This is a genomic window from Streptomyces sp. NPDC088254 (assembly GCF_044740925.1).
Classification (GTDB): Bacteria; Actinomycetota; Actinomycetes; order Streptomycetales; family Streptomycetaceae; genus Streptomyces.
In genome coordinates this window covers 113,528-338,866 of sequence record NZ_JBIURQ010000010.1, presented here as the reverse complement: position 1 = coordinate 338,866, position 225,339 = coordinate 113,528, and the positions used below count along the sequence as shown (strand labels likewise).

Here is a 225,339-nt window from a genome sequence, read left to right as displayed (position 1 = left end):
CGCGGGTGTCATCGCGACCACCCCTGACGGGGTCTCCTCCGTCCTCTTCTACCTCGCCGCGTACTCCTTCGTGACGATCGGCGCGTTCGCCGTGGTCACTCTGGTGCGCGACGCCGGCGGTGAGGCCACCCACCTGTCCAAGTGGGCCGGGCTGGGCCGTCGCTCGCCCCTGGTGGCGGCGGTGTTCGCGGTGTTCCTGCTCGCCTTCGCCGGAATCCCGCTGACCAGCGGTTTCGCCGGGAAGTTCGCCGTTTTCAAGGCGGCGGCGGAAGGCGGCGCGGCACCGCTGGTCGTGGTCGGTGTGATCTCCTCGGCGATCGCCGCGTTCTTCTACATCCGTGTCATCGTGCTGATGTTCTTCAGCGAACCGCGACCGGAGGGCCCGACCGTCGCCGTGCCGTCACCCCTGACGACGACGGCGATCGCGGTGGGCCTGGCGGTGACAGTGGTCCTCGGTGTGGCACCGCAGTACTTCCTGGATCTGGCGGGACAGGCGGGCGTCTTCGTGCGCTGACACCCGCCCGAGGTTCCCTGCCGCCCTCGGCTCGGCCCGGCACCCGCTCACGGGGCGCCGGGCCGAGCCGTGTGACGGGGCGAGTATGTGACGGGCGAGCCTGTGGATAACTCCGGCGGCGTCAGTCCTGACGCCTAAGGTGGAGGCGGTGGTCGAGGGACGACGTACGGGGGACCAGACGATGGGCGGGACGGGCGGGATCAGGGAGATGACAGAAGTCAAGGAGTTGCCGGGTACGGAGAGCGAGGCGCTGGCCACGCTGCACCGGGTCTTCGGGTACGACGCCTTCCGTGGAGAACAGGAAGCCGTCGTCGAGCACGTGGTGGCCGGCGGGGACGCGGTCGTCCTCATGCCGACCGGCGGCGGCAAGTCCCTCTGCTACCAGATCCCGTCCCTGGTCAGAGCGGGCACGGGCATCGTCGTCTCACCGCTGATCGCGCTCATGCAGGACCAGGTGGACGCACTGCGGGCCCTGGGGGTGCGCGCCGGGTTCATGAACTCCACGCAGGACTTCGACGAGCGGCGCATGGTCGAGGCCGAGTTCCTCGCCGGCGAGCTGGACCTGCTCTACCTCGCACCGGAGAGGCTGCGCCTGGACTCCACGCTGGACCTGCTCTCCCGCGGCAAGATCGCCCTCTTCGCGATCGACGAGGCGCACTGCGTGTCCCAGTGGGGGCACGACTTCCGCCCCGACTACCTCGCCCTGTCCCTGCTGGGCGAGCGCTGGCCGGACGTCCCGAGGATCGCCCTCACGGCGACGGCCACGCGCGCGACCCACCAGGAGCTCACCCAGCGGCTCAACATGCCGACGGCCCGGCACTTCGTGGCCAGCTTCGACCGGCCCAACATCCAGTACCGGATCGTGCCGAAGTCCGACCCGAAGAAGCAGCTGCTGAGCTTCTTGCGAGAGGAGCACGCCGGCGACGCGGGCATCGTGTACTGCCTCTCCCGCAACTCCGTGGAGAAGACGGCCGAGTTCCTCTCCCGCAACGGCGTCGAGGCGGTGCCGTACCACGCGGGCCTGGACGCGGGCACGCGCGCGGCGCACCAGTCGCGCTTCCTGCGCGAGGAGGGCCTGGTCGTGGTGGCGACCATCGCCTTCGGCATGGGCATCGACAAGCCGGACGTGCGGTTCGTCGCCCATCTCGACCTGCCCAAGTCCATCGAGGGCTACTACCAGGAGACGGGCCGCGCGGGGCGCGACGGGCTCCCGTCGACGGCCTGGATGGCCTACGGCCTCAACGACGTCATCCAGCAGCGCAAGCTGATCCAGTCGGGTGAGGGCGACGAGGCGTTCCGGCGGCGGGCCGCCGCCCACCTGGACTCCATGCTGGCGCTGTGCGAGACGGTCGCGTGCCGCCGCGGCCAGCTCCTCGCCTACTTCGGCCAGGATGCCGCCGCCGAGACATGCGGCAACTGCGACACCTGCCTCACCGCACCCGAGACCTGGGACGGCACCGTCGCCGCGCAGAAGGTGCTGTCGACGGTGGTGCGGCTGCAACGCGAGCGCGGGCAGAAGTTCGGCGCGGTGCAGATCGTCGACATCCTGTTGGGCCGGCGCACGGCCAAGGTGATCCAGTTCGACCACGACCAGCTGTCCGTGTTCGGCATCGGCGAGGACCTGGCCGAGGGCGAATGGCGCGGAGTGGTACGCCAGTTGCTGGCGCAGGGGCTGCTCGCGGTCGAGGGGGAGTACGGCACGCTGGTGCTGACCGAGGCCAGCGGGGCGGTGCTGCGCAGGGAGCGGGAGGTCCCGCTGCGCAAGGAGCCGAAGAGGCCGACGGCGGCCAAGGCGGGAGCGTCCTTTGCCGGGCGCGGCGACCGCAAGGCCAAGACGGCCGCGGCCGAGCTGCCCGAGGAACTGCTCCCCGCGTTCGAGGCCCTGCGTGCCTGGCGCGCGGAACAGGCCCGTGAGCAGGGCGTCCCGGCGTACGTCATCTTCCACGACGCGACGCTGCGGGAGATCGCCACGGCGTGGCCGACGTCGGTGCGGCAACTCGGCGGGATCAGCGGAGTCGGCGAGAAGAAGCTGGCGACATACGGGGAGGGCGTGGTCGCGGTCCTGGCCTCGCTGGGTGGCGCGCCGGGCTCGGCGCCGCAGGCCGCCCAGGCGGAGGGCGGGCCGGACGGCGCGGACGACTGGCCGGAAATGGCGGAGGAGCCGGAACCGGAGGACTGGATATAGGACTCGCCACTGAGGCTTGAGCGCCTCGCCGTAAGGGCAGCGTGCACCTCTTCTGCCCCGCCGCGCGGCCCCTCTCCGACCTCATGCCCTGCCGTTGGCCCAGGCCTGGCGTGCCGCCTTTCCGCCCGTCGCCGTCCGGCGTGGAAAGCGGTGGATGCCTGGGGGAGGCACCCACCCTGCTTTCCGTGCGGTCGGGTGTGTTCGGACGGACTCAGAGCCCTCGCGCCGCGTACGCCCTGACGTCCGCGTCCGTGTCCGTCGTCGCCGTGGCGAGGGCTGCCCGGGCGGCGTCGGTGGCGCGGTGCCGGGTCAGAGCCAGCACGGCGGCCTTGCGGACGTCGCCGTTCGGGTCGGCCAGGACCTTGGCGAGCACCGGAACAGCTGTGTCGGGGTCCGTGGCGGACAGGGCGGTGGCGGCGCCGGCCCGGACCTGCCACGCCGGGTCGTCCAGGGCGCTCACCGCGCGGGCGGCGAGCGGTGCGGGGCATCCGGTCATGCCGAGCGCCCCGTAGGCGGCCGCTCGGACCAGGGCGTCGGGGTCGGCGATGAGGGAGGTGAGGGCAGTGCGGACGGAGGTGACATCGGACGGTGTCAGGGTGTCCGAGCTCCCGCCGGTGCAGGTGTCGGAGTCGGTGCTGGGATCGGCGCCGGAGCCGTTCGACGGGGCGTCGGCCAGGCGGCCCGCGGCCACGGTGGCCAGGGCCTTGGCGAGGGTGACGCGGACCTCGCGGGACGGGTCGGCGGGGGCGGCGTCGGCGAGTTCGGCGGCGGCGTCGACGGAGACCAGGGCGCGGACCGCCTCGATGCGGACGGTGATGTCGGCGTCCGCCAGGGAGCCCGCGAACAGACCGGCGTCGCCCAGGCGCAGCGCGCGCAGCACGTCGAGCGCGGCGGCGCGGACGACGGGGTCGGGCTCGGCCAGAGCGGCGGAGAGGCCGTCGCGCAGGGCCGGTTCGGGCGGCAGGGTCTCGACGAGTTCGCGCAGTGACGCCGCGGCGGCGGCCCGCACCTCGGGGGCGGTGTCCCGCAGCGCCCCGGCGAGTGCGGTCCCGGTGCCGGGCGGAACCGTCTCGGTCAGGACGGAGACCGCCTCGCGCCGGACAGCGGGGGCCGGGTCGGTGAGATAGGGGCGAAGGGCGTCGAGTTCGGGCTGTTCCTCGGCGAGGGCGACCAGGGTGAGGAGGCGGGACGAGGACTCTTCCGGGGCGGGCCCGGTGACCGGAAGGGCGGGGGAGACGACGTCGGGCGACGGCGAGGTCCGACCGGGGTGGTTCGCCACGGGCGCCACCTCGCGCGAGCCGGCCGTTGCCACGTCCTCGGCGTGGACCTCGCCAAGATGCCGGGAAGGGCCGCCGACGGGGGTGAACTCCTCGACCGGGACCAGATAGGGAGCCACGGGACGGGCCGTGAACTCCATGGCGCCAGAGGGGGACTTGTGCAGATCGAGGTGGTGGAACCAGGAGGCGTCGTCGCGGCCGGGGTGGTCGAGGCGGTTGTGGTAGAGGCCCCAGCGCGACTCCGTACGGGCGAGGGAGGCGCGCGCGGCCATCTCTGCGCAGTCGCGGATGAAGGTGACCTCGGCGCAGCGCATGAGTTCGTGCGGAGTGTGCGCGCCCATCGCGGCGATGTCGTCGTGCATCCGCTCGAACGCCTCCAGGGCCAGGGAGAGCCGGGCGCCCGACTTCGGCGGGGCCACGTAATCGTTCACGAAGCGGCGCAGCTTGTACTCGACCTGGGTCTGCGGCGCGCCGTCCGGGTTGCGCAGCGGGCGGTAGATCAGCTCGTGCGCCTCCCGGAGCTGCTCGGCAGGAAGGTCGCCCTCGTACGCGCGGTACTGGGCGGCGTCGGAGCCCGCGAGGTCGCCGTAGACGAACGCGCCGATCATGTAGTTGTGCGGGACGCAGGCCAGGTCACCGGCGGCGTACAGGCGGGGGACGGTCGTGCGGGCGTGGTCGTCGACGCGGACGCCGGAGGCGGAATGCCCGCCGCACAGGCCGATCTCGGAGATGTGCATCTCGACGTCGTGGGTGCGGTAGTCGTGACCGCGGCCGGAGTGGAAGGTGCCCCGGGTGGGGCGCTCGGTGGTGTGCAGGATCGACTCCAGCGCGGAGACCGACTCCTCGGGGAGATGGCTCAGCTTCAGGTACACGGGCCCCCGGTCGGAGGCGACCTCGGCCGCGAACTCGGCCATCATCTGGCCCGACCAGTAGTCGGAGTCGACGAAGCGCTCGCCGTGCCGGTTCACCTGGTAGCCGCCGAAGGGGTTGGCGACGTAGGCGCAGGCCGGGCCGTTGTAGTCCTTGATCAGCGGGTTGATCTGGAAGCACTCGATGCCGGTCAGCTCGGCGCCCGCGTGGTACGCCATGGCGTAGCCGTCGCCCGCGTTGGTCGGGTTCTCGTACGTGCCGTACAGGTAGCCGGAGGCGGGCAGGCCGAGCCGGCCGCACGGTCCGGTCGCGAGGATGACCGCGCCCGCGCGGACCGTCACGAACTGGCCGGTACGGGTGTTGAAGCCCGCGGCGCCCACGGCGCGCCCCTCGGCCGTGAGCACGCGCACCGGCATCACCCGGTTCTCGATGCGGATCCGCTCCCGCATCTCCCGCCGCCGGAGCTGCCGGTACAGCACCTTCTTGACGTCCTTGCCCTCCGGCATGGGCAGGACGTAGGAACCGGAGCGGTGGACCTGGCGGACCGCGTACTCGCCGTGCTCGTCCTTCTCGAACTTGACTCCGTACGACTCCAGCCGCTGCACCATGGCGAATCCGCGGGTGGCGGTCTGGCGGACGGTGGACTGGTCGACGATGCCGTCGTTGGCGCGGGTGATCTCGGCGACGTAGTCGTCCGGTTCGGCGCGGCCCGGGATGACCGCGTTGTTGACGCCGTCCATGCCCATGGCGAGCGCGCCGGAGTGGCGCACGTGCGCCTTCTCCAGCAGCAGGACGTTCGCGCCCTGTTCGGCCGCGGTGAGCGCCGCCATGGTGCCGGCGGTGCCGCCGCCGATGACGAGGACGTCGCAGCTCAGTTCCTCGGCGTCGGCGAGCGCGGGGATCTGCGCGAGGGCGTTGGCGGGGGGTGTGTTGACGGGGGTGGCCACCGGGGTGCCTTTCACGAGCCGAGGGGGGTGAGGACGTCGTGCCGCAGGGCCACGCGCGCGGGGTCGTCGTGGGCGGAGCGGTCGCGTGGGCGTGGGACGTCCCGGACGGCGGCGAGGCCGCCCGCGCCGAGCAGCGCGACGCGGTCGCCGAGGAACAGGGCCTCGTCCACGTCATGGGTGACGAAGACGACGGTCGCGCACGTCCCGCGCAGCACCTCCACCAGCAGGTCCTGCATCCCCGCGCGGGTCTGCGCGTCGAGCGCGCCGAACGGTTCGTCCATGAGGACGGCGCGCGGCCGGCCGGCCAGGGCGCGCGCCAACTGGGCGCGTTGGCGCTGTCCTCCGGAGACGCGGTGGGGCAACTGCCGGGTCAGGTCGGCCAGTCCGACACGGCCGAGCCAGGACTGCGCCTGTTCCCTGCGCTGCGCGCGCGGCAGCCCCTGGATGGCGAGCGGGAGTTCGACGTTGGAGCGCAGGGTGCGCCAGGGCAGGAGGGCGTCCTCCTGGAAGACCAGCGCGCGGTCCGCCTCCGGGCCGGTGATCGGCCTGCCGTCCTGTTCCACGGTTCCGGCGAGGGTGGGCAGCAGCCCGGCCAGCGTGCGCAGCAGCGTCGACTTGCCGCAGCCCGAAGGGCCGACGACGGTGAGGATCTCGCCCGGCGCGATGTCGAGGTCGACGCCGGACAGGGCCGGGGCGTCGGGGCGGCCGAGCGTGGCGGCGCGGAAAGTGAGCCGGGTGCCACGGCCCGGTGACGGCGTGGGCGTCGTCGAAGCCTGGCGGACCTCGGCGGCGACGGGTGTTCCGCCCTGCGCGCGGCGCTCGGACGTCTCAGACGAGGTGCTCATCGCGTGCCTCCTCGGCGTCGGGTGCGGAACCCCTGCGCGGGGATCCCCCGAGCACGGAGCCCCTGCGAGGGGATCCCTTGGCCGCGGGGGCGGCAGCGGACGGCGTCGGCACGCCGGCCCGGGGGGTGCGGAGCCGGGCCCCGGGGACGTACGACGTCCTGGGCAGCCAGCGGGTCAGCCGGCGGCCCAGGAGCTCCACGGCCGTGGAGGTGAGCCAGCCGAGCACGCCGATGGTGACCATGCCGACGAAGACGCCCGGGTAGTTGACGATCGTGTAGTCCTGCCAGGTGCGGTAGCCGACGCCGTACTGGCCGGAGATCATCTCGGCGGAGATCACGCAGATCCACGACACGCCGATGCCGACCGACAGGCCGCCGAAGATGCCGGGCAGCGCCCCCGGCAGGACGACGGAGCCGAGGATCCGCCACCGGCCGCCGCCCATGGTGCTCACCGCCTCCTCCCAGAGGGGGGTGAGCGCCCGGACCGCGTGGCGCGTGGACACCAGGACGGGGAAGAACGCGGCGGTGAAGGTGATGAAGACGATGCCCTGCTCGTTGGAGGGGAAGAGCAGGATCGCGACGGGGACCAGGGCGATCGCCGGGATCGGGCGGACGACTTCGAGGACCGGGCCGAGCAGGTCCTCGGCGAGCCGTGAACGCGCCACGAGCACGCCCGTGGCCACGCCCAGGACGGCGGCCAGCAGGAACCCGGTGAGGATGCGGGTGAGGCTGTCGGCGAGGTCGGTCCAGTAGTCGCCGCCGGCCAGGCGGTCGGCGAAGGCGTGGGCGACCTCGGTGACCGTCGGGAACTGAGAGAAGCGCAGCCACAGGTCGACGTTCAGGCTGGTCAGCAGCTGCCACAGACCGAGGGCGGCGGCCAGGGAGAGCAGCCGGAGGGCGTAGCGGCCCACGCGTGGGGCGGGCCGGCTCACGCGGCACGCTCCAGGGCCTCCGCGTACGTGATGACGCGTGCGCCGCTGTGTGCGCCGATGTAGGCCTGCGCGGTCGCCGGGGCGACGAACGGCACCAGGTCCGCTCCGTCCGCCACCCAGACGGCCTTGTCGGCGAACCAGAGGGTGCCGGTGGTGGCGTCGGGGACGTAGGCGGCGCGGACGGCGTCGCGGTGGGCGGCCACGTAGGCGAGGAGCTGCGCGGGCGAGGTGAAGGAACGGGTTTCGGAGGCGCCCTTGGGCCACACCTCGCTCGCGGCCGGCGGGGGCGTGGCGGCGAGCCGCTTGCCGTAGGAGGCGCCGAGGGCCTTCTTGACGTACTGGTCGTCGACGAAGGAGTCCACGTCCACGTCCCCGGTCAGCTTCGCCGCCTCGAGGATCGACACGTCGTCCTTGAGAGCGGCGACGAGCTGCGGTTTGACGGAGGGGTCGAAGGTGGAGATGCCGTGGTCGCCGTTGTAGAGGTAGACGACCTCGGCGGGCAGGCCGGTGGCCTTGGCGACCGACTCGGCGGCGGCCACGGGGTGTGCGTCGAGGTAGTCGGTCGCCTGGGCCTGCGCCTTCAGGAACGCTTCGAGCACGGCCGGACGGTCCTTCGCGAAGTTCTCGCGGGCGGTGACGCCGTGGAAGGTCGGGAGGTTCAGCTGGGCGCCGTCGTAGAGGGCCTTGGCCTTGCCCTGGAAGGCGAGCAGGCCGGGCCAGGCGACGAACTGGGAGAGGGCGTCCGCGCTGCCCGCGGAGAGCGCGGACGCACCCACGGCGGGCTGCTGGTTGAGCTTGTCGATGTCCTTGTCGGGGTCGAGGCCGGCGCGTTGCAGGGCCCGGACGAGAGTGCCGTCGGCGGCCGAGCCCACGCTCGTCGAGACCTTCTTGCCCTTGAGGTCCGTCAGCGAGGCGAGCTTGGAGTCGGGGGCGGTGACGATGGTGTTGAGGCCGCCGCGGAGGTTGTAGCCGGTGACCGATACCAGGCGGGTGGGCTGGTCGAGCTGCTTGCCGCGGGCCGCGTTGATGAGGAGGGGGAAGTCGCCCATCGAGCCGATGTCGATCTTTCCCGCGGTCATCTGGGCGGTGATCGGCGCGCCGGTGGCGAAGTCCTCCCACTTCACCTTGTAGGTGGTGCCGTCGCCGAGCGCGTTGAGCTGCTTCTCGAAGTAGCCGAGGGAGCGCAGGAGGGTGCCGGCGGTGACCGTGTTGATGGTCTTGGACTGGTAGCCGACGGTGACGGTGACCGTCTTGCCGTCGCCGGCCTCCGCGCTGCCGCCGCAGGCGGCGAGCGGCAGCAGGAGCGCGGCGGCGCCGACGGCGGCCGCTGTGTGTTTCACGTCGAGCGCGATGCGTTTCATGGGGGTGGGACCTCTCACCGGAGCAGGTAGGGCATGTTGACCGTGACGGCTCCGGTGGGACAGCGGGCCGCGCACGGGCCGCAGTACCAGCACTCGTCGACGTGCATGTACGCCTTGCCGTTGCTCTCGTCGATGGCGAGGGAGTCCAGCGGACACATGTCCACGCAGAGGGTGCAGCCGTCGATGCACTTCGACTCGTCGATGGTCACGGGCACGTCGGCCCGCTGGGGGACCAAGGGCATGGCTGTCTCCAGGGAATGGCTCGCGAGGAAAATCGCGCGGCGGTGAACCGATCGGACCCCGCGGAACGATGAAGGGGTGAGAGCGGACGGGCAGGGGCGAGAGCGGAGGAAAGGGGCGAACGGATGGCTGGTCGGGGCAGGTCGGTGAGGGCGGGCGGATCGGGCAGGGAGAGGGGAGGCGTCAGCGGGAGCGGTGCAGCAGACCGCTCATCGAGATGCGGTCGCCGCGGAAGCGGATGAACTCCAGATCGACCGGGCGGCCGTCGTCGAGGTGGGTGAGGCGTTCCAGCATCAGGACGGCCGCACCGCGCGGCGCCTCCAGTACGGCGGCGGAGTGGGCGTCGGCGGTCACCGCCTCCAGGGTGATCTCCGCGTGGCCGAGGCGCCGGCCGGTGACGGTCTCCAGCAGGCGGAAGACGTCGTTGTTCTCCAGGTCGGCGCCGAGCAGGGCGGTGCCGAGGTCGAGCGGGATGTAGGTGAGGTCGAGGGAGAGGGGGATGCCGCCCAGGCGGCGCAGGCGTTCGATGTAGAGCACGTCGGCGCCGGGCGGGACGTTGAGGCGGTCGGCCACCGGGGCCGGCGCGGGGACGGGACCGAGGTTGCGCACCTCGTTGGTGACCTGGCCGTGTTCGTGCAGGGTTTCGGCGAGGCCCATCAGGCGGTCGAGTCCGTGCGGGTACTTCTCGGCGACCACGACCGTGCCGACGCCGGGCAGACGTTCCACGAGGCCCTCCGCCCGCAGCAGGTCCAGGGCCTGGCGGACGGTGTTGCGGGAAGCGCGGTAGTCGGTGGCGAGCGCCGATTCGTGGGGCAGCGTGCCGCTCGGGAAGCCGCCGGTGAGGAGCTGGCGGCGCAGGAGGTCGGCGAGCTGGCGGGCCTGGTCCGCGCGCAGTCGGCGACGCGTCCGGTGGGCGGCGACGGTGGTCGCGCCCTGTCCGGCGTGGTCTCGGATGCGGTCGGTCGGTGGCATGCTCTGGACCATACCTATCCGGTCGGAATTGTGGTGTTGCAGAACTGTTGCGCCACCTGGCGAACCGAAAGACGTTGCGGTGACCTGGTGCTTTGTGTTCCGGGTGAGGACGATCTGCCACCGGCGCGACCGGCGTCGGCGGCTCAGCCCAGCGCGGTGAGGCCCGGCGCGAAGGTGATCAGCAGCGGCAGCAGGGGGACGAGGGCGGCCACCGTCGTCGTCAGTGCGCGCTGTCGGCGCAGCAGCCGGGGAGGCGGCTGGAGGAGGCGGTCCACGCGTTCGCCCAGGAGGCGCTGACTGGACGCGCAGGACAGGACGCCTCGGTGCTGGTTCAGCTCGATCAGGGCCAGCGCGGTCGTCAGGTGACCGCAGCGGCGGGATGCCGTGTCGTCGGCGGCGAGTTCGACCAGGCGGTGCGTCTGGTCGCAGAAGTGGGCGAACAAGGGGATGCGCGGGAAGCCGGTGGCCAGCGCGGTCGACAGGTGCAGCAGCCAGTCATGGTGGGCGCGGGCGTGATCGCGCTCGTGGGTGAGGACCGCGTCGAGTTGAAGGGAGGTGAGGCGGTGCAGGGCACCGGTGGTCACGATCAGTTGGGGAGGATGGCCGGGCATCCACCAGGCGTCCGGGTAGTCGTCCTCGAGCACGAGGAGCGGGCCTCGCGCGGAGGGCAGTCCCGCCGGGAGGTCGGGGGCGCGCTCGCGCAGATGAGCGCGGGCCCGGCCGCGACGTCGGCGCGCCTCGACCAGCTCGCGGGCGAGCATCGCGGTGGTCCAGGCGGCCCCGCAGGCCAGCAGCAGGGTGAGGACGCTCGCCCACACGGGGGCGGTGGAGAGGTCGTACGCCTCGGTCACCGCCGGCGGGGCGGGGGCGAAGACCTGCGCGCGGACGGTGTGGAAGACGGCGGCGGCGCCCAGGACCAACGCCGTCAGACAGCACAGCAGGACCGTGGCGACCAGGCACTGCCACACCCACAGGGCGACCACCGGCTCACGCTCGGGCCACTCGGCCCGGGTCAGCGCGCGCGGAGCCGGCAGGGCGGCCGTCAGGGCGACGACGCTGAGCAGGATCAGGCAGAGGGTCATTCTGCGGCTCCGGATCCTGGTCTAAGGGGGCTCGGCGTGCCCGCGCTGTGGGTGGTTCTGCCCTCGGGTGGCGTCCGCGGGGAGGGCGTCCCGCGGGTTGGCGTGGTGCGCGTTGCCATGGTGTGCGTTGCCGTGCTGTGGGCGGCCGTGCTCCGGGCGGGTGGGGCGGGTTCGGTGTCGTGGACCGTTCCCGCCGCCAGTATGACGGCGGGAACGGCCGCAGTCAGCCCGCCGGGAACTCCCGCCGGCTCCCCGCCCGGGGATCGTCTTGTCAGCCGGAGACGATGCGGCCCCTCACCTCTCCCAGCCCGACGCGCAGACCGCCCGGTCCCGGAGCCCACGCCGAGAGAGTCACCTCGTCGCCGTCCTCCAGGTACGTCCGCTTGCCGTCGGGGAGGTCCAGGGGGTCGCGGCCGTTCCAGGTCAGTTCCAGGAGGGAGCCGCGCTGGTCGGCGGCCGGGCCGCTCACCGTGCCCGAGCCGTAGAGGTCGCCGGTGCGCAGGGAGGCGCCGTTGACCGTCAGATGGGCGAGCTGCTGGGCGGCCGTCCAGTACATGGCGGAGAAGGGAGGCTCGGAGACGACGTGACCGTTGACGGAGACGGAGATGCGCAGGTCGTAGCCGGCGGGCTCGGCGGCGGCGTCGTCCAGGTAGGGGAGGAGGGGGTGGGTGCGCTCGGGAGGTGAGACGCGGGCCTCTTCCAGCGCCTCCAGCGGAGTGATCCACGCGGAGACGGAGGTGGCGAAGGACTTGCCGAGGAAGGGGCCGAGGGGGACGTACTCCCAGGCCTGGATGTCCCGCGCGGACCAGTCGTTGAGGAGGCACAGGCCGAAGACGTGCTCACGGAAGTCGGCCAGCGGGACCGGGCGGCCCTGCCGCGAGGGCACGCCCACCACGAAGCCGACCTCGGCCTCGATGTCGAGCCGCACGCTGGGACCGAAGACAGGGGCCGGGTCGGAGGGGCCCTTGCGCTGACCCGACGGGCGGACGACGTCGGTGCCGGAGACGACGACCGTGCCGGCGCGGCCGTGGTAGCCGATCGGCAGGTGCTTCCAGTTCGGCAGGAGGGTGTCGCCGGAGTCGGGGCGGAAGACGGCGCCCACGTTCCGGGCGTGGTGCTCGGAGGAGTAGAAGTCGACGTAGTCGGCGACCTCGAAGGGCAGATGCAGGGTCACCGAGGACAGGGGGTGGAGGAGCGGGGCGAGGGTCGTGTGGCGGGCGGGGTCGGTGACCCACTCCTTCAGGGCGCCGCGCACCTGTGACCAGGCGGTGCGGCCCGCCGACAGCAACGGCCCGAGAGTCGGGGCGGAGAGCAGGGAGGCGTGCGGGGAGCCGAGCGCCCGGGCTGCCGCGCCCGCGTCCAGGACGTGGTCGCCGAGGCGGACGCCCACGGTCCGCTCTACGGAGCCGGGAAGGGAGAAGACGCCGTAGGGGAGGTTGTGCGGGCCGAAGGGATCGCCCTCGGGGAGGTCGAAGGGGGCCGGGAGGGGCATCGGATGCTGCCTCGCTTTCGTGCTCGCCATGCATGCGCCGCCTGTGCGCCGCGCATGCGCCATCTGTGCACACGGGTTCGCCGTGACCGCGGCTCGCCGAGAGGGAGGGCGCCGCGGGTGCTCGCCGGGGCCCGGCGGTGCTCCGAGCCGCCGCACACGTTACGGCTGACCTCGCGGAAGGGACACCGGAGCGACACGGAGGAGGCATGCGAACGGCACACCGGCGGCACAAAGGGGTGACAGATGGGGCGATTGACGCGGTGTGCTCCGCTTCCGGGCGGACTTGGGAAGTCGGCGACGGAAAGGGCCGCAATCTTGACGGAGCGGTGCGAACAGGGAGACTCTGGGCACCTGTTGGAAGGCCTCGGGGGTGGGGCTTTCCCCAGGCACATCTGGGGGGCTGATGGCCGTAGGGGAGGCCGGCCTCGGGTCGGCACGGCATGGTTCACGGCCGAAGCGGCTGGAAGCGGTCATGCGCGGCAGACTCGGCCGGGAATGCGTGTACGTGCCGTCGTGCCGGTTCGGGCTGTTCGTGGCCTTGCGTCACTGGTGCTCGCCCGGCGGGCGGGTGTTGATGTCGCCGGTCACCGACGACGTGATCTTCTTCGTGGTGCTCGCGGCGGGACTGCGGCCGGTGCAGGCGCCGTTGAGGCCGCTGGACGCGTCGATCGACGTGGACGCGGTGCCCGACGAGGTGTGGGGTTCGCTGTCGGCGGTGCTGACCACGAACCTCTACGGCAACCCGGACGACGCGCCGAGGCTGCGGGAGAAGTGCGACGCGCTGGCGATCCCGTTGTTGGAGGACGGCGCGCACGCCGTCGGCAGCCGGGTGGGGGGCCGTCCCGTCGGCGGCTGGGGCGACGCCTCCGTCTTCAGCCTGTCCAAGCACGCGGGCGCCAAGGCGGGCGGGTTCCTGTCCTGTGCTGACCCGGGGCTGCGCGAAACCCTGGAGAAGAACTGCGCGGACCTGCAGCTGCCGGGCCGGCTCTCGGCCGAACTGGCCTTCACCGTCCGGCCTTGCGCGGAGACGGCCGTGCGGGGGCTGCGGCTGAGACGCCCGGCGTGGGCCGCGATGCGGCTGCTCGGGCTGACGGAGCGCGAGGGGATACGGATGCCGCTGCGTGCGGACGAACTGGCCCGGGCGGCCGAGGCCGCGCCGGACCTCACCGCCCACGACTCCTGGGTCCGCGTCGACATGCACGACTACCGACTCCGCTCCGGACGTCTCCGCCTGCACCGGATCGAGCGCCGGCTCGACCGCCTGGACGAGACTCTGGCCGCTTGCAGGGCGGGCACCGAGACGCTGCTGTCGACGCGGTGGGCGAGACCGGAGGGGCTCGTCACGGCGGACGCGCCTGCCACAGTGAAGGGGCCTGCCACGGTGAGCCTTGTGGCGGGCAGGGAGAAGCCGCAACCGCTGTTCCGGGTGCCGCTGTTCGTCGCCGACCGGGACGCGGCCATCGTGGCGCTCGCGCGGCGGGGCATCGTCGTCGGGTACCTGTACGACCCGCCGCTCGACGACTACGCGGGCCCCGCCTTCACCGACCCCTCGCCCGATCCCGTGGGGGCGCGATGGTTCGCACGGCACGCGTTGCCCGTGGATCCGCTGCGGGCGCGGGAGGTCGTCGAGGTGCTTCAGGAGTGCGACGCCCGGCCGGCCGAGGCGCCGGGAGGGCTGGAGCGGACGCGTGGCTGAGTCAGGGACCGGAACGCAGGCCGGGACGCGGCCGGGGGTGAGCGTGAGGCCGGCGTCCGCCGAGGCTGCGGGGGGCTCCGGCTCACTGTTCAGGAACGCCTACTTCCTCATGCTCAGCACCGGCGTCTCCGCCGTGCTGGGGCTCGGCTTCTGGCTGGTGGCCGCCCGCTACTACACGGAGGAGGCGGTCGGGCAGGGCTCCGCCGCGATCGCCGCGATGCGTCTGCTCGCCGGCATCACGGCGACGACGATGATCGGCGCGGTCGTCCGCTTCGTGCCGCGCGCCGGGCGGGCCACCGGCTCGCTGGTGTGGCGGACGTACGCCGCGAGTTCGATCGTCGTCGCGGTCGCGGGTGTCGTCTTCCTGCTCACCCTCGACCTGTGGGGAGCGTCGTACGCGCCGCTCGGCACGCCGCTCGCGGGTGCCGCGTTCGTCCTGGCGTGCGTGGCGTGGGCGCTGCTCACGTTGCAGGACGGGGTGCTGACCGGTCTGCGCAGGTCGGGATGGGTGCCGGTCGGCAACGCGGTGTTCTCCGTCGGCAAGCTGATCCTGCTGGTCGTCTTCGCCGGCGCGGTGCCGGTGCTCGGCGTCTTCGTGTCCTGGGCCGTGGCGATCGTCTTCTCCACGCTGCCGCTCGGCTGGTTGATCTTCCGCAGGCTGATCCCGGGCCAGGCCGCCGCCGATCGCGACCTGGAGCCGCCGCGGCTGCGGGAGATGGGCCGCTTCCTGGCCGGGGACTCGCTGGGCGCGCTGTTCAGTCTGGCGATGATCAACCTGCTGCCGGTGATGGTCGCGGTCCGCTTCAGCGCGGCGGAGAACGGCTACTTCTACGTCGCGTACACCGTCGGCGGGACCATGGAGTTCATGGCCATCAACATGGCCTCCTCCCTGACCGCCCACGCCTCGCACGATCCCGGGCAACTCGCCGACGGAGTGCGCGGGGCGCTGCGCCGGATGATCATGCTGCTGGTGCCGGTCGTGCTGGTGCTGGTGCTGTTCGCCCCGCGGATCCTGTTGCCGTTCAGCGAGGACTACGCCGAACACGGCACGACCGTGCTGCGCCTGCTGGCCGCCGGCGCGCTGCCACGGGTCGTGGTGGAGCTGTACATAGGGGTGCTGCGGGTGCAGGGGCGCACCGGGGTGCTCGCCGGGCTCCAGGGCGCCATGTGTGCGTCGGTGCTGGGCAGCGCGGCGGTCCTGTTCGCTCCGGCGGGCATCGCGGGGGCGGGGTGGGCGGTGCTGCTGAGCATGACGCTGATCGCCGGCGTCTCCGTCGTGGGCCTGCGCTCCGCGCTGCGGCGCGACGCGACCCTGCCCAGCGACGCGACCCTGCCCAGCGACGTGACGCTGCCCGGCGAAGCAGCCCGGCCCCTCGATCCGCCGACCTCCGCCGCCCCTGCCTACGGCACCGGCTGGGCGCGGCTGAACGCGACGGCCGGATACGACGGAACCGGCCTGGACCGCTGGGGAAGTCGCGGATGGACCGCCGTCGACGAGGACACGGTCGCCTTGTTCATGGGGCGCCCCGGGACCCTCAACGGCCCGAAGCGCGCCGAGGGGAGGCTCGAGCGGCGGGAACGGTGGCTCACCGGTGCGCTGTGGGGTCTGCTGGGCGTGGCCACCATGGCGTTCTGGGCCACGTTGCGCGGTCTGCCGTGGTTCGACGGGCCGTCCAGGGCGATGAGCGGCCGTCAGATGCTGGAGGCGACGCCGCTCCCGGCGCTCGTCGCGGTCGGCGTGCTGCTCGTGGTGTTCGTCGGATCGGTCACGCTGCGGGATGTGCGCAACGGGTGGCTGCCGGGCTCGGCGCTGGGCTCGGCGCTGCTCGCCCTGCACGTCGTACCGGTGGCGCTCGGCCGGGAACCTCGGCCGCTGGACGGGACGTTGTACGTACGGGTGGCCGAAGTCCTCGCGCGGGGGGCGGGGTTCGACGGACCCGAGCCGTTGCTGCGGTGGACGCCGCCGCTCCTGCTGCTGTCGGGTCTCGTACCGCTGTGGCTGCTGCTCGCCCGCGTGGGCGGCAGGCTGACATGGCCGGGGCGCTGGGGGGTGCTGTATCTCGTCGCGATGGGCGGTTGGGTGTGGCGGCAGAAGCTCGCGTGGCTGGCCCTGCCGGTGTGCGTCGTGCTCGCGGCACTCGCGGTGAGCGTCAGCGTGACGGCAGGGGCTGGTGGAAGTAGCCGTTCCGGCCGGCCTCGCGGTAACCCTCCAGCCCGGGGCCCTCGTTGACGGTCAGGTCGCACTCGGGCTTCTCGGAGGTCGGCCGGTTCCAGTGGACCAGCGCCCTGACCTCCGGCAGCTTCTTCACGGCGCCGGGGATCGCGGTGTACCAGTCGCGCTGGCGCGGCGGGTCGTCGACGTCGGGCGCGGTGGCGAACTCGGCGAGCATCACCGGCTTGGCGTCGGAGACGTTCTCGCGCAGCCATGTGTAGCCGGGCCGCTGGCTGTCGAGGAAGTCCTTCCAGTCGGTGGTGTCATGACAGGCGTAGTAGTTGTACTGGTCCATGGCGATCCAGTCGACGTACCCGTCCCCGGGGTAGAGCGCCTTCATGTCGTCCGCGCTGCCGAGGTGGCCGGAGACGGTCCACACCCACACGACGTTGTCGGCGCCCAGCGCGCGGAACCGTTCGTGGAGGTGACGGTAGGCGGCGACGAACTCCTCCGGGGTGCCCGCGCCCTCCTTCACACGGGCGTCGGTCTCCTGGTCGAAGGCGAGGAAGACGCGTTTGCCGTAGGCCTTGAGGCGCCGGATCTGCGGATCGAGGATCTCCTCGTCGTACTTCCCCGAGGCGATGTTCTTCCAGCCGAGCTGGGTCTCGGTCCAGTTCTCGTGGTGCGGCTCGGTCCAGACGGTGGACTCCCAGGCCAGCATGAGCAACCGGTCTCGGCCGAGCTGCTGCTCGTCGGGCGTGAGGAGCTGTCCGTCGAGCTCGCCGCCCGACATGTCGTGGTAGTTGTAGACGAGGTCGAGCCTGCGGCCGATCCGCTTCTCGAAGCCGAGCACGGCGTCCTTGAGGGAACCGTTCTCCGCATACGGAACATAGGCGCCCCACCACGCGCCGCACGGCGGGACCAGCGTGCCGGAGGGCGCGCAGTCGCCGGTGGGCAGCGCGCCGGAGGCCGCGTTCGCGGGCAGATCGCCACCGGAGCCACCGGAGCCACCGGAGCCACCGGAGCCACCGGAGCCACCGGAGCCACCCAAGCCCCCCGAAACCCCCGAGCTCCCCGAGTAGTCGGGACGGTCGACCCACAGCCCGAGCCCCGCGAGCAGAGCGACGCCCACCGCGAGCACCGCCAACAGCGTCGCGACGGCGTACCCCCGCTTGGCTCCCCCCGCCCCCGTCACGGCCGACTGCCGGTGTCGCCGCCGTCGATACCGCCCTCGTCGGCCCCGGGCCGCCGTGCTGCGGGCAGCGGCAACCCCGGCAGAAGCGTGACGACCGTGGTGAAGCCGGCGAGCCAGAAGAGGAAGGCGGTCACCGAGAACGCCTTCACCAGGAACAGCGAGGTCGCGGTGAGCACACCGAGGGACAGGCTCACGGGCGCGGTCAGCGCGAAGGCCTCCAACCGCGCGCCCAGGGTCAGCCGATCCGGCTGCGGGTAGAGCGCGGCGCAGCCCGGGCCGAACAGGACGAAGATCAGCACCGGGATCCAGCGCAGCGGCGCGGGGCCGGGGAGGGCGGTGGCGGCCAGCGCGACCCAGCCCGAGACCGCGACGAGGAGTCTGAAGCGCGTGGAGGCGGCGCTGCCGCCACCGGCGCCCGGCGAGGCAGCGGAAGGGTCGGCGTTCTCACGGCGGGTGGAGTCCATCAGTTCACCTCACTGACCGCGAGGACGGAGCGGCGGCCGGGCGGTACTCCAGGACGACGCCGTAAGAGTGGCTCTCCACCGTGCGGAAGAGCGGAGAGGCCGACAGTCTCGTGCGCAGCGCCTGGAAGCCACCGGCGGGCAGCAGTCCCTCTCCGGCCGCGTAGACGTCCTGGGTGTGGGTGAGGATGACGTACGCCTTCGCCCCCGGTGGGATGCCGGCGGCGAGGTAACGGGCCGGGTCCCTCAGCATCCTCTCGTTCTCCGGCAGTTCCTGCTCGGCGAAGAACCAGTGCTCGAGACGGTCGTAGCGGTGGAGCGCCTGAGGGAAGGAGCCGCTGGTGGCGAGGATGAGGGAGCCGTCGGGCGCGTCGTCGAGAGTCCGGGTGACCAGCGCGGTCTCCTCGGGCGGCGTGTAGAACATCTCTTCCTTGCCGTAGTACGACGGCAGGAAGCCGGCCGGCAGTGTCAGCAGCGCGGTCGGCAGCGCGAACGCCGCGGCCCGGCGCCACAGCGTGGTCGCCCTGCCGCCCCGCCGGGCCCCCGCGGCGGCCGGCACCAGCGCGGCGGCGGCGAAGAAGGCCGCGCCGGGAAGGGCGAACAGATAGACCCGGAAGAGCATCTCGCCGCCGTAGTCATTGACGGCGAACAGCGGAACCGGCGCGACGGACACCAGCAGCAGCGGCAGCGCGCTGCGGGTGAGCCGGCGCCGCAGCACGACGGAGACCCCGGCGAGGGCGGCGATCGTGAGGACCATCAGCACGTTTGCCGCACCGGCGAGTTCGGGGCCGGGGCCGGTCAGCCGGCCGGCGTACCCGGCGCGGGAGTTCTGGGTCAGCTCGCCGATCGACTGCCTGAGAGTGGAGAGCGTCTCGGCGAACAGCGGCCGGCCCATGGTCAGGTCCCAGGTGAGCATCAGCAGCGCGGCGACGACCAGGAGCCCGTAGTTGCGGTAGCGGCGGGTGAGGCTGAGCGCGGCGAGGCAGACGCAGAGCATCACCGGGGTGAGCTGGTGCGTGGCGTTGACGGCGGCGATCAGCGGGGCGAGGATCACGACGCAGACCGCGCGCTGCACGCGTCCGGTGGGCGGCGGCACGGCGGCGGCCGCCGGGTCGAGGAAGGCGCGGTCGCGCAGCCGGCCGGCGGAACCCGGCCGCACGAAGTGCCGCAGCACGACCGCGAGGACCGTCAGGTGCAGCAGGTAGGCGAGGCCCTGCGGGGAGAAGTAGTCCTGGCCCACCCAGTTGGCGAGCTGGAAGATCCACACGGCGGTCCAGATCAGCCGCCAGTCGTCGCAGAACGTGCGGTAGACGAGGACCAGCACCGGCATCATCAGCAACCCGAGGACGACGGGCGCCCAGTTGGCGTACGAGGAGGAGCTCTGCACGCCGAAGGCGCGCACCAGGCCCGCGTTCAGCGTGAAGAAGCCGGGCCACTGGTCGTAGGCCGACATGTTGCCCGACAGGGCCGCGCCGGGCCGTAGTTCGCCGTTGGCGAGCAGCGTGTCGACGACGGCGTCGTGCTTGGACGCCCAGGGGTAGCGCACCGCGTCGTACAGGATGGCGGGCGGGGCCTTCAGGGCGAACAGCAGGGTGGCGCAGTGCGCGGCCGGCCACCAGGGCGCGGTGCCGGCGCGCCGCAGGCTCAGGACGAATCCGCCGGTGAGGACCAGCAACGCCAGGTAGTAGGCGGGCGGGAGGCGGTCGAGCAGCCCGTATTCGCCCATCTCGCGGAAGCCGATGCGGGGCAGGGAGTACACCCACAGTGCGGCTGCGAGCAGCAGCGCGGTCGCGGCGGGGCCGGGCGTGCGGCGCGGGAACCGCAGGGGTCTCCGGCCGCGTCGGGTGCTCCGCTCCGGGCGGCCCGGACCGGTGACGGCGTCAGGGCCGGGAGCGGGCGGTGGCGCGCCGCTCCCCTGCGCCGGCACGGGCACATGTGACTGCACGCTGGGGCTCCCTCCCCGGGCCGAGTACGGAAACGCTGTCCACGTCGATCGCCGCGAAATGCTCCGGTCTTCCAGGACGGTTCAGCCGGCGAACACCGGCCCTCGCACGACGGCTCGGGCGCGCCGGTACCACCGCCAGCCGACCGTCAGGGGCCCGTCCCGGTAGGGGGCTACACGGGCGCCGCCGCCCGTGAGCCACGTCTCGACGTCGGTGACGGTGTGGCCGCGGCGCACGATGAGACGGGCGATGCGGTAGCGCTCGTCCCGGTCCGAACTGAGCGCGTGGCGCACGGCGGTGGCCGTCTCGTAGCCGGCGGCGGCGGCCGTACGGCGGACCCGGCCGCTGTTGTAGCCGTGCGGGTAGGCGAGATGACGGACCGGGTGGCCGAGGGCGTCCTCCAGCACGGCTCGTGAGGCGCGCAGTTCGCGGGCCAGCGCCCTCGGACCCAGGGTGTCCAGCTGGGCGTGGGTGACCGTGTGACTGCCGATCTCCATGCCGGACTGCTCCAGCCGTGCCGCGTCCGCCAGCGTCATCATCGGTGCGGGCGGCAGCAGACTGCGTCCGCCCGGGGCGATGGCGCCGGTGGTGAGGTAGGCGGTGGCGGACAGTCCGCGTCCGGCCAGCGCGTCGGCGGTCGGGCCGGGCAGGTCGGCGAAGCCGTCGTCGAAGGTGAGCAGTACCGGCCGGGCCGGCAACGGCACCCGCCCCGCGAGGTGGTCGGCGAGCGCGCTGATGGTGACGGGTGTACGGCCGCTGTCGACGACGGCGTCGAGATGCCGGCCGAACTCCTTCGGACCGACCGCGAACTCGGCGATCCAGTCCGGCGGGTCGTCCGTCACGGCGTGATACAGCAGCACCGGTACGGCGGTCATCGCGCACCTCCCGCCGGCGTGAACGGCCCGTCCGCAGATCGCCGAAGGGGGCCGCCGAGTGCTCGCCGGGCGCGGAGATAGCCCACGGGGCCGCACAGCATCCCTCTGCGCTGCAGCCGCGACAGCCGCCGAGGCCAGGCGTGCGTCCGCTCATCGTATCCCCCGGGCGCACTTCGCACACCGGCTTCCACGCCGGCGCTCGCACCCACGAGAGCGCCACCGCCCGCACCCGCGCGCGCCTCCGTCTCGGCCCCCGCCTCCCGGCCGGCCGTCAGCGTCTGGGCGTGGGCGAGCCCCCGGGGCAGCCGGGCGAGGAACGCCGGGAGGAGAGAGGGGCGGTTGACGAGTAGGGCGGTCAGGTAGGCGGTGAGGCCGGCGCCGTAGCCGTACGCCTGGTCCTCCAGGTCGCGCCAGGTCTCCCGGTGGTGGTGCCAGACCAGGGCCAGCGGCGTGTAGTGCAGCCGGTGGCCCTGGGCGAGGACGCGGACGAACCCGTACAGGTCGTCGCCCCCTCGGGCCGGGGTGCCGGCGCCGGTCGCCGGGTCGAAGCCGCCGACCGCGCGCAGCACGTCCGCCCGGAACGCCATGTTCGCGCCGGAGCCGAACCGGCCCGCGGTGAAGGGGAACAGCGGCTCGTCCGAGGGCGGGTCGTACGGGTCGTACGTCCGTGCCGTGAAGCCCTTCGCGAAGCCGCCGTGACTCTCCAGCAGCACCTGGGCCGGGGTGCGCAGCCGGGCGGGCAGGATCAGGCCGGTGACGCAGCCGAGGGCGGGGTCGGCGGCGAAGGGCGCGGTGAGTTCGGTGAGCCAGCGCGGGTCGGCGACGACGTCGTCGTCGGTGAAGGCGACGACCTCGCCGTGCGCGGCCCGGACACCCCTGTTGTGCGCGACGGCGAGACCGGGCACCGGCTCGACGACGTGGCGGACCCGCTCGCCGTACTTGCGTTCGATCAGCTCCCGGGTGGTGTCCGTGGTCGGCGCGTTGTCGACGACGACGATCTCGAAGTCGGGATGGTCCTGGGCGAGCAGCGAGTCGAGCGCGTGCGCCAGCCGGTCGGCGCGCTCGCGGGTGGCGACCACTACGGTGGTGAACGGCACGGGAGGCGTGGAGACGGTGGTGGACGGTGCCGGAGGCGCGGTCGGCGCCGGCCGTGGGCCCACCCGCTCCCGGGCCTGCGCGGCGAGGACGGTCCTGGGGTCGGCGCCCTCCGGGACCCGTCCGAGCAGGGTGCCGACCGGCCGGCCGCCCCTCCTCACCAGGAGGTAGACCTCGCCGTACGTGACGGGCGGACTGCCGGGCCCGGGCCTCAACGTCACCTGCCCACCGGCGTCCCCAGCGGCACCGGCGTCCGGAGCGGCACCGGCGTCCGGAGCGGCACCGACGCCCCGACCGACACCGACGTCCCTGTCTGCACCAGCGTCCCCACCCGCGTAGGCGACCCCGTCGGGCAGATCCAGTTCGGCGACCTGAACCGGATCGATGTCCAGGAACCTTCGGATCTCCCGCTGTACCCGTGGCGCACGCGACACGATGTGCTCCCCTCTCCCGAACCGCCGGCTCCTCCCCGCCAACCGCCCTCACCTCCCCCGGATCCGGCCCGCGCTCCTCAGCGCCCGGTTCACCGCCGCGGCCAGCCTCGGCCGGCTGCGGACGAAGTGGTGGGCGCGGCGGGACGGCTCCCGGCTGAGCCAGTGCAGTGCGGCGCCCGCCCACGGCCGCGTCCAGGCACCCTCGTACACGGGCAGCTCACCCGTTCTCAGCGAGTCCTTGTACTCGGCCGCGCCGCGCCCCAGATCCAGCAGGCCGATGCCCTCGGCGGCGGCCGCCTCCGCCATCCGCAGATGCAGCACCAGACCCGGCGAGTACTTGGCGAACGCCGGGTCGTAGGCGGGGAACCAGCAGGCCAGGACGGCCGTCGACCGCAGCCCGAAGTGGGCGGCGACGGGCCGCCCGCCGGCGTAGAGGACGGACAGCGCGCCGGAGCAGTCGGGGGCGCGCGTCTCGGTCGCGAGCCGGTGCACGAGCCGGGTGATCCACTGCCGGGCGAACCGGTCCCGGCGTCCGGTGCGCCGGTACTGGGCGGACTTCCACGCCATGAGCGTGCGCAGCGCGGCGGGATCCCGTTCGTCGAACACGAACCGCAGCGGTCCGGCGTGCCGGCCGAGCCTGCGCTCCTTGGCGAGTGTCGTCCTCAGGAACTTGGGCGACTGTGCGCGCAGGACGGACTCGTAGGTCTCGTACCCCTTCTCCACGTCGATGACGTAGGAGGCGTACTCGGCTGCCGCGTACCGCGTGAACAGGTTCTGCTCCGCCTCCAGGTTGTCGAAGGCGAAGCTCGACAGGGAGCAGGCGCACATCAGTTCGGCCGCGTCGAGCCGGAGCCCCGGGCTCAGTACGGCCCCCTGCGCGTCGCAGACGCCGTACGCGAGGGCCTGCCCCCGTCCCAGCGGGCCCCGCTCGTGGGGCAGGAAGCCGACCGGTTCGCGCCCCTCGTACACCACCGCCACGCGCGTGCGCGGGCGCACGCGCCCCACGGCGTCGGCGAACTCGGGTTCCATGAAGGGGTTCCGTGGAGCGGCCGACGCCGCGCGCAGCACGCGCCACCGCTCCCGTTCCCCCTCGCCGAGATCCTCCGGATCCAGCACACGAATACGTCCACTGTTCAACCTGACCCCCCGATCAAGTCCCCCGGACACTGTGGACGGTACCGCTCCAGACGGTACGAGCGGTAGGTAGCGGACCATGTTGTTGCCAACCGGTGCAGAACCGCCCTTTCCCTCCCTGTGGGAGCGGTTGCATCGGCGGTGAGTTGAGGGTGTCCGGGATCCGTATTCTCTGGTCATGGCCGCACCTCACGCATATGCCGCGCGCTCCGCGTACGCCCTCATCGCCACCGACCTGGACGGAACGCTGCTCCGCGACGACGACACGTTCTCCGACCGGTCGCTCGACGCGCTCGCACGGGTCGCGGCCGCCGGCGCCCGTCACCTCGTGGTGACCGGCCGTCCGGCGCCACGGGTGCGGCCGCTGCTGCGGATCCTGCGGAGCAGGGGGCTCGCGGTGTGCGGACAGGGCGCGCAGGTGTACGACATCGCGGCGGACCGCCTGCTGTGGTCGGTCACCCTGGACCGGGAGCTGGCCGAGGTGGCCCTGGGCAAGATCGAGGCCGAGGTCGGTCAGGTGTACGCGGCCGTCGACCAGAACGGCGTCGACGGGCTGACCCTCATCGAGCCGGGCTACCGGATGCCGCACCCGACCCTGCCGGCCCTGCGGGTCGGCTCGCGGGAGGACCTGTGGTGCGAGCCGATCAGCAAGGTGCTGCTGCGCCATCCCACCCTGTCGGACGACGAGTTGGCGGCGACGGCCCGCTCGGTGGTCGGTTCGCTCGCCACCGTCACCATGTCGGGGCCGGGCACGGTGGAACTCCAGCCGTCCGGCGTCACCAAGGCGACGGGACTCGCCCTGGCCGCCGAGCACCTCGGTCTGCGGCCTCAGGACACGCTCGCCTTCGGCGACATGCCCAACGACATCCCCATGTTCGACTGGGCGGCGTGTGGCGTGGCGATGGCCAACGCCCATCCCGAGCTCAAGGCGGTGGCCGACGAGGTGACGGCGTCGAACGAGGACGACGGCGTGGCCGTCGTCCTCGAACGACTCTTCCCCTAGGCGCACGGGCCCTACGGGGCTACGGGCCCTACGTGTCCACGGAGCTCCGGGTACTGCGGGTCTCCGGGCCCTAGGGGTACGTCTAGTACGCGCCGAAGACGTTGTCGATGGAGCCGTACCGGGCCGCCGCGTAGTTGCAGGCGGCGGTGATGTTGGCGACCGGGTCGTAGGGGTCGTACGCGGTGCCGGCGACGTGGTACGCGGCGAAGGTCGGGTCGATGACCTGGAGCAGCCCCTTGGACGGGGTGCCCTTGGCCGCGTTGGAGTCCCACAGGTTGATGGCGTTCGGGTTGCCCGAGGACTCGCGGATGATGTTGCGGTAGATGCCGTGATAGGTGCCCGGGATCTTCTTCTCGGCCATGATGGCGAGCGACTGGCGGATCCACCCGTCCAGGTTGTTGGGGTAGCCGGCGAGCGTGGTCTCGGGGACGGCGGTGGTGGCGGCCGAGGCGGTGCTCGCTCCGGCGATGGGGAGGGCGAGAGCGGCGACGCCGGCGCAGGCGACTGCGATGGCGCGGGTGAAGCGGCGGCGGTGCTGAGTGGCAGCGGACATGGGGGCGTTCCTCTCCGGCGCCTGCGGGGTGAGCTGTCGGGTTCGGGCGGGAGCTGCCCGGTCGGCGCCGTGGGGTACGGCGACACGACTTCACCCCGAGCCGGCCCGGTACGTGCGTGACGTACTCCGGTCCGGCGTTCTGCCTGGGTCCCCCGCTCCTGCCGTGCGCGAGTGGTTCGTCGATGGGAGTCGCCGGACGGCGGCAGGATGAGGCGTCTGTCCGGCTGGCCGGGAACGTATGCGAGAGCACATGTCCGAAACAAGTGTCGGAATCACGGAAAACCCCTATTGACCTTGGTCTGGTGTTTATGGGGCGCTTGATCCTTTGCATTCGGCAAGCGTCAACTCGCGTGACGCGCTGGGGGATCCGGGGGTCGGCGGATTCCTGCACCTCCGAGGGGAAAGTGAGCCAACTCACCCGCGATGACAAGACCGACTAAAACGGACATCAAGTTCCAAGTCGCTTTTAAAAGGGCGTGAGCGAAATCCGATGGAATTCACGGAGCGGAATGTCTGATTTGCTGCTCAGGTTCCGATTTATTTAGTGAGCGTCGTGAGATTCGGCACACCGGGGGACGTCGTCGGCCGACGGGGTGGAGGGGAGGTTTCCGGGGTACCGGCGCTTCGCGAGCCGGACGCGGCCTCTCCCGGTCGGGCGACGTGGGGCCGGGGGGCGTGGGGGCTTATCGGTGATCGAAACATGACCGGATACGCTGACTTGAGTGATGTCGGCGACCTATCGACAAACCGTGTGAGCGCCAGCGGACACCAGCAGACAGGAGACCCCTCGTGACCGTCGTCGGGCCGTTTGGGCTGAGCGTGCGGGACCAGGCTCTGGAAGCCGATGTCCAGGCCGGATTGGCGGCTGTCGAGGAAGGCCTGTTCGAGGCCACCAAGAGTGCGGTCCCCTTCATCACCGAGGCCGCGCAGCATCTGGTGAAGGCGGGCGGGAAGCGGTTCCGGCCGCTGCTGGTGATGCTGTCGGCGCAGTTCGGGGACCGGCACGCGCCGGGCATCGTGCCGTCCGCCGTGGTGGTCGAGCTGACCCACCTGGCCACGCTCTACCACGACGACGTGATGGACGAGGCCGAGGTGCGGCGCGGGGTGTCCAGCGCGAACACACGGTGGGGCAACTCGGTCGCGGTGCTCACCGGCGACTTCCTCTTCGCCCGCGCCTCCCACATCCTCGCCGACCTCGGGCCCGAGGCGGTCCGGGTGCAGGCGGAGGCGTTCGAACGGCTGGTCACCGGCCAGATCCTGGAGACGGCCGGTCCGACGGACGGCCGGGACCCGGTCGAGCACTACCTCGACGTGCTGGGCGGCAAGACCGGCTCGCTGGTCGCGGTGGCGTGCCGCTTCGGCGCGATGATGTCCGGCGCAGACGAGACGGTCGTCGACGTGCTCACCCAGTACGGGGAGCGGCTCGGGGTCGCCTTCCAGCTCGCGGACGACGTCCTGGACATCGCCTCGGACTCGCGCGAGTCGGGCAAGACGCCCGGGACGGACCTGCGGGAGGGCATCCCCACGCTGCCGGTGCTGCGGCTGCGGGAGCGCGCGGAGCGGCTGTCGCTGCCGGAGGACATCGCGCTGTGCGAACTGCTCGACTCCGACCTCAGCGACGACGCGCGGCACGCGGAGGCGCTGGCCGCCCTGCGGGCCCACCCGGCGCTGGAGCAGGCCCGCGCGGACACCGTGCGGTACGCCAAGGAGGCGCGGGCCGCGCTGGCGCCGCTGCGGGAGTGCGAGGCGAAGCGGGCGCTGCTGGAGCTGTGCGACGCGGTGGTGCACCGGGCGGGGTGACGCCCCGCCACTGAAGGGCGCGTGCCTTCACCCCTGAGCGACCCCCTGGGAATCTCCTTCACCCCGTCAGGTCACCCTGCGCCCCCTACGGGTCCCCCCACCCGCTCAACCCCCGTGTCATACCGCAGGCGTACGCGTAGTTGCGCCCTCGGGTTGACGTATCCAGGCGGGTTGTTTGGTCATATGGAAACCACGGAAATCACCACCGCTCACCGATTCGGGTGAGAATGGCGGCTTGTGGTGGGGACCGTCGCACCCGAGATGACCAGCCGCCGCCGACGACGGAGGTAAGGCACACATGGCACCGTTCGCATCCGACGACCGCACGCACGCCGGGGAGGCCGACGACCTGCCCGTCGGACGACGCAAGGCCGTGCGGTACGTCGTCCCGGTCACCGTGGTGGGCGTCGCGGCGGCGACGATCGGGCTCGTCCCGGCGCTCGCCGACTCGGGCGACCCCGACCTGCCGAGGATCACCGCCCAGCAGCTCATCCAGAAGATCGCCGCCTCGGACGTCCAGCAGCTGTCCGGCACCGTGAAGATCACCACCGACCTCGGCCTGCCCGACCTGGGCGGACTGGAGAGCGGGCTGCTCTCCGGTGCCGCGGGCAAGAAGGGTGACGGGTCGTCCGCCGACCCGTCCGCCAAGCTCACCGAACTCGCCGCCGGCACGCACACCCTGCGGGTCGCCGCCGGCGGGCCCGACCGGCAGAAGCTGTCGCTGCTGGAGAACGCCGCCGAGTACAGCGTCATCCACAACGGCAAGGACGTGTGGGGGTACGACAGCGCCTCCAATCAGGTCTACCACTCCACCTCCGAGGAGGGCCGCGACGGTCACGAGGCGGCTCCCGCCACGCCCAAGGACTTCGCCGACGAGGCCCTGAAGGCCGTCGACGACACCACCTCCGTGACCGTGGACGGCACCGTGCGGGTCGCCGGCCGGGACGCCTACAAGCTGCTCGTGAAGCCGAAGCAGTCCGGCTCGACCGTCGGCGCGGTCAGCGTGGCCGTGGACGCGAAGACGGGGCTGCCGCTGAAGTTCACGCTCACCCCCGCCGCGGGCGGCGCCGCCGTCGTGGACGTCGGCTTCACCCAGGTGACGTTCGCCAGGCCCGCCGCCTCCACCTTCGACTTCACGCCGCCGAAGGGCGCGAAGGTCACCGAGGGCGACGAGGACGGCCCGGCCGGACTCGGGGACAAGGCTCCCGGGCAGCCGGGCAGGGCCCCGGGGCACGAGGGCGGGAGGCCCGGTCTGCCGGGCAAGGCTCCCGAGGAGGGACTCGGCCGGGACCTCGACGGCCTGAACGTCCTCGGCGAGGGCTGGACCTCGATCGCCACCTTCGACACCGGCGGCGAGGGCGTGCCCTCCGGCAAGACCCCCGAGGCGGGCGCCTTCGGCGGCTTCCTGGACTCCTTCGGCGACAAGGTCACCGGAAAGTTCGGCTCCGGCACCGTCTTCTCCACCCGGCTGATCAACGCCCTCGTCACGGACGACGGCAAGGTCTACGTCGGCGCCGTCACCAAGGACGCCCTCGTCAAGGCGGCGGACGCCGGACGGTGAGAAGCCGGGCGGTGAGAAGCCGGGCGGTGAGAAGTCGTGCGGTGAGAAGCCGGCCGTGAGAACGGCCTGAGTACGCTGACGGGAACCGACGATCGGGGGAGCCGGTGGACGAGGTCGCGGACGGCACGGCAGCGTGGGCGACGCCCGTGACCGGTCGCCCACGACCGGACGCCGCCGACGCAGTCATCAGCACCCGCGGCCTCACCAAGCGCTACCGCGGCGGCCAGCTCGCCGTGGACGGTCTCGATCTGACCGTCCCGGCGGGCAGCGTCTTCGGCTTCCTCGGCCCCAACGGTTCCGGCAAGACCACCACGATCCGCATGCTGATGGGCCTGATCGAGCCCACCTCCGGCACGGCGCGGGTGCTCGGGCGGCCCATGCCGCGCGCTGCCCGCGCCGTCCTGCCGCACGTCGGGGCCCTCATCGAGGGCCCTGCCCTCTACGGCCACCTGTCCGGCCGGGACAACCTGCTGCGCTACGACGCCGCCGACCCGACCGCCGACCCCCGCACCCGGCGCGACCGGGTCGCCGAGGCCCTGGAGCGGGTGGGGCTGACCGCGGCCGCCGGCAAGAAGACCAAGGCGTACTCGCTCGGCATGAAGCAGCGGCTGGGCCTGGCCGCCGCCCTGCTCCAGCCCCGCCGGCTGCTCGTCCTGGACGAGCCGACCAACGGGCTCGACCCGCAGGGCATGCGCGAGATCCGGGTCCTCGTCCGGGAACTCGCCGCCGACGGCACCACCGTCTTCCTCTCCTCCCACCTCCTCGACGAGATCGAGCAGGTGTGCACGCACGCGGCCGTGATGGCCCGTGGACGCCTCCTCGTGCAGGGCCCGGTCGCGGACCTGGCGGCACGCGCGCGTGGGCGACTCGTCGTCACCACCCCCGATCCGGCGGACGCGGCCCGGGTGCTGAAGGAACAGGGCGTCGGGGACGTCGTCGTCGCCGAGGACCGGGTCACGGGCGAGCCCGCGGAGCTCGAACCGGCGGATCTCAACGCCGCGTTGGTGAACGCGGGCGTCCGGGTCCGCGGCTTCGGCGTGGAACGCGCCTCCCTGGAGGACGCGTTCGTGGCACTCACGGGAGAGGGATTCGATGTCGCGGGCTGATCTCGCACCGGGGCGGGTGAGCGCGGTCGCCCGACCGACCCGGGCGCTGTGGACGTTCGGCCTCTTCCGCAGCGAGTTCGTCACCACCCTGCGCCGCTGGCGCACCCTCGCCCTGCTGGGCGTGCTGGCGGCGGTGCCGGTACTCGTGGGCATCGCCGTGAAGATGGAGACCGGCGACGGCTCGGGAGGGGGCGGCGGGAGAGGCGGTGGCGGCGAAGGGCCGGCGTTCGTCGCGCAGATCACCAACAACGGCCTGTTCCTGGTGTTCACGGCGCTGGCGGCGACGCTCCCCTTCTTCCTGCCGATGGCCGTCGGCGTCATCGCGGGCGACGCGATCGCCGGCGAGGCCAACGCGGGCACCCTGCGCTACCTCCTGGTCGCCCCCGCCGGCCGCACCCGCCTCCTCCTCGCCAAGTACGCGACCACCATGGCCTTCTGCCTGCTCGCCACCCTCGTCGTGGCCGTGTCGGCCCTCGCCGTCGGCACGCTGCTGTTCCCGCTCGGCGAGCTGACCACCATCTCCGGCACCCGTATCAGCTTCGCCGACGGCCTGCTCAGAGCCCTGCTGATCGCCCTCGCCGTCGCCGCGTCACTGCTCGGGGTGGCGGCGCTCGGGCTGTTCGTGTCCACGCTCACCAACAGCGGCATCGCCGCGATGGCGACGACCGTCGGGCTGCTGATCACCGTCCAGATCCTCGACCAGATCCCGCAGTTGCACGCCGTCCACCCGTATCTGTTCTCCCACTACTGGCTGTCCTTCGCCGACCTGATGCGCGACCCGGTCTACTGGGAGGAGCTGCGCAAGAACCTCGGGCTCCAGGCCGTGTACGCGGCGGTCTTCGGCACGGCGGCCTGGGCCCGCTTCACGACGAAGGACATCACGACGTAGCCCCGTCGCCGTCAGCTCTCGTACGGGAAGCGCGCGAGCGGCGCCTCCCGCGCGAAGAACGTCTTCGCGCGCGCCAGCGCCTCCGTGTCCCCGAGGACGTCCCCGGGCTTGCTGCCGTTGCCGAACAGCACCCCGCCGAAGCGCATCCCCAGGTACGCGGCCGAGTTGTGCAGCGCGCCGACCAGCGGATCGGCGACGACCGTCTCCTCGTGGGCGAGCGCGGACACCCCCCACAGGGTGCGCCCGGCGAGGGTCGCCTTGAAGTCGACCCCAGGGGTGCGCAGCCAGCCCGACCAGTGGTCGAGATAGCGCTTGGTCTGGGCGGAGAGCGTGTACCAGTACAGCGGCGAGGCGATCACGAGGTCCGTCGCCGCGAGCGTGGCGTCGAGCAGCAGGGCGGCGCTGCCCTCGGTGGGGCGGACGTGATCGCTGTCGTGGCGCAGGTCCTCGAAGTCGGGCAGCGGATGCTCGACGAGGCTGACCCACTCCTGCTCGACCTCGGCGGGCAGTTGTTCGGCGGCCCGGCGGGCGAGCAGTTCGGTGTTGCCCTCGTCGCGGGCGCTGCCCAGCACGAACAGGAAACGGCGCGTGCTCATGAGTGTCCCCAGGTGGTCGTCGTGGAAGAGGGCGCACGGCAGGCACGCCCGACTAACTGCACGTGCATCATATGTGCATGCAACTACCTTCGCCAGGGGGCTTTTTCCTCCGCGGCTCTCGCCACGGCGAGCAAGGACGCCTCCCGCCCGTGCGCCGCCACCGCCTGGAGGCCCACCGGGCAGCCGTCCTCGCCGAGGCCCGCCGGGATGCAGATCGCGGGGTGGCCGCTGAGGTTGAACGCCCAGGTCAGCGCAGTCGAGTAGCGGTCCCCGGGTCCTTCGTGGCCGTGTGGGGGATCGGGGGTGGCGGGTGTCAGCAGGAGGTCGGCGCGGTCGAAGAGGCGGGCCAGGCGGCGGTCGTTGACGCTCCGGGCGGGGGCGACGGCGTCCGGGTCACCGGCTCCGCGCAGGGCGAGCCAGGCGGGCGCGGGATCGGCCAGCCGCAGTGGCACCCCCGGCAGCAGCCGTACGACGCCGGCGGATACGAGGCGTTCAACGGCGCCCCGTGCGACAGCCGCCACCCCCGGGTGGGTGTCGGCGAAGCCGAGATCGGGGGAGAAGACGGCGCTGAAGGGCCTGTCGGGGAAGGGGGCGCGGGCGTCGGCGGCCCGGTCGCCCGGTCGGCCGGGCGATTCGCCGCTCATCACCCTCCACCAGGCCTCCGCGTCCGCCGCGTGGCGGGCGAGCACCCCCGGTGCGGCCAGGCCGGTCCGGTCGGCGGAAGGGAGGCGTCCATTCGTGGGCTTCAGGCCGACGATCCCGCACCAGGCCGCCGGGATCCGCACCGAGCCGGCCCCGTCTCCGCCCGTCGCCAGCGGCACCAGGCCGGCCGCGACCGCCGCGGCGGAACCGGCCGAGGAGCCGCCCGGCGTCCGGTCGGCGCGCCACGGGTTGACGGTACGACCGTGCGCCCCGAGGCCCCACGTCTGCCAGCGCGTTCCGGGCCCGGGCACGGCGGTCGCCCCCACCGGCACGCACCCCGCGTCGACCAGCGCCCGCGCCGCGCGCAGCCCGTGCCGCCCCTTCACCCCGACCGGCACCCCGGCCAGCGGCAGCGGCTCACCCCCGGCGACCCGCGCGTCGACCTCCCGCGCCTGAGCGTGCGCCGCCTCCTCCCACACTTCGAGGAACGCCCCCAGCGACGGGTCGACGAGCCGGATGCGTTCCAGCGCCCCGGCGACCACGTCGGCGGCCCGCACCCGCCCGTCCCGCACGGCGGCGGCGATCCCCACGGCGGAGGGAGGGGCCGGGTCGAGGGCGGTCGCGGGCCCTGCGGTCAACGCGGCGACCGGCGGGAGTCCGGGCCGCCCGTCCGGGACCGCGCCCGCCTCCTCCCCGGAACATGTGTTCCCCTCCCCGGGCCTTCCCCTCATCTCCCCGCCCCCTTTCCGTGCCCGTCGCCCTGCCGGAGTCCCTTGCAACGATGCTGTGACGTCGCGGTGACGTGGGGACCGTGGGCGAGCGGAGAGACTCGACGGTACGTGTACGCGTGCGTGCACGGGTTATGAGCACGACGTACGTGCACGGGTGACGAGTCCGAGTGAGGAAACGATGTCTCGACTCAGCCGCGAGAAGAAGCGGGATCAGGAACACGCCGGTCGGCCGGCCGGCGCGGCGGCACCGCTCGACGTGCACGTCCCCGTGGGCGGCTCGGCGACGATCGGCGGCGTCCCCGTCGTGCCGGGAGACGGCGAGGAACCGCAGCAGGCGGTACTGCGCCACCTCCACCGCATCGCCCTCGCCGGCGGGCGTCCCGTCGCCGCCACGGTCCATGACGAGCGCATCGGCTACGTCGTCCCGCTGCGCGTCGAGCCGAACGGCTCCAGTCACTTCACCGGGCAGCCCCTGCGGGTCGCCCCGCCCGCCGGCGAGTCGCCGACGGCCACGCCTTGCGGGACGGCGCCGGTGCCCGCGCAGTCCCGCGCGCCCAGGGGCGTCCCGGAGCAGCGGGACGCGGCCCCGCCCGTTCCCGGCGCGGTCACCGCCCCGACCGGCGCCTTCGGGCCGCCCCCGGAGATGGAGGCGCAGCACCGGACCCCCGCCCCGCGCGCGGAGGCCGCCCCGGGACCCGTCGCGCGCCCCCGAGAGCTCCCCGAAGAGCACGCCCCGGCGCAGCCGTCCGGCCGGGTCCCCGCTCCGGCGCCGGCCGCCGACGCGTCGGCCTTCCGGCTCACCCCCGAGCCCGCCCGCCCCCGGCCGCTCATCCCGGAGTCCGACCCCGCGGCCGACCCGGACCCCGGCCCCAAGCCGGCGCCCGCCCGCGGCTTCGACGCCGTGGCCGAAGCCGTCCTGGGGGAGGACCCCCGCACCCTTCCGGGCGCGGGCGGTGGCCCCGCCTTCCTCGGGGAACCGATGGCGCAGATCAACGAGGCGGTGCGGGCGGGCCGGACGGACGCGGCCGCCGCGCTCGCCGAGCGGACCGCGGGCGAGGCCTCCGCGACCCTGGGGCCGGAGCACCCCGAGGTGCTGCGGCTCCGTGAACTCACGGCGTACATCGCCTACTTGGCAGGCGATCCGCTCCGCTCCTTCCACGTCTCCCTCGACCTGGCCCGGATCCACCGCCGCCACCGGGACGCGGAGGCCGCGTACGGCAACGTCCAGAGCGCGGCGACGGCCTGGCGTGCCGTGCGCGACCCCTTCCAGGGCCTCCACCTCGGAAGCGAACTCCTCACACTGTGGTCGGAGTTGACGACCGAGGAGGGGCCGGCGGCCGGCGACGTCGAGGAGCTGGAGTCGGCTCGAGCCCGGATGCTCCGCCTGGCCGAGCGGGCCCGCAAGGCGGGCGCCGCTCAGCCCGGCTGAGCCGGACCGGCCCGGCGAGAAGGGCGGTTCGGCTTACGCCGAAAGCGTCCACACCGCGTACGCCAGCGCGTCCGCGTTGCGGTTCAGCGCCGTGTCGTTGACGTTGGCGGTGGTGTCGCAGGAGGAGTGGTAGCAGCGGTCGAACGCCTGGCCCGCCGTGCCGCCCCACTTGGTCGCCTGTGCCGTCGTCTTGGTGCGGCTGGCCCCGGTGAAGAGGCCGCCGACCGGGACGCCCGCGCTCTTGAAGGGCGCGTGGTCGGAGCGGCCGTCGCCCTCGGTCTCGATCTCGGTCGGGACGCCGATGCCGGTGAAGTAGTCCTTGAAGGTCTTCTCGATGGCCGGGTCGTCGTCGTAGACGAAGTACCCGGGGTTCGGTGAGCCGATCATGTCGAAGTTGAGGTAGCCGCTGATCTTCGCGCGGTTCGCGGCGGACAGGCTGTTGACGTAGTGCCGCGAGCCGACCAGCCCCAGCTCCTCCGCGCCCCACCAGGCGAACCGCAGGTGCTTCGTGGGCTGGTAGTCGGTGCGGGCGACGGTCAGCGCGGCTTCCAGGACGGCCGCCGAGCCGGTGCCGTTGTCGTTGATGCCGGCGCCGGAGGTGACGCTGTCGAGGTGCGAGCCGGCCATCACGACCTTGCCCGTGTCTCCGCCGGGCCAGTCGGCGATCAGGTTGTAGCCGGTGCGGCCGGACGAGGTGAACTGCTGGACGGTCGTGGTGAATCCGGCGGCGTCCAGCTTGGCCTTCACATAATCGAGCGAGGCCTTGTATCCGGCGCGGCCGTGGGCGCGGTTGCCGCCGTTGGCGGTGGCGATGGACTGGAGCTGGGTGAGGTGCGCCTTCACGTCGGCCACCGGGATGTCGGGCGCGGCGGTGAGGGCGGCGGAACCGTGGGTGACGGCTTCGGGGGCGGGCGCCGCGCCGGCTGTGGATCCGGTGACGACGAGCGTGACGGCGGCGACGACGGCGACCGCCGACGCCCGCCCGGAAACGGAGAGCTTCATGTGGGGGGCTCCGAATTCCAGAGGGGTCCCCGCGACAGGCCACGGAGAACCCCCGGTGAATGGGGTGCCTGGATGGTGAAGCTCTGGCCAACTGTCCGTCAAGAGTGCCTAGGCGAAGGGGAGTTAAGGCCGACGGGGCGCGCCCCGCCTCACTGCACGCAGAACTCGTTCCCCTCCGGGTCCGCCATCACGACCCACTGGCCGGACGGCTCCTTCACCTCCCGCAGCACGCTCGCCCCCAGCGCCGTCAGCCGCTCGACCTCCGCGTCCCGCCGCTCCGGACCGGCGTGCACGTCGAGGTGGAGCCTGTTCTTGGCCGTCTTCGCCTCCGGCACTCGCTGGAACAGCAGCCGCCGGCCCAGCCCCGTCCCGCTGTCCGCGTCGAACGGGTCCTGTGGATGCCGTACGGCGACCAGGTCCCGGAAGGCGAGCCTCCCGTGGAACTCCACCGTCGCCTCGCCCGGCAGTGCGCCGGCCGCCAGCAGCCGTTCGATGAACGCGCTGTTGTCCTCGGCCGTGTAGTGCAGCGCGGCGGCCCAGAAGTCGGCCTGGGCCTGTGGGTCGGCGCAGTCGACGACGAGCTTGAAGTGCAGGGGGGCGGGGGCTGCCTCATGTGTCTCGCTCATGTGACCACTTATAGGCCCTACCGCTTCGCCCTGAGCGCGCTCTGCCGGAAGCGCACCTCACAGCGGCTCGGTCGCGCTCGCCCGCTACGAGGTGCTGCACCAGGGGTCGGCCGACGCGCGCCGGATGCGCGACGCGCTCTTCGTCCGACCGCCGCCCGCGACGCGATCGACCTCTGCACCGGCCCCCACGCCGACCGCATCCGGGCCTGCGGCGCCGACGACTGCCACCAGCCCTTCGTCGACACCCCTGAGGGGTCGGGTCACGCCTGCGCGTCGAGGGGGTCGGGCACGGTCGCGTCCTGAGACGCCAGCTCGGGAGCCGCCATGTCGGGCGTCACCCCCGCGTCCTCCGCGGCCCGGGCCGCCGTCACGCCGGCCGGCCTGGCCTCGGCGAGCGGCGCCGCGGTGACGTCCCCGGCGCCCGCCGAGGAGCGCGCGATCCGCGCCCGCGCCCGCCGCGCCGTCCTGAGCGCGTCCCACGTCAGCAGCGTCAACGCCAGCCAGACCAGCGCGAAGCCCGCCCAGCGCTCCGGCGGCATGGCCTCCTGGAAGTACAGGATGCCGAGCAGGAACTGGAAGACGGGCGCGAGGTACTGCAGCAGACCCAGCGTGGACAGCGGCACCCGGATCGCCGCCGCGCCGAAGCAGACCAGCGGCAGGGCGGTCACGATGCCGGTGGCGGCGAGCAGGGCGGAATGGCCGAGGCCCTCGTCGGCGAAGGTGGAGCCGCCGTCGGCGGCCAGCCACAGCAGGTAGCCGAGCGCCGGCAGGAACTGGATCGCGGTCTCGGCGGCCAGTGACTCCACCCCGCCGAGGTTGACCTTCTTCTTCACCAGCCCGTAGACGGCGAAGGAGAACGCGAGGCACAGCGAGATCCACGGCGGACGGCCGTAGCCCACGGTCAGCACCACCACGGCCGCCGCTCCCACGCCGACCGCGGCCCACTGCGCCGGCCGCAGCCGCTCCTTCAGCAGCAGCACGCCCATGGCGATGGTGACCAGCGGGTTGATGAAGTACCCGAGGGACGCCTCGACCACGTGCCCGCTGTTCACGGACCAGATGTAGACGCCCCAGTTCACGGTGATCACGGCCGCGGCGATCGCGATGAGCCCGAGCCGCCGGGGCTGGCGCAGCAGTTCGCCCGCCCAGGCCCAGCGCCGTACGACGGCCAGCGCGACGACGACGAAGGCGAGGGACCACACCATGCGGTGGGCGAGGATCTCCACCGCCCCGGCCGGTTTGAGCAGCGGCCAGAAGAGCGGGACCAGGCCCCACATCCCGTAGGCGGCGAAGCCGTTCAGCAGGCCTATCCGGCCCTCACCCTTCGACGTCCCGGCCACCGGGCCCTCCTCTCACCTCGGGCGCGCAGCCGTGCGGCCGTGCGTGGACGAAGGTAACGCCGAGCACCCCTGGCTGTCATGCCCGTATCGCCATACGGTCATGACAGCCAGGGGTGCCGGTCCGTCCAGGGTCCGCGCGGGGTGCTCAGCCCTTGAGTGCGGCCGTGATCGCCTCCGACAGGGGCGTGGTCGGACGGCCCGCCAGCCGGGACAGGTCACCGGAGGAGACGACCAGCTCGCCCTTCGCGATCGAGGCGTCCACGCCCGCGAGGATCTCGGCGAACGGCCCGGGCAGCCCGGCGCCGGTCAGGATGCCGACGAGAGCCTCCGCCGGGACGTCCTTGTAGACGATCTCCTTGCCGGTCTGCCGGCTCAGCTCGGCCGCGTACTCGGCGAAGCTCCACGCCTCGTCGCCGCCCAGCTCGTAGGTCTTGCCCTCGTGGCCCTCGCCGGTCAGGACGGCGACCGCGGCGGCCGCGTAGTCGGCGCGGGCGGCGGAGGAGACCCGGCCCTCGCCGGCGGCCGCGACGACCGCGCTGTGCTCCAGCACCGGGGCGAGCTGCTCGGTGTAGTTCTCGTGGTACCAGCCGTTGCGCAGCAGCGCGTACGGCACGCCGGAGGCGGCCAGCGCCTTCTCGGTGGCGCGGTGGTCGTCGGCGAGGGCGGCGGTGAGGCTGCCCGGTGCGCTGGTGTAGGCGAGCAGCGCCACACCGGCCGCCTTCGCGGCGTCGATGACGACCTGGTGCTGCTGCGGGCGGCCCTTGTCGAACTCGTTGCCCGAGATCAGCAGCACCTTGTCCCCGGCGGCGAACAGGCCGTCGAAGGTCTCGGGCGTGTTGTAGTCGGCGATCGCGAGCTTCACCCCGCGCGCCGCGAAGTCGGCGGCCTTGGCCTCGCTGCGTACGACGGCGGTGATCTGCTCCGCCGGGACCTTCTCCAGCAGCTGCTCCACGACGTGACGGCCGAGGTGTCCGGTGGCGCCGGTGACGACGATGCTCATGGTGAGTACTCCCAGAGTGAGGGGCGGAGAAGCGAACTGCCACTAACCCTAGGCCGTGCGCTAACTCTTGGAAAGTACCCACTTTGAAGTAAGGTACTGGCATGGCAGTAAGTGAAGTGAGCGGAGCGGGCGGTACGCGGTACGACCACGGCGCGGAGCTGTGCCCCTACCGCCTCGTCCTGGAGCACGTCACCAGCCGCTGGGGCGTCCTGGTGCTGATGGAGCTGCTGGAGCGCCCGTACCGCTTCAGCGAACTGCGCCGCGCGATCGGCCGGGTCAGCGAGAAGATGCTCACCCAGACCCTGCAGACCCTGGAGCGCGACGGCCTCGTCCACCGCGACGCCAAGCCGGTGATCCCGCCGCGCGTCGACTACTCGCTCACCGCGATGGGACGCGAGGCCGCCGCGCAGGTCAAGGCGCTGGCGACCTGGACCACCGAGCGCATGGCCGACGTGGAGCAGGCCCGCCGCGCCTACGACGAGGCCCGGGAGGAGCGCTCCCGGGCCTCGTGAGACAGTCGCTCTCGCAGCGAACCTCAGCCGACGACCGTCCAGGTGTCCCCGCCGGCCAGCAGCGCCGCCAGATCGCCCTTGCCGTGCTGGTCGATCGCCGCGTCCAGCTGGTCCGCCATCTGCGTGTCGTACACCGGCCGCTCCACCGCGCGGAACACGCCGATCGGCGTCTGGTGCAGGGTGTCCGGGTCGGCCAGCCGCGACAGGGCGAAGGCGTTGGTGGGGGACGCCGCGTGCGCGTCGTGGACCAGGACGTCGGACTCGTTCTCCTCCGTCACGGTCACCACCTTCAGATCACCGGTCGCCGCGTCCCGCACGACACCCTTGCCCAGGTCGCCGCCGAAGCGGATCGGCCGCCCGTGCTCCAGCCGGATCACCGTCTCCTCGGCCGACTGCTTGTCCTTGAGCGCCTCGAACGCGCCGTCGTTGAAGATGTTGCAGTTCTGGTAGATCTCGATCAGCGCCGTGCCCGGGTGGGCGGCCGCCTGGCGCAGCACCTCCGTCAGATGCCTGCGGTCGGAGTCGACGGTCCGGGCCACGAACGACGCCTCGGCCCCGAGGGCCAGCGACACCGGGTTGAACGGCGCGTCCAGCGAGCCCATCGGCGTCGACTTGGTGATCTTGCCGACCTCGGAGGTGGGCGAGTACTGGCCCTTGGTGAGCCCGTAGATCCGGTTGTTGAACAGCAGGATCTTCAGGTTGACGTTGCGCCGCAGGGCGTGGATGAGGTGGTTGCCGCCGATGGACAGCGCGTCCCCGTCGCCCGTCACCACCCACACGCTCAGGTCCTGCCGGGAGGCGGCGAGCCCCGTCGCGATCGCCGGCGCACGGCCGTGGATGGAGTGCATGCCGTAGGTGTTCATGTAGTACGGGAACCGGGAGGAGCAGCCGATGCCCGACACGAAGACGATGTTCTCCCTGGCCAGCCCCAGTTCCGGCATGAAGCCCTGGACGGCCGCCAGGATCGCGTAGTCACCGCAGCCCGGGCACCAGCGCACTTCCTGGTCCGACTTGAAGTCCTTCATGGACTGCCGGGCCTCGGCCTTGGGGACGAGCGAGAGCGCCTCGACGCCACCCCCCGTGCGTGCGGCGGCGCGCCCCGCGGAGGAACCGGTCGTCTCAGCCATCGATGGCCTCCTTCAGTGCCGCGGCGAGCTGCTCCGCCTTGAACGGCATGCCGTTGACCTGGGTGTACGAATGCGCGTCGACCAGGTATTTCGCCCGGATCAGGGTGGCGAGCTGGCCGAGGTTCATCTCGGGGATCACGACCTTGTCGTACGCCCGCAGCACCGCGCCGAGGTTGCCCGGGAAGGGGTTCAGATGCCGCAGATGGACCTGCGCGACCGCCTCCCCGGCCGCCCGCAGCCGCCGTACCGCCGCCGTGATCGGCCCGTACGTCGAGCCCCAGCCCAGCACCAGGGTGCGCGCGCCGTGCGGGTCGTCGACCTCGACGTCGGGGACGTCGATTCCGTCGATCTTCGCCTGCCGGGTGCGGACCATCAGATCGTGGTTGGCCGGGGCGTAGGAGATGTTCCCCGTCCCGTCCTCCTTCTCGATGCCGCCGATGCGGTGCTCCAGACCCGGCGTCCCCGGCACCGCCCACGGCCGGGCGAGGGTCTGCGGGTCCCGCTTGTACGGCCAGAAGACGTCCGTGCCGTCCGCCAGGGTGTGGTTCGGGCCCTGCGCGAACTGCACGCTCAGGTCGGGCAACTCCTCCAGCTCCGGGATCCGCCAGGGCTCGGAGCCGTTGGCGAGATAGCCGTCGGACAGCAGCATCACCGGCGTGCGGTAGACCAGGGCGATGCGGGCGGCCTCCAGGGCGGCGTCGAAGCAGTCGGCCGGGGTGCTCGGGGCCACGATCGGCACCGGCGCCTCGCCGTTGCGCCCGAACATCGCCTGGAGCAGATCGGCCTGCTCCGTCTTGGTCGGCAGCCCGGTGGACGGGCCGCCCCGCTGGATGTCGACGACCAGCAGCGGCAGCTCCAGCGACACGGCCAGCCCGATGGTCTCGCTCTTGAGCGCCACACCCGGACCCGAGGTGGTCGTCACCGCCAGCGAACCGCCGAAGGCCGCGCCCAGCGCCGCCCCGATGCCGGCGATCTCGTCCTCGGCCTGGAAGGTCCGCACGCCGAAGTTCTTGTGCCGGCTCAGCTCGTGCAGGATGTCCGAGGCCGGGGTGATCGGGTACGAGCCGAGGAACAGCGGCAGATCGGCCTGGCGGGAGGCGGCGATCAGCCCGTACGCCAGCGCCAGGTTCCCCGAGATGTTGCGGTACGTGCCCACCGGGAACGCCCTGGCAGCCGGAGCCACCTCGTAGCTGACGGCGAAGTCCTCGGTGGTCTCCCCGAAGTTCCAGCCGGCGCGGAACGCGGCGATGTTGGCCGCCGCGATGTCGGGCTTCTTCGCGAACTTCGACCTCAGGAACCGCTCGGTCCCCTCCGTCGGCCGGTGGTACATCCACGACAGGAGGCCGAGCGCGAACATGTTCTTGCTGCGCTCGGCCTCCTTACGGGTGAGGTCGAAGTCCTTGAGAGCCTCGACGGTCAGAGTGGTCAGCGGGACCGGGTGGAGCTGGTAACCGTCGAGGGAGCCATCCTCCAGCGGCGAAGCCGCGTACCCCACCTTCTGCATCGCCCGCTTGGTGAACTCGTCCGTGTTGACGATGATCTCCGCGCCCCTCGGCACATCGCCGATGTTGGCTCTCAGCGCGGCCGGGTTCATGGCGACCAGCACATTGGGCGCGTCACCCGGGGTGAGGATGTCGTGGTCGGCGAAGTGCAGCTGGAACGAGGACACGCCAGGAAGGGTGCCTGCGGGCGCGCGGATCTCGGCGGGGAAGTTCGGCAGCGTCGACAGGTCGTTGCCGAACGACGCCGTCTCCGAGGTGAAGCGGTCGCCGGTGAGCTGCATGCCGTCACCGGAGTCGCCCGCGAACCTGATGATCACCCGGTCGAGACGGCGGACGTCCTTCGCCCCGTCCGGTTTGCGCTGCTCTCCCACCACGGATCCGTCGGTGTGCTCCGCTGGGCTGCTGACCTGACTGGTCACTGACTGGACCTCCCTCGAGGGTGGCTGTCCCGGGACGGGCCTTCCCGAAGGCCCTCCCTGGATCAACCCTACGTCGGCAGGGGTCGCCTCCCTCGGCCTTTCACATGACGGACATCGCCGTGAGACGGCCGGGCGCCCCGACTTGCCATGATTTCCCGAGTTCTCCCGGCTGTCACGAATTGAGATAGGTGAGCACGGCGAGTACGCGCCGATGGTCCCCGTCGCTGGGCGACAGCCCCAGTTTCAGGAAGATGTTGCTGACGTGCTTCTCCACCGCGCCGTCGCTGACCACCAGCCGCCGGGCCACCGCCGAGTTCGTCCGCCCCTCGGCCATCAGCCCCAGCACCTCCCGCTCCCGCGGGGTGAGCACGGCCAGCACGTCCTGCTTCCGGCTGCGTCCGAGCAGCTGGGCGACCACCTCGGGGTCGAGTGCCGTGCCCCCCTCGGCCACCCGCACCACCGCGTCCACGAACTCCCGTACCTCGGCCACCCGGTCCTTGAGCAGATAGCCGACACCATGGCTGGATCCGGCCAACAGTTCGGTGGCGTACCTCTCCTCCACGTACTGCGACAGCACCAGCACCCCGAGCCCCGGATGAGCCTTCCGCAGCCGTACGGCGGCCCGCACGCCCTCGTCGGTGTGCGTCGGCGGCATCCGCACGTCCGCCACCACCACGTCGGGCAGTTCACCCTCCGCGTCCAGCTCGGTGATGGTCTTCACCAGCGCCTCGCCGTCCCCGACCCCCGCGACGACCTCGTGCCCGCGGTCGGTCAGCAGCCGCGTCAGCCCCTCCCGCAACAGCACGGAGTCCTCGGCGATGACCACCCGCACCCTGTCCACCACGATCCCGGCCCCCCAGCGCACGTCCGTGTCCCACCCGTATGGTTGAACGCGTCCAGCATTCCAGCAAACGGTCGCGGCGTGCGCGGACGGCGAGAGGTTGTTGAGCGGTTTCGGCCGTGCGGGTGAGTCAGCTGCCCGCGAAGCCGTGCGGGTTGCCCGCGGACTGAGCCCGCCAGGGCAACTCCGCGGTGATCCGGGTGGGCCCGCCCGCGGGTGAATCCACCAACAGGAAGCCGTCCACCGCGTCCAGCCGTCCCGCCAACCCCGCGAGCCCGGATCCGCCGGCGGCGTCCGCCCCGCCCACCCCGTCATCGGCGACCTGCAACATCAGCCGGTCCTCCACCCGCCACACGTCCACCGACGCCGCCCTTGCCCCACTGTGCTTGGCGACGTTCTGCAGCAGCTCCGACACCGTGAAGTACGCGATCCCCTCGATCGCCGCAGCGGGCCGCGCGTCCAGATCCACCTCCACCCGCACCGGCACCGTGCACCGCGAGGCCACCGCCGACAGCGCCGCGTCCAGCCCCCGGTCCGTCAGCACCGCCGGATGGATCCCCCGGGCCAGGTCCCGCAGCTCCCGCAGCGCCGTCTTCACCTCGCCGTGCGCCTCGTCCACCATCCGCGCCGCAGCCCGCGGATCCTCACGCAGCTTCTCCTTCGCCAGCCCCAGATCCATCGCCAGCGCCACCAGCCGCGCCTGCGCACCGTCGTGCAGATCCCGCTCGATGCGCCGCAGATCGGCGGCGGCGGTGTCCACCACGACCCCCCGGTCGGACTCCAGCTCCACCACCCGCGAGACCAGCCGCGACCGCCCCAGCAGCCCGCGCACCAACACCCGGTCCACCATGGTCAGCGCCCGCACGATCCACGGCGCGGCCAGCGTGAACAACAGCCCCACCAGCGCCGTCACCGCGATCTCGAACGGGTTGTCGAGATAGATCCGGTGCTGCTCGTCGCCGTACAGCTGGAGCCCGCCCTGCCCGCCGTACAGCGGGAAGACCCAGAACCACAGCGGATACGTCAGCAGCGCCCAGCCGTACGTCCAGAAGGCCACCGACACGGAGAAGGAGAACACCGCCCAGGGCAGGTGCACCACCGAGTAGAGCGCGTGCCGCCAGGAGGCGCCGCTCTTCAGCGCGGCGCCCATCCAGGCCATCGCGCCCCGCCCGCGCGGCCGCAGCGGCTCGGGCGCCGGAACCTCCAGGCCGAGCAGCGCACGCGCCCGCGCCCGCTCCAGCATCCCGAACCCCCGGCACCCGGCCAGCCCCGCCGCCAGCACCGGAACACCGAGGAACGTCACCAGCAGCCCCGCGCCCAGCGACAGCGTCACCACCGCGTACGTGAACAGGACGATGCTGATCGGCAGGCTCAGCAGGACGAAGGCGAACTCCCGCCAGAGCCGCGCCTCCACCGGCGCCCGCAGCACCGACGGCACCCGACGCCACCGCCCCCCGGATCCGAACCCCGAGTCCCCGTACGCCCCGTGCTTCCCGTACGCCCCGTAGTCCCCGAACTGTGTGGCCATCGGCGTCGTCCGTCCTTCTCTTCCCGTCCGCGGGTCTCGTCCACCGCCTCCACCCTCCCGGGCGGCGACGCAGCCGGCCATGGAGTCCGTCGGCCTCTTGAACGGGGGGTTTTCCCCACCCCGCGTCCACGGCCGGCGGCAAGGCCGCGCACCCCCTACCGGTCCCGCCAGGGCAGCTCCGCCGTCACCGTCGTCGGCCCGCCCGGCGGCGAGTCCACGACGAACAGACCGTCCACGGCCCCCAGCCGCTCCGCCAGCCCCCGCATCCCCGTGCCCCCGTCGAGCCGGGCGCCGCCGCGGCCGTCGTCCCGCACCTGGACGAGCAGCCGGTCCTCAGACCGCCACACGTCCACCCACGCCGACCGCGCCCCGCTGTGCTTGCTGACGTTCTGCAGCAGCTCGGAGACGGTGAAGTAGGCGATCCCCTCGATGGCCTGCGCCGGCCGGGACGTCAGCTCGGCCGTCACCCGCACCGGCACCGTGCACCGCGAGGCCACCGCCGACAGCGCCGCGTCCAGCCCCCGGTCCGTCAGCACCGCGGGGTGAATGCCCCGCGCCAGATCACGCAGCTCCTGAAGCGCGAGCTTCACCTCACCGTGCGCCTCCTCGACCATCGCCGTAGCCGCGTCGGGATCCTCCAGCAGCTTCTCCTTCGCCAGGCCCAGCCCCATCGCCAGATTGACGAGCCGCGCCTGCGCGCCGTCGTGCAGATCCCGCTCGATGCGCCGCAGATCGGCGGCCGCCGTGTCCACCACGACCCCCCGGTCGGACTCCAGTTCGGCGATCCGCCGCTCCAGCCCGTCCGACGGCGACAGCAGCGCCCGCACCAGCATCCGGTCCACGTTGGTCAGCCCCCGCGCCACGAACGGCAGCACCGGCCACGCCACGAACAGCGACGTGAAGACGACCGTGAACGTGGCGATGCCCCACGGCAGCCGGATCACGTCGTACAGCAGCGTCCGCCAGGCCACCGGATCCTTCAGCGCCAGCCACATCCCCTGGAGCGGGTTGCCCGACCGCCGCAGCGGCAGCGGGCTCGGCTCGTCGATCCGCAGCCCCAGCAGCATCCGCGCCCGGCCCCGCTCGAACCGGCCGATCAGCCGCGCGCCCAGCAGGCCGAGCGCGAGGACCGGCAGCCCCACCGCCGTCAGCGCCAGCACGGCGCCGACCAGCAGCGCGGTGAACCCGTAGCCGAACCCCACGATCGACATGGGCAGGTTCGCCAGGAGATGCGCGATCTCCTTCCAGGTCTGCGCGTCATAGGCGAAACGGGGCGGCGGCAGACGGTCCTCGCTCTCACCCGCCCTCCGGGAGGAGGGCCGAGCGGGCCGGCCGGTCACCGGCACGGCCACGGCAGGTCTGTACGCCGCCGCGGGGGCGGGCTTGGATACGGTCATACGGCTCAGCGTGCCGCGCGGGACGCCGCCGCGCCATGGAGTTCACCGCCCGGGCCCCCGGGGGGAAAACCCCACCCCCTTTGCCCCGGGCGAGACGGGCTGCTTACTGTGCCTTTATCAGGCCCTAGACTCCCGTGCGTACAGATCGTCGAACAGGCCGAGGTCGGGGAGCGAGGGACGGACGGTGCCGCAGACGTCGCACGAAACGCTGACGGGTTCGACGGTCGTGGTCGCGTCGGACTACTTCGACTCCTACGCGGTAGTCGGACTGCTCGCCGCTGTCGGCGTGCTGTTCGTCGCCGTCGCCTTCGGCGCCGGCCGCCTGCTGCGCCCGGTGGTCCCCACCCCCGAGAAACTCCTGACGTACGAGTGCGGCGTCGACCCCGTCGGCGAGGGCTGGGCCCACACCCAGGTCCGCTACTACGTCTACGCCTTCCTCTACGTCGTCTTCGCCGTCGACTCGATCTTCCTCTTCCCCTGGGCGACGGTCTTCGCCGCGCCCGGCTACGGCGCCACCACGCTCGTGGAGATGTTCATCTTCCTCGGCTTCCTCGCCGTCGGCCTGCTGTACGCATACAAGAAGGGCGTCCTGGCATGGACGTGACCCCCTCGGAGCCCGTACTCCTCCCCGAGCCGAAGCGGCTGGGCGCGCTCGCCCGCCTCGCACCCGAGCCGATGAAGGTCGTCCTGAACTGGGGCCGCCGCTACTCCCTCTGGGTGTTCAACTTCGGCCTCGCCTGCTGTGCGATCGAGTTCATCGCCGCGTCGATGGCCCGCCACGACTTCATCCGCCTCGGCGTGATCCCCTTCGCGCCCGGCCCGCGCCAGGCCGACCTGATGGTCGTCTCCGGCACGGTCACGGACAAGATGGCCCCCGCCGTCAAGCGCCTCTACGAGCAGATGCCGGAACCCAAGTACGTCATCTCCTTCGGCGCCTGCAGCAACTGCGGCGGCCCCTACTGGGACTCCTACTCCGTCACCAAGGGCGTCGACCAGATCATCCCCGTGGACGTCTACGTCCCCGGCTGCCCGCCCCGCCCCGAGGCGCTGCTCCAGGGGATCCTCAAACTCCAGGAGAAGATCGCCCGGGAGTCGCTGGGGGAGCGGTACGCCTCCGACACCCCCCGCCCGTCGACGGCCGCGCTGCAGAGCGGGCTCGTCATGCCGCCCGCCGCGGAGGGGGACACCCGATGACCGCCCCCGGCTGGCTGCCCGCCCCCGCCGAGGAAGTGTTCGGCGCCGACGCCACAGCCGAGGAGTCCTACGACCTCCTCACCGTCGACGTCCCCCCGGCCTCCTGGATCACCGCCCTGGAGACCGCCCGCGACCGCCTCGGCTGCACCTACTTCGACTGGCTCAGCGCCGTCGACGAACCCGGCACCGGCTTCCGTGTCTGCGCCCACCTCGTCGCCCTGTCCCCGGTCCGCCGCCTCCTCGTACGCACCACGGTCCCGCACGACGCCCCGGCGCTCCCCTCCGCCGTCGACGTCTACGCGGGTGCCGCCTGGCACGAACGCGAGACGCACGAGATGTTCGGCGTCCGCTTCACCGGCCACCCCGGCCTGGATCACCTCCTGCTCCCGGAGAACTTCGAAGGCCACCCGCTCCGCAAGGACTTCGTCCTCGCCGCCCGCGTCGCCAAGGCCTGGCCCGGCGCCAAGGAACCCGGCGAGTCCGAACACGGCGGCCCCAAGCGCCGCCAGATGCTTCCCCCCGGCGTCCCCGACCCCAATGACTGGGGCCCCCTCAAGGGCCAACTCCCCCCAGCCCCCGCCCGCCCGGCCCGCGGCGCGGCAACCTCCCGCGCCGCAGGCGAACGCCCGGCGCGCCCCACCGGACCGGCCGGCGAGCGCCCCCCACGGCGCATGCGCTCAGCATCCGCAGGCTCAGCCAGCCAGACCACCACCCCGCCGACACCGGCACCCGCTGAGGAGGCACCGCCCCAGCAGGAGGCGGCCACAGAGCGGCGCGCCCCCCGGGACCCGGCGAACCGACCGGAGACCACGACCGCGGGGGAGGCGGTGACCGCGGCACGAGCCACGCCCGACGCGGCCCCCGAGCCACAGACCGCTCCCGAGTCGGCTGCCGACCCGCGGGACGCCGTCGCCGAGCCCTCGGCCGAGTCGCGCACCACCGCCGCCGAAGCTGTCGGAGCCGAAGGAGCTGCCGGAGCTGCCGGAGCCGACCGACCTGGCGGCACCCGCGAGACCGGCGGCGCCGACCGGCCGGCCGCGCCCGAACCAGAGGCCTCCCGACCGTCGCGGGGTCCCCGTCGCGCACGCAGCGCCTCTCAGGGATCGGCCAGTCAGCGAGCCGCCACCCCGGACGTGCCCGCCTCGGAAACGCCCCCTCCCGGCGAGACCGCTACGAACGAAGCCGCCGCTGCCGAGGCCCCCTCGGAGGGACCCGCCCCCGGCGCGGTCACCCGCCGCCCCCGGCCTCCCCGCAGCTCCGACGCTCCGTGGCACCACGCCCGTCCCGCCTTCGACGACTCCGAGCCCCAAGGCGAGCGGACGGCCCCGGACCGCCCGGAGTCGTCCGGCGACGACCCACGGGACGAAGGCCCTCCCGCCCCGCCCGAAGACGGAACCCCCGAAGACGGAACTCCCGCCGCCCCTCCAGCGGACGGCACTCACGACACCCCCCGAGGAGGCCCGCAGTGAACGACGCTCCAGACGTCGCCCTGCGACTCCTGATCGTCTTCGTCGTCTTCCTCACCTTCCCCCTGATCGTGGGTCAGACCGAGCACAAGGTCATGGCCCATATGCAGGGCCGCCTCGGCCCCATGTACGCCGGCGGCTTCCACGGTTGGGCCCAGCTCATCGCGGACGGCGTGAAGTTCGCGCAGAAGGAGGACGTCGTCCCCGCGGGCGCGGACCGCCGTGTCTTCCAGCTCGCCCCCGCCGTGGCGCTCCTGCCGTACCTCCTCGTCCTGCTCGCCATCCCCATCGGCCCGGGCGAGGGCGCGGTCGGCGAGGTCGTCGACGCCGGCGTGTTCTTCGTCCTCGCGGTGATGGGCGTGGGCGTCCTCGGCTCACTCATGGCCGGCTGGGCCTCCGCCAACAAGTTCTCGCTCCTCGGCGGGCTGCGCACCGCCGCCCAGCTCCTCGCCTACGAACTCCCCATGCTCCTCACCGCCGCCTCCGTCGCGATGGCCGCCGGGACGGTCTCGATCCCCGGCATCGTCGACGCCTTCGAGTGGTGGTGGCTGCCCTGGCAGATCGTCGGCGCGATCGTCTTCTTCGTCGCCGGCCTCGCCGAACTCCAACGGCCTCCCTTCGACATGCCCGTCGCCGACTCCGAGATCATCTTCGGCGCGTACACCGAGTACACCGGCCTCCGTTTCGCTCTGTTCCTCCTCGCCGAGTACGCCGGCATCGTCGTTCTGTGCGGCCTGACCACCGTCCTCTTCCTGGGCGGCTGGCACGGCCCCTGGGGCGCCGACGGCCTCGGCTGGGTCTGGACCCTGCTGAAGACCGCCCTCCTCGCCTTCGTCGTCATCTGGCTTCGCGTCACCTATCCACGGCTGCGCGAGGACCAGCTCCAGAAGCTCTCCTGGACCCTCCTCGTCCCCCTCTCTCTCGCTCAGATCGCTCTCACCGGCGTCGTCAAGGTGGTGATCCGGTAACCATGGCCCCCATCCCCGGAAGCGGCCTCGCCAAGGGCCTTGCCGTCACCCTCCGCACGATGACGCGGAAGACCGTCACCGAGCAGTACCCGGACACCCAGCCCGACCTCCCGCCCCGCACCCGCGGAGTGATCGGCCTGTTCGAGGAGAACTGCACGGTCTGCATGCTGTGCGCCCGCGAGTGCCCCGACTGGTGCATCTACATCGACTCCCACAAGGAGACGGTCCCGGCGGCGGCCCCCGGCGGCCGCGAACGCAGCCGCAACGTCCTCGACCGTTTCGCCATCGACTTCTCCCTGTGCATGTACTGCGGTATCTGCATCGAGGTGTGTCCTTTCGACGCCCTGTTCTGGTCCCCGGCGTTCGAGTACGCCGAGACCGACATCCGCGACCTCACCCACGAGCGGGACAAGCTCCGCGAGTGGATGTGGACGGTCCCGGCCCCGCCCGCCCTCGACCCCGGCGCGGAGGAGCCGAAGGAGATCGCCGCCGCCCGCAAGACCGCCGAGAAGCTGGCAGCCGCCCAGGAAGCGCAAGCCGAACCGACCAAGCCCCCGGAGGGAGAGGCATGACCCTCGCTCAGGCCCCGCAGGGCTTCCTCTCTCCGACCGGTGTCGAGATCGCCTTCCTCCTCGTCGGTCTGGTCACCTTCGGCGCCGCCCTCGTCACCGTCACCACCCGTCAACTGGTCCACGCCGCCCTGTGGCTGGTGGTCGCCCTCGGCGGCCTCGCCGTCGAATACCTCCTCCTCACCGCCGAGTTCATCGCCTGGATGCAGGTCCTCATCTACGTCGGTTCCGTCGTCGTCCTCCTCCTGTTCGGTCTGATGCTCACCAGGGCCCCCATCGGCCGCTCACCGGACGCCGACTCCGGCAACCGCTGGGCCGCCCTCACGGTCGCCGTCGCCGCCGCGGCCGCCCTGGTCTGGGTGGTCGTCGACGCCTTCCGCGCCACCTGGATCGACCTCGACGGCCCGGCCGCCGGATCCACCGAGGTCACCGGCGCGAGCCTCTTCCAGCACTGGGTCCTTCCCTTCGAGGCCCTCTCCGTCCTCCTCCTCGCCGCACTGGTCGGCGCGATCGTCCTGTCCCGCAAGGCGAAGGCCGAGTCGAGCTCTCCCCCTGTGAACTCCCGGCCTGTCACCGAGAGTTCCCGGACCGTCACAGAAAGTTCCGGGACTTCGCCGGCCGAGCCGGAAGGCGGCGCCCGCTGATGCACCTCGCCTATCCCGCCGTCCTCGCCGCCCTCCTCTTCTGCACGGGCCTGTACGGCGTGCTCGCCCGCCGCAACGCGATCCTGGTGCTGATGTCGGTCGAGCTGATGCTCAACGCCGTCAACCTCAACCTCGTCGCCTTCGACGTCTGGCTCAGCAGGACCGCCGAGGAGACCCTGCACTCCGGCCAGGCCCTCACCCTGTTCACCATCGCCCTCGCCGCCGCCGAGATCGGCATCGGCCTGGCCATCGTCCTCGCCGTCCACCGCAACCGCGGCACCGCGGACATCGACAAGCTCCGCGACACCGCAGAGGGCCACGAAGTCCTGGACGCCGACGGCCTTGAGGGCCCCGGCGACCCCCACAGCGGCGCCCGCGCGGCCGAACAGGCCGGCCGGGCCGGGAAGTCCGAGGCCACCGCGTGACCACCACCACCCTCGCCGTCCTCGTCCCGCTCCTGCCGTTCCTCGGCGCGGTGGCCGGACTGCTCCTCGGCCGCACCGCCCCCGGATTCGTCCGCCCGCTCGCGGTTCTGCCGACCCTCGCCTCCCTCGTCCTGGCCGCCGTCGTCGCCCTACGCCAGGGCGGGGACGCGGCCGTCGACGCGGCCACCGAGCTCACCCCCACCGGTTCGGTCCCGATCGAACTGGCGCTGTACATCGACGGCTTCGCCGCGCTCGTCGCCGTCCTGGTCGGCCTGGTCGCCGGCTGCGTGCAGATCTACTCGACCGCATACCTGCGCGAGGACCCGCGCTACGCGTCCTACGCCGCGCTCGTCTCCCTGTTCACCTCCGCGATGTTCCTGGTCGTCTACTCCGGCGACCTGATCGTGCTGCTGGTCGGCTGGGAAGTCATGGGCATCTGCTCCTACTTTCTGGTCGGCCACTACTGGGAGACCCCGGAGGCCCGGGCCGCCTCCATCAAGGCCTTCCTCGTCACCAAGCTCGGCGACGTCCCCTTCCTCCTCGGCCTGTTCGCCCTGGCCACCGACGCCGGTTCCTTCCGCATCACCAAGGTCCTCAGCGCCGTCGCCCACGACGGACTCGACCACCCGACCCTCATCGCCCTGCTCCTCCTGGCGGGCGTGGCCGGCAAGTCGGCGCAGTTCCCGCTGCACACCTGGCTCCCCGACGCGATGGCGGGCCCGACACCCGTCTCCGCGCTGATCCACGCGGCGACGATGGTCGCCGCCGGCGTCTACTTCGTCGCCCGCCTCCTCCCGGTCTTCGAGGCATCCCAGGCCGCGATGCTCGTCCTGGCCGTCATGGCCGCCGTCACCATGGCCGGCTCCGGTGTCGCCGCGCTCGCCCAGGACGACATCAAGCGCGTCCTCGCCTACTCGACGATCGGCCAGCTCGGTTACATGACCGGCGCCCTCGCCGTCGGCGACCGCGGCGCCGCCGTCTTCCACCTCCTGTCGCACGGCGCCTTCAAGGCGCTGCTGTTCCTCGCCGCCGGTGTGATCATCCACGCCGCCGGCACCAACTCCCTGGCCGCCATGTCCCGCATGAGCCACCTGCGCGACCGCGTCCCCGACGCGTTCTGGACGATGACCGTGGCGCTCCTCGCGCTCGCCGCGATCCCGCCGTTCAGCGGCTTCTTCTCCAAGGAGTCCGTCCTCGGCGCCGCCGAACACGCCTCCACCGGCCACAGCGAGTACGCCCCCGCCGCCGCGGGCTGGATCGTCCTCGTCACCGGACTGCTCACCGCCCTCCTCACCGCCGCCTACGCGGCCCGCCTGTGGCTGCTGGCCTTCAACGGCCGGGGCGCCGAAGCCCCCGACCACGGCCGCGAGCCCCTGCCGATGACCGCGGTGCTGTGGGTGCTCGCCGCCCCCTCCCTCGCCGTCGGCGGGCTCGCCTACCGCACGCTGCCCGACTGGTTCGACGGCGGCGACCTGGCCCCGACCCTCACCACATCCGTCCTCGGCACGGGCCTGGCGCTGGCCGGTGTCCTCGTCGTCGGCGCGGCCTGGCGGCACACCACCGCGCAAGCCGCACGCGTTCCGATCGGCGCGGTCGCCGCCCACCCCGAGCGCGACGCCGCAGCCGTGGAGGCCGAGGCCATCGCGACGCACACGCCCGCCTACGGTGACGTGGCCGCCGCACCCGACCCGGCCGACCCCGGCCGGCTCCTGCTCGGACCGCTGCACCGCCACGCCGCCGCCGGCTTCCACCTCGACGCCGTGTACCGGGCCCTGTTCGTGCGCCCGGTGCAGGCCGGAGCGAGCCTCGTCCGGTTCCTCGACCGCGAGGTCGTCGACACGTACGTCAGCGGAGCGGGCACCTTGCCCCGCTGGCTCGGCGCCGCCGTACGGCGTGCCCAGACCGGCAACGTCCAGACCTATGTGAGCGCGCTGCTCGCCGGCGCCGTCGTCCTGGTGGTCGCCGCCGTCCTCGTCGCGACGGGAGCGTGAGCAGGAGTGATCGATATCAACGAGTCCGTGATGCAGTTGCTTCTGGCGTTGATCGTGGCCGGCCCGCTCCTCGGCGCGGCCGCCGCTCTCCTGCCCGCCCCGCCCGGACTGAAGGGGACGTCACCCGAGCAGGCCGTCCTGCGGCACGGCGTCACCGTGACCGGCGCGATCCTCGTCGCCGCCATCGCCCTCGCGGTCGGCTTCGACCATGACCACCCCTCGAAGATGCAGGCCACGACCGACATCAGCTGGATCCCCGCACTCGACGTGCGCATCCACCTCGGCATCGACGGCATCTCCCTCCCCCTCCTGGTCCTGACCGCGCTGCTGACCTTCCTCTGCGCGCTCTACTCCTACTTCAACCCGCCCGAGGGCCCGAGCCCCAAGGCCTTCGTCGCTCTCCTGCTCGTCCTGGAGGCCGGCACCCTCGCCACCTTCGCCGCCCTCGACCTGATCCTTTTCTTCCTCGCCTTCGAGACCGTGCTGATCCCGATGTACTTCCTCATCGCCCGCTGGGGCGGCGAGGGCCGGACCCGGGCGGCCTCCAAGTTCATCCTGTACACGCTGCTCGGATCCGTGGTCATGCTGCTCGGCCTGCTCGTGATCGGCGTCACAGCGGGCACGTTCGACATGATGGCACTCGCCACTGACAACGGCCGGTCGCTGAGCGCGTCCGTGCAGGTCATCGCCGTTCTCGCGGTCGGGATCGGGCTCGCGGTGAAGACCCCGATGTGGCCTCTGCACAGCTGGCTGCCCGACGCCCACACCGCCGCCCCGACCGTCGGCTCGGTCCTCCTCGCCGGCGTGCTGCTGAAGATGGGCACGTACGGTTTCGTCCGGATCCTCCTCCCGGTCACGCCCGACGGCTTCCACACCTTCGCGCCCTACCTCGCCGCCTTCGCCGTCGTCGGCATCGTCTACGGCTCCCTGGCCTGCCTCGCCCTCGCCAAGCGGGGCGCCAAGGGCGACCTCAAGCGCCTCGTCGCCTACTCCTCCGTCGGCCACATGGGTTTCGTCCTCCTCGGCATCGCCTCCACCACCCCGACCGGAGTGAACGGCGCCCTGTTCGCCAACGTCGCCCACGGCCTCATCACCGGCCTGCTCTTCTTCCTGGTCGGAGCTCTCAAGGACCGCACCGGCACCACCGACCTCGACACCCTCGCTCAGCAGACCGGCGCCGCGCTCTACGGCAAGGCCCCGCGCCTCGGCGGCCTGCTCGCCTTCGCCGCGGTCGCCTCGCTCGGCCTGCCCGGCCTCGCCGGGTTCTGGGGCGAGATGCTGGCCATGTTCGGCGCGTTCGATCCCGCCGCCGGACTCAGCCGTCCCGCCTTCCTCACCTTCACGGCGATCGCCGCGTTCGGCACTCTGCTGACCGCCGCCTACCTCCTCGTCGTCGTCCGCCGCGTCTGCATGGGCGTGATCCCGCAGGACGCGCCGCGACTCGCCGACGTCCGCGCGTACGAGTTCGCGGCCTGGACCCCGCTCGTCGTCCTCACCGTCGTCGCAGGCCTGTGGCCCAAGGCACTCCTCGGCCTCACCGACCCGGCCGTGCAGCAGCTCCTCGCAGGAGGCACCCGATGAGCTCCCCGGCCGCACCGTCCCTCGTGCAGTCCGTCGACTGGCTCGCGATCGCCCCGCCCACCCTCGCGGCGGTCGTCGCCCTCGTCGTCCTCGTCGCCGACCTGTTCCTCGACGGCCACCGCAAGGCACTCCTCGGATGGCTGTCCGTCGCCGGCCTCGCCGCCTCCACCGCCCTCCTGCTGCCCCTCCTGGACGGCGATCGCTCCACCTTCTGCCTCACGAGTGACACACGCGTGTGCAGCTACACGGCCGACCACTTCACCCTCGTCATCCAGTTCCTGGTGCTCGGGGGAGCGCTGCTGGCCGCCCTGTTGTCGGTCACCGCCCTGAAGGACGCGCGCGGACGGCTCCCCGAGGGCGAGTTCTGGTTCCTGCTGCTGTCCTCCGCCGCCGGCGCCGCCCTCCTGCCCGCCTCCCGCGACCTCGCCACACTCGTCGTCGCACTGGAGGTCGCCTCCCTGCCCGCGTTCGCCCTCGTCGGGATCCGCCACGGCGACCGCAGGTCCTCCGAAGCAGCCCTGAAGTTCTTCCTGTCGTCCGTCACCGCGACCGCCGTCAGCCTCCTCGGCATCAGCTTCGTCTACGCCACCACCGGCACCCTGCACCTCACCCGGGTGGCCGAGCGCATCCAGGACGTCGACGGACAGTTCCACACCCTCGCCCAGGCCGGAGTCGTCCTCACCCTCGTCGGCTTCGCCTTCAAGACGGCCGCCGTCCCCTTCCACTTCTGGGTCCCCGACACCTACGTCGGCGCCCCCCTGCCCGTCGCGGCCTACCTCTCCGTCGTCGGCAAGGCGGTCGGCTTCTCCGGCCTCATCCTCGTCACCGTCGTCGCCTTCCCCTCGTACGCCGACGTGTGGGGCCCCGCGCTGGCCGCGCTGGCCGCCCTCACCATGACCGCCGGCAACGTCGGCGCTCTGCGCCAGCAGGCCACGCGCGCGTACAGCGCCGTACGCCTGCTCGCCTGGTCCTCCGTCGGCCAGGCCGGTTACCTCCTCGTCCCGATCGCCGCCGCCGCGTACTCCGACGACCCACAGCGCTCCATCGGCTCCACCGTCGCCTACGCCCTGACGTACGCAGCCGTGAACCTCGGCGCCTTCGCCGTGGCCGCCCTGGTCGGCCGCACCCGCCCGCAGAACCGCCTCGCCGACTACCGCGGCCTCCACGCGGAGAACCCGCTCTCCGCGCTCCTCCTGGCCTTCTTCCTGCTCTGCCTGGCAGGCCTGCCGCCGGGGATCATCGGCCTCTTCGCGAAGGTCACCGTGTTCTCCGCAGCCGTCGACGCGGGCCTGGGCTGGCTGGCGGTCGTCATGGCCGTCAACGTGGTCATCGCCCTGTACTACTACCTCCAGTGGACGGCCCTGCTGTTCCGCGCCCCAGAGGGAGAACCCGTACGGCACCGGGTCCCCGCGCCCCTCACCGCCGCGCTCGCCCTCACCGCCGTCCTCGGCGTCGTCCTCTCCGGAGCACCCCAACTGGTCCTGCGCTTCGCCGGCACAGCCCTCTTCTGAGTGCCCGCCGGCCCTGTCACAGGCCCTCACCGGCCCTCACCCGGACGGCCCACCCCGGCCGCCGGTCGCACAAGGGAACCCGAGCCCCCCGTCTGGCGTTGACCAAAACGGGAGGTTCCACTGGACGTGGCACCACGAACCAGGGCCTCGCACATCAGACGGCAAGAGCGGGCAACACGTTCAGGGGTCCCCTGCCGCACGACTTGGAGGGCGTACCGTGCACCGCCGGCACAACGGGCTAAGGACCGCAGTACTCCTCGGGGGACTGTCGGCACTCATCATCGTCATCGGCAGCTTCTTCGGGCGGGCGGGGCTCGTCGTGGCGGTCCTCGTCGCGCTCGGCACCAACGCGTACGCGTACTGGAACAGCGACAAGCTGGCACTGCGCGCGATGCGCGCCCGGCCGGTCAGCGAGTTCGAGGCCCCGGCCCTCTACCGCATGGTGCGCGAGCTCTCCACCCAGGCCCGTCAGCCCATGCCCCGGCTGTACATCTCCCCGACCGAGGCGCCCAACGCCTTCGCCACCGGCCGCAACCCGCGCAACGCCGCCGTGTGCTGCACGGAAGGCATCCTCCGCCTTCTCGACGAACGCGAGCTGCGCGGCGTCATCGGCCATGAGCTGAGCCATGTCTACAACCGGGACATCCTCATCTCCTCGGTCGCCGGCGCCCTCGCCTCCGTGATCATGTTCCTCGTCAACTTCGCCTACTTCATCCCGATCGGCCGCTCCAGCGACGACGACGGCCCCGGCATCTTCGGCATGCTCCTGATCATGCTGCTCGGCCCGCTCGCCGCCAGCATCATCCAGCTCGCCATCAGCCGCTCCCGCGAGTACGAGGCCGACGCCTCCGGCGCACAGCTCACCGGCGACCCCCTGGCCCTCGCCGGCGCACTGCGCAAGCTCGAGCTCGGCACCAAGCAGCTTCCGCTGCCCCCCGAGCCCCGCATCGAGACCGCGAGCCACATGATGATCGCCAACCCGTTCCGCCCGGGCCAGGGACTCTCCAAGATGTTCTCGACGCACCCGCCCATGGCGGAGCGCATCGCCCGCCTCGAGAAGATGGCAGGTCACCGACAGTGAAGACCATCCTCAACGTCATATGGCTCGTGCTCAGCGGCTTCTGGCTGTTCCTCGGCTACCTGCTGGCCGGCGTGCTGCTGTGCGTCACGATCATCGGAATCCCCTTCGGCCTGGCGGCGTTCCGCATCGGTGTCTACGCCCTCTGGCCCTTCGGCTACACCACGATCGAGCGCCGCGACGCCGGCGCCCCGTCCTGCGTGGGCAACGTGCTGTGGCTGGTCCTCGCCGGGTGGTGGCTCGCCCTCGCCCACATCGCGACCGGCATCGCCCTGTGCGTCACGATCATCGGCATCCCGTTCGGCATCGCCAACTTCAAGCTGATCCCGGTGTCCCTGCTGCCGCTCGGCCGCGAGATCGTCAGCACGGACCAGCCGTTCGCCGCCCGCTGAACCGACCCGTCCCGGGAACCGGCGGGTGCTGCCCGATCGTCGTCACATCGACAGGGCGCGAAACGGGGCACGAGCCGCGAACGCCGCCGTCCGGCAGCGAGATCACAGCGCCCGGACGGTGAGCGCACAGCGCGGAAGGGCAGGTTCAGGGCATGAGCATCATCAGCTGGATCATTCTGGGGCTGCTGGCCGGCGTCATCGCCAAGGTTCTGCTGCCCGGCCGCGACCCGGGCGGTTTCATCGGCACGACCGTCATCGGCATCGCCGGCGCGTTCATCGGCGGCTGGATGTCGGCCCGCTGGCTGGACCACCCGATCAGCAAGGACTTCTACGACGGCGCCACCTGGGCCGCGGCGATCGGCGGATCACTGGTGCTCCTCATCGCCTACCGCATCCTGTTCGGCCACTCACGCGACTGAGAGGTCTCGCCCCCTGAGCGTCGTTCCCGCCGGCGCGCGGCCCCGGGAACACGCCGGGCGCGCCGACGGGCGGACACCCTGAGGCGTCCGCCCGTCAGCAAAGCCGTTCCTACCGGTAGTTCACGAACTGCAGGGCGAACTCGAAGTCCTGGCCCTTCAGAAGGGCGATGACGGCCTGGAGGTCGTCGCGGCTCTTGGAGCTGACGCGCAGCTCGTCACCCTGGACCTGCGCCTTCACGCCCTTGGGGCCCTCGTCGCGGATGAGCTTGGCGACCTTCTTCGCGTTCTCCTGAGAGATGCCCTCCTCGATCGACGCGAAGATCTTGTACTCCTTGCCGGAGAGCTGCGGCTCGCCCGCGTCCAGCGCCTTCAGCGAGATCCCCCGCTTGATCAGCTTCGACTGGAAGACGTCGAGGACGGCATTCACCCGGTCCTCGGAGTTCGCCTCCATCAGGATCTTGTCTCCGGACCACGAGATCGAGGCGCCGACGCCCTTGAAGTCATAGCGCTGGGAGATCTCCTTGGCGGCCTGGTTGAGGGCGTTGTCGACCTCCTGCCGCTCGACCTTCGAGACGATGTCGAAACTGGAGTCGGCCATGTCCTGTGGCTCCTTGTATCGGTGTGCGTATCGGGTGCGTGTCGGCGTCCGTGGGGCTGCCGCCGAGCCCGCCGAAAGCCGCGGGCCGCATCCGGACAAGCCTAGCCACCCGGCCGGGCCCGGGCAGCGCGGAATCGGGTGGCGAAGCACCCCTCCGCATCAGGTATCGTTTACGTCGTTGCCAGGGAGCACCGCCGAAAAGCGGGTCGAACGGCAGCAAACCCCGGCGGTGTGCCCGAGCGGCCAAAGGGAGCAGACTGTAAATCTGCCGGCTTCGCCTTCCCAGGTTCGAATCCTGGCGCCGCCACACGGGAACGAGGGGCCCGTGATCTGCTGTCACAGCAGATCACGGGCCCCTCGTCATGTGTTGATGGCGTCCCCAGCTCTCACCCCACAGGAGTGCGCGGCCCCTACTCCTCCGCGGCAGCCCGGTCCGGGGACTTCGCCGCCCTTCTCACCTCCGCCTCCACGTCCGTCCGCGGTCTGCCCGCCTCCTTGGCGAAGTCGGTCATCGCGGACCTCACGTCGCGGGCCAGGTCACGCCAGGCGCGCCAGGCGGTCTCGTAGGTGTCGCTCTGGATCTCCGACCAAGCGGCCGCCGTGGGCGCGCCGTAGGTGTCCCGCAGGTGCAGGACCCTCGCGTGGGCCTCGTCGGCCGCGCGCTGCTTCTCCACGAGTTCCTCGAAGGTATGTGCCATATGTACGGATGCTAGGGAGGAGCGCCGGGTTCCGCGCGACGAGCGACGCGGGCAACCGGATCGGACCGGATGCCGCCCCACCCGCCGGGGCACACTGACGGCATGTCCAGCCGTCGCAGAACCTGCCCCGAGTGCCGCCGCGAGATCGCCGTCGTCGCCGGACGGTTCGCCCGGCACGACCCGCCGGGCGCGCGGGGGAACGGGCAGCTCACCTCCTGCCCCGGTTCGCGCCGGACGGCACAACTCGGCGCGGCGCAGCCCTCCTTGGACGGATACGTCGTCCCCGAGGTCCCCGGGCAGCTGCCGCTGTTCTGACGCCCGGAGCCCGGGGAGCCCCGGTCAGTTCCCCGCGACCGACTTCACCGCCACCGACACCGGCGTCGACCCGCCGATCAGCTCCAGCGTCAGGCCGGCCGTCGCCGGGGTGTCCAGCAACTCCGCCAGCACGGCCGCCACGTCGTCGCGCGGGATCGAGCCGTGGCCCGTCCGCGCCTCCAGGCGGACCAGCCCGTTGCCCGGCTCGTCCGTCAGCGAACCGGGGCGCAGGACCGTCCAGTCGAGGGCGTCCAGCCCCCGCACGTACGCGTCCGCCTCGCCCTTGGCGCGCAGGTAGACGTCGAAGACCTCGTCGCCCTGGTGCCCGGCGTCCGCGCCGTAGGACGACACGATCACGAACCGCCGTACGCCCGCGCGCACCGCCGCGTCCGCGAACAGCACCGCCGCACCCTTGTCCACGGTCTCCTTGCGTCCCGTCCCGCTGCCCGGGCCCGCGCCCGCCGCGAACACGGCCGCGTCCGCGCCCCGCAGCCGCTCCGCGACCTCGTCGACCGAAGCCGACTCCAGGTCCAGTACGACGGGTTCGGCGCCCGCGGCCCGCAGGTCCTCGCCCTGCTCCGCCTTGCGGATGATCCCCGCGACCTCATGTCCGCGCGCGGTGAGCACCCGCTCCAGCCGCAGCGCGATCTGACCATGACCTCCAGCAATGACAATGCGCATGCTTTCGACCGTACGCCCGACCCACCCCTGCCGCCCCACGGGCGAACGCCCGTGCGACGCCCCGCTTCTCAGGCATCGCGCAAGACATGGCTCACCACATCGCACAAGACGTCGGCTCTCCTACGACAGCTCGCCCCGGCCCTGCCGAGGCAGCCCCAACTCCGAGGCCGGGCCCTCGGACAAAGCGCAGTACTCCCGCACCGCGCTGGTGCGCGCCACCACGCGCCCCGCGTGGATGACGATCCGGCTGTACGCCAGGGAGAGCGCGCTCGCCAGCCGGTCTCCGCGGACCGCCAGCAGGTCGGCCGGGAAGCCCGCCTCCACGCGGACCTCGGGCAGCCCGAGAGCGGCACGCGCGGACGTGCTCACCGCGTCGTAGGCGTCCTCGGGGCGCAGACCGTGGCGGGAGGCGAGACGGTAGGCCGCCTCCAGGGGGTCGCCGCGGCCGACGGGGTTCGACACGTCGCGCAGGGCGCCGCTCCCGGCCGCCACCCGGACGCCGGCCGCGCGCAACAGCCGTACGGGCGCGGTGCCCCGGCGTTCGACGGCCCCGCAGCCGCCCTGCGGGAGGCAGACCACCGTCACGCCGGCCGCGGCGAGCTGGTCGGCGGTGCGGGCCGCGGCCTCGGCGGGGAGGGCGGAGAGGCCGGCGCACGGGCCGAGGGACACGCCGGGGCGCAGACCGCCGGCCATGGCGGCGAGGCGGGCGAGCCGGGCCGGGTCGGCGGCGTCGGTGTGCAGGTCGACGGGGCGGCCGTACTCGGAGGCGAGCGCCAGGACGGTCTCCGCGTAGCCGGTCGGGTCGGGGTCGAGATCCGGGCAGCCGCCCACCACCGAGGCGCCCATGCGCACCGCGTCCCGCAGGATCGCGAGCCCTTCCGCCCCGGCCGGCCCGGTCAGCACCCGGGGCATCGCCACCGTCGTCAGCTCGGCGAGGCCGCGCAGCGAACGCCCGGCCTCCAGGACGGCGGCCAGCGCGCCGAGGCCCTGTACGTCGCCCACGCGTACGTGTGCGCGCAGCGCGGTCGTGCCGTGCCCGAGGTGCAGCAGCGCGGCCTCGGTGGCCCGGCGCCGGATGTCGTGCGGGGCGTGGGAGACGGGGCCGTCGGTGTCGGCGGACAGGGCGGTGTCGGCGTGCAGATGCGGTTCGGCGGGCGCGGGGAGGAGGAGATAGCCGCTGAGATCCACGCGGGCGCCGCGGGGCGATCCGGCCGCCAGGCTGCCCGCCGTGCCGACCGCCTCGATGCGGCCGCGGTCGAGCCGTACGTCCACGGTCCGGCCGTCCGTCAGACGCGCGCCGCACAGCAGGAGCGGGGCGGGCTCCGGCGGCCGGCCTGACGGGGAGGCCGAGGGTGAGGACGAGGACGGCCGAGGCGGGGGCGGCTGGCTGTCGGGCATCGCGCTCCTGGGGCATCGGCGGTGCGAAGGGCTCGGGCGCCCCGGCACATGGAGCACAGGCGCGGGGCAAGATCACGCAGAGTGAGTCGAGCCTAGGACGGAGCTCCGGCAGCGGCGGGGAGGAGCGCAATAGTCGTACCGGTGTGGTCCAGGGGCGGAAGGGGCGGTGGAGATCGCCGGGACGCCGGGGAAACGGCACCCGGCGGGGTACACGGAACGGATTTGGGCGATCGGCTGCGGACCGTGTAATGTCTTCATCGCTCGCCCCAATAGCTCAGTCGGCAGAGCGTCTCCATGGTAAGGAGAAGGTCTACGGTTCGATTCCGTATTGGGGCTCTGGTGTGAGAGGTTCCCGCCGCGAGGCGGCGCCCGATCGCATCAAAGCGGTGTAGCTCAGTCGGTAGAGCAAGCGGCTCATAATCGCTGTGTCACCGGTTCAAGTCCGGTCACCGCTACACACAGTAGCCGATTGCGGGGTCGGTCCTTCGATCGGCTACTCTTTCTTGCGTTAAATCAATCCTATCCGTTCGTCAAGGAGCACTCACGTGGCTGCCACCGACGTCCGCCCGAAGATCACGCTGGCCTGCGTGGAGTGCAAGGAGCGGAACTACATCACCAAGAAGAACCGGCGTAACAACCCGGACCGTCTTGAGATGAAGAAGCACTGCCCGCGTTGCAACGCGCACACCGCGCACCGCGAGACGCGATAAATCAGGCTCGTATGCGAGGCCGCCCCCGAGTGATCGGGGGCGGCCTCGCGTCGTTGAGAGACGCGTACCGTTCAGTAGAGCAACCAGGAGGTGCCGAGCCATGGCGCTCGACCAGTCCTTCGTGGGGCGGACCTACCCGCCCACCGAGCCCTACGAGGTGGGCCGGGAGAAGATCCGTGAGTTCGCGGAGGCGGTGGGGGATTCGAACCCCGCGTACACCGACCCGGAGGCCGCCAAGGCCCTCGGCCACCCCGATGTGATCGCTCCGCCGACCTTCGTGTTCTCCATCACCTTCAAGGCCGCCGGTCAGGTCGTCCAGGACCCGCAACTCGGCCTGGACTACGGCCGCGTCGTGCACGGCGACCAGAAGTTCGCCTACCGGCGCCCCGTGCGCGCCGGGGACCGCCTCACCGTCATCTCGACCATCGAGGGCATCAAGTCCATGGCGGGCAACGACATCCTGGACATCCGCGGCGAGGTCCACGACGAGGCCGGCGAACACGTCGTGACCGCCTGGACCAAGCTCGTGGCCCGCGCGGCCGAGGAGGGCTGACATGACGGCGACCATCTCCTACGACGACGTCGAGGTCGGCGCCGAACTCCCGGCGCGGAGCTTCGGCGTCACCCGCGCCACCCTCGTGCGCTACGCGGGCGCCTCCGGCGACTTCAACCCGATCCACTGGAACGAGAGGTTCGCCAAGGAGGTGGGCCTGCCGGACGTCATCGCGCACGGCATGTTCACCATGGCCGAGGCGATCCGGGTCGTCACCGACTGGGCCGGCGACCCGGGCGCGGTCGTCGAGTACGGCGTCCGCTTCACCCGGCCCGTCGTCGTCCCCGACGACGAGCAGGGCGCGACCATCGAAGTCAGCGGCAAGGTCGCCGCCAAGCTCGACGACAACACGGTCCGCGTCGACCTGACGGCGACCAGCGCGGGGCAGAAGGTCCTGGGCATGTCACGGGCGCTCGTACGACTGGCCTGAGCAGGCATGCGGCGGTAAGGGGCGTCCTCCATTGCGGGCGCCCCTTACCCATGCCCGTAGTCTTGGGCGCGTGCAGGAACTCCACGACGCCCCCCTCGCCCCGCTGACCACCTTCCGGCTGGGCGGCCCCGCCGCCCGGCTGGTCACCGCGACGACCGACGCCGAGGTGATCGCCGCCGTCCGCGAGGCCGACGCCGACGGCACACCGCTGCTGATCATCGGCGGCGGCTCCAACCTCGTCATCGGCGACAAAGGCTTCGAGGGCACCGCCCTGCGCATCGCCACCAGCGGCTTCGAGCTCACCGGCACCACGCTGGAGCTGGCGGCCGGCGAGGTGTGGACCGACGCCGTCGCCCGCACCGTCGAGGCCGGGCTCGCCGGCGTCGAATGCCTCGCCGGCATCCCCGGCTCCGCGGGCGCGACCCCCATCCAGAACGTCGGGGCGTACGGCCAGGAGGTCTCCTCCACGATCACCGAGGTGATCGCCTACGACCGTCGCGCCGGGGAGACCGTCGCCCTCACCGCCGCCGAGTGCGCCTTCTCCTACCGGCACAGCCGCTTCAAGGCCGACCCCGACCGGTACGTCGTCCTGCGCGTCCGCTTCGCCCTGGAGGACGCGGACGGGCTGTCGGCGCCTCTGAAGTACGCCGAGACGGCCCGCGCGCTGGGTGTGGAGCCCGGGGAGCGCGTACCGCTCGCCGACGCCAGGGAGACCGTGCTCAAGCTGCGCGCGGGCAAGGGGATGGTGCTCGACCCCGAGGACCACGACACCTGGTCCGCCGGGTCGTTCTTCACCAACCCGATCCTCACCGACGCCGACTTCGCGGTGTTCCACGCGCGCGTGAAGGAGCGGCTCGGGGACGGCGTCGAGCCGCCCGCCTACCCGGCGGGAGAGGGGCACACGAAGACCTCCGCGGCCTGGCTCATCGACAAGGCCGGGTTCACCAAGGGGTACGGCGACGGGCCTGCGCGTATCTCCACCAAGCACACGCTGGCGCTCACCAACCGGGGGGCGGCCACGACGGAGGATCTGCTCGTGCTGGCGCGGGAGGTCGTCGCCGGGGTGCGGGAGGCTTTCGGCGTGACGCTGGTCAACGAGCCGGTGACGGTTGGGGTGAGCCTGTAGGAACGGCGGTCACCGCGCGCATGTGGCACCCGGGGTGGATACCGGCGCACGGCGTGTGACGCAGCCCGGCGTTACGGGGTGCCGCTGCGCCCACCCTCCCCGACTCTCGGCTTCGCTCGAGCGGGGGACCCCCATCGCCCCAGCGGCACGACTGCCCGCAGCCGCGAGGGATGCGGCCGTCTCCCGGCTGCGAGGGGACGCGGCCGTCCGTCGCTACGGCGTAGCCAGCCAGTCGTCCACTCCTGACAGCAGCTTGGTGCGTACGTCCTCCGGGGCCGCTGAGGCGCGGATGGACTGGCGGGCCAGTTCCGCCAGCTCCTCGTCGGTGAAGCCCTGGTGATGCCGGGCCAGTTCGTACTGGGCGGCCAGGCGGGAGCCGAAGAGCAGCGGGTCGTCGGCGCCCAGCGCCAGCGGCACGCCCGCGTCGAACAGCGTGCGCAGCGGCACGTCCTCGGGCTTCTCGTAGACCCCCAGCGCCACGTTCGAGGCGGGGCACACCTCGCAGGTCACGCCCCGCTCCGCCAGCCGCTCCAGCAGCCGCGGGTCCTCCGCGGCCCGCACGCCGTGCCCGATCCGCGAGGCGTGCAGATCGTCCAGGCAGTCCCGCACCGACGACGGCCCCGTCAACTCGCCCCCGTGCGGCGCGGACAGCAGCCCGCCCTCCCGCGCGATGGCGAACGCCCGGTCGAAGTCACGGGCCATGCCCCGCCGTTCGTCGTTCGACAGCCCGAAGCCGACGACGCCCCGGTCGGCGTACCGCACCGCGAGCCGGGCCAGGGTGCGCGCGTCCAGCGGATGCTTCATCCGGTTCGCCGCCACCAGCACCCGCATCCCGAGCCCCGTGTCCCGCGAGGCCGAGTCCACGGCGTCCAGGATGATCTCCAGTGCCGGGATCAGCCCGCCCAGCCGGGGCGCGTACGAGGTCGGATCCACCTGGATCTCCAGCCAGCCCGAGCCGTCCCGCACGTCCTCCTCGGCGGCTTCGCGCACCAGGCGCTGTATGTCCTCGGGCTCCCGGACGCAGCCGCGGGCGGCGTCGTACAGACGCTGGAAGCGGAACCAGCCCCGCTCGTCCGTCGCCCGCAGCTGCGGCGGCTCCCCGCTGGTCAGGGCCTCCGTCAGCGTCTCCGGCAGGCGCACGCCGTACTTGTCGGCCAGCTCCAGCACGGTGGAGGGCCGCATCGATCCGGTGAAGTGCAGGTGCAGATGGGCTTTCGGCAGTTCAGAGACATCACGTACACGCTCCATCTGGGAATCCTGCCGTACGCGGGCGCCGTTCGGACAGTCGATTCCCCGAACGTGGTCTTGCTCGCACAAAGCAGCGGGCCGCCTCCCGGAAGAGGCGGCCCGAAAGCTACTCGCGTGAGTAGGTCGACGTCAGTCGGTGGCCTCCGCCAGGAGCTTCTGGATCCGGCTCACGCCCTCGACGAGGTCCTCGTCGCCCAGCGCGTACGACAGCCGCAGGTAGCCCGGCGTGCCGAAGGCCTCGCCCGGGACGACCGCGACCTCGGCCTCCTCCAGGATGAGCGCCGCGAGCTCGACGGTGTCCTGCGGGCGCTTGCCGCGGATCTCCTTGCCGATCAGGGCCTTCACCGACGGGTAGGCGTAGAACGCGCCCTCGGGCTCCGGGCAGAGCACCCCGTCGATCTCGTTGAGCATCCGCACGATGGTCTTGCGGCGCCGGTCGAAGGCCTCGCGCATCTTCTCGACGGCCGACAGGTCACCGGAGACGGCGGCCAGCGCGGCGGCCTGGGCCACGTTGGAGACGTTGGAGGTGGCATGCGACTGGAGGTTGGTCGCGGCCTTCACGACGTCCTTCGGGCCGATGATCCAGCCGACCCGCCAGCCGGTCATCGCGTACGTCTTGGCGACGCCGTTGACCACGATGCACTTGTCCCGCAGCTCCGGCAGGATCGCCGGCAGCGAGGTGAACTTCGCGTCGCCGTAGACCAGGTGCTCGTAGATCTCGTCCGTCAGCACCCACAGGCCGTGCTCCACGGCCCAGCGGCCGATCGCCTCGGCGTCCTCGGCGCTGTAGACCGCGCCGGTCGGGTTGGACGGGGAGACGAAGAGCACGACCTTCGTCTTCTCCGTGCGCGCCGCCTCCAGCTGCTCCACGCTCACCCGGTAGCCGGTCGTCTCGTCCGCGACGACCTCCACGGGGACGCCGCCGGCCAGCCGGATCGACTCCGGGTACGTCGTCCAGTACGGCGCCGGGACGATGACCTCGTCACCCGGGTCGAGGATCGCGGCGAACGCCTCGTAGATCGCCTGCTTGCCGCCGTTGGTGACCAGGATCTGCGACGGGTCGACCTCGTAGTCCGAGTCACGCAGGGTCTTCGCGGCGATGGCGGCCTTCAGCTCAGGCAGACCGCCCGCCGGCGTGTAGCGGTGGTACTTGGGGTTCTTGCAGGCCTCGACGGCCGCCGCGACGATGTAGTCCGGGGTCGGGAAGTCGGGCTCGCCGGCGCCGAAGCCGATCACCGGACGCCCGGCGGCCTTCAGGGCCTTGGCCTTGGCGTCCACGGCGAGGGTGGCGGACTCGGAGATCGCGCCGACTCGGGCGGAGACCCGGCGCTCGGTGGGAGGGGTTGCAGCGCTCATGAGGCCCATGGTTCCAGACCGGAAACGAGCCGGGCACGCGGGTTTCACAGACTGAACAGGTACGGGCAAACCCCTGAACATCCGTACGGATCGTCGACCGGGCCCACGCGGTGGCCTGGGTGATCTTCCGGCCGTTTCCCGACGATCTTGCGCGGATGGCGCTCCACGGGCCGCTTTCCGTTCGACGGAGGGCCCGGGACCACGTACACTCCTACGTCGTTGGCCTTCGACAGCCGTGCCGCAACGGATGCACACCGAGCATCCGGGTGGATGCGGTACGTTGGGGGACACACAAAGGGTCGTAGCTCAATTGGTAGAGCACTGGTCTCCAAAACCAGCGGTTGGGGGTTCGAGTCCCTCCGGCCCTGCTACACACACCGCCAGGATGTGTGCGCATGTACGTACAGCAATGCACCGCCGTGCGGCTCAAACCGGGCGCGGCACGGCCACGACCCGGGAACAGGTGAGGACGAATGGCGGATGCCGTGGGCTCCATCGACACGCCTGATGCCCAGGACGAAGTGCCTGAGACGCAGAAGGCGCGCAAGGGCGGCAAGCGCGCCAAGAAGGGCCCGCTGAAGCGGCTCGCTCTCTTCTACCGCCAGATCGTCGCGGAGCTCCGCAAGGTCGTCTGGCCCACGCGGAACCAGCTGACGACGTACACGACCGTCGTGATCGTCTTCGTCGTGATCATGATCGGCCTGGTGACCGTGATTGACTATGGACTCAGCCACCTCGCCAAGTACGTCTTCGGCTGAGCCAAGAGCGAAGGGCGCCGGGTGATCGGCGCCCCTTTCGCGTGTTCCACCCCTATGTATCCAGGAAGAAGCAGCCACCGTGTCTGACCAGAACCTGAACGACGCCATCGAGCCGGACCAGGCTGACGACGAGCTCGACATCGTCGAGGGCGCTGACGAGGACCTGGACGAGTTCGAGGCTGCCGACGCCGAGGCCGGGACCCCTGCGGAGGAAGCCGCGCTGCACGTCGAGGGCGACGAAGAGGAGGGCGCCGACAGCGCCGCCGCCGCCGACGACGTGGACGCCGAGGGTGCCGAGGCCGTCGCGGAGGACGCGGCCGAGGAGGAGCCGGCCGAGCCGGTCGACCCCATCGCCGCCCTGCGCGAGGAGCTGCGCACGCTGCCCGGCGAGTGGTACGTGATCCACACCTACGCCGGCTACGAGAACCGCGTGAAGACCAACCTGGAGCAGCGCGCCGTCTCGCTGAACGTCGAGGACTACATCTTCCAGGCCGAGGTGCCGCAGGAAGAGGTCGTCCAGATCAAGAACGGCGACCGCAAGACCATCCGCCAGAACAAGCTCCCCGGCTACGTGCTGGTGCGCATGGACCTGACGAACGAGTCCTGGGGTGTCGTCCGCAACACCCCCGGCGTCACCGGCTTCGTGGGCAACGCCTACGACCCGTACCCGCTGACGCTGGACGAGATCGTCAAGATGCTCGCCCCGGAGGCCGAGGAGAAGGCCGCCCGCGAGGCCGCCGAGGCCGAGGGCAAGCCGGCTCCGTCCCGCAAGGTCGAGGTCCAGGTGCTGGACTTCGAGGTCGGCGACTCGGTCACCGTCACGGACGGCCCGTTCGCCACGCTGCAGGCCACGATCAACGAGATCAACGCCGACTCGAAGAAGGTCAAGGGTCTGGTGGAGATCTTCGGCCGCGAGACCCCGGTCGAGCTCAGCTTCGACCAGATCCAGAAGAACTAGCTTTTTCTGGACCCCCTGCCTCCGAACAGGTCAGACAGGCTGATGAGGCCGGTCTGACCTGCTCGGTTTTTGGCCGCGCATCTATACCCGCTATCGTTGTGCGGTATGCCTGCGTCCGGAGCGGCTTGTCGGCTTTCCGGACGGTGTTCCGAACGCGGGCAGGACCCGAACCGAAAGGACCCGGAGAGCAATGCCTCCCAAGAAGAAGAAGGTCACGGGGCTCATCAAGCTCCAGATCAACGCCGGTGCGGCCAACCCCGCACCGCCGGTCGGCCCCGCGCTCGGCCAGCACGGCGTCAACATCATGGAGTTCTGCAAGGCCTACAACGCCGCGACCGAGTCGCAGCGTGGCTGGGTGATCCCGGTGGAGATCACGGTCTACGAGGACCGCTCCTTCACCTTCATCACCAAGACGCCGCCGGCCGCGAAGATGATCCTCAAGGCCGCTGGTGTCGAGAAGGGCTCGGGCGAGCCCCACAAGACCAAGGTCGCCAAGATCACCCAGGAGCAGGTCCGCGAGATCGCGCAGACCAAGCTTCCCGACCTCAACGCCAACGACCTGGACGCCGCCGCGAAGATCATCGCCGGCACCGCGCGTTCCATGGGCGTCACGGTCGAGGGCTGACCTTCCCAGCCCCGCAGCACCTTCTCAGAACCCCATGCGGCCTCGGCCGCGCGTGGCAGGGCCTGCTCGGCCCGCACCACGACTCCTCAGAACACACAGGAGCAGCAGTGAGCAAGCGCAGCAAGTCTCTCCGCGCTGCGGACGCCAAGGTCGACCGGGAGAAGCAGTACGCCCCGCTCGAGGCCGTCCGTCTCGCCAAGGAGACCTCCACGACCAAGTTCGACGGCACCGTCGAGGTCGCCTTCCGCCTGGGTGTCGACCCGCGCAAGGCCGACCAGATGGTCCGTGGCACCGTGAACCTGCCGCACGGCACCGGCAAGACCGCCCGGGTCCTGGTCTTCGCGACCGGTGACCGTGCTGCGGCCGCGGAGGCCGCGGGCGCCGACATCGTCGGCTCCGACGAACTGATCGACGAGGTCGCGAAGGGCCGTCTGGACTTCGACGCCGTCGTCGCCACCCCGGACCTCATGGGCAAGGTCGGCCGCCTCGGCCGCGTGCTCGGTCCGCGTGGCCTGATGCCGAACCCGAAGACCGGCACCGTCACCCCCGACGTGGCCAAGGCCGTCACCGACATCAAGGGCGGCAAGATCGAGTTCCGCGTCGACAAGCACGCGAACCTGCACTTCATCATCGGCAAGACGTCGTTCGACGACAGCAAGCTGGTGGAGAACTACGGCGCGGCGCTGGAGGAGATCCTCCGTCTGAAGCCGTCCGCCGCCAAGGGTCGCTACATCAAGAAGGCCGCCATCTCCACCACGATGGGCCCCGGCATTCCGCTCGACCCGAACCGCACCCGCAACCTCCTCGTCGAGGAGGACCCGGCAGCCGTCTGACCGGGTTGAGCATCCGCTCACAGCGATCGGCGACGAGCCCCGCAACCTTCCGAGGTGCGGGGCTCGTCCCTTTTCCCGTGCGGGTGCGCTCCCCGTGGCGTCGGTGAGTGCCGGGGTCACGACCACCGGAACCCGCGAATCGGTGTCGATGTCAGTGCTGTGCGTTAGCGTGCGAGCACGGGATTCGTTGGGGGTGGGACGTATGGGGAAGTCCACGGGCGCGCGCCGCGCGGGCATGTCGGTCGTCGCGGTGGGCCTGCTGGCCGGGGTGGCCGCATGCGGGGGGAGCGGCTCCGGAGGGGCGCGCGAGGGGGCCGACGGGGGCAGCGGGCCGCCGACCCCGGACCGTGCCGCCCTGAGCCCCGTCGCGGCGCTGCTCAGTGCGGAGAAGTCCACGAGCGCGGCCGACTCCGCGAGGGTGGAGTCCACGACGACGATGGGCTCGGCGATGTCGATGACGGCCGAAGGCTCAGTGGGCTGGAGCGACGGGCTCAGGGGCAGACTCACCCTCACGTACACCGGCGGCGCGCTGGCCGACACCATGCGCAAGATGGGCAGCACGTCGATGGAGGCCCGCTACCTGCCGGACGCCTACTACGCGCGCATGGGCGACGCGTTCGCGGCGCAGGCCGGCGGCAAGCACTGGATCAGGTATCCCTACGACGCCCTGGCGGACCTCGGGGGCGGCTCGGGCGCGTATCTGAAGGACCAGATGCAGAACTCCACCCCGAACCAGTCGGTGAAGATGCTTCTGGCCTCGGGGGACGTGCGCAAGGTCGGCGAGGAGACGGTGCGCGGCAAGGAGACCACGCACTACTCGGGCACGGTCGATCTGGCGGACCTCGCCGCCCGCAACTCCAGCCTCAGCGCGGCCCAGCTCGCCGACATGAGAAGGCAGCTGGAGCAGGCCGGCGTGGAGACCGAGACCATCGACATCTGGGTCGACGGGGACGATCTGCTGGTCAAGAAGGTCGAGAAGGGCCAGATGACCAACGGGACGTACACGCAGACCGTCCACTACAGCGACTACGGCGCCGACGCCTCCGTGCAGGCGCCGCCGGCGGGTGACACCGCCGACTTCACCGAGCTGCTGCGGAAGCAGTCCTCGACACGGTAGACGGGCCTGAAAAGCGCCCGAAACTCACACGACGGCGAAGAGATCCCCGGGATAAGGTCCCCGGTGGGTGATGGACGCGGGGGACGATCGCGTCCCGATGTCCTGGGGGGACACACATGAGCGTACGGAGAAACACCGCTGCGGCCACGGCCGTGGTCCTGCTGCTCACCGGCGCGGTGGGCTGCGCGGGGGCGGGCAAGGGCGTCAAGCAGGGGGCCGAGCGGTCCGCCGCGCAGGTGCTGACGGCCGCCTACGAGAAGACGTCCGAGGCGAAGTCGGCCAAGGTCGCCATGACGGTGTCGATGCCGGCCGGCATGAAGGACGGCGGCGACATGAAGATGTCCGGGGTCATGGGCTGGGACCCGGCCGTCATGGACCTCACGATGGAGAGCTCGGCCCTGGCGAAGGCCCCCGGCGCTCCGGAGCGCGTACGCATGATCATGCGCGACAACATCATGTACCTGGACATGGGGGACATGGGGGCCGAAGCACCCGCCGAGCTGGCCGGCAAGCGCTGGATGAAGATGGACCTGACCGCGATGGCGGAGGCCTCCGGTGATGCCGCGCTGCGCAAGCAGATGTCCTCCGGCCTGGAGAACATGAACCAGGACCCGGCGCAGCAACTGGCCATGCTCCTCGACTCGCCCAACCTGAAGCACGTGGGCAGCGAGAAGATCGGCGGCGAGCAGGCCGAGCACTACAAGGGCACCCTCACGGTGAAGGAGATGCTGGAGGCCAACGACTCGGGCGTCCTGGACCCGAAGAAGCGCGCCGAGGTGCTGCAGCAGGCCGAGAAGGCCGGCATCAAGGGTTACGACACGGACGTCTGGGTCAACGGCGACGACCTGCCGGCGCGGATGGACATCGGCATGGACGCTCCCCAGGGCAAGGTCCGCATGTCGATGACGTTCTCCGACTACGGCGCCAAGGTCGTGGTCAAGGCGCCGCCGGCGAACCAGACCTTCGACCTGGCGCAGATGTTCAAGGAGATCGCGAAGGGCGTCGGCGAGAGCAGCGGCGACCCCGAGCTCGACAAGGAACTGTCCGACCTCGAGTCGGAGATCGACGTCTCCGGGCTGGAGCCCGCGCCCGCGGTCTGACCCTCCTCGCCGCGTCGCTCGCTCACTCCCTCGCTCACCCCGGCCGTGCGGGGAACGGATTTGCTTGACGGCGATCCGTTCCCGTACTCTTCCGGGGAAGCCAAAGACCGCTGGTCGTTGCCGTGCCCTTGCGAAAGAGCCCGGTGACCGAAGGATCCGCTGATATGCGGGCGACCCGCGCAGGTGTGAGTGGAAGTGCTCCCGGCCGCAGTCCGTCCTTCGACGGATGTCGTCCGGTCGAGCTACGCCCCGTGCGCCTGCGCCGGGGCGTTTCGTCTGTCGTGGCCCCTTCTGAGCGGTCCTCATCACCCGGAAGGAGGCCGACGCTCTATGGCAAGGCCCGACAAGGCTGCCGCGGTAGCCGAGCTGACGGAGCAGTTCCGCAGCTCGAACGCCGCCGTGCTGACCGAGTACCGGGGTCTCTCCGTGGCGCAGCTCAAGAACCTGCGCCGTTCGCTCGGTGAGAACGCCCAGTACGCCGTGGTGAAGAACACGCTGACCAAGATTGCGGCCAACGAGGCCGGGATCACGACGCTCGACGACCTGTTCAACGGTCCGACGGCGGTCGCCTTCGTCACCGGTGACCCGGTGGAGTCGGCCAAGGGTCTTCGTGACTTCGCCAAGGACAACCCCAACCTCGTCATCAAGGGCGGTGTCCTTGACGGCAAGGCGCTGTCCGCCGACGAGATCAAGAAGCTTGCGGACCTCGAGTCCCGCGAGGTTCTGCTCAGCAAGCTGGCGGGTGCCTTCAAGGGCAAGCAGTCTCAGGCTGCTCAGCTCTTCCAGGCGCTTCCCTCGAAGCTCGTCCGCACCGTGGACGCTCTTCGCGCCAAGCAGGCCGAGCAGGGCGGTGCCGAGTAACTCGGCCCCCGAAATGACCGCCGCCTGAGGCAGCTCGCCTGAAGCAGCGGTCGTAGCGGGCCGAACGTCTACGTGACGCCGCAAGGCGGACGCCCGCCAGACATGTACATCCGGCACCAGCCGAATTAGTGGAAGGATCGCCCACCATGGCGAAGCTCAGCCAGGAAGACCTGCTCGCGCAGTTCGAGGAGATGACCCTCATCGAGCTCTCCGAGTTCGTGAAGGCGTTCGAGGAGAAGTTCGACGTCACCGCCGCCGCCGCGGTCGCCGTCGCCGGTCCGGCCGGCCCGGCCGCCACCGCCGAGGCCGAGGAGGAGAAGGACGAGTTCGACGTCATCCTCACCGGTGCGGGCGACAAGAAGATCCAGGTCATCAAGGTCGTGCGTGAGCTGACCTCCCTGGGTCTGAAGGAGGCCAAGGACCTCGTGGACGGCGCCCCGAAGCCCGTCCTCGAGAAGGTCGCCAAGGACGCCGCCGAGAAGGCCGCCGAGTCCCTCAAGGGCGCCGGCGCCTCCGTCGAGGTCAAGTAAGCGCCGGCCCCGAAAGGGGCTGTAACGCTCACGTACCGAGGAGCGATCATCCATCTGGGTGGTCGCTCTTCGGCGTTTCCGGGGTCCGGCCACGGTTGCCTTGCACCTGAGTGCGTGAGGGGTATGGTGATCTTCGTCGTGTCGCCGGGCACCTCTGTTCGGGCAACGGTTCGGACAGCGAGTTCGAGCCGGGGGGCCTTGACGAACCGCACGCAGCGCGCAATTCTCAGGACGCGTCGTCACAACGATCCGGGTTCCGAGGCATGGATCGACGACGAAGAGGGCAGTATCACCGTGCGTTGAGGACTAGCAGACCGAGGGCGTTGAGAACAACGAGGGTCGCGAGAAACCCGCACTGGACATCAGTGTGCCAAGTGGCTACACTGACCCTTTGCGCTGCCTGTTAGCTGTCCCCTGCCCGTCACCAGGGGCATGCCCTCGCCCTAGCACCGACGACCGGATACGTCCGACCTGGCCTTTCGGCCGATCGGGCACCATCTGTCCTCCGTGTGTGGAAGAGGGGCCGGCACGCGCGTAGTGAGTCCGAGCCCTCGGAAGGACCCCCTCTTGGCCGCCTCGCGCAACGCCTCGACCGCGAATACGAACAACGGCGCCAGCACCGCCCCGCTGCGCATTTCCTTTGCAAAGATCAAGGAGCCTCTCGAGGTTCCGAACCTGCTCGCGCTGCAGACCGAGAGCTTCGACTGGCTGCTCGGCAACACCGCTTGGCAGAGTCGGGTCGAGGAGGCTCTGGAGAACGGTCAGGACGTCCCCACGAAGTCCGGGCTCGAGGAGATCTTCGAGGAGATCTCCCCGATCGAGGACTTCTCCGGGTCGATGTCCCTGACCTTCCGTGACCACCGTTTCGAGCCGCCGAAGAACTCCATCGACGAGTGCAAGGACCGCGACTTCACCTACGCCGCGCCGCTCTTCGTCACGGCGGAGTTCACCAACAACGAGACCGGCGAGATCAAGTCCCAGACGGTCTTCATGGGCGACTTCCCGCTCATGACCCACAAGGGCACCTTCGTCATCAACGGCACCGAGCGTGTCGTGGTGTCGCAGTTGGTCCGTTCGCCGGGTGTCTACTTCGACTCCTCCATCGACAAGACGTCCGACAAGGACATCTTCTCCGCCAAGGTCATCCCCTCCCGGGGCGCCTGGCTGGAGCTGGAGATCGACAAGCGCGACATGGTCGGTGTGCGCATCGACCGCAAGCGCAAGCAGTCCGTCACCGTCCTTCTGAAGGCTCTCGGCTGGACCACCGAGCAGATCCTCGAGGAGTTCGGCGAGTACGAGTCCATGCGCGCCACCCTGGAGAAGGACCACACCCAGGGCCAGGACGACGCGCTGCTCGACATCTACCGCAAGCTGCGTCCGGGCGAGCCCCCCACGCGTGAGGCCGCGCAGACGCTGCTGGAGAACCTCTACTTCAACCCCAAGCGCTACGACCTCGCCAAGGTCGGCCGCTACAAGGTCAACAAGAAGCTGGCCGGCAACGCTCCGCTCGACGCGGGCGTGCTGACGGTCGAGGACGTCATCTCGACCATCAAGTACCTGGTCAAGCTGCACGCCGGTGAGACCGAGACGGTCGGCGACAACGGTCAGACGATCGTCGTCGAGACCGACGACATCGACCACTTCGGCAACCGCCGTCTGCGCAGCGTCGGCGAGCTCATCCAGAACCAGGTCCGCACCGGCCTGGCCCGTATGGAGCGCGTCGTCCGCGAGCGCATGACGACCCAGGACGTCGAGGCGATCACGCCGCAGACCCTGATCAACATCCGGCCTGTCGTCGCCTCCATCAAGGAGTTCTTCGGCACCAGCCAGCTGTCGCAGTTCATGGACCAGAACAACCCGCTGTCCGGGCTGACGCACAAGCGTCGTCTGTCCGCGCTCGGCCCGGGTGGTCTCTCCCGTGAGCGGGCCGGCTTCGAGGTCCGTGACGTGCACCCCTCGCACTACGGCCGCATGTGCCCGATCGAGACGCCCGAAGGCCCGAACATCGGTCTGATCGGTTCGCTCGCCTCCTACGGCCGCGTCAACGCGTTCGGCTTCGTGGAGACGCCGTACCGCAAGGTCGTCGACGGTGTCGTCACCGACGAGGTCGACTACCTGACGGCCGACGAAGAGGACCGGTTCGTCATCGCGCAGGCCAACGCCACGCTCGACGACGACCTGCGCTTCACCGAGAACCGCGTCCTGGTCCGCCGCCGTGGCGGCGAGGTCGACTACGTCCCCGGTGACGACGTGGACTACATGGACGTCTCGCCGCGCCAGATGGTGTCGGTCGCGACCGCCATGATCCCGTTCCTCGAGCACGACGACGCCAACCGTGCCCTCATGGGCGCGAACATGATGCGTCAGGCCGTGCCGCTCATCAAGAGCGAGTCCCCGCTCGTCGGCACCGGCATGGAGTACCGCTCCGCCGTCGACGCCGGCGACGTGGTCAAGGCCGAGAAGGCGGGTGTGGTCCAGGAGGTCTCCGCCGACTACATCACCACCACCAACGACGACGGCACGTACATCACGTACCGCCTGGCCAAGTTCGCCCGTTCCAACCAGGGCACCTCGGTCAACCAGAAGGTCATCGTCAACGAGGGCGACCGGATCGTCGAGGGCCAGGTCCTGGCCGACGGTCCGGCCACCGAGAACGGCGAGATGGCGCTGGGCAAGAACCTGCTCGTGGCGTTCATGCCGTGGGAGGGTCACAACTACGAGGACGCGATCATCCTGTCGCAGCGCCTCGTGCAGGACGACGTCCTCTCCTCGATCCACATCGAGGAGCACGAGGTCGACGCCCGTGACACCAAGCTCGGCCCCGAGGAGATCACCCGGGACATCCCGAACGTCTCCGAGGAGGTCCTCGCCGACCTCGACGAGCGCGGCATCATCCGCATCGGCGCCGAGGTCGTCGCCGGCGACATCCTCGTCGGCAAGGTCACGCCCAAGGGCGAGACCGAGCTGACCCCGGAGGAGCGCCTGCTGCGCGCGATCTTCGGCGAGAAGGCCCGTGAGGTCCGTGACACCTCGCTGAAGGTGCCGCACGGCGAGATCGGCAAGGTCATCGGCGTCCGCGTCTTCGACCGCGAGGAGGGCGACGAGCTTCCCCCCGGTGTGAACCAGCTGGTGCGCGTCTACGTCGCGCAGAAGCGCAAGATCACCGACGGTGACAAGCTCGCCGGCCGCCACGGCAACAAGGGCGTCATCTCCAAGATCCTGCCGATCGAGGACATGCCGTTCCTGGAGGACGGCACCCCGGTCGACATCATCCTCAACCCGCTCGGCGTCCCGTCCCGAATGAACCCGGGACAGGTCCTGGAGATCCACCTCGGCTGGCTCGCCAGCCGCGGCTGGGACGTCTCCGGTCTCGCCGACGAGTGGGCGCAGCGCCTCCAGGCGATCGGCGCCGACTCGGTCCAGCCGGGCACCAACGTCGCGACCCCGGTCTTCGACGGTGCCCGTGAGGACGAGCTGGCGGGTCTGCTGCAGCACACCATCCCCAACCGCGACGGCGAGCGCATGGTGCTCCCGTCCGGCAAGGCGCGGCTGTTCGACGGCCGCAGCGGTGAGCCGTTCCCGGACCCGATCTCGGTCGGCTACATGTACATCCTGAAGCTGCACCACCTGGTCGACGACAAGCTGCACGCCCGCTCGACCGGCCCGTACTCGATGATCACCCAGCAGCCGCTGGGTGGTAAGGCCCAGTTCGGTGGCCAGCGCTTCGGTGAGATGGAGGTGTGGGCGCTGGAGGCTTACGGCGCCGCGTACGCCCTCCAGGAGCTCCTGACCATCAAGTCCGACGACGTCACCGGCCGCGTGAAGGTCTACGAGGCCATCGTCAAGGGCGAGAACATCCCCGAACCCGGCATCCCCGAGTCCTTCAAGGTGCTCATCAAGGAGATGCAGTCCCTGTGCCTGAACGTGGAGGTGCTGTCCAGCGACGGCATGTCCATCGAGATGCGCGACACCGACGAGGACGTCTTCCGCGCTGCGGAGGAGCTTGGCATCGACCTGTCCCGGCGCGAGCCGAGCAGCGTCGAAGAGGTCTGACGGGAGTTCGGCCGGGCTCGTCATGAGCCCGGCCGGCCCCAGGACCCCCGTATCAGACCCCATGACTTACAACCCTGAGAGGGATTGACGCATAGTGCTCGACGTCAACTTCTTCGATGAGCTCCGGATCGGTCTGGCCACCGCTGACGACATCCGTCAGTGGAGCCACGGCGAGGTCAAGAAGCCCGAGACCATCAACTACCGCACCCTCAAGCCCGAGAAGGACGGACTCTTCTGCGAGAAGATCTTCGGTCCGACCCGGGACTGGGAGTGCTACTGCGGCAAGTACAAGCGCGTCCGCTTCAAGGGCATCATCTGTGAGCGCTGCGGCGTCGAGGTGACCCGCGCCAAGGTGCGCCGTGAGCGGATGGGCCACATCGAGCTGGCCGCCCCCGTCACCCACATCTGGTACTTCAAGGGCGTTCCGTCGCGGCTGGGCTACCTGCTCGACCTCGCCCCGAAGGACCTCGAGAAGGTCATCTACTTCGCGGCGTACATGATCACGTACGTCGACGAGGAGCGCCGCACCCGCGACCTGCCCTCCCTGGAGGCGCACGTCTCCGTCGAGCGGCAGCAGATCGAGAACCGCCGGGACGCCGACCTGGAGGCCCGCGCCAAGAAGCTCGAGACCGACCTGGCCGAGCTGGAGGCCGAGGGCGCCAAGGCCGACGTGCGCCGCAAGGTGCGCGAAGGCGCCGAGCGTGAGATGAAGCAGCTGCGCGACCGCGCGCAGCGCGAGATCGACCGTCTCGACGAGGTGTGGACCCGCTTCAAGAACCTCAAGGTCCAGGACCTGGAGGGCGACGAGCTCCTCTACCGCGAGCTGCGTGACCGCTTCGGCACGTACTTCGACGGCTCGATGGGCGCCGCGGCGCTGCAGAAGCGCCTGGAGTCCTTCGACCTCGACGAGGAGGCCGAGAAGCTCCGCGAGATCATCCGCACCGGCAAGGGCCAGAAGAAGACCCGTGCGCTCAAGCGCCTGAAGGTCGTCTCCGCGTTCCTGCAGACCAGCAACAGCCCCAAGGGCATGGTGCTGGACTGCGTGCCGGTCATCCCGCCGGACCTTCGCCCGATGGTGCAGCTGGACGGTGGCCGCTTCGCGACCTCCGACCTGAACGACCTGTACCGCCGTGTGATCAACCGCAACAACCGTCTGAAGAGGCTCCTCGACCTCGGCGCGCCCGAGATCATCGTCAACAACGAGAAGCGCATGCTTCAGGAGGCTGTTGACGCCCTCTTCGACAACGGTCGTCGCGGCCGCCCGGTGACGGGCCCCGGCAACCGTCCGCTGAAGTCCCTCAGCGACATGCTGAAGGGCAAGCAGGGCCGCTTCCGTCAGAACCTGCTCGGTAAGCGTGTCGACTACTCGGCGCGTTCCGTGATCGTCGTCGGTCCGCAGCTGAAGCTGCACCAGTGCGGTCTGCCGAAGGCGATGGCGCTGGAGCTGTTCAAGCCGTTCGTGATGAAGCGCCTGGTCGACCTGAACCACGCGCAGAACATCAAGAGCGCCAAGCGCATGGTCGAGCGCGGCCGCACGGTCGTGTACGACGTGCTGGAAGAGGTCATCGCGGAGCACCCGGTTCTGCTGAACCGTGCGCCCACGCTGCACCGCCTCGGCATCCAGGCCTTCGAGCCGCAGCTGGTCGAGGGCAAGGCCATCCAGATCCACCCGCTCGTCTGCACCGCGTTCAACGCGGACTTCGACGGCGACCAGATGGCCGTGCACCTGCCGCTGTCCGCGGAGGCGCAGGCCGAGGCCCGCATCCTGATGCTGTCCTCGAACAACATCCTCAAGCCCGCCGACGGCCGTCCGGTGACGATGCCGACCCAGGACATGGTCCTCGGTCTGTTCTTCCTCACCACCGACGGCGAGATGCGGGACGTGAAGGGCGAGGACCGCTCCTTCTCCTCCGTCGCCGAGGCGATCATGGCGTTCGACGCGGGCGAGCTGTCGCTCCAGTCGAAGATCGACGTCCGCTTCCCGGTGGGCACCATCCCGCCGCGCGGCTGGACGGCTCCGGCCCAGGAGGAGGGCGAGGCCGAGTGGCAGCAGGGTGACAGCTTCCGGCTGAAGACCACGCTGGGCCGTGCGCTCTTCAACGAGCTGCTGCCCGAGGACTACCCGTTCGTCGACTACGAGGTCGGCAAGAAGCAGCTCTCCGAGATCGTCAACGACCTCGCCGAGCGCTACCCCAAGGTCATCGTGGCGGCGACGCTCGACAACCTGAAGGCGGCCGGCTTCTTCTGGGCCACCCGTTCCGGCGTCACCGTCGCCATCTCCGACGTCGTCGTCCCCGAGGCGAAGAAGGAGATCGTCGCCGGGTACGAGGCCAAGGACGAGAAGGTCCAGAAGCAGTACGAGCGCGGTCTGATCACCAAGGAAGAGCGCACGCAGGAGCTCATCCAGATCTGGACCCAGGCGACCAACGAGGTCGCCGAGGCGATGAACGACAACTTCCCGAAGACCAACCCGATCTTCATGATGGTGAACTCGGGCGCACGAGGCAACATGATGCAGATGCGTCAGATCGCCGGTATGCGTGGTCTGGTGTCGAACGCCAAGAACGAGACGATCCCGCGTCCCATCAAGGCGTCGTTCCGTGAGGGTCTGTCCGTGCTGGAGTACTTCATCTCCACGCACGGTGCCCGTAAGGGTCTGGCGGACACCGCTCTGCGTACCGCCGACTCGGGTTACCTCACCCGTCGTCTGGTCGACGTGTCGCAGGACGTCATCATCCGCGAGGAGGACTGCGGCACCGAGCGCGGTCTGAAGCTGCGGATCGCCTCGAAGGACGAGAACGGCGTCCTGCGCAAGGCCGGTGACGTCGAGACCAGCGTCTACGCCCGCATGCTCGCCGAGGACGTCGTCATCGACGGCAAGGTGATCGCGCCGGCCAACGTGGACCTGGGCGACGTGCTCATCGACCAGCTGGTGCGCCACGGCGTCGAGCAGGTCAAGACCCGCTCGATCCTGACCTGTGAGTCGCAGGTCGGCACCTGCGCCATGTGCTACGGCCGCTCGCTGGCCACCGGCAAGCTGGTCGACATCGGTGAGGCGGTCGGCATCATCGCCGCCCAGTCCATCGGTGAGCCCGGCACCCAGCTGACGATGCGTACCTTCCACACCGGTGGTGTGGCCGGTGACGACATCACCCAGGGTCTGCCGCGTGTCGTCGAGCTCTTCGAGGCCCGTACCCCGAAGGGTGTCGCCCCGATCTCCGAGGCCTCCGGCCGCGTGCGGATCGAGGAGACCGAGAAGACCAAGAAGATCGTCATCACGCCGGACGACGGCAGCGACGAGACGGCCTACCCGATCTCCAAGCGCGCCCGTCTGAAGGTCAGCGAGGGCGAGCACGTCGAGGTCGGCCAGCAGCTCACCGTGGGTACGCAGAACCCGCATGACGTGCTGCGCATCCTCGGCCAGCGCGCCGTCCAGGTCCACCTGGTCGGCGAGGTCCAGAAGGTCTACAACTCGCAGGGCGTGTCGATCCACGACAAGCACATCGAGATCATCATCCGGCAGATGCTGCGCCGGGTGACGATCATCGAGTCCGGCGACGCGGAGCTGCTGCCGGGCGAGCTCGTCGAGCGCGGCAAGTTCGAGACCGAGAACCGCCGTGTGGTGCAGGAGGGCGGTCACCCGGCCTCCGGTCGTCCGCAGCTCATGGGTATCACCAAGGCCTCGCTGGCCACGGAGTCCTGGCTGTCGGCGGCGTCCTTCCAGGAGACGACCAGGGTCCTCACGGACGCGGCGATCAACGCCAAGTCCGACTCCCTGATCGGCCTCAAGGAGAACGTCATCATCGGTAAGCTCATCCCGGCCGGTACGGGCCTGTCCCGCTACCGCAACATCCGGGTCGAGCCGACCGAGGAGGCCAAGGCCGCGATGTACTCGGCCGTCGGCTACGACGACATCGACTACTCGCCGTTCGGCACGGGCTCCGGCCAGGCCGTTCCGCTGGAGGACTACGACTACGGTCCGTACAACCAGTAAGGCGTACGTCTGACGCTCTGAAGGGCGGTCACCCCCTGGGGTGGCCGCCCTTCGGCGTTGACGGGGGCGTCCGCCCTGCCGTCGCACGGGTTCCGACGGGACCGTACGAGGGGGGAACCATCGCGCCGCGCCGAGCGTAGGTGAATGATGGAGGCATTCATGCCTGTCCGGGGGAGGTGAGGTGCCCGTGTCGTTTCCGTCGCCATGGCAGCCGTGGCAGGGCCAGAGCAGCCCGTCGATGCTGGCCGCGAACGCGGACCGCGAGCGCGCCGTCGACGTGCTCAGAGCCGGTTTCGCAGAGGGACGCCTGCAGCAGGCCGAGCTGGACAAGCGGGTGGCGCGGGTCTATCAGGCCCGCACGGTGGGGGAGTTGTCCCTCGTCGTGGCCGACCTCCCGCAAGGGCCCGTGCCCGTCCAGCCGGCGTTCCAGGCCTATCCCCCGGCGGTCCCGCGCACGTTCCTGCCCGCCCCGCCGCCGCCCACGAACGGCAAGGCGATCGGCGCCATGGTCTGCGGTGTGCTCACCACGATGACGGCGGGCATCACCGGCATCCCCGCGGTGATCCTCGGGCACTCTGCGCGCGCGGAGATCCGCCGCACGGGGGAGGGCGGTGACGGGCTCGCGCTGGCCGGACTGATCCTGGGCTGGCTGGCGGTGGCGGGCTGGGTGTTCCTTTTGGCGATCATGCTGCTGGCCGTGGGCTCGTCCTCGAACGGCTGAGCACGCCCCCGGCAGGTCAGGGGAGGCCCCCGCCGTCAACGGGAGCCACCGGCCGCTACGGGATGCCCAGTTCGAACATCACGTAGTGCGCGTACCAGCCCGACGCCAGCGCCGCCGTGGTGAAGAACACCGTCAGGCTCGGCCACTTCAGCCGGCTCATCGCGGCCGCCGGGCCGAGCAGCAGCGGGAACACCGGCAGGAGATAGCGCGGGGTGTTGCCGAACATCTGCTGGGTGCCGAGCACGGTCACGATGCTCGCCAGCGTGTACGCGACCAGCACCAGCGGCGGCTTCCTGCGCAGCATCAGCGCGATCAGGAACGGCAGCGCCAGCACCAGTTGGACGGCGATGAGGTCGGAGGTGGTGAACGAGAACAGGTAGTGGTCGTGCCCGACGGCGATGTTGCCGAGGACGTCGAGCGTGTAGGCGCCGAAGTCGAAGTAGTGCGCCCACCCTTCACGCTGGAGCGTGAAGTACGCCGTGAAGGAGCCCATGTTGAGGCTGACCCAGGTGATGTACGTGATCAGGCCGAGCGGCGCGGCGAACATGGCGTACAGCGGGCCGGCCACCCCGTGCTCGCGCCGGCTCTCCCGCCGGACCAGCGTCACCAGCGCGGCCAGCCCCACCGCGCCGATGAGCGCGGCGGCCGTAGGCCGGTTCAGTCCCGCGACGAAGGCGAGCAGCCCCGCGGCCACCCAGCGGCGCTTCATCACGCAGTAGCAGCACCAGGTCGCGATCGCCACGAACAGGGACTCCGAGTACACCGCCCACTCGACGCCCGCACCGGGCGCCACGGCCCACAGCCCGGCGGCGATCGTGCCGGCCCGGACGCCGGCGAGCGTGGAGATCACGGCGTAGATCCCGGCCGCCGCCACGAAGGACGCGACCACCGAGACGAGCAGCCCGGAGCCGAACAGACCGAGTCCGGTGACCTCGGAGACGCCCCTGATCAGGCCGGGGTAGAGGGGGAAGAAGGCGACGGAGTTCTGCTTCACCGTGAACAGGCCGCCCGACGCGAGCCGTTCCAGGGGCCGCGGGTCGTACCCCTTCTCGGCGACCTGGAGGTACCACCAGCCGTCCCAGGTGCCGAGCACGTCCCACCAGTGGGCGCCGCCGCCGAACCGCGGCTCCTTCTTCTCGTAGTCCCCGGCGGCCTCCAGCAGCACGGCGAAGACGGTGAGACCGACGAGCTTGGTCACGCCGTACAGGAGCAGCGGGGCGCGGTACGGTCGTACACCGGCCGGCAGGGTGAGGCGGCTCAGTCTCGGGGGCCGCGCCTCCTGCTCGCCGGGCACGGCGGGATCCGTCGCCGCGCTGCTGGAAGCCGTGCTCATGAGTGTGGACCCTCCTCGGCCCCGACCATCGGATCCCCGAGGAACCACTGTCCGGATGGTCGTGAAGTGTCAGTCGTAAGATCACACCAGAGTCGCACATTCACGCCACAGGTCGGGGGACGGGCGGGTGACTGAAGCGAGGGATCCCATGGACGTCCTACCCACGGGTGTCACAGCCGCGACGGCCGCGCCGACCGTCCTGTCGGTCGTCGTCCCCATGTACAACGAGGAAGAGGTCCTTCCCGCGCTGGTCACCCGGCTTCGCCCGGTCCTGGCCTCCCTCGGCGTCGGCTACGAGGTGGTCGCCGTCGACGACGGCAGCGGCGACCGCACGGCCGAACTGCTCGCCGCGTTCCGGCTGGGCTGGCCGGAACTGCGGGTGATCCGGCTGCGCCGCAACTCCGGCCACCAGGCCGCCCTGACCGCGGGACTCGACCGGGCGCTCGGGGCGTACGTCGTGAGCCTGGACGCGGACCTCCAGGACCCGCCCGAGAAGATCCCCGAGATGCTCGCGCTCGCCCGCGGCGAGAACCTCGACATCGTCTACGGCATCCGCGCCGACCGGGCCAGCGACACCGGCTTCAAGCGGTGGACCGCCGGCCTCTACTACCGCCTGGTGCGCCGGCTGGCCGGCCCCTCGGTGCCCGCGCACGCCGGCGACTTCCGGCTGCTCAGCCGGGCCGCCGTGGACGCCCTCAAGGCCCTGCCGGACCAGCAGCGGGTCTACCGCCTCCTGGTGCCCTGGCTCGGCTTCCCCAGCGGCCGGGTCACCTACGAGCGCGCCCCGCGTCCGGCGGGCGTCAGCAAGTACCCGCTGGGGCGGATGATCCGGCTCGCCGTGGACAGCGTCACCGGCTTCTCCGCGGCCCCGCTGCGCATCGCGACCTGGCTGGGCGGCTTCGCCTTCCTGGTCTGCCTGGGGCTGATGGTCTACACCCTCGCCGCCCACGCGTTCGACCACACCGTGCCCGGCTGGACCTCGCTCTTCACCGGCGTGCTGTTCATCGGCGCGGTGCAGCTGGTCTGCGTGGGCCTGCTGGGCGAGTACGTGGGCCGTATCTACACGGCGGTGCAGAATCGGCCCACGTACTTCGTGGGCGGGGACACGGCGTACTCCGACGGCGACTCCGCGGGGGTCGGGAGCGGCCCCGCGCCGCGGACATCACAGAGATGACCGAGCCCGGGAAGGTGACCTCGGCCGGTCGGGTGTACCGCCTCTGTTTTGACCGGAGTGGTTGCGCTCGGTACGCTCAGACCTTGTGCCTGGGGTGTGCCCTGGCCCTCGTGCGTGCCATGAACCGCACCGCTGGGTCCGTGAGCGGCCACTGTGATCTGCGTCTCTCTGCCTCGCGGCGGAAGTCCGCCGGATTCGACACACCCGACCGCGTGGGTCGGCGAAGTTCCAGGTTAGCTGTACAACTCGGCACACAGAAACCGGAGAAGTAGTGCCTACGATCCAGCAGCTGGTCCGTAAGGGCCGGCAGGACAAGGTCGAGAAGAACAAGACGCCCGCACTCGAGGGTTCGCCCCAGCGTCGTGGCGTCTGCACGCGTGTGTTCACGACCACCCCGAAGAAGCCGAACTCGGCCCTGCGTAAGGTCGCGCGTGTGCGTCTGACCAGCGGGATCGAGGTCACCGCTTACATTCCGGGTGAGGGACACAACCTGCAGGAGCACTCCATCGTGCTCGTGCGCGGCGGCCGTGTGAAGGACCTGCCGGGTGTTCGCTACAAGATCATCCGCGGCTCCCTCGACACCCAGGGTGTCAAGAACCGCAAGCAGGCCCGCAGCCGTTACGGCGCCAAGAAGGAGAAGTAAGAATGCCTCGTAAGGGCCCCGCCCCGAAGCGCCCGGTCATCATCGACCCGGTCTACGGTTCTCCTCTGGTGACCTCCCTCATCAACAAGGTGCTGCTGAACGGCAAGCGCTCGACCGCCGAGCGCATCGTCTACGGTGCCATGGAGGGCCTGCGCGACAAGACCGGCAACGACCCGGTCATCACGCTGAAGCGCGCGCTCGAGAACATCAAGCCGACCATCGAGGTCAAGTCCCGCCGTGTCGGTGGTGCCACCTACCAGGTCCCGATCGAGGTCAAGCCCGGTCGTGCCAACACCCTGGCGCTGCGCTGGCTGGTCGGTTACTCCCGCGCCCGTCGCGAGAAGACCATGACCGAGCGCCTGCTCAACGAGCTCCTCGACGCGTCCAACGGCCTCGGCGCCGCTGTGAAGAAGCGTGAGGACACCCACAAGATGGCCGAGTCCAACAAGGCCTTCGCGCACTACCGCTGGTAGTCGCTACCCACATCGAGACCGAGAGAAGACTGAAGCCTTATGGCTACCACTTCACTTGACCTGGCCAAGGTCCGCAACATCGGGATCATGGCCCACATCGACGCGGGCAAGACGACCACCACCGAGCGGATCCTGTTCTACACCGGCGTCTCGTACAAGATCGGTGAGGTCCACGACGGCGCCGCCACGATGGACTGGATGGAGCAGGAGCAGGAGCGTGGCATCACGATCACGTCTGCTGCGACCACCTGTCACTGGCCGCTCGAGGACAACGACTACACCATCAACATCATCGACACCCCGGGTCACGTCGACTTCACCGTCGAGGTGGAGCGCTCCCTGCGTGTGCTCGACGGTGCCGTGACGGTGTTCGACGGTGTCGCCGGTGTCGAGCCGCAGTCCGAGACGGTGTGGCGTCAGGCCGACCGTTACGGCGTGCCCCGCATCTGCTTCGTCAACAAGCTGGACCGCACCGGCGCCGAGTTCCACCGCTGCGTGGACATGATCTCGGACCGCCTGGGCGCCCAGCCGCTCGTCATGCAGCTGCCGATCGGCGCCGAGGCCGACTTCAAGGGCGTCGTGGACCTGGTCCGCATGAAGGCGCTCGTGTGGTCCGCCGAGGCCGCGAAGGGCGAGATGTACGACGTCGTCGACATCCCGGCCACGCACACCGAGGCTGCCGAGGAGTGGCACAACAAGCTCGTCGAGGCCGTCGCGGAGAACGACGAAGAGATCATGGAGCTGTTCCTGGAGGGCCAGGAGCCCACCGTGGAGCAGCTGTACGCCGCGATCCGTCGCATCACCATCGCGTCCGGCAAGTCGAGCGACACCACGGTCACCCCCGTGTTCTGCGGCACCGCGTTCAAGAACAAGGGCGTCCAGCCCCTGCTCGACGCGGTCGTGCGCTACCTGCCGACCCCGCTGGACGTCGAGGCCATCGAGGGCCACGACGTCAAGGACCCCGAGGTCGTGATCAAGCGCAAGCCGTCCGAGGACGAGCCGCTGTCCGCCCTGGCGTTCAAGATCATGAGCGACCCGCACCTCGGCAAGCTCACCTTCGTCCGGGTCTACTCGGGCCGCCTGGAGTCCGGCACCGCCGTGCTGAACTCCGTCAAGGGCAAGAAGGAGCGCATCGGCAAGATCTACCGCATGCACGCCAACAAGCGTGAGGAGATCGAGTCGGTGGGCGCCGGCGACATCGTCGCCGTCATGGGCCTGAAGCAGACCACCACCGGTGAGACGCTGTCCGACGACAAGAACCCGGTGATCCTGGAGTCCATGGACTTCCCGGCGCCGGTCATCCAGGTCGCCATCGAGCCCAAGTCCAAGGGCGACCAGGAGAAGCTGGGTGTCGCCATCCAGCGCCTGGCCGAGGAGGACCCGTCCTTCCAGGTCCACTCGGACGAGGAGACCGGCCAGACCATCATCGGCGGCATGGGCGAGCTGCACCTCGAGGTGCTGGTCGACCGTATGCGCCGTGAGTTCAAGGTCGAGGCCAACGTCGGCAAGCCGCAGGTCGCCTACCGCGAGACGATCCGCAAGGCCGTCGAGCGCGTCGACTACACGCACAAGAAGCAGACTGGTGGTACCGGCCAGTTCGCCAAGGTGCAGATCGCGATCGAGCCGATCGAAGGCGGAGACGCCTCCTACGAGTTCGTGAACAAGGTCACCGGTGGCCGTATCCCGAAGGAGTACATCCCTTCGGTGGACGCCGGTGCGCAGGAGGCCATGCAGTTCGGCATCCTGGCCGGCTACGAGATGACGGGCGTCCGCGTCACGCTCATCGACGGTGGCTACCACGAGGTCGACTCCTCCGAACTCGCGTTCAAGATCGCCGGTTCGCAGGCCTTCAAGGAGGCCGCGCGCAAGGCCAGCCCCGTGCTGCTCGAGCCGATGATGGCCGTCGAGGTCACCACGCCCGAGGACTACATGGGTGAGGTCATCGGCGACATCAACTCCCGCCGTGGCCAGATCCAGGCCATGGAGGAGCGTGCGGGCGCCCGCGTCGTCAAGGGTCTCGTGCCCCTGTCGGAGATGTTCGGCTACGTCGGCGACCTCCGCAGCAAGACGTCGGGTCGCGCAAGCTACTCGATGCAGTTCGACTCCTACGCCGAGGTTCCGCGGAACGTCGCCGAGGAGATCATCGCGAAGGCCAAGGGCGAGTAACGCACCGCGTTCACACGCTTTAGGCTTGACTCCGGAGCCTCACGGGGCAAACAACCGCATTCCCGGATGTTTGCCCCTGGGCCCGGGCTTCCCAGCAAAGATCACCTGGCGCCGTTGAAGCAAGGCGTACAGAACCACTCCACAGGAGGACCCCAGTGGCGAAGGCGAAGTTCGAGCGGACTAAGCCGCACGTCAACATCGGCACCATCGGTCACATCGACCACGGTAAGACGACCCTCACGGCCGCCATTACCAAGGTGCTGCACGACAAGTACCCGGACCTGAACGAGGCCTCGGCCTTCGACCAGATCGACAAGGCTCCCGAAGAGCGCCAGCGCGGTATCACCATCTCCATCGCGCACGTCGAGTACCAGACGGAGGCGCGTCACTACGCCCACGTCGACTGCCCGGGTCACGCGGACTACATCAAGAACATGATCACCGGTGCCGCGCAGATGGACGGCGCGATCCTCGTGGTCGCCGCCACCGACGGCCCGATGCCGCAGACCAAGGAGCACGTGCTCCTGGCCCGCCAGGTCGGCGTTCCGTACATCGTCGTCGCCCTGAACAAGGCCGACATGGTGGACGACGAGGAGATCCTGGAGCTCGTCGAGCTCGAGGTCCGTGAGCTCCTCTCCGAGTACGAGTTCCCGGGCGACGACGTCCCGGTCGTCAAGGTCTCGGCGCTCAAGGCGCTCGAGGGCGACGACAAGTGGGGCCAGTCCGTCCTGGAGCTCATGGACGCCGTCGACAGCGCGATCCCGGAGCCGGAGCGCGACGTCGACAAGCCGTTCCTCATGCCCATCGAGGACGTCTTCACGATCACCGGTCGCGGTACGGTCGTCACCGGCCGTATCGAGCGTGGTGTCCTGAAGGTCAACGAGACCGTCGACATCATCGGCATCAAGACCGAGAAGACCACCACCACGGTCACCGGTATCGAGATGTTCCGCAAGCTGCTCGACGAGGGCCAGGCCGGTGAGAACGTCGGTCTGCTGCTCCGCGGCATCAAGCGCGAGGACGTCGAGCGCGGCCAGGTCATCATCAAGCCGGGCTCGGTCACCCCGCACACCGAGTTCGAGGCGCAGGCCTACATCCTGTCCAAGGACGAGGGTGGCCGCCACACGCCGTTCTTCAACAACTACCGCCCGCAGTTCTACTTCCGTACGACGGACGTGACCGGCGTCGTGACCCTCCCCGAGGGCACCGAGATGGTCATGCCGGGTGACAACACCGAGATGAAGGTGGAGCTCATCCAGCCCGTCGCCATGGAGGAGGGCCTGAAGTTCGCCATCCGCGAGGGTGGTCGCACCGTGGGCGCCGGCCAGGTCACCAAGATCAACAAGTAAGTCCCGCTTGCTTGAAGGTCACTTGACCTGAAAGGGCCCGTACGACTCCGGTCGTACGGGCCCTTTCGCGTGGGCCGGGCGTCAGCGCCGCAGGTACGCGAGGACCGCGAGGACGCGACGGTGGTCGGCGTCGCTGGTGTGCAGACCGAGTTTGTCGAAGATGTTGCGCCCCGGCTCGGCGGTAGCGGATCACGTGAGGCGGTGGACTCCCGTCGGGTCCGGTGCCGCGGGGGCTCCGGTCGCGCCGTCGACCAGCATGACGCCGCCCGCGACCTTGTGTGCGGTCACCAGCCACCCCACCGCTCCGCGCGAGCAGCCGCCGGTGCGGCGCACCCAGACCAGGGCCCGTCAGCCACGAGGCAACGGCGTGCGTTGATCCTCCGGACATCATCGGCGGCGGCCGGGTGGAATGGGGAGCTGCCGTCCTTCGGGACGATGACCAAGGCGGCGAGCATGGGCGTGTCCGGCCAGGGTGCGGAGAGTTCTTGAAGCCGTCCACCGTTGCCTGGACGACGAGTTCGGGGTGGGAGGCGGTGGAGACGAGTCGTACGTCAGGCGGAGACCATCGTGGCCAGCAGCACCAGGAGCGCCACCGGAAAGAGTGTGATCAGCAGTGCCGCGCCGGCCGCCAGGATGCGGGGCATCCGCAGCGAGAGGCGGTGCGGCAGGACCCAGGCGAGGGCGTACAGCGCCAGAGCCGTGTAGATCAGGCCTCCGTACTCCCCCATGCCGTCGTGGCTCCGGACGCTGGCGTACTCCATCGCGAGAACCGGCAGTCGAGAACGGAGGTCGCGAACGGGGCCCTCCACCACGTTGTGTGAGGTGCGGGAAGCTGGGTGACTGCGGCCTTCATCGTCATGGGTCCAGTCCACCGGCATCGGTGATCCGGCGGCATCGGGACGCCTACTCATGGTGCCCGACGCGCCGTACTTGACCCGGTCCAGGCGCCATTCCTTCCCGGCGAGATCGTCGACGACGATGATGCTCGGCGCCTCGGTGAGCGAGCCGGGGACGACATGACTCCGGGGGCTGAAGGGCGAGTCGCGGATCATGTCGGCGAGGGCCTGCGTGGGGGCGATGCCTCGTCCTTTGGCGTCGCGCAGTCGGTCGCCCCACATGCCGAACTCGTTGCGGGCCGCTGGGCTCGCGTCGCTGCGGATCCGGACGCCTCCGGCCTGGTCCTCGTCGTTGGCCCACACGTAGCCGATCACCCGGTCATCGGTGTCGGCCACGGTCAGGTACACGACCGGCTTGCCTGTGTGGCGGGCGTAGCGAGGCGGCCCGCCCGTCACCGCGAACGCCATGCCGGCCTCGAAACGGGGATTCTTCTTCGGTTGCGGTTCCAAATGCGTCCGTTTCTGGCTTCCCGGCCGTACGAGTTCGCCGCGTCGGGGTCCAGACGTCGTCCGTGACGTGCGGAGAGTGCGGCTCGGCGCCAGGTCGCCGCCGAGCCGCACCTCCCTGAACGCCCTGCTCTGCTCAGCGGTAGCGGATCACGTGGAGGCGGTGGACTCCCGTCGGGTCCGGTGCCGCGGGGGCTCCGGTCGCGCCGTCGATCAGCATGACGCCGCCCGCGAGCTTGCGCGCGGTCACCAACCACCCCACCGCTTCACGCGAGCGGCCGTCGGTGCGGCGCACCCAGACCAGGGCCCGCGCTTCGTCGGGCAGGGCGGACAGGGCTTCGAACGCGCCCGGCCAGTCCTGGTGCTCGGAGACGGAGATGACCGACCCCAGCTCCGAGAGCGTCGGTTGGAACCAGGACGCACGGCCGGGCGCGGGCGGTACGGGGAAGTCCGCCGCGCCGGGGTTCTCGCCGGCGTCCCAACGGGCCAGCCAGGCCCAGGGATCCGAGTTGGGCAGACCGAACGGCGCGGTGGCGTCCTTGGGGACGACGAGGGTTGCGTCGAGGAGGGCGTCCTGCCATTGGCCGTCGCGAAGGAAGCGGACGGTGTTGCAGGAGAAGACCCAGCCGCGCCGGGTCTCGTCCTGCGGAGTCGGCGCGTCGAGGACGACCTGCCCGTGGTAGGCGTCCTCGAGCCAGAACCGGGCCTTGGCGGCCGCGGACTCGAAGTCGTGCGCCTCCCGTTCCCATGTCTGCCATGGGGGCGTGTGCGCCTCGGGCGAGGACCGCAGGAGGACCAGCTCGCGAACGATGTCCGTGTCGAGCCGGGCGAGGGACGACGTCACGCCGTCCACGAGGACCACCTGGCCGTTGTTGTTGTGCGCGTACAGCAGATTCCCGGTCGCCTCGGCCCCGCCCAGCTCGCGGCGTACCCAGACCACTCCCCGGGTATGGGGACCCGGCTCGGCCACGGCCCTGATCACGGAATCCCAGTCGCTCACGGCAACCTGCCGGAACGCAGGGAAGTAGCGCCGCGTCAGTCTTTCCCACCAGCCGGGTGCCTCGTCGGACGGTTGCCAGGGCAACGGCACCGACGGGGCGCGCTCGATGGCGGAGTGCACGGCCACGAGGCAACCGCGTGCATTGATCCTCCGGGCCTGATGGGCGACCCTGCCGACCGCCTCCTGGGGATCAGCCGGCTCCAGGTCCGCGAGGGGGTTGCTGGTCGACGGGTGGAAGGGGGAGCTGCCGTCCTTCGGGACGACGACCGAGGCCGCGAGCATGGGCGTGGCCGGATAGCCCGGCTGGGCCAGGGTCCGGCAGGAGAACACCCAGGCGGTGTAGGACTCGTGAACAGGCCGGGGTGCGGAGAGTTCGACCAGACCCCGGTACGTGGCGTTCAGCCAGGCAGCGGCGCGATCGTGGGGGAGGGACACCTCGCTATCCCTTCCTGGGGGGCCAGTTGCCCGTGGCGCACAGCTCCATGTAGTCCGCCACGGGGAGGTGGGTCGGAGGGAAGTGCGCCGCGCCGGAGTGGGGGACGACGACGACCGAGGCGAACGGCGCTGCCGCGGGATTCCCCGTGTCGATGTGCTCCTGGAAATCGAATCGCACCGTCCAGCCGAAGGGGAATTCGAGGGCCGTATCGGGAAGCATCACGACGGACCCGGCACGCTCCGGGTATGCCAGCGTCCTCAGGAAATGCGATCCCGCCGAGACGGCCTCTTCTTTGGTCAGCACTTATTTGACTCCGTCACGATATGGAATGTGCCCTATGGACGAGACGTTCTTCTCAAGTACTCCGAGCGTGCCGCTCTGGCCATCGAGGAACACGACGCCGTGTTTCGTGTTCACGGCGTTGAATACGTGCGCCGAGCCGTCCGGGCGGCTGACGTACATGACGCTGCGGGAGCCATCTCCGCGAGCCTGGAGATCCTTGATGACGTCATCGTAGCTGTTGACCATGTCGTAGTGACCCTTGGCCCTGGAGGAGCCGATGTACGACGGCTCGACATGGTCGGGTTGGTGCCGTGGTGTCGCGACCACCTCTTGCCCGTCCAGCCGGCGGTCCACCGCGACGACATTGTGGCTGCAGTTCTGCGTGTAGCCCGGCATGCCGGTCTGGTTGACGTCCTTGAGCCACGGGAATTCGCTGTCCAGAAACTCCTGGGCTGCTTTCGGGTCCACGGAGTCGGCGTGAATCGCCTTTTCGGAGACATGATTCGTGGGTTTGGCGAGGCCGCTCCAGTCCTTCGGGGCGTCCCCGGCCTTGGCCGCCTTTTGCGCGTCGGCGAGTTCGTCGCCGTACTTCAGTCCGTGGGCGGCGCTGCCCTCCAACCCCTCCTTGAGGCCGGTGCGCAGTGCGGTGCGCCCCAGCCCCGCGCCCTTCGTCCCGATCAGTTCCGGGAGGAGGCGGCCGACGAACTCGGAGGGGTCCTTCTTGAAGCCGTCCACTGTTGCCTGGACGACGCGTTCGGGGTGGGAGGCGGTGGAGACGAGTCCGGCGAGCGTCATGTTGACGTTCTGGACGTAGGCCGCCGGGTGGGTGAGGTTGTAGGGGTCGACGGGGTTGAGGCCGCGGACGAAGTTGAGCAGGCCGGCGGTGCCCTTGAGCGCGCCGCCGATGACATGGGTCAGTTCGGTGTTGACGGCCTGGTAGCCGTCGATCAGGTTGTCGCCGAGCCGGTCGAGGGGCGGTGGTTCGGCGGGGGCGTGGGCGAGGGCGGCCTTGACCTTGGCCTGCGTCTCGGTGGCGACGGTGTTGCGCTGCTTGCGGGCCTGCGCGAGTTTCTCCCGCGCGGCCCTGATGTCGGCGATGCCGGGATCGTGGAACGGCGCGGGCTGCGGCCCGGGGTCCTGGTCCGCCTTGATCTTGGCGTTGTAGGCGTCGACCTTCTTGTTGTAGGCCTCCACGGCGTCCACGGAGGCCTTCTTGCCCTGCTTGTAGAGGGAGATGGCCTCCTGGGCCTGGGCCTGCGCCCAGGTGACCGTCTCGGCGAAGGCCTCCAGCGCCCCGGCGGCCAGTTCGCAGGCGTCGGCGGCGTGGAGCCACTTCGTGGGGTGCACGCCGAACTTCTCCCGGAAGGCGTCGCCGCCCTCGCCCTTCCAGCCGGAGGAGTCGACCTGCTTCATTCCGGCGCCGACCTTGTCGAAGGCGGCCTGGAAGTCCTTGAGGTGCTTGGCGCTGGCCCGGATGTTCGCCGGTTTGCCGTGGATGAGCTCGTCCGCCTGCTCGCTCTCGCCGAGCTGCTGCTCGCCGGGCATCGCGCCCAGGCCGGCGGCGAGTTCGTCGCCGAGGTCCTCCACGGTGTCGGCCGCGTCGTGCAGCCCGACGTAGTCGAGTCCGTCGCCGAGCTTGTCGGTGCCGTAGTCGACGGCCTCGCCGAGCTTCTTCTTGCCCTCGTCGATGAGGTTCTCGCCGTACTCGAGGCCGCTGTTGAGGCCGCCCTTGATGTCGTCGACGATCCCCACTACCGCTCACCCCCGGCCTGCTGCCGGGCGGCCTCGGCCTGCGTGCGCGCCTCGGGCGAGGGACCGAAGGTGTCGTCGAGCATCCGGCCGTACTCGGCCTCGGACACCCCGAAGGTCTCGTGCAGGTTCTCCGGGTTGAGGCCCAGGGGGCCGACGGTGCGCGAGGTCATCACGTCCCGGCCGGCGTCCTTCCAGCCCTGCTTGATGTTCTCGCCCGCCCGGTCCCAGGACTCCTGGCTGTAGTCGACGTTGCCGCCCCACACACCCGACTCGGCGATGTCGCCCCAGCCCATCCGCGTGACCTCGTCCTCGGAGGCGTACGGGTTGCCGATCGCGGCGTTGGTGACGACCTTGAACGTGCCCTCGACGTACTCCTCGGTCTCGTGGAGCGTGCCGGCCGCCAGGCCGGTCTTGACCGCGAACGCGTTGCCCTCGTTGACCAGCGAGCGCACCCCCCACTCCCAGCGCTCGCAGAACGACCCGAACGTCTCCGTCAGGCCCTCGTGCCCCAGATCCAGCCCGGTCAGGGCGATGTCACCGAAACCGCGCCCGGCCCCGGCCATGCCGACCATGCCCAGTTCCTTCAGCTCACCGAGCGCCTCCGTCAGCCCCTTGGCCACCAAGTCCAGGCCCACCGCCTTCAGATCGGGAACCCCGCCGCCCTGCCGCGGAACCCACCCGCCGGTCACCGGGAACCCACCACCGCTCACCGGCACGCCATCCTCGTTCACGCGACCTCCCCCTCTTCACGGTCGACGGCGACCTCGTCCGGTACGACACCCCGCACGGGTGGGAACACCACGCCGTCCGGGCCGTCCGCGCAGTCCAGCGCCACTCCACAGGGCACGCCCGCCGCGGGCACCGCCACGTCCAGCAGGCGGGCGCCGAGGATCGTCTGGTAGACCCACTCGCGGTGGTACTCGCCGCGTGCCTGGGCGTAGCGCGCCAGGGCCGGCCCGTCGGAGAAGGCCAGGATGAACCGGACGCCGTTCAAGTCGGCGGTGAGCAGGCCCCGTTCGTGGTCGGGGCCGGGCCCGTCCCCCAATGGCACCAGCACCGGCGTGCGTCGGAACTCCTCCAGCACCTCGAGGAACCGCTGCCGACGGGCCTCGGCCTCGGGATCGTCGAGGGCGGGGGCCGGTTCGGGTGCCTCAGGGATCGGCTCGGCGCCGGGATCAGGCCACGGGGGCCGTCCTGCGGCCGGCTCTTTCCGCGGCGGCACCGCCATCTCCGCGTAGTCGTCGAGCCTCGACCTCGGAATCTTCTTCTCCGGCGGTTCGTTCGCCCCGCCCCCGTGCTCAGACATGCGCATGATTATGGCGACCGAGGGCGGCGGGAAAGCGCCCAACCCCGGCATACACCTGGGTTGCGCACCGCTTGCACACAACCTGCAGAAAGACGATCACCGAGGCCGCTCCGGCCCCACTCCGCGCCCGCCCCACCCGCCGTCAAGGGAGCGCCTGTTTGACCTGCGTCACGTCCGGGGTATTCTCTCCGGCTCGATTGGCGTGGATCCCGCCCCGTATGGCAGACTAGCGGGGTTGCTCGGTCGAGTGTTGATGCTGCGCGCCTCCCGCCGGGAGGACCGGAAGCGAGTCCCACAGTACTCGTCGCCCCAACTGCCTCATGGCAGCGCTGGAGCGGACGTACGGGAATCTTTCGGGAAGTGTCAGTGCGCCACTGGCCAGGCACCCGGTGGGCTTCCGCCCCCGGCCTGCGGTTCCGGAAGGGCCGCGTTTCCCGACGAGGGATGCTCGAACAAGGGGCATCTGTGTCAGCGGGGGCGCGACACACCCGACCGCGTGGGTCGGAGGAGCGGGTCACGGGCCACCGGGTTCCAGAGCGTTAAACGAGACAAAGGACTACTGAGTAGCCATGGCGGGACAGAAGATCCGCATCCGGCTCAAGGCCTACGACCACGAGGTCATCGACTCCTCGGCGAAGAAGATCGTCGAGACGGTGACCCGCACTGGTGCGTCGGTCGCGGGCCCGGTGCCGCTGCCCACTGAGAAGAACGTGTACTGCGTCATCAAGTCGCCGCACAAGTACAAGGACTCGCGCGAGCACTTCGAGATGCGCACGCACAAGCGCCTGATCGACATCCTCGACCCGACCCCCAAGACCGTTGACTCTCTGATGCGACTCGACCTCCCGGCCGGTGTCGACATCGAGATCAAGCTCTGAGGCCGGTGATCTGAGAGATGGCAAAGCAGATCAAGGGCATCCTGGGCGAGAAGCTCGGCATGACGCAGGTGTGGGACGAGAACAACCGTGTTGTTCCGGTCACCGTCGTCAAGGCCGGCCCCAACGTCGTCACCCAGGTCCGTACGAACGACGTCGACGGCTACGAGTCGGTTCAGATCGCCTTCGGCGAGATCGACCCGCGCAAGGTGAACAAGCCCCTCAAGGGCCACTTCTCCAAGGCCGACGTCACCCCCCGTCGTCACCTCGTCGAGATCCGCACCGCGGACGCCTCCGAGTACACGCTCGGCCAGGAGATCACCGCTGAGGTGTTCGAGGCCGGCGTCAAGGTCGACGTGACCGGCAAGAGCAAGGGCAAGGGCTTCGCCGGCGTCATGAAGCGCCACAACTTCCGTGGCCTCGGCGCCGGACACGGCACCCAGCGCAAGCACCGCTCCCCCGGTTCCATCGGTGGCTGCGCCACCCCGGGCCGCGTGTTCAAGGGCCTCCGCATGGCGGGTCGCATGGGCAACGAGCGCGTCACCACCCAGAACCTGACCGTCCACGCCGTTGACGCGGAGAAGGGTCTGCTGCTCATCAAGGGCGCTGTCCCGGGTCCGAACGGCGGCCTCGTCCTGGTCCGCACCGCGGCCAAGGGGGCCTGAGGTAACCGATGAGCACTGTTGACATCCTTTCGCCTGCCGGCGAGAAGACCGGTAGCGTCGAGCTCCCCGCGGAGATCTTCGGCGTGGAGAAGGTCAGCATCCCGCTGATCCACCAGGTCGTCGTCGCGCAGAACGCGGCTGCCCGTCAGGGCACGCACAAGACCAAGACCCGCGGTGAAGTCCGTGGTGGCGGCAAGAAGCCGTACCGCCAGAAGGGCACCGGCCGCGCCCGTCAGGGCTCGACCCGCGCGCCGCAGTTCGCCGGCGGTGGCGTCGTGCACGGTCCCGTGCCGCGTGACTACTCGCAGCGGACCCCGAAGAAGATGAAGGCTGCCGCGCTGCGTCACGCCCTCACCGACCGGGCCCGCCACAACCGCATCCACGTCGTCACCGGCGTGATCGAGGGCGAGACCCCCTCCACCAAGGCCGCCCGGTCGCTGTTCGGCAAGATCTCGGAGCGCAAGAACCTGCTCCTGGTCGTCGACCGCGCCGACGAGGCCGCGTGGCTGTCCGCCCGCAACCTGCCCCAGGTCCACATCCTGGAGCCGGGCCAGCTGAACACGTACGACGTGATCGTCTCGGACGATGTGGTCTTCACCCAGGCCGCTTTCGAGTCCTTCGTCGCCGGCCCGAACAAGGCCAACGACACCGAAGGGAGCGAGGTCTGATGGCTATCCGTCACCCCGCTATCGCCTCGAAGGCTGCCAAGAAGGCCAAGGAAGCGCGCCTGAAGAAGGCCCGCCGCCACGCCGCCGAGGGCAAGAACACCGTCGTCACCGCGCCCAGCAAGGCGTACACGGACCACCGTGACGTGCTGCTGAAGCCGGTCGTGTCGGAGAAGAGCTACGCGCTCCTCGACGAGAACAAGTACACGTTCATCGTCGACCCGAACGCCAACAAGACCCAGATCAAGCAGGCCGTCCAGGCGGTCTTCTCGGTCAAGGTCACCGGGGTCAACACGATCAACCGCCAGGGCAAGCGCAAGCGGACCCGCACGGGCTTCGGCCAGCGTGCCGCCACCAAGCGAGCGATCGTGACCCTTGCTGAGGGCGACCGTATCGACATCTTCGGCGGTCCGACCGCCTGAGGGCGGTCCGGATCGTCCGATATCGGACGAGGACTGAAAAATGGGAATCCGCAAGTACAAGCCGACTACGCCGGGCCGTCGTGGCTCCAGCGTCGCCGACTTCGTCGAGGTCACGCGGTCCACGCCGGAGAAGTCGTTGGTCCGCCCCCTGCACAGCAAGGGTGGCCGTAACAACTCCGGTCGTGTGACCGTCCGCCACCAGGGCGGTGGCCACAAGCGCGCCTACCGCGTGATCGACTTCCGTCGTCACGACAAGGACGGCGTGCCGGCGAAGGTCGCGCACATCGAGTACGACCCCAACCGCACCGCGCGCATCGCGCTGCTGCACTACGCCGACGGCGAGAAGCGCTACATCCTCGCCCCGCGCAACCTGCAGCAGGGCGACCGCGTCGAGAACGGTCCCGGGGCCGACATCAAGCCGGGCAACAACCTGGCGCTCCGCAACATCCCGGTCGGTACCACGATCCACGCGATCGAGCTCCGTCCCGGTGGCGGCGCCAAGTTCGCCCGCTCCGCCGGCGCTTCGGTGCAGCTGCTCGCGAAGGAGGGCTCGATGGCCCACCTGCGCATGCCGTCCGGTGAGATCCGCCTGGTCGACCAGCGCTGCCGCGCCACGGTCGGCGAGGTCGGCAACGCCGAGCAGAGCAACATCAACTGGGGCAAGGCCGGCCGCAAGCGCTGGCTGGGCGTCCGCCCGACCGTTCGCGGTGTGGCGATGAACCCGGTTGACCACCCCCACGGTGGTGGTGAGGGCAAGACCTCCGGTGGTCGCCACCCGGTCAGCCCCTGGGGTCAGAAGGAGGGTCGTACTCGTTCGCCGAAGAAGGCTTCGAACAAGTACATCGTCCGCCGCCGCAAGACGAACAAGAAGCGCTAGGAGCGGGTTTAGATGCCGCGCAGTCTCAAGAAGGGACCCTTCGTCGACGGCCACCTCGTGAAGAAGGTGGACGCCCAGAACGAAGCCGGTACCAAGAACGTCATCAAGACCTGGTCCCGTCGCTCGATGATCACTCCCAGCATGCTGGGCCACACGATCGCGGTGCACAACGGCAAGACCCACATTCCGGTGTTCGTCACCGAGTCGATGGTCGGCCACAAGCTCGGCGAGTTCTCGCCGACGCGCACCTTCCGGGGTCACGTCAAGGACGACCGGAAGTCGAAGCGCCGCTAGTAGCGGGGTGGAATGACCATGACAGACACTGGAAGGACAACCATGGAAGCCAGGGCCCAGGCGCGGTACATCCGCGTCACGCCCATGAAGGCCCGCCGCGTGGTGGACCTTATCCGTGGCATGGACGCCACGGAGGCTCAGGCGGTCCTGCGTTTCGCCCCGCAGGCCGCGAGCGTGCCGGTCGGCAAGGTGCTGGACAGCGCCATCGCCAACGCCGCGCACAACTACGACCACACTGACGCCGACAGCCTCTACGTCTCCGAGGCCTACGTCGACGAGGGCCCGACCCTGAAGCGGTTCCGTCCGCGCGCCCAGGGCCGCGCCTACCGGATCCGCAAGCGGACCAGCCACATCACCGTGGTCGTCAGCAGCAAGGAAGGGACCCGGTAATGGGCCAGAAGGTAAACCCGCACGGGTTCCGGCTCGGTGTCACGACCGACTTCAAGTCGCGTTGGTACGCCGACAAGTCCTACAAGGAGTACGTCGGGGAAGACGTCGCCATCCGTCGGATGATGACGTCCGGCATGGAGCGCGCCGGCATCTCGAAGGTGGAGATCGAGCGCACCCGTGACCGTGTCCGCGTCGACATCCACACCGCCCGGCCGGGCATCGTCATCGGCCGTCGCGGCGCGGAGGCCGACCGCATCCGCGGCGACCTGGAGAAGCTGACCAAGAAGCAGGTCCAGCTGAACATCCTCGAGGTCAAGAACCCCGAGACGGACGCTCAGCTGGTCGCTCAGGCCGTCGCCGAGCAGCTCTCCTCCCGCGTCTCCTTCCGTCGGGCCATGCGCAAGAGCATGCAGTCCGCCATGAAGGCCGGCGCCAAGGGCATCAAGATCCAGTGCGGCGGCCGCCTCGGTGGCGCCGAGATGTCCCGCTCGGAGTTCTACCGCGAGGGCCGTGTGCCCCTGCACACGCTCCGCGCGAACGTGGACTACGGCTTCTTCGAGGCCAAGACGACCTTCGGCCGCATCGGCGTGAAGGTCTGGATCTACAAGGGCGACGTCAAGAACATCGCCGAGGTCCGCGCCGAGAACGCTGCTGCCCGCGCCGGCAACCGCCCGGCCCGTGGCGGCGCCGACCGCCCGGCCCGTGGTGGCCGCGGTGGCGAGCGTGGCGGTCGCGGTCGCAAGCCGCAGCAGGCTGCCGGCGCCGAGGCCCCCAAGGCCGAGGCCCCCGCGGCTGCTCCGGCTGAGAGCACCGGAACGGAGGCCTGACCGAAATGCTGATCCCCCGTAGGGTCAAGCACCGCAAGCAGCACCACCCGAAGCGCAACGGTATGTCCAAGGGTGGGACGCAGGTTGCGTTCGGCGAGTACGGCATCCAGGCGCTGACCCCGGCGTACGTGACGAACCGCCAGATCGAAGCGGCTCGTATCGCCATGACCCGTCACATCAAGCGTGGCGGCAAGGTCTGGATCAACATCTACCCGGACCGCCCGCTCACGAAGAAGCCGGCCGAGACCCGCATGGGTTCCGGTAAGGGTTCTCCGGAGTGGTGGATCGCCAACGTCAAGCCCGGACGCGTGATGTTCGAGCTGTCGTACCCCAACGAGAAGATCGCGCGCGAGGCCCTGACCCGTGCGGCTCACAAGCTGCCGATGAAGTGCAAGATCGTCAAGCGCGAGGCAGGTGAAGCGTGATGTCGGCCGGTACCAAGGCGTCAGAGCTGCGCGAGCTGGGCAACGAGGAGCTTCTCGCGAAGCTCCGCGAGTCCAAGGAAGAGCTGTTCAACCTCCGCTTCCAGGCGGCGACCGGACAGCTCGAGAACCACGGCCGTCTGAAGGCGGTCCGTAAGGACATCGCGCGGATCTACACCCTGATGCGCGAGCGTGAGCTGGGCATCGAAACGGTGGAGAGCGCCTGATGAGCGAGAACAACGTGACTGAGAACGCAGAGGCGCGCGGCTTCCGCAAGACCCGTGAGGGTCTCGTCGTCAGCGACAAGATGGACAAGACCGTCGTCGTCGCCGTCGAGGACCGTGTGAAGCACGCGCTGTACGGCAAGGTCATCCGCCGTACGAACAAGCTCAAGGCCCACGACGAGCAGAACGCCGCGGGTGTCGGCGACCGCGTCCTCCTGATGGAGACCCGGCCGCTGTCCGCGACGAAGCGCTGGCGCGTCGTCGAGATCCTCGAGAAGGCCAAGTAGGTAATTCCCGCAAGGGAATTGCAGCAAGTACGCCTGCGGCAAACCCCGCAGGACAGTTCCGCCAGGCTCGGCAGGGGTCCTCGCTCTGAGGCCCCTGCCGGGAACCGGCAGACAAACAGGAGATAGACGTGATCCAGCAGGAGTCGCGACTGCGTGTCGCCGACAACACTGGTGCGAAGGAGATCCTTTGCATCCGTGTGCTCGGTGGCTCCGGTCGCCGCTACGCGGGCATCGGTGACGTCATCGTCGCCACCGTCAAGGACGCGATCCCCGGTGGCAACGTGAAGAAGGGTGACGTCGTCAAGGCGGTCATCGTTCGCACCGTCAAGGAGCGCCGCCGTCCGGACGGCTCGTACATCCGCTTCGACGAGAACGCCGCCGTCATTCTGAAGAACGACGGCGACCCTCGCGGCACCCGCATCTTCGGCCCGGTCGGGCGTGAGCTGCGCGAGAAGAAGTTCATGAAGATCATCTCGCTGGCTCCGGAGGTGCTGTAAGCATGAAGATCAAGAAGGGCGACCTGGTCCAGGTCATCACCGGTAAGGACAAGGGCAAGCAGGGCAAGGTCATCGCGGCCTTCCCCCGCGAGGACCGCGTCCTGGTCGAGGGTGTCAACCGGGTCAAGAAGCACACCAAGGCCGGGCCGACCGCTGGCGGTTCGCAGGCCGGCGGGATCATCACCACCGAGGCGCCGATCCACGTCTCCAACGTCCAGCTGGTCGTTGAGAAGGACGGCAACAAGGTCGTGACCCGCGTCGGTTACCGCTTCGATGACGAGGGCAACAAGATCCGCGTTGCCAAGCGGACGGGTGAGGACATCTGATGGCTACCACCACGACCCCGCGTCTGAAGCAGAAGTACCGCGAGGAGATCGCGGGCAAGCTGCGTGACGAGTTCAAGTACGAGAACGTCATGCAGATCCCCGGCCTCGTCAAGATCGTGGTCAACATGGGTGTGGGCGACGCCGCCCGCGACTCCAAGCTGATCGAGGGCGCCATCCGCGACCTCACCACGATCACCGGTCAGAAGCCGGCCGTCACCAAGGCCCGCAAGTCCATCGCGCAGTTCAAGCTGCGTGAGGGCCAGCCGATCGGTGCCCACGTCACGCTCCGTGGCGACCGCATGTGGGAGTTCCTGGACCGCACCCTGTCGCTCGCGCTGCCGCGCATCCGCGACTTCCGCGGCCTGTCCCCCAAGCAGTTCGACGGCCGTGGCAACTACACCTTCGGTCTCACCGAGCAGGTCATGTTCCACGAGATCGACCAGGACAAGATCGACCGCGTCCGGGGTATGGACATCACCGTGGTGACCACGGCGACCAACGACGCTGAGGGCCGCGCGCTCCTTCGTCACCTCGGCTTCCCCTTCAAGGAGGCGTGAGCGAGATGGCGAAGAAGGCTCTGATCGCGAAGGCTGCTCGCAAGCCCAAGTTCGGCGTGCGTGGCTACACGCGCTGCCAGCGCTGCGGCCGTCCCCACTCCGTGTACCGCAAGTTCGGCCTGTGCCGCGTGTGCCTTCGTGAGATGGCTCACCGTGGCGAGCTGCCGGGCGTGACCAAGAGCTCCTGGTAAATCCCTGGTTCAGGGTTTATCCGGGCTCTCGGTAAGCATCTGGGTCGGCAGGAGCCCTTCCCCCCATGCCTTAGGCTTGTGGGGTTGGGCGCTTGCCGCGCCCGTACGACTTACTACGCCGTAGGTCCACCGCGCCGCACCCGTCCCGTCTCGGATCGGGGAGAGGGATGGCGCACCAGGAAACCCCGGCGAGAGAGGCCACAGGCCAATTCATGACCATGACTGATCCGATCGCAGACATGCTTACGCGTCTGCGGAACGCGAACTCGGCGTACCACGACTCCGTGACGATGCCGGCATCGAAGATCAAGTCTCACATCGCGGAGATCCTCCAGCAGGAGGGCTTCATCACGGGCTGGAAGGTCGAGGACGCCGAGGTCGGCAAGAACCTCGTCCTGGAGCTGAAGTTCGGCCCCAACCGTGAGCGCTCCATCGCGGGCATCAAGCGGATCTCCAAGCCCGGTCTCCGGGTTTACGCGAAGTCCACCTCCCTGCCCAAGGTGCTCGGTGGCCTCGGCGTGGCGATCATCTCCACGTCGCACGGTCTCCTCACCGACAAGCAGGCCGGCAAGAAGGGCGTAGGCGGAGAAGTCCTCGCCTACGTCTGGTAACGGAAGGGAACGGAGGAAACAGCTATGTCGCGTATTGGCAAGCTCCCCATCACGGTTCCCGCCGGCGTGGACGTCACCATCGACGGCCAGACGGTCTCGGTCAAGGGTCCCAAGGGAACGCTGACCCACACCGTCGTTTCGCCGATCGAGATCGCCAAGGGTGAGGACGGCGTTCTGAACGTCACCCGCCCCAACGACGAGCGTCAGAGCAAGGCCCTGCACGGCCTGTCCCGCACGCTGGTGGCGAACATGATCACCGGCGTGACCCAGGGTTACGTGAAGAAGCTCGAGATCAGCGGTGTCGGTTACCGCGTGACCGCCAAGGGTTCGAACCTCGAGTTCGCGCTCGGTTACAGCCACCCGATCCTCGTCGAGGCCCCCGAGGGCATCACCTTCACCGTGGAGGCCCCGACCCGTTTCTCGGTCGCGGGCATCGACAAGCAGAAGGTCGGCGAGGTTGCGGCGAACATCCGCAAGCTGCGCAAGCCCGACCCGTACAAGGCCAAGGGCGTCAAGTACGAGGGCGAAGTCATCCGCCGCAAGGTCGGAAAGGCGGGTAAGTAAGCCATGGCATACGGGCAGAAGATCCTGAAGGGCGACGCCTACAAGCGTGCCGCGATCAAGCGCCGTCACATCCGGATCCGCAAGCGGATCAACGGTACGGCGGAGCGCCCCCGTCTGGTCGTGACCCGTTCCAACCGCCACATCGTGGCGCAGGTGATCGACGACCTCAAGGGCCACACCCTGGCTTCGGCGTCCACGCTGGACACGTCGATCCGCAGTGGCGAGGGCGACAAGTCCGCGCAGGCCAAGCAGGTCGGCGCCCTGGTCGCCGAGCGCGCCAAGGCCGCCGGTGTCGAGGCTGTCGTGTTCGACCGTGGTGGCAACCAGTACGCCGGGCGCATCGCCGCCCTGGCGGACGCCGCCCGCGAAGCCGGGCTCAAGTTCTGAGCCTGCCGTAGCTAGCGGAAACAGAGAGAGGTAATTCCAATGGCTGGACCCCAGCGCCGCGGTGGCGGTGCCGGTGGCGGCGAGCGGCGGGACCGGAAGGGCCGTGACGGCGGCGCTGCTGCCGCCGAGAAGACCGCGTACGTTGAGCGCGTCGTCGCGATCAACCGCGTCGCCAAGGTTGTGAAGGGTGGTCGTCGCTTCAGCTTCACCGCGCTGGTCGTGGTGGGCGACGGTGACGGCACCGTGGGTGTCGGTTACGGCAAGGCCAAGGAGGTGCCGGCCGCCATCGCCAAGGGCGTTGAGGAGGCCAAGAAGCACTTCTTCAAGGTCCCCCGTATCCAGGGCACCATCCCGCACCCGATCACGGGTGAGAAGGCGGCGGGCGTCGTCCTGCTCAAGCCGGCTTCCCCCGGTACCGGTGTTATCGCCGGTGGCCCGGTGCGTGCCGTGCTCGAGTGCGCCGGCGTTCACGACATCCTGTCGAAGTCGCTCGGCTCGTCGAACGCGATCAACATCGTGCACGCGACCGTGGAGGCCCTGAAGGGCCTGCAGCGTCCCGAGGAGATCGCGGCCCGCCGCGGTCTGCCCCTCGAGGACGTCGCTCCCGCGGCCCTGCTGCGTGCGCGTGCCGGGGCTGGTGCTGCGTAATGGCTCAGCTCAAGATCACGCAGACGAAGTCGTACATCGGCAGCAAGCAGAACCACCGCGACACCCTGCGTTCCCTGGGCCTCAAGCGCCTGGGTGACGTGGTCGTCAAGGAGGACCGCCCCGAGTTCCGCGGAATGGTGCACACCGTCCGCCACCTCGTGACGGTCGAGGAGGTCGACTGATCATGGCGGAGAACAACCCGCTCAAGATCCACAACCTCCGTCCCGCCCCCGGCGCCAAGACCGCCAAGACCCGTGTCGGTCGTGGTGAGGCGTCGAAGGGTAAGACGGCCGGTCGTGGTACCAAGGGCACGAAGGCCCGCTACCAGGTTCCGGAGCGCTTCGAGGGCGGCCAGATGCCGCTGCACATGCGCCTCCCGAAGCTGAAGGGCTTCAAGAACCCGTTCAAGACCGAGTACCAGGTCGTGAACCTCGACAAGCTGGCGGCTCTGTACCCGGAGGGTGGCGAGGTCACCGTCGAGGGTCTCGTCGCCAAGGGCGCCGTTCGCAAGAACAGCCTCGTCAAGGTCCTCGGCCAGGGCGAGATCTCCGTGGCGCTGCAGGTGACGGTCGACGCCGTCTCCGGCTCCGCCAAGGAGAAGATCACCGCCGCCGGCGGTACCGTCACCGAGCTCGTCTGAGCCCATCAGGCGTCTCGATGACTTGAGCGATCCCGACCGGGGATACCCCACAAATGGGGTATCCCCGGTTGGTCGTTCCTAGGGCGGCGGTGTCGCCGGTAAGGTGACCTCCACTGCCCACTTTCACAAGGTGCGCGCAAACGGGCACCTTGAGCGGCAGTCGTCCGTTACACATGTCGTTGTTCTTATTGGACCTTCAAGACCGTCACCCTTGACGCAGTTGCGCGGGGGTCGCAGGAGGCACCGTGCTCACCGCGTTCGCCCGGGCGTTCAAGACGCCCGACCTGCGCAAGAAGCTGCTCTTCACGCTCGGCATCATCGTGGTCTACCGGGTGGGTACGCATGTACCGATCCCCGGCGTCGACTACACGTCCGTCCAGCGCTGCGTGGACGAGGCGTCCGGCAACCAGGGCCTCTTCGGGCTGGTGAACATGTTCAGCGGCGGGGCGCTGCTGCAGATCACGGTCTTCGCGCTGGGCATCATGCCGTACATCACGGCGAGCATCATCCTTCAGCTGCTGACCGTGGTCATCCCGCGCCTGGAAGCCCTGAAGAAGGAGGGACAGGCCGGCACCACGAAGATCACGCAGTACACCCGCTACCTGACCGTGGCGCTCGCCATCCTGCAGGGCACCGGCCTGGTGGCCACCGCCCGCAGCGGCGCCCTCTTCTCCGGCTGCACGGTCGCGAGCCAGATCGTCCCGGACCGCGCGATCTTCACCACCGTGACCATGGTCATCTGCATGACCGCCGGTACGGCCGTCGTCATGTGGCTCGGTGAGCTCATCACCGACCGCGGCATCGGCAACGGCATGTCGATCCTGATGTTCATCTCGATCGCCGCGACCTTCCCGTCGGCCCTGTGGGCCATCAAGAAGCAGGGCACCCTGGCGGGCGGATGGATCGAGTTCGGCACGGTCGTCGCCGTGGGCCTGGTCATGATCGGCCTGGTGGTCTTCGTCGAGCAGGCCCAGCGCCGCATCCCGGTCCAGTACGCCAAGCGCATGATCGGCCGCCGCTCCTACGGCGGGACCTCGACGTACATCCCGCTGAAGGTGAACCAGGCGGGCATCATCCCTGTGATCTTCGCCTCGTCGCTGCTCTACATCCCGGCGCTGGTGGCGCAGTTCGCCGGTGGCAACGCGGGCTGGAAGACCTGGATCGAACAGAACCTCGCAAAGCCGGACGCGCCCGCGCACATCACGCTCTACTTCTTCTTGATCATCTTCTTCGCGTTCTTCTACGTGGCCATCTCGTTCAACCCCGAGGAAGTGGCCGACAACATGAAGAAGTATGGTGGCTTCATCCCGGGCATCCGGGCTGGCCGACCGACCGCTGAGTATCTGAGCTACGTACTCAACCGGATCACCTGGCCGGGGTCGCTGTATCTGGGTCTGATCGCTCTCGTCCCGACAATGGCGTTGGCCGGCTTCAATGCGAACCAGAACTTCCCGTTCGGCGGGACCAGCATCCTGATCATCGTGGGTGTCGGCCTGGAGACGGTGAAGCAGATCGAGAGCCAGCTTCAGCAGCGCAATTACGAAGGGTTCCTCCGCTGATGCGAATCGTCCTCGTCGGGCCGCCGGGCGCCGGAAAGGGAACGCAGGCCACGCGCCTGGCAGAGAAGCTGCGCGTTCCGCACATCTCCACGGGCGACCTGTTCCGGACCAACATCAGCCGGCAGACGGAACTCGGGAAGCTCGCGAAGTCCTACATCGACGCCGGCGACCTCGTCCCCGACGAGGTGACCATCGGCATGGCCAAGGACCGCATGGAGCAGTCGGACGCCGAGCGCGGCTTCCTGCTGGACGGTTTCCCGCGCAACGTCGCGCAGGCCGAGGCGCTGGACGAGCTCCTCACCGCCGAGGGCATCAAGCTGGACGCGGTGCTGGACCTGGAGGCCCCCGAGGAGGAGGTCGTCAAGCGGATCGCCGGTCGGCGCATCTGCCGCAACGACTCCGCCCACGTCTTCCACGTGACGCACAAGAAGCCGGCCAAGGACGGCGTCTGCGACGTGTGCGGCGGCGAGCTGTACCAGCGCGCCGACGACACCGAGGAGACGGTGCGCACGCGGCTGGACGTCTACCACACGCAGACCGAGCCGATCATCAGCTACTACGATGCGCAGGGCCTGGTCACCACGATCTCCGCCCTGGGCGAGGTCGACGAGGTCACCGAGCGCGCCATGGCGGCGCTGCCCCAGCTGGAAGACCCCGCGCACTCCCGCTGAGCGCTCACGAAGGAGCCCCCGGCGTCCCGCGCATCCGCGCCCGGACTCCGGGGGCTTCCTCGTCGGGTGGGCGCGTATCCTGGAGTGCCGCTAGACGAGATGCCAGGAGGCGCGACCGAGCATGGTGCAGATCAAGACCCCCGAGCAGATCGCCAAGATGCGTGCGGCGGGGCTGGTCGTCGCCGCGATCCACGCGGCCACCCGTGAGGCCGCGGTGCCCGGGGCCACGACGAAGGACCTGGACGAGGTCGCCCGCAAGGTGCTCGCGGAGAACGGCGCCAAGTCGAACTTCCTCGGCTACGGCGGCTTCCCCGCCACCATCTGCACCTCGGTGAACGACGTGGTGGTCCACGGCATCCCCTCCGACGAGGTCGTCCTGAAGGACGGGGACGTCATCTCCATCGACTGCGGGGCGATCGTCGACGGCTGGCACGGCGACGCCGCCTACACGGCGTTCGTGGGCTCGGGGCACTCCCCGGAGCTGATCGAGCTCTCCCGGGTGACCGAGGAGTCGATGTGGGCCGGCATCGCGGCCATGAAGCACGGCAACCGGCTGGTCGACGTCTCCCGGGCCATCGAGACGTACATCCGCCGTCAGCCGAAGCCCGGCGGCGGCCGCTACGGCATCATCGAGGACTACGGCGGCCACGGCATCGGCACCGAGATGCACATGGACCCGCATCTGCTGAACTACGTGGACCGCCGCCGCGGCAAGGGCCCCAAGCTGGTCACCGGCTTCTGCCTCGCCATCGAGCCGATGGTCTCCCTCGGCACCCCGAAGACCGAGGTCCTCTCGGACGACTGGACCGTCATCACGACGGACGGCACCTGGTCCTCCCACTGGGAGCACTCGGTCGCCCTGACGGACGAGGGCCCGCTGGTCCTGACGGCTCCCGACGGCGGCAGGGCGAAGCTGGCGGAGCACGGCGTCACGGCCGCGCCGGACCCGCTTGCATGATGTGGGCCACGGTGGGGCAGGCTTTCCCGATTCGTGTTTCCGGGTGCGCTGACGTAGACTGACTCGTCGGCTCTTGTGCACCCGCATGTCTGCATGCGAACGCTGCTCGCCAGCGGGAAAGTGCCCGGGAGTCGATCAAGGTAGTCGATTCGAAGGGCGAAGCGTGGCCAAGAAGCAAGGTGCCATCGAGATCGAGGGCACTGTCGTCGAGTCTCTGCCGAACGCCATGTTCAAGGTCGAGCTCCAGAACGGCCACCAGGTCCTGGCACACATCAGCGGCAAGATGCGTATGCACTACATCCGTATCCTCCCTGACGACCGGGTCGTGGTGGAGCTGTCTCCGTACGACCTGACGCGTGGCCGGATCGTCTACCGCTACAAGTAGATCTTGCCAATGCCCCGTGCGCCGCTCGGTGTTCGGGGCTGTCGGCAACTGACCCGGAGAACCTCATCACATGAAGGTCAAGCCGAGCGTCAAGAAGATCTGCGACAAGTGCAGGGTGATCCGCCGTCACGGTCGGGTCATGATCATTTGCGACAACCCGCGCCACAAGCAGCGCCAGGGCTGATCCCAACTCTGATCACCCTCTGCACCGATATCGCAGAGACTTCGCGCGACGCGAGCTGAATATGTTCATACGCAGGGCCCAGGCGGATTCGACACCCGTCTGACACCCCCGGTTCGGAGGCCGGGGACCCAGCCGTACCAACTCTTTCGAAGGGAAGAGGCCGGCGGCTGGGAGCCGGTTCTGTGGAAGACCTCCGAAGATCACCAGGAGCCATTGAAATGGCACGCGTTTCCGGTGTTGACATCCCGCGCGAAAAGCGCGTGGAGGTCGCCCTCACCTACGTGTTCGGCATCGGCCGGACCCTCTCGCAGGAGACGCTGGCTGCGACCGGCGTCGACCCGAACACCCGTGTTCGCGACCTGAGCGAAGAGCAGCTGGTCGCCATCCGCGAGTACGTCGACAACAACATCAAGACCGAGGGTGACCTCCGTCGCGAGATCCAGGCCGACATCCGCCGCAAGGTGGAGATCGGCTCCTACCAGGGTCTGCGTCACCGTCGCGGTCTGCCTGTCCGCGGTCAGCGCACCAGCACCAACGCCCGCACCCGCAAGGGCCCGCGTCGCGCCATCGCCGGCAAGAAGAAGCCGGGCAAGAAGTAGTCCGCAGCGGACTCGCCGTCCAGCGGTCTTCGCTGTAGGACCGACCACCTCCCGTAGGAGTTTTCGACATGCCCCCCAAGGGACGTCAGGGCGCAGCCAAGAAGGTGCGCCGCAAGGAAAAGAAGAACGTCGCGCACGGCCAGGCGCACATCAAGAGCACGTTCAACAACACGATCGTGTCCATCACGGACCCGGCCGGCAACGTGATCTCGTGGGCCTCCGCCGGTCACGTCGGTTTCAAGGGCTCGCGCAAGTCCACGCCGTTCGCCGCGCAGATGGCCGCCGAGTCGGCTGCCCGTCGCGCTCAGGAGCACGGCATGCGCAAGGTCGACGTCTTCGTCAAGGGCCCGGGCGCCGGTCGTGAGACCGCCATCCGTTCCCTGCAGGCCACTGGCCTCGAGGTCGGCTCCATCCAGGACGTCACCCCGACCCCGCACAACGGCTGCCGTCCGCCCAAGCGCCGCCGCGTCTGACGCACGGTTGTCTTGAAGGTTCGCGGGCGGTACGGCTCCTCGGAGGCGTGCCGCCCGTACCCTTGCAGTAACGAGTCGGGCGTCAAATAGCGGGCGCCCCTGACTGAAGGATCACCAACATGCTGATCGCTCAGCGTCCCTCGTTGACCGAAGAGGTCGTCGACGAGTTCCGCTCCCGGTTCGTCATCGAGCCGCTGGAGCCGGGCTTCGGCTACACCCTCGGCAACTCCCTGCGCCGGACCCTCCTCTCCTCGATCCCGGGTGCGGCGGTCACGTCCATCCGCATCGACGGCGTGCTGCACGAGTTCACCACCGTGCCGGGCGTCAAGGAGGACGTCACCGACCTGATCCTCAACATCAAGCAGCTGGTCGTCTCCTCGGAGCACGACGAGCCGGTCGTGATGTACCTGCGCAAGCAGGGCCCGGGTCTGGTCACCGCCGCCGACATCGCGCCCCCGGCCGGTGTCGAGGTCCACAACCCCGACCTCGTCCTCGCCACGCTCAACGGCAAGGGCAAGCTGGAGATGGAGCTGACGGTCGAGCGTGGCCGCGGTTACGTCTCCGCCGTGCAGAACAAGCAGGTCGGCCAGGAGATCGGCCGTATCCCGGTCGACTCCATCTACTCGCCGGTCCTCAAGGTCACGTACAAGGTCGAGGCGACCCGTGTCGAGCAGCGCACCGACTTCGACAAGCTGATCGTCGACGTCGAGACCAAGCAGGCGATGCGGCCGCGCGACGCCATGGCGTCCGCCGGTAAGACGCTCGTCGAGCTGTTCGGTCTGGCCCGCGAGCTCAACATCGACGCCGAGGGCATCGACATGGGCCCGTCCCCCACGGACGCCGCCCTGGCCGCCGACCTGGCGCTGCCGATCGAGGAGCTGGAGCTCACCGTTCGGTCGTACAACTGCCTCAAGCGTGAGGGCATCCACTCCGTGGGTGAGCTCGTCGCCCGCTCCGAGGCCGATCTGCTCGACATCCGCAACTTCGGTGCGAAGTCGATCGACGAGGTCAAGGCGAAGCTGGCGGGCATGGGTCTCGCGCTCAAGGACTCGCCTCCCGGGTTCGACCCCACCGCTGCGGCGGACGCGTTCGGCGCGGACGACGACGCGGACGCGGGCTTCGTGGAGACCGAGCAGTACTGAGAGCTCAGGACCGACTGCCGGTTCTTGGCTGCCGGCCCGCTGTGGCTGGTCGCGCAGTTCCCCGCGCCCCTTCGGGGCGCGGGGTCTCCGACGAGCAAACCCGCTCGCTCGGATACTGACCCCGGTACCTGATACGGCCGGGGCAGACACACAGGAGAAGAACAATGCCGAAGCCCACCAAGGGTGCCCGTATGGGCGGCAGCGCCGCGCACGAGAAGCTGCTTCTCGCGAACCTCGCGAAGAGCCTCTTCGAGCACGGCCGCATCACCACCACCGAGGCGAAGGCCCGCCGCCTGCGCCCGTACGCCGAGCGTCTGGTCACCAAGGCGAAGAAGGGCGACCTTCACAACCGCCGTCAGGTGCTTCAGGTCATCACGGACAAGAGCGTCGTCCACACGCTCTTCACCGAGATCGGCCCGCGCTACGAGAACCGTCCGGGTGGCTACACCCGCATCACCAAGATCGGTAACCGCCGTGGCGACAACGCGCCCATGGCCGTCATCGAGCTGGTCGAGGCGCTGACGGTGGCGCAGGAGGCGACCGGCGAGGCCGAGGCCGCGACGAAGCGCGCGGTCAAGGAGGCCGAGGAGGCCAAGGTCGAGGAGACCAAGGCTGACGAGGCCGCCGAGGCTCCCGCCGAGGAGTCCAAGGACGCGTAAGCGTTCCCCGCGCCCCCGAGGGGTGTTGGCGGGCCCGTTCCTTTCGAGGAGCGGGCCCGCTTTGGTGTCGGTGAGAGGATCTGCACGTGAGTGATGAAGCAGCACCCGGTTACGTCCGCGTCCGGCTCGACCTTTCCTATGACGGTTCCGAGTTCTCCGGGTGGGCCAAGCAGGCCGGCGGGCGGCGGACCGTCCAGGGGGAGATCGAGGACGCGCTGCGGACCGTCACCCGGTCCCGGGAGACGTACGAGCTGACCGTGGCGGGGCGGACCGACGCCGGGGTGCACGCCCGGGGGCAGGTCGCCCACGTCGATCTGCCGGAGCAGGTCTGGCGTGAGCACCACGGGAAGCTGCTGAAGCGGCTCGCCGGGCGGCTGCCCAGGGATGTTCGGGTGTGGGCACTGCGGGAGGCGCCCGACGGCTTCAACGCGCGGTTCTCGGCCGTGTGGCGGCGCTACGCGTACCGGGTCACCGACAACCCGGGCGGAGTCGACCCGTTGCTGCGGGGCCATGTGCTGTGGCACGACTGGCCGCTCGACGTCGACGCGATGAACGAGGCCGCGCGGCGGCTGCTCGGCGAGCACGACTTCGCGGCCTACTGCAAGCGGCGCGAGGGGGCGACCACGATCCGCACCCTCCAGGAGCTGAGCCTCGTGCGGGGCGACGACGGGATCGTCACCGCGACCGTCCGCGCCGACGCCTTCTGCCACAACATGGTGCGCTCGCTCATCGGGGCGTTGCTGTTCGTCGGGGACGGGCACCGCGGGCCCGAATGGCCGGGCAAGGTGCTCGCCGCGGGCGTCCGGGACTCGGCGGTGCACGTCGTACGGCCGCACGGGCTGACGCTGGAGGAGGTCGGCTATCCGGCCGACGAGCTGCTCGCCGCCCGCAACAAGGAGGCGCGCAACAGGCGGACGCTGCCCGGTGCGGCCGGGTGCTGCTGACGGGGACGCGGGCCGGTGCCCAGCGGGCCGGCGCTCAGCGGGTCACCGGTTCGCCGCAGCCGACGCCTGGGCCTGGCCGCGGCGGCTGATCTGCTGGAACGCGAAGTCGGCGAGGCCGTCGCCGGTGGTGAAGACCTGCGCGTCCTTGTTCGTCACGTCCTTGCCGTTCGTGAAGCCGGTGATCGTGAAGTAGGCGTAGCGGCCGTAGGAGTTGGTCGTCGAGCGGCAGATCGCGCCGACGCAGAAGGGCTTGACGCCGGAGCCGTCGAGGGCCTTGACGATGCTGCGCTTGTCGGCCTGGCTCTTGGCCTTGAGGGCCTGCGCCTCGGTGTCGAAGACGGCCACGCCGACGGTGGCGGCGATGCCGTCCTTCACGTAGGTGACGCGCATCATCCGGGTGCAGCCGTTGTCGGTGAGGACCTTGGGCAGGGTGCCCTGGACGGCGCCGGCGCAGGTGGTGGTGTCGGCCTTGCCGGCCTTCTTGTAGACCGTCGAGCCCATCGTCAGCTGGGTGCCGGGGAAGAGGATGTCCGGGCCGTTGGGCGCGGTGTCCTTGGCCTTGCTGGAGACGAACTCCTTCGGGTCCAGCGGCGGCGGCGCGCTGGTCGGGGCGAAGGAGGGGGTGCCGGAGGCGCTCGGCAGGCCGCCGCTCGCGGGGAGCGAGGAGGCCGGTCTGTTCGGTTTGTCGTCGTCGTTCGCCGACACCACTGCCATGGCGACGGCGGTGCCTATCGCGAGGGTCGCGACGGCGCCCCCGCCTATGAGGAACACGCGTCGGCGCCTGCTGCGGCTCTCGGACGCCTCGGCGAGCGCGGCCCAGTCCGGAGTCGGATCCGAGGCGCCGGCGGTCCACGGCTGTTCGGAGTTCGGTTTCCAGGGATCCCACTGGGACTGAGGTCCCCCCTGCCCATAGCTCATGGGGCGCATCTTAGACGTGCACGGGCGGTGCTTGGCCTCACGTGCAGGTCCGCGGAGGGCCCGCGAGGCGGGGCGGACTCGTTTTGACCTGGCTCGGGCGGCCCGGGTATCCTGCATCTTCGTTGTGTATTGGCTTGCTCATTCTCACGGGACGGGCCCTTACACCGGTCCACCGGGCCGATGACCAGCGACCAGCACGCGGTTTGCGTCACCGCTGTGCGGTCAGGGCTGTCGTGATCGTCTTCGGTGACCTGTCAGGACCACTCACTCGAAGCGAAGGCTACGAACCGTGCGTACGTACAGCCCCAAGCCCGGCGATGTGACGCGCCAGTGGCACGTCATCGACGCTCAGGACGTTGTCCTGGGCCGTCTCGCCACCACTGCCGCCTCTCTCCTGCGCGGCAAGCACAAGCCGATCTACGCCCCTCACGTCGACACCGGTGACTTCGTCATCATCATCAACGCCGACAAGGTGCACCTGTCGGGCAACAAGCGGAACCAGAAGATGGCGTACCGCCACTCCGGTTACCCGGGCGGTCTGCGCTCGGTCCGCTACGACGAGCTGCTCGACAAGAACCCGGAGAAGGCCGTCGAGAAGGCCGTCAAGGGCATGCTCCCCAAGAACTCGCTGGGCCGTCAGATGCTCTCGAAGCTGAAGGTCTACAAGGGTGACCAGCACCCGCACGGCGCGCAGCAGCCGCAGCCGTTCGAGATCACCCAGGTCGCGCAGTAAGTCCGGCCACACCACCCCAAGCACAGAGAATCTGAGGAGAACCGTGGCCGAGACCACTGCCGAGCAGCCGCTCGAAGAGCTTGACATCGACAGCTACACCACCGAGTCCGACGTCCCCGTCGAGGGCGAGTACACCTCGGAGTCGCTGGCCTCCCGCTTCGGCGAGCCGCAGCCGGCCGCCGGCCTGGGCCGTCGCAAGAACGCCATCGCCCGCGTCCGGATCGTCCCGGGCACCGGCAAGTGGAAGATCAACGGTCGCACCCTCGAGGACTACTTCCCGAACAAGGTGCACCAGCAGGAAGTCAACGAGCCGTTCAAGGTCCTGGAGCTCGAGGGCCGCTACGACGTCGTCGCCCGCATCTCCGGTGGCGGTGTCTCCGGCCAGGCCGGTGCGCTGCGTCTCGGTGTCGCCCGCGCGCTGAACGAGGCCGACGTCGACAACAACCGCGGCCCGCTGAAGAAGGCCGGCTTCCTCACGCGCGACGACCGTGCGGTCGAGCGCAAGAAGGCCGGTCTGAAGAAGGCCCGCAAGGCCCCGCAGTACAGCAAGCGCTAAATCTCAGCTGCCTGCACGTACGTCGAACGCCCCGGCGGCACGCCATTGTGCCGCCGGGGCGTTCGTCTTATCGCAGACCTGGGCGTATAACGGCACAAGATGCTCAAAGGGTTGTGTGATCGGACGCTGAGGGCATCAAATGCCTGGGTGCGGGGCCGGCGCCGACCGTCCGGGGCACCCGTGACGATTACGCAACTGATGTTTCCTCAGGAGGACACGTGGGACGACTCTTCGGCACGGACGGCGTGCGCGGTGTGGCCAACGCGGATCTCACGGCCGAGATGGCGCTCGGCCTGTCCGTGGCCGCCGCGCACGTACTGGCCGAGGCGGGCACGTTCGCGGGCCACAGGCCGACGGCCGTGGTGGGACGCGACCCGCGCGCGTCCGGGGAGTTCCTGGAGGCCGCGGTGGTGGCCGGCCTGGCGAGCGCCGGGGTGGACGTGCTCCGGGTGGGCGTGCTGCCCACGCCCGCGGTGGCGTACCTGACCGGCGTGCTCGGCGCCGACCTCGGGGTGATGCTGTCCGCCAGCCACAACGCCATGCCGGACAACGGCGTCAAGTTCTTCGCCCGCGGCGGGCACAAGCTCGCCGACGAGCTGGAGGACAAGATCGAGAGCGTCTACGAGGAGCACCGCACCGGCGCTCCCTGGGACCGTCCGACCGGTTCCGGCGTCGGCCGCGTGCGCTCCTACGACGAGGGGTTCGACCGGTACGTCGCCCACCTCGTCGCCGTTCTCCCGAACCGGCTCGACGGGCTGAAGATCGTCCTCGACGAGGCGCACGGCGCGGCCGCCCGGGTCTCGCCGGAGGCGTTCACGCGGTCCGGCGCGGAGATCGTCACGATCGGCGCCTCGCCGGACGGGCTCAACATCAACGACGGCTACGGCTCCACGCACCTGGACAAGCTGAAGGCGGCGGTCGTCGAGCAGGGCGCCGACTTCGGCATCGCGCACGACGGCGACGCCGACCGCTGCCTGGCCGTGGACCACACCGGCGAGGAGATCGACGGCGACCAGATCCTGGCCGTGCTCGCCCTCGCCATGCGGGAGCGGGGCGTGCTCCGCTCGGACACCGTCGTCGCCACCGTGATGTCCAACCTGGGCTTCAAGCTGGCCATGGAGCGCGAGGGCATCCGGCTCGTCCAGGGCGCCGTGGGCGACCGGTACGTGCTGGAGGAGATGAAGCAGCACGGGTACGCGCTCGGCGGCGAGCAGTCCGGGCATGTGATCATCCTGGACCACGCGACGACCGGTGACGGCACGCTGACCGGGCTGATGCTGGCCGCCCGGGTCGCGCAGACCGGGCGGTCGCTGCGGGAGCTGGCCTCCGTGATGGAGCGGCTGCCGCAGGTGCTGGTGAACGTGCCCGACGTCGACAAGTCGCGGGTTTCCTCCTCGGCGGAGCTGGCCACGGCCGTGGACGAGGCGGAGCGGGAGCTCGGGACCACCGGGCGGGTGCTGCTGCGGCCCTCCGGGACCGAGCCGCTGGTCCGGGTGATGGTCGAGGCCGCCGACATCGAGCAGGCCCGCGCCGTCGCCGGCCGCCTGGCCGACGCGGTGAAGTCCGCGCTCGGCTAGTCAGCGGCGTTTCCCCCACGCCCACTTCTGGATCAGCAGGGTGAGCGTTCCGGCGAGGATGATGCCCAGCAGGTTCAGCAGGAGCTGCTGGGTGGAGCGCAAGGTCTGGTTGGTGTCGCCGTAGACGAGTGCCACGGCCGCGTTCGCCGCGGCGGGGACCGTCGTCACCGAGATGGCGACGCCGACCAGCGCGCCCGACTTCGCGGAGGTGAGGGAGAGCGTGCCGGCGGCTCCCGCCAGAACCGCCACGACGAAGGAGAACCAGTCGGGCGCGTAGATGAAGCCCGTGTTGGGCCGGTCGGCCTCCAGCTGCGCCTTGGTGAACAGGCCCACGGCGTCCATGAACAGGCTGAATCCGGCGGTCACCGCCATCGCCGCCGCGAAGCCGACCAGCAGGGCGATGAGGGAGCGCGCGGCGAGGCGCGGCGTGCGTTGCACTATCGCCGTGGAGACGCCGGCCAGCGGGCCGAACTCGGGGCCCACCGCCATCGCGCCCACGATCAGGACCGCGTTGTCCAGCACCACACCGCAGGCCGCGATCATCGTCGCCAGGACGATGAAGGCCAGGTAGGTGGCGGAGAGCGTCGACTCCTCGTGGGTCGCGTCGGTCAGATGCTCCCAGAGCACCGCGTCGGCGGGCTCGCCCGGCGCCTCGGCCTCCGCCTTGTCGGCGCGCAGGGAGAGGGAGAGGTCGATGTTCTCGACGGCGATCGAGCCGCTCTTCTGAAGGCCCAACTCCTGGAGCGAGCTGAGCAGTTCGTCGCCCGCCTCGCGGGCCACATCGCACAGGACGACGTCGCCCTCAGGGTTGCGGGCGGCCCCGGGCAGCACCACCAGGTGGGCGGTGCCGACCGTGTTCTTGATCAGGCGGACCACGTCGTCGGTCTGCCCGGCCGGTGAGATCAGGCGCAGATGCAGCATGACGTCTTTCTAGCGCATCACAGTTTGCGCAGGCTCAGCCGCTGCACCTTGTGGTCCGGGCCCTTGCGCACGACCAGTGTGGCGCGGCCGCGGGTGGGGGCGATGTTCTCCGTCAGGTTGGGCTTGTTGACGGTGCGCCACATCGTGCGGGCGTAGTCGAGGGCCTCCTCCTCGGACACCTGGGTGTACTTGCGGAAGTACGAGGACGGGTCCTGGAAGGCGGTGGCGCGCAGCTTGCGGAAGCGGTTGAGGTACCAGCGCTCGATGTCCTCGACGCGGGCGTCGACGTACACGCTGAAGTCGAAGTAGTCGGCGAGGCCGACGCGGGTGCGGCCGTCCTTGCCGGGCAGCGCGGGCTGCAGGACGTTCAGTCCCTCGACGATCAGGATGTCCGGGCGGCGGACGGTGAGCCGCCGGTCGGGGACGATGTCGTAGATGAGGTGGGAGTACACGGGGGCCGTGACCTCGTCCTTGCCGGCCTTGATGTCGGCGACGAAGCGGGTGAGGGCGCGGCGGTCGTAGGACTCGGGGAAACCTTTCCGCGACATCAGGCCGCGGGACTGCAGTTCCCTGGTGGGGAGCAGGAAGCCGTCGGTGGTGACCAGTTCGACGCGGGGGTGCTCGGGCCAGCGGGACAGCAGGGCCTGCAGGAGCCGGGCGACGGTCGACTTGCCCACGGCGACCGAGCCGGCGACGCCTATGACGAAGGGGGTGCCGGCCTGGGAGCCCTGCTCGCCCAGGAAGGTGTTGAGCGCGCCGCGCAGACCGTCGGTGGCGCCCACGTAGAGGTTGAGGAGACGGGAGAGCGGGAGGTAGATGTCACGGACCTCGTCGAGGTCGATGACGTCGCCGAGGCCGCGCAGTCTCTCGACCTCGTCGGCGGTGAGCGGCAGCGGCGTCTTGTCGCGCAGCGCGCTCCACTCACAGCGGGTGAGGTCGACGTAAGGAGTCGCCTCCGGCCTGTGCCGGTGGGCGCTCCGGGGCATCGGGGAGACCGGAGAGATCACGCTCCATTGTTAACGGAGTTTGAACCCGATGGCGGGTGGGGTCCGTCACGCAGGCCCGGCCGGGCCGGTGAGGCTCCGCCGGGTGTGGCGGAGGGCGGCGCCGGCGTCCGCGTCCCGGTGACGGGGACTCGGACGCCGGCGTACGTCACGGTGCTACCGCGTCGGCCGGCTCAGCGGTTCACTCGTTGAACCATTCGGAGAACACGCAGCCACCGCCGCCGTTCCAACAGAGCTCCATCCGGTAGCTGGCCAGCTGGCCGATGTTGTAGCCCTTCTTGTCGCAGCCGGAGTTGCCGCCGTCGTCGACGGTCGTCGCCACCGACGTCACACCGCCGACGTTGCGGACCCACAGGGTGCCGGTGACGCCGTGACCGTCGGCCTTGGTGTCACAGACCTGGAAGACGTCTCCGTCGTCGATGAACTTCATGTAGCCACGGCCCTGGGGGAGCGTGATGGTCTTGTCGGAGGCGGCCTGGGCGGAGGGCGCCAGGGTGACCATCATGGCGGCGGCTCCGGCGCCGGCCAGGGCCAGACGGCTGAAGGTGGACTTGAACATGGTTCCTCTCTCCCGGGGCACGGCGAGGCGCCCCCTGTGTGCGGAAGGACATGACGTCCTGCTGGAGGAAGTGCTCTGAGGTGAACGCCGGATCGCTCCGGCGCGGGAATGCCCGCCCGAAGAGCTCAGGCGGTGCCGGGGAACGAGCGTCTGGGCCGCGTCGGTCGTCCGGCGGCCCCGCACGGAGGCAGGCGTGAGACCGGCTCGCAGGTGCTGCGACATGGATGGTCCTCCCCGTAGCGACGTGGTTCCCCCGGTCGCTGACCGGTGTGCACGAGGCGGATGTGGTCAAGATCCGCTCAGTGCCGAGCCAGTGTATGAACGGGTGTTCGGTACGACAAGGGAGCGTCCGAGTGATGGCTGAGAACGGTCTGTGACTGCGTCAGGTGTGGGAAACGGGGCGGGGATTTCCGAAATCGGGCACGGTCAGCCTCTTTTCGGGCGGGGTTTCGCCGTACGCTGCGGCTCATGTGCGGAATCGTGGGATACGTGGGATCGCAGTCGGCCCTGGAGGTCGTGACGGCCGGGCTGAGGCGGCTGGAATACCGGGGATACGACTCGGCGGGCGTCGCCGTGCCGGCGGACGGGGGGATCGCCGCCGCCAAGAAGGCGGGCAAGCTGGTCAATCTGGAGAAGGAGCTCGACGAGCGGCCGCTGCCGACCGGGACGACGGGGATCGGCCACACCCGGTGGGCCACGCACGGCGGGCCGACGGACGCCAACGCGCATCCGCACCTGGACAACGCCGGGCGGGTCGCCGTCGTGCACAACGGGATCATCGAGAACTTCGCCGCGCTGCGGACCGAGCTGGCCGAGCGGGGGCACGACCTGGTCTCCGAGACCGACACCGAGGTCGTGGCCCATCTGCTCGCCGAGGAGTTCTCCTCCTGCGCGGACCTCGCCGAGGCGATGCGGCTGGTGTGCCGGCGGCTGGAGGGGGCGTTCACGCTGGTCGCGGTGCACGCCGACGAACCGGACCTGGTCGTGGGCGCGCGGCGCAACTCACCGCTGGTGGTGGGCGTCGGGGACGGCGAGGCCTTCCTCGCCTCGGACGTCGCCGCGTTCATCTCCCACACGCGCTCGGCGATCGAGCTGGGCCAGGACCAGGTGGTGGAGCTGCGCCGGGACGCGGTGACGGTGACCGGCTTCGACGGCCGTCCGGCGGAGGTCAGGTCGTACCACGTCGACTGGGACGCGTCCGCCGCGGAGAAGGGCGGGTACGACTACTTCATGCTCAAGGAGATCGCCGAGCAGCCCAAGGCGGTCGCCGACACGCTGCTGGGGCGCGTCGACGCGTCCGGTTCGCTGACGCTCGACGAGGTGCGTATCCCCGTGGGGGTGCTGCGCGAGGTCGACAAGGTCGTCGTGGTCGCCTGCGGTACGGCCTTCCACGCCGGGCTGATCGCCAAGTACGCCATCGAGCACTGGACGCGGATCCCGTGCGAGGTGGAGCTGGCGAGCGAGTTCCGCTACCGCGACCCGATCCTGGACCGGCAGACGCTGGTGATCGCGATCTCGCAGTCCGGCGAGACCATGGACACGCTGATGGCGCTGCGGCACGCCCGTGAGCAGGGGGCCAGGGTGCTGGCCGTCTGCAACACCAACGGCTCGACGATCCCCCGTGAGTCGGACGCCGTGCTGTACACGCACGCAGGTCCCGAGGTGGCGGTCGCCTCGACGAAGGCGTTCCTGACGCAGCTGGTGGCCTGCTATCTGGTGGCGCTGTATCTCGGCCAGGTGCGGGGCACCCAGTGGGCCGACGAGATCCGGGCCGTGGTGCGCGACCTCGCGCGGATCCCCGGTGAGGTCGAGCGGGTGCTGGAGACCATGGAGCCGGTGCGGGAGCTGGCGCGGTCGCTCGCCGGCAAGGACACCGTGCTGTTCCTGGGGCGGCACGTCGGCTATCCGGTGGCCCTGGAGGGCGCGCTGAAGCTGAAGGAACTGGCCTACATGCACGCCGAGGGGTTCGCGGCCGGTGAGCTCAAGCACGGGCCGATCGCGCTGGTCGAGGAGGACATGCCGGTCGTCGTGGTCGTGCCGTCGCCCCGGGGGCGGTCCGTGCTGCACGACAAGATCGTGTCCAACATCCAGGAGATCCGGGCGCGGGGCGCGCGGACGATCGTGATCGCGGAGGAGGGGGACGAGGCGGTCGTGCCGTACGCCGACCACCTTGTGCGGATCCCCGCCACGCCGACGCTGCTGCAGCCGCTGGTGGCGACGGTGCCGATGCAGGTGTTCGCCTGCGAGCTGGCGACGGCCCGAGGCAACCAGGTGGACCAGCCCCGAAACCTGGCGAAGTCGGTGACGGTGGAGTAGGCACGGGCGCCTGACGAAGTGGGGGGCCGGGGGTCCTGCGCGAGTACCGGGGCGCGTCGTGGCCGTTCGCGCAGTTCCCCGCGCCCGTGGATCGCCTCCGGGCGATCCCGGGGCGCGGGGAACTGCGCGGTCAGCCCGGACGGACCCGCAGCCGCCGGACCACCCGCGCCCCCACCTCACTGGGCGCCCCCGCTCACGACCTCCGCTGGTTTCGGGCCTTCCTCAGCTGCCAGGTGGTCAGAAGCAGCGGGACCGCCATGATCCAGACCATGGCGACGACGTCCCACTCCGGGGTCACGTCGGCTCCCTCGACCACGGTGATCAGGGCGCACAGCAGCGACCAGATCCCGGCGAGCGATCCCACCGTCCACAGTGCGGCCGTCCACGGCCACGTCGCGCGCCCGCCGGCACCGCCCCGCGTGCCGCCGGACCGCGCCGAGGGCTGGGGGATGCGGTCGGGGGTGCGCGACGGCATGTGCACGACCGCCTGCGGCGGCACCCCCGCGTCCACCGTCGCGATGCGCTCCGGGGTGATCCCCCGGAAGAGGGTCGGCTCGACGGAGACGGAGAACCCGTCGTGCCCGGTGAGGGCGCGGGCGCCGTCGGGGCGGGTGGTCATCGCCGCGCAGGCGTCGTAGCGGACGGTCACCGGGCCCCGCGGCGTCGTGAGGCTGACGCCCTCCGTACCGATGATCAGGGTGACCTGGTCGTCCTCCAGGGACTGGTGACGGGTGCCGGTGACGGTGGTCGTGGAGTACTGGGGCGCGGGGCTGAAGCCGGCCCAGTCGACGCCGCGCCCGGGCGTCTGGAGCAGCCCGTTGTCCCAGGCCTGGCGGGCGACGTCGTGCAGGTCGGCGAGGGTGACCGCGTGCAGCTCGGCCTTGTGCTGCTCGGGGGAGAGGATGCGGTGCCCGAGCAGCAGGCTCAGCGCGTACGACGGCAGCGAGACGGCGCCGAAGTCCGGGACGTCGTACAGCTTGAGGGTCTTGGCGCGCGCCGAGTCCAGCTCGGACTGCTCGATCCGGCCGGCGCGCAGCCGCGCGAGGGTGTCGATGAAACCGCCGATCACCGCGTCCTGCTTCTGCGGGAGGGCGTCGGCGTACGCGGTGAGGGTGGCGAAGCCGGCGTCGCGGGGGGAGTAGTCGGCCTCGGCGGAGTACGAGTAGCCGCCCTCCTGGCGCAGGTCCTGGAAGAGGGCCCGGCCGAGGACGTCGGCGAAGACGGAGGCCGCCGTGGAGCGGGGCAGCACCGCGGAGAACGCGACGTGGCCGTCGTCCCCGCGGATGAACGCCGGGGTGACGGGCAGCGCGCTGGTGGGCGCCGGCGCGGGGAGGCGGACTCCGGCGGGCAGGGTGAGGTCCAGGCCGTCGGGCACGCGGTCGCTGGTGATCCACAGCACCGCGTTGTCCCGGGTGAAGCGGGTGTGCGCCCAGTGCCGCACCTGGTCGGGGGTCAGGCTCCAGGTGCCGAGCTCGTTGTAGCTGGACAGGCCGTAGCTCTGGGCGCCGTAACGCCACAGCGGGAGCTGGGAGCCGCCGCCGCGGCCCGCGGCCTCGGTGCGCAGGATCTCCTTCTCGGTCTCCAGCCGGTCCATCGGCAGCTCGCGCAGTCCCGCGCACACGCTGTTGAGGTAGGAGACGACCTCCGCCTCGCTGCCGGTGACGTGGAAGAGGGTGTACGCGTTCGCCGTCGCCCCGTTGTAGTGCAGGTCGGACAGGCCGAGCCGGTACAGGGCGAGGTGCTCGACGAGGTGGGTGATGCCGGCGGTGGCCAGGGTCTCGTCGGCGCGGCCCACGCGGAAGAAGAGCCCGGCGGTGATCTCGTTGCCGCCGGGGGCCGGGGCGTAGAGGGTGGGGATGCCCTGGACGGCGGTGTGGGAGATCAGCCCGTCGAGGGCGGCCAGGCCGTCGGCGGCCTCGTGCAGGTCGGTGGTCACCGGTATCCGCCTCCTCGGGACTCCAGCGCGGACTTGCGGAACTTGCGGAAGGACGCCTTCGGGTCGTTCATGTAGTCCCACGGGTGCTTCGAGGCGCGGTTGCCGAGGAAGGCGAAGTGCGGGGCCGCGTCCTCGAAATGGCCGCCGAGGGAGAAGGCGAACGCGAACGTGCTGTGCGCGCCGATGGAGTTCCAGTCGGCCCGGTGGTCGGGGTGCAGCACGGAGGCGTGGGCGGCGAAGCGCAGGTCGTCGTGGACCGGGACGCCCCGCAGGTACGCCGCGCCCTCCGAGCCGCCGAGCTCCAGCCAGTGCTCGATGTGGGCGTCGGCGACGAGGGCGGCGTTGGCGTAGCCGTCGGGCGCGGCCTTGGCGCACTCCTGGGCGAAGCGGTGCGCGGCCTCCCAGGAGCCGCCCCACTTGGGGCAGAGCTGCTGGAGCAGGCTCGTCTGGGCGTGGTAGTCGTGCGGGTGGTGCGCGGACAGCCGGTCGTAGCGCCGGCGGACCTCGGACTGCCCCAGTTCCAGGCCGCGCGCGGTGGTCAGGCGGGCGTTCCAGGCGGGGGTGTACGACGGCTGCTCCGCGCACACCTCGATCAGCAGCTGCTCGGCCCGGCGCAGCCAGGAGTGGAACTGGTCGAACTGGTCCCGCGAGACGTGCTCGGCGCGGGCGGCGCTGCGGATGTCCCAGCCGATGTACACATAGCGTTGGGCGAGCAGGGTGCGGGGCAGCGGGTCCCCGGGCTGCTCCCGGACGGCTCGCTCGAGCATGTTCTCGACCCCGGGGACGTCCGCGACCAGGCTGACGGCCGAGTTGACCCTGTTGATGGAGTCCAGCCGTGCGATGTAGGCGCGGACGGACGGCCAGTCGCCGGACTGCGCGGCCGTGCGCAGCGGGATGAGCTCGGGCATGTTGTCGTACGGGTCGAAGGTCGGCCCGGACGGGTCCGTGGGGGCGCCGTGGGGGGTGCTGCTCATTCCTCCACCGTGTGGTTCGTGTGACTGATGTGATCAGTGTGAGAAGACGCGCAGGCTAGCAGCAGGGGGTGACAGCCACGCGGCCGACCGGTGGTGGAGGAACTCCGCCGTAGGGTGCTCGGCATGAGCATCATCGGGGTCGGCATCGACGTTGCCGAGATCGAGCGGTTCGCGGCGTCGCTGGAGCGGACGCCCGCGCTGGCCCAACGGCTTTTCCTCGAAAGTGAGCTGCTGTTGCCCAGCGGGGAGCGGCGGGGGATCGCCTCGCTGGCGGCGCGGTTCGCCGCGAAGGAGGCCCTCGCCAAGGCGCTGGGAGCGCCGGCGGGGCTGCTGTGGACCGACGCGGAGGTGTACGTCGAGGACAGCGGGCAGCCCCGGCTGCGGGTGCGGGGCAGCGTCGCCGCGCGGGCGGCGGAACTGGGGGTGCGGGGCTGGCATGTGTCGTTGAGTCATGACGCGGGCGTGGCTTCGGCCGTGGTGATCGCCGAGGGGTGAGGCGGTGCGTACGCCTGCCACCGGTGGGCCGGTGGGGGGCTGAGGCCGGGGCGGGGGCCGCGGTGTGAGACTGGGGTGCATGCGTACTGCCTACTGTGTGGACACCGTCAGGGCCGCCGAGCGGGAGGCGATGGCACGGCTTCCGGAGGGCGCGCTGATGCAGCGGGCCGCCGCCGGTCTCGCCGCCGCCTGCGCCGACGTACTGGGGCGGGTGTACGGGAGCCGGGTCGTGCTGCTGGTCGGCAGCGGGGACAACGGAGGTGACGCCCTGTACGCCGGGGCCCGGCTGGCCCGGCGCGGGGCGGGGGTGACCGCCGTGCTGCTCGCGCCGGAGCGCACGCACGCCGGCGGGCTCGTCGCCCTGCGGCGCGCCGGGGGCCGCACGCTCACCTCGGGGGACGGGGCGGACGAGGCGGTCCGGCGGGCCGACCTCGTGCTCGACGGCATCGTCGGCATCGGTGGACGCGGCGGGCTGCGCGGCGACGCCGTGGACCTGGCCGCGCTCGCCGCGCGGTCCCGGGCCGTCGTCGTCGCCGTCGACCTGCCGAGCGGGGTCGACGCCGACACGGGCGAGGTGCCGGGCGCGGCGGTGCGGGCCGACCTCACGGTGACCTTCGGGACGCACAAGCCCGCGCTGCTGATCGATCCGGCGCGGGAGCACGCCGGGTCCGTGCGGCTGGTCGACATCGGTCTGAAGCTGCCCGACCGGCCCGAACTGGAGGCGTTGCAGCACGCCGACGTGGCCCGGCTGCTGCCGGCTCCGGCGGCCGAGAGCGACAAGTACCGGCGGGGCGTGGTCGGGATCGCGGCCGGGTCCGCGCGCTATCCCGGGGCCGCCGTGCTGGCGGTCGCCGGCGCGCTGCGGGGCGGCGCGGGCGCCGTCCGGTACGTCGGTCCCGCGGGCGACGCCGTGCTCACGCGGTTCCCCGAGACGCTCGTCTCCGACCAGGGGCCGCGCCGGGCCGGGCGGGTGCAGGCGTGGGTCGTCGGCCCGGGCGCCGGGGACGACGCCGGCGTGGTGGCGGAGGTGCTGGCCGCCGAGGTGCCGGTGCTCGTGGACGCGGACGGGCTGCGGCTGGCCGACGCCGAGGCGGTGCGGGGCCGTTCCGCGCCCACCCTGATGACCCCGCACGCGGGGGAGGCGGCGGCGCTGCTCGGGGTGTCGCGCGAGGAGGTCGAGTCGGGGCGCCTCGCGGCGGTACGGGAGCTGGCCGCCCGGTACGGGGCGACGGTGCTGCTGAAGGGTTCGACCACGCTGGTCGCCGCGGCGGACGGGGGAGCGGTCCGGGTGAACGCCACGGGCACGGGCTGGCTGGCCACCGCCGGGAGCGGTGACGTGCTGTCCGGGCTGGCGGGGTCGCTGCTGGCGGCCGGCCTGAGCACGGTGGACGCGGCCGGCGCGGGCGCGTACCTGCACGGCCTCGCGGGCCGGTTCGCGGCGGAGGGGGCGCCGGTGTCCGCGGGAGACGTGGCCGATGCGGTACGGCAGGCCTGGCGGGACGTGATGCGCGGCTGAGGCTCCTGAACGCGGCCCGCTCCGCCCGGCCGGCGGGCGGCGCCCGGAGCGGCCTTGGCCCACCGAGGTCCCGGCCGAGGCCGTCAGGCCCGGTGGACGGGTGTCGCGCGGGCGGGGCGGGCGGCCTGGTGGGAAGAGACGTCCGGAAAGAGCTGTGGCCGCCGCCCCCGAGGCCGTTGACCGTGTCCGCTCCGGGGGTGTCCGAGGGCTCTGAGACACTGGGCGCGATGAGTGAGACTGCACTGCCGACCGCCAACCCGCAGCGCGCCCGCGCCGAGATCGATCTGGGCGCCGTGCGGGCCAACGTGCGGACCCTGCGCGCCAAGGCGCCCGGGGCGGCGTTCATGGCCGTCGTGAAGGCCGACGGGTACGGCCACGGCGCGGCCCCCTGCGCCCGCGCGGCCGTCGAGGCGGGCGCCACCTGGATAGGCACCGCCACGCCGGAGGAGGCGCTCGCGCTGCGCGCGGAGGGCGGGCTGCCGGACGACGTCCGGATCATGTGCTGGCTGTGGACGCCGGGCGGCCCCTGGCGGGCGGCCGTCGAGGCCGGCCTCGACGTCTCCGTGAGCGCGCTGTGGGCGCTGCGGGAGGCGGAGGAGGGCGCCCGCCTCGCCGGACGGCCCGCGCGGGTGCAGCTCAAGGCCGACACCGGCCTCGGACGCAACGGCTGCCAGCCCGCCGACTGGCCCGGCCTGGTCGACGAGGCGCTGCGCGCCGAGGCGGAGGGCCTGGTCCGGGTCACCGGCCTGTGGTCGCACCTCGCCTGCGCCGACGAGCCCGGGCACCCGTCCATCGCCGCCCAACTCACTGTGTTCCGCGAGATGGTGACGTACGCCGAGACGCGCGGCCTGCGGCCCGAGGTGCGGCACATCGCCAACTCCCCGGCGACGCTCACCCTCCCGGAGAGCCACTACGACCTCGTCCGCCCCGGCATCGCGATGTACGGCGTCTCGCCCAGCCCCGAGCTGGGCTCCTCCGCCGACCTCGGGCTGCGCCCGGCGATGACGCTCCTGGCGTCGCTGGCCCTGGTCAAGCACGTGCCGGGCGGGCACGGCGTGAGCTACGGCCACCACTACAAGACCCCCGGCGAGACCACCCTCGGCCTGGTCCCCCTCGGCTACGCCGACGGCGTCCCGCGGCACGCCTCCGCTTCCGGCCCGGTGCTGATCGGCGGCAAGTGGCGTACGGCGGCGGGGCGGATCGCGATGGACCAGTTCGTCGTGGACCTCGGGGGCGACGAGCCGGAGGCGGGCGCCGAGGCGGTCCTGTTCGGGCCCGGCGACCGCGGCGAGCCGACGGCGGAGGACTGGGCGCAGGCCGCCGGCACCATCGGATACGAGATCGTCACGCGCATCGGAGCGCGCGTTCCGCGCGTCTATGTGGGCGAGGGCCCCGGACCCGCGGGCGCACACGGGGACGGGTGAGCGCCGGTCGCGGCACTGCCCGCCGTGCCGCCGGGTATGAGGATCACCCGACCGGCGCTCGCGGCACGACGGCCGCCCGCCGCACCACGGGCGTCAGCGGCACGGCACTGCACGACCGGTCATGTGGCACCACCCGGGAACAGGCGAAGAGGAGCGGTACGTGAGCGAGAGCAGTGCGGAGGCAGTGGCGGACGCCGCCTCGGCGGCCGTCGCCGCCGTCTCCGCCACGGGGGTGGCCGGAGGCTGGCGCCGGGCGACCGGCGTCGCCGGCGCGGCGATAGGCGTGATCGCCGCCGGCGCGGCGGCCGGGGTCGCGCTGGAGCGGATGACCGTGGGGCGCGGGATGCGCGCCAAGGCCCGGCTGGCCCTCGACGCGGCAGGCCCCTACGGCGCGCTGCGCGGCACACCGGGCAAGGCGTTCTCCGACGACGGCACCGAGCTGTACTACGAGGTCGACGACGTGGAGCCGGAGGGCGGACCGGCGCCCCGCCGCCGCCGGCTCTTCGGCCGCAAGGCGCCGCTGCCCGTCACCGTCGTCTTCAGCCACGGCTACTGCCTGACCCAGGACTCCTGGCACTTCCAGCGGGCGGCCCTGCGGGGTGTCATACGGACCGTGCACTGGGACCAGCGCAGCCACGGCCGGTCCGCGCGCGGCGCCGGCCAGGTCCGGGGGGAGGCGCCCGTCAGCATCGACCAGTTGGGGCGCGATCTGAAGGCCGTCATCGACGCGGCCGCGCCCGAGGGGCCGATAGTCCTGGTCGGGCACTCGATGGGCGGCATGACCGTCATGGCGCTCGCCGCGCAGTACCCCGAGCTGATCCGGGAGCGGGTCGTCGCCACCGCCTTCGTCGGCACGTCGTCGGGGCGGCTCGGCGAGGTCAACTTCGGACTGCCGGTCGCCGGCGTCAACGCGGTGCGGCGGGTGCTGCCCGGTGTGCTGAAGGCGCTGGGACAGCAGGCGGCGCTGGTGGAGAAGGGGCGGCGGGCCACCGCGGATCTGTTCGCCGGGGTCATCAAGCGGTACTCGTTCGCCTCCAGGGACGTCGACCCGGCGATCGCCCGGTTCGCGGAGCGGATGATCGAGGGCACGCCGATCGACGTGGTCGCCGAGTTCTACCCGGCCTTCACCGATCACGACAAGACCGAGGCGCTGGCCTGCTTCACCGGCATGCCGGTGCTGGTGCTGGCCGGCATCGGGGACCTGGTCACGCCCAGCGAGCACAGCGAGGCGATCGCCGACCTGCTGCCCGACGCCGAGCTGGTCCTCGTGCCGGACGCCGGGCACCTGGTGATGCTGGAGCACCCGGAGGTGGTCACCGACCGCCTCGCCGACCTGCTGACCCGCGCGGGCGCCGTGCCGGCAGGGGCTACGGTGGGGGGCTATGGAAGCACCAGCAGCACCGTACGACCCGGCTGATCCGGTTTCTCTGGAGATCATCGTCAACTCCCCCGATCTGATGCGGGAGTTGGGCCGCCGCCTGGCCAAGCTGCTGCGCGCAGGCGATCTCGTGATGCTCAGCGGGGAGCTCGGCGCGGGCAAGACCACGCTGACCCGCGGGCTCGGCGAGGGGCTCGGCGTCCGGGGCGCGGTCACCTCGCCGACGTTCGTGATCGCCCGGGTCCACCCGTCCCTCGGGGACGGTCCGCCGCTCGTCCACGTCGACGCGTACCGCCTGGGCGGCGGGCTGGACGAGATGGAGGACCTGGACCTCGACGTGTCGCTGCCCGAGTCCGTCGTCGTCGTCGAGTGGGGCGAGGGCAAGGTCGAGGAACTGACCGAGGAGCGGCTCCAGGTGCGCATCCACCGGGCCGTCGGCGACACGACGGACGAGGTGCGCCACGTCACCGTCACGGGCCTCGGCGAACGATGGGCGTCGGCCGACCTCAGCGCCCTGGCGGCCTAGTACCCGCCTCGGGGCCGCCGGTCAGGCGGCCTCGCGGTGTTCGGTCCGCCGCTGCCTCGGGGCCGCCTCGGGCTCCGGGACGCGCGGCGGGCGGGACACCGCCTCGGCGGCGGCGCAGGACGCGAGCAGTTCGCGCATGGACACCCCGGCGAGCGTGAACGGTCGCGGAGGCTGGGCCTGGGACTCGGTGGCGGGCACGGACGCCTCCTGCGGGCCGGGGGCGGACCTGGTTAGGTTCACCTAACCAGGGGCTGGCCACCATGTCACCACGTCCGGGACGCCGAACGCAACATCTTGCCGACGTCTTGTCGGAACCTTCATACGATCAGCCCGGAGGCTCTCCCGGGGCCCCCGGCTAACGGACCACGACGATCCGCTGGCCGATCGTCGCGAACCGCCACATCGCCTCGCCGTCCGCCGGCGTCTCGCGGATCCCGCCCGTCCGGGTCTCCGGGTCGGGCACCGGCATCGAACCGTCCGTCGTCGCGCTGAAGCCGATGACCACATCGCCGACGTCGGTGAAGCGCACGACGTGCTCGACCGGCACGCCGTCGGTCCCCGTGGCCGTGCTGGAGCGGGAGGTGACGGCGTACGAGCCCGGCACCGGGTCGACGGTGCCGGGGGCGACCGCGAACGTCCGCTCGACCCGGCCGTCGGGGCCCACCAGCCACACCCGGTCGTCGTCCAGCGCGTACACGACCCGCTCGCCCACGCCGGAGGAGGCCGGCAGCGCGAGGGAACGCGTTCGCCCGGGGGCCGCCTTCGCCGCCGCGGCCTGCGCACGCGGCTCGGCCGGCGCGGTCGCCGACGCCCGCAGGGCGAGGAACCCGACGGTCGTCAGCGCCGCCGCGGTCAGCCCGGCCACGATCGTCGCGCTGCTCCCGGCCACCGGCATCCACCTCTTCGTCGCTTCGGTCGTATTGGTCGCATTGCTCGTATTCGCCCCGGAATGTGCCCGGCCGTGACGTTAGCAGCCGTCGCGGCCGCGGCCGGTGTGCCCGTGCGCGGCACGCACGCTCGCCGGGGAGCCGTAGGCTGTTTGTGTGCTCTTGCTCGCTCTGGATACCGCCACCCCCGCCGTCACCGTCGCGCTGCACGACGGCGCGGACGTCGTCGCCTCCTCCAGTCAGGTGGACGCGCGCCGGCACGGTGAGCTGCTGCTGCCGGCCGTCGACCGTCTGCTCGCCGAGGCGGGGCTCCGGCTCGACGCCGTCACCGGGATCGTCGTAGGCGTCGGACCCGGCCCCTACACCGGGCTGCGCGTCGGTCTGATGACCGCCGACACCTTCGGTCTCGCGCTCGGCGTCCCCGTGCACGGGCTGTGCACGCTCGACGGCCTCGCCTACGCCGCCGACCTGCCCGTCCCCTTCGTCGTGGCGACCGACGCCCGGCGCAAGGAGGTCTACTGGGCCCGCTACACCGACTCCCGCACCCGCGTCGGCGGCCCGGCCGTGGACCGGCCCGCCGACATCGCCGACCAGGTGGCCGGGCTGCCCGCCGTCGGCGCGGGCGCGCTGCTCTACCCCGACACCTTCCCCGACGTCCACGCGCCGGAGCACGTCACGGCCGCGGCGCTCGCGAGCCTGGCCGCCGAGCGGCTCGCCGCCGGCGAGGAACTCCCCGAGCCCCGCCCGCTGTACCTGCGCCGGCCCGACGCCCAGGTGCCCAAGAACTACAAGGTGGTCACCCCGAAGTGACCGAGCCCGCCGCCTCCGAGACCGCCCTGCCCGCGCTGCGCGAGATGCGCTGGTGGGACATCGAACCCGTGCTGGAACTGGAGAAGGACCTCTTCCCCGAGGACGCCTGGTCGCGGGGCATGTTCTGGTCCGACCTGGCCCACGCCCGCGGCCCCGGCGCGACCCGGCGCTACGTCGTGGCCACCGACGGCGACCGCATCGTCGGGTACGCCGGTCTGGCCGTCGCCGGCACCGCGTCCGAGGGCGGGGGCGAGGACGGCTCCGCGACGGGCGCAGACATCCAGACCATCGCCGTCGCCCGCGAGCGCTGGGGCACGGGGCTCGGCGCCCGTCTGCTCACCGAACTGCTGCGCGCGGCGACCGACTTCGACTGCAGCGAGGTCATGCTGGAGTGCCGGGTCGACAACGTCCGCGCGCAGAAGCTGTACGAGCGTTTCGGCTTCGAGGCCATCGGCTTCCGGCGCGGCTACTACCAGCCGGGCAACGTGGACGCCCTGGTGATGCGCCTGACCGACCCCTCCACCTCCCTGAACGGCGTACAAGGAACCGAGATCAATGGCTGACGAACCGCTCGTCCTGGGCATCGAGACCTCCTGCGACGAGACCGGCGTCGGCGTCGTGCGCGGCACCACGCTGCTGGCGGACGCCATCGCCTCCAGCGTCGACGAGCACGCCCGCTTCGGCGGGGTGGTCCCCGAGGTCGCCTCCCGGGCCCATCTGGAGGCGATGATCCCCACCGTCGACCGCGCGCTGAAGGAGGCGGGCGTCTCGGCGAAGGACCTGGACGGCATCGCCGTCACCGCCGGCCCCGGCCTCGCGGGCGCGCTGCTGGTCGGCGTCTCGGCGGCGAAGGCGTACGCCTACGCGCTCGGCAAGCCGCTGTACGGCGTGAACCACCTCGCCTCGCACATCTGCGTGGACCAGCTGGAGCACGGCCCGCTGCCCGAGCCGACGATGGCGCTGCTGGTGTCCGGCGGTCACTCCTCGCTGCTCCTGTCCTCCGACATCACCTCCGACGTCCGTCCGATGGGCGCGACGATCGACGACGCGGCCGGCGAGGCCTTCGACAAGATCGCCCGGGTGCTGGACCTCGGCTTCCCCGGCGGCCCGGTCATCGACCGCTACGCACGCGAGGGCGACCCGCGGGCGATCGCCTTCCCGCGCGGCCTGACCGGCCCCCGCGACCCCGCCTACGACTTCTCCTTCTCCGGTCTGAAGACCGCGGTGGCCCGCTGGATCGAGGCCAAGCGGGCGGCCGGCGAGGAGGTCCCGGTGCGTGACGTGGCGGCCTCCTTCCAGGAGGCGGTCGTCGACGTCCTCACCCGCAAGGCCGTACGGGCCTGCAAGGACGAGGGCGTCGACCACCTGATGATCGGCGGCGGCGTCGCGGCCAACTCCCGGCTGCGCGCCCTCGCCCAGGAGCGCTGCGAGGCCGCCGGCATCCGGCTGCGGGTCCCGCGTCCCAAGCTGTGCACGGACAACGGCGCGATGGTGGCCGCGCTCGGCGCGGAGATGGTCGCCCGGGGGCGGGCCGCGTCCGGCTGGGACCTGTCCGCGGACTCCTCCCTCCCGGTGACCGACCCGCACGTTCCGGGCCACCCGCACGGCGACGACCACGGGCACGATCATGTGCACGAGGTCAGCAAGGACAACCTGTACTCATGAGGGCTGGGGCATGACGGTCGCGCTGATGTGGGAGGCCCGGGCGGCGGCGGGACGCGGCGAGGAACTGCTGGCCTGGGCCCGCGCCCAGCGGCTCGACGGCGTCCCCCTGCGCCGCGAGACCTTCCGCGCCCCCCAGGACCGGGTCCTCGTCGTCACCTGGTGGGACGCCGCGTACGACGCCGAACTCCCCGAACTGCCCGAGCCGGAAGACGGGTTGACGACCCGGTCGGTGCACCGCTGGCGCTTCGAGTCGGTGACCGACCAGGCGTGAGCCCGTGCGGGGAGGATCGCCCGTGCGGCGTCCCTCAGCCCGCTGACACCTCCGTCTCGCAGCGCAGCCGACGGTCCGTCCCCACCTCGCGCACCGGGCCCGTCAGCCGCAGCGACGCCGTGTGGCGGTGGTCGGCGCTGGAGGAGGACAACCGGAGTTCCAGCGCGCCGGGCTCCACCACGCGCCGGCCCTCGCGGTCGGTGAACGCCGACAGGTCGGTGTGGAAGCGGAAGGTGACCCGGCCGGCCTCACCCGGGCCCAGTTCCAGGCGCTGGTAGCCGACCAGGCGCACGTCGGGGCGGGTCACGCTCGCCACCGGGTCGTGCAGATACAGCTGGACGACCTCCGCGCCGGCACGGTCGCCGGTGTTGCGGACGGTGACGCAGAGGTCGTAGGAGCCGTCGGTGGAGATCTCGGCGTCGGGGCCGCCCGTGACGTCCTCCCAGGCGAACGTCGTGTACGAGCGGCCGTGCCCGAAGGCGTACAGCGGGGTAGGGTCCAGGTTGCTGACCTCCCCGGCCAGGCCCAGCGGCGGCTGGAGGTAGGTCCACGGCTGGCCGCCGGGGACACGCGGCACGCTCACCGGGAGGCGGCCCGAGGGGTTCACCCGGCCCGACAGGGCTCCCGCGACCGCCGGTCCCCCCTCCTCGCCGGGGAAGAAGGCCTGGACGACCGCGCCCAGCCGGCCGTGCCAGCGGCCGAGCGCATAGGGGCGGCCGGTCAGCAGGACCAGCACCACCGGGACGCCCGTCGCCGTCAGCGCGTCGAGCAACTCGCCCTGCACGCCCGGCAGCCGAAGGTCCGCCACATCGCAGCCCTCGCCCGAGGTGCCCCGCCCGAACAGGCCCGCCCGGTCGCCGAGGACCGCCACGCAGACGTCGGCCTCGGCCGCCCGGGCCACCGCCTCGTCGAACCCGGACCGGTCCGGCTCCGACACCGGGCACCCCTCCGCGAACGTCACCTTGGCATCGGGCAGTTCGGCGCGCAGCGACTCCAGCACCGTCGGGATCCCGATGCCGGTCTCCACGCCGGGGTGGTGGGTGAGGACATGGGAGGGGAAGGAGTAGCAACCGAGCATGGCGAGCGGGTCCGCCGCTCTCGGGCCCACCACCGCGATCCGGGTGCCGGGGGCCAGGGGGAGCAGCCCGTCGGGGTTGTCGAGCAGCACCACGGACTCCTCGGCCAGCCGACGGGCGAGCGCGCGGTTGGCCCCCGAGTCGAGCCGGATACGGGACCGTTCGGCCCCGGCCGTCTCCCCAACCGCTTCCTCGGCCGTCGCCTGCTCCGCCGCCCCCTCCGGCCGCCAGTCCTCGTCGAGGAGCCCGAGTTCGCACTTCTGCACCAGCACCCGGCGGGCCGCCCGGTCGACCAGGTGCTCCGGGACCAGCCCCTCCCGCACGGCCGCCACCAGCGCGTCGCCGTAGTACTTCACCGTGGGCAGCTCGACGTCGACCCCGGCCTCCAGCGCCAGCCGGGCCGCCTCCGCCGGCGTGCCCGCCACCCGGTGCAGGGTCTGGAGGAAGCCGATGCCGAAGTAGTCGGCGACCACCGTCCCGGTGAAGCCCCACTCCTCGCGCAGCAGCCCGGTCAGCAGCTCCGGGTCGGCGGAGGCGGGGACGCCGTCCCGTTCCGTGTACGCGGCCATCACCGAACGCGCCCCGCCCTCGCGCAGCGCCATCTCGAACGGCGGCAGCGTCACGTCGGCGAACTCGCGCGCGCCCGCCCGCACGGGGGCGAGGTTGCGCGCACCCGCCGAGGAGGCGTACCCGGCGAAGTGCTTGAGCGTGGCGACGATCCCCGCCGACTCAAGGCCCCGCACGTACGCCGTGCCGACCGTGCCGACCAGGTACGGGTCCTCGCCGATCGTCTCCTCGACCCGCCCCCACCGCGGGTCGCGGACGACGTCGAGCACGGGCGCCAGCCCCTGGTGCACGCCGACCGAGCGCATGTCCCGCCCGATGCGCCGGGCCATCTCCTCCACCAGCGGCGGGTCGAAGGAGGCCCCCCAGGCCAGCGGGACCGGGTAGGCCGTGGCCCGCCAGGCGGTGAACCCGGCGAGGCACTCCTCGTGCGCCACCGCCGGGATGCCGAAGCGGCTCGCCCCGGCGATCTGCCGCTGCGCCCCGGCCAGGGCGCGGGCGCCGACCGCCGGGTCCACGGGGGCGGTGCCGAAGGAGCGGGTCAGCTGGCCGAGCCCCCGGGTGATCAGCTCGGCCCAGTCCCGCTCGGCGGCCTCGGCGGTCATGTCGTGCTGGTGCGGGGCGACTCCCTCGCCGTCCGTCGCGGCGCCGACCCACACCCCGTACAGCTGGGCGGTCTTCTCCTCCAGGGTCATCCGGGCGAGGAGGTCGTCGACTCGGGCGGCGGCGGGCAGAGCGCTGTCACGCCAGGGGGCGGTGGTCATGAAACTCCTGTCCCGGAGGTGTCCCGGAGGAAACCGGTCCCGAAGGATTCGAATGTTTCGTAACACACTTCGAATGTTCCGGGAACCTATGGTGCCGTACGAGGTTCGTCAAGAGGGGGTGCGGGGATACGATCGCCGCCATGACTTCCCCGGATCCCGCTGGAACGCGGACAGGAGCGCGGGCGACGCAGACCGCCACGCTCGCGGAGATCGCCCGCGAGGCCGGCGTCTCCGCCCCGACTGTTTCGAAGGTCCTCAACGGCCGCGCCGACGTCGCCCCCGCGACCCGCACCCGTGTCGAGGAACTGCTGCGCGCCCACGGCTACCGGCGCCGGCGTGCCGAGGCGACCCGCTCGCCCCTGATCGACCTGGTCTTCCACGAGCTGGAAAGCGCCTGGGCGATGGAGGTCATCCGGGGTGTGGAGAACGTCGCGCGGGACGCCGGGCTGAGCGTGGTGCTGAGCGAGAGCGCCGGGCGGCTCACCCCCGGGCGGACCTGGGCCGACCAGGTCGCCGCCCGCCGCCCGCACGGCGTGATCCTCGTCCTGTCCGGGCTCGACGAGTCCCAGCGCGCGCTGCTGACCAGCCGTTCCATCCCGTTCGTGGTGATGGACCCGGCGGGCGACCCGGGCGCGGACGTGCCGTCGATCGGCGCCACCAACTGGCAGGGCGGGCTGGCCGCGACCCGGCATCTGGTGGAGCTGGGGCACCGGCGGATCGGCGCGATCAGCGGGCCGCCGCAGATGATGTGCAGCCGGGCCCGCATCGACGGCTACCGGGCCGCCCTGGAGACGGCCGGGCTGCCGGTCGACCCGGCGCTGATCAGGACCGGCGACTTCCACCACGAGGCGGGCTACCGGATCGGCCGTGAGCTCCTCGACCGCCCAGACCGGCCCACCGCCGTCTTCGCCGGCAACGACCTCCAGGCGCTCGGCGTGTACGAGGCGGCGCGCGAGCTGGGGCTGAGGATCCCGGAGGACCTGAGCGTCGTCGGCTTCGACGACCTGCCGGTGGCGCCCTTGGTGGGGCCGCCGCTGACGACCGTACGGCAGCCGCTGACGGAGATGGCGGAGGCGGCGGCCCGGCTGGTGCTGGAGCTGGGGCGGTCCTCGGCACAGGAAGGGCCGGCGGCGACGCGGGTGGAGCTGGCGACGAGTCTGGTCGTGCGCACGAGCACGGCGGCGCCGGGCGGATCGACGGGACCGAAGCAAATCGGCTGACCCGTCGAAACTTTCGCCGCGCCTGCCTTCCCGCGGAACAGGTCCAGAATGGGGTTGGGTCGGTTGTCCTAACAACCCCTTAATAATTCGGACTTACGTTCATCGCGTGACGGAAATCGACGCGAGCGAGCACGGATCGGGCCGGCGCAGACGGCCGGGAACGCTGAAGACCGTCGGCCTCACCCTCGCCGCCGCGCTGGTCCTGGGTGCGGCCGCGGCGGGCTGGGCGGCCTACCGGCACCTCGACGGCAACATCACGAGCGTCGACATCGACACCGCGCTCGGCGACGACCGCCCGGCGCGGGCGGTGAACGCCCCCGTGCCGTACGGCGCCGCGTCCCCCGCCCCGTTACCGGCGGGGCCCCTCAACATCCTCGTCCTGGGCTCCGACTCGCGCGGCGGCACGGAGAACCGGGAACTCGGCGGCGGTGACAGCACCGGCGCCCGCTCCGACACCGCGATGGTCGTGCACGTCGACGCGGGCCGCCGCAGCGCCACGATCGTCAGCATCCCGCGCGACACCCTGGTGACCCGGCCGTCCTGCCCGCTGTCCTCCGGCGGCTCCACGTCGAAGGCGCGCGGCGTCATGTTCAACACCGCGTACTCCGTGGGCGGTCCGGTGTGCGCGGTGAAGACCGTCGAGTCGCTCACCGGCGTGCGCATGGACCACTACGTCGAGGTCGACTTCTCGGGGTTCGCGAAGCTGGTGAACGCGCTCGGCGGGGTCACGGTGACCACGACCGAGGACATCGACGACGAGGACAGCCACCTCACCCTCGCGGCGGGCGTCCACCACCTCGACGGCGTCCAGGCCCTCGCCCTGGCCCGCACCCGGCACGGCATGGGCGACGGCAGCGACCTCGGCCGCATCGGCCTCCAGCAGACGCTGGTGAAGGCCCTCCTCGAACAGATCGCCTCCACCGACCTGTTCACCAGCCCCACCCGCCTGTACGAGGTCGCCGACGCGGCCACCCGGAGCCTCACCACCGACACCGGCCTGGACTCCCTCTCCGAGCTGACGGAACTCGCCCGGAGCCTGAAGTCCCTGTCCGCCGCGCAGGTCACGACCGTGATGATGCCGGTGCGCCCGGCCCCCTCGGACCCCAACCGGGTGATCGCCCGCAACCCCGAGGCGAGCGACCTCTGGAAGTCCCTGCACCGCCCCTGAAGCGCCTGCCCCGCCCCATGCGCACCTGGGGCTACGGGCGGGGTCCGTCGGCCGTGGGGGCTTCGGCCGGCCGGCCGACGAGCATCGTCGGGGCTCCCGCCACGCGGGTCAGGAACACCGTCGCCGCGTTCGGCCCCTGGGGCCTGACCTTCTTGCGGAGTTCCTCCGGCTCCACGGCCGACCCGCGCTTCTTCACCGTCAGGATCCCCACCTCCCGCTCCCGCAGCAGCGCCTTCAGCTTCTTGACGTTGAAGGGCAGCCGGTCGGTGATCTCGTACGCGGTGGCGTACGGCGTCGGCCGCAGGGTGTCCGCGGTGACGTAGGCGATGGTCTCGTCGACCAGGCCGCCGTCGAGGTCCCGGGCGACGTCAGCGACCAGGTGTGCGCGGATGACGGCCCCGTCGGGCTCGTAGAGGTAGCGGCCGACGGGGCGCACGGGCGGGTTCGGCAGACCGGCGCCGCGCAGGGTGCGCGGGCCGGGCAGCAGCGTGGCGCGGACGGCGCCCGGGTCCGTCCCGAACCACAGCACCGCCTCCTTCACGTCCCCGCCGTCCGAGATCCACTCGGCCTCGGCCTCGGCGGGCACGGCCTCGTGGGGGATGCCCGGGGCCACCTTCAGGGCGGCGTGCGGCGCCTTGAGCGCCGCCGCCACGGCCCAGGACAGGGGCGGCGAGTACGCCTCCGGGTCGAAGATCCGCCCCCGGCCGCCCCGCCGGGCGGGGTCGACGAACACGGCGTCGTACCCGGCCGTGTCCACCTCCGTCACGTCCGCCTCCCGTACGTCGATCAGGCCGGCGAGGCCGAGCGCGTCCGCGTTCGCCCGGGCCGCCGCCGCCGTCACCGGGTCCCGGTCCACGGCGAGCACCGTGATTCCCGCGCGCGCCAGCGCGATCGCGTCGCCGCCGATCCCGCTGCACAGGTCGGCGACGCGGGACACGCCCAGCTCCCTCAGCCGCGCCGCCCGGTACGCCGCCACGCTCGCCCGCGTCGACTGCTCGACCCCGTTGGGCGTGAAGAACATCCGCGCCGCGTCCTCGGCCCCGAACTTCACCGCCGCCCGCTGCCGCAGCCGTTCCTGCCCCAGGGCGGCGGAGACGAGCGCGGCGGGATGCGTGCGCCGCAGCCGGGTGGCGACGGCGAGCTCGTCGGCGGGGGCGGTGCCACGCACGGCGTCGAGCAGGGCGCGGCCTTCAGGGGTGAGGAGGGGGGCGAGGTCGTTCACCGGGTCATTGTGGGCCAGTCGGTGGACCGTGCGCCTCCGGCCGCGGTGTCGGACGGGGGTTTCCGGGCCGGACTGCGAGGATCCGGCGCCATGGGATCAGTCGTACGAAATGACAAATGCCGGACGAGGTGGACGGCGTACCAGAGCGGTCTCACGGCCCTCGCCCTGGCCGCGATCGTCTCGGGCTGCGCGGAGAGCGGCGGCGGCGCGGTCGGTCCCGCCCCCGGTCAGCAGCCCGACGAGAGCCCGAAGGCCGGCCCCCTCCACTCGTACGCGGCCAGACTGCGCGCCGACCACGCGGCGCGGGTCGCGGCGGCCGAGCGCTGGGACCTGCAGAAGGTGCCGCTCACACCCCCCGCGCCGCCCGCGAGGAAGCCGAGGATCGGCACCCGCGAGGGCTTCGAGGTGGACGACCACGAGGAGCTCGGCCTCCCGCCGGTCTTCACCACCGTCCCCACCGACGACAAGGTCGTCTTCCTCACCGTCGACGACGGCGCGGAGAAGGACCCGGCGTTCCTGCGCATGATGACCGAGCTGCGGATCCCGTACACCGCGTTCCTCAGCGACTACCTCGTCAAGGACGACTACGGCTACTTCAAGAAGATGCAGGACGACGGGGTGACCCTCAACAACCACACCCTCCACCACCCCTACCTGCCGGGCCTGTCCTACCAGCGCCAGAAGCACGAGATCTGCGGGATGCAGGACGTCGTCGAGAAGCAGTACGGCCGCCGCCCGACCCTCTTCCGCCCGCCCTACGGCAACTACAACAAGGCCACCCTGCGCGCCGCGAAGTCCTGCGGCGTCACCCATGTGCCCCTGTGGAACGAGGAGGTGTTCGTCGACCACTGGGAGTACCGCGAGTGGGACCGCGAGCTTCACCCGGGCGACATCGTCCTGAGTCACTTCCGCGGGCCGGACGACTGGAAGGGCACAATGCCCGACATGATCCGCACCTTCCTGAACAAGGCGACCGGAGAGGGATACGCGGTGGCCCGCCTGGAGGACTACCTGTGACACGCCGGGGGCGGCCCTCGGCCCCGACGGCGCCGGCACGCGCGGCGGCCCTCATCGTGGCGGCCCTCGCCGCCTGCGCCCTCACGGCCTGCGCCCCCGCAGGCGGATCGGCGGCGGGCCCGGCGGCGACCCGAGCGCGCTCCGCGCCCGCCCCCGCGACGGTCGAGCCGCCGTACCGCCGCTGGGGCCTCCCGTCCCCCCTGGCCCCCGCACCGGCCCCCGCCCACCCGAAGCCCCCGCCCCGACGGACCCTCCCCCCGGTCCTCGACCGCGTCGCCACCTCCGACAGGGTCGTCTTCCTCACCTACGACGACGGCGCCGAACGCGACCCCCGTTTCGTCGACATGGTCCGAGAACTGCGCCTCCCCGTCAGCGTGTTCGTCACCGACAGTGTCGCCGGCCCTGCCTACGCCCACTTCGCCCGCCTGCGGGAGGTCGGCGCGGACCTCCAGAACCACACCCTCGACCACGCCGCCCTGCGCGGCCTGCCCTACGCCGGCCAGCGCGCCGAGATCTGCGGCCAGCAGAACAAGCTCAACGCCCGCTTCGGCCTGCGCCCCCGCCTCTTCCGCCCGCCCTACGGCGCGTACGACACCACCACCCGGCGAGCCGCCGCCGACTGCGGCATCACCGCGGTCATCCTGTGGCGCACCCCCACCGACCCCCACCGCCTGCACCCCGGCGACATCCTCGCCACGACCCCCGACCGAACCCCGGGCCTGCTGCGCGAGATCCAGCAACAACACCTGACGGTGGGAAAACTGGAGGACTACCTGTAAGGCAAGGTCGGCTGAAGCCGGCCCGTCCGGGGGTGCCCCCCTACGGGGGAGCTTGAGGACGAGGCACGTACAGGACCGAAGCGGGGGTCTGGGGGCGGCGGCCCCCCGACGACGCCCCCCGGCACCGGGTACCGAACACGCTCACCCGAGCGGAAATTTCGGCCGACGCGCCGCAGGCATTGGCACTCCGCTTGACCGAGTGCTAACCCCGGTCATAGTCTCGGCTTTGGCACTCCCCACTGGAGAGTGCCAACAACGCGACGGGCAGGTCCGGCACCCGCGACGACGGATCCACCTGGTCGCCACCTCAGACAGTTAACCCCGTGAGATCTCCGAAGGGGGAGGTCGGATCGTGACGACCACCAGCTCCAAGGTTGCCATCAAGCCGCTCGAGGACCGCATCGTGGTCCAGCCGCTCGACGCCGAGCAGACCACGGCCTCGGGCCTGGTCATCCCGGACACCGCGAAGGAGAAGCCCCAGGAGGGCGCCGTCCTCGCCGTGGGCCCGGGCCGCTTCGAGAACGGCGAGCGCCTGCCGCTCGACGTCAAGGTCGGCGACGTCGTCCTGTACAGCAAGTACGGCGGCACCGAGGTGAAGTACAACGGCGAGGAGTACCTCGTCCTCTCGGCTCGCGACGTTCTCGCGATCATCGAGAAGTAGTTCACCCCGGATAGTTCCGGAAGCACATTGATGCTTGACGCTGCGCCCCTGGCCCCCGCGACCACATAAAAAGCCGGGCGCCCGGGGCGCAGTGCGTTTTTTCAAAAGCTTCATCCACAGATCTCCGAGAGGGCTCCCGCTGTCATGGCGAAGATCCTGAAGTTCGACGAGGACGCCCGTCGCGCCCTCGAGCGCGGCGTCAACAAGCTGGCCGACACGGTCAAGGTGACGATCGGCCCCAAGGGCCGCAACGTCGTCATCGACAAGAAGTTCGGCGCCCCCACCATCACCAACGACGGTGTCACGATCGCCCGCGAGGTGGAGATCGACGACCCGTACGAGAACCTCGGCGCGCAGCTGGTGAAGGAGGTGGCGACCAAGACCAACGACATCGCTGGTGACGGCACGACCACCGCCACCGTGCTCGCCCAGGCGCTGGTGCGCGAGGGCCTGAAGAACGTGGCCGCCGGCGCGTCCCCCGCCCTCCTCAAGAAGGGCATCGACGCCGCCGTCAAGGCCGTCTCCGAGGACCTGCTCGCGTCGGCCCGCCCGATCGACGAGAAGGCGGACATCGCCGCCGTCGCCGCGCTGTCCGCCCAGGACCAGCAGGTCGGCGAGCTCATCGCCGAGGCGATGGACAAGGTCGGCAAGGACGGTGTCATCACCGTCGAGGAGTCCAACACCTTCGGTCTGGAGCTGGACTTCACCGAGGGCATGGCCTTCGACAAGGGCTACCTGTCGCCGTACTTCGTGACGGACCAGGAGCGCATGGAGGCCGTCCTGGAGGACCCGTACATCCTCATCAACCAGGGCAAGATCTCCTCCATCGCGGACCTGCTGCCGCTGCTGGAGAAGATCATCCAGGCCAACGCCTCCAAGCCGCTGCTGATCATCGCCGAGGACCTCGAGGGCGAGGCCCTGTCGACCCTCGTCGTGAACAAGATCCGCGGCACCTTCAACGCCGTCGCCGTGAAGGCCCCCGGCTTCGGTGACCGTCGCAAGGCGATGCTGCAGGACATGGCCGTCCTCACCGGTGCCACGGTCGTCTCCGAGGAGGTCGGCCTCAAGCTCGACCAGGTCGGCCTGGACGTGCTCGGCTCCGCCCGCCGCGTCACCGTCACCAAGGACGACACCACCATCGTCGACGGCGCCGGCAACAAGGCGGACGTCGAGGGCCGGATCGCCCAGATCAAGGCCGAGATCGAGAACACGGACTCCGACTGGGACCGCGAGAAGCTCCAGGAGCGCCTCGCGAAGCTGGCCGGCGGCGTGTGTGTGATCAAGGTCGGCGCCGCCACCGAGGTGGAGCTGAAGGAGAAGAAGCACCGCCTGGAGGACGCCATCTCCGCGACCCGCGCCGCGGTCGAGGAGGGCATCGTCTCCGGTGGCGGTTCCGCGCTCGTCCACGCCGTCAAGGTCCTCGAGGGCAACCTCGACAAGACCGGCGACGAGGCGACCGGCGTCGCCGTGGTCCGCAAGGCCGCCGTCGAGCCGCTGCGCTGGATCGCCGAGAACGCCGGCCTGGAGGGCTACGTCATCACCTCCAAGGTCGCCGAGCTCGACAAGGGCCAGGGCTTCAACGCCGCGACCGGCGAGTACGGCGACCTGGTCAAGGCCGGCGTCATCGACCCGGTCAAGGTCACCCGCTCCGCCCTGGAGAACGCCGCCTCCATCGCCTCCCTCCTCCTGACGACCGAGACCCTGGTCGTCGAGAAGAAGGAAGAGGAAGAGCCCGCCGCGGCCGGCCACGGCCACGGCCACGCCCACTGAGGCACCCCGCCGCTGACGGGCACTGACCGACATCGGCAGTGAGGCCCGGCGCCCCTGAACGGTGAGACTGCTGCATCGACCAGCAGCCTCCCCGGACGGAGCGCCGGGCCTTCGTGCTGCCAAGGCGCAGGTGCCGGATTCATGGGCGTCGCAGCCCTTGGAGGAGTAGTTCGATCAGCCTTCGAGGGTCGTAGCGGGGGTCGCTGTCGTGCCCGATGCAGAGGTTGCCGATGCCGCGCATCAGTTCGTAGGGCTGTGTGCCGGGCCTGATCTCGCCGGCGTCGACGGCGGCTTCGAGCAGTTGGGCGCAGACGGGCATCAGCCGGTCGAGGAAGTGGGTGTGCAGCGTGGCGAAGCGGTCGCTGTCGGACTGGAGGGCGTCGGCGAGCCCGTGCTTGGTGACCAGGAAGTCGGCGAAGAGGTCGACCCACTGGCGCAGCGCGTCGAACGGGGAGGCGGCGTCGGCCAGCAGTTTCGGGCCGGCTTCGGCGCAGGCTTCGATCTGATGGTGATAGACGGCGGTGACCAGGTCCGCCCGGGTGGGGAAGTGGCGGTAGACCGTCCCCAGCCCGACACCCGCCCGGGCCGCGATCTGACGGATCGGTGCGTCGATCCCCGAGGTCACGAACACCTCCGCCGCGGCGTCGAGCAGCGTCTGCTGGTTGCGTACCGCGTCTGCTCGCTTGCTGCGGGCGGACGCTCCTTCGGCCGGGCCTGCTGCGGGCACCACGCTCTCCTTCCGGCGGCCGTTGACGAAACGGATCAGTGTTCCGTATCTTAAATGGAACAACGATCCGCTTTCAGGTTAGCTGACTGCGGGCACTCCGCCGTACCCGCCGCCGCCGTACGCGGCCAGGCGACGGGTGTCATCGAAGGGCATGCTCCTCATGAGTGCACCTGCTTGCACGGCCCGCCCCCTCCACTCGCCCACACCCGTCCTTTCCGTCAGCCCGGTGGTGCTGCCGGCCCCCGGCCGCGCCGTGGACCTCCAGGTGCGCGTCTCCGCGCCGGTGACCGGGAGCGAGCTGCCGGTCGTTCTCCTCTCGCACGGCCTCGGCTTCTCCCACCACCTCTCCTCGCTGAACGGCTACGCCCCGCTCGCCGACTTCTGGGCCGAACGGGGCTTCGTCGTGATCCAGCCCACCCACCTGGACTCCAGGACGCTGAGCCTGGACGCCGACACCCCCGGGGCCGCCGCGCACTGGCGTACCCGGGCCGAGGACATGACGCGCGTCCTCGACCAGCTCGAGGCGATCGAGGAAGCAGTTCCGCAGCTCGCCGGACGTCTCGACCGGAGCCGGATCGCCGTCGCCGGGCACTCCATGGGCGGACACACCGCGAGCCTGCTGCTCGGCGCCCGCCTCACCGATCCCCATGACGGAACCGAAGTGGACCTGGCCGACCCGCGGATCAAGGCGGGCGTGCTGCTCGCCGCGCCCGGCCGGGGCGGCGACGCCCTCACCGAGTTCACCGTCGAGAACTACTCCTTCCTCCTGACCACCGACTTCTCCACGATGACCACCCCCGCACTCGTGGTCGCCGGCGACCAGGACGACTCCGCCTTCCTGACGGTCAGCGGCCCGGACTGGCACACCGATCCCTACACCCTCGCCCCCGGCCCCAAGTCCCTGCTCACCCTGTTCGGCGCGGAGCACGGGCTCGGCGGGGTCTCCGGATACGACGTCGCTGAGACCACCGACGAGAACCCCGAGCGGGTCGCCGCCCTCGCCCACCTCGCCTGGGCCTACCTGCGCAGCGCGTTCCACCCCGAGGACCCCGCCTGGCAGACGGCGTGCGACGCGCTGGCGGCCGACTCCGACCCCGTCGGACGCGTCGAATCCAAGTAGGCCGGCAAGCCTGAGCCCAGGCACGTGCCGCAGCAGTGGGGGTGTTTGTCCGGTCGGCGGGAAAACGAGTCTCCAACTCAGAGGAGGCCGGTGTGTTGCGTGAGCGGGTGGAATTGGCGGACGTGCTGACCGCGGCGGAGGAAGCCGCGCCGGTCGGCTCGCTGGATGTCGTGGCGCACAACCTGCGCCGGCGTTTCGGAGCGCGGTACGTGTCGTTCCTGTTCGTCGACGTCGTCGGCCGTCGTCTGCTGCGCGTCAGCGAAAACACCGCCACGCCACAGCGGCACCGCGCCGAACACATCCCCCTGGCCGGCAGCAGCCTCTACGACGAGGTCCTGCGCACCCAGAAGCCGGTGCGGACGCCGCACGACGGACACGAGCGCGGGCAGCGGGTGCTGGCCCCCGTCACCAACCGCGGCGACACCATCGGCGTCCTCGAACTCTTCCTCGACGACGCCACCGAGGACGTGCTTGCACGGGTTGCGGAGGCCGCGCACGCGCTGGCGTACATCATCGTCACCGACCGCCGCTTCACCGACCTCTACCACTGGGGCAACCGCACCACCACGGTCAGTCTGGCCGCGGAGATCCAGCGCCAGTTGCTGCCCTCGGCCGCCTCCTGCGAGGCCGCCGAGTTCGACCTCGCCGGCGCCTTGGTCCCGGCCTCCGACATCGCCGGCGACACCTACGACTACTCCCTCGACCAGGACACCCTGCACCTGTCGGTCACCGACGCCATGGGCCACGACGTCGACGCCTCGCTCATGGCCACCCTCCTGGTCAACGCCTCCCGCGGCGCCCGCCGCGCCGGAAAGGACCTCGCCGAACAGGCCCGCCAGACCCATCAGGCACTCATCGACCACGGCCGGAAGACCTTCGCCACCGGACAGCTCGTGCGCATCGCCCTGGACGGCAGCGGTGCTCAGCTCGTCAACGCCGGCCACCCCCGGCCGCTTCGACTGCGCGACGGCACGGTCCAGGAGCTGCGCCTGGCTGTGAACCTGCCCTTCGGCGTCGCCTGGCAGGGGGCCTACCGGGTGCAGGACATCGACCTGCGCCCCGGCGACCGCCTCTTCCTGTACACCGACGGCATGCAGGAACGCGAGGCGGACACCGTCGACCTGCCCGGCCTGATCCGCGACACCGCCGCCGAGCACCCCCGCGAGGTCGTGCGCACGCTGGTCGGCGCGGTGGCCGACGCCTACGGCGGTCGCCAGCCGAGAGACGACGCCACCGTCCTGTGCCTGGACTGGCACGGCCCTCAGCCTCGCACAGAGGAAGCCTCGCCCCGGTACGGCCGGACTGACCAAGAACTCAAGAGACGCCTCGGCTGATGATCACCGTGGCCCCGGCCGGGCGAGCGCTGCCCAGCGCGTCGGCCAGGTGCCCGCCGGCGACACAACGTGGACAGAGGGTTTCTCCGGTGGTCGGGTTGAAGAGCATCGGTTGGGTGTGGGGGCCCTGGCACTCGACGGCACCGGTCAGGCGGGCGGAGAGACGTGGGCCTGCGGCCGGCGTCGGCGGGAGTGGGTCCGGCGCGGGCCTCGGCGGCGTGGGCTCGGTGACGGGCGGGACGTCGCGGAGGAGGTGGCGCAGGAGGCCGCCGGGGCGGTGGACGGGGGTGGTGTCGTCGGGCAGGCCCCGCAGGATGTGGATGCGGACCGCGCTGGGCGGATGCCCCGCTTCCAGCCAGCGGGCGGTGAGTCGGGTCAGCTCGGCGTGCATCGGCCGGGGGACGTGGCGCAGCGCGGGGGAGAGGCGGGAGAAGCCGGTGACGAGGTCGGTGGCGGCGGAGAGGATCTCCGGGGGCGTGTCCGTCTCGGGTTCAGCCTCGACAGCCGGCTCGGGGCCCGGCTGGACCGGGGGTTCGGGTGGTTGGTCGGAGGGGTTTCCTGCAAGGTATTTCTTTGGATGACCGTCGGAGAGCCGGGGAGTCGGATCACCGACGGCCGGAATCAGGGGACTCGGTGTCACCTGCGGTGACACGGGGTCGGGCGCTGCACCCGCCACGGGCATCCGCGCGAGGAGCTTGGCCGCCTCGGCGGCGCTCAACGGCACGTTGGAGACCAGCTGTTGGGTGGCCCAGTGGCCGCCGGATCCCTGGACGCGCCGCTCGTGCACGAATCCTTCCTCCTTGAGCTGCCGCTTGGCCCGGGTGAAGGCGCAGGCACCGATGTTGGCGCGTTCGGCGGTGCGGGAGAGGGGCTCGCGCGCTCCTTGGGGAAGGGAGAGCTGCCAGGTGAGGAGACGCACGGCGTCGGAGGAGAGCCGGGGGTGCCGGATGATGTCGTGCGAGAACCGGGTGTAGGCGCGCGGGGGCGCGATATGGTGACGGTAAATCACGGTGGAGCCTGTTACTTCCACTAGTGGTCCAGGCCCTCGTGAGCGGTTGCAGCCGCTGCGGGGGCCGTTTGCATTGGATGCTGCGTTCGCGGTGAATGTGCCGCACGCAACGTCTGCGGGCGGACGCGTCGAGTGAAGACCGTTTCGCGCTGCGTTCACCCACACGGAGCAACTCGACTGCGTGGACGCATGACATGGTCCCGGACCGCAGGTCGGGCCTTTCACCTTCCCGGTGTTCAAATCGCCATCTACAGGGCGGAGTTCGTGTGATGTATAAATACGAACATGACGGCCTACAAGAAGGCGTTCCTTCTCGTCCTGTCGGCACTCTTCCTTGCGGCCCTCGTGGCTCTCACGGCCCTCGCCATCGGCGGAAACCTGAGCGAGGCCGATCAGATAGCCAGCATCGTGGGCGCGCTGGCCTCCCTCGCCGCCCTCGCCGTGTCGGTATGGCAACTCATGCCGTCGGCGCCCACGAACGTCAGGGCCGTCAACGGCACGGCGGTCGGAGGGAATGCGACCCGCCTCTCCGGCGTGGAGAACGAGGTCAGAGGCAGGCGCGGCCGTGCGCCCGCCGGTGGATCGATCTCCGCGCGCGACGGCATGGCGGTCGGCGGGGACATGATCGAGATCCAGGGTGACAAGAACGTGGTGACATGAGCCGCGGCGGTTCCAGGGGGGAGAACCGCGGCAGGCGGGTCGACGCGAGGAACGGGCACGCGGCAGGAGGCGACTTCGTCTACGTCAGGGGCAGCCACATCCAGGTCAACCAGAAGCCCCGCGTGCGTCGCCTTCGCCTGGCGCTCATCGTCACCGGTGGGACGCTCTCCGCCGTGGCCGGGGCTCTCACAGTGCTCTGGGTGTTCTCGCCGACGGCGAACAGCGACGCGGATCGCGGCGGCGCGGCCCCGACCGTCCCGTCGACCACCCGTCCCGAACCGAGCCGGACCCCGCGCGCCGCCGTCCCCCCGGCTCTGACGGACCCGCAGCCCGACAAGCCGTCGCAGAGCCCCACCGTCTCGTCACGCACAGCCGCCCCGACTGCCTTGTCACACAAGGACGAAGCGGCCCCGCTGCCCGAAGCGACCCCGCCCCCCGACTGCCGAACCGCCGGCACGAGCGGTGTGGAACTGACTCCGTCGAACCTGGAGGTGAGAAACCAGGGGTACCTGTCGGCACGCGTGAACTGTGAGACGGAAGCCGGGGAAAAGCTGTACTACATGGTGCGCGTGGACAACATCATGGACGCCGGGAAGCCGCCGAAGATCGGTTATTACCTGAAGGAGGAGATCTCCGCGAGGCACGCGTCCCAACAGATAGCGGTGGATCTGCAAAAGGCGAACGCAAGGCCGGGCTCCGTCCGTCACGGGTTCGTCCAGCTTCTCCGTGAGGACCAACTCGCCGCCCTCAAGAGGGAGGAGACGGCGGACGGCAACGACGGAACCATCGCGGCACTGCCGGAGGGCAGCGTGACGGTTTCCGGCGAGGCGCGCGTCGTCCGGAGCGGCTGACCCGGACCGCGCGTGCGCGGGGCCCCGTTCCGCCCGGCCCGGGCGGCACAGGGCCCCCGCGTGCGCGGCTTACCGGCCCAGTGCCCCCAGCTGTTCCAGCAGCCCCGCCCGGTCGTACTGCCACCAGGCCTCGCAGATCATGCCGCCGCGGAAGCGGTGCCAGGTCATGCCGGTCATGGTGACATCCGTGCCGGTCGCCGGGATGCCGACGAAGTCGCCTTGGTGGCGGCCCGTGAAGGTCCAGCGGGTGCACACCTTGTCCTCCTCGGAGAGCTGGTCGTCGACCCGCATCGAGAAGTCGAAGGCCCGCCGCCAGCCCGCGACCTCCTCGCGGGCGGCCCGCAAGCCCGTGTCCCGCGCGTTGGCCGGGTCGTGGTCGAGGTAGTCGTCCGAGACGCGCTCGAAGAGCCGGTCGATGTCGCCCCGTCCGAGTCCCTCGAAGAACTCGCGGGCGATCACGCGGTTGAGCTGCTCGTCGCGCACCACGTCCAGGTCGGTGAAGGTCGGCGTCTCCTCGCACAGGGCGACCATGTCCTGGAAGATCCGCCCGGTCTCCGGCAGGTTCGAGTTCCGCATCGCCTCCTCGTACGACGGGAACTCCACGATCTCGATGAAGTGCGAATCGTCGGAGCGGTCCTTGCCGACCAGCGCGTGCGTGGCGGTCCGCTTCCCCTTGGTCTGTTCGACCCATGTGTCCAGCAACCGGTTCATCTCGTCGAACCGGCTGGTCCTGCAGTCGATGAGCTGTACGAACGTCATGGCGCAGCCTCCGGCCCCCCTGGGTCCGGTTCCGTCACGCCCATTTTCCCACCGGAGCGCCGACGCCACCCACCGCTCACCGCCCTACTGCGGCCCGTACTTGCGTCCCGTCCGTGAGCTGACCCCACCCAGCAGGCCCCTCGGCGTCACCTTCACCAGGCCCATCAGCGCCTTGTAGCGGGCGTCGGGGATCGACACGGACTTCCCGCGCGCCAGGTCGTGCAGCGCCGCCGCGACCAGCTTGTCCGCGTCGAGCCACATCCAGCCCGGGATGTTGTCCGTGCCCATCCCGGCCCGCTCGTGGAACTCGGTGCGCACGAAGCCCGGGCACAGCGCCATCAGCCGCACCCCACTGCCCGCGAGGTCCTTCGCGGCCCCCTGCGTGAACTGCACGACCCACGCCTTCGACGCCCCGTACGTCCCGCGCGGCAGGAACGCCGCCACCGAGGCCACGTTGACGACACCTCCGCGCCCCCGCTCCCGCATCGCCGCCGTGGCCGCCGAGGTCAGCCGCAGCACCGCCTCGCAGTGCACCTTGAGCATCTTCAGCTCGTCGGCCATCGGCACGTCGAGGTAGCGGCCCTTGTTGCCGAAGCCCGCGTTGTTGACCAGCAGGTCGACGGGGTTCTTGCGGTCGCCGAGCCGGGCGGCCACCGCCTCGATGCCCGCGTCCTCGGCGAGGTCGGCGGTCAGCACCTCCGCCTCGATGCCGTGCCGGTCGTGCAACTCGGTGGCCTGCTCGCGCAGACGCTTGGTGTCCCGGGCGACGAGGACCAGGTCGTGCCCGTCCGCCGCCAGCCGCCGCGCGAACGCGGCACCGATGCCCGCGGTCGAACCTGTGATCAGAGCCGTAGTCATGCCGCAAGATTAGTGACCGGAAACGCGCGCGACCGTTCCCCTCACCCACTCGGAACCGACGGTCGCCGTCAAAGCCCCGACGCATGATCGACCGATGATCCCAAGGGCCGCTTATGCTCGAAGGATGATCGAGGCCCGTCATCTCCGTGTGCTGCGCGCCGTCGCCGCCACCGGCTCCTTCTCGGCGGCCGGGCGCGAGCTCGGCTGCACCCAGCCGGCCGTCAGCCAGCAGATGAAGGCGCTGGAGGCGTCCGTCGGCACGCCCCTGCTCGTGCGCAGCGGGCGCGAGATGCGGCTGACCCAGGCGGGCGAGGCCCTCGTACGGCACGCGGCCGGGATCCTCTCCGGGCTGACCGCCGCCGAGGAGGAGGTCGCCGCGATCGCCGGACTGCGCGCCGGGCGGGTGCGGCTCGTCTCCTTCCCCAGCGGCAGCTCCACCCTCGTGCCCACCGCTCTCGCCGCGCTGCGCGCCGCCCATCCCGGCACCCGCGTCTCCCTGGAGGAGGCGGAACCGCCCGCCTCGGTGGACAAGCTGCGCGCCGGCGACTGCGACATCGCGCTCGCCTTCCGCTACGAGAGCGCGACGGGCTGTGCACAGGAGTGGACCGACCTGGTCGTACGTCCCCTGCTGACGGACCGGCTCGTCGCCCTCGTCCCTGAACGGCATCCCCTCGCGCGTGCGGAGTCCGTCGCCATAGGCGAACTGGCCCGGGAAGCCTGGATCGCGGGCTGCCCGCGCTGTCGCGGCCAGCTGGTGGAGGTGTGCGCGGAGGCGGGTTTCACGCCCCGGATCGACTTCGCCACCGACGACTATCCGGCGGTCGCCGGTCTGGTGGGCGCGGGGCTCGGCGTCGCCGTCCTGCCTCAGCTCGCGATCGAGTCCGTACGACCCCGTGGGGCGCGGGCAGTGACGCTGGAGCCGGCGGTGCGGCGGGAGATCGTCGCGCTGACCCTGCCCGACCTGGCGCCGGTGCCGGCGGTGGCGGCGACCCTGGACCAGCTGGAGCGGGCGGCGGCGCGCTGAGAGGGGCGCGTGCAAGAACCGGGGCGCGCTGAGAGGGGCGCGTGCAAGAACCGGGGCGCGCCGAGAGGGGCGCGTGCAAGAACCGGGGGCGCGCTGAGAGGGCGCGCACATGACACAAGGGCACACGTGTGCGTGCCCCATCCCTTTGTAGACCTTTGTGCAGATCTTTGTTCAGAACCTCTGTGCCGACCTTGATGCAGATCTTGTGCCGACCTCTGTGCAGAAACGTTCCTTCAGTTGTCCTGATCCGCGTTCCTTCAGTCGTCCGGCGGTGTCTCCCCGCCGGTCGACGCCGATACCAGGCGATGGCGCGCCCGGCCCATGAGCTCCTCGCGTTCGTCCTCGGTCAACCCGCCCCACACGCCGTACGGCTCTCGCACCGCCAGCGCGTGCGCCGCGCACTGTGCGCGGACCGGGCACCTCATGCAGACCTCCTTGGCCGAGTTCTCGCGAGCGCTCCGCGCCGCCCCGCGCTCACCTTCCGGATGGAAGAAGAGCGAACTGTCCACCCCGCGGCAGGCGGCCAGGAGCTGCCAGTCCCACAGGTCCGCGTTCGGTCCGGGAAGGCGGGAGAAATCTGCCATTGCGTGACCCCTTGTAGCCGTTTCGAGCGGATACGGTGCCAACGACCGTACAACTACGATCTAAGGAGATGAAAATATGACTCATTGCGAATCTAGCCTCAGACACCAGTAAATGGGAAGAAATGGGGCTAATCGGGGCATCGCTCGTGATGAAAGACCGAGGGTCCGCGCGGCTGCCTCCCGCGTGTCCGTCCCCTCACGTAGAGTGCCGAAGACTGCACGCAGCCCCGTAACTCTTTCGAGTGACCATCGTTGAGAGTGCGGAGGCGGTTGAAAACACAAACGCTCGGGCAGGCGTCCGAGACGGTCGACCGCACAGGTGACGATTCGTACCAGCCTGGAGGCACAAGGTGACGCGCATCAGCTGCGGAGGGCGGCCATGACTTCCGTCCTCGTCTGCGACGACTCCCCGCTTGCCCGAGAGGCGCTCCGCCGCGCGGTCGCGACCGTGCCCGGCGTCGAGCGCGTGACGACGGCGGCCAACGGCGAGGAAGTGCTCCGCCGCTGGGGCGCCGACCGCTCGGACCTGATTCTGATGGACGTACGCATGCCCGGGCTGGGCGGCGTCGAGACCGTCCGGCGGCTTTTGTCCGCCGACCCCGGCGCGCGCATCATCATGCTGACCGTCGCGGAGGACCTCGACGGAGTCGCCCTCGCGGTGGCCGCCGGCGCCCGCGGCTACCTGCACAAGGACGCCTCGCGCGCCGAACTGCGGGCGACCGTGACCCAGGCCCTCGCCGACCCGACCTGGCGGCTCGCTCCGCGCCGGCTGCGCTCGGCCGAGATGGGCGCGGCCCCCACGCTCACCGCCCGCGAGATCCAGGTGCTGGAGGGCATGAGCCACGGCCGCTCCAACGCGGAGATCGGCCGGGAGCTGTTCCTCTCCGAGGACACCGTGAAGACCCACGCCCGCCGGCTGTTCAAGAAGCTCGGCGCCTCGGACCGCGCGCACGCCGTGGCGCTCGGATTCCGCTGGGGACTGGTCCGCTGAGGACCGGTCCGCCGAGTCGAACACACCGAACACCGGGACGAACATGCGTTCCGGTCGAGGGAGGGCTCCGGCCCTCTCGGCATCCCGTTCCGGCCACTCTCCGTGACGGGCGCGCAGCGACACGCGAGTGACGGGAGTCGCCGCGTGCGCCGTGCGTGTGGAAAACGTCACGGGTGAGGCGAGAGCCACGGCGCGGCCGACGGCGGCCCGGGGTACACCGTCGTACGACCTCGGCGCACTACTCGTCGTATGAGTGGAATCCGTCGCGTGCGCGTACTTCGTCACAGACGCGGTCTGCCGGACGGGGACGGAGTGAGCCGACGTCGGCGGAGGGGAGCGGGGTATGCGGGACGGGCCCTGCTCGCGCGGGATCGCGAGCGCGCGGAGAGTACCCGTACGCCGGCCGCCGGCCGGTGGCGGCGCCGGGTCCCGCCGGACCGCCCGCTGCTCGTTTCCCGGCGGATGCCGCATCCTTGAGGTGTGGAGTTCCTCGGGGACGAGTCGGTCGAGCGGAAGGGGAGGGCGCAGGGGATGAGTTCCGGCGCACCTGCTCATAACGCTTCGGTGCACAACGACGGGCACGGCGCGGCGGCCGGCCCGGCCGCAGGGCACCATGGACCGATGCGCGATGACGAGGCGGTCCGTGCCCACGCCCAGGGGGCGATCGGCGGCCTCGTGCACCGCGCCGTCGACGGCGACGAACAGGCCACCCATGACCTGCTCGCCCACGTCCACCCCCTCGCCCTGCGCTACTGCCGCACCCGGCTGTCCCGGCTCCCCGGGGACGCGCGGCACTTCGTGGAGGACCTCGCGCAGGAAGTCTGCGTCGCCGTCCTGCTCGCCCTGCCGCGCTACAAGGACACCGGCCGTCCTTTCGAGGCCTTCGTCTTCGCCATCGCCGCCCACAAGGTCGCCGACCTCCAGCGCGCGGCGATGCGCCATCCCGGCTCGACGGCGGTCCCGTCGGACGAGATGCCGGAACGCCCAGACGACTCCCTGGGGCCCGAGGAGCGGGCCCTGCTGAGCAGCGACGCCGAATGGGCGAAGAAACTGCTGGCCAACCTGCCCGAGAACCAGCGGGAGCTGCTCCTGCTGCGCATCGCGGTGGGCCTCACGGCGGAGGAGACCGGTCAGATGTTGGGAATGTCACCCGGCGCGGTCCGCGTCGCGCAGCACCGGGCGCTCAGCAGACTGCGCGCCCTCGCCGAGCAGTAGTCCGGACCAGCGGCCCCCTGCGGCGGCCCCCACTGAACGGGCCCGGGGCCGGTGCCGTACGAACATACGAAGCCGGGAGTCCTCCGAACCGTGGAATGAGTGAAGCGCGCTTCCCGTTAGCATGGACATCCGCACCGATCAAGGCCATTTGGGGAAGGTGTCATGACTGCCAACGTCGACGGAGTGCCCGACAAATTCGCGACCCTCGGGCTGACCTACGACGACGTGCTGCTGCTGCCGGGAGCGTCCGAGGTGCTCCCCAACGCGGTCGACACCTCGTCCCGCATCTCCCGCAACGTCCGGGTGAACATCCCGCTGCTCTCCGCGGCGATGGACAAGGTCACCGAGTCCCGCATGGCGATCGCCATGGCCCGTCAGGGCGGCGTCGGCGTGCTGCACCGCAACCTGTCCGTGGAGGACCAGGTCAACCAGGTCGACCTGGTCAAGCGGTCCGAGTCCGGCATGGTCACCGACCCGATCACGGTGCACCCCGAGGCCACGCTCGCCGAGGCCGACGCCCTGTGCGCCAAGTTCCGCATCAGCGGCGTCCCGGTCACCGACCCGGCCGGCAAGCTGCTCGGCATCGTCACCAACCGCGACATGGCCTTCGAGTCGGACCGCACGCGCCAGGTGCGCGAGGTCATGACGCCGATGCCGCTGGTCACCGGCAAGGTCGGCATCTCCGGCGGCGACGCCATGGAGCTGCTGCGCCGCCACAAGATCGAGAAGCTTCCGCTGGTCGACGACGCGGGCGTCCTCAAGGGCCTGATCACGGTCAAGGACTTCGTCAAGGCCGAGCAGTACCCCAACGCCGCCAAGGACGCCGAGGGCCGGCTGCTCGTCGGTGCGGCCGTCGGCGCGAGCCCCGAGGCGCTGGAGCGCGCCCAGGCGCTGGCCGAGGCCGGTGTGGACTTCCTGGTCGTCGACACCTCGCACGGCCACAACAGCAACGCCCTCAGCTGGATGTCCAAGATCAAGTCGAGCGTCGGCGTCGACGTGATCGGCGGCAACGTCGCCACCCGTGACGGCGCGCAGGCCCTCATCGACGCCGGTGTCGACGGCATCAAGGTCGGCGTCGGCCCCGGCTCGATCTGCACCACGCGTGTCGTCGCCGGCATCGGCGTCCCGCAGGTCACCGCCATCTACGAGGCCTCCCTCGCGGCCCGCCCGGCCGGCATCCCGCTGATCGGCGACGGCGGCCTGCAGTACTCCGGCGACATCGGCAAGGCGCTCGCCGCCGGCGCCGACACGGTGATGCTGGGCAGCCTCCTCGCCGGCTGCGAGGAGTCGCCGGGTGAGCTGCAGTTCATCAACGGCAAGCAGTTCAAGTCGTACCGCGGCATGGGCTCGCTCGGCGCGATGCAGTCCCGCGGCCAGGCCAGGTCCTACTCCAAGGACCGCTACTTCCAGGCCGAGGTCGGCTCCGACGACAAGCTCGTGCCCGAGGGCATCGAGGGCCAGGTGCCCTACCGCGGCCCGCTCGCCAACGTGCTGCACCAGCTCGTCGGCGGTCTCCGCCAGACGATGGGGTACGTGGGCGCGGCCACCATCGGGGAGATGGAGAGTAAGGGACGCTTCGTCCGGATCACCTCGGCGGGCCTGAAGGAGAGCCACCCGCACGACATCCAGATGACGGTCGAGGCGCCGAACTACAGCACCAAGTAGACGCAGGGCTTCCGCCAGGGCGGCCCCGGAATCCCCCGGGGCCGCCTTCGCTCGTTCCGGGGCCGCCCTCGGTGTGCCCGCCGGGCCCGTCGGCGATACTGGAAGACGCTGAAACGCATCAGGGAAAGGCCACAGACGTGACTGAGATCGAGATCGGGCGCGGCAAGCGCGGCCGCCGGGCGTACGCCTTCGACGACATCGCCGTCGTCCCCAGCCGCCGTACGCGGGACCCGAAGGAGGTCTCGATCGCCTGGCAGATCGACGCCTACCGCTTCGAGCTGCCGTTCCTGGCCGCCCCCATGGACTCGGTCGTCTCCCCGGCCACCGCGATCCGCATCGGTGAGCTCGGCGGGCTCGGCGTGCTCAACCTCGAAGGCCTGTGGACGCGGCACGAGGACCCGCAGCCGCTGCTGGACGAGATCGTCGAGCTGCCCGTCGAGGCGGCCACCCGGCGTCTGCAGGAGATCTACGCGGCCCCCATCAAGGAGGAGCTGATCGGGCAGCGCATCAAGGAGGTGCGCGACTCGGGCGTGGTCACCGCCGCGGCGCTCTCCCCGCAGCGCACCGCCCAGTTCTCCAAGGCCGTCGTGGACGCGGGCGTGGACATCTTCGTCATCCGCGGTACGACGGTCTCGGCGGAGCACGTCTCCGGCTCGCACGAGCCGCTGAACCTGAAGCAGTTCATCTACGAGCTCGACGTCCCGGTGATCGTCGGCGGCTGCGCCACCTACACCGCGGCCCTGCACCTGATGCGCACCGGCGCGGCCGGCGTGCTGGTCGGCTTCGGCGGCGGCGCGGCGCACACCACGCGCAACGTGCTCGGCATCCAGGTCCCGATGGCCACGGCGGTGGCCGACGTCGCCGCGGCGCGCCGCGACTACATGGACGAGTCCGGCGGCCGGTACGTGCACGTGATCGCCGACGGCGGCGTCGGCTGGTCCGGCGACCTGCCCAAGGCGATCGCCTGCGGCGCGGACTCGGTGATGATGGGCTCCCCGCTGGCCCGGGCGACCGACGCGCCGGGCCGGGGCCACCACTGGGGCATGGAGGCCGTCAACGAGGAGCTGCCGCGCGGCAAGAAGGTCGACCTCGGCACGGTCGGCACCCTCGAGGAGGTCCTCACCGGCCCGTCGCACACCCCGGACGGCTCGATGAACTTCTTCGGCGCCCTCCGCCGCGCCATGGCCACCACCGGCTACAGCGAACTGAAGGAGTTCCAGCGCGTGGAGGTCACGGTCGCGGACTCGGTCCACCGCCGCTGACCCGGAACCCTCGAAGGGGCCGGCCGGCTCACCCAGGTGAACGGCCGGCCCCTTTCGCATGCCCGCTCGCGGGGGCGGAGTACGGGTCGAACCCGGGGCGCGCTGGGCGCCCCCCCTTCACAACCGGTGCGCCGCCCCCGTCGGGGTGGCTCCTCTGGTGTCCAGGAGCAGTTGTGCCTTCACCGAGAGGCCCTGGAGGTCGTACACGCGGTGTTGCTGGAGCAGGATCGTGAGGTCGGCGTCGGCGGCTGCTTCGTAGAGGGACTCGGCGCGGGGGACCGGGCGGTCGAGGACGCTCCAGGACGGGACGTGCGGGTCGTGGTAGCTGACCGCGGCGCCCAGCTCCGTCAGGCGGATCGCGATCTCGCGCGCGGGGGTGTTCTGCCGGTCGGCGAGGTCGGGCTTGTAGGTGACGCCGAGGAGCAGGACGCGCGCGCCGCGGGCGGACTTGCCGTGCTCGTTGAGGAGGGCGGCGGCGCGCTGGACGACGTAGCGGGGCATGCGGCTGTTGACCTGCTCGGCCAGCTCCACCATCCGCAGGGGGCTGCCGAGGTGCCCGGTGCGGTTCAGCGGCACGGAGTGGCCGCCGACGCCGGGGCCGGGGCGGAAGGCGTGGAAGCCGAAGGGCTTGGTCTCGGCGCAGCGGACTACGTCCCAGAGGTCGACGCCGAGGTCGTGGCACAGGACGGCCATCTCGTTGACGAGGGCCATGTTGACATGCCGGAAGTTGGTCTCCAGCAGGTGCACGGTCTCCGCCTCGCGCAGCCCACGCGCGCGTACCACCTTGTCGGTGAGGCGGCCGTAGAACGCGGCGGCCGACTCGGTGCAGGCCGGGGTGAGGCCGCCGATGACCTTGGGGGTGTTGACGGGGGTGAAGTCCCGGCGGCCTGGGTCGACGCGGCTCGGGGAGTACGCGAGGTGGAAGTCGCGGCCCGCGCGCAGACCGGACGTCTCCTCCAGCAGCGGCCGCAGGAACTCCTCCGTCGTCCCCGGGTAGACGGGTGACTCCAGGATCACGGTGGTGTGCGGGCGCAGATGCCCGGCGAGGGTGCGGGCGGCCGCTTCGACCTGGCTCAGGTCGAGCCCGCCGTCCGCGTCGCGCGGGGTGGGGGCGCAGATGACGGCGGTGCGCACCCGGCCGAGCAGCGCGGGGTCGGTCGCGGGCCGGAAGCCCCCCGAGAGCATCCGGCGCAGTTCGGCGGGGCTGAGGGAGCCCGCCTCGGGACCGGTGCGGTAGCCGAGCGTGGGGATGCCGGCGGCCACGGCGGCCTGGGCCAGGGGCAGGCCGAGCGGTCCGAGTCCGATCACGGCGAGATCTGCGGGCATGGCGTGAGCCGTCCTTCCCAATAACCGAAGCGGGACAGGTACGCAAGCCCTGTGGACAGGACGAGCGAACTCAATGTCACACTAGGAGTAAATATGACCGATATGCGGGATTGGTCGGCTGTGTTCGGTGGTGTTTCCCGAGTTTTCGGGCACTCGGCGACGGTCACGTGAGGGTTGTCCACAGGCTGGGGGTGCGTGGTGGCCGAAGTCGGACGATCCAGCCAGAATCTGGGCATGGGGACAAGCGACGCGGCCTCGCCCTGACGGCGCGGCCCACGCGAGGCGACAGCGGGAGGCAGCGGTGAGGACAGCGACACTGGGACCGGCGCAGCGAGCGCGGTCACTGGCGGCCATGGCCGAGGGCGAGCTGGACGTGCTGGTCGTGGGAGGCGGAGTGGTCGGCGCGGGCACCGCGCTCGACGCCGTCACCCGCGGACTGTCGACCGGCCTGGTCGAGGCGCGGGACTGGGCGTCGGGCACCTCCAGCCGTTCCAGCAAGCTGATCCACGGCGGTCTGCGCTACCTGGAGATGCTCGACTTCGCCCTCGTCCGCGAGGCGCTCAAGGAGCGCGGCCTGCTGCTGGAGAGGCTCGCGCCCCACCTGGTCAAGCCCGTGCCGTTCCTCTACCCGCTCCAGCACAAGGGCTGGGAGCGGCTCTACGCCGGTTCGGGCGTGGCCCTCTACGACGCCATGTCCATGGCCCGCGGCCACGGCAGGGGCCTGCCCATGCACCGGCACCTGACCCGCCGTCACGCCCTGCGCGTCGCCCCCGCCCTGAAGAAGGACGCCCTGGTCGGCGCGCTTCAGTACTACGACGCCCAGACGGACGACGCCCGCTTCGTCGCCACCCTGGTGCGCACCGCGGCGGCGTACGGCGCGCAGACGGCCAACCGGGCGCGGGTGACCGGCTTCCTGCGCGAGGGCGAACGGGTCGTCGGCGCGCGCGTGCAGGACGTCGAGGGCGGCGGCGAGTACGAGGTGCGCGCCCGACAGGTCGTCAACGCCACCGGTGTGTGGACCGACGACACCCAGGCGATGGTGGGCGAGCGCGGACAGTTCCACGTCCGCGCCTCCAAGGGCATCCACCTCGTCGTCCCCCGGGACCGCATCCACTCCACCACCGGGCTGATCCTGCGCACCGAGAAGTCGGTCCTGTTCGTCATCCCCTGGGGCCGGCACTGGATCGTCGGCACCACCGACACCGGCTGGGACCTGGACAAGGCCCACCCGGCCGCCTCCAGCGCCGACATCGACTACCTGCTGGAACACGTCAACGCCGCCCTCGCGGTCCCCCTCACCCGCGACGACGTCGAGGGCGTCTACGCCGGTCTGCGCCCCCTCCTCGCGGGCGAGTCCGACGCCACCAGCAAGCTGTCGCGCGAGCACATCGTCGCTCACTCCGTGCCCGGCCTGGTCGTGGTGGCCGGCGGCAAGTACACGACGTACCGGGTGATGGCCAAGGACGCCGTCGACGCCGCGGTGCACGGGCTGGACCTGCGGGTCGCCGACTGCGTCACCGAGGAGGTGCCACTGCTCGGCGCGGAGGGCTACCAGGCACTGTGGAACGCGCGGGCGCGCACGGCCGCCCGGACCGGGCTGCACGTGGTGCGGATCGAACACCTCCTCAACCGGTACGGCTCGATGGCCGGGGAACTCCTCGACCTCATCGCGAACGACCCGTCGCTGGGCGAACCGCTCCAGTTCGCCGACGACTACCTGCGCGCCGAGATCGTCTACGCCGCCTCCCACGAGGGCGCGCGGCACCTCGACGACGTGCTGACCCGGCGCACCCGCATCTCCATAGAGACCTTCGACCGGGGCACGCGCAGCGCGCGGGAGGCGGCCGAACTGATGGCGCCCGTCCTCGGCTGGGACAAGGACCAGATCGAGCGCGAGGTCCAGCACTACGAGAAGCGGGTGGAGGCCGAGCGGGAGTCCCAGCGCCAGCCCGACGACCTGACGGCGGACGCGACACGGCTAGGGGCGCCGGACATCGTCCCGCTGTGACCCGCCCGGCCTCGGATCTGCGCCGGCCCGCGGGTGCGTCGTGGCTTGTCCCGCAGTTCCCCGCGCCTCTGCGGTACGTGCAGTGCACCTGCTCAAGGGGCGCGGGGAACTGCGCGATCGGCCACAACCGGCCGGCCGGCCGGCGACAATGCGCGCCTCCTGCGGAGTGCTGCCGCCGTCCGTAACTCGGCTGCGGGCGGGGCCGGTTCGAGGAGGTGCGGATCCGCACCGCGCCTTCTGGCCGGAACACGCCGGCGCTCATGTGCCGTCAGGGGCCCCCTGGGCGTCGGGCACTTGTCGGGTAGGGGACAATGGAGGCTCTGTCAGGGCGGGTTGCATGAGGGGACGCATGTCGGAGGCGGAGCGGGCGGGGACATCCCGTCAGGACAAGAGTGCACGTCTCCTCGCCGGGCGGTACCGGCTGGGAGACGTACTCGGCCGCGGCGGCATGGGGACGGTGTGGCGCGCGGAGGACGAGACCCTCGGGCGCACGGTCGCCGTCAAGGAGCTGCGGTTCCCGTCGAACATCGACGAGGAGGAGAAGCGCCGGCTCATCACGCGGACGCTGCGCGAGGCCAAGGCCATCGCCCGTATCCGCAACAACAGCGCGGTGACCGTCTTCGACGTCGTCGACGAGGACGACCGGCCGTGGATCGTGATGGAGCTCGTCGAGGGCAAGTCGCTCGCCGAGGTCATCCGTGAGGACGGCGTGCTGCGGCCCAGGCGCGCCGCGGAGGTCGGGCTCGCGATCCTCGACGTGCTGCGCTCGGCGCACCGCGAGGGCATCCTGCACCGCGACGTGAAGCCGTCGAACGTGCTGATCGCGGAGGACGGCCGGGTCGTCCTCACCGACTTCGGCATCGCGCAGGTCGAGGGCGACCCGTCCATCACCTCCACCGGCATGCTCGTCGGCGCGCCCTCCTACATCTCCCCCGAGCGTGCCCGCGGCCACAAGCCCGGACCGGCCGCGGACCTGTGGTCGCTCGGCGGTCTGCTGTACGCGTCGGTCGAGGGCAGCCCCCCCTACGACAAGGGCTCCGCGATCGCGACGCTCACCGCGGTGATGACCGAGCAGCTGGAGGAACCGAAGAACGCGGGCCCGCTGAAGGACGTCATCTACGGCCTGCTCACCAAGGACCCCGAGCGCCGGCTCGACGACGCCGGGGCGCGGGCGATGCTCAACGCGGTGATCCACGGGCCCGACCCGGACGACGCCGAACCGGCCGACGCGACCAAGCTCGTGCCGCTGCCGATGCAGCCGGACAGCCCGGACGGCAGGGGCGGTTCGGGCGGCTCCGGGGGAGCGGAGGCGGCAGAGAAGCTGCGCGGGGCGTTCCGCTCCGTGCGCAAGGCCGCCGTCGCGGCCGGGGCGGCCACCTCGGCGGCCGCGGCGCGCGCCAAGTCGGCCAACGGGTCGGGCGGTTCGGCGGGCTCGTCGGGCGCGACCGGTTCAGCCGGCTCGTCCGGTGCGGCCGGCTCGGGAGCCGTGCGGGCCGGTGACTCCGTGAAGGGCGGCGAAGGGGCCGGTTCCGGTTCCGCTTCCCGTTTCGACTCCGGTTCCGGTTCGGGTTCCGGTTCTCGTTCGGGGTCGGGCTCGGGATTCGGCTCGGGGTCCCGTGCCGGGGCCGCCAAGTCCGCGCCCTCTGCCGCGGCTGCAGCGCCGAGGTCCGAGGCCGGTGCGCGGACCGGCGCGGCCACGGCCACGGCGGCGTCCGGATCCGCGCCCGCCCCGGTGTCCGGATCCTCCGGGACGACCGCCGGCGGGACGGGTAACGGCGGCACGGGCGGCCGCAGTTCCGGGTGGCCCGTGATGACTCCGCCGGACCTTCCGCCGCGGCCCGTGCCCCGGGCGCCGATCACCGACGTGGTGCCGAAGAGGACGCTGGTCATCATCGCCGTGGTGGTCGTCCTCGCGGTGCTCGGCACCGTGCTGGCCGTCGTCCTCAACGGGGACGGCAAGACGACGAACGGCGCGAAGCCCGGCGGCTCCCCGGCCGGCGTGAGCGCCGGCTCGGCGCCGGGCAAGAGCCCGAGCCCCGACACCAAGGGCGACGAGGCCGACGGCACCCGAACCGACGGCGCGACCGGCCGGTCCACGTCCACCGGCACGGGGTCCGCGGCCGCCCCGAGCGGCGCCGTCGGCGCGACCGGCACCGCCGGGACCGGCGCCTCCGCCGGCGGCGTGGGCCGGGCGGTGACGACCCACAAGGGCTCCCAGGGTTACTCCATAGGCCTGCCCGCCGGGTGGAAGTACCAGGAGGCGAGCGACGCCGGTGACCGGTTCACCGGGCCTGACGGACAGAAGCTGCTCGTCGCCTGGACGTCCACACCCAAGGACGACCCGGTCGCGGACTGGAAGAACCAGGAGCGCTCCATGAGGCGCTCGCAGTACCAGAAGATCCGCATAGAGAAGGTGGCCTACCGGGGCTGGAACACGGCCGACTGGGAGTGGACCTACACGGCGGACGGCACCGGCTACCGCACGATCGACCGCGGGTTCGTGGTCAGCCCGAGTCAGGGATACGCGCTGATGTACACGGCGAAGTCGGCCTCATGGGACGGCGAGCTGCGCCGGAGCACCTGGACGACGCTGACGGAGACCTTCCAGCCGAAGAAGTAGGACGCGGGTCCGCCGTGTGCGGTGCGTGAGATCTGGGCATCCCTCCTTGCGAGTTGCCTCCGGCACGTATCGTGAGTGGCTGCGGACCGTACGCATCCGGCTGTTCGGCCGGATCCGGCCGGAACGGACCGCGGGACGAACGGAATTGATCGACCGGGCGGCCGGGGGAGGCATCGTGGACGACTATGCGGGACGGGTGCTCGCCGACCGCTACCGCCTGCCGCTGCCGCCCTCCGACGAGTACGAACTCGCCGAGACCCGGGCCTTCGACACCTACAGCGGGCAGGAAGTCCTGGTCAGGCAGGTGCCGTTGCCCGAGGTCGTCGAGGCGGAGGTGCTCGACGCGGAAGGGCTGCCCGACGGGTTCACGGCGCGTACGCCCGGCGCGCGGCGGTCTGCGGGACGCGCGGGGGCCAGTACGCGCCGGCCCGCCGATCCGGTCGTACGACGCGCGGTGGACGCGGCGCAGGCCGCGGCCGGCATCCCCGACCACCCCCGGCTCGACCAGGTCTTCGACGTGTTCGCCGAGGGCGGCTCGCTGTGGGTGGTGAGCGAGCTGGTGGCGGCGCGACCGCTCGCGGCGCTGCTCGCCGAGAGGCCGCTGACGCCGTACCGGGCCGCCGAGGTCGCCTCCGACGTGCTGATGGCGCTGCGGGTGCTGCACGCGCACGGCTGGGTGCACCGCAACATCACCGCACGCACCGTCCTCGTCTGCGACGACGGCCGGGTCATGCTGACCGGCCTGGCGGTCGGCGCGGCGGAGGAGGCGCTGTGCGGGTACGACCCGGTGCCGCAGGAGGAAACCGAGGACGCCGGTACGGGCTTTGACGCTCTGTCGGGTGCGGGGCCGGGCCAGGGTCCGGGTGCCGGTCCGGTCGGCGTCGGAGGTCCGCCCGGCTTCGGAGGCCTGCCCGGCTTCGGCGGTCCGGGCGGCCCGGCGGGCGGTGCTGCAGGGCACGCGCGGCCGCTTCCGGGCGGGCATCGAGCGGGGCAGTTCGCGGGCGGCGCCGACGAGGGCGACCCCGAGGCCGCGCGACGGGCGGCGATCGAGGCGCGGGCGGCCGGAGGGCTGCCGCCGGCCGGCCCGGAGCGCGCCGACGCCGACGGGGCGTCCGGCGGACCGGCACCCGGAGCACTGGAGACCGGCGGGGACATCCGTGCCGCGCGCGCCGGGGCGATCGCCGCGTACCGCGCGGGTGCGCGGGCGGCGGCCCGGGTCCAGGAGGCCCAGCAGAGCGGGCGGGCGGCGCTGCCGGGGGCACGTACGTCGTCCGAGGGCGACGCCCGGGCCGTCGGCGCGCCGTACGTCCTCGGAACCGGCCGGGAGCAACCGCCCGGGAGCCCGGGCGGCGGTGCGCGCCCGGGGGAGATCGCCGACCCCTACGGGACGCGTGGGGCGCACGCTCCGGGCGCGGCGGCGATCGGGCCGGTGCCCGTGCCGCCGCAGGGCGTCGCGGCCGGCGGCGAGACCCTCACCGGCGCGCGATGGGACGAGCCGGCGGGCGGGGCCGGGGTGCGCCGGGGGCCCGCCACTGCGCTGGCCGCCGAACGGGCACGGCAGGCGCGGATGGCCGTCGTCGGCCCCGTCACCGAACGCTGGGCGCCGGAACAGGCCGGCCCCGTGCACGAGAACTGGCAGCTGGCCGCGCCCATCGGACCCGCGACCGACCTGTGGGCGCTCGGCGCGCTCCTGTTCAGGTCCGTCCAGGGACACGCCCCGTACCCGGAGGACTCGACGGCGGAACTGGTGCAGCTGGTGTGCGCCGAACCGCCCGCCTTCGCCGAGGAGTGCGGCCCGCTCCGTCCGGTCGTGGAGTCGCTGCTGCGTCAGGACCCCACCGAGCGGCCCGAGTTCGAGGAGCTGAGCGGCTGGCTGCGCTCGCTGGTGCGCTCGGCCCCCGAGCCCGAGGCGGGCACCTACGTCGTCGCCGCGCCGCCCACCGATCCGCGCCGGCTGCCGATCGTCCGCCGCCGGGGCGAGCTGGTGCGCAGACGGCGCGCCGGTCTGCCCGCGAGCGGACGGCACAAGCGGGCCCGTGAGGAGACCGGCCGCTCACCCCGCAGCCTGGGCCGCACACTGCTGGTGCTGATACTGCTGGCGATGGCCGCGGCGATCGCGTACGCCGTGCTGTTCATGCCGAAGGCCGGCGAGGAGAACTCGGGCGGCGCGCCCGGAGCCGACCGCACCGGGGCCGCCGGCCAGGCCGAACAGGCGCCCGACGCGAGCAGCGCGCCCCGGCCCGACCAGAACTCGCCGTCGGCCGACGAGAGCGCCTCCGCCCCGGCCTCCGGTGGCTCGGGCGAATCCGGAGGGACGGCGACGCAGTCCGGCTCGGCTGGGTCCGCGGCGGGCGCCGCCCCGGGCTTCACCGTGCGCAAGGACGCGGACGGGTTCCAGGTCGCCGTCGCCAACGGCTGGGACCGCGCTGCCAGGAACGGGCGCGGTCAAGTGGTGTACTCCCATGGCAGTTTCGAGCTGATCCTCGTCCCCGGCCGGGACACCGCCGCCCGGTTCGGCGGCGACCCGATGGTCTACCAGCGGGAGAAGGAGAGCGAACTCCAGCCGTACCGCGACTCCAGCTGGGCCACCGCGTCGGGACTGCGGACCATCCAGGTGGGCGGACGGACCATGGCCGAGGGCCAGTTCACATGGACGGGCGTCGGCGGGCGGGAGCTGTTCGTGCGCAACCTCGCACTGCTCCTCGACGGGCGCTACCACGTCGTCCAGGTGCGCGGCCCGGCGGCCGAGCGTGACGAGGTGACACGGCTGTTCGAGCAGGCGTCGGCGACGTACCGGTACACCGGCTGAGCCGGACGGGGCTGTCGCGACAGGCCCGAAGCCCGATCGGTTCCCGTTCCGGCCGGGAAGCGACAACCGTCACAGTGCGGTTTCCTTGCCACCCCGCTTGTTCCCCGAAGGGGTGACGGTCTTTACGCTGACCCTGTCAAGAACATTGCGGGGCAACGTGAATCAGATGCAGGGCTCGCTCATCGCGGGCCGCTACCGGCTCGCCGACGCGATCGGCAGCGGCGGCATGGGCCGTGTGTGGCGTGCGCACGACGAGCTGCTGCACAGGGCCGTCGCCATCAAGGAACTGACCGCCGCGCTGTACGTCTCCGAGAGCGACCAGGCCGTCCTGCTGGCACGCACCCGGGCGGAGGCCCGCGCCGCCGCGCGGATCAACCACTCTGCCGTCGTCACCGTGCACGACGTGCTCGAACACGACGGCCGTCCCTGGATCGTGATGGAGCTGGTCGAGGGCCGCTCGCTGGCCGACGCGGTCAAGGAGGACGGGCGCGTCGAGCCCACCGAGGCCGCGCGGATCGGCCTGTGGGTGCTGCGCGCGCTGCGCGCCGCGCACACCGCCGGCGTCCTGCACCGTGACGTCAAGCCCGGCAACGTGCTCCTCGCCCACGACCGGCGGGTCCTGCTCACCGACTTCGGCATCGCCCAGATCGAGGGCGACACGACCATCACCCGCACGGGAGAGGTCGTCGGATCCGTCGACTACCTCGCGCCCGAGCGGGTCCGCGGCCAGGACCCCGGCCCGTCCTCCGATCTGTGGGCGCTCGCCGCGACCCTCTACACGGCGGTCGAGGGCCGTTCGCCGTTCCGCCGCACCTCGCCGCTGACCACCCTCCAGGCGGTCGTCGAGGAGGAGGCCGAGGAGCCGCGCCACGCCGGCCCGCTCGAACCCGTGATCACCGCCTTGCTGCGCAAGGACCCGGCCGACCGGCCCACCATGGCCGAGGCCGAACAACTGCTCGCCGAAGCGGCGGAGGGCCGCCGTCCGAGCGGCGCCCAGGCGTTCGTACCGACGCGGTTCACCGGCGACGGCACGGGCGGCTACCGGGCGGACGGCACGGGCGCGGGTGCGGGCACGGGCGGTCATCAGGGGCCCGGCACGGCAGGCTCGTACGGCGCTGCGGCGTCGGAAGCCGCGACTGCGGCTGCGGGCTCCGCCGAGACGCCCGGCCGGCACCGGCACGACACGCAGCCCCACGCCCAGCCCCGTCACCAGCCGTACGGGACGGTCCCGACCGCCGTCGGCCAGCCGTCTGTCGGCCGGACTCCCGTCGGTCCGGCCGGTCCGGGGCCGGTGCCGCCGGCGGCGGTCCACTCCTCGAGGGCCCCCGCCGAGCCGACGCGCTCCTCGCGGCGCCGGAAACTGCGCAACCTCACGCTCGTGGTCGTCGTCGCCGCGCTGGTCGGCGGCGGTACGGCGCTGACGTTGCAGAAGTGGGACGAGGGCCGGCGCTCGACCGCCGGCGCCGCCACGTCCGGCACCTCGCCGACGCCCACCGACAAGCGCGCCGAGCAGGGCGCGGTGCCCGACTCCTGGGAGAAGGTCACCGACCCCCTCGGCTTCGGGCTCTCCCTTCCCCCGGGCTGGAAGCGCCAGGTGTTCCAGGACGCCGGCGACCTGAAGCAGATCGACTACACGCCCGACGGCGGCGAGCACTTCGTCCGCATCGCCATCGACGCCTCCCCGGACTTCGCCGACCCCCTCGCTCACCAGCTCGACCTGGAACAGCAGTTGCAGCGGCTGGTCGACTACAAGCGGGTCACGCTGGAGCGGAACCTCTACCGCGACCGCGACGGCGCCGAGTGGGAGTACTCCTGGACCGCGCAGGCCAAGGACACGCCGTTCCCCGGCCCGCGGCGCGCGATCGAGGAGACGTACATCGCCCGCGACGGCACCGAATACGTGATCTACATGTCCTCGCCGGCCGAGGACTGGGACACCGCCGCCCAGCAGTTCAAGTCCGTGCTGCGGAGCTGGCGTGAACCCTCGGGCGCTTCCTGAGCCGGAGCGTGCGCCGCCCTCCGCTCCGCGCCCTCCGGCCGTGTGTGTGACTTGGCCGGTCGCCGCCCCGGAGGCGTGCCGTCCGGTGCGGCATGATGGGGCGCATGGGGACCGAGGGGGACGACGGCCGGGTGATCGCCGGCCGCTACCGGCTGGAGACGAGGCTCGGGCGCGGTGGCATGGGCGTCGTCTGGCGGGCCACCGACCGGCTGCTGGGGCGACGCGTCGCCGTCAAGGAACTCGTCCAGGACGACGCGCTCTCCGCGGCGGAGGCCCGTGGCCGGCGTGACCGGACGCTGCGCGAGGCCCGCGCGGTCGCCCAGCTGAGCCACCCGCACATCATCGTCGTGCACGACGTCGTCGAGGAGGACGAACGTCCCTACATCGTGATGGAGTTGGTCGACGGCGGCTCGCTCGCCGACCGGATCGCCGAAGGCGGCCCCGTGGAGCCGCGCGAGGCGGCCCGGATCGGCGCCGACCTGCTCGGCGCCCTGAGTGCCGCGCACGCCGCCGGAGTGCTGCACCGGGACATCAAGCCCGCCAACGTCCTGATCGAGGCCGGCACCGGCCGCGCCGTCCTCACCGACTTCGGGATCGCCCAGGTCGCGGGGGCCACCACGCTCACCGAGACCGGGTCGTTCGTCGGCTCACCCGAGTACACCGCGCCCGAGCGGATGTCCGGCGAGCGGACCGGCCCGGCGTCCGACCTGTGGTCCCTGGGCGCGCTGCTGTGCACCGCGCTCAGCGGTGAATCGCCGTTCCGCCGCGACTCGTTGGGCGGCATCCTGCACGCCGTCGTCTTCGCCGAGATCCGTACGCCCCCGCAGGCCGCGCCGCTGCTGCCCGTCGTGCGGGGGCTGCTGGAGCGCGACCCCGACCGGCGGATGGGCGCGGCGGAGGCGGAGCGCCTGCTGCGCGCCTTCCTGGACACCGGGCGCACGCCGGAGACGGCCCGGGACACCGGACGAACGCTGTCGGGGTGGCGCAACACCGGGCGCACGGCTTCCGCCTGGCTGCACACCGGGCGTACGCCGTCGGCGCGTGCGGCGGTCGGGTACACGCCCACGCAGGCCGACGTGCCGCTGGGGCAGCCCCCGCTCCCCGAGGAGGCGGGCTCCGGCCGGGAGCGCTCCCCGAGGGGTGTGCTGGTGGCGGCGCTGCTGGTCGCCGCCATGGCGGGGGCCGGGGTTTCCGCGGCGGCGCTGCTGGTGGACCAGGGCGGCAAGGGCGGCGGCCCGGCGGCGAGTTCCGCGCCGGGACGGCCCACGAGCGCCTCGCCCACGGGGGAGTCACCGGCGGGGTCGCCGCCCACGACGTCGTCGCCTTCGGGAACATCCTCCACGGGATCGTCGTCCACGGGATCGTCCAAGGGGGCGGACGGCACCGGCGCGGGTCCTTCGCGGACGAGCGGGGCGTCCGGCAGGGAGCGGCCCTCCGCGCCGTCCGGGTACCGCGTCGCCGACGACCCGGCGGGGTTCGCGCTCGCCGTGCCGGAGGGGTTCACCCGCGTCCCGCAGGGCGAGCGCGTCTTCTACATGTCGCAGGGTGACAGGTTCCGCCTGGGCATCAAGATCTCCGCACCCCGACGGGGCGGCCCGCTCGGCGTGATGCGGCGCTCGGCCGCCAACGGGGGGCAGGACTACCCCGGTTACCGCGACGGCCATGTCACCGAGACCACACGCGACGGACGTCCCGCCGCGCTCTGGGAGTTCACCTGGGACGGCTTCAGCGCGACGGAGGGACGCCGGCACACCTACGACCTGTGCTGGGAGGAGGACGGCCGGATGTACGACGTGTGGGTGTCGGCGCCGGTCGACGAAGTCCGGCAGGCCCGGGAGTACTTCGACGTGGCGGTCGACACGCTGGTCCCCGCCTGACACCCAGGACTCGTCACACCGCCCTGCGACGCCCGCCACACGCCGTGCCGGTCTACGTCGGGCCCTTCGTGGTAGTCATGAGACATGACTGACGACGGGGAGCCCGAGGACGACAAGGGCCGGATAGTCGGCGGGCGTTACCGGTTGCTGGAGCGCATCGGTTCCGGCGTCACAGGCACCGTCTGGCGGGCGCACGACGAGGTCGGTGAACGCGAAGTCGCCGTCAAGCGGCCCCACTCGCCCGACGATCCCGATGACGAGGAGCAGCGCAGAGCCGCCCACCGTCTGTACCGGGAGGCGCGCGCCGCCGCCCGCGTCGACCACCCCTCCGCGGTCGCCATCCACGACGTGGTGATGGAGGAGGACGAGGGCCGCCAGGACGCGTTGCCCTGGATCGTCATGGAGTCGGTCCGCGGCGAGTCCCTGGACGAGGTCCTGCGGCGCGGCCCGCTGAAGCCGTCCGAGGCCGCCCGCATCGGCCTCGCCGTCCTCGGGGCCCTGCGCGCCGCGCACGCCGTGGGCATCGTCCACCGGGACGTGAAACCCACGAACGTCCTGCTCGCCGAGCCCGACCGGGTCGTCCTGACGGACTTCGGCATCGCCGACACCCAGGGCGAGGACGCGCCCGTGCAGGGAGAGGGCCAACTCCTTCTGGATCACGGCGAGTTCGTTGCGCCCGAGCGGACGTGCGGGCTGGGAGCCGCCGGGCCCGCCGCCGATCTGTGGTCGCTCGGCGTCCTGCTGTACGCCGCCGTGGAGGGGCGCGCCCCCGGTCACGCCGGCTCCGCGGACGGGCGACCCGCACCGAAGGAGGCCGGCCCGCTGGGCCCGCTCCTCGTACGGCTGCTGGAGCGGGACCCCGAGCGCAGGCCGTCCGCGACGGAGGTCGCCGCGGTGCTGGAGGCGGTGGCGGAGGGGCGGACACCGCCCGCGCCCGGCCCGCGCCCCGGGAACGCCAGGAGCCTGAGGAGCCCCAGGGGGCAGAAGCAGACCAGGAGCCCCAGGGGGCCGAGGCGGCGCAAGGCGGAGCCGTCGTCCGACGAGCCGCACGTGGCGCCCTCCGCGGAACAGGCGGACGCCCCGCTTCCCTCCCCGCCCCCCGATCCGTCACCGCTCCGCCGTCCCCTGCACAGCCGCCCCCTGCCCCTGACCCTTCTCACGCTCCTCCTCGCCGGAGCCGCCTGGCTCGGGACGTCCTTCGTGGGCGAGCCCGACAGCGGGGCGAGCACCGGGCGGACGGGCTCGTCCTGGGTCGCCCACCCCGAGCCCGCCATGGGCGCCGTCCTCTCCCTCCCCGCCGGCTACCGGGAGACGGCCCGGCAGGGCAGCGGCGGCGGGCGTGAGCCACGGGTGGTCGTCTACTCGGCCGGCTCCCTCGTCGTACGGCTCACGCAGTGGGACCGTGCGCCCGCCTCCCCGGCGGAGCGGGCCGCGCAGGCGGGCGAGGCGTGGAGCCGTGCCGGGGGAGGCGCGCGGACGCTGACCACCGTCACGAGTTTCCGCGGTCAGGAAGCCGTCCTCGCCGACACCACCCGCGGTCCCGCCGGCCGCGCGGGCCGCGTCCTCGAACTCTTCGTCCGCACCGACGACCGGCGACTGTACGAACTGCGCGTGGACATGCCCAAGGGGACGCCGGACGAGGAACGCGGCGCCGCGGTTTTCCGGTCGGCCCGTGACCGCCTCCGCGTCGGTGAGCACTGACGCACCCCGCCTGATCAGCGGCTTCGCTGCCAGTGACCACTGGCGTGGTGTGCGCACCCGGTGAACGACTATTACCGACGGGTACCAAAAGGCCTTCGCGCGTCATACCCTGCGCCTCATGACGGACTCGCAGGCCACGGACAGCACCGGCACCAAGACCCCGGCCGGTACCAATCCCCTCGCTCCCGCCCCCACCGGCGTCCGCACCGCCGCGGACGTGGTCACCCCCCAGCTCGTCGCCCACCTCACCAAGGGCGTCGTGGGCTCCGGGCGCACGGCCAACCACACGCCCTTCACCGGCGAGAAGCTCGCCGACCTGCCCGAGTCCACCCCGCAGGACGTGGAGAAGGCGTACGAGGCGGCCCGCGCCGCCCAGCGGGTCTGGGAGCGGGTCCCGGTGCGCGAGCGTGCCGCCGTTCTGCTCCGCTTCCACGACCTGATTCTGGAGCGCCAGGGCGAGGTCCTCGACCTGATCCAGCTGGAGACCGGCAAGGCGCGGCTGCACGCCCACGAGGAGGTGCAGGCGGTCGCCGTCGCCGCCCGGCACTACGGCCGCAAGGCCCCCGCCTACCTCAGGCCCAAGGGGCACGCCGGCGCCATACCGACCCTGACGAAGGTCACCGAGCTGCGCCACGCGCGCGGGGTCGTCGGCCAGATCGCCCCCTGGAACTACCCGCTGGAGCTGTCCGTCGGCGACGCGCTCCCGGCGTTCGCCGCGGGCAACGCCGTCGTCATGAAGCCGGACACCGAGACCTGTCTGACCGCTCTGTGGGCGCGGGACCTGCTCGTCGAGGCGGGCCTGCCCGAGGACGTCTTCCAGGTCGTCCTCGGCGAGGGCCCGGTCGTGGGCCCCGAGGTCGTCAGGCACGCCGACTACGTCTCCTTCACCGGCTCCACCCGCACCGGCCGCGAAGTGGCGCAAGGCGCCGCCGCCCGCCTGATCGGCGTCTCACTGGAACTCGGCGGCAAGAACGCCATGTTGGTCCTCGAGGACGCCGACATCGAGAAGGCGGCCGCGGGCGCGGTCCGCGCCTGCTTCTCCTCCGCCGGCCAACTCTGCATATCCATCGAGCGGTTGTTCGTCCATGAGTCGATCGCCGACGCCTTCCTTGAGCGCTTCGCCGCCCGTACCCGGGCCATGCGGCTCGGCAGCTCCCTCGCCTACGGCGCCGACATGGGCTCGCTCGCCGGGGAGCGCCAGCTGAAGGCGGTCGAGCAGCACGTGGAGGACGCCCTCGCCAAGGGCGCGAAGGCGATCGCAGGCGGTGTGGCGCGCCCCGACATCGGCCCGTACTTCTTCGAGCCGACCATCCTCGACGGCGTCGAGGACTCCATGAGCGTGTGCACGGAGGAGACGTTCGGGCCGGTCGTCTCCGTCTACCGCTTCAAGAGCGACGACGAGGCGGTCGAGCGCGCCAACTCCACGCCGTACGGGCTCAACGCCTCCGTGTGGACGACGAGCGCGCGCCGCGGCCGGGACGTCGCCGCCCGGCTGCGCACCGGCACGGTCAACGTCAACGAGGGCTACGCGCCCGCCTACGGCAGCGTCCAGTCCCCCATGGGCGGCATGAAGGACTCCGGCCTCGGCCGCCGCCACGGCTCCGAGGGCATCCTCAAGTACACCGAGGCGCAGACGGTGGCCCACCAGCGCCTGCTGCCGATGGCGCCCTCGCTCGGCATGGACGACGAGAAGTACGCGCAGTTCATGAACCGCAGTCTGAAGCTGATGAAGACCCTCCGGTTCAAGTAGTCCCCGGGGGCCGCAGGGGCGCCCGGGCCCGCGAGCCGTTCGGCAGGAACACCCGTTCTCGACGAGGAGAGCACGTGCCACAGGACACCTACGACTACGACGTGGTCGTCGTCGGATCGGGCTTCGGCGGCTCGGTGACGGCCCTCCGCCTCACCGAGAAGGGCTACCGCGTGGGCGTCCTGGAGGCGGGCCGCCGCTTCACCCGCGCCACGCTGCCGAAGAACTCCTGGGACCTCAGGAACTACCTGTGGGCGCCCCGGCTCGGCCTGTACGGCATCCAGCGCATCCATCTGCTGGGCAACGTCATGGTCCTGGCCGGCGCGGGCGTGGGCGGCGGCTCCCTCAACTACGCCAACACCCTCTACGTCCCGCCGAAGCCGTTCTTCGAGGACCCGCAGTGGCGTGACATCACCGACTGGCAGGACGAGCTCCGGCCGTACTACGACCAGGCCCGCCGGATGCTCGGCGTCCGCCTCAACCCGACGACCACCCCTTCCGACGTGCACCTGAAGGCGGCCGCCGAGCGGATGGGCGTCGGGGACACCTTCCACATGGCGCCGGTGGGCGTGTTCTTCGGCGACGGGCAGGACGCCGACGGGTCGGCGCGGGCGAAGCCGGGGGAGGAGGTGCCGGACCCCTACTTCGGCGGGGCGGGTCCGGCCCGTAAGGCCTGCACGGAGTGCGGCGAGTGCATGACCGGCTGCCGGCACGGCGCGAAGAACACCCTCAACGAGAACTACCTGTACCTCGCGGAGAAGGCGGGCGCGGTCGTGCACCCGCTGACGACGGTCGTCTCGGTCACGGACGACTCGCGCGGCGGCTACGCGATCGCCACCCTGCCCACCGACGACCGCCGCAAGGGCGGGGGGCGGACGTTCACTGCCCGCAGGGTCGTCCTCGCCGCCGGCACCTACGGCACCCAGACCCTCCTGCACCGCATGAAGGAGAGCGGTCGGCTCCCCTACCTCTCCGACCGGCTCGGCGAGCTGACCCGCACCAACTCCGAGGCCCTGGTGGGAGCCCAGACCGACGACCGCCGCTACCGCAGGGCCACGGGCCACGAGAAGGTCGACTTCACCCGCGGCGTCGCCATCACCTCCTCCATCCACCCGGACGACGACACCCACATCGAGCCGGTCCGCTACGGCAAGGGCTCCAACTCGATGGGCGGCCTGTCCATCCTCCAAGTGCCCTACGCCGAGGGCTCGTCGAGGGTGGCCGGCTGGCTGGCGCACGCCGCCCGTCACCCCCTGCTCGTCCTGCGCTCCCTGTCCAACCGGCGCTGGTCGGAGCGGACCATCATCGGCCTGGTGATGCAGTCCCTGGACAACTCGCTCACGACGTACCTGAAGCAGTCCGGCCCAGGAAAAGGCCTGCTGACGGCACGTCAGGGGCACGGCAGCCCCAACCCCAAGCAGATCAGGGCGGCTTCGGAGGCGGCCTCCGCGATCGCCGCCGACATCAACGGCTTCGCCGGCTCCAACGTGGGCGAACTGATGGGCACCCCGCTCACCGCCCACTTCCTCGGCGGCTGCCCCATCGGGGACTCGCGTGAGAGCGGCGTCATCGACCCCTACCACCGTCTCTACGGCCACCCCGGGATCTCCGTCGTCGACGGCGCCGCGGTCTCGGCGAACCTGGGCGTCAACCCGTCGCTGACGATCACCGCCCAGGCGGAGCGCGCGATGTCCTACTGGCCCAACAAGGGCGAGGAGGACCCGCGTCCGGCGCAGGGCGCGGCGTACGAGCGTCTGAAGCCCGTCGAGCCGAGGACACCGGCGGTCCCGGCGGACGCCTTCGGCGCGCTGCGGCTGCCGTTCCTGGGGATGCCGGCGGTGCCGCCGAAGAAGTAGCGGGGTACGCGGGGAGCTCGGCGTGGGGCGTGCGGGGCGCCCGGCGTGGGGTGCGCGGTGAGTCTCGGGCGGGGTGCACAGTGCTCCTGGCGCGGGGGTGCGCGGTGCTCCTGGCGCGGGCGCATGTGAAAGAGGGACCTGCGCCCCCCTCCGAGTGCAGGTCCCTCTTCGTCCGTGACCGGCCCTCAGCGCCGGCTCGGGGTCACGCCGTCTTGCGGCGACGCACCGCGAACACCACGCCCACGCCCGCGAGGACGGTGACGCCGCCGGCCAGGGCGATCACCGGCAGGGCGGAGCCGGAGCCGGTCTGGGCGAGGCTGCCGCTGATCGGCTTGGCGCCGCCCTGGACCTTGGTGCCCTCGGTGCCGGTGGGCTTGTCCCCGTTGGGCTTCGCGTCGTCGACGTCGCCCGGCTTGCCGCCGGCGGCGAGGATCTCGACGTCGTAGAAGTCACCGTTGCCGTAGCACGCGGAGTCCTTGCCGGCGTAGACGGCCCCGCTCAGCGCGAACGCCGTGCCGGCCGGCGCTGACGCCTTGACCTGGATGCGCAGGTCGAGGGAGGCGGAGCTGTCCTTCTCAAGCACGTCCAGCAGGCCGGTGAAGGTACCCGTGAAGTTGACCTGCTTGCCGTTCTCGTCCTCGTAGGAGTCCTGGTACGCGTCGGTCCACTTGCCGTCTTCCTTGACCTGGATGACGGCGAGGTCCTCGACCAGGGACGCGTCCGTGTCGTCGCCGTACTCGAGCATGACCTCCATGTACAGGTCCTTGAGGTCCTTGGCGGAGTCGTTGCTCACCGTGTACTCGAAGTCGTGCCAGCCGGAACCGGCGACGATCTTGTTCGGCAGCCCGGTGACCTCGGCCGAGAGGTCCTCGTCGAGCTCCATGTCCTCGCAGTCGGTCTCCGGGTCGAAGGCGCCCTCGTCACCGGCCGGGGCGCTCGCGGACGGTGACGGCTCGGTGCTCGAGGAGCTCGACACCGACGCGGACGGCGAGCTCCCGCTGCGCCCGCTCTGCGATGCCGAGACGGAACCGGAAGGACTGGGGGACGTGGACGAGGAGGCGTCGGCGCTCGACCCCTCGGAAGGGGAGGCGGAGGCGGAGCTGCTCTCGGACGAGGTGACGCTCGGGGACGGCGTGGTGTCGTCGGCGAAGGCCACGGGCCCGGACAGCAGAGCGAGCGGTGCGATGGCAACGGTCGCCGCCATGGTGACCATGGCGCGGCGGAGCTTCATGAAGACCTCGTGGAGAGCAGGAGTGACCCGTGTGCGATAGGTGTGACCCGTTGAAGCTGTGAACAGTTGTGCTGTTCTCACACGATCTTTATGTGTCCCGCGTCACATCGAAGGCCTTCCGGGCACGGCGAAGGGCCCCGCGGGACGGATCCACGGGGCCCTTCTTCCGTCAGCACCGGCGTCAGGGCAGCGCCGGTGCCTGGGAGCGGCGCCGGGGGGTTGCGCCGCTGGTATGGGTGTCGTCCCTGGTCGGGGTGACGATCTGGGGGAGTTTCGGCTGTTCGGGGCCTTCTGTGCATCGTGCTGGATGAAGGCGGCACCCGCAACCGGTCGACCCGCCCCTTGTGCGTTTCACGGTTTCCGCCGGTCGGCCCCGGGCGTCCCCGGGGCCGACCGTTCTCTTGGGTGACCGGGCTGCTGTCCCCTGCCGTCCGGTCACATCCCTGGAGCGAGGTCCCACGACGCACGACAGCGATCCGTGCGTCTCATCGCTCCAGCGAGCCACGCGTGGTTTCTTCCGGGCCCGCACCTGGCTGGAACGGACACCGGGACCAACGAACCCGCCCCCGGCCGGTCACGCGCCGTACGGGTGAGAGCGGTCCCGAACTCAGATGCGACCGCGGCACAGTTCGAGGAGCGTCATCGCGAGCGACGTGCCCGGCTTGCCGAGGGCCTCGCTGTAGTGGCCGAGGACCTCCATCTCGCGGGACAGATTCACACGCCGGCCGCCGGAGGCGAGACGGGCGTCCTGGATCACGGCGGAGACGGCCATCCGCTCCTGGATCAGACCGATGATCCGGTCGTCGAGCGCGTCGATGCGCTCACGGGCGCCGCTGATCACGTCTGCGGCCTCGGGGGTACGGGCGCCGGTCACGTCGAGGACGGTCATGGAGGGCTCCTTGGGGTGGAAGGCGGCCCGGCCCGGCAAGCCCCGGAGAACGCCAGGCGCCCCGGGCCTTGTCGGCCCGGGGCGCCTGGGGAAGTCGCTCGTCAGTTGCTTCGAGCAGCACGACCATGGCAGCCGGCGGGCCGGGTGCCATAGGTAAAGACGAAGGTCGTGTGCGCGAGCATGCGGCCAGTATGCACGGCGCGGGGACGGCGGCCAAAGGCGCTCGAATCCTGAGACGCCCGCCCGGATGATCAGCCCGTCCGGCGGCTGAGGACGAGGCCCGTCCAGCGCCGAAACGGGGGTCCGGGGGCGGCAGCCCCCAGCGGCGGGACTGTCATCACGCCACCTCGGTAGACTCTGCTAGCACAGAGACCAGCCCAAACCGCCGGAAGGCTCCCGTGTCATCAGCGACTCCCGCTGCCGCCGCCCCCGACACCGTCCTGGTCGTCGACTTCGGCGCGCAGTACGCCCAGCTCATCGCCCGTCGAGTCCGCGAGGCGCGGGTCTACAGCGAGATCGTGCCGAGCACCATGCCGGTGACGGAGATGCTCGCCAGGAACCCGGCGGCGATCATCCTCTCCGGCGGCCCCTCGTCCGTGTACGAGGAGGGTGCCCCCCGCCTCGACGGCGCGCTCTTCGAGGCCGGCGTCCCCGTCTTCGGCATGTGCTACGGCTTCCAGCTGATGGCGCAGGCCCTGGGCGGCACCGTCGACAACACCGGCGCCCGTGAGTACGGCCGCACGGACCTGCACGTCTCCAAGTCGTCGTCCACCCTCTTCGAGGGCACCCCGGCCGAGCAGGCCGTGTGGATGTCGCACGGCGACGCCTGCTCCGCCGCCCCCGAGGGCTTCTCCGTGACGGCGTCCACCGACGTCGTCCCGGTCGCCGCCTTCGAGAACGACGAGAAGAAGCTCTACGGCGTCCAGTACCACCCCGAGGTCATGCACTCCACGCACGGCCAGCAGGTCCTGGAGCACTTCCTCTACCGGGGCGCGGGCCTCAAGCCGGACTGGACCACCGGCAACGTCATCGAGGAGCAGGTCGCCGCGATCCGTGAGCTGGTCGGCGACCGGCGCGCGATCTGCGGTCTGTCCGGCGGCGTCGACTCCGCCGTGGCCGCCGCCCTCGTCCAGAAGGCCATCGGGTCCCAGCTGACCTGCGTCTACGTCGACCACGGTCTGATGCGCAAGGGCGAGACCGAGCAGGTCGAGAAGGACTTCGTGGCCGCGACCGGCGTGCAGCTGAAGGTCGTGGACGCGGAGGCCCGCTTCCTCGACGCCCTCGCCGGGGTCTCCGACCCCGAGGAGAAGCGGAAGATCATCGGCCGCGAGTTCATCCGCGTCTTCGAGCAGGCGCAGGCCGAGATCATCGCGGACGAGGGCCCGGCCGTGGAGTTCCTGGTCCAGGGCACCCTGTACCCGGACGTCGTCGAGTCCGGCGGCGGCACCGGCACCGCGAACATCAAGTCCCACCACAACGTGGGCGGTCTGCCCGAGGACCTCGAGTTCAAGCTGATCGAGCCGCTGCGCAAGCTGTTCAAGGACGAGGTCCGCATGGTCGGCCAGGAGCTCGGCCTGCCGGAGGAGATCGTCCAGCGCCAGCCGTTCCCGGGTCCCGGCCTCGGCATCCGGATCGTCGGCGAGGTCACCAAGGACCGCCTGGACCTGCTGCGCGACGCCGACGCCATCGCCCGCGAGGAACTGACCGCCGCCGGCCTCGACCGTGAGATCTGGCAGTGCCCGGTGGTCCTCCTCGCGGACGTCCGCAGCGTCGGCGTCCAGGGCGACGGCCGCACCTACGGCCACCCGATCGTGCTGCGTCCGGTCTCCTCCGAGGACGCGATGACCGCCGACTGGTCCCGCATCCCGTACGACGTGCTGGCGAAGATCTCCACCCGGATCACCAACGAGGTGCGGGACGTCAACCGCGTCGTCGTCGACGTCACCTCGAAGCCTCCGGGCACCATCGAGTGGGAGTGACCCCTCCGGGGTTCAGGTCCGTTTGAGAGTGCGCACCGGCTCTCCGGGCTTCCAGACCTGGACGACGAGATACGTGTCGTCCTCGACGTAGGTCCGCACGACCTCCGTCACTTCGGTGCGGAAGAGGTGGAACGGCTCCGGCGGTCCCACCTCTTCCACGTATCCGGCCTTCGCCGCCTCCCCGTCGCCGACCTCGAAGGCCCGCCCGCTGACCCGGACGTCTCCACCGCCCATGCCGGTGCCTTCCCCGGGGTTGGCCTGGAGCGAGAACCGCGGATCACGGCGCAGATCGAGCGCCTTGAGCGAACCGGTCATCATGCCGAGCCACAACTGTCCGCCGACGAAACGGACTTCGAGCCCGCTGGTGCGAGGCGAACCGTCCTTGCGCAACGTCGCCAGCACATGATGGACGAAGCTCCCGAACCGCTCCTCCACCACCGCCGCGAACTCCGGTGCCTCGGCGGCGAACCCCGCCCAGCTCACCGCCTCGCCTTCAGGCGTCCCACCATTCGATGACATACGACGAGTCTGCCGCCGCCACCCGTCATCTCCCACCCGTTGTGCGCGTCGTTCAGACCGCGTACCGCTCCGGGCGTACGAACCGTTCCTGCCCTTCCGCGTCCCGCACGGTCGCGCAGCCCGCCACCGTGAGCCGCTCGGCGAGCGCCCGCCGGGCGGTGTTGAAGCGCAGCACTCCCAGCGCGCCGAGCGGGAGCAGCACGGCGATCGTGAGGCGGACGGGTTGCCGCTCAGAGCCGCCATCAACGCGAAGAAGACGGCGGAGCCCCAGGCAATCGCCTTCAGTCGCGCCTGGCTGGCGGCACGGCCCAGCCCCTCGCAGCGGATGAGGTCGGTGAGCAGATCGGCGTCCGCCTGGGCCTCCGGCAGCGGCGTGAGCGTTCCCGGGCGCATGCCGGGAACCGGTCGGCCGGGGCCCAGGTCGGGGAAGGCCGCCGAGTTGACCGCGGCCCGCTGCCGCGCCGCGGGGCTCGGATCGCGGACCAGATGGACGTGCACCATCCGCTGCCGGCCGACCAGTTCGACGCGCTCGCAGCGAAAGCCGTAGCACTCCGCCACGTAGACCTGGGCGGCGAAGGTTTTCAACTCGCGAAAGGGTGCATGAGCACGAAGGCGTTGCGCGTGGCGATCTGGCGCATGAGTTACGTGAGGTGCCGGTCGGCGAGGGACAACACATGCTCCACGGATGACGAAAATCATCATCTTTGCATAACGACTCTGCCCTTTTGGTCTGACCGGCGGTAACTTCCGCAACGTAAGGCAACCCAGTCTGGAGGACCGATGCACGGGCCCACGCCGCCTGCCCCGCTGCCCACCGACCGGTTGCGGTTCGCGATGCCGCCGATGCATGAATCGGTCGAGGACGAGCGCCGGCACCGCAAGGAACGGCTGGCCGGCGCGGTGCGGATCTTCGGACGGCTCGGCTTCGAGGACGGGGTCTCCGGGCACATCACCGCACGCGACCCCGAGTACAGCGACTGCTTCTGGGTGAACCCGTTCGGCATGCCGTTCAAGCACGTCACGGTGAGCGACCTGGTGCTCGCCAACGCCGACGGTCAGGTCGTCGAAGGCGGCTACCACGTCAACCAGGCCGCCTTCACCGTGCACGCCCAAGTGCACGCCGCACGGCCCGACGTCGTCGCCGTCGCACACTGCCACTCCGTGCACGGACGCGCCCTGGCCGCCCTCGGTGAACTGCTCGACCCGATCACCCAGGAGAGCTGCGCCTTCTACGAGGACCACGCTCTCTACGACGCCTACACCGGCGTAGCCGTCGACACCGAGGAGGGCCGGCGCATCGCGTCCGCGCTCGGCAGCCGCAAGGCGCTCGTGCTGCGCAACCACGGCCTGCTCACCGTCGGCGACTCGGTGGACGCGGCCGCCTGGTGGTTCCTGTCGATGGAACGGTCCTGCCAGGTCCAGCTCACCGCTCGCGCAGCGGGCCGCCCGGTGCTGATCGACCACCGGGCCGCCGTCGCCACCCGGGAGCAGCTCGGCGGCGACTTGGTCGCATGGATCAACTACCAGCCGCTGTGGCAGGACATCAGCCGCAGCGAACCGGACCTGCTGTCCTGACCCCCGGCCCGCACCCGGCCCCCAGTCCGCCGGGCGCACTCCCGGCCTGGTCAACACCGCGAAGCACCCTTCACCCGCGCTGACCAGACCCGCCGAAACCGGACGGTGTGCCGTGGGGCACAATTCGCTTTCATCGCAGGCGAGTTGTTCAGCAGGACCGTGGCCGAAATTCTCGAGGGCCGCCGGTCGTGAAGGTCGCGGGGAAGGCAGGCATCGGACATGGCGGTCCAGGAGGCGCGACAGGGCCCGGACACGGGTGCGCACGCCGGCGGCTGCTCCTGCGGGAACTGCCCGCACGGGGCACGGGAGGGCCACCGGCGCGCGGTGGCCGCGTTCCTGTCCCGGCGCGACGAGTTCGCCGCCGGGCAGGGCCTGCCCGCCGCGGTCGCCCACTCGGTCTCCGCCTCGCGCCAGTGGATCTCCGAGGAGCTGGCCCAGTCGGCCGAGCTCGTCGCCGAACGCGGCCACGCCGAGGGCCAGGCCTGGCTCGCCCGCCTCTGGCTGCGCACGACGTGCACGGTGTGGGCGGCGGTCCTCGCGCTGCTGCTGACGCAGTCCCTCACCGCGGTCGGTGCGGGCTGGAGCGACGCCCGCACCGCCGGACTGCTCGCCGCGCTCGCAGTCGCCGGCGCGCTGACCGCGGCCTCCTGGTTCCACCGCGCGCGCGGCGGAGCACTGGCCCCCGTCATCGGCGAGGACAACCGCCTGTCCACCTCCCGCGCGGTCGCGGCCGCCTGGGTCCTGCTCGTGGCGTACGCGGTGCTCGTCCTCGCCGGACGGCTCGCCGCCGCCTCCGGCCCGCGCGGGCGCGACGCGCTGATCTCCGGTCTCGCCCTCGAACGCGGTGCCGGCGTGGTGACCGTCCTCGCCGTGGTCTGCGGGATCGCCGTGCTGGTGCGCCGGGTGGTCGGTCTGCGCGTCCTCGGGCAGCGCCTGCAGAAGGTCCGCGCCCACCGGCCGCGCGCCGCCGACCTGCTGACCGACGACTCCGGCCGCGGCGCCTTCGCCGACATCCAGTACGTCGTGATCAACGTCGTCGCCGTCGTCTTCGCCGCCGTGCGCCTCGCCCGCCGCCCCGACCAACTGCCCGACCTGCCCTGGGGACTCGCCTTGGTGGTGCTGGTCTCCGCCGCGACCTACCTCGCCGGCAAGTACGCGGAGGGCGGCCGCCCCGTCATCCTCTCCGTCGTCCGCTCCCGCGAGGCCGGCGACCTGGACGCCCCGATCCGCACCGGCGACGACATCGAGATCCGCGGCGCGGGCTTCGTCCCGCCCGGCGCGCAGACCGCCGACCGTCTCTCCCGCATGGTCGTGCGCATCGGCACGGTCCACGTCCATGTGCCCCTCGTCCCCGTCACGGGCGGCTTCAGCAACCCCGCCGACGCGCTGCTCACCGTCCCGGTCCCGGCGGACGTCGAACCGGGCCGCGTGGAGGTCCAGGTGGTCACCGCCGCCGGCGTGGAGACGAACCGCTACACGATCGACGTGACGGACTGACCGGCGCTCACCATCACTGCGCGCGGGACGGAGCGCCCGCCGGCGTCGCAACGCGCCGAGAAACCACTGCCACATTGTGAGCGCACCTCCTATTTCGTACGTAAGGTCTTTCGAGGGGTCCACCACGTCGGGCGAGAGGCGGCTACGGGCGATGACGCACAGCATGCGGACGGACACACACCCTCCCTATCTCGACGGGGGAAGCGACTGGCGGGACACCGCCACCCGGTATGCCCTCCTCCCGCTGCGGGTCTTCCTCGGCATCACGTTCATCTACGCCGGTCTCGACAAGCTCACCGACAGCGCCTTCGTGCAGAGCAGCGGCGCCGGCTCCATCGGCGACACGATGCGCGCGGTCCGCGACTCCTCGGCCATCCCGGCCCTCGTCGACCTGGCCCTGAAGAGCCCGGCCGGCTTCGGCTACGCCATGGCCTTCGGTGAACTCGCCGTCGGCATCGGCACCCTCCTGGGTGTCCTGTCCCGACTGGCGGCCCTCGGCGGAGCCCTGATCTCCCTCAGCCTCTGGCTGACGGTGAGCTGGGCGTCGGACCCCTACTACTACGGCAACGACCTCGCCTACCTGATGGCCTGGCTGCCCCTGGTGCTCGCCGGCGCTCCCGTCCTCTCCGTGGACGCCGTCTGGCGCACGAGGAAGCGACAGCGAACGGGCGGCTACTGATCACTCGGGGCCGGCTGGGGCGGCCCCCTCCGGTCGGACTTCTCCGACAGGACCCCTCAGGTCGGGCCGTCTTGGGTCTGAACCTCCCGCTCAGCTCGCCGTTTCCGAACCGGCTCCGGGCGTCGCCCGGGCCGGTTCGCGCCGTCTGTGCAGGGACCGGCTCACCGCTCCCGTCGCCCCCGCGAGGACCAGACCGCCCACCACGACCGGGACGACCACGAACCACGGGGTCTCCCACCGGCCGCCCGCGTCCCCCGCGTAGAGGACGCCCACCACGGTGAAGACCACGCCGGCGACCAGCCGGCCCGGCCGGAACTCATGACGCAGCACGGGCCACCTCCGCCTGTCCCACCGCGACCTGGAGGTCGAGGTCGATCGTCCCGGCGTCCTGACCGCCCGACGCCGGCGACAGGGTCATCTGCTTGTGCCGCCCCGGTTGCACGTCCACGTCCTTCTCGTCCTCGCCCGGCAGTCGGATGTCGCCCAGTCCCACCTCGATGCTCAGTCTCACCGTCACCTCCGGCGGCACGATCACCTTCAGCCGCCCGGCCCCCAGCTCGGCTCCCGTACGAAGGGTCTGCCCCTTCGTCAGGTCCAGCCGGGACAGGTCCAGGACGGCGTCCCCGGTGTCGAGGTCGTAGTCCGCCCGGACCTCCGTCACCGCGGCGGGCCGCCATGTCGTGTGCGTCCACCGGGTGCCGATGTCCTTGGGCAGGACGGCCGCCCCGGCCAGCAGGCCCGTCACGAGGACCGCCAGGAACACCGAACCGGCGCCGGTGCGCCCGAGGTACGAGCTGACCGCGATGCCCACGCCCAGGATCACGAGCCCGGTGGCCAGACCCGCCTGGAGGCTGGTGCCCAGCGGGTGCTCGTCCCAGGTGAGCCGGGTGACGAGGCCGCCGGCCAGCGCGGCGAGCAGGAACAGCCATCCGCCGATCCGGCGGGGACCGCGGGGTCGCGGCGCCGGGGCGGGCGGGCGTATCGACGTGTAGGGGATCTTGTGCCCGGCGAGTTCGACGTCGAAGACCGAGGTGGCGTCCGGGGTGCGCGGGTCCCGCGGGCCCCACAGATAGCCCGTGCCGCCCTCGTGGGTGCCGTCCTTGACGATGGGGTCGCGCCACCAGGACGAGTAGGCGGCCGGAGCAGGCGGCGCCTTGGCCTCCGGCGGGGCGTCGGCGACGGCCTGGGCGGCGAGCGGGTCGGTGTCGGAGGCGTCCCGGTGCCGGGACCAGTACGCGGCGCCGGCGAGCAGCAGGGAGAGGAGGGCGGCGAAGCTCAGCACGCCGCCGTTGTTCAGCATGGACAGGAACACCCCGCAGCCGACCAGCGCGAACAGCAGGGCCGCCAGCGCCTGTCCGTCGACCCGGCCGGTGAGGAGCTTGCGCACCTCGTTCTGGTCGTCGCCGGCGTACGGGACGAACAGCCAGGCGAAGCCGTAGAAGATGAGGCCGATGCCGCCGGTCGCGGAGAGCACGGCGAGCGTGATCCGGAAGATCACCGGGTCCATGTCGCACTGCCGCCCGAGTCCCGCGCACACACCGGCGAGCAGCTTGTGCTCGCGGTCGCGGCGGAAGCGGTGCGGGAGGCGGCCGACGGGGTCCGGGTCGTCGGGCGGCCCGTGGACGTCGGAGGGCCTGCCCCGGTCGCCGGGGCCGCCTCCTGGGTCGCCGGGTCCTCCTGGGTCGCCGGAGGCGCGGGGCTCGGTGCCTTCACCGGTGCCTGCGCGGGCGTCCGGCTGCTCGGGCGCGGCCGCCTGCCCGTGTGCGCGCGGTTCCTCACCTGCGGCGCCGGGTGCGCCGGTGGACGGGGTGGCCGCGTCGGGCGCGGCGCCCCTGTCGGGCCCGGCGTCCGCGGCGTGCTGGTGATCTGTCATGGCTCCATGGTGGCGGGCGAGCCGCCTCCGTGGCAGTCGGAACGACCCTGGTCGGACCCTGATATCGGCCCTGAGAACCGGCCCGGGAGGCGTTCGAGCCGCGACGGCGCCGAAGATCAGGGGCGTCTCGGGGACGAACCCTGATGCCCCTGTCCGACCGCCGTGTGAACATCGTTGGCATGCCGGAAGCCGCAGCAGCGCCACTCGTCGAACCGCGGCCGCCGCGCAAGCTCTACCGCAGCAGCGACGGACGCTGGCTGGGTGGTGTGGCGCGGGGGCTCGCCGGGCATCTCGGGCTGCCCGTGATCTGGGTGCGGCTCGTCTTCGTGGGCCTGTTCATGGCCGACGGCCTCGGCGCCCTGCTCTACGCGGCCTTCTGGTTCTTCGTGCCGCTCGGGGTCGGCGGAGTCGGCGACCAGAGGTCCCCCTCCCTCGTCGCCACCGAGACCGCTCCCGACGGCCGCCGCCGGCTCGTCGCCCGCAAGCCGGACAGGGGCCAGATCGTCGCCCTGCTCCTCATGGTCGTCGTCGCCATGGTCTTCGTCGGCAATGTGAACCTGGGCAGCGGCGCCAAGGCGTACCTGGTGCCCGCGGTGCTCGTCGGCGCGGGCGTCGCCCTCGTCTGGCGGCAGGCGGACAACGCCCGCCGGGCCCGCTGGGTCGAGGTGGGCCGCAGACGCCGTACGCTCACGCTGCTGCGCGCGGGCGCCGGCGTCCTCCTGGTCGCGGCCGGGGTGTCCGGGGTCTTCGTGCTGCAGGGCTCCGCCGCCCACCTCGGCTCGGTCCTGCAGGCGGCCCTCGCCGTCCTCGTCGGCATCACCCTGCTCGCCGGGCCGTACCTGGTGCGGATGACGCAGGACCTGTCCGAGGAGCGGCTGATGCGCATCCGTGCCCAGGAGCGCGCGGAGGTCGCCGCCCATGTCCACGACTCGGTGCTGCACACGCTCACCCTGATCCAGCGCAACGCCGAGAACGCCGGCGAGGTGCGCCGCCTCGCCCGCGCCCAGGAGCGCGACCTGCGCACCTGGCTCTACAAACCCGAGGGCACCGGCAAGGACGAGGCGGACGAGCCCGACACGGTCGCCGAAGCGGTCCGGCGCAACGCCGCGGAGGTGGAGGACAACCACGGTGTGCCCATCGAGGTCGTGATAGTGGGCGACTGCCCGCTCGACGAGGGGGTGGCCGCGCAGATGCAGGCCGCGCGCGAGGCGATGGTGAACGCCGCCAAGTACGGTGGCGAGGGCGGTGCCGTGCAGGTGTACGCGGAAGTGGAGGGAAGGACGGTCTTCGTGTCCGTCCGGGACCGCGGTCCCGGATTCGACCTCGATTCCATACCCGCCGACCGCATGGGCGTCAGAGAATCGGTCATCGGCCGTATGGAGCGCAACGGCGGCACCGCGCGGCTGCGCGCGGTGCCGGGGGGCGGCACGGAGGTCGAACTGGAGATGGAGAGGGCGGAGAAGACGTCATGAGCGACCCCACCGAGGCCACCGAGGCGAACGGGACGGCGGGCGCGGCCGAGGCGGCCGAGCCGGCGCAGTCCATCGGCGACCGCGACGGCGCGGGAGGGCGTCGGGTGCGGGTGGTCCTCGTCGACGACCACCGCATGTTCCGCACCGGCGTCCAGGCCGAGATCGGCCGGACGGAGGAGACCGGCGTCGAGGTCGTCGGCGAGGCCGCCGACGTCGACCAGGCCGTCACGGTGATCACCGCGACCCGGCCCGAGGTCGTCCTCCTCGACGTGCACCTGCCGGGCGGCGGCGGAGTCGAAGTGCTGCGCCGCTGCGCCCCGTTGATGGCGGACGCCGAGCAGCCCGTGCGGTTCCTCGCCCTGTCCGTGTCGGACGCGGCGGAGGACGTGATCGGGGTGATCCGCGGCGGTGCCCGAGGCTATGTCACCAAGACGATCACCGGTGCCGACCTCATCGGCTCCGTGTTCCGGGTGCAGGAGGGCGACGCCGTCTTCTCGCCCCGCCTCGCCGGGTTCGTCCTCGACGCCTTCGCCTCCACCGACGCCCCGCCGGTCGACGAGGACCTCGACCGTCTCACGCAGCGCGAGCGGGAGGTGCTGCGCCTGATCGCCCGCGGCTACGCGTACAAGGAGATCGCCAAGCAGCTCTTCATCTCCGTGAAGACGGTCGAGTCCCATGTGTCGGCCGTCCTGAGAAAGCTCCAGCTGTCGAACCGGCACGAGCTGACGCGGTGGGCGACGGCACGGCGGCTGGTGTGAGCTCGGCGGCGGGCGCCGGAGCCAGCATCCGCAGCGCCCACCGGTAGTGCCGGACGGCTTTCACCACGCCGATCAGGCCCGCCAGCCATAGGATGGTGCCCGCGCCGACGCGCAGGACGACGTCGGCGTGCGCCGACCGCCCGGCGCTCGCGCCGGTGGCGGAGGTGAAGGACGCCCACAGGCCGACCGCGCCGACGGTGAGGGAGGACAGCAGCCAGAACAGACTGAGGCCCGGGGAGCGCAGACGGGCGTCGGACAGCGGGTGGCTGTCCAGGGCGAGCCAGGCGTCGAGGAGCCGGCGCAGCTGCTGGTCGCGGCGCACGGCGAGCGCGACGGCGACGACGGAGGGGGTCAGCGCGGCGAGTCCGAGAAGGGCGAAGACCGGGCCGAGCAGGAAGCCCGTGGGGTCCCGCTCCTCGAACTGCTTCAGCGGCAGGACCAGCAGCGCCCAGCCGATGATCGCCGAGAGCGCCAGCAGCCACAGCAGCAGGACGCGGTGCACGCCGAGGCTGTGCCCGTGCAGCTCCTCCAGCGCCCGCTCCCGGTCGGCCAGCAGCGCCGACCGGTCGGGCCAGGACCGGATGTGCGGCGGGGGAGGCGGCAGCGCGGCTGGAGACATCGGGCCTCTTTCGAGCGGGCCAGGGGCGTGAGCGGCAGGGGCGAGACGGCGGTCTGCCCGACGCCGACGTACAGGCGCGGTGCCGTTCGCTTCGCGCGCTGAACCTACCGCGTCGCATGCCCATGCCACGCAGACCCGACGGTCGGTCCGCATCGGGTCGCAGCCCGGCCACCCCGCCCCGGCCGCCCAGGTGCTCTCACACCACCCGTGTCGCCCCCGCGAAGGGCATCTCGTCGAGGGGGGCCACGCGTACCGGGGCCGAGGGGTTGGGGGCGTGGATCATCTTGCCGTCGCCGACGTAGATGCCGACGTGGGTGATGCCGGAATAGAAGAACACCAGGTCACCGGGGCGCAGTTCGGAACGCGAGACGCGCCGGCCGGCGTCGATCTGCGCGTACGTCGTGCGGGGCAGGGCGACGCCCGCGGAGCGGTAGGAGGCCAGGACGAGCCCCGAGCAGTCGAAGGCGTTCGGACCGGTCGCGCCCCACACATAGGGGCTGCCGAGCTTGGAGTAGGCGTAGGAGACGGCCTCCGCGGCACGCGAGTTGGGCGCCTTGGCCGTGGCGGAGCCGACCGCCGGGAGGGCGTCGCGGGCGCCCGTGGAGCCGCGTGAGGCACGCGGGCCCGTGCCGCCGCCCGTTTCCTTGTCGTCGAACTCGGCCCGGTCACGCGCCGTGAGCCGGGACAGCAGGTCGCGCGCGGCGCCCAGCTTGCCGATGATCGTCTTCTTGTGCCGCCGCAGCTCGGCCTGGCGCTTCTTGAGCGAGGTCAGCTCCACGCGCGCGGCGCCACGCAGTTGCTCGACCTCGCGCACCTGCTCGCGGACCCGGGCGACGGCCCCGGACTGCCGGTCGCCGGCCCGCTCGGCGAAGGCGGCGCCGTCGAGGTAGGCGTCGGGGTCGTCGGAGAGGAAGAGCTGCATCGCGGGATCGAGGCCGCCACCGCGGTACTGGGCGGCAGCCATGTTGCCGAGCGCCTCGCGCGTCGTGTTCAGCCGCAGTTCCCTGCGGGCGGCCTCGTCCTGTAAGCCCTTCAGCCGCCGCTCGGTCGCCGTCGCCTTCTCCTGCGCCCCGTTGTACTTCTCTGTGGCGGCCTCCGCCTCCTGGTACAGCTTGTCGACCTTGGCCTTCACCTGCGCCGGAGTGGCCTGGGGGGCGGCGATGCCGGCCCCTTCGAAAGCCGTCGCGCCCGCCGCGCCGGCGAGGGCGAGGGTGGCCGCCGTTCGAACCGTATGGCCGCCGAGCGAGCGCTGTCTCGGCTTGCGGTGCGCTGCCACGTGGGACTGCACGTCCTTTCGTACGACCGCCTCGTCGGTACGGCCGTCGGGTGGGGCCGGGCGGGGGCCCGTGCCCGCCGTGGGGAGCGGACGGCCGTACGGCCGCGGGGAGCGGCTGACGCGTCCGGCGGCGGCCCGCTCAGGGAAGCGGACGCGCCGCCGGACTTTCGGCGGTGGTGGCCGACTGCCGTCCCTGGTCCGGACGGCGGTGGGGAGCCGGTCACCTGGGGGAGGACGCTAGGCCCGGTGATGTCGGGTCGGTAACGAGATGTACGGAAGTGACACCAGTGGACTGAAAGGTGACCGGACATGGTCGTCGAGCCGGTCCGGAGCCATCGGTTTCGCGCACTTCACTGACCGATCCGGCGCTTTCGGGGCAGATTCCGACGGCGGACTGCTATGCGGCGCATATGTGCGGGACCCGCACGAGGGGGCGGACCGGGTGTGCGCGAGGGGTGGGCCGGTGTCCGGCGGCGACCGCACCGCTGACTAGCATCCGGCTCCATGGACGTACTCATCCACCTCTTCGTCGGCCTGCACATCATCGGCATCGCCGCGCTCCTCGGCGGCTTCCTCACCCAGATGAAGGCGATGGGCCGGGGCACGGCCCGCTTCGTCCCCGCGATGCTGCACGGCGCGGCGACGATGCTGGTCACCGGTGTCGTCCTGGTCGGCCTCAACCAGGCGGACGACCAGGCCGTCAACAACATCAAGATCGGTGTGAAGCTCGCCCTGCTGATCGTGATCCTCGGCCTCGTCTACGTGAAGCGGGACGAGGAGAGCGTGGAGAAGCCGCTGTTCGGGCTGGTCGGCGCGCTGACCGTGGCCAACGTCTTCATCGCGGTGCTCTGGACCTGACGCGGCAGGACAGGGGCCCGGCACACCCGACCGGTGCCCCCGTGCCCCGGCTCAGGCCGGCCGGACCACGCTGTGGATCGCGGACTCCCCGTCGTAGAACACCGACTCCTCGCGCACGTACGTCCCGGGCTTGGGCGCGTGGATCATCATGCCGTTGCCGATGTAGAGACCCACGTGGGTGACGTCGTCGTAGAAGAAGATCAGGTCGCCGGGCCGGGCGTCGGCCACGGAGACCGTCGTGCCGGCGCCGACCTGGTCGTAGGTGGTGCGCGGGAGGGAGACCCCGGCGGCCTTCCAGGCGGCCTTGGTGAGCCCGGAACAGTCGTAGGAATCGGGCCCCGTGGCCCCCCAGACGTACGGCTTGCCGATCTGCGCGCGGGCGTAGGCGAGCGCCTTCGCCGCCTTGGTGCCGTAGGAGGCGTCGGCGGCCGGGGACGAGGATGACGAAGAGGGCGACGAGGGCGCGGACGGCGCGTCCGACCCGGAGGAGCCGGCGCTCCTCTCCCGTTCCGCCGCCCGCTCCGCCGCCTGCTGCCGCGCCAGCTCCGCCGCCTTGCGCGCGGCCTCCTGCTGCTTGCGCTTCTCGATCTCGGCGAGCCGCGCCCTCTCCTGCGAGGTCAGCCGCGACAGCAGCACGCGCGCGTCGCTGAGCTTCTTCTGGACGGTGGCCTTGGCGGTCTTCAGGTCGTTCTGTGAGGCGGTGAGCGTCTGAAGGCTCTGGGACGCCTCCTGCCGCTTCTTCATCGTCGCCGACTGCTCGGTGACGTAGGCGTCGACCGACTCCTTCTGGCGGCTGGTCAGCCGGTCCATCAGCTGCGTCCGGTCGAAGTAGTCCTGCGGGGTGTCCGCGAGCAGGAAGGTCGCGGTGTCGGGCGCGGAGGCGCCGGTGCGGTACTGGGCGGCGGCGAAGGAACCCAGCTCCTCGCGCGCCTCGTTGAGCTTCTCGGTGCGCCGGGCGACGTCGTCGAGGAGGCCGTCCACGCGCGTGCGTTGCTGGGCCGTCCTCTCCTTGGCGGCGTTGTACTTCTCGGTCGCCGACTCCGCCTGCCGGTAGAGGTCGCCGACCTTCTTCTCGACCTCCTCCAGACTCGGCTTGCCGTCGGCGGAAGGCGTGGCCTGAGCCGTCTGCGAGAGCAGCGCCACGGAGGCGAGGGCGGCGGTGGCGAGGGCGGGGGTGCGTATGCCCGCTACGCGCGTGCCCGGGGAGCGTGGCTTGCGGTGCTGCGACGCCAAGGGAGGCGACTCCTTCCGTGCTCCGCCTACCGGGTCAGCTGTCGGGTTCGGGCGGGTGCTTCGGAAGGGTTGCCCTACGGCCGCGCCCTTGCGGGGGGCGGGCGGCCGATTCACCCCAAGGTCTCGGTGGGTCCCCGGCTCCGGCTGCCGCGAGGGCGCGCGCCGGACTCGGCGGAGGCCGCGCGGTCCGGCGGGGTTCGCCGGTGGGGGGGCGTACGGCCTTCCGGGCACGGTAGCCAACTGCTGTGACCCCTGTGAAGGTTGAGGGGTGATATGCCCCGATACATTTCCGTGACTCTCGGTCAGGTCTCTGGCGTTCTGTGACTGATGTGGAGGATAGATGTTCTTTCTCATGTTCTGGGCAGATTGATCCTGCATGTCCATGCCCGCCGGGTGGTGATGTTCCCGGGACGGCGGCGGGTTGTCGGTGCGGCACCCTAGACTCGGAGAGCGATGAGCAGCCTCTTTGACGACAGCTTCCTGGCGGACCTCCAGGCCCCGCGCGGCCACGAGGAGGAGCCCCCGCCTCCGCCCGAGGACGATCACACTCCGGAGTCGGTTCCGGACGATCTGTTCGGCGGGAAGTTCGACGTGCCCCCGGACCGGGACGCCCACTACCGCGACGGCGCCCCCCGCCCGGTCATCGACGCCGCCGCGCTCCTGGAGGGGCTCAACGACAACCAGCGCGCCGCCGTCGTCCACGCCGGCGCGCCGCTGCTCATCGTCGCCGGGGCGGGCTCCGGCAAGACGCGCGTGCTGACCCACCGCATCGCCCACCTTCTCGCCGAGCGGGACGTCCACCCCGGGCAGATCCTCGCGATCACCTTCACCAACAAGGCCGCGGGCGAGATGAAGGAGCGCGTCGAGCAGCTCGTCGGCCCGCGCGCGAACGCGATGTGGGTGATGACGTTCCACAGCGCGTGCGTGCGCATCCTGCGCCGTGAGAGCAAGAAGCTCGGCTTCACCTCGTCGTTCTCGATCTACGACGCCGCCGACTCCAAGCGTCTGATGGCCCTGGTCTGCCGCGACCTGGACCTCGACCCCAAGCGCTACCCGCCCAAGTCCTTCAGCGCCAAGATCAGCAACCTGAAGAACGAGCTGGTCGACGAGGAGGACTTCGCCGCCCAGGCCGCCGACGGCTTCGAGAAGACGCTCGCCCAGGCCTACGCGATGTACCAGTCGCGGCTGCGCGAGGCGAACGCCCTCGACTTCGACGACCTGATCATGACGACGGTCAACCTGCTCCGCGCGTTCCCCGACGTCGCCGAGCACTACCGCCGCCGCTTCCGGCACGTCCTGGTCGACGAGTACCAGGACACCAACCACGCCCAGTACGCCCTGGTCCGCGAGCTGGTCGGCACCCCCGAGCACCCCGTCGACGTGCCGCCGAGCACGTACGACGTGCCGCCGGCCGAGCTGTGCGTCGTGGGCGACGCCGACCAGTCGATCTACGCCTTCCGCGGGGCGACCATCCGCAACATCCTCCAGTTCGAGGAGGACTACCCGGACGCGACGACGATCCTGCTGGAGCAGAACTACCGCTCCACCCAGACGATCCTGTCCGCCGCCAACGCGGTCATCGAGCGCAACGAGTCCCGCCGCCCCAAGAACCTGTGGACCAACGCGGGTGAGGGCGCGCGCATCACCGGCTACGTCGCCGACACCGAGCACGACGAGGCGCAGTTCGTCGCCGACGAGATAGACCGCCTCACCGACGCGGGCGACGCGAAGGCCAAGGACGTCGCCGTCTTCTACCGCACCAACGCGCAGTCCCGTGTCTTCGAAGAGGTCTTCATCCGCGTCGGCCTGCCCTACAAGGTCGTCGGCGGCGTCCGCTTCTACGAGCGCAAGGAGGTCCGGGACGTCCTGGCCTACCTGCGGGTCCTCGCCAACCCGGAGGACTCGGTGCCGCTGCGCCGCATCCTCAACGTGCCCAAGCGCGGCATCGGCGAGCGCGCCGAGGCCATGATCGACGCCCTGTCCCAGCGCGAGAAGATCAGCTTCCCGCAGGCCCTGAAGCGCGTCGACGAGGCCTACGGCATGGCCGCGCGGTCGACCAACGCCGTGAAGCGGTTCAACGTGCTGATGGACGAACTGCGCACCATCGTCGAGTCGGGCGCGGGACCGGCCACGGTGCTGGAGGCGGTCCTCGAACGCACCGGGTACCTGGCCGAGTTGCAGGCCTCCACCGACCCGCAGGACGAGACTCGCATCGAGAACCTCCAGGAACTCGCGGCCGTGGCCCTGGAGTTCGAGCAGGAGTCGGGGGAGAGCGAGACGCCCGCCTCGCTCGCCGAGTTCCTGGAGCGGGTCGCGCTCGTCGCCGACTCCGACCAGATCCCCGACGAGGACGAGGACGGCTCGGGCGTGATCACACTGATGACCCTGCACACGGCCAAGGGCCTGGAGTTCCCGGTCGTCTTCCTCACCGGCATGGAGGACGGCGTCTTCCCCCACATGCGCGCCCTCGGCCAGACCAAGGAACTGGAGGAGGAGCGCCGCCTCGCCTACGTCGGCATCACGCGTGCGCGTGAGCGGCTGTACCTCACGCGGTCGGCGATGCGCAGCGCCTGGGGACAGCCCTCGTACAACCCGCCCTCCCGGTTCCTGGAGGAGATCCCGGCCACGCACGTCGACTGGAAGCGCACCGGCGCGACCTCGCCCCTGTCCTCCGGGGGCCCGGCGTCCTCGGTGGCGGCCTCGCTGTCGTCGTCGCGCTCCCGCTCCTCGGCGGCCGGCGCGTCCGGCTTCGCCACGCGGCGCACGGCGGAGAAGCCGGTCGTCTCCCTGGCCGTCGGCGACCGCGTCACCCACGACCAGTTCGGGCTCGGCACGGTCGTCGCCGTGAAGGGCACGGGCGCGAACGCCGAGGCCACGATCGACTTCGGCGACGTCAAGCCGAAGCGGCTGCTGCTGCGGTACGCGCCGGTGGAGAAGCTCTGACATGACGGAAAGCCCCCACCGCGACGGAGTCCGTCACGGCGGGGGCTCACCGAAAGGTGGTGCCGGGAGGCGCCTACGTCGGGTCCAGACCGTGGCTGCGCAGCCACGAAAGCGGGTCGATCGAGCTGCCCCCGCCCGGCCGCACCTCGAAGTGCAGGTGGGGACCGGTCGAGTTGCCGGAGTTCCCGGAGTACGCGATCGGCTCGCCGGCCTTCACCTTGGTGCCGGAGGAGACGCGGTAGCTGGAGAGGTGGCAGTACCAGGTCTCCGTGCCGTCTTTCGCCGTCAGGATCAGCATGTTGCCGTAGGCGACGTTGTACTGCGTGCGCACGGTTCCGTCGGTCGCGGCCATCACGGTCGTGCCGTAGGAGACCGGGAAGTCGATGCCGGTGTGCTGGGACATCCAGTTGATGCCGGACTGGCCGTACAGGGCGCTCAGCCCGTGCGCGGCGACCGGCAGGGCGTACTTGGGGCGCAGCCGCTCCTTGCGGGCCGCCTCCGCGATCGCCTTCTTGCGGTCGGCCTCCTGCTGCGCTTTGAGGTCGATGCGCTCCTGGGTACGGCTGACGCGGTCGCCGAAGTCGTCGGCCTCGGCGCTCAGCGTCTGGAGCTGGGCGTCCAGCTTGTTGTTGGCGGCGGACGGCTTCACCGGCTGCGCCTCGGCGGCGGACGCCGTGGTCTCCGTGTCGTCACCGCCGGTCAGCGTGCCGACGGAGGCGGCGGCGATGCCGGCGACGCCCATCACGCAAGCCGAGGGCACGGCCACGGTGAGGAGCGCGGAGCGCCTCGCGGGCGAGCGGCGCCGGGAGCGGTTGGCGGCGCGGGCGGCGACCCGGGAGGCGGGGGCCGGAGCGGTCTCCTCCTGGTCGTCGAGGAGCGCTTCGTCGGGCACGGCGGTCAGCTCACCGGTGGCGGCGGGGTCGCCGTCGTCGTAGGCGAGAGCGTCGTCGTGAGCGCCGTTCTCGTCGTAATCGCCCGTCTCTTCGTACGTACCCGGCTCGTCGTAGTCGTGTGCGCCCGGCTCGTCGTAGGCGACGGCTTCGAAGGTGGCGGTGGCCTGCTGGTCGAACGGCACCTCGTGCTGGTGCTCGTACTCCTCGGCGCCCGGAGCGGGGACAGTGCCGTCGGAGTTCCACTGCGTGGCGTCATAGGCGCCGGTGTCGAAGGCCTGCGTGCCCCATTCCCACTGCTGGGTCTGGTCGGCCGGGCCGCTCGACCGGTCGGGCTGCTGCCAGGCGCTCGCGTCCCACTGGCCGCTTATGTCGGGGGCCGGGGACTGCTGCGGGACGGCCGACAGCTGCTGGTCCGTGGACCAGGCGGTCGTGTCGTAGGCCCCCGTGTCGTAGGCGGCGTGGTGCTGGGCCGCGTACGGGTCGTGGTTCAGGGCGTGGTGGCTGCCTGTCGCCCAGTGCGTGGCGTCGTACGCGCCGGTCGCGGAGCCGTCGTCCGGCAGGACGCCGTAGAGGGGGTCGGCCGCGTAGTGCCCGGAGGACTGGGTGCCCTGGTCGACGGTGCCGGCGTCGAAGCCCTGGTACGGAGTGAAGCCGTCGTACGGAGCCTCCTGGATGCCGTAGGACGCGTAGTGCGCGGAGTCGGCGTCGGAAGCCGGAGCCGGGGTGGTCATGGTCCCCGACGGATGACGGTCGTTCACCAACTTCTCTCTCGCCTCGACAACAGGGGCTGCCAGAGCAGTGCGGCGACTGTACCCGGCGGTATGCGGGCGCGACAATCTTCCGCAGGTTTCGTGCCCGAGTGAAAGGGGCATTCGGCCCTGTTTCGGGGGAGGGCGGGCGCGGGTTTGGCCCTATGTTCGAAAATTGTTCGATGTCGTACGACCGCCGGGGCGGTCGCAGGGCGGTCTGGTCCGGTCGTCAGGCGACCGTCAGGCCGTCCGTGTGCGGGGCTGCCGCCGCGGCCGCCGCACGGTCGAGGTCGAGGGCCTGCCGTATCCCGGTCGCCACGGCCGGATGGACGGGCAGCGCGAGATGGCCGATGCCGCTCACCTGGACGTTCTGCGCGCGGAGGTCGGGGTGGTCGAGACGGGCACTCTCCAGCGGGACCATCAGATGGTCCAGGTCGCTCCAGAAGCTGACGAAGTTCGTCCGGCACCCGGGGGCGGGGCGGGACAGCTCCTCCATGACCTCGGATTCGGGGCGCATCTGGCGCACTATGGGGTGCGCGTTCGCCAGCGGCGCCACCCGCGTGCCGGCGTGCGGGGTGCCGAGCGTGACCAGCGTGCGCACCCGGCTGTCGCCGCCGAGGCACTGCACGTAGTAGCGGGCGATCAGACCGCCCAGGCTGTGCCCCACGACGTCCACGCGGCTGCTGCCCGTGCGCTCGCAGATCTCCTCGATGTGCCGTCCCAGCAGCTCGGCCGCCGTGCGGATGTCGCAGGTCAGCGGGGAGTAGTTGAGGGACTCCACGCGATGCCTGCCGTGCTGGGCGAGGCTGCGGCGCAGCAGCACGAACACCGAACGGTTGTCGATGAAGCCGTGCAGCAGGACGACAGGGGGCGCGGCCTGGGTCGGCAGCCGGGCCGGATCGCTCGCGTCGTCCGCGGTGGGCAGCGGCGGGACGACCTGTCCGCGGCGCTCCTGGACGATGCCGGAGGGGTACAGGAGGAGGTGCCCGGCGAGGATCGCGAGCTCCAAGGCCGTCGCCTTGAGAAGCGTCACGGAGAGCCCCGCCAGTCTGCTCGGCAGCAGACGCTGACACAGCGGAAACAGGGGCTCCAACGCCCGGGTGACCTGCATGGCCGACCTCCTGTCGGCACGCTGGGGACGCCTCTGTCCCCCGTGTGCCCTCGTGGAAGTCGCGGTGCGGGCCTCTCGGCCCGCCGGGCGCGCGCCGCCACGGCGCGCCTTGCGCCTCGGCGGTGCGGCGACCTCGTGTGCGGCTCCCGGTGCGCGAGTACCCCCCTGATGCGGAAGGAACCCCGCGCGGCGAACGTATACGTGTCCCATCGTGTGATTTCCCCCTCGCCGCATCCCAGAAACTGCCGGGTGCGGGATGCTGGAGATAACGTTCGTTCACTTCGAAATGGCGTCATGGAGGCAGTGATGGGTGTGGCAGCCGGTCCGATCCGCGTGGTGGTGGCGAAGCCGGGGCTCGACGGCCACGATCGTGGAGCCAAGGTGATCGCGCGCGCTCTGCGCGACGCCGGCATGGAGGTCATCTACACCGGCCTCCACCAGACACCCGAGCAGATCGTCGACACCGCGATCCAGGAGGACGCCGACGCGATCGGCCTGTCGATCCTCTCCGGGGCGCACAACACGCTCTTCGCCGCCGTGATGGAGCTGCTCCGGGAGCGGGACGCGGCGGACATCCTCGTCTTCGGCGGAGGGATCATCCCGGAGGCGGACATCGCGCCGCTGAAGGAGAAGGGCGTCGCGGAGATCTTCACGCCCGGGGCGACGACGACGTCCATCGTGGAGTGGGTGCGGGAGAACGTGCGGCAGCCGGCGGGGGCGTAGGGCTGCCTTGCTGGGGCGTGGGGGCGTCTCTTGGGGCGGTTCGTGTGCGGGGCCGGAGGCGGCGCGGCTTCCCCCGGATGGGTGCGGGCGTCGTGATCGGTGCCGTCATGCCGGGCCGGGCTCCTGTGTCGTGGTCGGCTCCGCCGTCCGCAGTTCCGCCGCCATCACCGCCCGCAGCCGCAGCGTCGTGCCCAGTCGCTGGAACGCCTCCGTCCAGTAGCCGCCGGCTCCGGGCGACGCGTCCTCCGGTTCGTCCGGGGCCGTGAGCAGGCTGTCCAGGCGGGACGCCTCAGCCGGGTCGAGGCAGCGCTCCGCCAGGCCCATCACCCCGCTGAAGCTCCACGGGTAGCTGCCCGCGTCACGCGCGATGTTCAGCGCGTCGACCACCGCCCGCCCCAGGGACGCGGCCCAGGGCACTGCGCACACGCCGAGCAACTGGAACGCCTCCGACAGGCCGTGTGCCGCGATGAAGCCGGCCACCCACCCGGCCCGCTCGTCCACCGGCAGCGTCTCCAGCAGTCTGGCCCGCTCGGCCAGCGAGACCGCGCCCGGGCCGCCCGCGCCGGGTGCCGACGGGGGCCCCAGCAGCGCCCGCGACCAGGCGGCGTCCCGCTGCCGTACCGCCGCCCGGCACCACGCGGCGTGCAGCTCGCTCGTCCAGTCGTCGGCGACGGGCAGCGCCACGATCTCCTCGGGCGTACGACCGCCCAGGCGTGCGGGCCAGGCGGCGAGCGGGGCCGCCTCCACCAGCTGGCCCAGCCACCACGACCGCTCACCCCGGCCCGACGGCGCCTTGGCGGCCACGCCGTCGCGTTCCATGGCCGCGTCGCACTCGTGCGGCGGCTCCACGACGAGCGTCGGTGCGTCACGGGTGTGGTCGAGGGCCACGCACGCGCCGGCCCGGACCGCCATCCGTGCCGCGAGCGCCGAGCCGGGCAGCGCCGACAGCAGCTCCGCCGCCGTCGCCCGGACGTTGCGGCTGCGGTCGGCGAGGGCCTGCTCCAGGAACGGCTCGTCCCGCGGTCCCAGGCCGGTGCGCAGCGAGTCGAGGAACATCAGCCGGTCCTCGGCGCGCTCCGTCGGCCAGGTGGCCGCGAGCAGGGTGCGGGCCGCGTCGGCGTCGCGGGCGCGCAGCGCCGCGAGGAGGGCTACCCGCTCGGCGAACAGCCCCTCCCGCCAGAGTGCTGTCACCCGGTCCGGTTTCTCCGGCCCCGGCAGGGACGCGCCTGCGCCGGGCGTGGTGCGCAGGGCGAACCGCCAGTTCGGGTTGAGCCGTGCCAGCCACAGGGCGCGTGACCCCGCGAACTCCAGGACCGCCGGACGCAGGTCCGTGCGGGCCCTCGCCGCGTCGAGCAGGGCGGGCAGTGTCTCGGCGGGCGGGGCGAAGCCGTGGCCGTTCGCCGCCGCGAGCCATTGGGGGAGCAACTCCATGAGGTCGGGTGCGCTGCCTCTGCGGCCGCCTCCGCCCGCGTTGGGGCGGTCGGCCAGGAGAAGGGCGAGTCGGCGGGCTGCGGGGGCGGGCAGTCGGGGGCGGGGGTCGGTGGGGGCCGGCTCGAGGCGGGGCGCCGCACGGCCCGGCTGGAGGCCGGCTCTCCGGCGTACGGTCTCGGCGGCGGCGGCGTCCAGCAGGGCTTTCGGGTGGGCTGTGGGGTGGGCTTGGCCGGGGGTGGGCTTACGCCGGTCTGTGCCCAGGAGGGCTGCGGTGAGGAGGTCTTGCCAGGTGGGTGGGGTGTGCGGGGCGTCGGTCATGGGCGGGGTCGGCTTTCCGTGTGGCCCGGAGGTGGGGCGGGTGGCCGGTGTGCTGGTGCTGCCGGGGTGGGGGGTGACCGGCGTTGCCGGGTGCCGCTGCGCCCACCCGTGCCGCCCCGGCGGCACGGCTGTACGCGGCTGAGTGGGTCAGCACAGGAGGGTCGGGGGGTTTGGGGGTGGGGGCCAGGCCGTCAGGGGGGTGAAGCCCTGGTGGCCGCAGGTGCCGAAGATCTTCAGGGGGGTGCCGGAGGAGAGGGCGATCAGGCGCCACAGGGCGGGGCGGGCGACGGCGGCCGGGGTGAGGGGGAGGGCCGTGTCGCCCTCGGCGTCCGCCAACTGCCAGGAGTCCCCGGTGGGGGTCGGTATGACGTCGTCCAGGGTGACCGGGACGGAGTCCAGCCAGGGGTCGTCGCGGAGGGCGTCGCCGTAGCGGGTGGTCGCCTCGGAGGGCGTCATGCCGGGTGGGCGGACGTCGGCCGGGACGGGTGGGGCGAACCGCTCCCCGAGGGAGGCCCGGAGCCGTCCGGCATCGGGGTGGCCGGGATGGAAGGTCAGTTCCGCGTCCAGGGTCGTCCCGACCGGCAGGGACAGCTCGGGGGCGCGGCCGGCCGCGCCGTAGGAGAGGAGGAGCGCAGTGCGGGACGAAGCGGCGCCGTGCAGCCAGATGCGGCGGGTGGTCAGCTTGGCGTCACCGGTGTCGTACTGGGCGAGGACCAGCCAGTCGTCGCGCAGCGGGGGGCCGGTCGGCGTGGAGGGCAGGCCGACGCGGGTGCGGACGCCGGCGGCCAGGGCGTCCGGCAGCTGCGCTCGCCGCAGCCAGCCCTGGTCGAGGAGGTGGAGCAGCGCGCATTCCTCCAGCAGCCGCGCCGGCCAGCCGGGCCCCGAGGAGGGGATCGCCCCCAGCTCCCGGACCCGCGAGGCCAGCCCGGGCGCCTGGGCGTCGACCATGCGGGCCGCCGTCTCCTCCCACAGTCCGTATCCCGACTGCTCGGCCGTGGCGAGGCCTGAGCGCAGGAGGTCGGTGAGCCGCTGCTCCAGCTCCGTCACCCCCGCCGTGATCCGCTCGGCGCGCCGCTCCGCCCGCCGCCGCGCCCCCTCCGGATCGGCGGGCCCGGTCCCGGAACCAGGTGAGCCCGCCGCCCGTTTCTCCGGCGGGTGGTCGCGCCGCGCCGCAGTCCACCGCTCGGCCCAGTCCGGCGCCCGCCCCGGGGAAGCCGTCACCTCCCCGCCGGACCAGAGCAGCAGCAGCCCCAGCGCGTGCTTGCACGGCAACTTACGGCTCGGACAACTGCACGAATACGCCGGACTCGACGCCTCCCTGACGTCGACCACCGTCCGGTACGGCGAGCCGCCGCTCCCCTTGCACACCCCCCACACCGCCCCCTCCTCCGCACTCCCCGTCTCCGACCACGGACCTGCCGTGCCGAGTTCGCTTCCCGCTGCGCGTGACGTGGCGTCAGGCGCCAGTGCCAGCACCTGCTCCGCAGTCCAGCGCACCCCCTGCTGAGTCATGCCGTCGAAGGTAGATCCCGCCACTGACAATCGGCCCGGCTGCGACCTCCGCGAGCACGTTTGCGCAGGTCACATCGCATTGTCAGTGCCGTGGTGCACGGTGGACACCAGATCCGGACCGGTCGAACCGAAGGGGGGCCCAGACATGTTCGTGGGACCGAGTGAGCGGCGCCCGGCCGACGTGCTGCGGCCGCACGCCGAGGCGGCCTTCGCCGAAGAGCTCGCCGCGCTCGCGGCGCAGGACGACCGCCCCCGCCCGGCCCGCTGGAAGCTGTCGCCGTGGGCGGTCGCCACCTACCTCCTCGGCGGGACGCTGCCCGACGGCACGGTGATCACACCGAAGTACGTGGGGCCGCGCCGCATCGTCGAGGTCGCCGTCTCCACGCTGGCCACCGACCGCGCCCTCCTCCTGCTGGGCGTGCCCGGTACGGCGAAGACCTGGGTGTCCGAGCACCTGGCGGCCGCGGTCAGCGGTGACTCCACGCTGCTCGTGCAGGGCACGGCGGGGACGCCGGAGGAGGCCATCCGCTACGGCTGGAACTACGCGCGGCTCCTCGCGCACGGCCCGAGCCGGGACGCCCTCGTCCCCAGCCCCGTCATGCGGGCGATGGCAGAGGGGAGGACGGCGCGCGTCGAGGAGCTGACCCGCGTCCCGGCCGACGTGCAGGACACGCTGATCACGATCCTGTCGGAGAAGACGCTGCCGATACCGGAGCTGGGACAGGAGGTGCAGGCGGTCCCCGGCTTCAACCTGATCGCCACCGCCAACGACCGCGACCGCGGGGTCAACGAGCTCTCCAGCGCCCTGCGCCGCCGCTTCAACACGGTGGTGCTGCCGCTGCCCGCCAGCGTCGAGGCCGAGGTCGACATCGTCGCGCGCCGCGTCGACCAGATCGGCCGCTCGCTCGACCTGCCGGCCGGGGCGGACGGCATCGACGAGATCCGCAGGGTCGTCACCGTCTTCCGTGAACTGCGCGACGGGATCACCGCCGACGGCCGGACGAAGGTCAAGTCGCCGAGCGGCACGCTGTCGACGGCGGAGGCCATCTCCGTCGTCACCGGCGGACTCGCCCTGGCCGCCCACTTCGGCGACGGCGTCCTGCGCCCGGCCGACGTCGCCGCGGGCGTCCTCGGGGCCGTCGTCCGCGACCCGGCCGCCGACCGGGTGGTGTGGCGGGAGTACCTGGAGGCGGTGGTGCGCGAGCGGGACGGCTGGACCGACTTCTACCGCGCCTGCCGGGAGGTGAGCGCATGAGCGCGAGCCGCCGCGCCCACGGCGTCCGAGGCCCGCACACGCCCGCGTGGGGCCGACGGCGGCGCGCGTCCGAGTGCGGCGGTCCGGCCTGGGCACGCAGGCGGGGGAGGCCGGGATGACGGACGTCGCGAAGCGGCCGCTGCTGCTCGGCGTGCGGCACCACGGGCCCGGTTCGGCCCGGGGGGTGCGGGCCGCCTTGGAGGCGGCCCGGCCCCGGACGGTGCTGATCGAGGGCCCGCCGGAGGCCGACGCGTTGATCGCGCTGGCCGCCGACGAGGACATGCGCCCGCCGGTCGCGCTCCTCGGGCACGCCGTGGACGAACCAGGACGGTCGGCGTTCTGGCCGATGGCCGAGTTCTCCCCGGAGTGGGTCGCCCTGCGCTGGGCCCTGGAGCACGGGGTGCCGGCCCGGTTCATCGACCTGCCCGCCGCCCACTCGCTGGCCTGGGACAAGGAGGAGGAGACGGAGGACGGGGGAGCCGGGGACTTGCGCGTCGACCCCCTCGCGGCGCTCGCCGCCGCCGCTGGTCACGACGACCCCGAGCGCTGGTGGGAGGACGTCGTCGAACACCGCTCGGCGGGGGAGGGGGACCCGTTCGCGCCCTTCGCCGCGCTGGAGGAGGCCATGACGGCGCTGCGGGACACGTATGACGGCACCGGCGTCGACGACGACAGGGACGGCCTGCGCGAGGCGTACATGCGGCTCCGGTTGCGGGCGGCGCTGCGGGAGCACGGGGCCGGCGGGGTGGCCGTGGTGTGCGGGGCCTGGCATGTGCCCGCGCTGCGGCGGCGGACCACCGTCGCGGCCGACCGGGCGCTGCTGAAGGGGCTGCCCAGGGTGAAGGCCGACCTGACCTGGGTGCCCTGGACGCACCGCAGACTGGCGCGGGCCGGCGGGTACGGCGCGGGCGTCGACTCGCCTGGCTGGTACGGGCACCTGTTCGCCGCGCCGTACCGGCCGGTGGAGCGCTGGCTGACGAAGGTCGCGGGCCTGCTGCGGGAGGAGGACCGGATCGTGTCCCCGGCGCACGTCATCGAGGCGGTCCGGCTCGCCGAGGCGCTGGCCGCGCTGCGCGGCCGTCCGCTGCCCGGCCTGGGCGAGACGACGGACGCCGTGCGGGCGGTGCTGTGCGAGGGCTCCGACGTGCCGCTGGCGCTGGTTCACGACCGGCTGGTCGTCGGGGACGCGCTGGGGGAGGTGCCCGCCGGGGCGCCGGCCGTGCCGTTGCAGCGCGACCTGCAGAGGACGCAGCGGCGGCTGCGGCTGAAACCGGAGGCGCGTGAGCGGGAGGCGGAGCTCGACCTGCGCAAGGAGAACGACGCCGAGCGCAGCAGGCTGCTGCACCGGCTGAGGCTGCTGCACGTCCCCTGGGGCCGGCCGGCCGCCTCCCGGGGAAGCACGGGCACGTTCCGGGAGACGTGGCGGCTGCGCTGGGAGCCGGAGCTGTCGGTGCGGGTCGCCGAGGCAGGCGTGTGGGGGACGACCGTCCTCGCCGCCGCGACCGCCAAGGCGCAGGCCGACGCCGTCGCCGCGCGGAGCCTCGCCGACGTGACCGCGCTCGCCGAGCGCTGCCTCCTGGCCGGCCTGCCGGACGCGTTGCCGACCGTGATGCGGGTCCTCGCCGACCGCGCCGCGCTCGACGCCGACGTCGGCCACCTCGCCCAGGCCCTGCCCGCCCTGGTCCGTGCCCAGCGCTACGGCGATGTGCGCGGCACCGACACCGGTGCGCTGGCCGGCGTCGCCGCCGCGCTCGCCGAGCGGGTCTTCGTCGGCCTGCCCCCCGCGTGCGCCGCGCTGGACGCCGAGGCGGCCGAGGAGATGCGGCGCCATGTCGACGCGGTGCACGGGGCGGTCGGTCTGCTGGCGGAGACGGCCGGGCCGGGAGAGAGCCGGGGTGACGCCGCCGACGTCCATCGGGGCGGGCTGCGCCCACGGTGGCTGCGGGTGCTGCGCACGTTGTCCGTGCGGGAGGCCGTCGCCGGGGTCGTCCGGGGGCGGGCCGTCCGGTTGCTGCTGGACGAGGGGGAGGTGGCCGACGGGGAGGCGGCCCGGCTGATGGGGATCGCGCTGTCGCCGGGCACGCCGCCTGCGGACGCGGCCGCCTGGATCGAGGGCTTCGTCGAAGGCGGCGCGGGCGGCGGGCTGCTCCTCGTGCACGACGAACGGCTGCTCGCGCTGGTCGACGCGTGGCTCACGGGAGTCTCCGCCGAGGCGTTCACGGACGTGCTGCCGCTGCTGCGGCGGACGTTCGCGGCGTATGGGACGGGAGTGCGCAGAACGCTCGGGGAGCTGGTGCGGCGCGGGCCCGAGCAGCGGGCGGACGTGGTGGGGGCGGCGTCCGGGACACCCGGCTTCGCCGCCGAAGCCGACAGGGAACGGGCGGACGCCGTGCTGCCGGTGGTCCGGCTGCTGCTGGGCGACGACGACCCGGTGGAGGTGGGCGTATGACGAGCGGACCGGCACGGACGCCAGAACCGACGGCGGCCGATCGAAAGAGGGCGGCGGGGGACGCCCCGGCGGAGCGGCTGCGGCGCTGGCGGCTCGTGCTGGGCGGCGACGAGGCGGACGGCACCGGTCACGCGCTGTCCGGGCGGGACGCGGCCATGGACGGCGCGCTCGACGCGCTCTACGGGGACCAGGGAAGGAAGGTGAGGAACGGGGAGGCGCAGCGGTCGGGGCGGGACCGTTCGGCGGGGCTCGGGGCGTCGGCGCCGGCCGTGGCGCGCTGGCTCGGGGACATCCGCGAATACTTCCCCGCCTCCGTCGTCCAGGTGATGCAGCGGGACGCCGTCGACCGGCTCGGACTGTCCGCGCTGCTGCTGGAGCCGGAGATGCTGGAGGCGGTGGAGGCGGACGTGCACCTCGTCGGCACGCTGCTCTCGCTGAACAAGGCGATGCCGGAGACGACGAGGGAGACGGCGCGGGCCGTCGTCCGCAAGGTGGTCGACGAACTGGAGAAGCGGCTCGCCACCCGCACCCGGGCCGCGATCACCGGCGCTCTCGACCGCAGCGCGCGGGTCGCCCGGCCCCGCCACCGCGACATCGACTGGAACCGCACGATCGCCGCCAACCTCAAGCACTACCTGCCGGAGCGGCGCACGCTCGTGCCGGAGCGGCTCGTCGGGTACGGGCGGGCGTCGCGGTCGGTGAAGAAGGAGGTGATCCTCTGCGTCGACCAGTCGGGATCCATGGCGGCCTCGGTGGTGTACGCCTCGGTGTTCGGGGCGGTGCTGGCGTCGATGCGGTCGATCAGCACCCGGCTCGTCGTCTTCGACACGGCGGTCGTCGACCTTTCCGACCAGCTCGCCGATCCCGTGGACGTCCTGTTCGGCACCCGGCTCGGCGGGGGCACGGACATCAACCGCGCGCTCGCCCACTGCCAGGCCCGGATCACCCGTCCGGCGGACACGGTGGTCGTGCTCATGAGCGACCTGTACGAGGGCGGCATACGGGACGAGATGCTGAAGCGGGTCGCGGCGATGAAGGCGTCGGGCGTGCAGTTCGTCGCGCTGCTCGCGCTGTCGGACGAGGGGGCGCCGGCCTACGACCGGGAGCACGCGGCAGCGCTCGCGGCATTGGGCGCGCCGGCGTTCGCCTGCACGCCCGACCTTTTCCCCGAGGTGATGGCGGCGGCGATCGAGAGACGCCCGCTGCCGGTGCCGGACCCGGAGGGCACGGCGGCGCCGCGCGGCTGACCTGCCCCGGAGACTTCGCGGAACCCTCACGGGGTCTCACCGGGGCCACCTCGGCCCGGTGAGGCCCCTCCCTTCCGGCACGGCGTGCCAGTGAGCCCGGCATCATGTGACAGGTATCACCGCTCAGGTGTGACCCGCGATTTAGAGGCCCCCCGGAAGCAGAGATAACCTGCGAGACGGACATGCCGCGCGCTCGGACACCGTGTGCGCTTCCCTTGTGACACAGCGGACGTCGTCACGTTGCCCTTCGCGGCACGCCCACGCATCCAACGAACCGCGATCACTGATAGGGACGGAAGCGCGTGGACCTGTTCGAGTACCAGGCGAGGGACCTCTTCGCCAAGCACGATGTACCGGTGCTGGCCGGTGAAGTCATCGACACGCCTGAGGCGGCGCGCGAGATCACGGAGCGTCTGGGCGGCAAGTCCGTCGTCAAGGCGCAGGTGAAGGTCGGTGGTCGCGGCAAGGCCGGCGGCGTCAAGCTGGCCGCATCCCCGGACGAGGCCGTCGCCCGCGCGACGGACATCCTCGGCATGGACATCAAGGGCCACACGGTCCACAAGGTGATGATCGCCGAGACGGCCCCGGAGATCGTGGAGGAGTACTACGTCTCCTTCCTCCTCGACCGTGCCAACCGCACCTTCCTCTCCATCGCCTCCGTCGAGGGCGGCGTGGAGATCGAGGAGGTGGCGGCCACCCGTCCGGAGGCCGTCGCCAAGACGCCGATCGACGCCAACGAGGGCGTGACCGAGGCGAAGGCCCGCGAGATCGTCGAGGCGGCGAACTTCCCGGCCGAGGTCGCCGACAAGGTCGCCGACGTCCTGGTCACCCTGTGGAAGACCTTCGTCGCCGAGGACGCGCTCCTCGTCGAGGTCAACCCGCTGGCCAAGGTCGCCTCCGGTGACGTCATCGCCCTCGACGGCAAGGTGACGCTGGACGAGAACGCCGAGTTCCGTCACCCCGACTTCGAGGAGCTCCACGACAAGGCGTCGGCGAACCCGCTCGAGGCCGCGGCCAAGGAGAAGAACCTCAACTACGTCAAGCTCGACGGCGAGGTCGGCATCATCGGCAACGGCGCGGGTCTCGTCATGAGCACCCTGGACGTCGTCGCGTACGCCGGTGAGAAGCACGGCGGCGTGAAGCCGGCCAACTTCCTCGACATCGGTGGCGGCGCCTCCGCCGCCGTCATGGCGAACGGCCTGGAGATCATCCTGGGCGACCCGGACGTGAAGTCGGTCTTCGTCAACGTCTTCGGCGGCATCACCGCCTGCGACGAGGTCGCCAACGGCATCGTCCAGGCGCTGCAGCTGCTCAAGGACAGGGGCGAGGACGTCACCAAGCCGCTGGTCGTCCGTCTCGACGGCAACAACGCCGAGCTGGGTCGCAAGATCCTCTCCGACGCCAACCACCCGCTGGTGCAGCGCGTGGACACCATGGACGGCGCGGCCGACAAGGCCGCCGAGCTCGCGGCTGCGAAGTAAGGGACGAGGACACACAGCCATGGCTATCTTCCTCAACAAGGACAGCAAGGTCATCGTCCAGGGCATGACCGGTGCCACGGGCATGAAGCACACCAAGCTCATGCTGGCCGACGGCACCAACATCGTCGGTGGCGTGAACCCGCGCAAGGCGGGCCAGTCGGTCGACATCGACGGCACCGAGATCCCGGTCTTCGGCACGGTCGCCGAGGCGATCGAGAAGACGGGCGCGAACGTGTCCGTCCTCTTCGTCCCGCCGGCCTTCGCCAAGGCCGCCGTCGTCGAGGCGATCGACGCGGAGATCCCCCTTGCGGTCGTCATCACCGAGGGCATCGCGGTGCACGACTCCGCCGCGTTCTACGCCTACGCGGTCGAGAAGGGCAACAAGACCCGCATCATCGGCCCGAACTGCCCCGGTCTGATCACCCCCGGTCAGTCGAACGCCGGCATCATCCCGGGCGACATCACCAAGCCGGGCCGTATCGGCCTGGTGTCGAAGTCCGGCACGCTGACGTACCAGATGATGTACGAGCTGCGGGACATCGGCTTCTCGTCGGCTGTCGGCATCGGTGGCGACCCGGTCATCGGCACGACCCACATCGACGCGCTCGCCGCGTTCGAGGCCGACCCCGACACCGACCTGATCGTGATGATCGGCGAGATCGGCGGCGACGCCGAGGAGCGTGCCGCGGCCTACATCGCGGAGAACGTGAAGAAGCCGGTCGTCGGCTACGTCGCGGGCTTCACCGCGCCCGAGGGCAAGACGATGGGCCACGCCGGCGCCATCGTCTCCGGCTCCTCCGGCACCGCCCAGGCGAAGAAGGAGGCCCTCGAGGCCGCCGGCGTCAAGGTGGGCAAGACGCCCACCGAGACGGCGAAGCTGGCGCGGGAGATCCTCGCCGGCTGAGACCGGCTGAGACCGGTTGCCGAGCTGAATCGCGAGATTTCAGCGTGAGCGGGCCCGTTCCCCTGTGGGGGGCGGGCCCGTCGGCGTTTTCGGCGCGGGCCACGGCGGCGGCTCGCTCGGAGGGCGCCCGGCGCCGGGGGAGCTACCGCAGTTCCGGGGTCAGTCTCTGGGGGCCGTGGGGCAGTGCTCTGAGTTTGGCCCTCAGGGCCAGCTCCGTGTGGGACAGCGGGCCGGGCGCCGCTCTCGGGGGGACTCCGGGGACCGTCCGACCTGGGGGAACCGGCGGCTGGTAGCGGGTCGGGGCCGTGTACAGGGCCAGGACGGTCACGCTGATCAGGGCGACCGTGAAGGTGATCGCCGCCCTCGTCCACAGCCGGGCCCGGCGTTCGCCGCCCATGCGGACGACGGCGGGTCTGGCGGCGCGCAGGCGCTCCGCGGACGCCACCTCCGCCAGCCGCCGGTGCAGCAGTCCGGGGGCCGCCAGGTCGGGCAGGCGCGCGACGACCGCCTCGCGGGCGTGCAGCAGACGGCTCGCGGTGGCGGGCGTACTGGCCTCCGTCTCCGCCGCGGTCTCCGGCAGCCCGAGGCCGATCCCGTCGTACAGCAGCAGGGTGCGGCGGTAGGACGGCGGGAGGGACAGCAGTACGTCCATCAGCGCGCGGTCGGCCGGGATGGCGGGCGGAGGCTCGGGGTTGCGGAACCGGGGACGGAACTGGTGCCAGGGAGAGAGGGCGTACTCGTGGGCCGTCGCCCGCACCCAGCCCGCGGGGTCGGGGTCGACGGCCACCTCGGGCCAGCGATGCCATGCGGTCTGGAAAGCCTGTTCGACCGACTCGCGGGCGAGTTCGCGGCGGCCGGTGAGGAGGTAGGCCTGCCGGATGAGGGCGGGGGCGCAGTGGGCGTAGAGGGCGTCGAAGGCCTGAGCGGGGGTCTGGGCGGCGGCGGGGGAGTCCATGGCGGACGAGTCGGCGGAGGAGCGGGCCGCGGTGGAGTTCGCGGGCGTCCGGTCTTCCGGGCCCGGTCTCGTTGTCCGTGCGTTCGGCCGTGGTCTGCGGGCGGGCTCCGGGGTGGGCGTCGGCGGATCGTCGAGCGTGGCGAGGAGTTTCGCGTACGCCTCTCCGCCGCGGCCTTGGGGAGTCGTACGGCCGGTTTCCCACGCGCGCACCGTCTCCCGGCTGACGCCCAGTCGGGCGGCGAGCTGAGCCTGTGTCAGCGAGGCGCGCTCGCGCAGGCGTCGGCGTTCCTTGGGCGGGGGGAGCGGGGTGCCAGGGCTCTGTGTCGTCACCGGTCGCCCCTCCGTCCAAAAAAGTACATAAACGTATATTGAGCGACACAACGGCAGTTCGCCTATTACGACGGGAAGGCGCGTGTCGTTGGGACCATGACGGGCGTGATCCGAAAGCCCCTTCGCCGACCGTTGCCGTCGCCGTCGCTTCTGCGCACTTGGCTGCTCGACCGTTCGCCCGCGGGCCTGGGCGCCGGGCTGCTGGGCGGAGCTCTGGCCGCCGGGCTGGGGCTCGGCGCGCTCGCCGTGCTCGTGACGATGCTGTGGATCAGTTCGCCGTATCCCGACAGCGGGCCGGGGAGCGCGCTGCGCGTTGCGGCCTCGCTGTGGGTGCTGGCCCACGGGGCCGAGCTGGTGCGCACCGAGACGTTGTCCGGGGTGCCGGCGCCGATGGGGGTCACGCCGCTGCTGCTGCTGGCGCTGCCGGTGTGGCTGGTGCACCGCGCGGCGCGGGACGCGGTGGACGGCGGCGGTGGGGGCGGAGGCGGGGCGGGGCTGACCGGGAGCGTGCCGCTGGTGAGTCCACGGACGGCGTGGGCGGGGGTCGTCGCCGGGTATCTCGCGGTGGGTGCGTGCGCCGTGGTGTATGCGGCGGGCGGGGGGCTGCGGCCGTCGTGGGGGTGGACGGCGGTGTGCCTGCCCGCGCTGGTGGCGGGGGCGGCGGGGGTGGGGGTGTGGACCGGGTACGGCCGGCCGTGGGCGCCGGTGGAGCGGGTGCTGCGGGGGGTCGTGGGGGCGCGGTGGCTGTTCCGCGCGGACCAGGGCGGGGCGGCCGAGGGCGGGGCGGCCGGGGCCGGTGGGGGGCGCGTCGCGCTGCGGGCGGCGGGGCTCGGGGCGGCCGTGCTGGTGGGGGGTGGGGCCCTGTTGGTGGTGGTGTCGTCGCTGTGGCATCTCGGGGCTGCGCGGGGGGCGTTCGTGCAGCTCACGGAGGGGTGGTCCGGGCGGTTCGCGGTGTTGTTGCTGTGCGTGGCGCTGGTGCCCAACGCGGCTGTGTGGGGGGCGGGGTATGCGCTGGGGCCCGGGTTCGTATTGGGGGCGGGGCACGTGGTGGGGCCGCTGGGGTCGGCGCCGGCGCCCTTGCTGCCGCCGTTTCCGCTGCTGGCGGCGGTGCCCTCGGCGGGGGCGGGGAGTTGGGTGAACTGGGTTGCCGGGGTGGTGCCGGGGGTGGCTGCGGGGTTGGTGGGGTGGGTTGTGGGGCGGGCGGCTCGGGGGGAGGCCGGCGACGGTGGTGCCGAGCGTTGGGGTTTCGGGAGGACTGTGGGGGTGGTGGTGTGGTCCGGGGTGGTGTGTGGGGTGGGGTTCGCCTTGCTGGCGGGATTGGCCGGGGGGCCGTTGGGGGTGGGGACGTTGGCTCGGTTCGGGCCGGTGTGGTGGGAGGTGGGGGGTGCGGTGGTTCTCTGGGTTGTGGGGGTGGGGGTGCCTGTGGGGGTGCTGGTGCGGGGGATGCGGCGGGGGGCGGAGGCCGCGGTGGAGGAGGTGGGGGAGGGCGTCGCGGATGACGACCTCTATGACTTCGTGGAGGAGGGTGGGGTGGGGTTGTGACCGTCGAGGGGCGCCCCCGCCGCCCCTTCCCGTCCCGACCCCGGGGGCCGCCGCCCCCGGACCCCCCCCGCTTCGGCCCTGGACGGGCCTCGTCCTCAAACGCCGGACGGGCTGACACAATCCGCCGCTCCCGGACCCCCCGCCTCGGCCCTGGACGGGCCTCGCCCTCAAACTCCCCAGAGGGTGGTCCCCCGGACGGGCTGGACAGAGCCCACGGACGGGCTGGAGGTACCGCTACGCGTTCGCCCCCAGTACCTCTCGCAGCTGTTCCGGCAGCAGCTTGCTGCAGGTCTGCTTCGCCTCGTTCGTCAAGGCGTCGTTCGTGCACGTGTAGTAGTCGCGGTAGACCAGTTGCGCGGTGAAGGTGACGGCCACCAGGGCCAGGGCCAGGCCCGCTGTGACCAGGCCGCTGATCGCGGCGGTCCGCTGGGGGCGGCCGGCGGGCTCGGGGGGCTGGGGGGCCGTCGGGTCGGGGGTGCGCGGCTTGGCGCGCAGGGCGCTGATGCCCCAGTGCAGGGCGAGCGCTCCGAGCAGCAGGGCGACGTACGGCCAGCCGAAGAGGGCGAAGAAGAAGGCCCACATCCCGCACAGCAGCGCGTACCGCGCGCGGCGCTGGGAGGGGTCCGCCGGGTCCCAGCGCGGGCCGGGCTGCTGCTGGCCGCCGGGGCCGCCCTCGCCGCCGCCGGGTCGCTCACCGAAGCCGCCGGGGGCGCGGCCGGGCTGGCGGTCGCTCCACTGGCTGCCCCAGGGGGAGCCCGACGAACCGCGGGAGCCGTCGGAGTCGTCGGAGTCGTCGCCCGGGGCGGGGTGACGGGGCTGCCAGGGGCGGTCGGGGGCGCCCTCCGGCGGCGGGGCGAAGGGGTTGTCGTCCTGGGGCGCGCCGCCGGTGTCGGACGGCGCGTCGGGCGGGGGCGTGGGGCGCTCTCGCAGCAGCACGACGCCGCGCTCCCCTCTCTGCGGTGACTGCGGGGGGAGCGTGAGGAGTCGCAGACTGCGGTCCGGCATCAAGTGAGCGTCTTCCCCTAGGTGATCACGACCGAGATCGAGTCGGTCTCGCATTCGGTCTCGGATTCGACTGTGTTTCGACGGTGTGCGGCTGCTTACGGATGTCTGTGGGATCGACCACCGCTGTCCGCGGTCACTTGGAGAACGTGCCGCACGGCGGTCGCGTTCCCGAGCCCGCTCGCCCTGACGCTACCTGTCGGCCCCGCCCCCGTCCCGAGGGGGCCGTGCGGTGTGCCGGTATCGTTGCTGGCGGTCGGCCGCTTCGTAGACTTCCCCGTATCCCGGGGCGCGAAGCATTCGTACGACCCTACAAACGCTCTCCCGAGAAAGGGCCCCGCCGTGGCCGCCAAGCCCGTGGCCGAGCCGGCCAAGCGCCTCGTCGTGCTGGTCTCCGGATCCGGAACGAACCTCCAGGCGCTGCTCGACGAGATCGCCGCCGCCGGCGCGGAGGCCTACGGGGCCGAGATCGTGGCCGTCGGCGCCGACCGCGAGGGCGTCGAAGGGCTCGCGCGGGCCGAGCGGGCCGGGATCCCCACCTTCGTGCGGAAGGTGAAGGACTACGGCACGCGCGAGGAGTGGGACGCCGCCCTCGCCGAGGCCGTCGCCGCGTACGAGCCCGACCTCGTCGTCTCGGCCGGGTTCATGAAGATCGTGGGCAAGGAGTTCCTGGCGCGGTTCGGGGGGCGGTTCGTCAACACCCACCCGGCCCTCCTGCCCAGTTTTCCCGGCGCCCACGGCGTCCGTGACGCGCTCGCGTACGGCGCCAGGGTCACCGGCTGCACCGTCCACTTCGTCGACGACGGCGTCGACACCGGCCCGATCATCGCCCAGGGCGTGGTCGAGGTCCGGGACGAGGACGACGAGAGCGCGCTGCACGAGCGCATCAAGGAAGTCGAGCGAAGGCTGCTCGTCGAGGTCGTGGGGCGGCTCGCCCGCAACGGCTATCGCATTGAGGGACGAAAGGTAGTTATCCAGTGACCGCCGACAGCACTGTCACGGCCGAGAGCGGCAAGCGGGGCATCCGTCGCGCGCTCGTCAGCCTCTACGACAAGACCGGGCTCGAGGAGCTCGCCCTCGGGCTGCACGAGGCCGGCGTCGCGCTCGTCTCCACCGGCTCCACCGCCGCCCGTATCGCCGCCGCCGGCGTCCCCGTCACCAAGGTCGAGGAGCTCACCGGCTTCCCCGAGTGCCTCGACGGCCGGGTCAAGACCCTCCACCCGAAGGTCCACGCCGGCATCCTCGCCGACCTGCGGCTCCCCGAGCACCGGGCGCAGCTGGAGGAGCTCGGCGTCGAGCCGTTCGACCTCGTCGTCGTGAACCTCTACCCGTTCCGCGAGACCGTCGCCTCCGGCGCCTCGCCCGATGAGTGCGTGGAGCAGATCGACATCGGCGGGCCGTCCATGGTGCGCGCCGCCGCGAAGAACCACCCCTCCGTGGCCGTCGTCACCAGCCCGGAGCGCTACGGCGACGTCCTCGCCGCGGTCGGCTCGGGCGGCTTCGACCTCGCCACCCGCAAGCGGCTCGCCGCAGAGGCCTTCCAGCACACCGCCGCCTACGACGTGGCGGTCGCCTCCTGGTTCGCCTCGTCGTACGCGCCCGTGGACGAGTCGCGCTTCCCCGACTTCCTCGGCGCGACCTGGGAGCGCAAGAACACCCTGCGCTACGGCGAGAACCCGCACCAGCCCGCCGCCCTCTACGTCGACGGCACCGGCGGCGGCCTCGCCGAGGCCGAGCAGTTGCACGGCAAGGAGATGTCGTACAACAACTACACGGACACGGACGCCGCCCGCCGTGCCGCGTACGACCACGACGAGCCCGCCGTCGCGATCATCAAGCACGCCAACCCGTGCGGCATCGCGGTCGGCGCGGACGTCGCCGAGGCGCACCGCAAGGCGCACGCGTGCGACCCGCTGTCGGCCTTCGGCGGGGTCATCGCCGTCAACCGGCCCGTCAGCAAGGAGATGGCGGAGCAGGTCGCCGAGATCTTCACCGAGGTCATCGTCGCGCCGGACTACGAGGACGGCGCGCTGGAGGCTCTCGCGAAGAAGAAGAACATCCGGGTGCTGAAGGCTCCCGGCGCGCCCTCCGCCCCCGTCGAGGTCAAGCCCGTCGACGGCGGCGCGCTGCTCCAGGTGACGGACCGGCTGCAGGCCGACGGCGACGACCCGGCCCGGTGGACGCTGGCGACCGGCGAGGCGCTCGGCGAGCAGGAGCTCCAGGAGCTCGCCTTCGCCTGGCGGGCCTGCCGGGCCGTGAAGTCCAACGCCATCCTGCTCGCCAAGGACGGCGCCTCCGTCGGCGTCGGCATGGGCCAGGTCAACCGGGTCGACTCCGCGAAACTCGCGGTCGAGCGGGCGGGCGCGGAGCGCGCGCGGGGGGCGTACGCCGCCTCCGACGCGTTCTTCCCCTTCCCGGACGGGCTGGAGATCCTCACCGAGGCCGGGGTGAAGGCCGTGGTGCAGCCCGGCGGTTCGGTCCGCGACGAGCAGGTCGTCGAGGCCGCGCGCAAGGCCGGCGTGACGATGTACTTCACCGGGACGCGGCACTTCTTCCACTGAGCCGCTGCTGACGCGATGAGAGGGCCCGCCGACCGGAGTGACGGTCGGCGGGCCCTCTCACAGGCGTCTCGGCAGGAGTGCCGGCATCGACTACCGGGCGCGGACCACCAGGGTCGAGCACACCTTGTCGGCGAACGTCTGCTTCTTGGCGTCCCACAGCGGCCACAGGTAGCCGAGGTAGCAGGGCAGGCCGTCGAGGATGTGCGCCAGGCGGCGGACGAAGGCCATGCCGAAGCCGACCGTGTTGCCGTCCGCCTCGCGCAGCAGGCGCGTGCCGACGGCCTTCTTGCCGATGGTCTGGCCGGTCGTGCCCTCCTGGTGGATCTGGTAGATGCCCATGCCCAAGGCGTACAGAGCACCGACCAGGGACAGGATGCCCGCCGCCGCCGAGTCGGAGCCCATGGCGCCCCCGATGCCGATCAGCAGGTACATCGGGCCCATGATGATCAGGCCGTCGAGAAGCGTCGCCCCGAGCCGCAGGCCCCAGTGGGCGAGTTGGGGCCCGGCGCCGTAGCCGTAGCCCGGCTGCTGCGGGTAGTTGTAGCCCTGCTGCGGATAACCCGGCTGCTGGGGGTAGCCGTAGCCCTGCTGCGGCGGGACGCCCTGGGGGGCCTGCGGGTAGGCCGGGTAGCCGGGCTGCTGCGGGGGCTGCTGCTCCCCGTAAGGGTTGGCGCCGGGCTGACCGAAGCTCGGCGGCTGTTCCCCGTAGGGGTTGCCCCCGGGCTGACCGAAGCTCATGACCGTTTTCCTCCGTTGCGTTTGCGGGGACGTGGCGATGCCGCGGAGGAACGTGTGAGCTTGAGCGGTTCGTCCCCCTGCCGGACCGCAGTGATGCGCCGTTCATCGTCATGTGCCGGACGAGTGATTGTCCAGTCGGATATACGGCTGTTGTGCAAGTGCAACCTCAGTGGTCAGGACGGGGCCGAGGGGGCGGCCCGGGCGACCCTGATTGGAACCGGGGTCCGGTCATCCGGGAGGATGGGCGTATGACCGCCCAGCTTCTCGATGGCAAGGCCACCGCAGCCGAGATCAAGTCGGATCTGACCGCCCGCGTGGCGGCGCTGAAGGGCAAGGGCGTCACGCCCGGCCTCGGCACGATCCTCGTCGGGGACGACCCCGGCAGCCAGAAGTACGTCGCAGGCAAGCACCGCGACTGCGCCGAGGTCGGCATCGCCTCCATCCAGCGTGAGCTGCCCGGCACGGCCACGCAGGAGGAGATCGAGGCGGTCGTCCGCGAGCTGAACGAGGACCCCGCCTGCACCGGTTACATCGTGCAGCTTCCGCTGCCCCGGGGCATCGACGAGAACCGCATCCTCGAACTCATGGACCCGGCCAAGGACGCCGACGGCCTGCACCCGATGAACCTCGGCCGTCTCGTCCTCAACGAGCCCGCGCCGCTGCCCTGCACGCCCAACGGCATCCTCACGCTGCTGCGCCGGCACGGCGTCGAGATCAAGGGCGCCGAGGTCGTGATCGTCGGCCGCGGGGTCACCATCGGCCGTCCCATGCCGCTGCTGCTGACCCGGCGCAGCGAGAACGCCACGGTCACGCAGTGCCACACGGGCACGCGGGACCTGTCGGCGCACCTCAAGCGCGCGGACATCATCGTCGCCGCCGCCGGTTCCGCCCACCTGGTCCGGCCCGAGGACGTCAAGCCGGGCGCGGCCGTCCTCGACGTCGGCGTCTCCCGCAACGCCGAGGGGCGGATCGTGGGCGACGTCCACCCGGACGTCCGCGAGGTCGCCGGCTGGATCTCCCCCAACCCGGGCGGAGTGGGCCCGATGACCCGCGCGCAACTGCTCGTCAACGTGGTCGAGGCGGCCGAGCGCAGTGCCGGCTGACAGCGCGCGGAAGCCCGAGACCCCCGACGCCGCCGAGAACGTCGAGGAGCACACGGCGAACACGACGAACGCCCGGAGCGCCCGTGACGAGGCGTTCGAGGAACCCGTCGCCCGCGACCCGGTCAGCGCGCCCGACGCCGAGGGCGTCCCGCGCCGCAGCACGCGCCGCTTCCCGCTGTTCACCCGGGACACCGCGCGCCCCGAGGGCGGCGGCCGGGCCGCGCCCCGTGACGCCCCGGCGCCGGCGCGGCAGTGGCCGATGCTCGTGGTCCTGGGCCTCGTCGCGCTCGGCCTGCTGCTCACCGCGTTCGACGTGTTCAGGATCGGCACCATCCTGATCGGCGCGGGGCTGCTCACCGGCGCGGTGCTGCGCTGGCTCAGGCTCAACGTCGGCATGCTGGCCGTCCGTTCGCGCTTCACCGACGTCGCGACGTACGGCGTGCTGGGTGTGACGATCGTCCTGCTGGCGCTGATGGCGCAGCCCCGCCCTTGGCTCCAGATCCCGTTCCTGGGTGACACCTTGCACTTCACCGTGAGCAACTAGCCCGTCCGAGCGCTACCGTGGTCGAACGGCCGACGGTCGAAACGGTCAATAAGCGGATAAGGGTTCACGGCGGAGGGAGGGGGGCCGATGGCTCGCTGGAGGGACCTCCCGGACGAACTCGACCCGCGGATCGAGGAGTTGGCCCGTCGGCTACGACGGCTCGTGGACCACGCCGGCCTCGGCGTCGCCACCCTCGCCGACCGCACCGGCTACGGCGTGGCGGCTTGGGAGCGGTACCTGGACGGGCGGCTCCTCGCGCCGAAGGGCGCGGTCATCGCCCTGGCAGAGGTCACCGGCGCGGACCCGGCCGCTCTGATACCGCTGTGGGAGTCGGCCGAGCGGGCCTGGAGCCGGGCGGAACTGCGGGACGACGCCGCCTCGGAGGCCGTCCGCCTGTCCCGGGCGCGGACCCCCACGATCACCCACCACCCCGTCCTGGAGCGCCCCCCTCCGGCTCGCGCCACTGCTCCCGTCCCGGCCCCGAGGCGGCCCGGCACGGTCATGGTCCTCGTCGGCGCGGTCGGCGTCGTGGGCGTCGCGGTGGGGGCGTTCCTCCTCACCCACGCCGACGCCGACTCCCCGGCGAAGGGCCGGACCGTCGCCGCGTCCTCTTCGCCGTCCCCCACGCCCGGCGGGCCCCTCCCGCCCGGCGGGCTCTGCTTCGGAGCCGGCTGCACGGGCAGGGACGCGGAGAAGGTGGGCTGCGGCGGGGAGTCGGCGGCCACGGCGAGGAGTGTCACCGTGGGCGCCGTGCTGCTGGAGGTCCGCTACAGCCGGACCTGCGGCGCGGCCTGGGGGAGGATCACCCCGGCGGTCGCGGGCGACGAGGTGCGGGTGACCGCCGGCGCCATCCGGTACACCGGACGCGTCACGGCCGTCGGCGAGACCGTCGCGTACACCCCGATGGTCGCCGTGAAGAACCCGGCCGAGATCCGTGCGTGCGCCGTACTCGCCTCGGGCCACGAGGGCTGCACGCCGCAGTAACCGCAACCCCCGTACTCCACCCGAGTGAAGCCGGCGAAAAACCCGCCCGCCGGAGGCATATCCGGCCCGCCGCTGGGCACGCGAACCGTACCCCCACGGGAGTCCGGCCCCCCGGCACCTCCTCCGGCGGCCGCCCCTTCCCTCTCCCGAACCGGCGGCCGCCGCTTCGCACCCCCGACCCGCACCGGCCAAGTCCTTGAGCAGCCCCGGGCGAATCACGGCCCGATCTCCGAGCGAACCTGGGCGGCTCCCGCCCCGATCTCCGAGCGGTCCTGGACGGACCCGCCCCGGTCTCCGAGCGGCTCCGGGCAGGTCCCGCCCGTCCCCGAGCGGCGCTGGTCGGACCCCATCCCCGAGCGGCTATGTGCGGACCCCGCCCGTCCCCGAGCGGCGCTGGTCGGACCCCATCCCCGAGTGGCTATAGGCGGGCCCCGCCCGTCCCCGAGCGGCGCTGGTCGGACCCCATCCCCGAGCGGCTATGTGCGGGCCCCGTCCGGCTCCGAGCGGCGCTGGTCGGACCCCATCCCCGAGCGGCTATGTGCGGACCCCGCCCGTCCCCGAGCGGCCCTGGTCGGACCCCATCTCCGAGCGGCTATGTGCGGACCCCGCCCGGCTCCGAGCGGCCCTGGGTGGCGGCCCCCACCCGGTCCCCAGCAGTGCTGGGCGGATGCCGACCCGGTCCCCGAGCGGCCCCTGGTGGATCCCTGCCGGGTCCTCACAGCCCACGACGTGGACGAGCCCCTGTTCCTCGGCGAGCCCCCCCGCCAGCCCCTTCGCGCAGACCCCCGCGTTCGCACCCTGTTCGGCCACGGTCACCGCCGCCATGGTGCCGGCGGTGCAGGCCCCGGCCTGGTCCCGCGGAGGCCCCGGCCCGGTCATCCGGAGGCCCCGGCCCGGTCCCGGCCATGCTCCAAGCAGCCCCGGGCAGATCCGCTCGCCCCCACCGGCTGTGGCCTGGGCCACACCGCCCCGGCGGCCTGGGATCCTGGAGGCGCGATAGCCTGACCGCTGGTCGATCTCTTGGTATCAAGAGATCGATCATCTGTACGTCCCACCCGGGGCAGGGACGCCCCACCGCCAGCTGTCATACGGAGAACGCCATGACCCGCACTCCCGTGAACGTCACCGTCACCGGCGCGGCCGGCCAGATCGGTTACGCCCTGCTCTTCCGCATCGCCTCCGGCCAGCTGCTCGGCGCGGACGTGCCGGTCAAGCTGCGCCTGCTGGAGATCACCCCGGCGCTCAAGGCCGCCGAGGGCACGGCCATGGAGCTGGACGACTGCGCGTTCCCGCTGCTCCAGGGCATCGAGATCACGGACGACCCGAACGTCGCCTTCGACGGCGCCAACGTCGCCCTCCTCGTCGGCGCCCGCCCCCGCACCAAGGGCATGGAGCGCGGCGACCTGCTCGAGGCCAACGGCGGCATCTTCAAGCCGCAGGGCAAGGCCATCAACGACCACGCCGCGGACGACGTCAAGGTCCTCGTCGTCGGCAACCCGGCGAACACCAACGCGCTGATCGCCCAGGCCGCCGCGCCGGACGTACCGGCCGAGCGCTTCACCGCGATGACCCGCCTCGACCACAACCGCGCGCTGACCCAGCTCGCGAAGAAGACGGGCTCCACGGTCGCCGACATCAAGCGCCTGACCATCTGGGGCAACCACTCCGCCACCCAGTACCCGGACATCTTCCACGCCACGGTCGCCGGCAAGAACGCCGCCGAGGTCGTGAACGACGAGAAGTGGCTGGCCGAGGACTTCATCCCGACCGTCGCCAAGCGCGGCGCCGCCATCATCGAGGCCCGTGGCGCCTCGTCGGCCGCCTCCGCCGCCAACGCCGCCATCGACCACGTGTACACGTGGGTCAACGGCACCGCGGACGGCGACTGGGCCTCCATGGGCATCCCGTCGGACGGCTCCTACGGCGTCCCGCAGGGCCTGATCTCCTCCTTCCCGGTCACCGTCAAGGACGGCAAGTACGAGATCGTCCAGGGCCTGGAGATCAACGAGTTCTCCCGCGCCCGCATCGACGCCTCCGTGAAGGAGCTGGAGGAGGAGCGCGAGGCGGTCCGCGCCCTCGGCCTCATCTGAGCTTCCTGAGTCTCAACTGTCCTGACGATCCCCGGGTGGAGCCCTTCCACCCGGGGATCGTCGCGTTCATGTGTACGATTTGTACCGTTTCCTGTGGATCTTCAGTGACACGGCCCACTTTCGGCCATGGATTGCGCATGCAATCGCAGGGCCGGGGCATGCGGTCACGGTCCCAGTGAGTGACACGTGTGTGACGCACGGGCAGTGAACAGGAACGGAAGGCTATCCCGATCATGGCGGACAACACAGAACTCCAGGCGCAGAAGACCATCCACGTGGACGGGGAGTGGCGTGAAGCCGTCTCCGGCGCCACGCGCGAGATCCTCGACCCCGCGGACGCCCTGCCCTTCGCCGTGATCGCGGAGGGTGACGAGAAGGACACCGATCTCGCGGTCGCCGCCGCCCGCAAGGCCTTCGACCACGGCCCCTGGCCGCACACCCCGGCCGCGGAGCGCGCGGCCCTGCTGCGCCGCGTCGCCGACCTCCTCACCCGGGACCGCGAGCGGCTCGGCCTCATGGAGAGCCGTGACGCGGGCAAGACCGTCGAGGAAGGCCGTGTCGACATCGACTGCGTCGCCGACGCCTTCCGCTACTTCGCCGACCTCGTCGCCGCCGAGGCCCCCGGCCGGGTCGTCGACGCGGGCTCGCCCGACATCCACAGCGTCGTCGTACACGAGCCGATAGGCGTCTGCGCACTGATCACTCCCTGGAACTACCCCCTGCTGCAGGCCAGTTGGAAGATCGCGCCGGCTCTGGCCGCCGGCGACACCTTCGTGGTCAAGCCGAGCGAGATCACGCCGCTGACCACCGTCGCGCTCATCGAGCTGCTCGCCGAGGCCGGACTGCCCGCCGGCGTCGCCAACATCGTCACCGGCCCCGGCCACACCGTCGGCGCCCGGCTCTCCGAACACCCCGACGTCGACCTGGTCTCCTTCACCGGCGGTCTGGTCAGCGGCACCAAGGTCGCGCAGGCCGCCGCCCCCACCGTCAAGAAGGTCGCCCTCGAACTCGGCGGCAAGAACCCCAACGTCGTCTTCGCCGACGCCTGCGCCACGGAGGAGGGCTTCGACACGGCCGTCGACCAGGCCCTCAACGCGGCCTTCATCCACAGCGGCCAGGTCTGCTCGGCCGGCGCCCGGCTCATCGTCGAGGAGTCCGTCCGCGACCGCTTCGTCGACGAACTCGCCCGCCGCGCCGGGAAGATCCGCCTCGGCCGCGGCACCGAGGGCGGCGTCGAGTGCGGCCCCCTCGTCTCCGAGCAGCAGCGCGCCAAGGTCGAGGACTACGTCGAGTCGGCCCTCAAGGAGGGCGCGGTGCTGCGCTCCGGCGGCCGGCGCCCCGACCCCTCGCCCGAGCGGCCCGAGAACGGCTACTTCTACGAGCCGACCGTCCTCGACCACTGCCACCGGGAGATGAGGGTCGTCCGCGAGGAGGTCTTCGGACCCGTCGTCACCGTGGAGACCTTCCGCACCGAGGACGAGGCCGTCGCCCTCGCCAACGACACCGAGTACGGCCTCGCGGGCGGCGTCTGGACCGCCGACGCCGGCCGCGCCCGCCGCGTCGCCGCCCGGCTGCGCCACGGCACCGTCTGGATCAACGACTTCCACCCCTACCTGCCGCAGGCGGAATGGGGCGGCTTCGGCAAGAGCGGTGTCGGCCGCGAACTCGGCCCCGCCGGACTCGCCGAGTACCGCGAGACCAAGCACGTCTACCAGAACCTCGCGCCCAAGCCCGTCCGCTGGTTCGCCGGCTGAGCCGAAGCACCCCTCCAACACGCCCGCCGGGGGCGTCCTCTGGTCTTCCCTCACCCCTCCCATCCCACCCCTCCTCCCCCTCAGGACCCCGTCAGATCTCCAGTTCCTCCCCCATCGCACCCCTGGAGTACCACTCTCATGTCCGATCACACCCACGCGTTCGATGAATACGACTATGTCGTCATAGGCGGCGGCACGGCCGGGTCGGTCATCGCCTCCCGTCTCACCGAGGACCCCGATGTGACCGTCGCCGTCATCGAGGGCGGCCCCAGCGACGTCGGCCGTGACGACGTGCTGACCCTGCGCCGCTGGATGGGTCTGCTCGGCGGCGAGCTGGACTACGACTACCCGACCACCGAGCAGCCGCGCGGCAACTCCCACATCCGGCACAGCCGGGCCCGCGTCCTCGGCGGTTGTTCCTCCCACAACACCCTCATCGCCTTCAAGCCGCTGCCCTCCGACTGGGACGAGTGGGAGCAGGCCGGCGCCGAGGGCTGGGGCGCGGTGCCGATGGAGGCCTACTACGCCCGCCTGAAGAACAACATCGTCCCGGTGGACGAGAAGGACCGCAACGCCATCGCCCGCGACTTCGTCGACGCGGCGCAGTCGGCGCTCGGCGTGCCCCGCGTCGAGGGCTTCAACAAGAAGCCGTTCGACGACGGCGTCGGCTTCTTCGACCTCGCCTACCACCCCGAGAACAACAAGCGCTCCAGCGCCTCGGTGGCCTACCTGCACCCGGTGATGGACGAGCGCCCCAACCTGACGATCCTGCTGGAGACCTGGGCCTACCGGCTGGACCTGGACGGCACCCGCGTGCGGGGCGTCCACGTGCGCGCCAAGGACGGCGAGGAGTTCGTCGTGCGGGCCCGGGGCGAGGTCCTGCTGTGCGCCGGCGCCGTCGACTCCCCGCGCCTGCTCATGCACTCCGGCATCGGCCCCAAGGCCGACCTGGACGCGCTCGGCATCCCCGTCGTCCACGACCTGCCCGGTGTCGGCGAGAACCTCCTCGACCACCCCGAGTCGGTGATCGTCTGGGAGACCAACGGCCCGATCCCCGAGAACTCCGCGATGGACTCCGACGCCGGCCTGTTCGTGCGCCGCGACGCCGGACACGCGGGCCCGGACCTGATGTTCCACTTCTACCAGATCCCCTTCACCGACAACCCGGAGCGACTGGGCTACGAGCGGCCGGAGTTCGGCGTCTCCATGACCCCGAACATCCCCAAGCCCAAGAGCCGCGGCAGGCTCTACCTGACCAGCTCCGACCCGTCGGTCAAGCCCGCCCTGGACTTCCGCTACTTCACCGACGAGGACGACTACGACGCCCGCACCCTCGTCGACGGCATCCGCATCGCCCGCGAGATCGCCGCGACCGAGCCGCTGGCCCCCTGGCTCAAGCGCGAGGTGGCCCCCGGCCCCCACGTCACGAGCGACGAGGAGCTCAGCGAGTACGCCCGCAAGGTCGCCCACACCGTGTACCACCCGGCGGGCACCTGCCGCATGGGTGCCGCCGACGACGAACTCGCGGTCGTCGACCCGAAGTTGCGCGTACGCGGCCTTGAGGGGCTGCGTATCGCCGACGCGTCGGTCTTCCCGACGATGACCGCTGTGAACCCGATGATCGGAGTACTGATGGTGGGGGAGAAGGCCGCTGAACTGATCGGCGAGGACGCCGGTGGCCACGTCGGAGCGCGTACCGCCGAGCGGATCGGCGGTGGTGCGCGATGACCGAGGTCTCCAACTCCCCGGTGTTCAGCGTCGAGGGCCTGTGGAAGGTCTTCGGCCCCAAGCCCGAACGCGTCCCGGTGGACCCCGAGCTCGCCGCCCTCCCGGCCGCCGAGCTGCGCTCCCGCACCGGCTGCACGGCCGCCGTCCGCGACGTCTCCTTCGACGTGCGCAAGGGCGAGGTCTTCGTCGTCATGGGCCTGTCCGGCTCCGGCAAGTCCACCCTGGTGCGATGCCTGACCCGGCTGATCGAGCCGACCGCCGGCAGCATCGTCGTCGACGGCGAGGACGTCCGCGCCATGGACCGCGCCCGGCTGCGCGAACTGCGCCGCCACCGGGCCGCCATGGTCTTCCAGCACTTCGGCCTCCTCCCGCACCGCACGGTCCTCGACAACGTGGCCTACGGTCTGGAGATCCAGGGC

Annotated in this window: 207 protein-coding genes, 4 tRNA genes, 1 pseudogene and 2 riboswitches (2 of these 214 only partly in view); of the genes and pseudogenes, 141 read left to right on the top strand and 71 right to left on the bottom strand. The window is 71.5% G+C overall.

Features of this window, described 5'->3' with window-relative positions; genetic code table 11:
* Together nuoN and recQ are read left to right on the top strand one after the other, a co-directional pair.
* Positions 1–514, top strand: the final stretch of a protein-coding gene (gene nuoN / locus ACIOC0_RS28625) for an NADH-quinone oxidoreductase subunit NuoN (protein WP_130440918.1). The gene continues 1,136 nt to the left of window position 1, outside the view; the window shows 514 of its 1,650 coding nt (coding positions 1,137–1,650); its start codon lies beyond the left edge, outside the window; it ends in the stop codon at positions 512–514.
* A gap of 181 nt (positions 515–695) precedes the next feature.
* Positions 696–2,699, top strand: coding sequence for a DNA helicase RecQ (gene recQ / locus ACIOC0_RS28620; protein ID WP_402158728.1), 2,004 nt, complete (start codon positions 696–698; stop codon positions 2,697–2,699).
* A 211-nt stretch (positions 2,700–2,910) separates the two neighbouring features.
* On the opposite strand, the gene ACIOC0_RS28615 is transcribed toward recQ, so the two are convergent.
* The 8 genes from ACIOC0_RS28615 to fahA form a co-directional block, all read right to left on the bottom strand.
* Positions 2,911–5,793 carry a fumarate reductase/succinate dehydrogenase flavoprotein subunit gene (locus ACIOC0_RS28615; protein ID WP_402158727.1) on the bottom strand — a complete coding sequence of 961 codons (2,883 nt, stop codon included), beginning with the start codon at positions 5,791–5,793 and terminating at the stop codon, positions 2,911–2,913.
* A gap of 11 nt (positions 5,794–5,804) precedes the next feature.
* On the bottom strand, positions 5,805–6,638 hold the full coding sequence (locus tag ACIOC0_RS28610; protein ID WP_402158639.1) for an ABC transporter ATP-binding protein: 834 nt from the start codon (positions 6,636–6,638) through the stop codon (positions 5,805–5,807).
* Complete coding sequence (locus ACIOC0_RS28605) at positions 6,622–7,569, bottom strand: ABC transporter permease (protein ID WP_402158638.1); 948 nt, start codon at positions 7,567–7,569, stop codon at positions 6,622–6,624. The genes ACIOC0_RS28610 and ACIOC0_RS28605 overlap by 17 nt, the downstream gene beginning before the upstream one ends.
* A complete protein-coding gene (locus ACIOC0_RS28600) occupies positions 7,566–8,930 on the bottom strand; it encodes an ABC transporter substrate-binding protein (RefSeq protein WP_402158637.1) in 1,365 nt (454 codons plus the stop codon). The genes ACIOC0_RS28605 and ACIOC0_RS28600 overlap by 4 nt, the downstream gene beginning before the upstream one ends.
* A gap of 14 nt (positions 8,931–8,944) precedes the next feature.
* Positions 8,945–9,172 (bottom strand): ferredoxin family protein, encoded by a 228-nt coding sequence (locus ACIOC0_RS28595; protein ID WP_030790138.1) that lies wholly within the window; start codon positions 9,170–9,172, stop codon positions 8,945–8,947.
* Positions 9,173–9,353: 181 nt separating this feature from the next.
* Positions 9,354–10,142 carry a GntR family transcriptional regulator gene (locus ACIOC0_RS28590; RefSeq protein ID WP_351094648.1) on the bottom strand — a complete coding sequence of 263 codons (789 nt, stop codon included), beginning with the start codon at positions 10,140–10,142 and terminating at the stop codon, positions 9,354–9,356.
* 143 nt (positions 10,143–10,285) lie between these two features.
* Complete coding sequence (locus tag ACIOC0_RS28585) at positions 10,286–11,224, bottom strand: M56 family metallopeptidase (RefSeq protein ID WP_402158636.1); 939 nt, start codon at positions 11,222–11,224, stop codon at positions 10,286–10,288.
* A 271-nt stretch (positions 11,225–11,495) separates the two neighbouring features.
* Complete coding sequence (gene fahA, locus ACIOC0_RS28580) at positions 11,496–12,716, bottom strand: fumarylacetoacetase (protein WP_402158635.1); 1,221 nt, start codon at positions 12,714–12,716, stop codon at positions 11,496–11,498.
* A gap of 382 nt (positions 12,717–13,098) precedes the next feature.
* Here fahA and ACIOC0_RS28575 point away from each other — a divergent pair.
* A pseudogene (locus tag ACIOC0_RS28575) lies at positions 13,099–14,412 on the top strand (DegT/DnrJ/EryC1/StrS family aminotransferase); the annotation flags it as partial.
* A 109-nt stretch (positions 14,413–14,521) separates the two neighbouring features.
* Positions 14,522–16,642: a lipopolysaccharide biosynthesis protein gene (locus ACIOC0_RS28570; RefSeq protein ID WP_402158726.1), complete on the top strand. Its 2,121-nt coding sequence runs from the start codon at positions 14,522–14,524 to the stop codon at positions 16,640–16,642.
* Here ACIOC0_RS28570 and ACIOC0_RS28565 read toward each other — a convergent pair.
* From ACIOC0_RS28565 to ACIOC0_RS28540, 6 genes are all read right to left on the bottom strand, one after another.
* Positions 16,563–17,549 (bottom strand): glycoside hydrolase family 26 protein, encoded by a 987-nt coding sequence (locus tag ACIOC0_RS28565; protein WP_402158725.1) that lies wholly within the window; start codon positions 17,547–17,549, stop codon positions 16,563–16,565. The genes ACIOC0_RS28570 and ACIOC0_RS28565 overlap by 80 nt on opposite strands.
* A gap of 206 nt (positions 17,550–17,755) precedes the next feature.
* On the bottom strand, positions 17,756–18,223 hold the full coding sequence (locus ACIOC0_RS28560; protein ID WP_402158634.1) for a hypothetical protein: 468 nt from the start codon (positions 18,221–18,223) through the stop codon (positions 17,756–17,758).
* Between the two features lie 4 nt (positions 18,224–18,227).
* Positions 18,228–20,165 carry a hypothetical protein gene (locus ACIOC0_RS28555; protein ID WP_402158633.1) on the bottom strand — a complete coding sequence of 646 codons (1,938 nt, stop codon included), beginning with the start codon at positions 20,163–20,165 and terminating at the stop codon, positions 18,228–18,230.
* Between the two features lie 81 nt (positions 20,166–20,246).
* Positions 20,247–21,038: a polysaccharide deacetylase family protein gene (locus ACIOC0_RS28550; RefSeq protein ID WP_402158632.1), complete on the bottom strand. Its 792-nt coding sequence runs from the start codon at positions 21,036–21,038 to the stop codon at positions 20,247–20,249.
* The gene (locus ACIOC0_RS28545; RefSeq protein ID WP_402158631.1) at positions 21,035–22,567 is read right to left on the bottom strand and encodes a glycosyltransferase; all 1,533 of its coding nucleotides are present in this window, start codon (positions 22,565–22,567) and stop codon (positions 21,035–21,037) included. Before ACIOC0_RS28545 ends, ACIOC0_RS28550 begins: the two co-directional genes overlap by 4 nt.
* Before the next feature lie 48 nt (positions 22,568–22,615).
* Positions 22,616–23,689 carry a GNAT family N-acetyltransferase gene (locus ACIOC0_RS28540; protein WP_402158724.1) on the bottom strand — a complete coding sequence of 358 codons (1,074 nt, stop codon included), beginning with the start codon at positions 23,687–23,689 and terminating at the stop codon, positions 22,616–22,618.
* 190 nt (positions 23,690–23,879) lie between these two features.
* Between ACIOC0_RS28540 and ACIOC0_RS28535 the strand changes: the two genes are divergently transcribed.
* Positions 23,880–24,704, top strand: coding sequence for an HAD family hydrolase (locus ACIOC0_RS28535; RefSeq protein ID WP_402158630.1), 825 nt, complete (start codon positions 23,880–23,882; stop codon positions 24,702–24,704).
* A gap of 82 nt (positions 24,705–24,786) precedes the next feature.
* Here the strand turns inward: ACIOC0_RS28535 and ACIOC0_RS28530 are convergent, their stop codons facing one another.
* The gene (locus ACIOC0_RS28530) at positions 24,787–25,257 is read right to left on the bottom strand and encodes a transglycosylase SLT domain-containing protein (RefSeq protein ID WP_402158629.1); all 471 of its coding nucleotides are present in this window, start codon (positions 25,255–25,257) and stop codon (positions 24,787–24,789) included.
* Positions 25,258–25,262: 5 nt separating this feature from the next.
* Positions 25,263–25,449: riboswitch (cyclic di-AMP (ydaO/yuaA leader) on the bottom strand.
* 597 nt (positions 25,450–26,046) lie between these two features.
* Here ACIOC0_RS28530 and ACIOC0_RS28525 point away from each other — a divergent pair.
* The 4 genes from ACIOC0_RS28525 to ACIOC0_RS28510 all read left to right on the top strand — a co-directional run bounded on the left by ACIOC0_RS28525 (position 26,047) and on the right by ACIOC0_RS28510 (position 30,613).
* Positions 26,047–27,057, top strand: a complete 1,011-nt coding sequence (locus tag ACIOC0_RS28525; RefSeq protein WP_402158628.1) for a polyprenyl synthetase family protein — start codon at positions 26,047–26,049, stop codon at positions 27,055–27,057.
* A gap of 298 nt (positions 27,058–27,355) precedes the next feature.
* The gene (locus ACIOC0_RS28520) at positions 27,356–28,618 is read left to right on the top strand and encodes an outer membrane lipoprotein carrier protein LolA (RefSeq protein ID WP_402158627.1); all 1,263 of its coding nucleotides are present in this window, start codon (positions 27,356–27,358) and stop codon (positions 28,616–28,618) included.
* A gap of 146 nt (positions 28,619–28,764) precedes the next feature.
* Positions 28,765–29,724: an ABC transporter ATP-binding protein gene (locus ACIOC0_RS28515; protein WP_402158723.1), complete on the top strand. Its 960-nt coding sequence runs from the start codon at positions 28,765–28,767 to the stop codon at positions 29,722–29,724.
* Positions 29,711–30,613, top strand: a complete 903-nt coding sequence (locus tag ACIOC0_RS28510; protein WP_402158626.1) for an ABC transporter permease — start codon at positions 29,711–29,713, stop codon at positions 30,611–30,613. Before ACIOC0_RS28515 ends, ACIOC0_RS28510 begins: the two co-directional genes overlap by 14 nt.
* 11 nt (positions 30,614–30,624) lie before the next feature.
* Here ACIOC0_RS28510 and ACIOC0_RS28505 read toward each other — a convergent pair whose 3' ends face one another.
* Both ACIOC0_RS28505 and ACIOC0_RS28500 read right to left on the bottom strand, forming a co-directional pair.
* Positions 30,625–31,209 (bottom strand): flavodoxin family protein, encoded by a 585-nt coding sequence (locus tag ACIOC0_RS28505; RefSeq protein WP_402158625.1) that lies wholly within the window; start codon positions 31,207–31,209, stop codon positions 30,625–30,627.
* An 83-nt stretch (positions 31,210–31,292) separates the two neighbouring features.
* On the bottom strand, positions 31,293–32,582 hold the full coding sequence (locus ACIOC0_RS28500; protein ID WP_402158624.1) for an amidase: 1,290 nt from the start codon (positions 32,580–32,582) through the stop codon (positions 31,293–31,295).
* Positions 32,583–32,760: 178 nt separating this feature from the next.
* Between ACIOC0_RS28500 and ACIOC0_RS28495 the strand changes: the two genes are divergently transcribed.
* Positions 32,761–34,011 (top strand): tetratricopeptide repeat protein, encoded by a 1,251-nt coding sequence (locus ACIOC0_RS28495; protein WP_402158623.1) that lies wholly within the window; start codon positions 32,761–32,763, stop codon positions 34,009–34,011.
* Between the two features lie 33 nt (positions 34,012–34,044).
* On the opposite strand, the gene ACIOC0_RS28490 is transcribed toward ACIOC0_RS28495, so the two are convergent.
* The 4 genes from ACIOC0_RS28490 to ACIOC0_RS28475 all read right to left on the bottom strand — a co-directional run bounded on the left by ACIOC0_RS28490 (position 34,045) and on the right by ACIOC0_RS28475 (position 37,979).
* A complete protein-coding gene (locus ACIOC0_RS28490) occupies positions 34,045–35,013 on the bottom strand; it encodes a M28 family metallopeptidase (protein ID WP_402158621.1) in 969 nt (322 codons plus the stop codon).
* Positions 35,014–35,162: 149 nt separating this feature from the next.
* On the bottom strand, positions 35,163–35,639 hold the full coding sequence (locus ACIOC0_RS28485) for a VOC family protein (protein WP_402158620.1): 477 nt from the start codon (positions 35,637–35,639) through the stop codon (positions 35,163–35,165).
* A 260-nt stretch (positions 35,640–35,899) separates the two neighbouring features.
* The gene (rarD, locus tag ACIOC0_RS28480; protein WP_402158618.1) at positions 35,900–36,979 is read right to left on the bottom strand and encodes an EamA family transporter RarD; all 1,080 of its coding nucleotides are present in this window, start codon (positions 36,977–36,979) and stop codon (positions 35,900–35,902) included.
* Between the two features lie 145 nt (positions 36,980–37,124).
* Positions 37,125–37,979 carry an SDR family oxidoreductase gene (locus tag ACIOC0_RS28475; RefSeq protein WP_402158616.1) on the bottom strand — a complete coding sequence of 285 codons (855 nt, stop codon included), beginning with the start codon at positions 37,977–37,979 and terminating at the stop codon, positions 37,125–37,127.
* Positions 37,980–38,080: 101 nt separating this feature from the next.
* On the opposite strand from ACIOC0_RS28475, the gene ACIOC0_RS28470 reads away from it, so the two are divergent.
* On the top strand, positions 38,081–38,491 hold the full coding sequence (locus tag ACIOC0_RS28470; RefSeq protein WP_389034735.1) for a winged helix-turn-helix transcriptional regulator: 411 nt from the start codon (positions 38,081–38,083) through the stop codon (positions 38,489–38,491).
* 23 nt (positions 38,492–38,514) lie between these two features.
* On the opposite strand, the gene ACIOC0_RS28465 is transcribed toward ACIOC0_RS28470, so the two are convergent.
* From ACIOC0_RS28465 to ACIOC0_RS28445, 5 genes are all read right to left on the bottom strand, one after another.
* Positions 38,515–39,618, bottom strand: coding sequence for a 2-oxoacid:ferredoxin oxidoreductase subunit beta (locus tag ACIOC0_RS28465; RefSeq protein WP_356678782.1), 1,104 nt, complete (start codon positions 39,616–39,618; stop codon positions 38,515–38,517).
* Positions 39,611–41,539 (bottom strand): 2-oxoacid:acceptor oxidoreductase subunit alpha, encoded by a 1,929-nt coding sequence (locus ACIOC0_RS28460; protein WP_402158614.1) that lies wholly within the window; start codon positions 41,537–41,539, stop codon positions 39,611–39,613. Before ACIOC0_RS28460 ends, ACIOC0_RS28465 begins: the two co-directional genes overlap by 8 nt.
* Before the next feature lie 172 nt (positions 41,540–41,711).
* The gene (locus ACIOC0_RS28455; RefSeq protein WP_402158722.1) at positions 41,712–42,371 is read right to left on the bottom strand and encodes a response regulator; all 660 of its coding nucleotides are present in this window, start codon (positions 42,369–42,371) and stop codon (positions 41,712–41,714) included.
* 139 nt (positions 42,372–42,510) lie between these two features.
* On the bottom strand, positions 42,511–43,908 hold the full coding sequence (locus ACIOC0_RS28450; protein WP_402158612.1) for a sensor histidine kinase: 1,398 nt from the start codon (positions 43,906–43,908) through the stop codon (positions 42,511–42,513).
* A gap of 155 nt (positions 43,909–44,063) precedes the next feature.
* On the bottom strand, positions 44,064–45,305 hold the full coding sequence (locus tag ACIOC0_RS28445; protein ID WP_402158610.1) for a sensor histidine kinase: 1,242 nt from the start codon (positions 45,303–45,305) through the stop codon (positions 44,064–44,066).
* A 184-nt stretch (positions 45,306–45,489) separates the two neighbouring features.
* Here ACIOC0_RS28445 and ACIOC0_RS28440 point away from each other — a divergent pair, with 184 nt between their 5' ends.
* The 13 genes from ACIOC0_RS28440 (at position 45,490) to ACIOC0_RS28380 (ending at position 57,543) form a co-directional block, all read left to right on the top strand.
* Entirely contained in the window at positions 45,490–45,909 is a 420-nt protein-coding gene (locus ACIOC0_RS28440) for an NADH-quinone oxidoreductase subunit A (RefSeq protein WP_402158608.1), read from the top strand.
* On the top strand, positions 45,900–46,499 hold the full coding sequence (locus ACIOC0_RS28435) for an NADH-quinone oxidoreductase subunit B (RefSeq protein ID WP_402158607.1): 600 nt from the start codon (positions 45,900–45,902) through the stop codon (positions 46,497–46,499). The genes ACIOC0_RS28440 and ACIOC0_RS28435 overlap by 10 nt, the downstream gene beginning before the upstream one ends.
* Positions 46,496–47,968, top strand: a complete 1,473-nt coding sequence (locus ACIOC0_RS28430; protein ID WP_402158605.1) for an NADH-quinone oxidoreductase subunit C — start codon at positions 46,496–46,498, stop codon at positions 47,966–47,968. The genes ACIOC0_RS28435 and ACIOC0_RS28430 overlap by 4 nt, the downstream gene beginning before the upstream one ends.
* The gene (locus ACIOC0_RS28425; RefSeq protein WP_402158604.1) at positions 47,965–48,933 is read left to right on the top strand and encodes an NADH-quinone oxidoreductase subunit H; all 969 of its coding nucleotides are present in this window, start codon (positions 47,965–47,967) and stop codon (positions 48,931–48,933) included. Before ACIOC0_RS28430 ends, ACIOC0_RS28425 begins: the two co-directional genes overlap by 4 nt.
* A gap of 2 nt (positions 48,934–48,935) precedes the next feature.
* A complete protein-coding gene (locus ACIOC0_RS28420) occupies positions 48,936–49,505 on the top strand; it encodes an NADH-quinone oxidoreductase subunit I (RefSeq protein WP_352245270.1) in 570 nt (189 codons plus the stop codon).
* Positions 49,502–50,146 (top strand): NADH-quinone oxidoreductase subunit J, encoded by a 645-nt coding sequence (locus ACIOC0_RS28415; RefSeq protein ID WP_402158603.1) that lies wholly within the window; start codon positions 49,502–49,504, stop codon positions 50,144–50,146. Before ACIOC0_RS28420 ends, ACIOC0_RS28415 begins: the two co-directional genes overlap by 4 nt.
* The gene (nuoK, locus tag ACIOC0_RS28410) at positions 50,146–50,571 is read left to right on the top strand and encodes an NADH-quinone oxidoreductase subunit NuoK (protein ID WP_402158601.1); all 426 of its coding nucleotides are present in this window, start codon (positions 50,146–50,148) and stop codon (positions 50,569–50,571) included. Before ACIOC0_RS28415 ends, nuoK begins: the two co-directional genes overlap by 1 nt.
* Positions 50,568–52,562, top strand: a complete 1,995-nt coding sequence (locus ACIOC0_RS28405) for an NADH-quinone oxidoreductase subunit L (RefSeq protein WP_402158599.1) — start codon at positions 50,568–50,570, stop codon at positions 52,560–52,562. The genes nuoK and ACIOC0_RS28405 overlap by 4 nt, the downstream gene beginning before the upstream one ends.
* A gap of 6 nt (positions 52,563–52,568) precedes the next feature.
* Positions 52,569–54,143: a NuoM family protein gene (locus ACIOC0_RS28400; RefSeq protein WP_402158597.1), complete on the top strand. Its 1,575-nt coding sequence runs from the start codon at positions 52,569–52,571 to the stop codon at positions 54,141–54,143.
* Entirely contained in the window at positions 54,140–55,654 is a 1,515-nt protein-coding gene (locus tag ACIOC0_RS28395) for an NADH-quinone oxidoreductase subunit N (RefSeq protein WP_402158596.1), read from the top strand. Before ACIOC0_RS28400 ends, ACIOC0_RS28395 begins: the two co-directional genes overlap by 4 nt.
* 217 nt (positions 55,655–55,871) lie before the next feature.
* Complete coding sequence (gene htpX, locus ACIOC0_RS28390; protein WP_402158594.1) at positions 55,872–56,735, top strand: zinc metalloprotease HtpX; 864 nt, start codon at positions 55,872–55,874, stop codon at positions 56,733–56,735.
* The gene (locus ACIOC0_RS28385) at positions 56,732–57,124 is read left to right on the top strand and encodes a YccF domain-containing protein (protein ID WP_130440995.1); all 393 of its coding nucleotides are present in this window, start codon (positions 56,732–56,734) and stop codon (positions 57,122–57,124) included. Before htpX ends, ACIOC0_RS28385 begins: the two co-directional genes overlap by 4 nt.
* A 152-nt stretch (positions 57,125–57,276) precedes the next feature.
* On the top strand, positions 57,277–57,543 hold the full coding sequence (locus ACIOC0_RS28380) for a GlsB/YeaQ/YmgE family stress response membrane protein (protein WP_402158592.1): 267 nt from the start codon (positions 57,277–57,279) through the stop codon (positions 57,541–57,543).
* A gap of 109 nt (positions 57,544–57,652) precedes the next feature.
* On the opposite strand, the gene ACIOC0_RS28375 is transcribed toward ACIOC0_RS28380, so the two are convergent.
* Complete coding sequence (locus ACIOC0_RS28375) at positions 57,653–58,141, bottom strand: YajQ family cyclic di-GMP-binding protein (protein WP_352245279.1); 489 nt, start codon at positions 58,139–58,141, stop codon at positions 57,653–57,655.
* 225 nt (positions 58,142–58,366) lie between these two features.
* On the opposite strand from ACIOC0_RS28375, the gene ACIOC0_RS28370 reads away from it, so the two are divergent.
* Positions 58,367–58,448 (top strand) — tRNA-Tyr (locus tag ACIOC0_RS28370).
* Between the two features lie 103 nt (positions 58,449–58,551).
* Here ACIOC0_RS28370 and ACIOC0_RS28365 read toward each other — a convergent pair.
* A complete protein-coding gene (locus ACIOC0_RS28365; protein WP_402158590.1) occupies positions 58,552–58,839 on the bottom strand; it encodes a hypothetical protein in 288 nt (95 codons plus the stop codon).
* A gap of 102 nt (positions 58,840–58,941) precedes the next feature.
* On the opposite strand from ACIOC0_RS28365, the gene ACIOC0_RS28360 reads away from it, so the two are divergent.
* Positions 58,942–59,154, top strand: a complete 213-nt coding sequence (locus tag ACIOC0_RS28360; protein WP_402158588.1) for a hypothetical protein — start codon at positions 58,942–58,944, stop codon at positions 59,152–59,154.
* Between the two features lie 24 nt (positions 59,155–59,178).
* Here the strand turns inward: ACIOC0_RS28360 and ACIOC0_RS28355 are convergent, their stop codons facing one another.
* Entirely contained in the window at positions 59,179–59,835 is a 657-nt protein-coding gene (locus ACIOC0_RS28355) for an SDR family oxidoreductase (protein WP_402158586.1), read from the bottom strand.
* Positions 59,836–59,955: 120 nt separating this feature from the next.
* The gene (locus ACIOC0_RS28350) at positions 59,956–61,233 is read right to left on the bottom strand and encodes an amidohydrolase family protein (protein ID WP_402158584.1); all 1,278 of its coding nucleotides are present in this window, start codon (positions 61,231–61,233) and stop codon (positions 59,956–59,958) included.
* 263 nt (positions 61,234–61,496) lie between these two features.
* On the opposite strand from ACIOC0_RS28350, the gene ACIOC0_RS28345 reads away from it, so the two are divergent.
* From ACIOC0_RS28345 to ACIOC0_RS28320, 6 genes are all read left to right on the top strand, one after another.
* A tRNA-Thr gene (locus ACIOC0_RS28345) sits at positions 61,497–61,569 on the top strand.
* Between the two features lie 46 nt (positions 61,570–61,615).
* A tRNA-Met gene (locus ACIOC0_RS28340) sits at positions 61,616–61,688 on the top strand.
* Between the two features lie 90 nt (positions 61,689–61,778).
* Positions 61,779–61,943 (top strand): 50S ribosomal protein L33, encoded by a 165-nt coding sequence (rpmG, locus tag ACIOC0_RS28335; RefSeq protein WP_003948671.1) that lies wholly within the window; start codon positions 61,779–61,781, stop codon positions 61,941–61,943.
* Between the two features lie 100 nt (positions 61,944–62,043).
* The gene (locus ACIOC0_RS28330; protein ID WP_402158582.1) at positions 62,044–62,496 is read left to right on the top strand and encodes a MaoC family dehydratase N-terminal domain-containing protein; all 453 of its coding nucleotides are present in this window, start codon (positions 62,044–62,046) and stop codon (positions 62,494–62,496) included.
* Position 62,497: 1 nt separating this feature from the next.
* Positions 62,498–62,926 (top strand): MaoC family dehydratase, encoded by a 429-nt coding sequence (locus tag ACIOC0_RS28325; protein WP_402158580.1) that lies wholly within the window; start codon positions 62,498–62,500, stop codon positions 62,924–62,926.
* A 70-nt stretch (positions 62,927–62,996) separates the two neighbouring features.
* Positions 62,997–64,052: a UDP-N-acetylmuramate dehydrogenase gene (locus ACIOC0_RS28320; RefSeq protein WP_402158578.1), complete on the top strand. Its 1,056-nt coding sequence runs from the start codon at positions 62,997–62,999 to the stop codon at positions 64,050–64,052.
* Positions 64,053–64,265: 213 nt separating this feature from the next.
* On the opposite strand, the gene ACIOC0_RS28315 is transcribed toward ACIOC0_RS28320, so the two are convergent.
* On the bottom strand, positions 64,266–65,300 hold the full coding sequence (locus tag ACIOC0_RS28315) for an adenosine deaminase (RefSeq protein WP_402158576.1): 1,035 nt from the start codon (positions 65,298–65,300) through the stop codon (positions 64,266–64,268).
* A 129-nt stretch (positions 65,301–65,429) separates the two neighbouring features.
* Entirely contained in the window at positions 65,430–66,656 is a 1,227-nt protein-coding gene (locus tag ACIOC0_RS28310) for a pyridoxal phosphate-dependent aminotransferase (RefSeq protein WP_402158574.1), read from the bottom strand.
* Positions 66,657–66,951: 295 nt separating this feature from the next.
* On the opposite strand from ACIOC0_RS28310, the gene ACIOC0_RS28305 reads away from it, so the two are divergent.
* The 12 genes from ACIOC0_RS28305 (at position 66,952) to ACIOC0_RS28250 (ending at position 82,206) form a co-directional block, all read left to right on the top strand.
* Positions 66,952–67,024 (top strand) — tRNA-Trp (locus tag ACIOC0_RS28305).
* Positions 67,025–67,129: 105 nt separating this feature from the next.
* Complete coding sequence (secE, locus tag ACIOC0_RS28300; protein WP_130441019.1) at positions 67,130–67,414, top strand: preprotein translocase subunit SecE; 285 nt, start codon at positions 67,130–67,132, stop codon at positions 67,412–67,414.
* A gap of 79 nt (positions 67,415–67,493) precedes the next feature.
* Positions 67,494–68,372 carry a transcription termination/antitermination protein NusG gene (nusG, locus tag ACIOC0_RS28295; RefSeq protein WP_402158572.1) on the top strand — a complete coding sequence of 293 codons (879 nt, stop codon included), beginning with the start codon at positions 67,494–67,496 and terminating at the stop codon, positions 68,370–68,372.
* 190 nt (positions 68,373–68,562) lie between these two features.
* The gene (rplK, locus tag ACIOC0_RS28290; protein WP_130441023.1) at positions 68,563–68,997 is read left to right on the top strand and encodes a 50S ribosomal protein L11; all 435 of its coding nucleotides are present in this window, start codon (positions 68,563–68,565) and stop codon (positions 68,995–68,997) included.
* 107 nt (positions 68,998–69,104) lie between these two features.
* Positions 69,105–69,830, top strand: a complete 726-nt coding sequence (gene rplA / locus ACIOC0_RS28285) for a 50S ribosomal protein L1 (RefSeq protein ID WP_402158570.1) — start codon at positions 69,105–69,107, stop codon at positions 69,828–69,830.
* Positions 69,831–70,032: 202 nt separating this feature from the next.
* Positions 70,033–70,947 carry a hypothetical protein gene (locus ACIOC0_RS28280; protein WP_402158568.1) on the top strand — a complete coding sequence of 305 codons (915 nt, stop codon included), beginning with the start codon at positions 70,033–70,035 and terminating at the stop codon, positions 70,945–70,947.
* Between the two features lie 116 nt (positions 70,948–71,063).
* Complete coding sequence (locus ACIOC0_RS28275; protein WP_402158566.1) at positions 71,064–72,047, top strand: hypothetical protein; 984 nt, start codon at positions 71,064–71,066, stop codon at positions 72,045–72,047.
* A gap of 330 nt (positions 72,048–72,377) precedes the next feature.
* A complete protein-coding gene (gene rplJ, locus ACIOC0_RS28270; protein ID WP_130441031.1) occupies positions 72,378–72,908 on the top strand; it encodes a 50S ribosomal protein L10 in 531 nt (176 codons plus the stop codon).
* A 146-nt stretch (positions 72,909–73,054) separates the two neighbouring features.
* The gene (gene rplL, locus ACIOC0_RS28265; protein ID WP_037680487.1) at positions 73,055–73,438 is read left to right on the top strand and encodes a 50S ribosomal protein L7/L12; all 384 of its coding nucleotides are present in this window, start codon (positions 73,055–73,057) and stop codon (positions 73,436–73,438) included.
* Positions 73,439–74,005: 567 nt separating this feature from the next.
* Positions 74,006–77,491, top strand: a complete 3,486-nt coding sequence (rpoB, locus tag ACIOC0_RS28260; protein WP_130441033.1) for a DNA-directed RNA polymerase subunit beta — start codon at positions 74,006–74,008, stop codon at positions 77,489–77,491.
* 94 nt (positions 77,492–77,585) lie between these two features.
* A complete protein-coding gene (locus tag ACIOC0_RS28255) occupies positions 77,586–81,485 on the top strand; it encodes a DNA-directed RNA polymerase subunit beta' (protein ID WP_352245290.1) in 3,900 nt (1,299 codons plus the stop codon).
* A 187-nt stretch (positions 81,486–81,672) separates the two neighbouring features.
* On the top strand, positions 81,673–82,206 hold the full coding sequence (locus ACIOC0_RS28250; RefSeq protein WP_402158564.1) for a DUF1707 and DUF4190 domain-containing protein: 534 nt from the start codon (positions 81,673–81,675) through the stop codon (positions 82,204–82,206).
* A gap of 55 nt (positions 82,207–82,261) precedes the next feature.
* On the opposite strand, the gene ACIOC0_RS28245 is transcribed toward ACIOC0_RS28250, so the two are convergent.
* Complete coding sequence (locus ACIOC0_RS28245; RefSeq protein WP_402158562.1) at positions 82,262–83,539, bottom strand: hypothetical protein; 1,278 nt, start codon at positions 83,537–83,539, stop codon at positions 82,262–82,264.
* A gap of 148 nt (positions 83,540–83,687) precedes the next feature.
* Between ACIOC0_RS28245 and ACIOC0_RS28240 the strand changes: the two genes are divergently transcribed.
* The 5 genes from ACIOC0_RS28240 (at position 83,688) to tuf (ending at position 89,344) form a co-directional block, all read left to right on the top strand.
* Positions 83,688–84,713, top strand: coding sequence for a glycosyltransferase family 2 protein (locus tag ACIOC0_RS28240; protein WP_402158560.1), 1,026 nt, complete (start codon positions 83,688–83,690; stop codon positions 84,711–84,713).
* Positions 84,714–84,984: 271 nt separating this feature from the next.
* Positions 84,985–85,356 (top strand): 30S ribosomal protein S12, encoded by a 372-nt coding sequence (rpsL, locus tag ACIOC0_RS28235; RefSeq protein WP_003948652.1) that lies wholly within the window; start codon positions 84,985–84,987, stop codon positions 85,354–85,356.
* Positions 85,357–85,358: 2 nt separating this feature from the next.
* A complete protein-coding gene (rpsG, locus tag ACIOC0_RS28230; RefSeq protein WP_130441039.1) occupies positions 85,359–85,829 on the top strand; it encodes a 30S ribosomal protein S7 in 471 nt (156 codons plus the stop codon).
* Between the two features lie 39 nt (positions 85,830–85,868).
* Positions 85,869–87,995 carry an elongation factor G gene (fusA, locus tag ACIOC0_RS28225; protein ID WP_130441041.1) on the top strand — a complete coding sequence of 709 codons (2,127 nt, stop codon included), beginning with the start codon at positions 85,869–85,871 and terminating at the stop codon, positions 87,993–87,995.
* Between the two features lie 155 nt (positions 87,996–88,150).
* Positions 88,151–89,344: an elongation factor Tu gene (gene tuf, locus ACIOC0_RS28220; RefSeq protein ID WP_130441043.1), complete on the top strand. Its 1,194-nt coding sequence runs from the start codon at positions 88,151–88,153 to the stop codon at positions 89,342–89,344.
* A 551-nt stretch (positions 89,345–89,895) separates the two neighbouring features.
* Here the strand turns inward: tuf and ACIOC0_RS28215 are convergent.
* From ACIOC0_RS28215 to ACIOC0_RS28190, 6 genes are all read right to left on the bottom strand, one after another.
* Positions 89,896–90,690, bottom strand: coding sequence for a hypothetical protein (locus ACIOC0_RS28215; RefSeq protein WP_402158557.1), 795 nt, complete (start codon positions 90,688–90,690; stop codon positions 89,896–89,898).
* A 133-nt stretch (positions 90,691–90,823) separates the two neighbouring features.
* Positions 90,824–92,122 carry a YrhB domain-containing protein gene (locus ACIOC0_RS28210; protein ID WP_402158555.1) on the bottom strand — a complete coding sequence of 433 codons (1,299 nt, stop codon included), beginning with the start codon at positions 92,120–92,122 and terminating at the stop codon, positions 90,824–90,826.
* Positions 92,123–92,126: 4 nt separating this feature from the next.
* Positions 92,127–92,426 carry a YrhB domain-containing protein gene (locus ACIOC0_RS28205; protein WP_402158553.1) on the bottom strand — a complete coding sequence of 100 codons (300 nt, stop codon included), beginning with the start codon at positions 92,424–92,426 and terminating at the stop codon, positions 92,127–92,129.
* Positions 92,427–94,157: a putative T7SS-secreted protein gene (locus ACIOC0_RS28200; protein ID WP_402158551.1), complete on the bottom strand. Its 1,731-nt coding sequence runs from the start codon at positions 94,155–94,157 to the stop codon at positions 92,427–92,429.
* The gene (locus tag ACIOC0_RS28195) at positions 94,157–94,888 is read right to left on the bottom strand and encodes a hypothetical protein (protein ID WP_402158549.1); all 732 of its coding nucleotides are present in this window, start codon (positions 94,886–94,888) and stop codon (positions 94,157–94,159) included. Before ACIOC0_RS28195 ends, ACIOC0_RS28200 begins: the two co-directional genes overlap by 1 nt.
* Positions 94,885–95,463: a hypothetical protein gene (locus ACIOC0_RS28190; RefSeq protein WP_402158547.1), complete on the bottom strand. Its 579-nt coding sequence runs from the start codon at positions 95,461–95,463 to the stop codon at positions 94,885–94,887. The genes ACIOC0_RS28195 and ACIOC0_RS28190 overlap by 4 nt, the downstream gene beginning before the upstream one ends.
* 569 nt (positions 95,464–96,032) lie before the next feature.
* Here ACIOC0_RS28190 and rpsJ point away from each other — a divergent pair.
* The 31 genes from rpsJ to truA all read left to right on the top strand — a co-directional run bounded on the left by rpsJ (position 96,033) and on the right by truA (position 113,406).
* Complete coding sequence (gene rpsJ / locus ACIOC0_RS28185; protein WP_003948644.1) at positions 96,033–96,341, top strand: 30S ribosomal protein S10; 309 nt, start codon at positions 96,033–96,035, stop codon at positions 96,339–96,341.
* 17 nt (positions 96,342–96,358) lie between these two features.
* The gene (gene rplC, locus ACIOC0_RS28180; RefSeq protein ID WP_351094526.1) at positions 96,359–97,003 is read left to right on the top strand and encodes a 50S ribosomal protein L3; all 645 of its coding nucleotides are present in this window, start codon (positions 96,359–96,361) and stop codon (positions 97,001–97,003) included.
* Positions 97,004–97,011: 8 nt separating this feature from the next.
* Entirely contained in the window at positions 97,012–97,671 is a 660-nt protein-coding gene (gene rplD, locus ACIOC0_RS28175; RefSeq protein WP_130441053.1) for a 50S ribosomal protein L4, read from the top strand.
* Positions 97,671–98,090, top strand: a complete 420-nt coding sequence (gene rplW / locus ACIOC0_RS28170; protein WP_351094523.1) for a 50S ribosomal protein L23 — start codon at positions 97,671–97,673, stop codon at positions 98,088–98,090. Before rplD ends, rplW begins: the two co-directional genes overlap by 1 nt.
* Before the next feature lie 40 nt (positions 98,091–98,130).
* The gene (gene rplB, locus ACIOC0_RS28165; RefSeq protein WP_030788280.1) at positions 98,131–98,967 is read left to right on the top strand and encodes a 50S ribosomal protein L2; all 837 of its coding nucleotides are present in this window, start codon (positions 98,131–98,133) and stop codon (positions 98,965–98,967) included.
* 12 nt (positions 98,968–98,979) lie between these two features.
* On the top strand, positions 98,980–99,261 hold the full coding sequence (gene rpsS, locus ACIOC0_RS28160; RefSeq protein ID WP_130441057.1) for a 30S ribosomal protein S19: 282 nt from the start codon (positions 98,980–98,982) through the stop codon (positions 99,259–99,261).
* Positions 99,262–99,303: 42 nt separating this feature from the next.
* Positions 99,304–99,651, top strand: coding sequence for a 50S ribosomal protein L22 (gene rplV / locus ACIOC0_RS28155; protein WP_030174537.1), 348 nt, complete (start codon positions 99,304–99,306; stop codon positions 99,649–99,651).
* On the top strand, positions 99,651–100,478 hold the full coding sequence (gene rpsC, locus ACIOC0_RS28150) for a 30S ribosomal protein S3 (protein WP_130441059.1): 828 nt from the start codon (positions 99,651–99,653) through the stop codon (positions 100,476–100,478). Before rplV ends, rpsC begins: the two co-directional genes overlap by 1 nt.
* 5 nt (positions 100,479–100,483) lie before the next feature.
* Entirely contained in the window at positions 100,484–100,903 is a 420-nt protein-coding gene (rplP, locus tag ACIOC0_RS28145) for a 50S ribosomal protein L16 (RefSeq protein ID WP_003992362.1), read from the top strand.
* Positions 100,903–101,127, top strand: coding sequence for a 50S ribosomal protein L29 (rpmC, locus tag ACIOC0_RS28140; protein WP_130441061.1), 225 nt, complete (start codon positions 100,903–100,905; stop codon positions 101,125–101,127). Before rplP ends, rpmC begins: the two co-directional genes overlap by 1 nt.
* Positions 101,127–101,411 carry a 30S ribosomal protein S17 gene (rpsQ, locus tag ACIOC0_RS28135; RefSeq protein ID WP_067249205.1) on the top strand — a complete coding sequence of 95 codons (285 nt, stop codon included), beginning with the start codon at positions 101,127–101,129 and terminating at the stop codon, positions 101,409–101,411. The genes rpmC and rpsQ overlap by 1 nt, the downstream gene beginning before the upstream one ends.
* A gap of 128 nt (positions 101,412–101,539) precedes the next feature.
* Complete coding sequence (gene rplN / locus ACIOC0_RS28130; RefSeq protein WP_003998823.1) at positions 101,540–101,908, top strand: 50S ribosomal protein L14; 369 nt, start codon at positions 101,540–101,542, stop codon at positions 101,906–101,908.
* 2 nt (positions 101,909–101,910) lie between these two features.
* Positions 101,911–102,234: a 50S ribosomal protein L24 gene (rplX, locus tag ACIOC0_RS28125; RefSeq protein WP_130441063.1), complete on the top strand. Its 324-nt coding sequence runs from the start codon at positions 101,911–101,913 to the stop codon at positions 102,232–102,234.
* On the top strand, positions 102,234–102,791 hold the full coding sequence (gene rplE, locus ACIOC0_RS28120) for a 50S ribosomal protein L5 (protein WP_016434630.1): 558 nt from the start codon (positions 102,234–102,236) through the stop codon (positions 102,789–102,791). The genes rplX and rplE overlap by 1 nt, the downstream gene beginning before the upstream one ends.
* A 5-nt stretch (positions 102,792–102,796) precedes the next feature.
* Positions 102,797–102,982: a type Z 30S ribosomal protein S14 gene (locus tag ACIOC0_RS28115; RefSeq protein ID WP_003948630.1), complete on the top strand. Its 186-nt coding sequence runs from the start codon at positions 102,797–102,799 to the stop codon at positions 102,980–102,982.
* 212 nt (positions 102,983–103,194) lie between these two features.
* Positions 103,195–103,593, top strand: coding sequence for a 30S ribosomal protein S8 (rpsH, locus tag ACIOC0_RS28110; RefSeq protein ID WP_013001411.1), 399 nt, complete (start codon positions 103,195–103,197; stop codon positions 103,591–103,593).
* A 24-nt stretch (positions 103,594–103,617) separates the two neighbouring features.
* Entirely contained in the window at positions 103,618–104,157 is a 540-nt protein-coding gene (gene rplF / locus ACIOC0_RS28105) for a 50S ribosomal protein L6 (protein WP_130441065.1), read from the top strand.
* Positions 104,158–104,160: 3 nt separating this feature from the next.
* Positions 104,161–104,544, top strand: a complete 384-nt coding sequence (gene rplR, locus ACIOC0_RS28100; RefSeq protein ID WP_351094518.1) for a 50S ribosomal protein L18 — start codon at positions 104,161–104,163, stop codon at positions 104,542–104,544.
* A 39-nt stretch (positions 104,545–104,583) separates the two neighbouring features.
* Positions 104,584–105,192, top strand: a complete 609-nt coding sequence (rpsE, locus tag ACIOC0_RS28095) for a 30S ribosomal protein S5 (protein WP_013001409.1) — start codon at positions 104,584–104,586, stop codon at positions 105,190–105,192.
* Entirely contained in the window at positions 105,192–105,374 is a 183-nt protein-coding gene (rpmD, locus tag ACIOC0_RS28090; RefSeq protein WP_009190145.1) for a 50S ribosomal protein L30, read from the top strand. The genes rpsE and rpmD overlap by 1 nt, the downstream gene beginning before the upstream one ends.
* Positions 105,375–105,376: 2 nt before the next feature.
* A complete protein-coding gene (gene rplO / locus ACIOC0_RS28085) occupies positions 105,377–105,832 on the top strand; it encodes a 50S ribosomal protein L15 (RefSeq protein ID WP_067018996.1) in 456 nt (151 codons plus the stop codon).
* 245 nt (positions 105,833–106,077) lie between these two features.
* Entirely contained in the window at positions 106,078–107,391 is a 1,314-nt protein-coding gene (gene secY / locus ACIOC0_RS28080) for a preprotein translocase subunit SecY (protein WP_402158542.1), read from the top strand.
* Entirely contained in the window at positions 107,391–108,062 is a 672-nt protein-coding gene (locus ACIOC0_RS28075) for an adenylate kinase (protein ID WP_402158541.1), read from the top strand. Before secY ends, ACIOC0_RS28075 begins: the two co-directional genes overlap by 1 nt.
* A gap of 121 nt (positions 108,063–108,183) precedes the next feature.
* Positions 108,184–109,020: a type I methionyl aminopeptidase gene (gene map / locus ACIOC0_RS28070; RefSeq protein ID WP_402158539.1), complete on the top strand. Its 837-nt coding sequence runs from the start codon at positions 108,184–108,186 to the stop codon at positions 109,018–109,020.
* Positions 109,021–109,183: 163 nt separating this feature from the next.
* Complete coding sequence (gene infA / locus ACIOC0_RS28065; RefSeq protein WP_003948620.1) at positions 109,184–109,405, top strand: translation initiation factor IF-1; 222 nt, start codon at positions 109,184–109,186, stop codon at positions 109,403–109,405.
* Positions 109,406–109,475: 70 nt separating this feature from the next.
* Complete coding sequence (gene rpmJ / locus ACIOC0_RS28060; protein WP_003948619.1) at positions 109,476–109,589, top strand: 50S ribosomal protein L36; 114 nt, start codon at positions 109,476–109,478, stop codon at positions 109,587–109,589.
* Positions 109,590–109,807: 218 nt separating this feature from the next.
* Entirely contained in the window at positions 109,808–110,188 is a 381-nt protein-coding gene (rpsM, locus tag ACIOC0_RS28055) for a 30S ribosomal protein S13 (RefSeq protein ID WP_130441073.1), read from the top strand.
* Between the two features lie 68 nt (positions 110,189–110,256).
* On the top strand, positions 110,257–110,661 hold the full coding sequence (gene rpsK / locus ACIOC0_RS28050; RefSeq protein WP_010354218.1) for a 30S ribosomal protein S11: 405 nt from the start codon (positions 110,257–110,259) through the stop codon (positions 110,659–110,661).
* Positions 110,662–110,780: 119 nt separating this feature from the next.
* On the top strand, positions 110,781–111,803 hold the full coding sequence (locus ACIOC0_RS28045) for a DNA-directed RNA polymerase subunit alpha (RefSeq protein WP_003966937.1): 1,023 nt from the start codon (positions 110,781–110,783) through the stop codon (positions 111,801–111,803).
* Positions 111,804–111,967: 164 nt separating this feature from the next.
* The gene (rplQ, locus tag ACIOC0_RS28040) at positions 111,968–112,462 is read left to right on the top strand and encodes a 50S ribosomal protein L17 (protein ID WP_130441075.1); all 495 of its coding nucleotides are present in this window, start codon (positions 111,968–111,970) and stop codon (positions 112,460–112,462) included.
* A gap of 86 nt (positions 112,463–112,548) precedes the next feature.
* Positions 112,549–113,406, top strand: a complete 858-nt coding sequence (gene truA, locus ACIOC0_RS28035) for a tRNA pseudouridine(38-40) synthase TruA (protein ID WP_402158535.1) — start codon at positions 112,549–112,551, stop codon at positions 113,404–113,406.
* A 42-nt stretch (positions 113,407–113,448) separates the two neighbouring features.
* On the opposite strand, the gene ACIOC0_RS28030 is transcribed toward truA, so the two are convergent.
* Positions 113,449–114,324 (bottom strand): hypothetical protein, encoded by an 876-nt coding sequence (locus ACIOC0_RS28030; protein WP_402158533.1) that lies wholly within the window; start codon positions 114,322–114,324, stop codon positions 113,449–113,451.
* Between the two features lie 289 nt (positions 114,325–114,613).
* Here ACIOC0_RS28030 and rplM point away from each other — a divergent pair, with 289 nt between their 5' ends.
* The 3 genes from rplM (at position 114,614) to glmM (ending at position 117,190) form a co-directional block, all read left to right on the top strand.
* The gene (gene rplM / locus ACIOC0_RS28025; RefSeq protein WP_130441081.1) at positions 114,614–115,057 is read left to right on the top strand and encodes a 50S ribosomal protein L13; all 444 of its coding nucleotides are present in this window, start codon (positions 114,614–114,616) and stop codon (positions 115,055–115,057) included.
* A gap of 43 nt (positions 115,058–115,100) precedes the next feature.
* Positions 115,101–115,613 carry a 30S ribosomal protein S9 gene (gene rpsI, locus ACIOC0_RS28020; protein WP_351094504.1) on the top strand — a complete coding sequence of 171 codons (513 nt, stop codon included), beginning with the start codon at positions 115,101–115,103 and terminating at the stop codon, positions 115,611–115,613.
* A gap of 218 nt (positions 115,614–115,831) precedes the next feature.
* On the top strand, positions 115,832–117,190 hold the full coding sequence (glmM, locus tag ACIOC0_RS28015; RefSeq protein WP_402158530.1) for a phosphoglucosamine mutase: 1,359 nt from the start codon (positions 115,832–115,834) through the stop codon (positions 117,188–117,190).
* On the opposite strand, the gene ACIOC0_RS28010 is transcribed toward glmM, so the two are convergent.
* The 3 genes from ACIOC0_RS28010 to ACIOC0_RS28000 form a co-directional block, all read right to left on the bottom strand.
* Positions 117,191–118,111 carry a DUF389 domain-containing protein gene (locus ACIOC0_RS28010; protein WP_402158528.1) on the bottom strand — a complete coding sequence of 307 codons (921 nt, stop codon included), beginning with the start codon at positions 118,109–118,111 and terminating at the stop codon, positions 117,191–117,193.
* A 17-nt stretch (positions 118,112–118,128) separates the two neighbouring features.
* Positions 118,129–119,097, bottom strand: coding sequence for a type I pantothenate kinase (coaA, locus tag ACIOC0_RS28005; RefSeq protein WP_165430423.1), 969 nt, complete (start codon positions 119,095–119,097; stop codon positions 118,129–118,131).
* Positions 119,098–119,296: 199 nt separating this feature from the next.
* Positions 119,297–119,674: a hypothetical protein gene (locus ACIOC0_RS28000; RefSeq protein ID WP_402158525.1), complete on the bottom strand. Its 378-nt coding sequence runs from the start codon at positions 119,672–119,674 to the stop codon at positions 119,297–119,299.
* 468 nt (positions 119,675–120,142) lie between these two features.
* On the opposite strand from ACIOC0_RS28000, the gene glmS reads away from it, so the two are divergent.
* On the top strand, positions 120,143–121,990 hold the full coding sequence (gene glmS, locus ACIOC0_RS27995) for a glutamine--fructose-6-phosphate transaminase (isomerizing) (protein WP_402158523.1): 1,848 nt from the start codon (positions 120,143–120,145) through the stop codon (positions 121,988–121,990).
* A gap of 193 nt (positions 121,991–122,183) precedes the next feature.
* Here glmS and ACIOC0_RS27990 read toward each other — a convergent pair whose 3' ends face one another.
* Positions 122,184–123,926 (bottom strand): M16 family metallopeptidase, encoded by a 1,743-nt coding sequence (locus ACIOC0_RS27990; RefSeq protein ID WP_402158521.1) that lies wholly within the window; start codon positions 123,924–123,926, stop codon positions 122,184–122,186.
* Positions 123,923–124,900 (bottom strand): hypothetical protein, encoded by a 978-nt coding sequence (locus ACIOC0_RS27985; RefSeq protein ID WP_402158519.1) that lies wholly within the window; start codon positions 124,898–124,900, stop codon positions 123,923–123,925. The genes ACIOC0_RS27990 and ACIOC0_RS27985 overlap by 4 nt, the downstream gene beginning before the upstream one ends.
* Positions 124,901–125,023: 123 nt before the next feature.
* Here ACIOC0_RS27985 and ACIOC0_RS27980 point away from each other — a divergent pair, with 123 nt between their 5' ends.
* The 5 genes from ACIOC0_RS27980 to tsaE all read left to right on the top strand — a co-directional run bounded on the left by ACIOC0_RS27980 (position 125,024) and on the right by tsaE (position 130,239).
* Positions 125,024–125,395: a holo-ACP synthase gene (locus tag ACIOC0_RS27980; protein WP_130441099.1), complete on the top strand. Its 372-nt coding sequence runs from the start codon at positions 125,024–125,026 to the stop codon at positions 125,393–125,395.
* A gap of 79 nt (positions 125,396–125,474) precedes the next feature.
* On the top strand, positions 125,475–126,911 hold the full coding sequence (locus ACIOC0_RS27975) for an NAD(P)H-hydrate dehydratase (protein WP_402158517.1): 1,437 nt from the start codon (positions 125,475–125,477) through the stop codon (positions 126,909–126,911).
* Positions 126,912–127,138: 227 nt separating this feature from the next.
* Complete coding sequence (gene alr, locus ACIOC0_RS27970; RefSeq protein ID WP_402158514.1) at positions 127,139–128,335, top strand: alanine racemase; 1,197 nt, start codon at positions 127,139–127,141, stop codon at positions 128,333–128,335.
* A 160-nt stretch (positions 128,336–128,495) separates the two neighbouring features.
* Entirely contained in the window at positions 128,496–129,752 is a 1,257-nt protein-coding gene (locus ACIOC0_RS27965) for an alpha/beta fold hydrolase (protein WP_402158511.1), read from the top strand.
* Positions 129,718–130,239, top strand: coding sequence for a tRNA (adenosine(37)-N6)-threonylcarbamoyltransferase complex ATPase subunit type 1 TsaE (gene tsaE / locus ACIOC0_RS27960; RefSeq protein ID WP_351095420.1), 522 nt, complete (start codon positions 129,718–129,720; stop codon positions 130,237–130,239). Before ACIOC0_RS27965 ends, tsaE begins: the two co-directional genes overlap by 35 nt.
* A 21-nt stretch (positions 130,240–130,260) precedes the next feature.
* Here tsaE and ACIOC0_RS27955 read toward each other — a convergent pair whose 3' ends face one another.
* Entirely contained in the window at positions 130,261–130,437 is a 177-nt protein-coding gene (locus tag ACIOC0_RS27955; RefSeq protein ID WP_402158510.1) for a hypothetical protein, read from the bottom strand.
* A 157-nt stretch (positions 130,438–130,594) separates the two neighbouring features.
* Positions 130,595–131,128, bottom strand: coding sequence for a hypothetical protein (locus tag ACIOC0_RS27950; protein WP_402158507.1), 534 nt, complete (start codon positions 131,126–131,128; stop codon positions 130,595–130,597).
* 154 nt (positions 131,129–131,282) lie between these two features.
* Between ACIOC0_RS27950 and tsaB the strand changes: the two genes are divergently transcribed.
* The 4 genes from tsaB to ACIOC0_RS27930 are packed head-to-tail and all read left to right on the top strand — an operon-like array spanning position 131,283 to position 133,872.
* Positions 131,283–131,936, top strand: a complete 654-nt coding sequence (tsaB, locus tag ACIOC0_RS27945) for a tRNA (adenosine(37)-N6)-threonylcarbamoyltransferase complex dimerization subunit type 1 TsaB (RefSeq protein ID WP_402158505.1) — start codon at positions 131,283–131,285, stop codon at positions 131,934–131,936.
* A gap of 44 nt (positions 131,937–131,980) precedes the next feature.
* Complete coding sequence (rimI, locus tag ACIOC0_RS27940) at positions 131,981–132,499, top strand: ribosomal protein S18-alanine N-acetyltransferase (protein ID WP_402158721.1); 519 nt, start codon at positions 131,981–131,983, stop codon at positions 132,497–132,499.
* Complete coding sequence (tsaD, locus tag ACIOC0_RS27935; protein ID WP_402158502.1) at positions 132,492–133,601, top strand: tRNA (adenosine(37)-N6)-threonylcarbamoyltransferase complex transferase subunit TsaD; 1,110 nt, start codon at positions 132,492–132,494, stop codon at positions 133,599–133,601. Before rimI ends, tsaD begins: the two co-directional genes overlap by 8 nt.
* Before the next feature lie 10 nt (positions 133,602–133,611).
* On the top strand, positions 133,612–133,872 hold the full coding sequence (locus ACIOC0_RS27930) for a hypothetical protein (RefSeq protein WP_402158500.1): 261 nt from the start codon (positions 133,612–133,614) through the stop codon (positions 133,870–133,872).
* Positions 133,873–133,906: 34 nt separating this feature from the next.
* On the opposite strand, the gene ACIOC0_RS27925 is transcribed toward ACIOC0_RS27930, so the two are convergent.
* Positions 133,907–136,276, bottom strand: coding sequence for a glycoside hydrolase family 3 N-terminal domain-containing protein (locus tag ACIOC0_RS27925; protein ID WP_402158497.1), 2,370 nt, complete (start codon positions 136,274–136,276; stop codon positions 133,907–133,909).
* Positions 136,277–136,416: 140 nt separating this feature from the next.
* Here ACIOC0_RS27925 and ACIOC0_RS27920 point away from each other — a divergent pair, with 140 nt between their 5' ends.
* Together ACIOC0_RS27920 and ACIOC0_RS27915 are read left to right on the top strand one after the other, a co-directional pair.
* The gene (locus ACIOC0_RS27920) at positions 136,417–137,496 is read left to right on the top strand and encodes a LacI family DNA-binding transcriptional regulator (protein WP_402158496.1); all 1,080 of its coding nucleotides are present in this window, start codon (positions 136,417–136,419) and stop codon (positions 137,494–137,496) included.
* Between the two features lie 106 nt (positions 137,497–137,602).
* On the top strand, positions 137,603–138,664 hold the full coding sequence (locus ACIOC0_RS27915) for an LCP family protein (protein ID WP_402158494.1): 1,062 nt from the start codon (positions 137,603–137,605) through the stop codon (positions 138,662–138,664).
* A 31-nt stretch (positions 138,665–138,695) separates the two neighbouring features.
* Here the strand turns inward: ACIOC0_RS27915 and ACIOC0_RS27910 are convergent, their stop codons facing one another.
* Positions 138,696–139,886, bottom strand: coding sequence for an SAM-dependent methyltransferase (locus ACIOC0_RS27910; protein WP_402158492.1), 1,191 nt, complete (start codon positions 139,884–139,886; stop codon positions 138,696–138,698).
* 90 nt (positions 139,887–139,976) lie between these two features.
* On the opposite strand from ACIOC0_RS27910, the gene ACIOC0_RS27905 reads away from it, so the two are divergent.
* The 4 genes from ACIOC0_RS27905 (at position 139,977) to groL (ending at position 144,113) form a co-directional block, all read left to right on the top strand.
* Positions 139,977–140,903 (top strand): polysaccharide deacetylase family protein, encoded by a 927-nt coding sequence (locus ACIOC0_RS27905; RefSeq protein ID WP_402158490.1) that lies wholly within the window; start codon positions 139,977–139,979, stop codon positions 140,901–140,903.
* Positions 140,900–141,682 carry a polysaccharide deacetylase family protein gene (locus tag ACIOC0_RS27900; protein ID WP_402158488.1) on the top strand — a complete coding sequence of 261 codons (783 nt, stop codon included), beginning with the start codon at positions 140,900–140,902 and terminating at the stop codon, positions 141,680–141,682. The genes ACIOC0_RS27905 and ACIOC0_RS27900 overlap by 4 nt, the downstream gene beginning before the upstream one ends.
* A gap of 352 nt (positions 141,683–142,034) precedes the next feature.
* The gene (groES, locus tag ACIOC0_RS27895; RefSeq protein ID WP_020132158.1) at positions 142,035–142,343 is read left to right on the top strand and encodes a co-chaperone GroES; all 309 of its coding nucleotides are present in this window, start codon (positions 142,035–142,037) and stop codon (positions 142,341–142,343) included.
* Positions 142,344–142,487: 144 nt separating this feature from the next.
* Positions 142,488–144,113: a chaperonin GroEL gene (groL, locus tag ACIOC0_RS27890; RefSeq protein WP_402158485.1), complete on the top strand. Its 1,626-nt coding sequence runs from the start codon at positions 142,488–142,490 to the stop codon at positions 144,111–144,113.
* A 139-nt stretch (positions 144,114–144,252) separates the two neighbouring features.
* Here groL and ACIOC0_RS27885 read toward each other — a convergent pair whose 3' ends face one another.
* Complete coding sequence (locus ACIOC0_RS27885) at positions 144,253–144,840, bottom strand: TetR/AcrR family transcriptional regulator (RefSeq protein ID WP_402158484.1); 588 nt, start codon at positions 144,838–144,840, stop codon at positions 144,253–144,255.
* 160 nt (positions 144,841–145,000) lie between these two features.
* Between ACIOC0_RS27885 and ACIOC0_RS27880 the strand changes: the two genes are divergently transcribed.
* Together ACIOC0_RS27880 and ACIOC0_RS27875 are read left to right on the top strand one after the other, a co-directional pair.
* Complete coding sequence (locus ACIOC0_RS27880) at positions 145,001–145,960, top strand: alpha/beta hydrolase family protein (RefSeq protein ID WP_402158482.1); 960 nt, start codon at positions 145,001–145,003, stop codon at positions 145,958–145,960.
* 92 nt (positions 145,961–146,052) lie between these two features.
* The gene (locus tag ACIOC0_RS27875) at positions 146,053–147,294 is read left to right on the top strand and encodes a PP2C family protein-serine/threonine phosphatase (protein WP_402158480.1); all 1,242 of its coding nucleotides are present in this window, start codon (positions 146,053–146,055) and stop codon (positions 147,292–147,294) included.
* Here the strand turns inward: ACIOC0_RS27875 and ACIOC0_RS27870 are convergent.
* Positions 147,275–148,303, bottom strand: a complete 1,029-nt coding sequence (locus tag ACIOC0_RS27870; protein WP_402158479.1) for a hypothetical protein — start codon at positions 148,301–148,303, stop codon at positions 147,275–147,277. The genes ACIOC0_RS27875 and ACIOC0_RS27870 overlap by 20 nt on opposite strands.
* Positions 148,304–148,588: 285 nt before the next feature.
* Between ACIOC0_RS27870 and ACIOC0_RS27865 the strand changes: the two genes are divergently transcribed.
* Complete coding sequence (locus ACIOC0_RS27865) at positions 148,589–148,963, top strand: hypothetical protein (RefSeq protein WP_402158477.1); 375 nt, start codon at positions 148,589–148,591, stop codon at positions 148,961–148,963.
* Positions 148,960–149,814, top strand: a complete 855-nt coding sequence (locus tag ACIOC0_RS27860) for a hypothetical protein (protein ID WP_402158475.1) — start codon at positions 148,960–148,962, stop codon at positions 149,812–149,814. The genes ACIOC0_RS27865 and ACIOC0_RS27860 overlap by 4 nt, the downstream gene beginning before the upstream one ends.
* Before the next feature lie 69 nt (positions 149,815–149,883).
* Here the strand turns inward: ACIOC0_RS27860 and ACIOC0_RS27855 are convergent, their stop codons facing one another.
* A complete protein-coding gene (locus ACIOC0_RS27855; RefSeq protein WP_402158473.1) occupies positions 149,884–150,573 on the bottom strand; it encodes an ester cyclase in 690 nt (229 codons plus the stop codon).
* An 84-nt stretch (positions 150,574–150,657) separates the two neighbouring features.
* Entirely contained in the window at positions 150,658–151,431 is a 774-nt protein-coding gene (locus ACIOC0_RS27850; protein WP_130441143.1) for an SDR family oxidoreductase, read from the bottom strand.
* A 124-nt stretch (positions 151,432–151,555) separates the two neighbouring features.
* Between ACIOC0_RS27850 and ACIOC0_RS27845 the strand changes: the two genes are divergently transcribed.
* On the top strand, positions 151,556–152,455 hold the full coding sequence (locus ACIOC0_RS27845) for a LysR family transcriptional regulator (RefSeq protein WP_402158471.1): 900 nt from the start codon (positions 151,556–151,558) through the stop codon (positions 152,453–152,455).
* A gap of 257 nt (positions 152,456–152,712) precedes the next feature.
* Here the strand turns inward: ACIOC0_RS27845 and ACIOC0_RS27840 are convergent, their stop codons facing one another.
* On the bottom strand, positions 152,713–153,039 hold the full coding sequence (locus tag ACIOC0_RS27840) for a WhiB family transcriptional regulator (RefSeq protein WP_130441147.1): 327 nt from the start codon (positions 153,037–153,039) through the stop codon (positions 152,713–152,715).
* Between the two features lie 379 nt (positions 153,040–153,418).
* On the opposite strand from ACIOC0_RS27840, the gene ACIOC0_RS27835 reads away from it, so the two are divergent.
* From ACIOC0_RS27835 to ACIOC0_RS27820, 4 genes are all read left to right on the top strand, one after another.
* A complete protein-coding gene (locus ACIOC0_RS27835) occupies positions 153,419–154,030 on the top strand; it encodes a response regulator transcription factor (RefSeq protein ID WP_003948568.1) in 612 nt (203 codons plus the stop codon).
* A gap of 621 nt (positions 154,031–154,651) precedes the next feature.
* Entirely contained in the window at positions 154,652–155,245 is a 594-nt protein-coding gene (locus tag ACIOC0_RS27830; protein WP_130441149.1) for a sigma-70 family RNA polymerase sigma factor, read from the top strand.
* Positions 155,246–155,407: 162 nt separating this feature from the next.
* Positions 155,408–156,910: an IMP dehydrogenase gene (guaB, locus tag ACIOC0_RS27825; RefSeq protein ID WP_402158468.1), complete on the top strand. Its 1,503-nt coding sequence runs from the start codon at positions 155,408–155,410 to the stop codon at positions 156,908–156,910.
* Positions 156,911–157,047: 137 nt separating this feature from the next.
* The gene (locus ACIOC0_RS27820) at positions 157,048–158,172 is read left to right on the top strand and encodes a GuaB3 family IMP dehydrogenase-related protein (protein ID WP_402158466.1); all 1,125 of its coding nucleotides are present in this window, start codon (positions 157,048–157,050) and stop codon (positions 158,170–158,172) included.
* A gap of 117 nt (positions 158,173–158,289) precedes the next feature.
* On the opposite strand, the gene ACIOC0_RS27815 is transcribed toward ACIOC0_RS27820, so the two are convergent.
* Entirely contained in the window at positions 158,290–159,498 is a 1,209-nt protein-coding gene (locus ACIOC0_RS27815; RefSeq protein ID WP_351095381.1) for a nucleotide sugar dehydrogenase, read from the bottom strand.
* Between the two features lie 301 nt (positions 159,499–159,799).
* Here ACIOC0_RS27815 and ACIOC0_RS27810 point away from each other — a divergent pair, with 301 nt between their 5' ends.
* The 8 genes from ACIOC0_RS27810 (at position 159,800) to ACIOC0_RS27775 (ending at position 176,115) form a co-directional block, all read left to right on the top strand.
* Positions 159,800–161,506: a glycerol-3-phosphate dehydrogenase/oxidase gene (locus ACIOC0_RS27810; protein WP_402158463.1), complete on the top strand. Its 1,707-nt coding sequence runs from the start codon at positions 159,800–159,802 to the stop codon at positions 161,504–161,506.
* Between the two features lie 349 nt (positions 161,507–161,855).
* The gene (locus tag ACIOC0_RS27805; RefSeq protein WP_402158720.1) at positions 161,856–164,126 is read left to right on the top strand and encodes a serine/threonine-protein kinase; all 2,271 of its coding nucleotides are present in this window, start codon (positions 161,856–161,858) and stop codon (positions 164,124–164,126) included.
* A gap of 175 nt (positions 164,127–164,301) precedes the next feature.
* A complete protein-coding gene (locus tag ACIOC0_RS27800) occupies positions 164,302–166,935 on the top strand; it encodes a protein kinase (RefSeq protein WP_402158461.1) in 2,634 nt (877 codons plus the stop codon).
* Positions 166,936–167,101: 166 nt separating this feature from the next.
* Positions 167,102–168,934: a serine/threonine-protein kinase gene (locus tag ACIOC0_RS27795; RefSeq protein WP_402158459.1), complete on the top strand. Its 1,833-nt coding sequence runs from the start codon at positions 167,102–167,104 to the stop codon at positions 168,932–168,934.
* Between the two features lie 104 nt (positions 168,935–169,038).
* Positions 169,039–170,811, top strand: a complete 1,773-nt coding sequence (locus tag ACIOC0_RS27790) for a serine/threonine-protein kinase (protein ID WP_402158456.1) — start codon at positions 169,039–169,041, stop codon at positions 170,809–170,811.
* An 84-nt stretch (positions 170,812–170,895) separates the two neighbouring features.
* The gene (locus ACIOC0_RS27785) at positions 170,896–172,512 is read left to right on the top strand and encodes a serine/threonine-protein kinase (protein WP_402158454.1); all 1,617 of its coding nucleotides are present in this window, start codon (positions 170,896–170,898) and stop codon (positions 172,510–172,512) included.
* 118 nt (positions 172,513–172,630) lie between these two features.
* A complete protein-coding gene (locus ACIOC0_RS27780) occupies positions 172,631–174,262 on the top strand; it encodes a succinic semialdehyde dehydrogenase (protein ID WP_402158451.1) in 1,632 nt (543 codons plus the stop codon).
* A 74-nt stretch (positions 174,263–174,336) separates the two neighbouring features.
* Positions 174,337–176,115, top strand: coding sequence for a GMC oxidoreductase (locus ACIOC0_RS27775; protein WP_389034516.1), 1,779 nt, complete (start codon positions 174,337–174,339; stop codon positions 176,113–176,115).
* Positions 176,116–176,317: 202 nt separating this feature from the next.
* Here the strand turns inward: ACIOC0_RS27775 and ACIOC0_RS27770 are convergent, their stop codons facing one another.
* Entirely contained in the window at positions 176,318–177,091 is a 774-nt protein-coding gene (locus ACIOC0_RS27770) for an LPXTG cell wall anchor domain-containing protein (protein ID WP_402158448.1), read from the bottom strand.
* Between ACIOC0_RS27770 and ACIOC0_RS27765 the strand changes: the two genes are divergently transcribed.
* Positions 177,072–177,386: a hypothetical protein gene (locus tag ACIOC0_RS27765; RefSeq protein ID WP_402158446.1), complete on the top strand. Its 315-nt coding sequence runs from the start codon at positions 177,072–177,074 to the stop codon at positions 177,384–177,386. The two genes, ACIOC0_RS27770 and ACIOC0_RS27765, sit on opposite strands and share 20 nt — an antisense overlap.
* A gap of 567 nt (positions 177,387–177,953) precedes the next feature.
* On the opposite strand, the gene ACIOC0_RS27760 is transcribed toward ACIOC0_RS27765, so the two are convergent.
* Positions 177,954–178,235, bottom strand: a complete 282-nt coding sequence (locus tag ACIOC0_RS27760) for a chorismate mutase (RefSeq protein WP_130441173.1) — start codon at positions 178,233–178,235, stop codon at positions 177,954–177,956.
* Between the two features lie 398 nt (positions 178,236–178,633).
* Here ACIOC0_RS27760 and guaA point away from each other — a divergent pair, with 398 nt between their 5' ends.
* Entirely contained in the window at positions 178,634–180,214 is a 1,581-nt protein-coding gene (guaA, locus tag ACIOC0_RS27755; RefSeq protein ID WP_402158444.1) for a glutamine-hydrolyzing GMP synthase, read from the top strand.
* A gap of 12 nt (positions 180,215–180,226) precedes the next feature.
* Here guaA and ACIOC0_RS27750 read toward each other — a convergent pair whose 3' ends face one another.
* Together ACIOC0_RS27750 and ACIOC0_RS27745 are read right to left on the bottom strand one after the other, a co-directional pair.
* Positions 180,227–180,733, bottom strand: coding sequence for a pyridoxamine 5'-phosphate oxidase family protein (locus tag ACIOC0_RS27750; protein ID WP_402158442.1), 507 nt, complete (start codon positions 180,731–180,733; stop codon positions 180,227–180,229).
* A 52-nt stretch (positions 180,734–180,785) separates the two neighbouring features.
* Positions 180,786–180,935: a hypothetical protein gene (locus ACIOC0_RS27745; RefSeq protein WP_402158439.1), complete on the bottom strand. Its 150-nt coding sequence runs from the start codon at positions 180,933–180,935 to the stop codon at positions 180,786–180,788.
* A 578-nt stretch (positions 180,936–181,513) separates the two neighbouring features.
* Here ACIOC0_RS27745 and ACIOC0_RS27740 point away from each other — a divergent pair.
* From ACIOC0_RS27740 to ACIOC0_RS27730, 3 genes are all read left to right on the top strand, one after another.
* Complete coding sequence (locus ACIOC0_RS27740) at positions 181,514–182,308, top strand: class II aldolase/adducin family protein (protein ID WP_352248641.1); 795 nt, start codon at positions 181,514–181,516, stop codon at positions 182,306–182,308.
* Positions 182,309–182,527: 219 nt separating this feature from the next.
* Positions 182,528–183,805 carry a hypothetical protein gene (locus ACIOC0_RS27735; protein ID WP_402158437.1) on the top strand — a complete coding sequence of 426 codons (1,278 nt, stop codon included), beginning with the start codon at positions 182,528–182,530 and terminating at the stop codon, positions 183,803–183,805.
* 151 nt (positions 183,806–183,956) lie between these two features.
* The gene (locus ACIOC0_RS27730) at positions 183,957–184,484 is read left to right on the top strand and encodes a DoxX family protein (protein ID WP_351095362.1); all 528 of its coding nucleotides are present in this window, start codon (positions 183,957–183,959) and stop codon (positions 184,482–184,484) included.
* A 90-nt stretch (positions 184,485–184,574) separates the two neighbouring features.
* On the opposite strand, the gene ACIOC0_RS27725 is transcribed toward ACIOC0_RS27730, so the two are convergent.
* Both ACIOC0_RS27725 and ACIOC0_RS27720 read right to left on the bottom strand, forming a co-directional pair.
* Positions 184,575–184,814 (bottom strand): hypothetical protein, encoded by a 240-nt coding sequence (locus ACIOC0_RS27725; RefSeq protein WP_402158435.1) that lies wholly within the window; start codon positions 184,812–184,814, stop codon positions 184,575–184,577.
* Complete coding sequence (locus tag ACIOC0_RS27720) at positions 184,801–186,357, bottom strand: PspC domain-containing protein (protein WP_402158433.1); 1,557 nt, start codon at positions 186,355–186,357, stop codon at positions 184,801–184,803. The genes ACIOC0_RS27725 and ACIOC0_RS27720 overlap by 14 nt, the downstream gene beginning before the upstream one ends.
* Before the next feature lie 179 nt (positions 186,358–186,536).
* Between ACIOC0_RS27720 and ACIOC0_RS27715 the strand changes: the two genes are divergently transcribed.
* Together ACIOC0_RS27715 and ACIOC0_RS27710 are read left to right on the top strand one after the other, a co-directional pair.
* Positions 186,537–187,829, top strand: coding sequence for a PspC domain-containing protein (locus tag ACIOC0_RS27715; protein WP_402158430.1), 1,293 nt, complete (start codon positions 186,537–186,539; stop codon positions 187,827–187,829).
* Positions 187,826–188,587, top strand: a complete 762-nt coding sequence (locus tag ACIOC0_RS27710; RefSeq protein WP_351095354.1) for a response regulator transcription factor — start codon at positions 187,826–187,828, stop codon at positions 188,585–188,587. Before ACIOC0_RS27715 ends, ACIOC0_RS27710 begins: the two co-directional genes overlap by 4 nt.
* Here the strand turns inward: ACIOC0_RS27710 and ACIOC0_RS27705 are convergent.
* Positions 188,478–189,206 carry a hypothetical protein gene (locus tag ACIOC0_RS27705; protein ID WP_402158428.1) on the bottom strand — a complete coding sequence of 243 codons (729 nt, stop codon included), beginning with the start codon at positions 189,204–189,206 and terminating at the stop codon, positions 188,478–188,480. The genes ACIOC0_RS27710 and ACIOC0_RS27705 overlap by 110 nt on opposite strands.
* Before the next feature lie 196 nt (positions 189,207–189,402).
* On the bottom strand, positions 189,403–190,482 hold the full coding sequence (locus ACIOC0_RS27700) for an NlpC/P60 family protein (RefSeq protein ID WP_402158426.1): 1,080 nt from the start codon (positions 190,480–190,482) through the stop codon (positions 189,403–189,405).
* 504 nt (positions 190,483–190,986) lie between these two features.
* On the opposite strand from ACIOC0_RS27700, the gene ACIOC0_RS27695 reads away from it, so the two are divergent.
* Positions 190,987–191,340 (top strand): hypothetical protein, encoded by a 354-nt coding sequence (locus ACIOC0_RS27695; protein WP_402158424.1) that lies wholly within the window; start codon positions 190,987–190,989, stop codon positions 191,338–191,340.
* Between the two features lie 51 nt (positions 191,341–191,391).
* Here the strand turns inward: ACIOC0_RS27695 and ACIOC0_RS27690 are convergent, their stop codons facing one another.
* On the bottom strand, positions 191,392–192,573 hold the full coding sequence (locus ACIOC0_RS27690) for an NlpC/P60 family protein (RefSeq protein WP_402158422.1): 1,182 nt from the start codon (positions 192,571–192,573) through the stop codon (positions 191,392–191,394).
* A gap of 8 nt (positions 192,574–192,581) precedes the next feature.
* Positions 192,582–192,757: riboswitch (cyclic di-AMP (ydaO/yuaA leader) on the bottom strand.
* A gap of 269 nt (positions 192,758–193,026) precedes the next feature.
* Between ACIOC0_RS27690 and pcrA the strand changes: the two genes are divergently transcribed.
* Positions 193,027–195,516 (top strand): DNA helicase PcrA, encoded by a 2,490-nt coding sequence (gene pcrA / locus ACIOC0_RS27685; protein WP_402158420.1) that lies wholly within the window; start codon positions 193,027–193,029, stop codon positions 195,514–195,516.
* A gap of 73 nt (positions 195,517–195,589) precedes the next feature.
* Here pcrA and ACIOC0_RS27680 read toward each other — a convergent pair whose 3' ends face one another.
* Positions 195,590–197,167 (bottom strand): M23 family metallopeptidase, encoded by a 1,578-nt coding sequence (locus ACIOC0_RS27680; protein ID WP_402158418.1) that lies wholly within the window; start codon positions 197,165–197,167, stop codon positions 195,590–195,592.
* A gap of 220 nt (positions 197,168–197,387) precedes the next feature.
* On the bottom strand, positions 197,388–198,269 hold the full coding sequence (locus ACIOC0_RS27675) for a triacylglycerol lipase (RefSeq protein WP_130441205.1): 882 nt from the start codon (positions 198,267–198,269) through the stop codon (positions 197,388–197,390).
* Positions 198,270–198,575: 306 nt separating this feature from the next.
* On the opposite strand from ACIOC0_RS27675, the gene ACIOC0_RS27670 reads away from it, so the two are divergent.
* On the top strand, positions 198,576–198,992 hold the full coding sequence (locus ACIOC0_RS27670; RefSeq protein ID WP_402158416.1) for a cobalamin B12-binding domain-containing protein: 417 nt from the start codon (positions 198,576–198,578) through the stop codon (positions 198,990–198,992).
* Between the two features lie 105 nt (positions 198,993–199,097).
* Here ACIOC0_RS27670 and ACIOC0_RS27665 read toward each other — a convergent pair whose 3' ends face one another.
* Together ACIOC0_RS27665 and ACIOC0_RS27660 are read right to left on the bottom strand one after the other, a co-directional pair.
* Entirely contained in the window at positions 199,098–200,741 is a 1,644-nt protein-coding gene (locus ACIOC0_RS27665; protein ID WP_402158414.1) for a DUF5691 domain-containing protein, read from the bottom strand.
* Between the two features lie 147 nt (positions 200,742–200,888).
* On the bottom strand, positions 200,889–202,253 hold the full coding sequence (locus ACIOC0_RS27660) for an SWIM zinc finger family protein (RefSeq protein ID WP_402158412.1): 1,365 nt from the start codon (positions 202,251–202,253) through the stop codon (positions 200,889–200,891).
* Between the two features lie 145 nt (positions 202,254–202,398).
* Between ACIOC0_RS27660 and ACIOC0_RS27655 the strand changes: the two genes are divergently transcribed.
* The 5 genes from ACIOC0_RS27655 (at position 202,399) to sucD (ending at position 209,589) form a co-directional block, all read left to right on the top strand.
* Positions 202,399–203,508, top strand: a complete 1,110-nt coding sequence (locus ACIOC0_RS27655) for an AAA family ATPase (RefSeq protein WP_402158410.1) — start codon at positions 202,399–202,401, stop codon at positions 203,506–203,508.
* Between the two features lie 115 nt (positions 203,509–203,623).
* The gene (locus ACIOC0_RS27650; RefSeq protein ID WP_402158409.1) at positions 203,624–205,957 is read left to right on the top strand and encodes a DUF5682 family protein; all 2,334 of its coding nucleotides are present in this window, start codon (positions 203,624–203,626) and stop codon (positions 205,955–205,957) included.
* Positions 205,954–207,204: a VWA domain-containing protein gene (locus tag ACIOC0_RS27645; protein ID WP_402158408.1), complete on the top strand. Its 1,251-nt coding sequence runs from the start codon at positions 205,954–205,956 to the stop codon at positions 207,202–207,204. The genes ACIOC0_RS27650 and ACIOC0_RS27645 overlap by 4 nt, the downstream gene beginning before the upstream one ends.
* A 302-nt stretch (positions 207,205–207,506) precedes the next feature.
* Positions 207,507–208,685, top strand: coding sequence for an ADP-forming succinate--CoA ligase subunit beta (gene sucC, locus ACIOC0_RS27640; protein WP_402158406.1), 1,179 nt, complete (start codon positions 207,507–207,509; stop codon positions 208,683–208,685).
* 19 nt (positions 208,686–208,704) lie between these two features.
* Positions 208,705–209,589 (top strand): succinate--CoA ligase subunit alpha, encoded by an 885-nt coding sequence (gene sucD, locus ACIOC0_RS27635; protein ID WP_130441219.1) that lies wholly within the window; start codon positions 208,705–208,707, stop codon positions 209,587–209,589.
* A gap of 142 nt (positions 209,590–209,731) precedes the next feature.
* Here the strand turns inward: sucD and ACIOC0_RS27630 are convergent, their stop codons facing one another.
* A complete protein-coding gene (locus ACIOC0_RS27630; protein WP_402158404.1) occupies positions 209,732–210,874 on the bottom strand; it encodes a helix-turn-helix domain-containing protein in 1,143 nt (380 codons plus the stop codon).
* A 96-nt stretch (positions 210,875–210,970) separates the two neighbouring features.
* On the opposite strand from ACIOC0_RS27630, the gene ACIOC0_RS27625 reads away from it, so the two are divergent.
* Positions 210,971–212,416: a DUF6350 family protein gene (locus ACIOC0_RS27625; protein ID WP_402158397.1), complete on the top strand. Its 1,446-nt coding sequence runs from the start codon at positions 210,971–210,973 to the stop codon at positions 212,414–212,416.
* A 234-nt stretch (positions 212,417–212,650) separates the two neighbouring features.
* On the opposite strand, the gene ACIOC0_RS27620 is transcribed toward ACIOC0_RS27625, so the two are convergent.
* The gene (locus tag ACIOC0_RS27620; protein ID WP_402158395.1) at positions 212,651–213,421 is read right to left on the bottom strand and encodes a hypothetical protein; all 771 of its coding nucleotides are present in this window, start codon (positions 213,419–213,421) and stop codon (positions 212,651–212,653) included.
* A gap of 339 nt (positions 213,422–213,760) precedes the next feature.
* Here ACIOC0_RS27620 and purN point away from each other — a divergent pair, with 339 nt between their 5' ends.
* Together purN and purH are read left to right on the top strand one after the other, a co-directional pair.
* Complete coding sequence (gene purN, locus ACIOC0_RS27615) at positions 213,761–214,399, top strand: phosphoribosylglycinamide formyltransferase (protein WP_402158393.1); 639 nt, start codon at positions 213,761–213,763, stop codon at positions 214,397–214,399.
* Positions 214,396–215,979, top strand: a complete 1,584-nt coding sequence (gene purH / locus ACIOC0_RS27610) for a bifunctional phosphoribosylaminoimidazolecarboxamide formyltransferase/IMP cyclohydrolase (RefSeq protein WP_402158391.1) — start codon at positions 214,396–214,398, stop codon at positions 215,977–215,979. Before purN ends, purH begins: the two co-directional genes overlap by 4 nt.
* Before the next feature lie 90 nt (positions 215,980–216,069).
* Here the strand turns inward: purH and ACIOC0_RS27605 are convergent, their stop codons facing one another.
* On the bottom strand, positions 216,070–216,717 hold the full coding sequence (locus tag ACIOC0_RS27605; protein WP_402158389.1) for an RDD family protein: 648 nt from the start codon (positions 216,715–216,717) through the stop codon (positions 216,070–216,072).
* A gap of 248 nt (positions 216,718–216,965) precedes the next feature.
* On the opposite strand from ACIOC0_RS27605, the gene ACIOC0_RS27600 reads away from it, so the two are divergent.
* The 7 genes from ACIOC0_RS27600 to ACIOC0_RS27570 form a co-directional block, all read left to right on the top strand.
* A complete protein-coding gene (locus ACIOC0_RS27600) occupies positions 216,966–217,820 on the top strand; it encodes a bifunctional methylenetetrahydrofolate dehydrogenase/methenyltetrahydrofolate cyclohydrolase (RefSeq protein WP_130441231.1) in 855 nt (284 codons plus the stop codon).
* Positions 217,810–218,364, top strand: coding sequence for a DUF3017 domain-containing protein (locus ACIOC0_RS27595; RefSeq protein ID WP_402158387.1), 555 nt, complete (start codon positions 217,810–217,812; stop codon positions 218,362–218,364). The genes ACIOC0_RS27600 and ACIOC0_RS27595 overlap by 11 nt, the downstream gene beginning before the upstream one ends.
* An 87-nt stretch (positions 218,365–218,451) precedes the next feature.
* Positions 218,452–219,348, top strand: a complete 897-nt coding sequence (locus tag ACIOC0_RS27590) for a helix-turn-helix domain-containing protein (protein WP_402158385.1) — start codon at positions 218,452–218,454, stop codon at positions 219,346–219,348.
* Positions 219,349–220,448: 1,100 nt separating this feature from the next.
* Positions 220,449–221,438 carry a malate dehydrogenase gene (locus ACIOC0_RS27585; RefSeq protein ID WP_351095315.1) on the top strand — a complete coding sequence of 330 codons (990 nt, stop codon included), beginning with the start codon at positions 220,449–220,451 and terminating at the stop codon, positions 221,436–221,438.
* A 233-nt stretch (positions 221,439–221,671) separates the two neighbouring features.
* Positions 221,672–223,192 (top strand): aldehyde dehydrogenase family protein, encoded by a 1,521-nt coding sequence (locus ACIOC0_RS27580; RefSeq protein WP_402158382.1) that lies wholly within the window; start codon positions 221,672–221,674, stop codon positions 223,190–223,192.
* Positions 223,193–223,330: 138 nt separating this feature from the next.
* Positions 223,331–224,920: a GMC family oxidoreductase gene (locus ACIOC0_RS27575; RefSeq protein ID WP_402158380.1), complete on the top strand. Its 1,590-nt coding sequence runs from the start codon at positions 223,331–223,333 to the stop codon at positions 224,918–224,920.
* A protein-coding gene (locus tag ACIOC0_RS27570; protein WP_402158378.1) for a glycine betaine/L-proline ABC transporter ATP-binding protein crosses the window boundary here: on the top strand, positions 224,917–225,339 show its beginning. 705 nt of this gene lie beyond the right edge of the window; 423 of the gene's 1,128 nt are visible here — the first part of the coding sequence; it begins with the start codon at positions 224,917–224,919; the stop codon falls past the right edge of the window. The genes ACIOC0_RS27575 and ACIOC0_RS27570 overlap by 4 nt, the downstream gene beginning before the upstream one ends.

Excerpts from the sequence above, each read along its gene's own strand:
- ACIOC0_RS28000 (WP_402158525.1), bottom strand. The coding sequence starts at position 119,674 with ATGTTCAAGTCCACCTTCAGCCGTCTGGCCCTGGCCGGCGCCGGAGCC.
- ACIOC0_RS28590 (WP_351094648.1), bottom strand. The coding sequence starts at position 10,142 with ATGCCACCGACCGACCGCATCCGAGACCACGCCGGACAGGGCGCGACC.
- ACIOC0_RS27975 (WP_402158517.1), top strand. The coding sequence starts at position 125,475 with ATGCGTACTGCCTACTGTGTGGACACCGTCAGGGCCGCCGAGCGGGAG.
- ACIOC0_RS27920 (WP_402158496.1), top strand. The coding sequence starts at position 136,417 with ATGACTTCCCCGGATCCCGCTGGAACGCGGACAGGAGCGCGGGCGACG.
- sucD (WP_130441219.1), top strand. The coding sequence starts at position 208,705 with ATGGCTATCTTCCTCAACAAGGACAGCAAGGTCATCGTCCAGGGCATG.
- ACIOC0_RS28395 (WP_402158596.1), top strand. The coding sequence starts at position 54,140 with ATGAGCTCCCCGGCCGCACCGTCCCTCGTGCAGTCCGTCGACTGGCTC.
- guaB (WP_402158468.1), top strand. The coding sequence starts at position 155,408 with ATGACTGCCAACGTCGACGGAGTGCCCGACAAATTCGCGACCCTCGGG.
- ACIOC0_RS27840 (WP_130441147.1), bottom strand. The coding sequence starts at position 153,039 with ATGGCAGATTTCTCCCGCCTTCCCGGACCGAACGCGGACCTGTGGGAC.
- ACIOC0_RS27605 (WP_402158389.1), bottom strand. The coding sequence starts at position 216,717 with ATGAGCTTCGGTCAGCCCGGGGGCAACCCCTACGGGGAACAGCCGCCG.
- ACIOC0_RS27905 (WP_402158490.1), top strand. The coding sequence starts at position 139,977 with ATGGGATCAGTCGTACGAAATGACAAATGCCGGACGAGGTGGACGGCG.
- ACIOC0_RS27620 (WP_402158395.1), bottom strand. The coding sequence starts at position 213,421 with ATGCCGGACCGCAGTCTGCGACTCCTCACGCTCCCCCCGCAGTCACCG.
- recQ (WP_402158728.1), top strand. The coding sequence starts at position 696 with ATGGGCGGGACGGGCGGGATCAGGGAGATGACAGAAGTCAAGGAGTTG.
- ACIOC0_RS27730 (WP_351095362.1), top strand. The coding sequence starts at position 183,957 with ATGACGCACAGCATGCGGACGGACACACACCCTCCCTATCTCGACGGG.
- ACIOC0_RS27625 (WP_402158397.1), top strand. The coding sequence starts at position 210,971 with ATGACGGGCGTGATCCGAAAGCCCCTTCGCCGACCGTTGCCGTCGCCG.
- ACIOC0_RS27575 (WP_402158380.1), top strand. The coding sequence starts at position 223,331 with ATGTCCGATCACACCCACGCGTTCGATGAATACGACTATGTCGTCATA.
- rplB (WP_030788280.1), top strand. The coding sequence starts at position 98,131 with ATGGGAATCCGCAAGTACAAGCCGACTACGCCGGGCCGTCGTGGCTCC.
- ACIOC0_RS28450 (WP_402158612.1), bottom strand. The coding sequence starts at position 43,908 with ATGGCCACACAGTTCGGGGACTACGGGGCGTACGGGAAGCACGGGGCG.
- rplW (WP_351094523.1), top strand. The coding sequence starts at position 97,671 with ATGGCTATCCGTCACCCCGCTATCGCCTCGAAGGCTGCCAAGAAGGCC.
- ACIOC0_RS27785 (WP_402158454.1), top strand. The coding sequence starts at position 170,896 with ATGACTGACGACGGGGAGCCCGAGGACGACAAGGGCCGGATAGTCGGC.
- ACIOC0_RS27865 (WP_402158477.1), top strand. The coding sequence starts at position 148,589 with ATGACGGCCTACAAGAAGGCGTTCCTTCTCGTCCTGTCGGCACTCTTC.
- ACIOC0_RS28560 (WP_402158634.1), bottom strand. The coding sequence starts at position 18,223 with ATGGACTCCACCCGCCGTGAGAACGCCGACCCTTCCGCTGCCTCGCCG.
- ACIOC0_RS28570 (WP_402158726.1), top strand. The coding sequence starts at position 14,522 with ATGCTCAGCACCGGCGTCTCCGCCGTGCTGGGGCTCGGCTTCTGGCTG.
- ACIOC0_RS27830 (WP_130441149.1), top strand. The coding sequence starts at position 154,652 with ATGCGCGATGACGAGGCGGTCCGTGCCCACGCCCAGGGGGCGATCGGC.
- ACIOC0_RS27980 (WP_130441099.1), top strand. The coding sequence starts at position 125,024 with ATGAGCATCATCGGGGTCGGCATCGACGTTGCCGAGATCGAGCGGTTC.
- ACIOC0_RS28325 (WP_402158580.1), top strand. The coding sequence starts at position 62,498 with ATGACGGCGACCATCTCCTACGACGACGTCGAGGTCGGCGCCGAACTC.
- ACIOC0_RS27675 (WP_130441205.1), bottom strand. The coding sequence starts at position 198,269 with ATGCAGGTCACCCGGGCGTTGGAGCCCCTGTTTCCGCTGTGTCAGCGT.
- ACIOC0_RS28075 (WP_402158541.1), top strand. The coding sequence starts at position 107,391 with ATGCGAATCGTCCTCGTCGGGCCGCCGGGCGCCGGAAAGGGAACGCAG.
- ACIOC0_RS27715 (WP_402158430.1), top strand. The coding sequence starts at position 186,537 with ATGCCGGAAGCCGCAGCAGCGCCACTCGTCGAACCGCGGCCGCCGCGC.
- rplV (WP_030174537.1), top strand. The coding sequence starts at position 99,304 with ATGGAAGCCAGGGCCCAGGCGCGGTACATCCGCGTCACGCCCATGAAG.
- ACIOC0_RS28495 (WP_402158623.1), top strand. The coding sequence starts at position 32,761 with ATGTCTCGACTCAGCCGCGAGAAGAAGCGGGATCAGGAACACGCCGGT.
- ACIOC0_RS27845 (WP_402158471.1), top strand. The coding sequence starts at position 151,556 with ATGATCGAGGCCCGTCATCTCCGTGTGCTGCGCGCCGTCGCCGCCACC.
- ACIOC0_RS28595 (WP_030790138.1), bottom strand. The coding sequence starts at position 9,172 with ATGCCCTTGGTCCCCCAGCGGGCCGACGTGCCCGTGACCATCGACGAG.
- ACIOC0_RS27585 (WP_351095315.1), top strand. The coding sequence starts at position 220,449 with ATGACCCGCACTCCCGTGAACGTCACCGTCACCGGCGCGGCCGGCCAG.
- ACIOC0_RS28190 (WP_402158547.1), bottom strand. The coding sequence starts at position 95,463 with ATGTCTGAGCACGGGGGCGGGGCGAACGAACCGCCGGAGAAGAAGATT.
- ACIOC0_RS27985 (WP_402158519.1), bottom strand. The coding sequence starts at position 124,900 with ATGAGCAGCACCCCCCACGGCGCCCCCACGGACCCGTCCGGGCCGACC.
- ACIOC0_RS28510 (WP_402158626.1), top strand. The coding sequence starts at position 29,711 with ATGTCGCGGGCTGATCTCGCACCGGGGCGGGTGAGCGCGGTCGCCCGA.
- fahA (WP_402158635.1), bottom strand. The coding sequence starts at position 12,716 with ATGCCCCTCCCGGCCCCCTTCGACCTCCCCGAGGGCGATCCCTTCGGC.
- ACIOC0_RS27780 (WP_402158451.1), top strand. The coding sequence starts at position 172,631 with ATGACGGACTCGCAGGCCACGGACAGCACCGGCACCAAGACCCCGGCC.
- tsaE (WP_351095420.1), top strand. The coding sequence starts at position 129,718 with ATGGAAGCACCAGCAGCACCGTACGACCCGGCTGATCCGGTTTCTCTG.
- ACIOC0_RS27855 (WP_402158473.1), bottom strand. The coding sequence starts at position 150,573 with ATGACGTTCGTACAGCTCATCGACTGCAGGACCAGCCGGTTCGACGAG.
- ACIOC0_RS28600 (WP_402158637.1), bottom strand. The coding sequence starts at position 8,930 with ATGAAACGCATCGCGCTCGACGTGAAACACACAGCGGCCGCCGTCGGC.
- ACIOC0_RS27660 (WP_402158412.1), bottom strand. The coding sequence starts at position 202,253 with ATGACTCAGCAGGGGGTGCGCTGGACTGCGGAGCAGGTGCTGGCACTG.
- ACIOC0_RS28610 (WP_402158639.1), bottom strand. The coding sequence starts at position 6,638 with ATGAGCACCTCGTCTGAGACGTCCGAGCGCCGCGCGCAGGGCGGAACA.
- glmS (WP_402158523.1), top strand. The coding sequence starts at position 120,143 with ATGTGCGGAATCGTGGGATACGTGGGATCGCAGTCGGCCCTGGAGGTC.
- rplO (WP_067018996.1), top strand. The coding sequence starts at position 105,377 with ATGGCGGAGAACAACCCGCTCAAGATCCACAACCTCCGTCCCGCCCCC.
- ACIOC0_RS27670 (WP_402158416.1), top strand. The coding sequence starts at position 198,576 with ATGGGTGTGGCAGCCGGTCCGATCCGCGTGGTGGTGGCGAAGCCGGGG.
- ACIOC0_RS28010 (WP_402158528.1), bottom strand. The coding sequence starts at position 118,111 with ATGCTGCATCTGCGCCTGATCTCACCGGCCGGGCAGACCGACGACGTG.
- ACIOC0_RS28350 (WP_402158584.1), bottom strand. The coding sequence starts at position 61,233 with ATGCCCGACAGCCAGCCGCCCCCGCCTCGGCCGTCCTCGTCCTCACCC.
- ACIOC0_RS28490 (WP_402158621.1), bottom strand. The coding sequence starts at position 35,013 with ATGAAGCTCTCCGTTTCCGGGCGGGCGTCGGCGGTCGCCGTCGTCGCC.
- ACIOC0_RS28275 (WP_402158566.1), top strand. The coding sequence starts at position 71,064 with ATGAGCGTACGGAGAAACACCGCTGCGGCCACGGCCGTGGTCCTGCTG.
- ACIOC0_RS27740 (WP_352248641.1), top strand. The coding sequence starts at position 181,514 with ATGCACGGGCCCACGCCGCCTGCCCCGCTGCCCACCGACCGGTTGCGG.
- ACIOC0_RS28315 (WP_402158576.1), bottom strand. The coding sequence starts at position 65,300 with ATGGAGCGTGTACGTGATGTCTCTGAACTGCCGAAAGCCCATCTGCAC.
- rpmC (WP_130441061.1), top strand. The coding sequence starts at position 100,903 with ATGTCGGCCGGTACCAAGGCGTCAGAGCTGCGCGAGCTGGGCAACGAG.
- rpsE (WP_013001409.1), top strand. The coding sequence starts at position 104,584 with ATGGCTGGACCCCAGCGCCGCGGTGGCGGTGCCGGTGGCGGCGAGCGG.
- ACIOC0_RS28280 (WP_402158568.1), top strand. The coding sequence starts at position 70,033 with ATGGGGAAGTCCACGGGCGCGCGCCGCGCGGGCATGTCGGTCGTCGCG.
- ACIOC0_RS27600 (WP_130441231.1), top strand. The coding sequence starts at position 216,966 with ATGACCGCCCAGCTTCTCGATGGCAAGGCCACCGCAGCCGAGATCAAG.
- rpsM (WP_130441073.1), top strand. The coding sequence starts at position 109,808 with ATGGCACGCGTTTCCGGTGTTGACATCCCGCGCGAAAAGCGCGTGGAG.
- ACIOC0_RS27590 (WP_402158385.1), top strand. The coding sequence starts at position 218,452 with ATGGCTCGCTGGAGGGACCTCCCGGACGAACTCGACCCGCGGATCGAG.
- ACIOC0_RS28310 (WP_402158574.1), bottom strand. The coding sequence starts at position 66,656 with ATGAGCGCTGCAACCCCTCCCACCGAGCGCCGGGTCTCCGCCCGAGTC.
- ACIOC0_RS27750 (WP_402158442.1), bottom strand. The coding sequence starts at position 180,733 with ATGTCATCGAATGGTGGGACGCCTGAAGGCGAGGCGGTGAGCTGGGCG.
- rplK (WP_130441023.1), top strand. The coding sequence starts at position 68,563 with ATGCCTCCCAAGAAGAAGAAGGTCACGGGGCTCATCAAGCTCCAGATC.
- ACIOC0_RS28470 (WP_389034735.1), top strand. The coding sequence starts at position 38,081 with ATGGCAGTAAGTGAAGTGAGCGGAGCGGGCGGTACGCGGTACGACCAC.
- ACIOC0_RS28435 (WP_402158607.1), top strand. The coding sequence starts at position 45,900 with ATGGACGTGACCCCCTCGGAGCCCGTACTCCTCCCCGAGCCGAAGCGG.
- ACIOC0_RS27735 (WP_402158437.1), top strand. The coding sequence starts at position 182,528 with ATGGCGGTCCAGGAGGCGCGACAGGGCCCGGACACGGGTGCGCACGCC.
- ACIOC0_RS28520 (WP_402158627.1), top strand. The coding sequence starts at position 27,356 with ATGGCACCGTTCGCATCCGACGACCGCACGCACGCCGGGGAGGCCGAC.
- ACIOC0_RS27695 (WP_402158424.1), top strand. The coding sequence starts at position 190,987 with ATGGACGTACTCATCCACCTCTTCGTCGGCCTGCACATCATCGGCATC.
- ACIOC0_RS28485 (WP_402158620.1), bottom strand. The coding sequence starts at position 35,639 with ATGAGCGAGACACATGAGGCAGCCCCCGCCCCCCTGCACTTCAAGCTC.
- rplX (WP_130441063.1), top strand. The coding sequence starts at position 101,911 with ATGAAGATCAAGAAGGGCGACCTGGTCCAGGTCATCACCGGTAAGGAC.
- ACIOC0_RS28585 (WP_402158636.1), bottom strand. The coding sequence starts at position 11,224 with ATGACCCTCTGCCTGATCCTGCTCAGCGTCGTCGCCCTGACGGCCGCC.
- rpsS (WP_130441057.1), top strand. The coding sequence starts at position 98,980 with ATGCCGCGCAGTCTCAAGAAGGGACCCTTCGTCGACGGCCACCTCGTG.
- ACIOC0_RS28045 (WP_003966937.1), top strand. The coding sequence starts at position 110,781 with ATGCTGATCGCTCAGCGTCCCTCGTTGACCGAAGAGGTCGTCGACGAG.
- rpmJ (WP_003948619.1), top strand. The coding sequence starts at position 109,476 with ATGAAGGTCAAGCCGAGCGTCAAGAAGATCTGCGACAAGTGCAGGGTG.
- ACIOC0_RS28550 (WP_402158632.1), bottom strand. The coding sequence starts at position 21,038 with ATGACCGCCGTACCGGTGCTGCTGTATCACGCCGTGACGGACGACCCG.
- ACIOC0_RS27665 (WP_402158414.1), bottom strand. The coding sequence starts at position 200,741 with ATGACCGACGCCCCGCACACCCCACCCACCTGGCAAGACCTCCTCACC.
- ACIOC0_RS27655 (WP_402158410.1), top strand. The coding sequence starts at position 202,399 with ATGTTCGTGGGACCGAGTGAGCGGCGCCCGGCCGACGTGCTGCGGCCG.
- ACIOC0_RS27790 (WP_402158456.1), top strand. The coding sequence starts at position 169,039 with ATGGGGACCGAGGGGGACGACGGCCGGGTGATCGCCGGCCGCTACCGG.
- ACIOC0_RS28355 (WP_402158586.1), bottom strand. The coding sequence starts at position 59,835 with ATGCGCATTGTCATTGCTGGAGGTCATGGTCAGATCGCGCTGCGGCTG.
- coaA (WP_165430423.1), bottom strand. The coding sequence starts at position 119,097 with ATGCCCCGGAGCGCCCACCGGCACAGGCCGGAGGCGACTCCTTACGTC.
- ACIOC0_RS28505 (WP_402158625.1), bottom strand. The coding sequence starts at position 31,209 with ATGAGCACGCGCCGTTTCCTGTTCGTGCTGGGCAGCGCCCGCGACGAG.
- alr (WP_402158514.1), top strand. The coding sequence starts at position 127,139 with ATGAGTGAGACTGCACTGCCGACCGCCAACCCGCAGCGCGCCCGCGCC.
- ACIOC0_RS28245 (WP_402158562.1), bottom strand. The coding sequence starts at position 83,539 with ATGAGCACGGCTTCCAGCAGCGCGGCGACGGATCCCGCCGTGCCCGGC.
- ACIOC0_RS27925 (WP_402158497.1), bottom strand. The coding sequence starts at position 136,276 with ATGACCACCGCCCCCTGGCGTGACAGCGCTCTGCCCGCCGCCGCCCGA.
- rpsJ (WP_003948644.1), top strand. The coding sequence starts at position 96,033 with ATGGCGGGACAGAAGATCCGCATCCGGCTCAAGGCCTACGACCACGAG.
- map (WP_402158539.1), top strand. The coding sequence starts at position 108,184 with ATGGTGCAGATCAAGACCCCCGAGCAGATCGCCAAGATGCGTGCGGCG.
- rpsQ (WP_067249205.1), top strand. The coding sequence starts at position 101,127 with ATGAGCGAGAACAACGTGACTGAGAACGCAGAGGCGCGCGGCTTCCGC.
- rpsK (WP_010354218.1), top strand. The coding sequence starts at position 110,257 with ATGCCCCCCAAGGGACGTCAGGGCGCAGCCAAGAAGGTGCGCCGCAAG.
- ACIOC0_RS28530 (WP_402158629.1), bottom strand. The coding sequence starts at position 25,257 with ATGTCCGCTGCCACTCAGCACCGCCGCCGCTTCACCCGCGCCATCGCA.
- ACIOC0_RS27850 (WP_130441143.1), bottom strand. The coding sequence starts at position 151,431 with ATGACTACGGCTCTGATCACAGGTTCGACCGCGGGCATCGGTGCCGCG.
- ACIOC0_RS28115 (WP_003948630.1), top strand. The coding sequence starts at position 102,797 with ATGGCGAAGAAGGCTCTGATCGCGAAGGCTGCTCGCAAGCCCAAGTTC.
- fusA (WP_130441041.1), top strand. The coding sequence starts at position 85,869 with ATGGCTACCACTTCACTTGACCTGGCCAAGGTCCGCAACATCGGGATC.
- ACIOC0_RS28375 (WP_352245279.1), bottom strand. The coding sequence starts at position 58,141 with ATGGCCGACTCCAGTTTCGACATCGTCTCGAAGGTCGAGCGGCAGGAG.
- ACIOC0_RS28445 (WP_402158610.1), bottom strand. The coding sequence starts at position 45,305 with ATGACCGTATCCAAGCCCGCCCCCGCGGCGGCGTACAGACCTGCCGTG.
- ACIOC0_RS28030 (WP_402158533.1), bottom strand. The coding sequence starts at position 114,324 with ATGAGCTATGGGCAGGGGGGACCTCAGTCCCAGTGGGATCCCTGGAAA.
- ACIOC0_RS27760 (WP_130441173.1), bottom strand. The coding sequence starts at position 178,235 with ATGACCGTCCTCGACGTGACCGGCGCCCGTACCCCCGAGGCCGCAGAC.
- ACIOC0_RS28360 (WP_402158588.1), top strand. The coding sequence starts at position 58,942 with ATGTCCAGCCGTCGCAGAACCTGCCCCGAGTGCCGCCGCGAGATCGCC.
- rplJ (WP_130441031.1), top strand. The coding sequence starts at position 72,378 with ATGGCAAGGCCCGACAAGGCTGCCGCGGTAGCCGAGCTGACGGAGCAG.
- ACIOC0_RS27795 (WP_402158459.1), top strand. The coding sequence starts at position 167,102 with ATGCAGGGCTCGCTCATCGCGGGCCGCTACCGGCTCGCCGACGCGATC.
- ACIOC0_RS28500 (WP_402158624.1), bottom strand. The coding sequence starts at position 32,582 with ATGAGGGGAAGGCCCGGGGAGGGGAACACATGTTCCGGGGAGGAGGCG.
- ACIOC0_RS28420 (WP_352245270.1), top strand. The coding sequence starts at position 48,936 with ATGGCCCCCATCCCCGGAAGCGGCCTCGCCAAGGGCCTTGCCGTCACC.
- rplQ (WP_130441075.1), top strand. The coding sequence starts at position 111,968 with ATGCCGAAGCCCACCAAGGGTGCCCGTATGGGCGGCAGCGCCGCGCAC.
- ACIOC0_RS27835 (WP_003948568.1), top strand. The coding sequence starts at position 153,419 with ATGACTTCCGTCCTCGTCTGCGACGACTCCCCGCTTGCCCGAGAGGCG.
- ACIOC0_RS28475 (WP_402158616.1), bottom strand. The coding sequence starts at position 37,979 with ATGAGCATCGTCGTCACCGGCGCCACCGGACACCTCGGCCGTCACGTC.
- ACIOC0_RS27815 (WP_351095381.1), bottom strand. The coding sequence starts at position 159,498 with ATGCCCGCAGATCTCGCCGTGATCGGACTCGGACCGCTCGGCCTGCCC.
- rplC (WP_351094526.1), top strand. The coding sequence starts at position 96,359 with ATGGCAAAGCAGATCAAGGGCATCCTGGGCGAGAAGCTCGGCATGACG.
- rpsH (WP_013001411.1), top strand. The coding sequence starts at position 103,195 with ATGACCATGACTGATCCGATCGCAGACATGCTTACGCGTCTGCGGAAC.
- ACIOC0_RS27710 (WP_351095354.1), top strand. The coding sequence starts at position 187,826 with ATGAGCGACCCCACCGAGGCCACCGAGGCGAACGGGACGGCGGGCGCG.
- rplR (WP_351094518.1), top strand. The coding sequence starts at position 104,161 with ATGGCATACGGGCAGAAGATCCTGAAGGGCGACGCCTACAAGCGTGCC.
- ACIOC0_RS27650 (WP_402158409.1), top strand. The coding sequence starts at position 203,624 with ATGACGGACGTCGCGAAGCGGCCGCTGCTGCTCGGCGTGCGGCACCAC.
- ACIOC0_RS28415 (WP_402158603.1), top strand. The coding sequence starts at position 49,502 with ATGACCCTCGCTCAGGCCCCGCAGGGCTTCCTCTCTCCGACCGGTGTC.
- ACIOC0_RS28365 (WP_402158590.1), bottom strand. The coding sequence starts at position 58,839 with ATGGCACATACCTTCGAGGAACTCGTGGAGAAGCAGCGCGCGGCCGAC.
- ACIOC0_RS28465 (WP_356678782.1), bottom strand. The coding sequence starts at position 39,618 with ATGGCTGAGACGACCGGTTCCTCCGCGGGGCGCGCCGCCGCACGCACG.
- tsaD (WP_402158502.1), top strand. The coding sequence starts at position 132,492 with ATGGCTGACGAACCGCTCGTCCTGGGCATCGAGACCTCCTGCGACGAG.
- rpsC (WP_130441059.1), top strand. The coding sequence starts at position 99,651 with ATGGGCCAGAAGGTAAACCCGCACGGGTTCCGGCTCGGTGTCACGACC.
- rplL (WP_037680487.1), top strand. The coding sequence starts at position 73,055 with ATGGCGAAGCTCAGCCAGGAAGACCTGCTCGCGCAGTTCGAGGAGATG.
- secE (WP_130441019.1), top strand. The coding sequence starts at position 67,130 with ATGGCGGATGCCGTGGGCTCCATCGACACGCCTGATGCCCAGGACGAA.
- rimI (WP_402158721.1), top strand. The coding sequence starts at position 131,981 with ATGCGCTGGTGGGACATCGAACCCGTGCTGGAACTGGAGAAGGACCTC.
- rplD (WP_130441053.1), top strand. The coding sequence starts at position 97,012 with ATGAGCACTGTTGACATCCTTTCGCCTGCCGGCGAGAAGACCGGTAGC.
- ACIOC0_RS28240 (WP_402158560.1), top strand. The coding sequence starts at position 83,688 with ATGGACGTCCTACCCACGGGTGTCACAGCCGCGACGGCCGCGCCGACC.
- groL (WP_402158485.1), top strand. The coding sequence starts at position 142,488 with ATGGCGAAGATCCTGAAGTTCGACGAGGACGCCCGTCGCGCCCTCGAG.
- ACIOC0_RS27720 (WP_402158433.1), bottom strand. The coding sequence starts at position 186,357 with ATGACAGATCACCAGCACGCCGCGGACGCCGGGCCCGACAGGGGCGCC.
- ACIOC0_RS27930 (WP_402158500.1), top strand. The coding sequence starts at position 133,612 with ATGACGGTCGCGCTGATGTGGGAGGCCCGGGCGGCGGCGGGACGCGGC.
- ACIOC0_RS28430 (WP_402158605.1), top strand. The coding sequence starts at position 46,496 with ATGACCGCCCCCGGCTGGCTGCCCGCCCCCGCCGAGGAAGTGTTCGGC.
- ACIOC0_RS27645 (WP_402158408.1), top strand. The coding sequence starts at position 205,954 with ATGACGAGCGGACCGGCACGGACGCCAGAACCGACGGCGGCCGATCGA.
- rpmD (WP_009190145.1), top strand. The coding sequence starts at position 105,192 with ATGGCTCAGCTCAAGATCACGCAGACGAAGTCGTACATCGGCAGCAAG.
- pcrA (WP_402158420.1), top strand. The coding sequence starts at position 193,027 with ATGAGCAGCCTCTTTGACGACAGCTTCCTGGCGGACCTCCAGGCCCCG.
- rpsG (WP_130441039.1), top strand. The coding sequence starts at position 85,359 with ATGCCTCGTAAGGGCCCCGCCCCGAAGCGCCCGGTCATCATCGACCCG.
- rplP (WP_003992362.1), top strand. The coding sequence starts at position 100,484 with ATGCTGATCCCCCGTAGGGTCAAGCACCGCAAGCAGCACCACCCGAAG.
- nuoK (WP_402158601.1), top strand. The coding sequence starts at position 50,146 with ATGCACCTCGCCTATCCCGCCGTCCTCGCCGCCCTCCTCTTCTGCACG.
- ACIOC0_RS27805 (WP_402158720.1), top strand. The coding sequence starts at position 161,856 with ATGTCGGAGGCGGAGCGGGCGGGGACATCCCGTCAGGACAAGAGTGCA.
- rplF (WP_130441065.1), top strand. The coding sequence starts at position 103,618 with ATGTCGCGTATTGGCAAGCTCCCCATCACGGTTCCCGCCGGCGTGGAC.
- ACIOC0_RS27860 (WP_402158475.1), top strand. The coding sequence starts at position 148,960 with ATGAGCCGCGGCGGTTCCAGGGGGGAGAACCGCGGCAGGCGGGTCGAC.
- ACIOC0_RS27880 (WP_402158482.1), top strand. The coding sequence starts at position 145,001 with ATGAGTGCACCTGCTTGCACGGCCCGCCCCCTCCACTCGCCCACACCC.
- ACIOC0_RS27705 (WP_402158428.1), bottom strand. The coding sequence starts at position 189,206 with ATGTCTCCAGCCGCGCTGCCGCCTCCCCCGCCGCACATCCGGTCCTGG.
- rplE (WP_016434630.1), top strand. The coding sequence starts at position 102,234 with ATGGCTACCACCACGACCCCGCGTCTGAAGCAGAAGTACCGCGAGGAG.
- ACIOC0_RS28380 (WP_402158592.1), top strand. The coding sequence starts at position 57,277 with ATGAGCATCATCAGCTGGATCATTCTGGGGCTGCTGGCCGGCGTCATC.
- ACIOC0_RS28330 (WP_402158582.1), top strand. The coding sequence starts at position 62,044 with ATGGCGCTCGACCAGTCCTTCGTGGGGCGGACCTACCCGCCCACCGAG.
- ACIOC0_RS27580 (WP_402158382.1), top strand. The coding sequence starts at position 221,672 with ATGGCGGACAACACAGAACTCCAGGCGCAGAAGACCATCCACGTGGAC.
- ACIOC0_RS28535 (WP_402158630.1), top strand. The coding sequence starts at position 23,880 with ATGGCCGCACCTCACGCATATGCCGCGCGCTCCGCGTACGCCCTCATC.